Annotated in this window: 227 protein-coding genes, 16 tRNA genes, 3 rRNA genes, 3 riboswitches and 3 other annotated features (2 of these 252 only partly in view); of the genes, 46 read left to right on the top strand and 200 right to left on the bottom strand. The window is 27.5% G+C overall.

Features of this window, described 5'->3' with window-relative positions:
- Positions 1-617: the start of a YjjI family glycine radical enzyme gene (locus ACD762_RS04715; protein ID WP_423364696.1), read on the bottom strand. The gene continues 895 nt to the left of window position 1, outside the view; the window shows 617 of its 1,512 coding nt (coding positions 1-617); its start codon is at positions 615-617; its stop codon lies beyond the left edge, outside the window.
- Between the two features lie 250 nt (positions 618-867).
- On the opposite strand from ACD762_RS04715, the gene rpsU reads away from it, so the two are divergent.
- The 7 genes from rpsU to ACD762_RS04680 all read left to right on the top strand — a co-directional run bounded on the left by rpsU (position 868) and on the right by ACD762_RS04680 (position 5,659).
- A complete protein-coding gene (rpsU, locus tag ACD762_RS04710; protein WP_423364695.1) occupies positions 868-1,041 on the top strand; it encodes a 30S ribosomal protein S21 in 174 nt (57 codons plus the stop codon).
- Between the two features lie 53 nt (positions 1,042-1,094).
- A complete protein-coding gene (locus ACD762_RS04705; RefSeq protein ID WP_423364694.1) occupies positions 1,095-1,490 on the top strand; it encodes a hypothetical protein in 396 nt (131 codons plus the stop codon).
- Between the two features lies 1 nt (position 1,491).
- Positions 1,492-2,379 carry a cation diffusion facilitator family transporter gene (locus tag ACD762_RS04700; protein WP_423364693.1) on the top strand — a complete coding sequence of 296 codons (888 nt, stop codon included), beginning with the start codon at positions 1,492-1,494 and terminating at the stop codon, positions 2,377-2,379.
- A gap of 170 nt (positions 2,380-2,549) precedes the next feature.
- Positions 2,550-3,512 carry a helix-turn-helix transcriptional regulator gene (locus ACD762_RS04695; RefSeq protein ID WP_423364692.1) on the top strand — a complete coding sequence of 321 codons (963 nt, stop codon included), beginning with the start codon at positions 2,550-2,552 and terminating at the stop codon, positions 3,510-3,512.
- Between the two features lie 51 nt (positions 3,513-3,563).
- Complete coding sequence (locus ACD762_RS04690) at positions 3,564-4,658, top strand: S1C family serine protease (protein WP_423364691.1); 1,095 nt, start codon at positions 3,564-3,566, stop codon at positions 4,656-4,658.
- A gap of 138 nt (positions 4,659-4,796) precedes the next feature.
- Positions 4,797-4,988, top strand: coding sequence for a hypothetical protein (locus tag ACD762_RS04685; protein ID WP_423364690.1), 192 nt, complete (start codon positions 4,797-4,799; stop codon positions 4,986-4,988).
- Between the two features lie 77 nt (positions 4,989-5,065).
- Positions 5,066-5,659 carry a hypothetical protein gene (locus ACD762_RS04680; protein WP_423364689.1) on the top strand — a complete coding sequence of 198 codons (594 nt, stop codon included), beginning with the start codon at positions 5,066-5,068 and terminating at the stop codon, positions 5,657-5,659.
- 199 nt (positions 5,660-5,858) lie between these two features.
- Here the strand turns inward: ACD762_RS04680 and ACD762_RS04675 are convergent, their stop codons facing one another.
- The 10 genes from ACD762_RS04675 to ACD762_RS04630 form a co-directional block, all read right to left on the bottom strand.
- Complete coding sequence (locus ACD762_RS04675; protein WP_423364688.1) at positions 5,859-6,773, bottom strand: tyrosine recombinase; 915 nt, start codon at positions 6,771-6,773, stop codon at positions 5,859-5,861.
- Positions 6,760-8,415: a DNA repair protein RecN gene (locus ACD762_RS04670; protein ID WP_423364687.1), complete on the bottom strand. Its 1,656-nt coding sequence runs from the start codon at positions 8,413-8,415 to the stop codon at positions 6,760-6,762. Before ACD762_RS04670 ends, ACD762_RS04675 begins: the two co-directional genes overlap by 14 nt.
- Positions 8,408-10,282: a 1-deoxy-D-xylulose-5-phosphate synthase gene (dxs, locus tag ACD762_RS04665; RefSeq protein ID WP_423364686.1), complete on the bottom strand. Its 1,875-nt coding sequence runs from the start codon at positions 10,280-10,282 to the stop codon at positions 8,408-8,410. Before dxs ends, ACD762_RS04670 begins: the two co-directional genes overlap by 8 nt.
- A gap of 12 nt (positions 10,283-10,294) precedes the next feature.
- On the bottom strand, positions 10,295-11,167 hold the full coding sequence (locus ACD762_RS04660) for a polyprenyl synthetase family protein (RefSeq protein ID WP_423364685.1): 873 nt from the start codon (positions 11,165-11,167) through the stop codon (positions 10,295-10,297).
- Positions 11,160-11,384: an exodeoxyribonuclease VII small subunit gene (gene xseB, locus ACD762_RS04655; RefSeq protein WP_423364684.1), complete on the bottom strand. Its 225-nt coding sequence runs from the start codon at positions 11,382-11,384 to the stop codon at positions 11,160-11,162. Before xseB ends, ACD762_RS04660 begins: the two co-directional genes overlap by 8 nt.
- A complete protein-coding gene (gene xseA, locus ACD762_RS04650) occupies positions 11,374-12,726 on the bottom strand; it encodes an exodeoxyribonuclease VII large subunit (protein WP_423364683.1) in 1,353 nt (450 codons plus the stop codon). Before xseA ends, xseB begins: the two co-directional genes overlap by 11 nt.
- A gap of 1 nt (position 12,727) precedes the next feature.
- Positions 12,728-13,198, bottom strand: a complete 471-nt coding sequence (nusB, locus tag ACD762_RS04645; RefSeq protein ID WP_423364682.1) for a transcription antitermination factor NusB — start codon at positions 13,196-13,198, stop codon at positions 12,728-12,730.
- 200 nt (positions 13,199-13,398) lie between these two features.
- Complete coding sequence (locus ACD762_RS04640; RefSeq protein WP_423364681.1) at positions 13,399-13,719, bottom strand: Asp23/Gls24 family envelope stress response protein; 321 nt, start codon at positions 13,717-13,719, stop codon at positions 13,399-13,401.
- Between the two features lie 4 nt (positions 13,720-13,723).
- A complete protein-coding gene (gene efp / locus ACD762_RS04635; protein ID WP_423364680.1) occupies positions 13,724-14,281 on the bottom strand; it encodes an elongation factor P in 558 nt (185 codons plus the stop codon).
- A gap of 6 nt (positions 14,282-14,287) precedes the next feature.
- Positions 14,288-15,349: a M24 family metallopeptidase gene (locus tag ACD762_RS04630; protein ID WP_423364679.1), complete on the bottom strand. Its 1,062-nt coding sequence runs from the start codon at positions 15,347-15,349 to the stop codon at positions 14,288-14,290.
- Positions 15,350-15,803: 454 nt separating this feature from the next.
- Here ACD762_RS04630 and ACD762_RS04625 point away from each other — a divergent pair, with 454 nt between their 5' ends.
- Positions 15,804-16,118 (top strand): hypothetical protein, encoded by a 315-nt coding sequence (locus tag ACD762_RS04625; protein WP_423364678.1) that lies wholly within the window; start codon positions 15,804-15,806, stop codon positions 16,116-16,118.
- A gap of 5 nt (positions 16,119-16,123) precedes the next feature.
- Here ACD762_RS04625 and ACD762_RS04620 read toward each other — a convergent pair whose 3' ends face one another.
- Positions 16,124-17,032 (bottom strand): toprim domain-containing protein, encoded by a 909-nt coding sequence (locus ACD762_RS04620; protein WP_423364677.1) that lies wholly within the window; start codon positions 17,030-17,032, stop codon positions 16,124-16,126.
- 121 nt (positions 17,033-17,153) lie between these two features.
- Here ACD762_RS04620 and ACD762_RS04615 point away from each other — a divergent pair, with 121 nt between their 5' ends.
- The 4 genes from ACD762_RS04615 to ACD762_RS04600 all read left to right on the top strand — a co-directional run bounded on the left by ACD762_RS04615 (position 17,154) and on the right by ACD762_RS04600 (position 19,142).
- On the top strand, positions 17,154-17,540 hold the full coding sequence (locus ACD762_RS04615) for a hypothetical protein (RefSeq protein ID WP_423364676.1): 387 nt from the start codon (positions 17,154-17,156) through the stop codon (positions 17,538-17,540).
- Position 17,541: 1 nt separating this feature from the next.
- Positions 17,542-17,781: a hypothetical protein gene (locus ACD762_RS04610; RefSeq protein WP_423364675.1), complete on the top strand. Its 240-nt coding sequence runs from the start codon at positions 17,542-17,544 to the stop codon at positions 17,779-17,781.
- A gap of 55 nt (positions 17,782-17,836) precedes the next feature.
- Positions 17,837-18,100 carry a hypothetical protein gene (locus tag ACD762_RS04605; protein ID WP_423364674.1) on the top strand — a complete coding sequence of 88 codons (264 nt, stop codon included), beginning with the start codon at positions 17,837-17,839 and terminating at the stop codon, positions 18,098-18,100.
- Between the two features lie 73 nt (positions 18,101-18,173).
- A complete protein-coding gene (locus tag ACD762_RS04600) occupies positions 18,174-19,142 on the top strand; it encodes a hypothetical protein (RefSeq protein WP_423364673.1) in 969 nt (322 codons plus the stop codon).
- 18 nt (positions 19,143-19,160) lie between these two features.
- Here the strand turns inward: ACD762_RS04600 and ACD762_RS04595 are convergent, their stop codons facing one another.
- The 6 genes from ACD762_RS04595 to comGC form a co-directional block, all read right to left on the bottom strand.
- The gene (locus ACD762_RS04595) at positions 19,161-19,973 is read right to left on the bottom strand and encodes a PhzF family phenazine biosynthesis protein (RefSeq protein WP_423364672.1); all 813 of its coding nucleotides are present in this window, start codon (positions 19,971-19,973) and stop codon (positions 19,161-19,163) included.
- 74 nt (positions 19,974-20,047) lie between these two features.
- Entirely contained in the window at positions 20,048-20,434 is a 387-nt protein-coding gene (locus ACD762_RS04590) for a hypothetical protein (RefSeq protein ID WP_423364671.1), read from the bottom strand.
- Positions 20,406-20,792 carry a hypothetical protein gene (locus ACD762_RS04585; protein ID WP_423364670.1) on the bottom strand — a complete coding sequence of 129 codons (387 nt, stop codon included), beginning with the start codon at positions 20,790-20,792 and terminating at the stop codon, positions 20,406-20,408. The genes ACD762_RS04590 and ACD762_RS04585 overlap by 29 nt, the downstream gene beginning before the upstream one ends.
- On the bottom strand, positions 20,762-20,971 hold the full coding sequence (locus tag ACD762_RS04580) for a hypothetical protein (RefSeq protein ID WP_423364669.1): 210 nt from the start codon (positions 20,969-20,971) through the stop codon (positions 20,762-20,764). The genes ACD762_RS04585 and ACD762_RS04580 overlap by 31 nt, the downstream gene beginning before the upstream one ends.
- On the bottom strand, positions 20,964-21,365 hold the full coding sequence (locus ACD762_RS04575; RefSeq protein WP_423364668.1) for a hypothetical protein: 402 nt from the start codon (positions 21,363-21,365) through the stop codon (positions 20,964-20,966). The genes ACD762_RS04580 and ACD762_RS04575 overlap by 8 nt, the downstream gene beginning before the upstream one ends.
- The gene (gene comGC, locus ACD762_RS04570) at positions 21,355-21,660 is read right to left on the bottom strand and encodes a competence type IV pilus major pilin ComGC (RefSeq protein WP_423364667.1); all 306 of its coding nucleotides are present in this window, start codon (positions 21,658-21,660) and stop codon (positions 21,355-21,357) included. The genes ACD762_RS04575 and comGC overlap by 11 nt, the downstream gene beginning before the upstream one ends.
- Positions 21,661-21,855: 195 nt before the next feature.
- On the opposite strand from comGC, the gene ACD762_RS04565 reads away from it, so the two are divergent.
- Both ACD762_RS04565 and ACD762_RS04560 read left to right on the top strand, forming a co-directional pair.
- Positions 21,856-22,059, top strand: coding sequence for a hypothetical protein (locus ACD762_RS04565; RefSeq protein ID WP_423364666.1), 204 nt, complete (start codon positions 21,856-21,858; stop codon positions 22,057-22,059).
- 57 nt (positions 22,060-22,116) lie between these two features.
- Positions 22,117-22,386: a hypothetical protein gene (locus ACD762_RS04560; RefSeq protein ID WP_423364665.1), complete on the top strand. Its 270-nt coding sequence runs from the start codon at positions 22,117-22,119 to the stop codon at positions 22,384-22,386.
- 61 nt (positions 22,387-22,447) lie between these two features.
- Here ACD762_RS04560 and ACD762_RS04555 read toward each other — a convergent pair whose 3' ends face one another.
- Both ACD762_RS04555 and ACD762_RS04550 read right to left on the bottom strand, forming a co-directional pair.
- A complete protein-coding gene (locus ACD762_RS04555; RefSeq protein WP_423364664.1) occupies positions 22,448-25,846 on the bottom strand; it encodes an FtsX-like permease family protein in 3,399 nt (1,132 codons plus the stop codon).
- Between the two features lie 9 nt (positions 25,847-25,855).
- Complete coding sequence (locus ACD762_RS04550; RefSeq protein WP_423364663.1) at positions 25,856-26,557, bottom strand: ABC transporter ATP-binding protein; 702 nt, start codon at positions 26,555-26,557, stop codon at positions 25,856-25,858.
- Between the two features lie 238 nt (positions 26,558-26,795).
- Between ACD762_RS04550 and ACD762_RS04545 the strand changes: the two genes are divergently transcribed.
- Complete coding sequence (locus tag ACD762_RS04545) at positions 26,796-27,371, top strand: TetR/AcrR family transcriptional regulator (protein ID WP_423364662.1); 576 nt, start codon at positions 26,796-26,798, stop codon at positions 27,369-27,371.
- Between the two features lie 26 nt (positions 27,372-27,397).
- Here the strand turns inward: ACD762_RS04545 and ACD762_RS04540 are convergent, their stop codons facing one another.
- From ACD762_RS04540 to rpmG, 4 genes are all read right to left on the bottom strand, one after another.
- A complete protein-coding gene (locus tag ACD762_RS04540; RefSeq protein ID WP_423364661.1) occupies positions 27,398-28,096 on the bottom strand; it encodes an MgtC/SapB family protein in 699 nt (232 codons plus the stop codon).
- A gap of 119 nt (positions 28,097-28,215) precedes the next feature.
- The gene (locus ACD762_RS04535) at positions 28,216-28,830 is read right to left on the bottom strand and encodes an MBL fold metallo-hydrolase (RefSeq protein ID WP_423364660.1); all 615 of its coding nucleotides are present in this window, start codon (positions 28,828-28,830) and stop codon (positions 28,216-28,218) included.
- Between the two features lie 7 nt (positions 28,831-28,837).
- On the bottom strand, positions 28,838-29,467 hold the full coding sequence (locus ACD762_RS04530) for an MBL fold metallo-hydrolase (protein ID WP_423364659.1): 630 nt from the start codon (positions 29,465-29,467) through the stop codon (positions 28,838-28,840).
- A 64-nt stretch (positions 29,468-29,531) separates the two neighbouring features.
- Positions 29,532-29,681: a 50S ribosomal protein L33 gene (gene rpmG, locus ACD762_RS04525; RefSeq protein ID WP_423364658.1), complete on the bottom strand. Its 150-nt coding sequence runs from the start codon at positions 29,679-29,681 to the stop codon at positions 29,532-29,534.
- Positions 29,682-29,868: 187 nt separating this feature from the next.
- On the opposite strand from rpmG, the gene ispG reads away from it, so the two are divergent.
- The 8 genes from ispG (at position 29,869) to ACD762_RS04485 (ending at position 36,186) form a co-directional block, all read left to right on the top strand.
- Positions 29,869-30,948 (top strand): flavodoxin-dependent (E)-4-hydroxy-3-methylbut-2-enyl-diphosphate synthase, encoded by a 1,080-nt coding sequence (ispG, locus tag ACD762_RS04520; protein WP_423364657.1) that lies wholly within the window; start codon positions 29,869-29,871, stop codon positions 30,946-30,948.
- Positions 30,949-31,065: 117 nt separating this feature from the next.
- Positions 31,066-32,079 carry a YdcF family protein gene (locus ACD762_RS04515; RefSeq protein WP_423364656.1) on the top strand — a complete coding sequence of 338 codons (1,014 nt, stop codon included), beginning with the start codon at positions 31,066-31,068 and terminating at the stop codon, positions 32,077-32,079.
- A gap of 17 nt (positions 32,080-32,096) precedes the next feature.
- A complete protein-coding gene (locus tag ACD762_RS04510; protein WP_423364655.1) occupies positions 32,097-32,708 on the top strand; it encodes a helix-turn-helix domain-containing protein in 612 nt (203 codons plus the stop codon).
- A gap of 65 nt (positions 32,709-32,773) precedes the next feature.
- The gene (locus tag ACD762_RS04505) at positions 32,774-33,214 is read left to right on the top strand and encodes a hypothetical protein (RefSeq protein WP_423364654.1); all 441 of its coding nucleotides are present in this window, start codon (positions 32,774-32,776) and stop codon (positions 33,212-33,214) included.
- Positions 33,215-33,366: 152 nt separating this feature from the next.
- Entirely contained in the window at positions 33,367-34,083 is a 717-nt protein-coding gene (locus ACD762_RS04500; protein ID WP_423364653.1) for a hypothetical protein, read from the top strand.
- Positions 34,084-34,258: 175 nt separating this feature from the next.
- The gene (locus tag ACD762_RS04495; protein ID WP_423364652.1) at positions 34,259-34,930 is read left to right on the top strand and encodes a hypothetical protein; all 672 of its coding nucleotides are present in this window, start codon (positions 34,259-34,261) and stop codon (positions 34,928-34,930) included.
- Positions 34,931-35,092: 162 nt separating this feature from the next.
- Complete coding sequence (locus ACD762_RS04490) at positions 35,093-35,917, top strand: hypothetical protein (RefSeq protein ID WP_423364651.1); 825 nt, start codon at positions 35,093-35,095, stop codon at positions 35,915-35,917.
- Positions 35,918-36,012: 95 nt separating this feature from the next.
- Positions 36,013-36,186, top strand: a complete 174-nt coding sequence (locus ACD762_RS04485; RefSeq protein WP_423364650.1) for a hypothetical protein — start codon at positions 36,013-36,015, stop codon at positions 36,184-36,186.
- A gap of 34 nt (positions 36,187-36,220) precedes the next feature.
- Here ACD762_RS04485 and ACD762_RS04480 read toward each other — a convergent pair whose 3' ends face one another.
- Positions 36,221-37,219: a hypothetical protein gene (locus tag ACD762_RS04480; RefSeq protein WP_423364649.1), complete on the bottom strand. Its 999-nt coding sequence runs from the start codon at positions 37,217-37,219 to the stop codon at positions 36,221-36,223.
- Positions 37,197-38,150, bottom strand: coding sequence for an ATPase, T2SS/T4P/T4SS family (locus ACD762_RS04475; protein ID WP_423364648.1), 954 nt, complete (start codon positions 38,148-38,150; stop codon positions 37,197-37,199). Before ACD762_RS04475 ends, ACD762_RS04480 begins: the two co-directional genes overlap by 23 nt.
- A gap of 358 nt (positions 38,151-38,508) precedes the next feature.
- On the opposite strand from ACD762_RS04475, the gene ACD762_RS04470 reads away from it, so the two are divergent.
- The 5 genes from ACD762_RS04470 (at position 38,509) to ACD762_RS04450 (ending at position 42,017) form a co-directional block, all read left to right on the top strand.
- The gene (locus tag ACD762_RS04470) at positions 38,509-39,078 is read left to right on the top strand and encodes a hypothetical protein (RefSeq protein ID WP_423364647.1); all 570 of its coding nucleotides are present in this window, start codon (positions 38,509-38,511) and stop codon (positions 39,076-39,078) included.
- A gap of 77 nt (positions 39,079-39,155) precedes the next feature.
- Positions 39,156-39,545, top strand: a complete 390-nt coding sequence (locus ACD762_RS04465) for a hypothetical protein (RefSeq protein WP_423364646.1) — start codon at positions 39,156-39,158, stop codon at positions 39,543-39,545.
- A gap of 14 nt (positions 39,546-39,559) precedes the next feature.
- A complete protein-coding gene (locus tag ACD762_RS04460) occupies positions 39,560-39,784 on the top strand; it encodes a hypothetical protein (RefSeq protein ID WP_423364645.1) in 225 nt (74 codons plus the stop codon).
- A gap of 65 nt (positions 39,785-39,849) precedes the next feature.
- Positions 39,850-41,016 (top strand): M20 metallopeptidase family protein, encoded by a 1,167-nt coding sequence (locus ACD762_RS04455; protein ID WP_423364644.1) that lies wholly within the window; start codon positions 39,850-39,852, stop codon positions 41,014-41,016.
- Between the two features lie 65 nt (positions 41,017-41,081).
- A complete protein-coding gene (locus ACD762_RS04450) occupies positions 41,082-42,017 on the top strand; it encodes a YwqG family protein (RefSeq protein WP_423364643.1) in 936 nt (311 codons plus the stop codon).
- 60 nt (positions 42,018-42,077) lie between these two features.
- Here ACD762_RS04450 and sufB read toward each other — a convergent pair whose 3' ends face one another.
- Genes sufB through sufC form a run of 5 tightly spaced genes read right to left on the bottom strand, consistent with a single transcriptional unit; the run spans position 42,078 to position 46,832 of the window.
- Positions 42,078-43,478 (bottom strand): Fe-S cluster assembly protein SufB, encoded by a 1,401-nt coding sequence (gene sufB, locus ACD762_RS04445; RefSeq protein ID WP_423364642.1) that lies wholly within the window; start codon positions 43,476-43,478, stop codon positions 42,078-42,080.
- A complete protein-coding gene (gene sufU, locus ACD762_RS04440; RefSeq protein ID WP_423364641.1) occupies positions 43,468-43,926 on the bottom strand; it encodes a Fe-S cluster assembly sulfur transfer protein SufU in 459 nt (152 codons plus the stop codon). The genes sufB and sufU overlap by 11 nt, the downstream gene beginning before the upstream one ends.
- Positions 43,914-45,158 carry an aminotransferase class V-fold PLP-dependent enzyme gene (locus ACD762_RS04435; RefSeq protein WP_423364640.1) on the bottom strand — a complete coding sequence of 415 codons (1,245 nt, stop codon included), beginning with the start codon at positions 45,156-45,158 and terminating at the stop codon, positions 43,914-43,916. Before ACD762_RS04435 ends, sufU begins: the two co-directional genes overlap by 13 nt.
- Positions 45,158-46,027: a SufD family Fe-S cluster assembly protein gene (locus ACD762_RS04430; RefSeq protein ID WP_423364639.1), complete on the bottom strand. Its 870-nt coding sequence runs from the start codon at positions 46,025-46,027 to the stop codon at positions 45,158-45,160. Before ACD762_RS04430 ends, ACD762_RS04435 begins: the two co-directional genes overlap by 1 nt.
- A gap of 13 nt (positions 46,028-46,040) precedes the next feature.
- Positions 46,041-46,832, bottom strand: coding sequence for a Fe-S cluster assembly ATPase SufC (gene sufC, locus ACD762_RS04425; protein WP_423364638.1), 792 nt, complete (start codon positions 46,830-46,832; stop codon positions 46,041-46,043).
- A gap of 437 nt (positions 46,833-47,269) precedes the next feature.
- Between sufC and ACD762_RS04420 the strand changes: the two genes are divergently transcribed.
- From ACD762_RS04420 to ACD762_RS04410, 3 genes are all read left to right on the top strand, one after another.
- Positions 47,270-47,665, top strand: a complete 396-nt coding sequence (locus ACD762_RS04420) for an HIT family protein (RefSeq protein WP_423364637.1) — start codon at positions 47,270-47,272, stop codon at positions 47,663-47,665.
- A 129-nt stretch (positions 47,666-47,794) separates the two neighbouring features.
- Positions 47,795-49,384 carry an IS1182 family transposase gene (locus tag ACD762_RS04415; RefSeq protein WP_423363416.1) on the top strand — a complete coding sequence of 530 codons (1,590 nt, stop codon included), beginning with the start codon at positions 47,795-47,797 and terminating at the stop codon, positions 49,382-49,384.
- A gap of 251 nt (positions 49,385-49,635) precedes the next feature.
- Positions 49,636-50,916 carry an ISL3 family transposase gene (locus ACD762_RS04410; RefSeq protein WP_423363078.1) on the top strand — a complete coding sequence of 427 codons (1,281 nt, stop codon included), beginning with the start codon at positions 49,636-49,638 and terminating at the stop codon, positions 50,914-50,916.
- A gap of 211 nt (positions 50,917-51,127) precedes the next feature.
- Here ACD762_RS04410 and ACD762_RS04405 read toward each other — a convergent pair whose 3' ends face one another.
- From ACD762_RS04405 to ACD762_RS04390, 4 genes are all read right to left on the bottom strand, one after another.
- Positions 51,128-51,637: a hypothetical protein gene (locus tag ACD762_RS04405; protein WP_423364636.1), complete on the bottom strand. Its 510-nt coding sequence runs from the start codon at positions 51,635-51,637 to the stop codon at positions 51,128-51,130.
- Between the two features lie 111 nt (positions 51,638-51,748).
- Positions 51,749-52,189 (bottom strand): hypothetical protein, encoded by a 441-nt coding sequence (locus ACD762_RS04400; RefSeq protein WP_423364635.1) that lies wholly within the window; start codon positions 52,187-52,189, stop codon positions 51,749-51,751.
- A complete protein-coding gene (gene leuS, locus ACD762_RS04395; RefSeq protein ID WP_423364634.1) occupies positions 52,189-54,609 on the bottom strand; it encodes a leucine--tRNA ligase in 2,421 nt (806 codons plus the stop codon). The genes ACD762_RS04400 and leuS overlap by 1 nt, the downstream gene beginning before the upstream one ends.
- A gap of 48 nt (positions 54,610-54,657) precedes the next feature.
- Positions 54,658-54,864, bottom strand: a binding site (T-box leader).
- 43 nt (positions 54,865-54,907) lie between these two features.
- On the bottom strand, positions 54,908-55,792 hold the full coding sequence (locus tag ACD762_RS04390) for a LysR family transcriptional regulator (RefSeq protein WP_423364633.1): 885 nt from the start codon (positions 55,790-55,792) through the stop codon (positions 54,908-54,910).
- 537 nt (positions 55,793-56,329) lie between these two features.
- Here ACD762_RS04390 and ACD762_RS04385 point away from each other — a divergent pair.
- Together ACD762_RS04385 and ACD762_RS04380 are read left to right on the top strand one after the other, a co-directional pair.
- Positions 56,330-56,545 (top strand): helix-turn-helix domain-containing protein, encoded by a 216-nt coding sequence (locus ACD762_RS04385; RefSeq protein WP_423364632.1) that lies wholly within the window; start codon positions 56,330-56,332, stop codon positions 56,543-56,545.
- A 260-nt stretch (positions 56,546-56,805) separates the two neighbouring features.
- Entirely contained in the window at positions 56,806-57,555 is a 750-nt protein-coding gene (locus ACD762_RS04380) for a hypothetical protein (RefSeq protein ID WP_423364631.1), read from the top strand.
- A 31-nt stretch (positions 57,556-57,586) separates the two neighbouring features.
- Here ACD762_RS04380 and ACD762_RS04375 read toward each other — a convergent pair whose 3' ends face one another.
- Positions 57,587-58,075 carry an energy-coupled thiamine transporter ThiT gene (locus tag ACD762_RS04375; protein WP_423364630.1) on the bottom strand — a complete coding sequence of 163 codons (489 nt, stop codon included), beginning with the start codon at positions 58,073-58,075 and terminating at the stop codon, positions 57,587-57,589.
- Positions 58,076-58,139: 64 nt separating this feature from the next.
- Positions 58,140-58,243: riboswitch (TPP riboswitch) on the bottom strand.
- A 71-nt stretch (positions 58,244-58,314) separates the two neighbouring features.
- Here ACD762_RS04375 and ACD762_RS04370 point away from each other — a divergent pair.
- Positions 58,315-58,869, top strand: a complete 555-nt coding sequence (locus ACD762_RS04370) for a hypothetical protein (RefSeq protein ID WP_423364629.1) — start codon at positions 58,315-58,317, stop codon at positions 58,867-58,869.
- Between the two features lie 54 nt (positions 58,870-58,923).
- Here ACD762_RS04370 and ACD762_RS04365 read toward each other — a convergent pair whose 3' ends face one another.
- From ACD762_RS04365 to ACD762_RS04155, 43 genes are all read right to left on the bottom strand, one after another.
- A complete protein-coding gene (locus tag ACD762_RS04365) occupies positions 58,924-59,874 on the bottom strand; it encodes a hypothetical protein (protein ID WP_423364628.1) in 951 nt (316 codons plus the stop codon).
- A 30-nt stretch (positions 59,875-59,904) separates the two neighbouring features.
- Positions 59,905-60,423 (bottom strand): Gx transporter family protein, encoded by a 519-nt coding sequence (locus ACD762_RS04360; RefSeq protein WP_423364627.1) that lies wholly within the window; start codon positions 60,421-60,423, stop codon positions 59,905-59,907.
- The gene (locus tag ACD762_RS04355; protein WP_423364626.1) at positions 60,396-60,809 is read right to left on the bottom strand and encodes a NusG domain II-containing protein; all 414 of its coding nucleotides are present in this window, start codon (positions 60,807-60,809) and stop codon (positions 60,396-60,398) included. The genes ACD762_RS04360 and ACD762_RS04355 overlap by 28 nt, the downstream gene beginning before the upstream one ends.
- Positions 60,790-61,815 (bottom strand): FAD:protein FMN transferase, encoded by a 1,026-nt coding sequence (locus tag ACD762_RS04350; RefSeq protein WP_423364625.1) that lies wholly within the window; start codon positions 61,813-61,815, stop codon positions 60,790-60,792. Before ACD762_RS04350 ends, ACD762_RS04355 begins: the two co-directional genes overlap by 20 nt.
- A gap of 188 nt (positions 61,816-62,003) precedes the next feature.
- Positions 62,004-63,005, bottom strand: a complete 1,002-nt coding sequence (ruvB, locus tag ACD762_RS04345; RefSeq protein WP_423364624.1) for a Holliday junction branch migration DNA helicase RuvB — start codon at positions 63,003-63,005, stop codon at positions 62,004-62,006.
- A gap of 9 nt (positions 63,006-63,014) precedes the next feature.
- Positions 63,015-63,575, bottom strand: coding sequence for a Holliday junction branch migration protein RuvA (ruvA, locus tag ACD762_RS04340; RefSeq protein ID WP_423364623.1), 561 nt, complete (start codon positions 63,573-63,575; stop codon positions 63,015-63,017).
- Entirely contained in the window at positions 63,575-64,321 is a 747-nt protein-coding gene (gene nadE / locus ACD762_RS04335) for an NAD(+) synthase (protein ID WP_423364622.1), read from the bottom strand. The genes ruvA and nadE overlap by 1 nt, the downstream gene beginning before the upstream one ends.
- Before the next feature lie 16 nt (positions 64,322-64,337).
- Positions 64,338-65,600 carry a GTPase ObgE gene (gene obgE, locus ACD762_RS04330; protein ID WP_423364621.1) on the bottom strand — a complete coding sequence of 421 codons (1,263 nt, stop codon included), beginning with the start codon at positions 65,598-65,600 and terminating at the stop codon, positions 64,338-64,340.
- Positions 65,601-65,652: 52 nt separating this feature from the next.
- A complete protein-coding gene (gene rpmA, locus ACD762_RS04325) occupies positions 65,653-65,940 on the bottom strand; it encodes a 50S ribosomal protein L27 (protein WP_423364620.1) in 288 nt (95 codons plus the stop codon).
- A 13-nt stretch (positions 65,941-65,953) separates the two neighbouring features.
- On the bottom strand, positions 65,954-66,259 hold the full coding sequence (locus tag ACD762_RS04320) for a ribosomal-processing cysteine protease Prp (protein WP_423364619.1): 306 nt from the start codon (positions 66,257-66,259) through the stop codon (positions 65,954-65,956).
- A 2-nt stretch (positions 66,260-66,261) separates the two neighbouring features.
- Positions 66,262-66,570 (bottom strand): 50S ribosomal protein L21, encoded by a 309-nt coding sequence (gene rplU / locus ACD762_RS04315; RefSeq protein WP_423364618.1) that lies wholly within the window; start codon positions 66,568-66,570, stop codon positions 66,262-66,264.
- A gap of 15 nt (positions 66,571-66,585) precedes the next feature.
- Positions 66,586-66,656, bottom strand: a sequence feature (ribosomal protein L21 leader region).
- Between the two features lie 79 nt (positions 66,657-66,735).
- The gene (uvrC, locus tag ACD762_RS04310) at positions 66,736-68,508 is read right to left on the bottom strand and encodes an excinuclease ABC subunit UvrC (RefSeq protein WP_423364617.1); all 1,773 of its coding nucleotides are present in this window, start codon (positions 68,506-68,508) and stop codon (positions 66,736-66,738) included.
- Between the two features lie 116 nt (positions 68,509-68,624).
- Positions 68,625-69,317 carry a YczE/YyaS/YitT family protein gene (locus ACD762_RS04305; RefSeq protein WP_423364616.1) on the bottom strand — a complete coding sequence of 231 codons (693 nt, stop codon included), beginning with the start codon at positions 69,315-69,317 and terminating at the stop codon, positions 68,625-68,627.
- A gap of 3 nt (positions 69,318-69,320) precedes the next feature.
- Positions 69,321-69,665, bottom strand: coding sequence for a hypothetical protein (locus ACD762_RS04300; RefSeq protein ID WP_423364615.1), 345 nt, complete (start codon positions 69,663-69,665; stop codon positions 69,321-69,323).
- A 270-nt stretch (positions 69,666-69,935) separates the two neighbouring features.
- Positions 69,936-70,424 (bottom strand): hypothetical protein, encoded by a 489-nt coding sequence (locus ACD762_RS04295; RefSeq protein WP_423364614.1) that lies wholly within the window; start codon positions 70,422-70,424, stop codon positions 69,936-69,938.
- A gap of 96 nt (positions 70,425-70,520) precedes the next feature.
- Positions 70,521-71,033, bottom strand: coding sequence for a tRNA (cytidine(34)-2'-O)-methyltransferase (locus ACD762_RS04290; RefSeq protein WP_423364613.1), 513 nt, complete (start codon positions 71,031-71,033; stop codon positions 70,521-70,523).
- A complete protein-coding gene (locus tag ACD762_RS04285) occupies positions 71,033-71,620 on the bottom strand; it encodes an XTP/dITP diphosphatase (RefSeq protein WP_423364612.1) in 588 nt (195 codons plus the stop codon). The genes ACD762_RS04290 and ACD762_RS04285 overlap by 1 nt, the downstream gene beginning before the upstream one ends.
- A gap of 12 nt (positions 71,621-71,632) precedes the next feature.
- The gene (gene citC / locus ACD762_RS04280; RefSeq protein ID WP_423364611.1) at positions 71,633-72,601 is read right to left on the bottom strand and encodes a [citrate (pro-3S)-lyase] ligase; all 969 of its coding nucleotides are present in this window, start codon (positions 72,599-72,601) and stop codon (positions 71,633-71,635) included.
- An 88-nt stretch (positions 72,602-72,689) separates the two neighbouring features.
- Complete coding sequence (locus ACD762_RS04275) at positions 72,690-72,905, bottom strand: YneF family protein (RefSeq protein WP_423364610.1); 216 nt, start codon at positions 72,903-72,905, stop codon at positions 72,690-72,692.
- 46 nt (positions 72,906-72,951) lie between these two features.
- Positions 72,952-74,922 (bottom strand): transketolase, encoded by a 1,971-nt coding sequence (gene tkt, locus ACD762_RS04270; RefSeq protein WP_423364609.1) that lies wholly within the window; start codon positions 74,920-74,922, stop codon positions 72,952-72,954.
- A 4-nt stretch (positions 74,923-74,926) separates the two neighbouring features.
- The gene (locus tag ACD762_RS04265) at positions 74,927-75,361 is read right to left on the bottom strand and encodes a peptidylprolyl isomerase (protein WP_423364608.1); all 435 of its coding nucleotides are present in this window, start codon (positions 75,359-75,361) and stop codon (positions 74,927-74,929) included.
- Complete coding sequence (locus tag ACD762_RS04260) at positions 75,361-75,594, bottom strand: DUF896 domain-containing protein (RefSeq protein ID WP_423364607.1); 234 nt, start codon at positions 75,592-75,594, stop codon at positions 75,361-75,363. The genes ACD762_RS04265 and ACD762_RS04260 overlap by 1 nt, the downstream gene beginning before the upstream one ends.
- Positions 75,595-75,602: 8 nt before the next feature.
- Positions 75,603-77,345, bottom strand: a complete 1,743-nt coding sequence (gene aspS / locus ACD762_RS04255) for an aspartate--tRNA ligase (protein ID WP_423364606.1) — start codon at positions 77,343-77,345, stop codon at positions 75,603-75,605.
- Positions 77,345-78,619: a histidine--tRNA ligase gene (gene hisS / locus ACD762_RS04250; protein ID WP_423364605.1), complete on the bottom strand. Its 1,275-nt coding sequence runs from the start codon at positions 78,617-78,619 to the stop codon at positions 77,345-77,347. Before hisS ends, aspS begins: the two co-directional genes overlap by 1 nt.
- A gap of 302 nt (positions 78,620-78,921) precedes the next feature.
- Positions 78,922-81,117: a RelA/SpoT family protein gene (locus tag ACD762_RS04245; protein ID WP_423364604.1), complete on the bottom strand. Its 2,196-nt coding sequence runs from the start codon at positions 81,115-81,117 to the stop codon at positions 78,922-78,924.
- Position 81,118: 1 nt separating this feature from the next.
- Positions 81,119-81,631: an adenine phosphoribosyltransferase gene (locus tag ACD762_RS04240; protein WP_423364603.1), complete on the bottom strand. Its 513-nt coding sequence runs from the start codon at positions 81,629-81,631 to the stop codon at positions 81,119-81,121.
- 74 nt (positions 81,632-81,705) lie between these two features.
- Positions 81,706-83,304: a single-stranded-DNA-specific exonuclease RecJ gene (locus ACD762_RS04235; protein WP_423364602.1), complete on the bottom strand. Its 1,599-nt coding sequence runs from the start codon at positions 83,302-83,304 to the stop codon at positions 81,706-81,708.
- Positions 83,294-84,169 carry a deoxyribonuclease IV gene (locus tag ACD762_RS04230; RefSeq protein WP_423364601.1) on the bottom strand — a complete coding sequence of 292 codons (876 nt, stop codon included), beginning with the start codon at positions 84,167-84,169 and terminating at the stop codon, positions 83,294-83,296. Before ACD762_RS04230 ends, ACD762_RS04235 begins: the two co-directional genes overlap by 11 nt.
- Positions 84,163-84,777: a dephospho-CoA kinase gene (coaE, locus tag ACD762_RS04225; protein ID WP_423364600.1), complete on the bottom strand. Its 615-nt coding sequence runs from the start codon at positions 84,775-84,777 to the stop codon at positions 84,163-84,165. Before coaE ends, ACD762_RS04230 begins: the two co-directional genes overlap by 7 nt.
- Entirely contained in the window at positions 84,753-85,568 is an 816-nt protein-coding gene (gene mutM, locus ACD762_RS04220; protein ID WP_423364599.1) for a DNA-formamidopyrimidine glycosylase, read from the bottom strand. The genes coaE and mutM overlap by 25 nt, the downstream gene beginning before the upstream one ends.
- A gap of 371 nt (positions 85,569-85,939) precedes the next feature.
- Positions 85,940-86,827 (bottom strand): nitrilase-related carbon-nitrogen hydrolase, encoded by an 888-nt coding sequence (locus ACD762_RS04215; protein ID WP_423364598.1) that lies wholly within the window; start codon positions 86,825-86,827, stop codon positions 85,940-85,942.
- 9 nt (positions 86,828-86,836) lie between these two features.
- Entirely contained in the window at positions 86,837-87,865 is a 1,029-nt protein-coding gene (locus tag ACD762_RS04210) for a threonine aldolase family protein (RefSeq protein ID WP_423364597.1), read from the bottom strand.
- A 147-nt stretch (positions 87,866-88,012) separates the two neighbouring features.
- Positions 88,013-89,218 (bottom strand): AI-2E family transporter, encoded by a 1,206-nt coding sequence (locus ACD762_RS04205; protein WP_423364596.1) that lies wholly within the window; start codon positions 89,216-89,218, stop codon positions 88,013-88,015.
- Between the two features lie 118 nt (positions 89,219-89,336).
- Positions 89,337-89,960, bottom strand: a complete 624-nt coding sequence (locus ACD762_RS04200; protein WP_423364595.1) for an ECF transporter S component — start codon at positions 89,958-89,960, stop codon at positions 89,337-89,339.
- A 70-nt stretch (positions 89,961-90,030) separates the two neighbouring features.
- A riboswitch (FMN riboswitch) is annotated at positions 90,031-90,151 on the bottom strand.
- A 96-nt stretch (positions 90,152-90,247) separates the two neighbouring features.
- Positions 90,248-90,901, bottom strand: a complete 654-nt coding sequence (locus tag ACD762_RS04195) for a diphthine--ammonia ligase (RefSeq protein WP_423364594.1) — start codon at positions 90,899-90,901, stop codon at positions 90,248-90,250.
- A gap of 95 nt (positions 90,902-90,996) precedes the next feature.
- Positions 90,997-91,425 carry a Dps family protein gene (locus ACD762_RS04190; RefSeq protein ID WP_423364593.1) on the bottom strand — a complete coding sequence of 143 codons (429 nt, stop codon included), beginning with the start codon at positions 91,423-91,425 and terminating at the stop codon, positions 90,997-90,999.
- 200 nt (positions 91,426-91,625) lie between these two features.
- Positions 91,626-92,762 (bottom strand): hypothetical protein, encoded by a 1,137-nt coding sequence (locus tag ACD762_RS04185; RefSeq protein WP_423364592.1) that lies wholly within the window; start codon positions 92,760-92,762, stop codon positions 91,626-91,628.
- The gene (locus tag ACD762_RS04180) at positions 92,746-94,221 is read right to left on the bottom strand and encodes an SWIM zinc finger family protein (protein WP_423364591.1); all 1,476 of its coding nucleotides are present in this window, start codon (positions 94,219-94,221) and stop codon (positions 92,746-92,748) included. Before ACD762_RS04180 ends, ACD762_RS04185 begins: the two co-directional genes overlap by 17 nt.
- Before the next feature lie 173 nt (positions 94,222-94,394).
- Complete coding sequence (locus ACD762_RS04175) at positions 94,395-95,111, bottom strand: EcsC family protein (RefSeq protein ID WP_423364590.1); 717 nt, start codon at positions 95,109-95,111, stop codon at positions 94,395-94,397.
- 79 nt (positions 95,112-95,190) lie between these two features.
- Complete coding sequence (gene rlmD, locus ACD762_RS04170; RefSeq protein WP_423364589.1) at positions 95,191-96,516, bottom strand: 23S rRNA (uracil(1939)-C(5))-methyltransferase RlmD; 1,326 nt, start codon at positions 96,514-96,516, stop codon at positions 95,191-95,193.
- 162 nt (positions 96,517-96,678) lie between these two features.
- A complete protein-coding gene (locus tag ACD762_RS04165; RefSeq protein ID WP_423364588.1) occupies positions 96,679-97,458 on the bottom strand; it encodes a hypothetical protein in 780 nt (259 codons plus the stop codon).
- Between the two features lie 127 nt (positions 97,459-97,585).
- Positions 97,586-98,917 carry a 23S rRNA (uracil(1939)-C(5))-methyltransferase RlmD gene (gene rlmD / locus ACD762_RS04160; RefSeq protein WP_423364587.1) on the bottom strand — a complete coding sequence of 444 codons (1,332 nt, stop codon included), beginning with the start codon at positions 98,915-98,917 and terminating at the stop codon, positions 97,586-97,588.
- A gap of 33 nt (positions 98,918-98,950) precedes the next feature.
- Positions 98,951-99,826: a hypothetical protein gene (locus ACD762_RS04155; protein ID WP_423364586.1), complete on the bottom strand. Its 876-nt coding sequence runs from the start codon at positions 99,824-99,826 to the stop codon at positions 98,951-98,953.
- A 269-nt stretch (positions 99,827-100,095) separates the two neighbouring features.
- Here ACD762_RS04155 and ACD762_RS04150 point away from each other — a divergent pair, with 269 nt between their 5' ends.
- The gene (locus tag ACD762_RS04150) at positions 100,096-100,683 is read left to right on the top strand and encodes a hypothetical protein (protein ID WP_423364585.1); all 588 of its coding nucleotides are present in this window, start codon (positions 100,096-100,098) and stop codon (positions 100,681-100,683) included.
- A gap of 54 nt (positions 100,684-100,737) precedes the next feature.
- Here the strand turns inward: ACD762_RS04150 and ACD762_RS04145 are convergent, their stop codons facing one another.
- The 22 genes from ACD762_RS04145 to ACD762_RS04040 all read right to left on the bottom strand — a co-directional run bounded on the left by ACD762_RS04145 (position 100,738) and on the right by ACD762_RS04040 (position 112,072).
- Positions 100,738-102,252, bottom strand: coding sequence for an AbgT family transporter (locus tag ACD762_RS04145; protein ID WP_423364584.1), 1,515 nt, complete (start codon positions 102,250-102,252; stop codon positions 100,738-100,740).
- Positions 102,253-103,752: 1,500 nt separating this feature from the next.
- Positions 103,753-103,836, bottom strand: a tRNA-Tyr gene (locus ACD762_RS04140).
- Positions 103,837-103,845: 9 nt separating this feature from the next.
- Positions 103,846-103,921, bottom strand: a tRNA-Thr gene (locus ACD762_RS04135).
- 3 nt (positions 103,922-103,924) lie between these two features.
- Positions 103,925-104,013 (bottom strand) — tRNA-Leu (locus ACD762_RS04130).
- Positions 104,014-104,042: 29 nt separating this feature from the next.
- A tRNA-Lys gene (locus ACD762_RS04125) sits at positions 104,043-104,118 on the bottom strand.
- A gap of 23 nt (positions 104,119-104,141) precedes the next feature.
- Positions 104,142-104,217 (bottom strand) — tRNA-Val (locus ACD762_RS04120).
- A 15-nt stretch (positions 104,218-104,232) separates the two neighbouring features.
- Positions 104,233-104,308: transfer RNA gene (locus ACD762_RS04115), tRNA-Lys, on the bottom strand.
- A gap of 5 nt (positions 104,309-104,313) precedes the next feature.
- Positions 104,314-104,388, bottom strand: a tRNA-Gln gene (locus ACD762_RS04110).
- Between the two features lie 5 nt (positions 104,389-104,393).
- Positions 104,394-104,469, bottom strand: a tRNA-Val gene (locus ACD762_RS04105).
- Between the two features lie 3 nt (positions 104,470-104,472).
- Positions 104,473-104,561, bottom strand: a tRNA-Leu gene (locus tag ACD762_RS04100).
- Positions 104,562-104,595: 34 nt separating this feature from the next.
- A tRNA-Lys gene (locus tag ACD762_RS04095) sits at positions 104,596-104,671 on the bottom strand.
- Between the two features lie 5 nt (positions 104,672-104,676).
- A tRNA-Gln gene (locus ACD762_RS04090) sits at positions 104,677-104,751 on the bottom strand.
- 5 nt (positions 104,752-104,756) lie between these two features.
- A tRNA-Tyr gene (locus ACD762_RS04085) sits at positions 104,757-104,840 on the bottom strand.
- Positions 104,841-104,847: 7 nt separating this feature from the next.
- Positions 104,848-104,923 (bottom strand) — tRNA-Thr (locus ACD762_RS04080).
- A 1-nt stretch (position 104,924) separates the two neighbouring features.
- A tRNA-Val gene (locus ACD762_RS04075) sits at positions 104,925-105,000 on the bottom strand.
- A gap of 250 nt (positions 105,001-105,250) precedes the next feature.
- Entirely contained in the window at positions 105,251-105,577 is a 327-nt protein-coding gene (gene ylxM, locus ACD762_RS04070) for a YlxM family DNA-binding protein (protein ID WP_423364583.1), read from the bottom strand.
- The gene (gene ftsY / locus ACD762_RS04065; protein WP_423364582.1) at positions 105,570-106,559 is read right to left on the bottom strand and encodes a signal recognition particle-docking protein FtsY; all 990 of its coding nucleotides are present in this window, start codon (positions 106,557-106,559) and stop codon (positions 105,570-105,572) included. Before ftsY ends, ylxM begins: the two co-directional genes overlap by 8 nt.
- A gap of 4 nt (positions 106,560-106,563) precedes the next feature.
- Entirely contained in the window at positions 106,564-109,473 is a 2,910-nt protein-coding gene (locus ACD762_RS04060) for a chromosome segregation protein SMC (protein ID WP_423364581.1), read from the bottom strand.
- A complete protein-coding gene (gene coaD / locus ACD762_RS04055; protein WP_423364580.1) occupies positions 109,464-109,970 on the bottom strand; it encodes a pantetheine-phosphate adenylyltransferase in 507 nt (168 codons plus the stop codon). Before coaD ends, ACD762_RS04060 begins: the two co-directional genes overlap by 10 nt.
- A 2-nt stretch (positions 109,971-109,972) precedes the next feature.
- The gene (gene rsmD / locus ACD762_RS04050) at positions 109,973-110,521 is read right to left on the bottom strand and encodes a 16S rRNA (guanine(966)-N(2))-methyltransferase RsmD (protein WP_423364579.1); all 549 of its coding nucleotides are present in this window, start codon (positions 110,519-110,521) and stop codon (positions 109,973-109,975) included.
- Positions 110,508-110,864: a YlbF family regulator gene (locus ACD762_RS04045; protein ID WP_423364578.1), complete on the bottom strand. Its 357-nt coding sequence runs from the start codon at positions 110,862-110,864 to the stop codon at positions 110,508-110,510. The genes rsmD and ACD762_RS04045 overlap by 14 nt, the downstream gene beginning before the upstream one ends.
- Positions 110,864-112,072 (bottom strand): FtsW/RodA/SpoVE family cell cycle protein, encoded by a 1,209-nt coding sequence (locus ACD762_RS04040; protein WP_423364577.1) that lies wholly within the window; start codon positions 112,070-112,072, stop codon positions 110,864-110,866. The genes ACD762_RS04045 and ACD762_RS04040 overlap by 1 nt, the downstream gene beginning before the upstream one ends.
- Before the next feature lie 160 nt (positions 112,073-112,232).
- On the opposite strand from ACD762_RS04040, the gene def reads away from it, so the two are divergent.
- Positions 112,233-112,811 (top strand): peptide deformylase, encoded by a 579-nt coding sequence (gene def / locus ACD762_RS04035; RefSeq protein ID WP_423364576.1) that lies wholly within the window; start codon positions 112,233-112,235, stop codon positions 112,809-112,811.
- Positions 112,812-112,876: 65 nt separating this feature from the next.
- Here the strand turns inward: def and pheT are convergent, their stop codons facing one another.
- Positions 112,877-115,249 carry a phenylalanine--tRNA ligase subunit beta gene (gene pheT / locus ACD762_RS04030; protein ID WP_423364575.1) on the bottom strand — a complete coding sequence of 791 codons (2,373 nt, stop codon included), beginning with the start codon at positions 115,247-115,249 and terminating at the stop codon, positions 112,877-112,879.
- Positions 115,250-115,261: 12 nt separating this feature from the next.
- Positions 115,262-116,290 carry a phenylalanine--tRNA ligase subunit alpha gene (gene pheS, locus ACD762_RS04025; RefSeq protein WP_423364574.1) on the bottom strand — a complete coding sequence of 343 codons (1,029 nt, stop codon included), beginning with the start codon at positions 116,288-116,290 and terminating at the stop codon, positions 115,262-115,264.
- A gap of 191 nt (positions 116,291-116,481) precedes the next feature.
- On the opposite strand from pheS, the gene ACD762_RS04020 reads away from it, so the two are divergent.
- Positions 116,482-116,928, top strand: a complete 447-nt coding sequence (locus ACD762_RS04020; protein WP_423364573.1) for a peroxiredoxin — start codon at positions 116,482-116,484, stop codon at positions 116,926-116,928.
- Positions 116,929-117,014: 86 nt separating this feature from the next.
- Here the strand turns inward: ACD762_RS04020 and ACD762_RS04015 are convergent, their stop codons facing one another.
- From ACD762_RS04015 to ACD762_RS03725, 59 genes are all read right to left on the bottom strand, one after another.
- A complete protein-coding gene (locus ACD762_RS04015; RefSeq protein WP_423364572.1) occupies positions 117,015-117,773 on the bottom strand; it encodes a hypothetical protein in 759 nt (252 codons plus the stop codon).
- A 12-nt stretch (positions 117,774-117,785) separates the two neighbouring features.
- The gene (gene hydF / locus ACD762_RS04010) at positions 117,786-118,940 is read right to left on the bottom strand and encodes a [FeFe] hydrogenase H-cluster maturation GTPase HydF (protein ID WP_423364571.1); all 1,155 of its coding nucleotides are present in this window, start codon (positions 118,938-118,940) and stop codon (positions 117,786-117,788) included.
- The gene (hydG, locus tag ACD762_RS04005) at positions 118,940-120,301 is read right to left on the bottom strand and encodes a [FeFe] hydrogenase H-cluster radical SAM maturase HydG (protein WP_423364570.1); all 1,362 of its coding nucleotides are present in this window, start codon (positions 120,299-120,301) and stop codon (positions 118,940-118,942) included. The genes hydF and hydG overlap by 1 nt, the downstream gene beginning before the upstream one ends.
- A 1-nt stretch (position 120,302) precedes the next feature.
- The gene (gene hydE / locus ACD762_RS04000) at positions 120,303-121,403 is read right to left on the bottom strand and encodes a [FeFe] hydrogenase H-cluster radical SAM maturase HydE (RefSeq protein ID WP_423364569.1); all 1,101 of its coding nucleotides are present in this window, start codon (positions 121,401-121,403) and stop codon (positions 120,303-120,305) included.
- 146 nt (positions 121,404-121,549) lie between these two features.
- Complete coding sequence (locus tag ACD762_RS03995; protein WP_423364568.1) at positions 121,550-122,269, bottom strand: Nif3-like dinuclear metal center hexameric protein; 720 nt, start codon at positions 122,267-122,269, stop codon at positions 121,550-121,552.
- Positions 122,270-122,273: 4 nt separating this feature from the next.
- Positions 122,274-123,425, bottom strand: coding sequence for an RNA polymerase sigma factor RpoD (rpoD, locus tag ACD762_RS03990; RefSeq protein ID WP_423364567.1), 1,152 nt, complete (start codon positions 123,423-123,425; stop codon positions 122,274-122,276).
- 96 nt (positions 123,426-123,521) lie between these two features.
- Complete coding sequence (locus tag ACD762_RS03985) at positions 123,522-124,205, bottom strand: tRNA (adenine(22)-N(1))-methyltransferase (RefSeq protein WP_423364566.1); 684 nt, start codon at positions 124,203-124,205, stop codon at positions 123,522-123,524.
- Positions 124,205-125,350, bottom strand: coding sequence for an RNA polymerase sigma factor RpoD (gene rpoD / locus ACD762_RS03980; RefSeq protein ID WP_423364565.1), 1,146 nt, complete (start codon positions 125,348-125,350; stop codon positions 124,205-124,207). The genes ACD762_RS03985 and rpoD (ACD762_RS03980) overlap by 1 nt, the downstream gene beginning before the upstream one ends.
- Positions 125,351-125,367: 17 nt before the next feature.
- Positions 125,368-127,143, bottom strand: a complete 1,776-nt coding sequence (gene dnaG, locus ACD762_RS03975; RefSeq protein ID WP_423364564.1) for a DNA primase — start codon at positions 127,141-127,143, stop codon at positions 125,368-125,370.
- A 10-nt stretch (positions 127,144-127,153) separates the two neighbouring features.
- The gene (locus ACD762_RS03970) at positions 127,154-128,512 is read right to left on the bottom strand and encodes a glycine--tRNA ligase (protein WP_423364711.1); all 1,359 of its coding nucleotides are present in this window, start codon (positions 128,510-128,512) and stop codon (positions 127,154-127,156) included.
- Positions 128,513-128,522: 10 nt separating this feature from the next.
- The gene (gene recO, locus ACD762_RS03965) at positions 128,523-129,245 is read right to left on the bottom strand and encodes a DNA repair protein RecO (RefSeq protein ID WP_423364563.1); all 723 of its coding nucleotides are present in this window, start codon (positions 129,243-129,245) and stop codon (positions 128,523-128,525) included.
- Positions 129,232-130,131 (bottom strand): GTPase Era, encoded by a 900-nt coding sequence (era, locus tag ACD762_RS03960; protein WP_423364562.1) that lies wholly within the window; start codon positions 130,129-130,131, stop codon positions 129,232-129,234. Before era ends, recO begins: the two co-directional genes overlap by 14 nt.
- Positions 130,124-130,573 carry a cytidine deaminase gene (cdd, locus tag ACD762_RS03955; RefSeq protein WP_423364561.1) on the bottom strand — a complete coding sequence of 150 codons (450 nt, stop codon included), beginning with the start codon at positions 130,571-130,573 and terminating at the stop codon, positions 130,124-130,126. The genes era and cdd overlap by 8 nt, the downstream gene beginning before the upstream one ends.
- A gap of 13 nt (positions 130,574-130,586) precedes the next feature.
- Positions 130,587-131,000, bottom strand: coding sequence for a diacylglycerol kinase family protein (locus tag ACD762_RS03950; RefSeq protein ID WP_423364560.1), 414 nt, complete (start codon positions 130,998-131,000; stop codon positions 130,587-130,589).
- Positions 130,984-131,427 (bottom strand): rRNA maturation RNase YbeY, encoded by a 444-nt coding sequence (ybeY, locus tag ACD762_RS03945; RefSeq protein WP_423364559.1) that lies wholly within the window; start codon positions 131,425-131,427, stop codon positions 130,984-130,986. The genes ACD762_RS03950 and ybeY overlap by 17 nt, the downstream gene beginning before the upstream one ends.
- On the bottom strand, positions 131,421-132,365 hold the full coding sequence (locus ACD762_RS03940) for a hypothetical protein (RefSeq protein WP_423364558.1): 945 nt from the start codon (positions 132,363-132,365) through the stop codon (positions 131,421-131,423). The genes ybeY and ACD762_RS03940 overlap by 7 nt, the downstream gene beginning before the upstream one ends.
- A 6-nt stretch (positions 132,366-132,371) precedes the next feature.
- Positions 132,372-134,081 carry a proline--tRNA ligase gene (locus ACD762_RS03935; RefSeq protein WP_423364557.1) on the bottom strand — a complete coding sequence of 570 codons (1,710 nt, stop codon included), beginning with the start codon at positions 134,079-134,081 and terminating at the stop codon, positions 132,372-132,374.
- Positions 134,082-134,152: 71 nt separating this feature from the next.
- Positions 134,153-135,169: a tRNA (adenosine(37)-N6)-threonylcarbamoyltransferase complex transferase subunit TsaD gene (gene tsaD / locus ACD762_RS03930; RefSeq protein ID WP_423364710.1), complete on the bottom strand. Its 1,017-nt coding sequence runs from the start codon at positions 135,167-135,169 to the stop codon at positions 134,153-134,155.
- A 12-nt stretch (positions 135,170-135,181) separates the two neighbouring features.
- The gene (rimI, locus tag ACD762_RS03925; protein WP_423364556.1) at positions 135,182-135,607 is read right to left on the bottom strand and encodes a ribosomal protein S18-alanine N-acetyltransferase; all 426 of its coding nucleotides are present in this window, start codon (positions 135,605-135,607) and stop codon (positions 135,182-135,184) included.
- Positions 135,607-136,149 (bottom strand): tRNA (adenosine(37)-N6)-threonylcarbamoyltransferase complex dimerization subunit type 1 TsaB, encoded by a 543-nt coding sequence (gene tsaB, locus ACD762_RS03920; RefSeq protein ID WP_423364555.1) that lies wholly within the window; start codon positions 136,147-136,149, stop codon positions 135,607-135,609. The genes rimI and tsaB overlap by 1 nt, the downstream gene beginning before the upstream one ends.
- 1 nt (position 136,150) lies before the next feature.
- A complete protein-coding gene (gene tsaE, locus ACD762_RS03915; RefSeq protein WP_423364554.1) occupies positions 136,151-136,609 on the bottom strand; it encodes a tRNA (adenosine(37)-N6)-threonylcarbamoyltransferase complex ATPase subunit type 1 TsaE in 459 nt (152 codons plus the stop codon).
- Between the two features lie 57 nt (positions 136,610-136,666).
- Positions 136,667-136,775 (bottom strand): 5S ribosomal RNA (gene rrf, locus ACD762_RS03910).
- 38 nt (positions 136,776-136,813) lie between these two features.
- Positions 136,814-139,687, bottom strand: a 23S ribosomal RNA gene (locus ACD762_RS03905).
- A gap of 259 nt (positions 139,688-139,946) precedes the next feature.
- Positions 139,947-141,504, bottom strand: a 16S ribosomal RNA gene (locus ACD762_RS03900).
- Together the 16S, 23S and 5S rRNA genes form the textbook arrangement of a ribosomal RNA operon.
- 290 nt (positions 141,505-141,794) lie before the next feature.
- Positions 141,795-142,874: a glycosyltransferase family 4 protein gene (locus tag ACD762_RS03895; protein WP_423364553.1), complete on the bottom strand. Its 1,080-nt coding sequence runs from the start codon at positions 142,872-142,874 to the stop codon at positions 141,795-141,797.
- Between the two features lie 25 nt (positions 142,875-142,899).
- Positions 142,900-143,784, bottom strand: a complete 885-nt coding sequence (gene galU / locus ACD762_RS03890; protein ID WP_423364552.1) for a UTP--glucose-1-phosphate uridylyltransferase GalU — start codon at positions 143,782-143,784, stop codon at positions 142,900-142,902.
- Positions 143,785-143,960: 176 nt separating this feature from the next.
- Entirely contained in the window at positions 143,961-145,277 is a 1,317-nt protein-coding gene (locus tag ACD762_RS03885; protein WP_423364551.1) for a uracil-xanthine permease family protein, read from the bottom strand.
- A gap of 74 nt (positions 145,278-145,351) precedes the next feature.
- Positions 145,352-146,542, bottom strand: coding sequence for an acetate/propionate family kinase (locus tag ACD762_RS03880; RefSeq protein WP_423364550.1), 1,191 nt, complete (start codon positions 146,540-146,542; stop codon positions 145,352-145,354).
- A gap of 150 nt (positions 146,543-146,692) precedes the next feature.
- On the bottom strand, positions 146,693-147,274 hold the full coding sequence (locus tag ACD762_RS03875) for a YdcF family protein (RefSeq protein ID WP_423364549.1): 582 nt from the start codon (positions 147,272-147,274) through the stop codon (positions 146,693-146,695).
- Entirely contained in the window at positions 147,274-147,897 is a 624-nt protein-coding gene (locus tag ACD762_RS03870) for a DUF3800 domain-containing protein (protein WP_423364548.1), read from the bottom strand. Before ACD762_RS03870 ends, ACD762_RS03875 begins: the two co-directional genes overlap by 1 nt.
- 65 nt (positions 147,898-147,962) lie before the next feature.
- Positions 147,963-148,039: transfer RNA gene (locus ACD762_RS03865), tRNA-Arg, on the bottom strand.
- Between the two features lie 25 nt (positions 148,040-148,064).
- Positions 148,065-148,141: transfer RNA gene (locus tag ACD762_RS03860), tRNA-Arg, on the bottom strand.
- A 217-nt stretch (positions 148,142-148,358) separates the two neighbouring features.
- Positions 148,359-149,144: a TIGR00282 family metallophosphoesterase gene (locus ACD762_RS03855; protein ID WP_423364547.1), complete on the bottom strand. Its 786-nt coding sequence runs from the start codon at positions 149,142-149,144 to the stop codon at positions 148,359-148,361.
- Between the two features lie 60 nt (positions 149,145-149,204).
- Positions 149,205-150,743, bottom strand: a complete 1,539-nt coding sequence (gene rny / locus ACD762_RS03850; protein ID WP_423364546.1) for a ribonuclease Y — start codon at positions 150,741-150,743, stop codon at positions 149,205-149,207.
- Positions 150,744-150,887: 144 nt separating this feature from the next.
- Positions 150,888-151,820, bottom strand: a complete 933-nt coding sequence (locus ACD762_RS03845) for a DHH family phosphoesterase (protein WP_423364545.1) — start codon at positions 151,818-151,820, stop codon at positions 150,888-150,890.
- Between the two features lie 62 nt (positions 151,821-151,882).
- The gene (locus ACD762_RS03840) at positions 151,883-152,986 is read right to left on the bottom strand and encodes a hypothetical protein (protein WP_423364544.1); all 1,104 of its coding nucleotides are present in this window, start codon (positions 152,984-152,986) and stop codon (positions 151,883-151,885) included.
- 93 nt (positions 152,987-153,079) lie between these two features.
- The gene (locus tag ACD762_RS03835) at positions 153,080-155,131 is read right to left on the bottom strand and encodes a M23 family metallopeptidase (RefSeq protein ID WP_423364543.1); all 2,052 of its coding nucleotides are present in this window, start codon (positions 155,129-155,131) and stop codon (positions 153,080-153,082) included.
- 157 nt (positions 155,132-155,288) lie between these two features.
- A complete protein-coding gene (citF, locus tag ACD762_RS03830; protein WP_423364542.1) occupies positions 155,289-156,764 on the bottom strand; it encodes a citrate lyase subunit alpha in 1,476 nt (491 codons plus the stop codon).
- Positions 156,757-157,605 carry an HpcH/HpaI aldolase/citrate lyase family protein gene (locus ACD762_RS03825; RefSeq protein ID WP_423364541.1) on the bottom strand — a complete coding sequence of 283 codons (849 nt, stop codon included), beginning with the start codon at positions 157,603-157,605 and terminating at the stop codon, positions 156,757-156,759. Before ACD762_RS03825 ends, citF begins: the two co-directional genes overlap by 8 nt.
- The gene (citD, locus tag ACD762_RS03820) at positions 157,605-157,868 is read right to left on the bottom strand and encodes a citrate lyase acyl carrier protein (RefSeq protein WP_423364540.1); all 264 of its coding nucleotides are present in this window, start codon (positions 157,866-157,868) and stop codon (positions 157,605-157,607) included. The genes ACD762_RS03825 and citD overlap by 1 nt, the downstream gene beginning before the upstream one ends.
- A 3-nt stretch (positions 157,869-157,871) precedes the next feature.
- Positions 157,872-158,432 (bottom strand): Fe-S-containing hydro-lyase, encoded by a 561-nt coding sequence (locus ACD762_RS03815; protein ID WP_423364539.1) that lies wholly within the window; start codon positions 158,430-158,432, stop codon positions 157,872-157,874.
- 1 nt (position 158,433) lies between these two features.
- Complete coding sequence (locus ACD762_RS03810; protein ID WP_423364538.1) at positions 158,434-159,276, bottom strand: fumarate hydratase; 843 nt, start codon at positions 159,274-159,276, stop codon at positions 158,434-158,436.
- Between the two features lie 102 nt (positions 159,277-159,378).
- Positions 159,379-159,672 carry a DUF4176 domain-containing protein gene (locus tag ACD762_RS03805; RefSeq protein WP_423364537.1) on the bottom strand — a complete coding sequence of 98 codons (294 nt, stop codon included), beginning with the start codon at positions 159,670-159,672 and terminating at the stop codon, positions 159,379-159,381.
- Between the two features lie 29 nt (positions 159,673-159,701).
- Positions 159,702-159,992, bottom strand: a complete 291-nt coding sequence (locus ACD762_RS03800) for a hypothetical protein (protein WP_423364536.1) — start codon at positions 159,990-159,992, stop codon at positions 159,702-159,704.
- Positions 159,993-160,075: 83 nt separating this feature from the next.
- A complete protein-coding gene (locus ACD762_RS03795) occupies positions 160,076-161,314 on the bottom strand; it encodes a methylaspartate ammonia-lyase (RefSeq protein WP_423364535.1) in 1,239 nt (412 codons plus the stop codon).
- Positions 161,315-161,316: 2 nt separating this feature from the next.
- Complete coding sequence (locus ACD762_RS03790; protein WP_423364534.1) at positions 161,317-162,789, bottom strand: methylaspartate mutase subunit E; 1,473 nt, start codon at positions 162,787-162,789, stop codon at positions 161,317-161,319.
- Positions 162,790-162,804: 15 nt separating this feature from the next.
- The gene (gene glmL / locus ACD762_RS03785) at positions 162,805-164,202 is read right to left on the bottom strand and encodes a methylaspartate mutase accessory protein GlmL (RefSeq protein ID WP_423364533.1); all 1,398 of its coding nucleotides are present in this window, start codon (positions 164,200-164,202) and stop codon (positions 162,805-162,807) included.
- A 2-nt stretch (positions 164,203-164,204) separates the two neighbouring features.
- On the bottom strand, positions 164,205-164,621 hold the full coding sequence (gene glmS / locus ACD762_RS03780) for a methylaspartate mutase subunit S (protein ID WP_423364532.1): 417 nt from the start codon (positions 164,619-164,621) through the stop codon (positions 164,205-164,207).
- A 538-nt stretch (positions 164,622-165,159) separates the two neighbouring features.
- On the bottom strand, positions 165,160-166,362 hold the full coding sequence (gltS, locus tag ACD762_RS03775) for a sodium/glutamate symporter (protein ID WP_423364531.1): 1,203 nt from the start codon (positions 166,360-166,362) through the stop codon (positions 165,160-165,162).
- A 375-nt stretch (positions 166,363-166,737) separates the two neighbouring features.
- Positions 166,738-167,940: a sodium/glutamate symporter gene (gltS, locus tag ACD762_RS03770; protein ID WP_423364530.1), complete on the bottom strand. Its 1,203-nt coding sequence runs from the start codon at positions 167,938-167,940 to the stop codon at positions 166,738-166,740.
- Positions 167,941-168,490: 550 nt separating this feature from the next.
- Entirely contained in the window at positions 168,491-169,300 is an 810-nt protein-coding gene (gene murI, locus ACD762_RS03765) for a glutamate racemase (RefSeq protein ID WP_423364529.1), read from the bottom strand.
- 100 nt (positions 169,301-169,400) lie between these two features.
- Complete coding sequence (locus tag ACD762_RS03760; RefSeq protein ID WP_423364528.1) at positions 169,401-170,129, bottom strand: tRNA threonylcarbamoyladenosine dehydratase; 729 nt, start codon at positions 170,127-170,129, stop codon at positions 169,401-169,403.
- Positions 170,122-171,051: a tRNA (adenosine(37)-N6)-dimethylallyltransferase MiaA gene (gene miaA, locus ACD762_RS03755; RefSeq protein ID WP_423364527.1), complete on the bottom strand. Its 930-nt coding sequence runs from the start codon at positions 171,049-171,051 to the stop codon at positions 170,122-170,124. Before miaA ends, ACD762_RS03760 begins: the two co-directional genes overlap by 8 nt.
- Positions 171,041-172,039 (bottom strand): hypothetical protein, encoded by a 999-nt coding sequence (locus ACD762_RS03750; RefSeq protein ID WP_423364526.1) that lies wholly within the window; start codon positions 172,037-172,039, stop codon positions 171,041-171,043. The genes miaA and ACD762_RS03750 overlap by 11 nt, the downstream gene beginning before the upstream one ends.
- Complete coding sequence (gene purB, locus ACD762_RS03745; RefSeq protein ID WP_423364525.1) at positions 172,011-173,318, bottom strand: adenylosuccinate lyase; 1,308 nt, start codon at positions 173,316-173,318, stop codon at positions 172,011-172,013. The genes ACD762_RS03750 and purB overlap by 29 nt, the downstream gene beginning before the upstream one ends.
- 114 nt (positions 173,319-173,432) lie before the next feature.
- Positions 173,433-174,752, bottom strand: coding sequence for an NCS2 family permease (locus ACD762_RS03740; protein ID WP_423364524.1), 1,320 nt, complete (start codon positions 174,750-174,752; stop codon positions 173,433-173,435).
- Between the two features lie 72 nt (positions 174,753-174,824).
- Positions 174,825-174,922: riboswitch (purine riboswitch) on the bottom strand.
- 35 nt (positions 174,923-174,957) lie between these two features.
- On the bottom strand, positions 174,958-177,117 hold the full coding sequence (locus ACD762_RS03735) for a peptidase U32 family protein (protein ID WP_423364523.1): 2,160 nt from the start codon (positions 177,115-177,117) through the stop codon (positions 174,958-174,960).
- 91 nt (positions 177,118-177,208) lie between these two features.
- Positions 177,209-178,372: a peptidoglycan DD-metalloendopeptidase family protein gene (locus ACD762_RS03730; protein WP_423364522.1), complete on the bottom strand. Its 1,164-nt coding sequence runs from the start codon at positions 178,370-178,372 to the stop codon at positions 177,209-177,211.
- A 228-nt stretch (positions 178,373-178,600) separates the two neighbouring features.
- The gene (locus ACD762_RS03725; protein ID WP_423364521.1) at positions 178,601-179,320 is read right to left on the bottom strand and encodes a lysostaphin resistance A-like protein; all 720 of its coding nucleotides are present in this window, start codon (positions 179,318-179,320) and stop codon (positions 178,601-178,603) included.
- 135 nt (positions 179,321-179,455) lie between these two features.
- Here ACD762_RS03725 and ACD762_RS03720 point away from each other — a divergent pair, with 135 nt between their 5' ends.
- Positions 179,456-180,154 (top strand): TIGR00266 family protein, encoded by a 699-nt coding sequence (locus tag ACD762_RS03720; protein ID WP_423364520.1) that lies wholly within the window; start codon positions 179,456-179,458, stop codon positions 180,152-180,154.
- A 54-nt stretch (positions 180,155-180,208) separates the two neighbouring features.
- Here the strand turns inward: ACD762_RS03720 and ileS are convergent, their stop codons facing one another.
- On the bottom strand, positions 180,209-182,929 hold the full coding sequence (ileS, locus tag ACD762_RS03715) for an isoleucine--tRNA ligase (RefSeq protein ID WP_423364519.1): 2,721 nt from the start codon (positions 182,927-182,929) through the stop codon (positions 180,209-180,211).
- Positions 182,930-182,969: 40 nt separating this feature from the next.
- Positions 182,970-183,181, bottom strand: a binding site (T-box leader).
- Between the two features lie 123 nt (positions 183,182-183,304).
- On the opposite strand from ileS, the gene ACD762_RS03710 reads away from it, so the two are divergent.
- Positions 183,305-183,721 carry a hypothetical protein gene (locus ACD762_RS03710; RefSeq protein ID WP_423364518.1) on the top strand — a complete coding sequence of 139 codons (417 nt, stop codon included), beginning with the start codon at positions 183,305-183,307 and terminating at the stop codon, positions 183,719-183,721.
- A gap of 17 nt (positions 183,722-183,738) precedes the next feature.
- Here the strand turns inward: ACD762_RS03710 and ACD762_RS03705 are convergent, their stop codons facing one another.
- The 18 genes from ACD762_RS03705 to ACD762_RS03620 all read right to left on the bottom strand — a co-directional run bounded on the left by ACD762_RS03705 (position 183,739) and on the right by ACD762_RS03620 (position 201,374).
- Positions 183,739-184,497, bottom strand: coding sequence for a YlmH/Sll1252 family protein (locus ACD762_RS03705; RefSeq protein ID WP_423364517.1), 759 nt, complete (start codon positions 184,495-184,497; stop codon positions 183,739-183,741).
- Between the two features lie 59 nt (positions 184,498-184,556).
- Entirely contained in the window at positions 184,557-185,006 is a 450-nt protein-coding gene (locus tag ACD762_RS03700; RefSeq protein WP_423364516.1) for a cell division protein SepF, read from the bottom strand.
- 24 nt (positions 185,007-185,030) lie between these two features.
- Positions 185,031-186,167, bottom strand: a complete 1,137-nt coding sequence (ftsZ, locus tag ACD762_RS03695) for a cell division protein FtsZ (protein ID WP_423364515.1) — start codon at positions 186,165-186,167, stop codon at positions 185,031-185,033.
- A 17-nt stretch (positions 186,168-186,184) separates the two neighbouring features.
- Positions 186,185-187,438 carry a cell division FtsA domain-containing protein gene (locus ACD762_RS03690; RefSeq protein ID WP_423364514.1) on the bottom strand — a complete coding sequence of 418 codons (1,254 nt, stop codon included), beginning with the start codon at positions 187,436-187,438 and terminating at the stop codon, positions 186,185-186,187.
- 108 nt (positions 187,439-187,546) lie between these two features.
- Entirely contained in the window at positions 187,547-188,320 is a 774-nt protein-coding gene (locus ACD762_RS03685) for an FtsQ-type POTRA domain-containing protein (protein ID WP_423364513.1), read from the bottom strand.
- Positions 188,307-189,224 (bottom strand): UDP-N-acetylmuramate dehydrogenase, encoded by a 918-nt coding sequence (gene murB / locus ACD762_RS03680; RefSeq protein WP_423364512.1) that lies wholly within the window; start codon positions 189,222-189,224, stop codon positions 188,307-188,309. The genes ACD762_RS03685 and murB overlap by 14 nt, the downstream gene beginning before the upstream one ends.
- Positions 189,197-190,303, bottom strand: coding sequence for an undecaprenyldiphospho-muramoylpentapeptide beta-N-acetylglucosaminyltransferase (murG, locus tag ACD762_RS03675; protein ID WP_423364511.1), 1,107 nt, complete (start codon positions 190,301-190,303; stop codon positions 189,197-189,199). Before murG ends, murB begins: the two co-directional genes overlap by 28 nt.
- Before the next feature lies 1 nt (position 190,304).
- The gene (gene murD / locus ACD762_RS03670; protein ID WP_423364510.1) at positions 190,305-191,612 is read right to left on the bottom strand and encodes a UDP-N-acetylmuramoyl-L-alanine--D-glutamate ligase; all 1,308 of its coding nucleotides are present in this window, start codon (positions 191,610-191,612) and stop codon (positions 190,305-190,307) included.
- A complete protein-coding gene (gene mraY, locus ACD762_RS03665; protein ID WP_423364509.1) occupies positions 191,605-192,585 on the bottom strand; it encodes a phospho-N-acetylmuramoyl-pentapeptide-transferase in 981 nt (326 codons plus the stop codon). Before mraY ends, murD begins: the two co-directional genes overlap by 8 nt.
- Positions 192,586-192,595: 10 nt before the next feature.
- Positions 192,596-194,788: a penicillin-binding protein gene (locus tag ACD762_RS03660; protein ID WP_423364508.1), complete on the bottom strand. Its 2,193-nt coding sequence runs from the start codon at positions 194,786-194,788 to the stop codon at positions 192,596-192,598.
- Positions 194,778-195,071, bottom strand: a complete 294-nt coding sequence (locus ACD762_RS03655; protein ID WP_423364507.1) for a hypothetical protein — start codon at positions 195,069-195,071, stop codon at positions 194,778-194,780. The genes ACD762_RS03660 and ACD762_RS03655 overlap by 11 nt, the downstream gene beginning before the upstream one ends.
- Positions 195,072-195,090: 19 nt before the next feature.
- Complete coding sequence (gene rsmH / locus ACD762_RS03650; RefSeq protein ID WP_423364506.1) at positions 195,091-196,020, bottom strand: 16S rRNA (cytosine(1402)-N(4))-methyltransferase RsmH; 930 nt, start codon at positions 196,018-196,020, stop codon at positions 195,091-195,093.
- A gap of 12 nt (positions 196,021-196,032) precedes the next feature.
- On the bottom strand, positions 196,033-196,464 hold the full coding sequence (mraZ, locus tag ACD762_RS03645; RefSeq protein ID WP_423364505.1) for a division/cell wall cluster transcriptional repressor MraZ: 432 nt from the start codon (positions 196,462-196,464) through the stop codon (positions 196,033-196,035).
- Between the two features lie 179 nt (positions 196,465-196,643).
- Positions 196,644-196,832 carry a 50S ribosomal protein L32 gene (gene rpmF / locus ACD762_RS03640; RefSeq protein ID WP_423364504.1) on the bottom strand — a complete coding sequence of 63 codons (189 nt, stop codon included), beginning with the start codon at positions 196,830-196,832 and terminating at the stop codon, positions 196,644-196,646.
- 2 nt (positions 196,833-196,834) lie between these two features.
- Positions 196,835-197,335, bottom strand: a complete 501-nt coding sequence (locus ACD762_RS03635) for a YceD family protein (protein WP_423364503.1) — start codon at positions 197,333-197,335, stop codon at positions 196,835-196,837.
- A gap of 230 nt (positions 197,336-197,565) precedes the next feature.
- The gene (locus ACD762_RS03630) at positions 197,566-199,086 is read right to left on the bottom strand and encodes a YfcC family protein (protein WP_423364502.1); all 1,521 of its coding nucleotides are present in this window, start codon (positions 199,084-199,086) and stop codon (positions 197,566-197,568) included.
- A complete protein-coding gene (locus tag ACD762_RS03625; RefSeq protein WP_423364501.1) occupies positions 199,073-200,428 on the bottom strand; it encodes a Sapep family Mn(2+)-dependent dipeptidase in 1,356 nt (451 codons plus the stop codon). Before ACD762_RS03625 ends, ACD762_RS03630 begins: the two co-directional genes overlap by 14 nt.
- A 187-nt stretch (positions 200,429-200,615) precedes the next feature.
- Positions 200,616-201,374, bottom strand: a complete 759-nt coding sequence (locus tag ACD762_RS03620; RefSeq protein WP_423364500.1) for an exodeoxyribonuclease III — start codon at positions 201,372-201,374, stop codon at positions 200,616-200,618.
- A gap of 122 nt (positions 201,375-201,496) precedes the next feature.
- Here ACD762_RS03620 and ACD762_RS03615 point away from each other — a divergent pair, with 122 nt between their 5' ends.
- Positions 201,497-202,456 carry a cation diffusion facilitator family transporter gene (locus ACD762_RS03615; protein WP_423364499.1) on the top strand — a complete coding sequence of 320 codons (960 nt, stop codon included), beginning with the start codon at positions 201,497-201,499 and terminating at the stop codon, positions 202,454-202,456.
- Positions 202,457-202,503: 47 nt separating this feature from the next.
- Here ACD762_RS03615 and ACD762_RS03610 read toward each other — a convergent pair whose 3' ends face one another.
- The 9 genes from ACD762_RS03610 to hrcA all read right to left on the bottom strand — a co-directional run bounded on the left by ACD762_RS03610 (position 202,504) and on the right by hrcA (position 213,319).
- Positions 202,504-203,220, bottom strand: a complete 717-nt coding sequence (locus tag ACD762_RS03610; RefSeq protein WP_423364498.1) for a GTP pyrophosphokinase — start codon at positions 203,218-203,220, stop codon at positions 202,504-202,506.
- 37 nt (positions 203,221-203,257) lie between these two features.
- Entirely contained in the window at positions 203,258-205,060 is a 1,803-nt protein-coding gene (locus ACD762_RS03605) for an ABC transporter ATP-binding protein (protein WP_423364497.1), read from the bottom strand.
- A complete protein-coding gene (locus ACD762_RS03600; RefSeq protein WP_423364496.1) occupies positions 205,050-206,792 on the bottom strand; it encodes an ABC transporter ATP-binding protein in 1,743 nt (580 codons plus the stop codon). Before ACD762_RS03600 ends, ACD762_RS03605 begins: the two co-directional genes overlap by 11 nt.
- Before the next feature lies 1 nt (position 206,793).
- Positions 206,794-207,315: a TetR/AcrR family transcriptional regulator gene (locus ACD762_RS03595; RefSeq protein WP_423364495.1), complete on the bottom strand. Its 522-nt coding sequence runs from the start codon at positions 207,313-207,315 to the stop codon at positions 206,794-206,796.
- 279 nt (positions 207,316-207,594) lie between these two features.
- Complete coding sequence (gene radC / locus ACD762_RS03590) at positions 207,595-208,275, bottom strand: RadC family protein (protein ID WP_423364494.1); 681 nt, start codon at positions 208,273-208,275, stop codon at positions 207,595-207,597.
- Positions 208,215-208,616: a hypothetical protein gene (locus tag ACD762_RS03585; RefSeq protein WP_423364493.1), complete on the bottom strand. Its 402-nt coding sequence runs from the start codon at positions 208,614-208,616 to the stop codon at positions 208,215-208,217. Before ACD762_RS03585 ends, radC begins: the two co-directional genes overlap by 61 nt.
- Before the next feature lie 94 nt (positions 208,617-208,710).
- Positions 208,711-209,844 (bottom strand): molecular chaperone DnaJ, encoded by a 1,134-nt coding sequence (gene dnaJ / locus ACD762_RS03580; RefSeq protein ID WP_423364492.1) that lies wholly within the window; start codon positions 209,842-209,844, stop codon positions 208,711-208,713.
- A gap of 21 nt (positions 209,845-209,865) precedes the next feature.
- Positions 209,866-211,677, bottom strand: coding sequence for a molecular chaperone DnaK (gene dnaK, locus ACD762_RS03575; protein ID WP_423364491.1), 1,812 nt, complete (start codon positions 211,675-211,677; stop codon positions 209,866-209,868).
- 28 nt (positions 211,678-211,705) lie between these two features.
- Positions 211,706-213,319: a heat-inducible transcriptional repressor HrcA gene (gene hrcA / locus ACD762_RS03570; protein WP_423364490.1), complete on the bottom strand. Its 1,614-nt coding sequence runs from the start codon at positions 213,317-213,319 to the stop codon at positions 211,706-211,708.
- Between the two features lie 201 nt (positions 213,320-213,520).
- Here hrcA and ACD762_RS03565 point away from each other — a divergent pair, with 201 nt between their 5' ends.
- Together ACD762_RS03565 and ACD762_RS03560 are read left to right on the top strand one after the other, a co-directional pair.
- On the top strand, positions 213,521-214,339 hold the full coding sequence (locus ACD762_RS03565) for a diacylglycerol/lipid kinase family protein (protein ID WP_423364489.1): 819 nt from the start codon (positions 213,521-213,523) through the stop codon (positions 214,337-214,339).
- An 88-nt stretch (positions 214,340-214,427) separates the two neighbouring features.
- A complete protein-coding gene (locus tag ACD762_RS03560) occupies positions 214,428-215,480 on the top strand; it encodes an FKBP-type peptidyl-prolyl cis-trans isomerase (protein ID WP_423364488.1) in 1,053 nt (350 codons plus the stop codon).
- 212 nt (positions 215,481-215,692) lie between these two features.
- Here ACD762_RS03560 and ACD762_RS03555 read toward each other — a convergent pair whose 3' ends face one another.
- The 4 genes from ACD762_RS03555 to trxA form a co-directional block, all read right to left on the bottom strand.
- The gene (locus ACD762_RS03555) at positions 215,693-216,904 is read right to left on the bottom strand and encodes a tyrosine phenol-lyase (protein WP_423364487.1); all 1,212 of its coding nucleotides are present in this window, start codon (positions 216,902-216,904) and stop codon (positions 215,693-215,695) included.
- A complete protein-coding gene (locus ACD762_RS03550; protein ID WP_423364486.1) occupies positions 216,871-217,077 on the bottom strand; it encodes a hypothetical protein in 207 nt (68 codons plus the stop codon). Before ACD762_RS03550 ends, ACD762_RS03555 begins: the two co-directional genes overlap by 34 nt.
- 368 nt (positions 217,078-217,445) lie before the next feature.
- Entirely contained in the window at positions 217,446-217,826 is a 381-nt protein-coding gene (locus ACD762_RS03545) for an MscL family protein (RefSeq protein WP_423364485.1), read from the bottom strand.
- Between the two features lie 3 nt (positions 217,827-217,829).
- Positions 217,830-218,144 (bottom strand): thioredoxin, encoded by a 315-nt coding sequence (trxA, locus tag ACD762_RS03540; RefSeq protein ID WP_423364484.1) that lies wholly within the window; start codon positions 218,142-218,144, stop codon positions 217,830-217,832.
- A 559-nt stretch (positions 218,145-218,703) separates the two neighbouring features.
- On the opposite strand from trxA, the gene ACD762_RS03535 reads away from it, so the two are divergent.
- Positions 218,704-220,956, top strand: a complete 2,253-nt coding sequence (locus ACD762_RS03535) for an anaerobic ribonucleoside triphosphate reductase (RefSeq protein ID WP_423364483.1) — start codon at positions 218,704-218,706, stop codon at positions 220,954-220,956.
- On the top strand, positions 220,937-221,398 hold the full coding sequence (nrdG, locus tag ACD762_RS03530) for an anaerobic ribonucleoside-triphosphate reductase activating protein (RefSeq protein ID WP_423364482.1): 462 nt from the start codon (positions 220,937-220,939) through the stop codon (positions 221,396-221,398). The genes ACD762_RS03535 and nrdG overlap by 20 nt, the downstream gene beginning before the upstream one ends.
- Before the next feature lie 42 nt (positions 221,399-221,440).
- Here the strand turns inward: nrdG and ACD762_RS03525 are convergent, their stop codons facing one another.
- Both ACD762_RS03525 and ACD762_RS03520 read right to left on the bottom strand, forming a co-directional pair.
- Positions 221,441-223,771, bottom strand: coding sequence for an endonuclease MutS2 (locus ACD762_RS03525; protein ID WP_423364481.1), 2,331 nt, complete (start codon positions 223,769-223,771; stop codon positions 221,441-221,443).
- Entirely contained in the window at positions 223,764-224,234 is a 471-nt protein-coding gene (locus ACD762_RS03520; protein WP_423364480.1) for a CvpA family protein, read from the bottom strand. The genes ACD762_RS03525 and ACD762_RS03520 overlap by 8 nt, the downstream gene beginning before the upstream one ends.
- Before the next feature lie 194 nt (positions 224,235-224,428).
- Here ACD762_RS03520 and rnhC point away from each other — a divergent pair, with 194 nt between their 5' ends.
- Both rnhC and ACD762_RS03510 read left to right on the top strand, forming a co-directional pair.
- On the top strand, positions 224,429-225,346 hold the full coding sequence (rnhC, locus tag ACD762_RS03515; RefSeq protein ID WP_423364479.1) for a ribonuclease HIII: 918 nt from the start codon (positions 224,429-224,431) through the stop codon (positions 225,344-225,346).
- Between the two features lie 3 nt (positions 225,347-225,349).
- On the top strand, positions 225,350-225,853 hold the full coding sequence (locus tag ACD762_RS03510; protein WP_423364478.1) for a ferritin: 504 nt from the start codon (positions 225,350-225,352) through the stop codon (positions 225,851-225,853).
- Positions 225,854-225,894: 41 nt separating this feature from the next.
- On the opposite strand, the gene ACD762_RS03505 is transcribed toward ACD762_RS03510, so the two are convergent.
- The 4 genes in view from ACD762_RS03505 to ACD762_RS03490 are tightly spaced (at most 57 nt apart) and all read right to left on the bottom strand, a layout consistent with a single transcriptional unit that may run on beyond the window.
- Positions 225,895-226,707: a PHP domain-containing protein gene (locus tag ACD762_RS03505; protein ID WP_423364477.1), complete on the bottom strand. Its 813-nt coding sequence runs from the start codon at positions 226,705-226,707 to the stop codon at positions 225,895-225,897.
- Complete coding sequence (locus ACD762_RS03500; RefSeq protein ID WP_423364476.1) at positions 226,697-227,698, bottom strand: epoxyqueuosine reductase; 1,002 nt, start codon at positions 227,696-227,698, stop codon at positions 226,697-226,699. The genes ACD762_RS03505 and ACD762_RS03500 overlap by 11 nt, the downstream gene beginning before the upstream one ends.
- The gene (gene pepF / locus ACD762_RS03495; RefSeq protein ID WP_423364475.1) at positions 227,698-229,470 is read right to left on the bottom strand and encodes an oligoendopeptidase F; all 1,773 of its coding nucleotides are present in this window, start codon (positions 229,468-229,470) and stop codon (positions 227,698-227,700) included. Before pepF ends, ACD762_RS03500 begins: the two co-directional genes overlap by 1 nt.
- Positions 229,471-229,527: 57 nt before the next feature.
- Positions 229,528-230,686 carry the 3' portion of a glucosaminidase domain-containing protein gene (locus ACD762_RS03490; protein ID WP_423364474.1) on the bottom strand. 1,097 nt of this gene lie beyond the right edge of the window, so the window shows 1,159 of its 2,256 coding nt (coding positions 1,098-2,256); its start codon lies beyond the right edge, outside the window — the gene reads right to left on this strand; the stop codon is at positions 229,528-229,530.

Raw genomic sequence — 230,686 nt, 5'->3', positions numbered from 1 at the left:
AAACCAGCTTTAATTGCTAAAGTATATGTTTCTTCATCACTAATACCTTTGTTATATAAAAATGACATATTTGGTGTTGGATTATCCAACTCTAAAACTGCATTTAAAATTAGTGTTGTTGCTTTATTACATACTGGACCTAAATCCGCATGACAAAATGAATCAGTAACAGTTTTATCAATATGATTTAAAAATCTTTTAATTTTCTTTTGATCTGCTGCATCATCACCAGTTAAGAAGGGGTTAATTAAACGATCTAAATAACCAATAAACACAGGGAATGATGTAACACTTGGTACATGTGAATACAATATTAATAGATAATCTAAAACTTCATCTAAATCAGTTGGAGCATCTAATTCTAAAAATTTAACTCCATTTTTAAGCAATACTTCATAATCAGGTACTATATATCTTGGTCTATATGGTAGATTACCTTCATTTAAATCACAAATATAATCATTTTCAATGTAACCATATTCTTCGTTTGTTAAACCTAACACATCTCTTGCATCGAAATAGCGCTCTGCAACATTAGCTATTGTATATAGTTTTTGCTGATATGTTAAACTATCTGATGTAAATACATCTAATAAATCCTTTTTATTTGAATTCATATTTTCACTTCCTTATGTTATAATTATATCATACAAATTAAGATATAAAACTTAAAATATATGTAAAAATAATGACATTTATTATAATTCTATTAAGTTTTGTCGATAATTTTTAATTTTGAACATCAATACATTTAAATATTGTAGTTTAACGCATTTTATGATATTTTTATTAAGTAATCTCTTGATTTATCTTAATAAATAACATATAATATCAATGTAAGTTTACGTAGAAGGGAGGCTAGTTTACATGGCAAAAGTAGAAGTAAGAGGAAATGAATCATTAGATGATGCTCTTCGTCGTTTTAAAAGACAAGTTTCTAAAACTGGTACTCTTCAAGAAGCTCGTAAAAGAGAATACTACGTTAAACCCGGAGTAAGAAAAAAATTAAAATCTGAAGAAGCTCGTAAGAAGAAGTTCTAGAATAATTCATGAAAAGCACGGTCGTGCTTTTTTTTATTAAAAAAGGAGAATTTATGAAAAAATTAAAAGGCTTAAATTATGATTTAACAGAAGTATTGTTATTTAGTGATGTTAATTATTTTATAGATGAAACAACTGATGTTGAAATGATTTCTAAAAATCCTTCATCAAAACAAAGAAATATATTAATAGATGATTATGTTAGTGGAAAGAAAAGACTTATTTATCCATGTTATGATAATATAGTTATTACTCAAAAATATATAGATTTAGTTTTTCCTAAAATAAAGTACTTTTTTTCAAAAGATAATTTTAATCTAAGTATTATTGTAAATAAAGATTATGAAATTGAAAAAAATAGTTACTTAATTGAGTTAATGAAAGATGATTCATTTACTGTAGAATTTTTTGAAAATGATTTATTGTTAATCATTAATCTTTGGAGGTAATATGCAAAGTTCTAATTATAAAAAAATCAAAAAAGTTTTAATTGTCATAATGTTATTAAACTTTCTAGTTTCTGGATTAAAGATTATTATTGGTTATACAACAAACTCAAATGCAATAGCAACAGATGGGTTACATTCATTAACTGATGGTTTAAATAATATTGTTGGTGTAGTTGCTCTTAGTTTTGCTTATAAACCTGCAGATAAAGAGCATCCATACGGTCATAAGAAAATTGAGAATATCATATCACTATTTATTGGTTTTGTACTGTTATTAATGAGTTATAACATTATCAAGGAGAATATTGTTAACTTTGATAGAGTTGAAGCTATTAATTTAAGTACTATTAGTATTTTAGTCATGATTACAACTTTAATAATTAATTTATTTGTAACATCATATGAAAGAAAAATGGGAAATGAATTAAATAGTAGTTTCTTGATTAGTGATGCTGCACATACTATGTCGGATGTATATGTTTCAATATCTGTTATAATATCTATTATTGGAATTAAATATTTTAATTTACCACCATACTTTGATAAGATAATGGCAATGGTTGTTGCAATATTTATTTTAAAAGCAGGAATAGAAATAATAAGTGAAGCTACTAAAGTTTTAGTAGATCAAAAAGTTATTAATGAAGAACAAGTAAAAAAGATTGTTTATTCATTTAAAGAAGTAAAAGATACTCATATGATTAAAAGTCGTGGAATAGAAGATGATATGCATTTAGATTTACATATTGAAGTAGATCCAAACATGAGTGTTTCTAGAGCACATGCTTTAAGTCATGATATTGAAAATAGTATTCAAAAAACAATAAATCCAAATACCAATGTAATAATTCATGTAGAACCACATGATGAAAGTGCAATAGATAATTAATACCAAAACGCTATCATAAAACAGATTAGCGTTTTTTTAATAACTAAATAATAACTCATTAACAAAAGTCAATAAAAATACTGTTTTACAAGAAAATAATTAGCAATTTTGTAATCCTTAACACTATCTATGTTATAATTAAGATATCAAGTAATAGGGGGATTTTATAAATGTCAAACAGAACAGCTAAAACAATTAAAATGCTTGAAGTATTAAAAGATGGAAGAAAGTATAAAAAAGATGAATTAGCATCTATAATTGATACAAATCCAAGAAATATTATCGAATATCGAAGAGATTTGTACGATGCTGGATATAATATTGAGTATCAAAATGGTAAAAATGGTGGATACTATTTAGATGATAATGCTGTATTACCAACGTTAAATTTATCTAGTAATGAAAAAACAGCTTTATTAAGATCATACGATTTTTTAAAAAACAGTGGCTTTTTCCATTTAAAAGATTTCAATGATGCACTTATTAAAATAAAAGCTAATTTTGATAACTCAGATGTATTACATGAATCTTATATTCATAATGCTAAACCAAAAGATATTGATTTAATAGATCAATATTATAAATTATTATCTCTTGCAATTTCTGAAAGAAAAAAAGTTGAAATGGTATATAATTCTATTCAAAGTAAAACTAAGAAAAAAATTATTGTTCATCCATATGAATTGATTAGATATCAAAATTTCTGGTATCTTATTGCAAGAGATGAAAGTAGTAATAAAAAATTTAAAATATACAAATTATCAGCACGTATGTCTCATGTAAAAAAATTAGATGATCAACCATTTTACTATGATGAAGATTTCAATCCTGCTGATTATATTGGAAAGACTTCAATTATTAAATTAGAAAGTTTTGATATTGTTATTGAAGCTTACGGTCCAACTGCAGTTTCACTAAGTGAAAAAATGATAGGGCTAAATCCTGTCTATGAATGGTCATCTCATGATACACTTATACTGAAAACAACTATAGAAGGTCGTTACAACGCCATTGGCTTAATTTTATCTTTAGGTGCAAATGCAAAGTTATTAAAGCCTGAAGGGCTTGTAAACGAAATTTCAGACATTGTTTCAAAGATGCATGAGTTCTACACTGGCATATCACACGAATAACACAAGGTATGTATATAATTATTCATGTAAATTGAGATAGGAGAGTGAAAGATGAACAACAAACAAACTAAACCACTTTATATTATCGTTATTGTTTTAGTTATATTATTTTTTATTAATACTATCATGATAGTTCAAATGTATAATGGTTCTACAGGATCATCGACTTCAACAACATCAAAATCAGAATCAATTACAATTTCTGATGATACAACTGAATTAGTAAAAAAGGTTGAAGATAGTGTTGTTACTGTAGCTTTGTATCAAAAAAACCGTTTAATTGGAAATGGTAGTGGATCAATTATTAGCTCAAGTAATGGTGATACTAGAATTCTTACTAATCATCATGTTGTTGATAATGGAGATGGTGTAGAAATAAAAGTCTTGTTTTCTAATGGGAAAGAAGAAACTGCTACTGTAGTTGGTAGTGATTCTATTTCTGATTTAGCATTATTAAAAGTTAAAACTGACTTCAAAGTACAAACACTTCCAATTGGAGATTCTGGAGCATTACAAGCTGGTGAGACTGTAATTGCAATTGGATCACCTTTAGATATTACATTTAAAGGAACAGTAACTAAAGGTATTATTTCTGGATTAGATCGTCAAATTGAAACTGATTCTAACAATGATGGTGATCCAGATTATGTTATGCAAGTAATTCAAACTGATACTACTATAAATCCTGGTAACAGTGGTGGACCATTAATAAATATGGCAGGGCAATTAGTAGGAGTTAATACATCTAAAATTTCAATGGAAGGCTATGAAGGAATGGGATTTGCAATTCCTGCAAATGAAGCTACATCAATCATTGAACAATTAGAGAAAAATGGTAAAGTAGATCGTCCAACTTTAGGAATATCTTATTATTCAATTGCTAACATACCTGAATATGCATATTCTGAATATGGAATTACAGACAAAATGCCAGATGGAGCTATAATAGTTGCAGAGGTTACTAAAAACTCAGCAGCTGCTAAAGCTGGATTGAAAGAAAATGATATTATTGTAAAAGTAAATGACAAAGAGATTACTTCAACTTCAATATTTACATCTGCATTATATGCAACTAAAACAAAAGAGAAATTGAATTTAGTGGTTTCAAGAAATGGAAAAGAAGTAAATATAACAGTAACTTTATAAAAAATAAAAATACTTTTAGCAAAAAGCTAGAAGTATTTTTTTAGTTAACACTATTTATGTAATATTAATTTTTATTCTTCTCATATGACAGTATAATTGATTGGTGTAATGTTATTATATATTCAAGGAGCTGATAATATGTTTTTAGAAAAATATGATAAACAAATAGAAATAATGTTTTCAATATGTGTTGGGTTATTTATTGTAATGGAAGGATCATCATTTGTATATAATTATATATTAGATAAAAGTTTTACATCAGAGATAGCATTTGCTATAATATATGTAATTATTACTACGAAAGTATATAAATTTCAAAAGGATATTTAGCATTATTTACACGTTATTCTTTTATATATAACTTCGTATAATATATATTATGTTAACTAAATTGAAGGGGTACTTATATGAATAAAAAAACTAAAGGAATTGTAATTGTAATAATAGCACTATTTATAGCTGCATTTGGAATTTATAAAAGTGATATTTTATTATCTGATGATCAAAAAGCTGAAAAATTAAAAGAATCTCAATTAGCAGGTATTGAAAAAACTAAGTTTAAAACTTTAAATGTTAAAACTATGGATGAATTAGATGCTAAAATTAAAAGTGGTGATAAAGTTATTGCTTATTTTGCCTGGTCTGTAAACTGTGGAGATGCACGTTTATTTGAACTTAATTCGTTTGATAACTATTTAGACAATGAATCTATAAATGATATGATATATGTTATTGACTTAGATAAAGAGTTACCAGATGGCTTAGTAAACCATGATTTAAGAAAGCCTGTTGCTAAAAGATTTTTAATAGATACTTGGACTAAAGATGAAACTGTTAATCCTATGGAATTAAAATCACCGCAATTAGTTTATTATAAAGATGGTAAAATTGCTGATTTAGTTTCATGGACTGTTATTAATTCAGATAGTGTTACTGGTATGCAGGAATCATATACTAAAGCATTTTTTGATTTTGTAAAAAAAGATGCTGGTATTAAATAATTATAACTATAAAAAAAAGGGCAATCGCCCTTTTTTATTTTTGTTTATCTATTAATTAAATTAGATTATTAATAAAATATTTATAGTTGAATTTATTGTTTTTAACTATGTAATATTTTATTGTTATTGATACTATATTTGATTAAAACAATAAATAAAGTATAACTTAGATTCCCCTTTTATAATTAATATAATAATTTTATTTCATTTCTAAGGGATGATACTTTTTATAATCATTATGTTTTTGTTCATTATCTACATGTGTATATATTTGAGTAGTAACTATATTACTATGACCTAATAAAGTTTGAACACTTCTAAGATCTATGCCATTTCCAAGTAAATGTGTTGCAAAAGAGTGTCTTAAGGTATGTGGAGATATACTTTTATGAATATTAGCTTTAAGTGCATGCTTTTTAACTATCTTAAAAAAGCCTTCTCTACTTATAGCCTTACCCTTTTGATTTACAAATACAAATAAGCTTTCATTCATTTTTAAAATATCATTTCTTGTTGTATTTATATACTCATTTAGAATATTAAGCATTTCACTATTTAAAGGTATTATTCTTTCTTTGCTACCTTTTCCATGAATTTTAAGATAGCCATCACTTAAATATAGTTGTTCAATTTTTAAATTTACTAGTTCACTAACTCTAGTTCCAGTATAGTACATTAATAGTACCATAACAAAATTTCTTTTACTTAGCAGAGTATCTGCATCAAAAGAAGCAATAAATCTAGTTGTTTCTTCTTTTGTTAAAAAGGTAGGTAATTTTTTCTCTTGTTTTGGCATTAAAAGACTTGCAGCTGGATTGGTTGCTGAATAATTTTTAATGTATAAAAACTTAAACAATGATTTTAAGTTACTAACTTTTCTAGCAATGGTCGATTTAGAATAATTCTTTTCATATAAAGTTGCTATAAATTCATTTAAAATGTTTGTATCAATCTCTATTATGAATTCTAAGTTTTTACTTTCAATAAATAGAGTGAATAATTTTAAATCTCTATTATAGCCTAAAAGGGTATTTTCACTAGCTTTTTTCTCAACTTTTAAGTATTGTAGATATAGTTTAATGCATTGATTTATTTTTAAATTATTTGTTTGCATGATCTAATAGTTCTTTGGCATTTTCAAGTGCTGCATCTGAAACTTTAGTTCCTGAAAGCATTGATGCAAGTTGTTCAACAGTCTCATTATTATCTAAATATTTGTAATTGCTAGATGTGAATTGCTTTACACTGCTTTTTGAGATAAAAAGGTGATGATTTGCATAAGCAGCTACCTGAGGTAAATGTGTTATTACTATTGCATTATTTTTCTTTGCTATCTCTTTCATCTTTCTGCCCATAGCATCAGCAACTTCACCAGAGACCCCAGTATCTATCTCATCAAAGATATATACTTTATCATAATTAGATGCCTCTATTACCTTTAAAGCAAGCATTAATCTAGAAATTTCTCCACCAGATGCTACTTGATTCATTGGCTTTAAGCTACTACCTTTATTAGCCGAAAACATAAAATTAACTGTAGACTTTCCATTATTTGTAAAGTTTTGAATTGGCATTAAGTCTATTTTAAATTTTGCATCTTTTAAATATAAATCTTTTAATTCATTTGCTATTGCATCTTCAATTTCTTTTATATATACTTTTCTTATTTCATCTATTTTTAAAGCATACTGTTCTAATATTTTCTTTATTTTTTCAATTTGTACAGTATTTTTCTCAATTATACTATCACTGTTATTTATTAAATCAATCTTTGTTTCTAGTTCTTCTTGTTTATGTAAGGCATCTTCTAATGAATAGCCATATTTTTTGATCATTTTATTATAGTTATATAAAGTTTCTTTAATTATTTCATATTCACTTTCATCATAATTTAAATTTTGGTACTCACTTTTGAAATTACTTTCTAGTTCTTGCATATTATAATATATTGAATCTAGTTCTTCAGAATATGCTTGAATAGTTTCTGAATATTCGCTCATATTTTTAATTGCATTAGAAGCATCATATAAATTATCAACTATTTTGTGTTTATTTAAAATTTCAAGTACTTCAGTAAATCCATCACTTACTTTTTCAAAGTTTTTATAGTATTCTTCATTTTCAGTTAACTCTTGTAATCTTTCTTCAGTAAGAATATTGTCTTGAATATCTTTAAGTTGTTCTGTAAAAAAGGGCAAAAGATCTGGATCTAAAAAGTTTGTTTCTAGAGCTTTTTGTTTTTTTATCAAATTATTATATTCATTAAAATTTTCACGATATTCATCTACAATCTTTTTTTCAGATTGATTAAACATGCTATCAATAAAAGCTTGTTGATTAGCTTGATTATTAAATTCATAAGTTGCTTGTTGTGAGTGAATTTCTATAAGTAGCTTTCCTAAATTTTTAATTATCTCATTAGTTACTAGTCTATTGTTTAATTTTATTTGTGACTTACCATCTTTTTTTATTTTTTTAGTAATGATAAGATAGTCATCTTCTATTTCAATATCTTGTTGCTTTAAGAAATCATCAATATGTTGGTTTATATCAAAAACGCCTTCTATTAATGAATAATCAGCTTGATCACTTACCATAGTTTTATTTGCACGCATTCCAATAAGTTGTGATATCGCATCAACAACAATAGACTTACCTGCACCGGTTTGTCCAGTTATAACAGTTAAGCCTTTTTCAAAATCTATATTCATTCTACTTATAATTGCAAAGTTATTTATCGTTAATTGATTAAGCATTGCTACAATCCTCCATATTACCAATAAAGTTTTTAATTACACTTGAATAGTCTAAGTTTTCACCTTTCATTAATTGTGGGATACTACCTGCTTCAACATACTTATCACTTATAGATAGTATTTCAATGTCTTTAACATCTAGGCTAATTTCATTGGCAAACTCTAATAAGCTAGAAGCAAATCCGCCACCTTTTATATCAGGTTCAAAAACCAATACTTTCTTTTTTTCTAAAATTATTTTAACAAAAAGTTCTTTATCAATTGGTTTTATATATTTAGCATGAACTAGTCCACACTTATAATTTTCTTTTTCAATAATTTTTAAGAATTCACTACTATGATTTCCATATGTTATTATACAATTTTCATCACTTTCAACTAATGTTTCCCAACAACCTATTCTAGTGTTTACTATTCGATTTTTATTTATAACAGTATTACCACGAGGGTATCGAATAACAAATGGATGGTTAGTATTAAAAGCTTCTTTAACTAAAGCAGTCGCTTCTACATTATCTCGAGGTGCAGTTACTATGAAATTTGGTAAATTACGATATAGTGAAATATCAAAAATTCCATGGTGTGTTTCTCCATCTTCACCAACTAAACCTGCACGATCAATACCTATTAAACAAGGTAGATCCATTCTAGCTAAATCGTGATTAAATTGATCATAACTTCTTTGAGAAAAAGTAGAATATATTGATAAAAATGGATGTTTACCAGATAGTCCTAAACCTGCAGCCATCATTGTAGCATGTTGTTCTGCAATTCCTACATCAAAGGCTCTATCTGGATAATTTTTAAAAATACTCTCTAATTTTGAACCACCAATCATAGCTGGGGTTATTGTAACTATATCTTTGTTAGTCTCCATACATTGTTCTACAGCATTAGCAATTACTTTTGACCAAGGAATTAGTTTTTCCTGATTGTTATTATGACTAATGGTTTCACCAGTTTTAGGATCAAATTGACTTACTCCATGCCATTTTCCACTTTCATCATTTTCTGCAGGTTTATATCCTTTTCCTTTTTTAGTCATAACATGCACTACAATAGGACCAGTACTATTTTTAGCTTTATTTAATCCTCTAAGTAAATCATGAAAGTCATGACCATCTAATGGTCCAATATAATCTAAACCCATGTCCATAAACATATTGCTTATTACTTTGCTCTTAATTTTTGCTTTTATTAAACTTGAAGTCTTATATGTTATTTTTCCTACAGTAGAACGATGCATTATTTCTTTATAGTTGTGTTTAGCTTTTAAATAAGGCATTGAAATTCTAACTTTATCTAAAAAAGTATTAATACCTCCAACATTTTTTGAAATAGACATATCATTATCATTGAATATAACAACAACTTTTTTTTGTATATGACCTAAATGGTTTAAAGCTTCTATTGCCATACCCCCCATTAAGGCACCATCACCAATTACGGGAACTACATTGTAATCATCATTGTCTAAATCACGTGCAATTGCCATTCCAACAGCAGCTGAAATAGTTGTTGAGCTATGCCCTGCTTCTAGATAATCATATGGACTCTCATTTCTTTTTTGAAACCCTGATAATCCTTTATATTGTCTTAATGTTGGAAATAAGGCTGCTCTTCCAGTTAATATTTTATGTATATAACTTTGATGTCCAACATCAAAAAATATTCTATCATCTGGATTATTAAAAACTTTATGTAATGCTATACTTAATTCAACAACTCCTAAATTACTTGATAAATGGCCACCAGTTTGTGAAATGCTTTCTATAAGAAAAATTCTCATTTCTTTAGCTAAATTTTTAAGTTCTTTATCATTTAGATTTTCTAAAAATTTAGGATTTTCTATTTCTACTATGTCCATTTTCACTCACTCCTATTTTTTTCGATTTGCAATACTTATTATATATAGATGAAATGGTGTTCCATATATACCTAAATCATCAATAATATTTTCAATTTCATCAAAATATCTTTGTATTAATAAATTTGAATGGTCAATTCCAATCTTACTTGTTAATGTCTGTTTATTATTTATTTCATCAGACTTATTACTTTTACCAATTTGCTTGCTTGTTTGTGTATATTCTAATACATCATCTTGTATTTGAAAAGCTTGTCCAAGTAAAGTACCTAACTTTATAAATGGTGATATATCTTCATCGCAAATCACTGCAGCCATTGCAAGAGGAGCTTCCATCATTAAACAAGTTTTATAGTAATATGTTTTTTCTATTTCTTGAAAACTTATATTGTTTTTATTATCATTTTCAAGATCTAATATTTGACCATATATCATACCATTTGAGCCTGCAGCTAAACTTAAAATTCTCATTAAAGTATTCTTTTTATCTGGATTTATATTAGCAATTGATAAAAGATAAAAGGCATCTGTTAGTAAAGCATCACCACATAATATTGCAGTAGCTTCATCAAATTGTTTATGCACAGTTGGTTTGCCTCTTCTTAAATCATCATTATCCATTGCAGGTAAATCATCATGAACTAAAGAATATGTATGAATCATTTCAATTGCACTTAATACTTGAGAATAATTATGAAAATCTTTGTTATATGTTTCTAATAGTAGTGCAAAAAGCATTGGTCTAATTCTTTTACCACCTGCATTTACAGCATACAAACATGCCTTATTTACTTTAGAGTTTTTATTAAGGTATTGGTTCATGTCTTGTTTTATTAGTTCATTAATTACTTCAACATGTTGAGAGAATTCTAAATCTTTACTCATTTTCTAATTCTCCTTTCAGTTTATTGATTTGACTTTCTTCTAGAATTTTAATAGTTTGTTTTTCAACATCATTTAACTTTGTATAACATTTTGAGGTTAAGTCAATGCCTTCTTGATATAGTTTTATTGATTCATCTAAATCAATGTTATTATCTTCTAATTTTTTTATTATCTCTTCTATTCTTTTTAAAGATTGTTCAAAATTATTACTTTCCATGTTCATTCACCTCTATTACTTTAGCTTTTATTGTTTGTTTATTATTTTTAATTTCTATTAAATCATCATTATTCAATAATTGGTAATTACTTATTAGTTTATTATCCTTATAAACAATACTATAACCCTTATCTAGTATGTGCTTTGGATTTAATAAATTTAGTTTTATACTGTTTTCATTTAGTTGAGTTCTTTTATCTGTTAAATATTTTGTTTGTATACTTATTAACTTATCATTATATGAATTTAATATACTTATATTTTTTTCTATTTTTATATTGATATTATTTTTTTCTAATGCAAGATTTATTTTATCTAACTTCATTTTGTATTTTATTATATTATTGTTAGTGGTAGTATTTAGTTTTTCAAAATATTGGTCTAACATCATTACTTTGTTCAGATAGATATTTTCTGGATTTTTAAATACTGTAGAATTAATAATATTATTTATTTTATTTTTATTAACCATTATTATATTGTTCATTCTATTAGTGATACTATTATAATCTCTTTTTAAGATTTTATTTAGCTCATTTTTGTCTATTGATACTTTAATTGCTGCAGCAGTTGGGGTAGCTGCACGAAAGTCGCTGACAAAATCAGCGATAGTAAAATCAGTTTCATGACCAATTCCAGTTACTATTGGTACATTAGACTCATATATTTTTTTTGCTAAGGCTACATCATTAAATGCATTTAAGTCTTCAATACTTCCTCCACCACGAGCAAGTATTATTACATCAAATGGTATTTTAAATGGATAATCATTAATTAATTGTATAAGTGATATTATATTATTTGCAGCATTGCTTCCTTGTACTAAACTAGGAAATACTACTATTTTACTTAGTTTGTATCTATTGTTTAAAGTTGTTAAAACATCCTTTAATGCAGCTGAGTTATTACCTGAAATAACTGCTATCATATTAGGTAAAAAGGGAATTTCTTTTTTATGAGTATTATCAAAATAGCCTTGTTGTTCTAATAATTTTTTATTTTTTTCAAACTCAATGAATAATTGTCCATAACCATCCTGTTCGATATTGGTTGCAACTATTTGAAATATTGAATTATTTAAATATACCTTTATAGAGCCTGATATAATTACTTTATCTCCGTTATTGGGTTTGAAATTAACTTTTTTTAAGTATGAAGAAAACATTATTCCACTTATTTTTGAAACTTCATCTTTTAAGTCAAAATACATATGACCACTTGGATAAATTTTAACATTGCTCAACTCACCATTTAATGCTACTTTTTTTAAGAGTGAATCATTTTCATTTTTATTTTTTAGATATTGAACAACTTCTGATACACTAACTTTATCAAAATGCATACTAATTCAATTTATCTAAAACACCGTTGATGAATTTGTATGAATCATCTTCTGCATAAGCTTTGGCTAAGTTGACTGCTTCATTTATTACTATTCCCTTTGGAGCAAGTTTTCCTTTTATTTGAATATAAGAAATTAATAAGATTGCTTGTTCTATTTTTCCAAGACGATCAAATTTCCACTTACTATCAAGATAGTTATCTAAATCTTTTTTTATTAAATCTGCTTGTTTCATTCCTGCAACAATAGAAAGAAATAATTCATCATCAAACAAACTTATTTCATTTGTTTTTTTAAATTTTTCTACTATTATAACTTCTATATCTTCTGAATTTTCTTTATTGAATAAATCTAATGAAAATTCTAGTTTATTTGCACTTGTGTATTCTTCTTCTATCAAATATTGATAAATATATATTAATGAAGCCTCTCTAGCTTCTTTTCTACTTAGGTTTGAATTATTATTAATCATTTATTATGACCTCCATATCTTATTTATTATAACATATATCTTTATTATAGACTTTTAAATCCTGTGTTTTTGTTAATTTTTTTACTACATTTAAAGATATTTTTTTAAATATAAGACTAGATACTAAAAATCAATAAGTATTTCTACTTACTGATTTTTTATTTATTTAGTTTAACATTTAAATTGAAGAAGTTATTGTATTATTTAATAACTTTTACAATATTAATATTTATTTCTTTTACTGCATATCCAGTCATGTTTTCTATAACTGTTTTTATTTCTGTTTGTAATTTTGCAGCAGTGTTACTGATATTATTACTATAATTAGCATTTAAATCTAAAGTAACTTTAATTGCTTTTTCATTATTATCAACATCTATTTTCAAAGCTTTTTTATCTTGTTTTTGTTTTAGATAATTTTTATCAATAAATAGCATTTTATTATCTATAATTATTTGACCAATCATTTTTGAAAAGACTGTATCAGATATTGTAATATTATTTTTTTTATCGTTATTCATTTTATTATGCTCTTGAAATATACTTTCCATCAGTTGTATTAACAATTACTTTTTCACCAGCATCAATGAATAATGGTACTTTAATGTTAAAACCTGTTTCTAAAGTTGCATTTTTAGTTGCTGAAGAAGCAGTATCTCCTTTAATTCCTGGTTCAGCTTCTATTATTTCTAATACAACTGAATTTGGTAAAGAAACTCCTAAAATTTCACCTTCATATCTTGTTATTTCTACAATATCGTTTTCTTTTAAGAAATTCATTTCCCATTCAATACTTTCTTTTGGAACAGATATTTGATCAAATGTATTATTATCCATGAATACTAAAGCTTCTCCTTCATCATATAAATATTGCATTTTGTCTTTATCAATATGTGCTTTTTCCACTTTGATCCCTGCATTAAATGTATGGTCAATTGTAGCACCAGTTCTTAAGTTTTTAAGTTTAGTTCTAACAAATGCACTCCCTTTACCTGGTTTTACATGTTGAAAATCTAATACTTGGAATATACTACCATCTAATTTAATAGTTACTCCTGTTTTAAAATCATTTACATTAATCATAATATATTAATTCCTCTCTATTGTTATTAGTTCTTTTGTAGATTTGTTTAATATCTCATATCCATTTTCAGTTATTAAGACATCATCTTCAATTCTTACTCCACCTAGTCCATCAATATAAATTCCTGGCTCTATTGTAATAATCATTCCTGGTTTTAAAATATCTTTACTTGATGGATTTACATTTGGTGTTTCATGTATTTTCATTCCTATAGAATGACCTAGTCCATGTGAAAAGTTTTTTCCATACCCTTTGCTAGTAATGTAGTCTCTAGCTACTTTATCTATCTCGCATGCCATTACACCTGGTTTAATAGCTTCTATTGCCTTTAATTGTGCATCAAGAACTATTTGATATACTTCTACTAATTTTGCATCTGGATACTTTGACATACAAATAGTACGAGTCATATCAGAAACATATCCATTATAGTATACACCAAAATCAAGAGTTACAAAATCATTTTTCTGAATTAACTTATCTGATGCAACTCCATGAGGCATGCTAGACCTTTTACCACTAGCTATTATAGTATCAAATGAAAAAGCTGATGCTCCTTTATTTATCACAAACAATAATAGTTTTTGATTTAATTCTTTTTCACTTATTCCAACTTTTATTTCTTCTAAAAAATATGAAAATGCTTCATCTGTAATTTGACATGCTTTTTTGATATTTTCAATCTCAATAGGTTTTTTAATCTCTCTGATCTTATCTATGTTTAATCCTAATAGTTTATAGTCATTAAGTTTATTTTCCAATATTTTATATTTTGCTACAGATGTATACATTTGTTCAAAGCCTATACTATTTAAATTATTATTTGAAAGTATATCTATTAATAAAGAATAATAGTTACCTTGATTATATTCAATTACATTTGCATTAGTTGCTTGTTTTTTAGCCTGCAAAGTATATCTACTATCAACCATCAGCCACATATTACTTGCTGAAATAATTAGTGTTGCTTCTGTTCCAGAAAAATCTGAAATATATTTAATGTTTTCTTGACTGCTAACAAGAATAGCATCTATTTTAAATAAACTAAGATAGTCTTGTATTTTCATTAAATGCACCCTCCTTTTATTCATATATAATATTATAACATTCATACCTTTAAAAATCTTTATTTATCTTTAATTACTTTAGATATGGATTTTAGTTATAAAATTAGGATATTTATTGTAAAGCTTTTCTTTAATTAGATATTTTAAGCAAAAATTTAATATCTGATATGTTGGTATATGTTTTTAGTATTAAAAGAATGCCTTTTATTTTACATTCATTATATAGTATGACAAAATGTATTTAACATTAGAGATTATCTAATGTTTAGCCTGAATTTAAGGCTAGTTTTTTCCCTTTTAGAAGGTGTCTCCCCCAAATAAACACTTTTTAGAAATGTCTGATTGATTATTATGAAAAAGTCCTGTAATAGGACTTTTTCTACTTTTAAAATATCTTATTGCATAAGTTTAATAATTAGGTTATATTATATTAAATAAATAAAGGAGGTCTTTTATGAAGAAAATAACACGTAAACAATTTATGTTAGAAAATGAATTTGATGTTGATGAATTTGAATTGAATATTGAAAAAACAGTAAAATCATCTCTTAATAGTGATGATAATTTATATAACATATTTTTAAATATTGTTGAAATAGGACAAGATCAAAGTAATGAAGTGTTTTTTAAGGCTATTTCAAATATTGTACTTGAAAACATTGATTTTTCTAATGTGGATGTGAATAATAATGCAGAAGTAGAAGTTATTGCACATAACAACATGAATTATGATGATATTGATACTTTAAATTGGATTGATGTTGATTAAAAAAACTAGCATTTGCTAGTTTTTATTATTTCTAATGCTTTTTCACTGTTCATTATACTTTTAACTAAGCCTTGTAAATCTTTAATAAATATTTCATTTATGTCTTTATAAGGGTCTATATTAATGAATGAGAAATTTATTTTATGTTTTAGACAAATATTTTTTATGATTTTAGTAGCGTTTAGACCACTAGGATCATTATCAAGAGCAATTACTAATTCATATTGGTGAACACTGCTTATTTTTACAATGAATTGCTCTAAGTAATTTATTGTTGAAAGACCATTTAAACAGATATAATTCTTATCTAAACTTGCAAATGACAAAGCATCAAAGATACCTTCAGTAATGTAAATGATATTGTTTGCATTTATATTTAAATTATATGTCAATGAAGCTAAGTGATTCTTTTTGTAGTAGTATTTATTATCGGATGTATTTTTTATAAGTAATGATTTATTAGGATAATATGTAGGTATTAATATTTCTTTACTTATTTTATTGTAACCAATATTGTTTTCTTTAGCTATTTGAAATGCGATGCCTCTTTTTTTAAGATATTTACACTTTTCTACATTTAAAACATATTTTTTATGTTGTATTAAATCATAATTAATCTTTTTAGATACTACTTTGACTTTTTTAACTTCATTTTTGGCTTCATATATTATAAATAGATCAATAATTCTAAGTGCACTATAATAATCACATTTGTTTGTGATCATAACATAGCTTATAAAATCATAATATTGCCTACAACCAAAGCAATAGACAATATTTGAATTACTATAAAAAAACATTGATGGGTTTCGATCTTTGTGTTTTGAATTAATACATATAAAATGTTTTTTTATATTTATTCCTGATTTTATTAAATAACTTTTAAAATAAGCTTTTCTAAAAGTATTATCCATCTTTATCACCTCATTTATAATATGCATTTTCAAAAAATTATCCTAATTATAAATGAAATCTTTTATTGTATGGAAAATAATGATAAAATAAAATGACAATACAACCAAAGGAGCACAACTTATGGAAAAAAAGAATCAAGACCAATCTTCATTACAAGATATTGTTAACAGTAATCCTGAAATGAAAAATCCTAAAAAAATAATTAAAAAGAAAGATACTAGTAACAGTGAACCTTCTTTAGTTGAAGTACTAGAACCAAAATCATCATCGTTAAACAATAAAATAAAAGCCTATACTCATGATAAAGAAGGTTTTTATACACTATTATCAATTCTATTTCTTGTAGGAGCATTATTTATTCACAGTTTAATTTTTGGAATACTATTAACAATAACAGGTATTTTATTAAAGCCTTACAACAAAAGAAAAACTTTTATTTTTATGGTACTTGGTATATTTTCAGTTATGCTTTTCATTTTACCTTATGTTAGTAATTTAAATAAATAAGATGTTAGTTGATTATCAAAATACTCTACATGAATTTGAATTAGAAGTTAATGATCTAGAATTAGACTTAAGTGATTATGTCTATGTCATTAGAGGTGATAAGATTATGGTTGATCAAGAAATTTATTATCCTATTATTGATTATTACTTTAATAAAGACCAATTATTTTTTAATGATTATGAAGAGATGAGTATCAAAAAAATGAAAAATGAATTAATTAAATATTTAAAAAAATTATAATATTACATACATTGATAATGTAACAATAAGGTATACAATCTAATTGGTGATAGAAATGTATGATAAAGAAAAATATGATCGTATGGAAGTTATGGCATATCAAAAAAATAATTGTAATGATTTAAAGATTGATTTATATAATATATGGCTTTTTTATAAAAGTTTCGATTTAAAAGCCTTATATATACAGTGGATGTTACTTTCTTTTATCGAAAACTTTGAAAAGCCACGTGTAAGGCAAGCTCCAAGCCCAGCTGATTTACAATTATATGATGAAAATACTGAATATTGTATTTGTGCAAGAATAGGCATGCTTTAAGAAGTTTGCCTTTTCTTATGTTATAATATACTTATCCCTTTTAGAAATAGAAGACTATATTGGAGGCATATACATGAATGAGAAAAATAATAATTGTATTGAAAGATATGATGAATATATAATTGAAACAATATCTATTACTGATGGTTTAGTACATGATGAAATATACAAATACCGTTTTAAAAATAATTATGGTGTAATGTTAGCAAAACATTTAATGGAAGAAAATGTAAGTTATAGTTTATATTTTGTATACTATAACAACTATGATAATTCTATTGAAAGCTATACTACTTTCGAATATGATGGTAAAGAAGTAGAAGATGTTAATGTTGAAAATGTAAAAGAGGTATGTGACATATTTGATATAATTCTTCAAAAAAAGATATATGTGCTACTTAATAGTGAAATAACTGAAGCAATCGATTTGATGAATAAATTAAATCAAGATCAAATAGAATATGTAGTTTCAAATTTACATTCTAACTTTAAAGAGATCAATAAATTGCAAACTAGCCAAATTATTGATGAAGAAATAAAGTATATTTCTAATGACGCTAAACATCTTAAAAACATTGATGAGAAAACTAATACAAGCAATACAAATATAGATAAAAAAATTACTGAATTATACGATAAAAATATTGGAGACTTTAATGAATTTGAAGATAATGTTTCTAAAAATTTAAATACGCAAATGTATGATATCAATGAAGTATGTGATTGGATGTCTTATGATGAATTACAAGCTGCAAAAGCTGTAAGAGATGCTAAAAAAGAGTTTTTAAAAACATATGATTCAAATAAATTAGATAAAAAAGTTGTAAGTGAAACAGACAATGAAAATTCTACTAGTAAACTAGATGTTTCAAACACTACTTTTTCAAATACAAATTCTAATAATGAACAACAACTTGTTGCAAAAGTTGCTGATGATTACTCTAAAAAAAGTCAATCTAGTAATTCAGTTAAAAAGCCTTCACAAAAGAAATTAAAAAACAAATACAAAAAAAGAAGATGAAAAATAACCTCTACTAGCTAAAAGCCAGTAGAGGTTATTTTATAACTTTAAACTATTTTTTATACTACACTCACCACTTATCCATATATTATCGTTATGATAAGTAGCTTTTATTGTACTAGGTTGATCAAGTAGATCACCTTGTAAAAATGATACTTCATCATCTATTGTAATGGTATTAGTAAATAGTAAATAAGCATACATTCCTGCATTTGATGTTCCAGTAGCACTTTCTTCATTTATGCCAACTGCGGGTGCAAAATTTCTGACATAATATTTACCTTTTGAAATTGCAAGTACATGTATACCTGTAACATTTAACTTATTAGAATACTGTTTGATTTTTTCAAAGTTAATATCTAAGTTTTGTAATGTTTTTAAACTATCTACTCTTACCATAACATCTGCAATTCCTGTTTCCACTATTTTAGGATTATTGATAATATTATGTTCTTCTATTTTAAAAATGTTTTGGATTTCTTTTTTATCTAAATTAGTTAAATAATTGATAGTAGGCATTTTCATATAGATTTTTTGATTAATCATTTCTATAAAAATGTTGTCATTATTAGTAATGAATTCAATTTTGTTGCAGTCTTGGTTGTTTTTAAACAATAGGTATGCTGCAGCTAAAGAAGCATGTCCACAAAAATCAATTTGTTCTGTTGGTGTAAAATATTGTACTTTGTATATATTATTCTCAAGCATCGTTAAAAATATAGTCTCACTATAAGCTGCTTTAAAAGCAATTTCTTGCATTTCATCATTATTTAATTTGTGTTCTAAAACGACACCTGCAAGATTTCCACCTACACCATTTCTTGTAAATGCACTAACTTCATATAGTATCATAGTAAATCCTCCTTATATAATCTTGTTTAACTTAATCTTAGCATTTTTTTTAGATATTTGAAACTAATTATTAGTTATGATTGCAATTCTGTGCTTGTTTTATAAAATTGAAGTAAACTATCACAATCATAATCATATAAAGCATAATAGTTTATAATTTCTTTTTTTATATATACTTTTATATTTATTTCATAACCATCTGATATCTTATTTACATCACTGGTTATGTTTAAGTCTTTTCTTTTTAAAATAATAGCTGTATGATCACTATATATCATTTGCACTAGCAAATTTTCTAATGCAAAGGTGTTATAATTTTTCATTCCATTATTTAAATAATATTTATTTTCTAAGAATATTAACCTTACATGCATTGTTTGAAAAAGAATTATATTTACTAAGGCAATTACAATTATACTAGCACTACCTTTTTTACTTCTTATAAAATATTGTAGCTTCATATGATTCTCCATTATTTATGATTTTTAAATTAATATAATCATTGTAACAAATAAATTCTAAATGTTCAGTGTTTTGTAAATATGGTAAATAACCAGGACTTTCATATATAGTATTATTTTTTATTATTATCTTTCCTGTATCATCTAATTCTATAAGCTCTTGAGAACATTTTTTTACTTCTTTGTATTTTATTAATGAATTCTGAAGGATATCAATATTTTGATATATATAAATATTTTGATTTCTTGTAATATATTTTGTTTGGTTTATTATTAAGTTCAGTAAAATTAAACATAGTATTGAGATTGTAATATACATCATCATCTCTATTGCCATAAAACCTTTTTTATTAAACATTCTTTATCACAACCATTCTTGAAACTATTATTTTTGATAAATGTTTCTTCTAAATATTCTTTATCACTAATGACTTCTGGCATATATTGATTAGAAATAACACTCATTAAAGTAATTATTAATGATACTGCAAAAATAGTTATTATACTTTCTAAAAGAACAAATGCTTTATTATTCAATTTTAAAATACCCTCTTCCTAAGTAAAATATTAATTTCTTTTGTATTCCACTATTTTCAAATAATATAGTATAACCTTGATTAATATTTCCATTTCTATTAAAATATAAATTTTTAGAATTGATAAACTTTATGTTATTAAATACTATTTCTTCATCTATATCGCTTATTATTTTTATTGATTTATTATGAAAAATAATTTCTATTGTAGTTTTAGTATTTATAGCTTGTTGCCTTGCACTCACCAACCTTGTATGTAATATATTAACTTCTTCATTTTCTGTTATTGCCTTTTCAATGTTAAGTATTTGAAATGTACTCAAGCTTGTTATTATTGCAAGCAAGGCAACTACAATTAACACTTCATAACTTAAAAAGCCTTTCTTATTCAACAATTACTGCAACATTATTTTGAATATCTATTTTCTTATTATTATCACAAGTAGTTTGCTCATTAGAAAGATAGTTGCCATTTATTAATTGTCTAATTCCTGTAGGATACTTTTTATGCTCTACATGATACATGTAAATTTGTGCATTTACTGTTTCTTTTAAAGCTTCACATCCTTTTTCACTAATTAGCTGTTGTCTACTTGTTAGATTAGGTACAACTAAGCTAAGTAATAAGGCAATCACTGCGATCACTATTAACATTTCTAGCATTGTGAAACCTTTTTTGTCGATTATCATATTTATCACCTCATATAATTATTGTACTAATATTTGAATATTCCCTTTTTCAAATGTAAATTAAACGTTAAATAATTATTTGATAATAATTAAGATATTGACTTTTATATATTGACAGTGTTATATTTAGTGTGTAATTATAGATGAAATGTTTTAAACATTACTTAAAAAGATAGATGGGAAAAGGATGTAAAAATGTTTAAATTTAATTCTTGGTTTATAGAAATATTATTTATTGTTTGCTTTTATGTTTTAACTTTCTCGATTTTATTTGGTATTGTAAAAGTTTATGATACGCCATTTAAATATAATGAAATTTTGCTAATTCTTGAAGCTGTAATTGCAATTGTATGCCCTGTTTTAATACATATGCAATTCGATAAATATCGTAAACATTAAACGTTTTAAATAACGTTTTTTTTCTTGTATTATTTCTTAATAATGTCTATAATAGATATGAACATATATATAGAAGGTGAAATGATGAAAGAAAATAACAATGTAGCTTTATTATTAGCTAATTTACTTGAGGACATTAGAATTAATGATATTCCTGGAAAAGAAATAATTAGATTTGTTAAAAGTGATGATGATGGTGGAATTGATACAATACTTAAATATTACTTACCTGATGAAGAAGTAAATCAAGAAGATGTTGGAAAAATTGAACATGTACGTTTAATTGATTTAGTGAATGAGCTAACTAGAATAACAAATAGTAATTAAGAGTTGTTTATTATAATAAAAATAGCTTACTTAGAAAATAATATCTAAGTAAGCTATTTTTTTATTCATTTGATTTTAAAGCATCTATCATGTCAATTTTGATAAGTTTTCTATGTACTATTACCATTACTATACTAGAAAATATGAATGTTACTATTGCAGCTAATGCATAACTTGAAATTGAAACATCTGGAATCATCATAACTCCGGCATTTGAAATTGCTGTAGTTATCAAAAATTGATATAAAATATTTCCTAGTCCCATTCCAAATATTATTCCAAGTATTGTAAGAATGATATTTTCTCTTAAAATATACATAGTAACTTCATTATCAAAAAATCCTAATACTTTAATTGTTGATAGTTCTCTTATTCTCTCTGCAACATTTATCGTATTTAAATTATATAATACGACAAATGCTAAGGCACCAGATGCAATGATAATAACTATTACTATTGTATCTAAACTACCTGTTGTACTTCTACTTGTTTCAGAAATTTTATTCATTGTTGAAACGTTTAATATATGGTCATTTTTCATTAGTGAATCAGAAAATTTACTTTGATTTGTTGTAGATGTTAGTTTTATAAGTCTAGAATTAGGTACTAGTTTTTTATTCATTATTGTTTTATAGTAATTTGCATTAATATAAATATAATTACCGATATAGTTTTCAGTAATGCCACCTATTTCTATACTGTATTTATTACCATCAGTATCACTGAAGTTTAAGTGATCACCTGTTTTTAATTTATAAATATCAGCTATTTTTTCTGTAACAATAGCTTTATTATCATTTAAATTTAATTGTTTTTTAGCTACTCTTTCTTGTAATCTAATATATTGTGAAAGATCATTATTTTGTGAAGCCAACAATGTAACATTCAACTTATTATCATCTTTATCATAGAGTTTTACATTTTCTTGAAAAGTAGAAATCATATTTTCAAAACCAGGTTCTTTTTTTATTTTATCATTTAGTACAGTTTGTTCTTTCTCACTTAAATCACTATTAGTAACAACTATGGCTTGGTATTTCCAAACATCATCAAACTGTCTTACTAGAGTATATTTATTAGAGTTTTGTAATGCAAATGCAACAATCAATAAAGCTGTACAACCACCAATTCCAAGTATTGTCATTATCATTCTTTGTTTATATCTAAATAAATTTCTAAAGGTAACTTTATAATTAAAATTTAACCTACTCCAGATAGCTGGTATTTTTTCTAAAAATATCTTCTTACCTAATTTTGGTGCTTTAGGTCTCATTAAATTAGCTGGTGTTTCTCTTAATTCATAGCCTAAAACAAACATTGCAGCACCTACTGTACTTATGATAGATATTATTATTGCTTGCATTGTGAATGAAGGATATACTATTAATTCAAGTGATGGTATTTTAAATAACATTGAATATGAGTTAGATATGATTTTGGGAAGTAAACTGCTTCCAATAGCAACTCCTAAAAGAGCTCCAGCTAAGCTTGCTATTATTGAATACACTATGAATTTTTTTGCGACCATCAAATTACTATAACCTAGTGCCTTTAATGTGCCTATCTCACTTCTTTTTTCTTCTACCATTCTTGTCATAGTACTTAAGCATATTAACACTGCTACTAGAAAAAAGAATACCGGAAAGACTATTGCTATTGTATCTAAACTTGCTACTGAATCTCCTATTGTTGAGTATCCAGGATTATCTGTTCTATCACTAAAATAATATTTTGCTTTCTCAATTTCATTGACTTTATTTTTTTCTACTTCTATTTTATTTTTATTTTCATCTAACTTATCTTGATTATTAGCTATTTCTTGCTCTGAACTAGCAATAGTAGTTTCATTTTGGTCAATTGTTTGTTTTGATTGTTGTAATTGTTTTTCACCAGCGATTTTTAAATCATTTAATTCTTTTTGGCCTGCTTTAACTTGTGAATAGCCACTATCTATTGTTTTTTGAGCCTTTAATAACTTATTTTTGTTTTTTATTAATAAACTATTATTTTGGTTATATTCTTTTAATCCAGTGTTATATTTATTGATTGCTTTAATCAATTTATCTAAATCATCTTGATTATTTTTTGTAATACTTATTACTTGCTCAAGAGAACTTGATAATTGATCTAACAAAGTTTTATTGGTTGGTTGTAATAATAAACCTTCTATTATTGGACTAAGTGATATTAAATTCATTTCAGGAGTATCTATAATAGTCTTCCATTTTAACAACACATCATTACTAATTGGATTAGTAGTACTAATTGTTTCTGTATAGCTATTAACCTCAATTAGTAATTGATTATACTGATTGTTTAATTGTGTTATTAATTTATAATTCTCTTCATATGTTTTTATTTCTTTTGGATTAATATTTTTATTTTTAAATTCTTTAAGAGCACTATCTAATTGTTTTTTAGCTTGTTTTAATTTTTCTAAACTGCTGTCTAGTTCTTTTTTGTTTTTATCTAAAATTGATTGATTAGAATCAAGAGTATTTTTAGAGTTGTTAAGTTCAATTTGGGCATTATCAACTTTTTTATAAAAATCTGTTACTCCTTGCTCATATTCTAATTTACCTTCATTTAATTGTGCTTTAGCTTTATTAATTTCGTCTAATGCATTATCTATTTTAATTTGAGCATCTTCAATCTTTTTTTCTGGTTTTTCAAATTCTTTTAGTGCTTCTTTTTTTATCTCATTGGTTCTTTCTTTTGCTCTATTACTAAATATTTCTAATAAATAATCATTATTTGAATTCATTATTTTCTTATATTCTGGCGAGTATTCTTTTATCCCATTAATGTTATTAAATTTTACATATATTTCAGTGTATACATCCATTTTAAAGTTACTTTTATTCATATAGGCAAAATAGTCTATACTACCATTACCAACTGTTGTAGTACCTCTAGATAAATTATCCATGAATAATGGACTATCAACTTTTCCTACAATTTTAAGCTTGGTATTTTTAATTTTTGATACTACATCTTTTTCTGATTCAATAATATATTCTGAACCTATTTTAAGATTTTCATTTTTTATAAAGGCCTCAGAGTCTAATGCAATTTCATTTGCTTTTTCGGGAAGTCTTCCTTCAACTACTTCTATTTTATTTATCTTAGAATTATTATTATATTCTAAGATTCTTACAACACTATTTTGATTTGTTAAGTTAATATCTAAACTATGCGTTGCAACATATTCACTTATTAAATCATCATTTTTTAATATTTTTAGATCATTATCATTTAATCCATAATCTGAAACTATTTTTGCATCCATTAAATTATATTTTGTATAATAGTTTATAACTGCATTTTTTATATCTGGACCTGTAGATTTTATACCGACATAAATAGCTACTCCTAATAAAATAATTGTCATTATTGAAAGAAAACGTCCTAATGAATTTTTAATTTCTCTAAATATTGATTTGTTATATGCATTTTTCATTTAAAGTACCTACCATTCTACATCATCTACATCTAATGGATTATGGTTTAGTTCAATTTTTCTTACTTTTGCATCATTTATATGTATTACTCGATCAGCAATTGCAGCGATAGCACTATTATGTGTAATTAATATTACGGTAGTATTAGTATCTCTACAAGTTTTTTGAAGAGTTTTTAATATTGATTTACCTGTTTTATAGTCTAATGCTCCTGTAGGTTCATCACAAAGTAGTATTTTAGGATTTTTAGCTATAGCTCTTGCTATAGAAACTCTTTGTTGTTCCCCTCCTGATAATTGAGATGGAAAATTATCTTTTCTATGACTTAATCCAACAAGTTCAAGTGTTTCATCAACATCTAAAGCATCTTTACAAATTTGAGTAGCTAGTTCAATATTTTCTCTAGTTGTAAGATTTTGAACCAAATTATAAAATTGAAATACAAAGCCAACATCATATCTTCGATATTCAGTTAACTGTTTCCTATTAAATTTTGAAATATCTACTTTATCTACTATTATCTCGCCTTCATCGCAAGTATCCATACCTCCTAAAATATTTAAAACTGTTGACTTTCCAGCTCCACTTGGACCTAAAATAACAACAAATTCACCTTTTTCTATATCAAAAGATATACCATTATTGGCAATAACTTCACTATCTCCTATTTTATATCTTTTATATTCATCAATTACCTGTATATAAGACATCTAATCAACCTCTCTTTATAAAAATATCATTATGTAATCAACACAGTGTCTATTAAAACATCTATTATTTTAGTATAGTTATAATAATAAAATATAGCAAGTGATATTTCTTATTACTCGTGTTTAAATAGACATTTTTTAATTTTATGTTTATTTATCTACAAAAAATACATAATTTATTAAATACGGTATAATTAATTATATATAACATTTAATTATTGAAGGGATATACTATAAAATGAAAAATAAAGAAAACATAAAAATAACGCAAACAAAAAAAGCAATAAAAATTGCTTTATTTGCCTTGTTAAAAGAATATGATATACATGATATAAGTGTTAAAAGTATCTGTGAAAAAGCTAATATTAACAGAGGTACTTTCTATCATCATTACAAAAATCCTTTAGACCTATTATCATCTTTAGAACAAGAATTATTAGATAAAATAGAAAAGTTATTAGTATCTACACCAATATATCATTATCAAGATTTATTGTTAATTAATGTTTTAGAGATAATAAAAGAAAATAAAGAATTATGTATGGTTATTTTCTTTAATCAACAAGAGATGAAAATAGTTGAAAAGTTAATGAAACTTATTAATAAAACTTCTATGCTTAGCATTATAACATCAAATAGTAATATGAATGAATTAGAGTTTAATTACTTTATGCAATATACTATTGGAGGAAGCTTTGCAATTATTCAAACTTGGATAAAAAGAGATTTTTCTGAATCTATTTTCTTTATTAAAGAAATGATTATTAATACATCTAATAAAAATATTGATGTATTAGGTTTAAATAAAAAATAATTATTAGAATATTTTTATTATTATGTTTATGTTTTTACAACTATTTTAATTACATCTGGTATTAATGATAAATCTAACATAATAGTTGATTGCATGATGTTTTTAGGAATTGATAAGGTGTAATCAACTATATATATATCATCTTTTATATTTTCATCATCTATTTGATCTACTGTTAGTATTTTTAGATTATTTTTATAGTTATAATTTTTAATTTTATCTAATGTATTAGCTTTGTCCTTAAATGTGATACTTAATTCTAATTCATAATTTCCAACAAATAATCTGTTAATAATTTCTAATGCTATTATAATTGCTATTGTTCCTGCAAGTGATAACAGCCAAAAACCCATTCCTATTGCAATACCAACAACAGCTACTAGCCACAAGGTTGCTGCGGTTGTTAAACCTTCTACTTTACCTTTATTTATAATTATAGTACCAGCACCTAAAAAACCTATACCTGTAACTACATTTGCAATAATGTCGCTTGTTCTTATTGATATTGTATTTTTTAGTTCCTGATTATTAATTACAAATATTCCTACTTCTTCAACAATTTCTCTTTGAATTAACGCAATTAAGGCTGCACCTACGCAAACTAAAATATGTGTTTTTATACCAGCGGGTTTATTTTTAGACTCTCTTTCATAACCAATTATGCCACCAACAATAATAGCTGCCATAACGCTTAATAAGATGTCTATTTCATTTAAATGCATCATTATTCCCCCCTCTTATAGTTTATTTTATCATATAATTATTGATTTTTATATTATTAAGCTAAAGGTTGTTTATATCTTAATATAAAAAAAGGCCTTTCTATAAGAAAAGCACTTTATAATTATAAGTATGGGTTGTTTTTTAGTTCTTCTTTAATTGTTGTAGTAGCACCATGACCTGGATATACCTTCAAATTTGGATTTAATGTATATATTACTTCTAATGATTTTTTCATTGCTATACCATCGCCACCTGGCAAATCATATCTACCTATTCCATTATTAAATAAGAAATCACCACTAAACAATGCATTTTGATCTTTAACTAATAACATACTTTGTCCTGGAGTATGTCCAGGTACATGTATTACTTGAAAAGTGTATTGATTAAACACTAATTTATCAGTTACTGTATTAACTTTAATATCTTTAACTACCATTGGCATTCCAAAGATTGAAGAGCAGTTTGCCTTAGAGTCATATAATAAATGTTCATCTTTTTCGTGTATGTAGACAGTGGCATTATATTCTTTTGCTAGTTGCTCAAGACTAAATATATGATCAACGTGTCCATGTGTTAGAAAGATACTTATTTTTGTTATGTTAGATGTATTTAAGAATGTCTTAATTGTATGAAAATCAGCACCTGGATCTATTACAAGAGCAGTATCATTTTCATACAATACATATGTATTTACCATGAATGAATTATTATCTACTATAGTTTCTATTTTCATTTTATACCTACCATTTCTCTATTGGATTATTTATATAAAAATTATTAGTTAGTTCATTTTCAACTGTTGTTTCTGGACCATGACCTGGATATATAACATACTCTTTATTTAGTGTTTGTATTTTATCTAAAGAGTTTTTCATATCTAAACTACTTCCAGTAAAAAATTGGGTATATCCAATATCATTGTTAAATATAAAATCACCACTAAAATATGCTTGTAATTCAGGTATTTCCAACATAAGATGGCCTACTGTGTGTCCTGGTACTTCTAAAACTTTATATTCATTATTATTAAATATAATCTTGTCTTTTATAAAAATTAAATTTTTATTTATTTGTTTTAATTGTTTTGAGTCAGCATATTTTGGCATTTCAGTTTCAAAAATAACCATTTCTTTTTCACTTAAATATATTATTGAATTATATTTTTCAACAATTGGCGCAATTATTCTAATATGATCATGATGAGTATGAGTTAAAAAAATACTAACTTCTTTTATATCATTGTTGTCTAGATAACTATTAAGATCTTCATAATCACAACCTGGATCGATAATTAAGGCTTTATTATTTTCTGTAATTATATAGGTATTCTCTTGTAAAGAGTCTTTTCTGAATAAAGTTTTTAATTTCATATTTTTTCCTTTCAAATCTAAAGATATTAAAAAAGATTATTAACTAAAATAATCTTTTGTTATACTATTTCTTTTCTTTATGTACTGTTTGCTTGTTGTCTCTTGGACAGAATTTTTTGTATTCTACACGGTCAGGGTGTAATTTTTTGTTTTTCTTAGCAATGTAGTTTTCTTCTCCACATTCTGTGCATTTTAAAATAATGTTTTCTCTCATTGTTGCACCTCCTATGCCTATAACGTAAATATTTTATCATAAATAAAATACTATATCTAGTATTTCTTATAATAATCTCCTCTAAAATTATAGCATTTTTTACATACTACAGTCAATATAAGCTACAATATTAAAAATTTATTTTAAACAATACTTATAATTAATGTTATAGTATAATTATAAAGAGGTGAATTTAATGTTTACAAGAGAAAATACAAGACCTGTAATGGTTAAAGATATTCAAATTGGTGGTAATAATAAAATTGTTATTCAATCAATGACTAATACTAAAACTAAAGATGTAGTTGCCACAATTAAACAAATAAATTGTTTAAAAGAGGCAGGTTGCGAAATAGTACGTTTAGCAGTTTTAGATGAGGAAGATGCTTATGCAATAAAAAAAATTAAATCTAGAACTGATATGCCATTAGTAGCCGACATTCATTTTAACTACAAGTTAGCTTTAATTTGTATTGAAAATGGTATTGATAAAATTAGAATTAATCCTGGTAATATTGGTAGCCATGAAAAAATAAAGCTAGTAGTAGAAGCTTGTAAAGCAAATAATATTCCTATTAGAATTGGTGTTAATGCTGGTTCATTAGAAAAAGAAATTTTAGATATTTATCAATATCCTTGTGCTGAAGCTATGGTTGCTAGTGCTCAAAAGCATGTGAAAATACTTGAAGATTTAGATTTCTATGATATTGTAATATCGTTAAAAGCAAGCAATGCATTATTATCAATTGAAGCTTATGAGTTAGCTGCTAAATCTTTTAACTACCCTCTTCATTTAGGTATTACAGAAGCAGGTACTAAATTTGCAGGTACAATCAAAAGTGTTGCAGGTTTAGCTCCACTTATCTATCAAGGTATTGGTAGTACAATAAGAGTCAGTTTAAGTAGCAATCCAGTTGATGAAATACCAGTGGCCAAAGAGTTACTAAAATCATTTAATCTTGCAAACAATTTACCAACTTTAGTATCTTGTCCTACATGTGGAAGATTACAATATAAAATGTTTGAAATTGTTGATGAAATAGAACAATATCTTTTAAATAAAAAAAGTAATATTCATGTAGCTGTTATGGGTTGTGGTGTAAATGGACCAGGAGAAGCAAAAGGTGCTGACATTGGTATTGCAGGTGGTAAAGATAGTTGTGTATTATTTAAAAAAGGTGAAATAATTAAAAGTATTCAACAAGAAGATATAATTGAAACTTTAAAAAATGAAATTGATGAATTTATTAAACAAGAAAATAGCTAGAATTTAGGAAAGATTAATTACTAATCTTTCCTTTTTTATGTTATTGCTTTATTTCTTGATTTTTAGATTTATTTACAAAAATACTATATAATAATAGTATGACATGGAGGTTGATTTATGAATTACACATTTCTAGCAATTATTTTTTTAACAATAGTATTTGATTATTTTTATTTTAAAAAATGTCGAAGAAGTATGCTATCTGGTGTTATGTTAATACTAAGTATAATAATAATACTAACTTCAATTATATATATAGGATTTAGTAATGAGCTTTATTCAGTTTATTTACCAGCATTAATATTTTTAGGTATTTTTATAATATCTTTTCCCTTTTTAATACTTTCCTATTTAATCACCCTATTCTATTCATTTATTGAGCTAATAAAAAAAGAAGGTCGAAGCTTTTCACACTCACTATCGTTAGTAGTCGCCTTTATGCTTTTAGCAAATATTATTATAATACCTCAATTAAATACAGTATTAAAAAACAAATTCTTTCTTATTTTATCTAATCTAATAACCGCATATATTTCATATTTTTTCTTTATGCTATTTATATTCTTTGTTTCATCATTAATTAACATATATTATCCTAGGAAAAAAGAATATAAGTATATCATTGTTTTAGGTAGTGGTTTAATCAAAGATAAAATTACTCCTTTATTAAAGTCTAGAATTGAATTAGGTATATCTGAATATAAGAGAATCATTAATAATGGATATTCAACAAAAATTATTGTTTCTGGTGGTAAAGGATTTGATGAACAAATACCTGAAGCTGAAGCTATGGCTAAGTATATTATTGGCCAACATATCCCAGAAAATGATATTATTATAGAAAATAAATCAAAAAATACTTATGAAAATTTATTATTCTCAAGTAAACTTATGAGTAGTTCTAAAGATTCTAACCTTATAGTTACTAATAAATTCCATCTATTTAGAGCTTTAATACTAAGTAGAAAGTTACATCTTAACAGTGATGGAGCTGGTTCTAAAACTAAACTATATTTCTCAATTAATGCTTTAATTAGAGAGTTTATAGGTGTTATGTATCTAAATAAATATTTTCATTTGATTTTTGTTTTTTTAATAACTATTATGGTTATTATTCAAAATATATTATAATCAGGGAGGAATAAAAGATGTGGGTCATTGATGATTTAAGAAAAAGATTACGTGAAAATAGATTATCGCATAACTCAAACGAAAAGCAAGTTTCTGATGGTAGTAATATAAAGTTAGACCGTTATCTTGATATTGCAGATGGATTAGTTATGCCAACTTATGATGAGTTAACTAGAATAGCTAAATACTTTAATGTTAGTGTAGAATACTTAATGTTTGAAGATGAAAATAGCATAGAGCTAGAAGTAATTGCAAATGCTGGTGATTCATTTTTATTGAATAAAAATATATTAGCTAAAAAAAGAATAGACAAAAATCTTTTGGATGGTCAAAAGCCAGAAAACTTTTTCTTATTTAAGATAAACGATGAATTAATGGAACCTGGATTTAAACTTAATGATTATGCATTACTAGAAAAATGTCGTAACATCCCAGGAGAATCTACAGGACTAATAATTGATACAAATAATAAAGTAGCAATTAGAAATTTAATAGAGACTGATGAAATGATTATCTCATTCGCTACAAGTAGTGAATACTCAAATATGACTTACTTTTATAATAAAGATGAGCTTAAACATTATGGTAAAGCTTTTAAGATGATTACCTTAAAAAATATCGATCATTAATTAATGTAGTAACTTATTAACTAAGATTTAGAAAAGAGCATTAAATATGGAAAAGAGGATTAAATATGGAAAAGCAAGAACTACTAATAAATTTAAATGATTTAGAATTCAAAAAAATCATAGCCATAGCTAAAATAAAAAATCTAAATATTGAAGAGACAGTTATATCTTTAATCAATGACTTTGATTTGAATGAAATCTTAAATTCAGAATTGAACATTTATATGAATAAGCTATACATTTCTACAGGAATTTTATATCCTACTATGTATACAATTAAAAATGTACAAGATTTAATAAAATATATTGTAACAATCCCTACTATTAAAAATGATGAAAAACTAAACTATTTAAAAAATATAGAAGAAGTCAAATCAGAAAAAGAAGCCAAGAAATTATTAGATCAATTAATAATAGATTATACTCCAACAACTACAGTACACATTAGTGCCTCACAGCATCGAAAATTAGAGTTAGAACAAGATGATCTAAATAAATATCTATAATTTTCTTATTAATATAAATTTAACCTTATAATAAGTCTACACTTAAAAAATAAATTCAAAAATAACATTGTATTAATTTTGTAAACATTGTATTATATACTTAGGGCATATTATATTTACATATAATATATTTTGTTTTAAGGAGAAACGCTATGATACATTGGAAAAAAACCTATGACTATATTAATCTAATTATTGTTTTAATTTTAACTATTCTCTTAGTAATATGTATTATTGGGATTAGCAAAAATAAAGATAATACTAGCTCAATTATTATTTCTAATACAAAAATCACTAAAGAAGATATCGAATTTGATAAAATGCAAAATGATGATAAAACTATAGAAATTAAAAATGAAGATAATGTTGATGATGCACAAAAAGAATCTAATACTTCTGAAGAAATAAAAGAAAGCAATACTACTATTGCAAAAGAAAAAGATAAAGTAAAAAATTCTGAAGAAGATATAAAATCTAATAATGAGCAGACAAAAGATAATACTGTTACAAACAAGCAGACTAAAGATAATACTAAAGAGACTTTAACTAATGACTCAATTAATAATGTTGAAAATGCAATTAACGATAATAATTACAGTGCAGTAGTTAATTTAAGTGAAAATGAAAATAAAATTATAGTTGCTTTAGACTTTAATAATATCACAGATGAAATTGCTTTAAAGAATGATATTAGCACCTTAACCAAAGCAGATATATTTAATCTAACTAAGAAAAATATTTTGGAATTAAGTAGTGATGTCAGTAACAATAATGTTGATGAATGTGGCATTATTTTTAATGTAGTAGCAGACTCTGAAACTGTGTTTAGTGTTTGCAATGGAAATATTATCTATGATGCAATTGAATAATGTTAAAAACTGTTTGATATTAATCAATCAGTTTTTTATATAGGCCATTATTAGCTTATTATTAGTGAAATTGATAAAAAAAGCTATAATTTATGATAAAAATATACTAAATTATTAAAATTATTGCTAAAGTTTGTTATAATATAATTTATCTTAAAGGAATGGAGTGATGTAAATGAATTTGATTATATTAACAGTAATTTTATATGCAATACTATTAATTGCATTTACATTAATTCCTACTTCTTGGCTAACAATATCTATTTTTGCTATTTTAAGTATTTTACTTTACACTATTTTATCCAACTATGCTGAGAAAAAAAGAAATGATGAAGCTATCTATTTAAAAAACAATCAACAATTACTTGATCAAAATAAATTTGATGAATCAATGTTTGCTACCTATCAAATAAAAAGTACTAATAACTTCCAAGTAGATATTAATAATGTTGTGAAACATAATAGACCAGTTGATAAAAAGCCATTCAACGGATTATCATCTGAAGACATGAAAAAAAATTTATATTATCAAAGAATTAGACTTTATGAATTTAATCAGTCTTTATATATCACTGACTTAATGCTTAAGTACAATGGATCAGGCGTTTTTCAAACTTCTCAGTTATCCATTTATGGATTGTCTAAATTTGGCTATTTAAAAATGGGCTATTTAAATAAAGAAGATAGTGAAGAAATAATGAAAAACTATAATAAAATAATCTTTTTTGGAGTAAAGTTTAAGTATGGTAAATATAAATATATCAAACCTAATGAATTAAATCAATTAACAGCCTACTCTGATTACCACCCATATGAACTATCTTTACAAGTTGTTTATAAAGATTAATAGTATAAGACATACTAGTAGAAATTACTTTTATGTCTTTTTTTTACACATATTTAGTTCAAATATAGAATAATATATATATGCATTGTAATATTGTTAAGAAATTGTTATAATTTAATGTATATAATTTAAAAATGAGTAAAAATGAGGTTAGGTGGCAAAATGAAAAATAAATTAATAGTTCTTCTATTAATTTCATTGATGCTTTGTGGATGTGGAAATAAGCTAGTCGATTCACAAATAAATTGGGATAGTGTCATGTCAACGCAAAAGCAAGTATGCTTTGATTATTTGAAATCATTAGATAATATGGGAATTACTGATGAAGAATATAATAGAGTATGTCAAGAATTTATAGAAGCAAAAGATATTGTTTACAACAACAATAAAGAAAATATTCAATATATTGAAAATATTACTAATGAGTTATTAGATGAAGTATCTTTAATGAGTGAAAATAACCCTAAAATTAGTGATATACTAAATGAATTATCATTAACAATAATTAAACAAGCTAATGTAGTGAGCCCAAATTATCAATATTCATCTGATTTAAAATCAATTAATAATGCGTTTGTAGATGCCTTAATGAAAGAATTAGTAGATACAGAGGATATTGTAATTAAATTAGCTAACATTGATAGGTATGCACCTAGTTTTTATATAGTTAATTTTTATGTAAACGACACTGGCAAAGGTACCTTTGTAATCGATGATGATAACAATGTATTGTCACTTGAAATGAGTGCTTTCTCTGAAATAAATAGATCAGTGCGAGTAGATTTAGTATATGCAAGCGCCCTTTCAATTATTGCATTAAATGGCTTTGATAATGACAATATAGATATTGAAAAATATTTTGATGAAATAATTGATAAAATGGAAAATAACAATGGTAAAGAAATAGTAACACTTGATAATTTAGAAATTGAAATCACTTCAAATTCACTAAATATTTCATATAAAGATAATACAATTTCTATTTAAAACACAAGTATAAAAAGTAAATCATTTTACTTAGTCAATAACATTTTATATAATATATTTAGTTACAAAGATTATATAAACAGGAGGTATTTATTATGGCAGCACAAGAAATTTTAGATAATATTTTTGATGAAATGGATATTAAAACTCAATCATTAGAAGATACTATGAAGAAATATTTTAATGAAGTTGGTACACCAACAACTGAAGATAAGTTAGTTTTAATGCAAATTTACATCGATAAATTAAGAGATGAATTAATTAAATAATAACACTAAAGTAGCGATTAATAATCGCTACTTTTTAAATTTCAAAATTCAATGCTGGTATCATTATTAAGATATATAATAAGATTACTATGACAGAGCATAATAAAATAATTAATGGTACAAATATACTAATAGATCTTTTTAAATTTTGTTGATACTTTTCTGTTTTAAATTGAATAAACTGTTTAGATAATGAATTTAACTTATCTGAATCATTGCTCATGTACATTATATTTTTATAGTCATTAGTTATAAAAATACAATCTTTTATAATAACATTTAATTCTAGACCTTTTTCTAAATCTAATAAGATGTTATTAATGATTATTTTTGACAATACATTACTGTTGTATTCTTTACATTGATATAATACATTTTCACTTAAATCATCATGCACTAGCATTTCATTTAGCATTGTGGCAATATTATATGTAAATAATGATGCTTGAATTTTTAAAGTAAACATATTACTTTTTATAATTTTTAATAATAAGTTTGGATTTTTGTATTTTAAAAAAATATAATTAATAACTACAACAATACAAGTTATAATTATTGCTAGTGATATTATTGGTATTGTTTCAATTACATTTATTAAAAAGCTGTATTCTTCAAATGCTTTTGGATTTATTATGCTTATTTTTGGAAGAATACCTTGAATAATAAATTGTATTGTTATTAAAGTAGATATGATTAATATTAATGGATAAATTAAACTTGAAACTATTTCTTTTTTTATCTTTTTCATATATTCTTCATAGTCTAAAGCAATTACTATTGCATTATCTAATGTATGATACTTAGAAAGAAATATTATTTTACTAATTAGTTTTTCATCTATCTTGAAGGCTAATAAAACAACTTTAAAGTTACTTTCTATTTCTAATTCTAGTTTTATTTTATTTAATAACTTATCATCAATAATTTCTAAAGACTTTAATATTATTAAACACTCTATGATGTTTGGATCATTTTCATATAAACTTGCTAACAGCCTTAATTTTTGATTTTTACTTACCTTTATATAAATCACCCCTTTTGATATAATGAGAAATTTGATCTTGTATACTTGCGATATTTACAATTTCATTATTTAAAATCTTTTCTATTTCATTTGCTTCTATTTTTTCTAAGACAATGGTTGGATTATTATTTTTGGTATAAAAAATTTGTTGATATAATATTAAATTAAGAACTGCATATATTTCATCTGCTGGTATTTCTAAAGACTTAATTTTACTAATTACATGCTTGCTATTTATTGCATGCATTGTTGAAATTACTAAATGTCCTGATAAAGCTGCATGTACTACATTTTTAAGTTCATCCTGATTTCTTATTTCACCATATACTATTACATCAGGATCATGTCTAAGTATTTGCATTAAAGCAATTGAGCTACTTATCTTCTTTTTTGACAAATCAATTTGTGTTATACCATCAATATTTCTTTCTATTGGATTTTCAACAGTAACTACTCTTTTAGATTTTTTTAACTCTTCAATTAAGCTATATAAAGTAGTTGTTTTACCACTACCAGTTTTCCCACATATTAATATCAAACCACTATCCATGTAGATAATCTTTTTAATATTATCTGAATTATTTTTAAGAAAGCATAGCTTATTTATTAGTATTTTTTTATGATTGTTAATTACTCTAATTACAATACTTCTTTGCATGTTATTAGAGATTAAACTAATGCGTAGATTAATAATTCTATTTTCATATTCATAGTGAATCATACCAGTATTCAAATTATAATTATTTAAAACATCTAAATTAGCTTTATAAACTATATAATTAATTATATTTCCTTTTGTATTTTCAAGACTTGTACCCTTCTTGATACTGCCATACTGTCTAAATAATATATCAGTATTATTTGAATTTTCTTCAAAATGTATATCACTGCTATTTGTTTTAATTGCTGTTGTAATAATTAAATTAAAAATCTTATTCATGTCTTTATCACCTACCTATATTAGGCTAGAACTAACATTATTCCTAATAACTTTAAAATAATTAAAGTTTTTAAAAAAAATAAAACATCTCTCAATTATATGTTTATATTTCAATCTTATTATTGATTAACGCTTCTTTTTTCTATAGTCTAATAATCAATTTTTACTTTTCAGTTATAATTATTCTATAATTTATTCTTTTGTATTCTAAATATCATGTATAACAATTAATAATATACTTACTGCAAGTAAGAATACCCTAGTTTAAACCATTTTAAAGAAAAAATGTTCAAAAAAAGAACAAATTTTGTTTTAATTCAAAAAAGAAAAGGTTATAATTATACTAGAGGTGATATTTATGGAATACATAGTTGCTTTTATAGTTAGTTTGATTACTAGTATCATACTTTTTAAAATTATCTATAAAATAAATACAAGAAATAACAAGAATCAAATAGGAATTATTCTAACATATCTTTATTTAATAATTTTAGTTCCTGTTTTACTATATTATTCTTCAGCAGCTATTATATATGTTTTAATATCAAACTTGCATGCAATGATACCAGGTTACTTTATAACTACTCTTTTTTTAGCTGCATTAGTTATGTTAGTAATTGTTACATTTGCCTACAAGTATATTAGAGAACATCATCTAATGTTTGTTGGAAATATTAAGAATTTAAAATATATTGATTATCGATTTTTATTTATATTGATGATTGTTGTGATTGTTTCTAATGTTTTAATTAATACATTATCAATGTTAATTACTTACAATAGACAACCTCTTGATTATACTGTTTATTATATTTTATATGTAATATTTTATACCTATTATGGAATATATTTAAGCTATAGCTTAGCTAAATATATTCAACGACACAAATATAATAATAATAAGTACATTCATAACTTAAAAAAATAAATGTATCGCATAAATAAACTATACAGACTTTTTTTTTGATATAATAATATTAATATATATGGAAATGAGGTATAAATATGAATGCTAAAAGTTCAATGGTTAATTTACTAGGTAAATTAAATAGAGTTGATAAATCATACCAAGATTATTTAATTGTCATTAATACTGCAAGTGGTATTTATAAAGCTGAGTTTGCTTATTTTTTTGATGATGTTATTGCAGATATTAGATACAACAACAATAAGGAATTTGATGTTGATGTATCTTTAGTTGAAAAAGTATTTAAGCATGCAGACTCTGTAGAAGTAAACGATATCTTTGAAAATAATTATAATCAAGATGTTGTTATTCTTCAAAATGTAGAACATACAAGTGGTTTAGATTATGTTGCATTTCATAGACAATTGTTAATGTTCATTGATCAAATAATTACAATTACTTTAGAGAAAAAAACAATTATTGCTTAAATTAAGGAGAATATATGACAAAAATAGTTATTATTTTAAATGCTGGAGCTGATCATAATATGATTACTCTAGATGGAAACAGTATTATTAATGGAATTTCAATAAAAGACTTCACAGCAAATGATTTAAGTGTTATTTTAAATAATAAATTTATTACTATTATTAAAGATGATGATTATTCAGTTCTTAAAAATCATATTGTAAATACAAGTAGTATTGTTAGAATTTCTTATTACTAAAGGATTATTATATATAATCTTTTTTTATTATAATTTAAAATTCATTATTACAAAAGGAGTAGATTATGGATTATAAACATTTATCTAAACAAGTAGAAGAATATGTAAAAGATTTAAGAAGAAAAATTCACCAGTATCCAGAACTTGGTTCTCATGAATTTAAAACACAAGAATTGATTATTAAATGCCTAGAAGATTTAAATATTGAATATACTAAAATTAATAATACTAGTGTCATTGCTAATATATATGGATTAGTTGATAATTCTAAAATATTTGCTTTAAGAGCTGATATGGATGCACTACCGATGCAAGAAGAGTCAAATTATGAGTATAAGTCATTAGTAGATAATGTTGCTCATACTTGTGGACATGATGTTCATACATCAATGTTGTTAGGTGCTGCGAAAATATTAAGTGAAAATACTGATCAATTTGATGGATGTATTAGACTTATCTTTCAAGAATCCGAAGAAGTTGGTGCTGAAACTGCAAAATATGCTAAACAAGCAATGGAAAATGTTGATGCTATTTTTGCATTACATGTGACATCTTCACTTGAGGTTGGAGAAGTTGATTGTTCTTCAGGTCCTAGGTTTGCTGGTGCAGATGTAATTCATATAAAATGGATTGGAGAAAGTGGACATAGTTCTGAGCCTTTTAAAGCAAGAGATTCATTATTTGCTGCTGCAACATTTGTAACACAAGCTGACTCAATTATTTCAAAGTTTATTAATCCAAATGAAAGTGCTGTTTTATCATGTGGACATTTCAACAGTGGTGATGTTCCTAATATCATTCCTAAATATGCTCAAACAGATTTTACATTTAGATATTTTAATTATGATGTTCAAAAAGTAGTATTTCAAAAAATAAATGAATATGCTCAATCAGTTGCAAGTATGTATAATGTAGAAGCAAATGTTGATATACGAGTTGAATTATCACCTGTTATTAATGATGCTGAAATTGCTAACTTTGCTACTAAGACATTTTCAGATATTTATGATATTTCTAAAGTCAAAAGCTTACCTGCTTTAAATGGGGCAGAAGATTTTTCTGAGTATCTTTTATATACTAAAGGAGCTATTGGTTGGCTGGGTGTAAGAAATGAAGATATCGATGCTATATATCCTGTTCATCATGAAAAATTTAAAATTGATGAAGAATCTATGGTAATTGGACTTAGCTGGCTTTGTGCTGTTGCAGTAGAATTCTTAAATAAAAAATAAAGCAAGTAAACTTATTATAAACAATTTATTTGATATAATATACGTAATATTAAGGGGGCATTGACATGGATGAAGATTATTTAGAAATCTTAAATATTATAAAAAACCAATTTGATAAAAATATTTCAGAGAAAATATGTAGTACTAAACTTGAAACAATTGTTTTAGAATCAAGTCACTCTTTTAACTTAAAGGTAAAAGATAGTAAAATTGGTGGTCATGGTTATTTGCCTAGAGATTATGATTATCCATCGACGGATGATGGAACGCCACTTCACTTTTTAATGCAGATAAACTTAGCGGACTTGCCTAAAAATTCACTGTTACCTAATACTGGAATTTTAGGATTTTACTGTGGATTTGAACCTAACTTTGAAAAAGAAGGAACTAATATTCAATGCTATACTGAGCTATTAGATGAAAATGATCCAAATAGTGCCTATACTTTATGTGTTGATAATCCAGATTATTATTTAGGCTTTTCTGTAAATAATCCACTATCTAGAAAAGGCTACAAAGTTATTTATATTGAAGATATATCTCAACCTCATTATAATATTGAAGATATAAAAAATTTATTTGAAGATGATTATATTGAAGAAAGTCCTATTAAAGGTGAAGTTGGTTTGAAATTTTCTATTGAAAATAGATTTTTGGTTTCTCAAGGAATTGATTTTGAAAAAGAATTCAAGGTAAAGTTTAGTGAATTAAATGATGTTGAAAAAGATAATTTTGACAGCATACTAGATTATTATTTAGATTCTGCTAGTACTATTGGTGGCTATCCAATAAATATAAAAAAAGATTTGAGATATAATTTACCTGAAAAGTATCATAATTACAAACTACTTCTATCACTAGATTCTAACTTTAATGAACCAGACATTAGTAAATTTTCAATGATGTGGGGCGATATGGGAATTGGGAAATTTTATATTGATCAAAGTGATTTAGATAATTTAGATTTTAGTAAAACTTGGTTTTATTGGGAGTCTAACTAATATATTTAATGTTTAAAGAACAAAAAAGTGTAACAAATGTTACACTTTTTTTATATTTATTTAACCAATAGAACCTTCCATTTCAAGCTTAATTAACTGATTAAGCTCTACAGCATATTCCATTGGTAATTCTTTAGTAAATGGCTCTATGAAGCCCATAACAATCATTTCAGTAGCTTGTGCTTCTGTTAGACCCCTACTTTGTAAATAAAATAGTTGGTCTTCACTTACTTTAGAAACAGTTGCTTCATGTTCAATACTAGACATATTATTTTTAACAATGTTAACTGGAACAGTATCACTTGTAGAAATACCATCTAATATTAAAGTATCACATTCAACTTTACTCTTTGCATTTAAAGCATTTTTACCATGCATTACTAGTCCACGATAGTTTACTTTACCACCGCCACGAGCAATAGATTTAGATATTATATTGCTTGATGTATTAGGAGCTAAGTGTATCATTTTTGAGCCAGCATCTAGATACATATCCTTTGATGCAACAGCAATTGATACAGTAATTCCTTTTGCATATTCTCCAGCTAAAACACATGCTGGATATTTCATAGTTATGCTTGAACCAATGTTTCCATCAATCCATTCCATAGTACCATGAGCATGAACATAAGCTCTTTTAGTTACTAAATTTAAGATATTATTTGACCAGTTTTGAACTGTCGAATAACGACATTTTCCACCATCTAAAATAATTATTTCAACTACAGCTGCATGTAATGAATCGTTTGAATGAACTGGTGCAGTACATCCTTCTACATAGTGTACATCGGCACCTTCATCAACAATTATTAATGTTCTTTCAAATTGACCCATTTGCTCTGAGTTTATTCTAAAATAAGATTGAAGAGGTTTATCTAATTTGACACCTTTTGGTACATAGATAAATGAACCTCCTGACCAAACAGCTCCATTTAATGCTGAAAATTTATTATCACTATATGGTACAACTGTATCAAAATATTTTTTAAATAATTCAGGGTGTTCTCTTAAAGCACTATCTGTATCTAAGAATATTACTCCTTTTTCTTCTACTTCCTCTAACATGTTGTGATAAACTACTTCGGATTCATACTGTGTCGATATACCACCTAAATGTTCTTTTTCAGCGTCTAACAAACCTAGTTTGTCGAAAGTATTTTTTATAGTTGCATCTACATTATCCCAATCTTCTTCTTGTTTTTCTTGAGGTTTAATGTAATATGTATAATCATCATAATTTAATCTGCTTAGATCTGCACCCCATGTTGGTGTTTTAGCATTGATAAAATAGTTGTATGCTTTTAATCTAAACTCTAACATCCATTCAGGTTCATTTTTTTTAGCAGATATCTTTCTGACAATATCTTCAGTAAGTCCTTTACCAGTATCATACACACTTACATTTTCATCATAGAAACCATATGCATAATCTTCGCTTACTGGAAAATTTTTATTTGCCATTATTTTTTTCTCCTCTATATAAGTTAATTATTTCTTCTAAAGCATCATAACCTATTGTAGCGCATTTTATTCTATTAGCTTGTTTACCAACATTTTTGAAAGCTATTGCTTCTTCTACTAAATCAGCATCATATGGTTTTTCAAAAACCATATTTTTATAATTTTTTATTATTTCTAATGCTTCATCTATTGTTTTGTTGATAACTTGTTCTGTTAAGATTGAAGTTGAAGCAGTTGATATTGTACAAGCTTCTCCATCAAATCTAACATCAGCAATGATATCTTTATCAAATTTTACTTGCATTGTAATATCATCTATACAAGAATCACTGTTTTTTCTTAAACTATAATAGTTATCATCATCTTTAACTAATGATTTATTACGAGGGTTATCATAGTGATCCATGATAATTTGTCTAAGGATCATTGGATCATTTAAAGTAGCCAATCTAATGCATCCCCTTTCGTAATTTCAATTAATGCATCAACAAAACGATCCATATCTTCAATTGAGTTATAATAGTATAAACTTGCTCTTACACTTCCTTTTACATGTAGAACTTCTGTTAATAATTTAGCACAGTGTTCACCAGTTCTTACTGCAATACCACGTGTAGCTAAAGCACTACCAATGTCTTGAGATGCTGGACCTTCATATCCTTTTACATTAAATGATATTGGACCAGTTGCTACATTAGGATTGTATATTACAATATTATCTACTTCTTCTTGCATTCTTTTTATTGCATGTGCTCTTATTTTAGCAACATGATCATGTGTGTTTTCAACACCTAAATCTAATAAAAATTGTATTGCAGCACCCATTCCTAGTGTCGCTTCAATTGCTGGAGTTCCCGCTTCAAATTTATAAGGAGCTTCTTTTAATTGATAATTAAAATCGCAATGAATTTCATTGTTCATTCCTCCACCTAATATATATGCAGGTAAAGCATTTAATAAATCATATTTACCATATAAAACACCAATTCCTGTTGGTCCACCTAACTTATGTCCAGAAAAGACCATAAAGTCTATATCTAAATCTTGAACATCAACTTTCATATGAGGAACAGATTGAGCACCATCTACTACTACAATTGAACCATTCTCATGAGCTAATTTAGTTATTTCTTTCATGTCAATTGGTTGACCAATAACATTAGATACATGCGCTAAGGCAACTATTTTAACTTTGTCATGTAAGGCTTTTTTAAATCCTTCTACTTGTAGGTAATGATTTTCATCTAATGGTACATATTCAATTTCAATACCAATTTCTTCTTTTAGTCTAAACCAAGGTAGAACATTTGCAGCATGTTCAAATTCACTCATTAAAACAACATCACCTTTTTTAAGTTGGTGTTTAAGTCCTTCTGCTACAATATTTAATCCATGAGTAGCTCCATAAGTAAAAGCAATTTCTTTACTTTCTTTAGAGTTAATTAAAGTTTTTACAATTTCTCGAACATTTTCATATTCGCTATCTGTTTTGTGTGATAATGCATAATCACCACGATGAATATTGGTAGAATAGTTACTGTAATACTCAACTACTTTATCAATTACTCTTTGCGGTTTAAGAGCAGTAGCTCCACTATCTAAATAAACTAAATCATGTCCATCCATTTTAATTCCATTAAGCATTGGGAATTGGGCACGTACTTCTTTAATATCAAACATTATAAACCCACCTTTTCTTCTATTAATTTCTCAAGTTGTTTTTTTAAACTATCATCACTAATCTTAGTTAATATTGGTTTTAAATAACCATAAGTAATTAACTTAGACGCATGTTCACTATCAAGTCCACGAGATTGTAAATAAAATAATTGTTCTTCATCCATTTGACCAACTGCAGCAGCATGTGATGCTTCAACATCAGCTTCATCAATTATTAAAAAGGGATTAGCTTGTGCTTCAACATTTGGATCAAATGTAATAATTTTACTTGCTTGGTGGGCTATAGATTGCTTAGCACCATTTTTTATATATCCAGTACCATTAAAAATTAATTTTGCTTCATTTTTAACAACACCAAAATTATTTAGTTCTCCATAAGTTTCTCTAGCATTATTATTTATTGTAACATTATAAACTTTTTCTTGATTAAGTCTAGAAATTGCTGCAATGTTGTGTAATGCTTTTGAATTAACACCATTCAAATTGATTTCTATATCAAATTTTGATGATGTATCTGAAAACTGACCATTTGAAATTTCTAATACAGCATAATCACTAAGCACTGCTTTAAAAGCATAGTCAACGCTTGCATTAGAATCAATAGTAGTTAAAAACTCATTTACATTACTGTAAGTATTCAAAAGATATTCAATATTAATCTTTTCATCTTTTCCTTCAGTAAAGTTTAATACTTTAGTAATGTTTACTTTAGTATCTTTTGCAAATACTAATGTAATAATTTTACTAGGATTAGTAATTTCCATTTCTAATTGTCCAGATTTTTCTACATTAACAATAATTTTTTCTGAATCTTTAAATTCTAAGTTAGTAGATACTTTATCTTGATTAACCTTTAAAAAGTATTTCATATATTTCTACCTCCTACAAGTTTAAAAAATCAAATTCATCATTTTTATCTGAACTAACTTCAATACCTAAATCTTCTTTAATCCAATTATAACCATCTGTATCTATTCTTTTTACAAGATCAGCATTTCCTGTTTTAACTATAACTCCATCCACTAAGATGTGAACATGAGTAGGTTTAACAAGATCAAATAATCTTTCATAATGTGAAACAATCATGCATCCAAAAGAATCAGACACCATCGAGTTAATTGCGCCACTTACAACATGTAAAGCATCAACATCTAAACCTGAATCTATTTCATCTAATAAAGCAAATTTAGGTTTTATCATTTTCATTTGTAATATTTCATTTCTTTTTTTCTCTCCACCAGAGAAACCTTCATTTAAAAATCTATGAGCTAAATCTTGTTTCATATTTAAACTATCGATATTTGTTTCCATTTCCTTAATGAATTTGAATAAAGAAATTGGTTTTTCATTTCTTGCATTTACAGCAGCTCTTAAAAAATCAGAGTTAGTTACTCCAGGTATTTCAGTAGGATATTGCATTCCTAAAAAAAGACCTGCTCTTGATCTTTCATCAACGCTCATATTTGTGATTTCTACACCATCTAATTTAATAGATCCTTTATCTACATGATATTTAGGATGCCCCATTATTGTTGACAATAATGTTGATTTACCATTTCCATTTGGTCCCATAATAGCATGTACTTCATTTGTTTTTATAGTAAGGTTTATACCTTTTAATATTTTTTTATTTTCTACACTTACATGTAAGTCGTTTATTTCTAAAGTTGACACTTATATTTCAATCCTTTCTATTTCGCAAAACTCTATAAATTATTTTAACACATTTTACCTAATTCATAAAGGAAATTAATTTAAATAAATCAATAGCCTTAATATGTTCATTAATATATAAACATAGCCTTTAATTATAAGCTTTTTTAAATTAATTCATTACTTATATTGAAAAAAATTTATTAAAGATAATTTTTGAAAGTCATCGATATTTCAATCAATAAATATGTTATTTGTGTTTGAAATAATTACTTTATGAACGATATATTGTATTAATATAATTATTATACAATTATTAATGAACATAAACAACACATTTCTAATAGTTTTCACTAAATATAGATATATTTTATTTTTTATAATTTTTTATAGATTATTTTACAATTATTAGTCTTTTATTGGTATAATATAAGTAATAAATAAGAGGAGATAGAAACATGGAAAACTGTATTTTTTGTAAAATTATAAATAAAGAAATTCCTTCATACACATTATATGAAGATGAAGATTTTATTGCTTTTCTTGATATTACTCAAGTTACAAAAGGTCATACGCTTGTAGTTACAAAACATCATTATAAAAATATTCTTGATGCTGATGAAAACACTAGTGCTCAGGCTTACAAAATTGTGAATCGTTTAGCAAAAAAATTATGCAAAAAGCTAAATGCTTCTGGAGTAAATATTATTCAAAATAATAATGAGGTTGCAGGTCAAACTGTTGATCATTTTCATATTCATATCATTCCAAGATATTCTGAAAATGATAGTATAATTATTAAATTTGAAGAATCTAATATTGATGCAAGTAGTGTTTATGATTTATTAAAGTAGTATATTACTTTAATATCTACTTAACAAAAAGGGGCTGTAATGCATTAGCATATATAGTCCCATACAATAAAAGGAAGAATGTTTACTCAATGTAGAGAAAACATTCTTCCTTTTTAGTATAATTGATATATGAATACCGAATTACTCAATAACAATTATGCTTTTAATTATAAACCAGTTCAGCTTATTTTACCACTAGAAGTAGAAGTAATTTCACCAGCTGATGATGTAGTACATTCATTTGTAGAACTAATGAAAGGATTTAATTTATCAAAATACATAACTCGATCATACCATAGAGGTAATCAAGGGTATGATCCTACAATGATGTTACTAGTTATTTTATTTGCATATACTAACCAAATTTATTCTTTAAGAAAAATAGAACAAGCATGTAAAACAGACATACGATTTATGAGTCTTTGTAATATGAAGACTCCATCTCACAATGCTTTCGCAACATTTATAAATGAAAATTTAGTTGATAAAAATATAGAAAATATATTTTATGATATAAATAAATATATTATCTCTTGTGATGATTCAATTGATACTTCAAAACTTTATATAGATGGTACTAAATTTGAAGCCAATGCTAAAAAGACTAGTTTTGTATGGCGTAAAGCTGTTGAAAAATTTCAACAAAAACTATTTACTAATGTTTCAACTTTCATAGTAGAATATAATAAATGTTATGATCAATATTTTCCAGTTAAAAATAAATATAAATCAACATACTTAAAAACAATAGTAGAAGATATTGAAATAAATATAAAAAAACAAAAAATTGAGTTTGTTTATGGAAAAGGATCTAGAAAACACGATTTACAAAGAAAACATGAAAAAATAAATGATTATTATTCAAGATTAGCTAAATATGAAGAACATTTTAAAATATTTGAAAATAGAAACAGTTACTCTAAAACTGATCATGATGCCACTTTCATGCACATGAAATATGATTATTATAACAATACTGGAGTTTTTAAACCAGGGTATAATATCCAAGTAGGAGTTTCAAGTGAATATATAATGGTTGCAGATATATTTCAGTGTGCCAATGATTTGAGAACATTCATTCCATTAATGGATTTGTATAAATCTAAATATAAAAGTTATCCACAGTATCCAGTAGGTGATGCTGGATATGGTAGTTTTGAAAACTATAAATATTGTAAAGAACACAATATGGAATTAACTTTAAAATACCCATTATTCAATAAAGTTAATTTTGATAAAACTTTTGTTAAGAAGAAAAAATATCAAGCTATTAACTTTAAAACATCAGAAAATGGATTCAAAATTTGTCCTGAAAATCAAGAGTTTAATGTTTTAATAAGTGAAAATATAATAGATGTAAATGGCTACGGAAAAAAACAATATAAATATGAATGCACTAAATGTAATGACTGTCCAGTCAAATCAGAATGCACTAAAGCTGCAGGAAATAGAATGATAACAGTTACACCTGAGCTTGAAGAAATGTACAAAAAAGTAAATGAAAACCTTACAGGAGATTTTGGTAGTAACTTAAGAAAACAAAGAAGTATCCAAGCAGAAGGAACATTTGGAATAATTAAACAAGATTATCAATACACTAGAATACATAGAAAAAAGATAGAGAATGTCAAAACTGAGCTTTTACTAATATGTATAGGATATAACATAAAAAAATATCATAATAAAAAAAGCAGAATTAAGCTTAATTGATATATTTAAACTGAATATCGTGATAGGCTTTTTAATAATGCCTTTTTTTATGAAATATACTAATAACTGAACAAATTCTGTATTAAAACTAAAAAAGCTATAATGCATGATTATTAAATGGTTCTATAATTTATAGGGTGGAATAACAAATTCAAGTATTACTTGAAATGTTATCCACCCTTAAATTGTTAATATAAAGAAAAAGACATTTATCTTTGTTATAATTTAAGCGACAAAACTAAATTAAGGAGATAAATGTCATGATTAATAATAACATAATTAATAAAAACAATAAAGAATTAAAAGAAATTATTGGAATTAATGACTCCAATATTAACATATATAAATTTCAAGATGAAAAAATTAAAGATAATATTTCTAAAGTTTTTTATGGAATTCTATTTTTTAATGATAATGTTTGTCCTAAATGTAATAAAGTTCATAATAAATTTTATGTACATAATAAAAAAGTATCTCTTATTAAATTACCTATGGTTTCTGGTTTTGATGCTTATTTAAAGCTTACTAAAACTCGTTACAAATGTATGGAATGTAATAAAACTTTTATTCCTGCTAATACCCTAACTAATCCTGGATGTTTTATTTCTAATAAAGTTAAATATCTTATTGCTCTTAAATTAACTGATATGCTTACTTGTACTTATATTGCTAAAGATCATAATGTATCTACACATTCTGTTTTTAGAGTATTAGATACTTATGCAGAGGCTGCTAAATCTACTACTATTAAATCCTATTTACCAAAAGTACTTCATTTTGATGAGTTTAAATCTACTAAAGATGCTGATGGCAATATGTCCTTTGTTATTATGGATGGTGAAAAAAGAAAGCTACTAGATATCGTAGAAAACAGACAAAAAGCTTACTTAGAGAACTATTTTAGCTACTATACAAAAGAAGCTATTGATAATGTTGAATATATTGTAATTGATATGTATACACCTTATATTGAAATCATTAAAAATGTCTTTACTAATGCTAAAATAATATTAGATAGATTTCATATTTATCAGAATTTAACTAGAGCCTTTAATAAAACTAGAGTTGCAATTATGAATGCAGATGAAAAAAACAGAAATAAGTTCAAAAATTTTTGGAAACCTATATTACAGTTAAAAGAGAATCTTTCAGAAGTGATGTTTAAGCATGCAACCTTTAATTATAAGTTTACAAACAATAAAGCAATTCTAAATTATTTAATCGAGAATAATGAGGACTTTAAAAATAATTATGAAATATATCAAGATTTACTATTTTCTTTAAAATACAATAATATGGAAATGTTTAAGAAAACAATTGATCAGCCTAATAAATTAGCTTCAGATAAAATTAAAACTTGTATATCTACCTTTATTAAGTATTATGAATATATTAAAGATAGTTTCGATGTTGAGTATAATAATGGAATAATAGAAGGTACAATATCTAAATTCAAGAAGTTAAAAACAATATCTTGCGGGTTTAGAAGATTTGAAAGATTAAAAACTAGAATAATGATACAAGAATTATTAATTGTATAGAAAAATCATAAAAAAAGGATACAACATTTCTGTTATATCCTGTACTAACTCATATATCAAATTGTAAAATTCCACCCTATTTGACAAAGAGCCGTTATATCCTGTTCTAACTCATATATCAAATTGTAAAATTCCACCCTATTTGACAAAGAGCCTATTAAATCAATGCATTACAGCCCCTTTTCTATGAATATTTTTTTATCTTTTTGTTTTAATAACTGTCTTTGCTTAAAATTAATTCATCTTCAGTATAGTCTAATGTATATGTATAGTCATCTTTGCTAAACTCTCCATCAAAACTATCAAGAAATTCATCTTCACTAATTTCATTATTTATTGCTTTTTCTATTTCTTCCATTTTTTTATCAAAAAGATCTAACAAATCGAGATTAAATCCTAGGATTTGTTCATTTTTAGACATCTTTTTAAAATTCTCTATACAAACTAATTCAAGCTCATCATCATTTGTTGAAGTTAAAGATATATTTGAAACAAAATTTGATTCATCATATTCTATGTGGTATTTACATTTATTTTCATTTGTAAATAGTTCAACTGTTTTTTGTTCTTCATCAACTGCTTGTTTTGATGCTGTAATTTGTGCTGTATCTAATATTGATTTTGTTATCTCTTCTGAAGTTTTTTCTTCAACAGGTTTATTATTTGAACTACAGGCTGTTATGAGCATAATAATAAATAATAATTTAAGATATTTTTTCATAAATATTCTCCAATCTATATTATTTGTTTTAATAATATTTAAAAATCAGGCTAATTTTTAAATATTTTAAAAGCCTAAAATAGTCTTTAGTGAAAACTAAAGACTATTTATTTAAATTGCTACTTTAACTAATTTAGTATATGTTTCTGTATACATTTTATATTGTAATAATACTTCAAAATATTGTATATCTTTTTTTGTGAACATATATAATTTAATTGCTTTTTTTTGATTATAAAAAGCAGATAAATCAACTGATTCTATAACATTAATATTAGGCATTATAACATCAAATTTTTTATCATTGGGTATTGCTAGCACACTAATATCTGTAATTTCACTATTTAGATTTTCAACAGTAATTTCATAAAATGGTTTATCAGTTTTATTATTTCTATTTATTTCTATTTTAAAATTATTATCTTTTGTGGTTTTTAGCATTTTTGACATTTCTATCATATTATCATATTTAGTTAATTTTTCATCACTACTACAACTAATCAAAATCAGTGATAAAAATGCTACTATTAAAAATTTATATTTTTTACTCATTATTTTACTACAATATTTAATATTTTATTTGGTATGAATATTTCTTTAACGATTGTTTTATCTTTTAAATGACTCATTACATTTTCATTCTGAGATACTATTTTTTTCATATCTTGTTGGGTTGTATCTTTTGCTACTTCAATTTTTGCTCTTACTTTACCATTTACTTGAACAACTACTACTACATTATCTAATGTAAGTTTAGACTCATCATAGCTTGGCCATGTTGCATAGTCCATATTACCTTCAAATCCAAGTTTTTCCCATAATTCGTTACAAATATGTGGTGTGATGCAACCTAACATTTGAATTAGACCTTTTACATATTCATCGTATAAGCTTTCTTGTTTATATGCTTCATTCACAAAAATCATCATTTGTGATATTGCAGTATTAAATCCAAGAGTTTCGTAATCTTCACTTACTTTTTTTACGGTTTGATTATAAATAAAATCTAAACTTTTATTGTTTTCACTTGTTATAAAGCCTTCTTTTGTAAGTAATCTATAAACTCTATCAATAAATCTTCTAGCACCATCTAAACCAGTTGTAGACCATTTTTTCATTTGTTCTAGTGGTCCCATGAACATCTCATATAGTCTTAATGAATCTGCTCCATGGCTTTCAACTATTTCATTTGGATTAATAACATTACCAAGTGATTTAGACATTTTAACACCATTTTCTCCAAGAATCATTCCTTGATTAAATAATTTTTGATATGGCTCTTTAGTATTAACTACATTTACATCATAAAGTACTTTATGCCAAAATCTTGAATATAGTAAGTGCAACACTGCATGTTCTGCTCCACCAACATATAAATCAACTGGAAGCCATTTATTAATTAAATCTCTAGTTTCTTGTTTTGTTAAATCTAAATAATCATCACCGTCTTTAATTATATAGGCTATGTAATACCAGCAGCTTCCTGCCCATTGAGGCATTGTATTAGTATCTCTACGTCCTTTTACTCCATCTTCACGGACAACTTCTAACCAATCTGTTGCGTTAGCTAAAGGTGATTCTCCTGTACCACTAGGTTTAAATTCTTCCATTTCTGGTAATATTATTGGTAAATCTTCAATATCAGCTATTGATACTGTTCCATCTTCCCAATGTATTACTGGGAATGGTTCACCCCAATATCTTTGTCTGGCAAAAATCCAATCTCTTAATTTGTAATTAATTTGTCTTTTACCACATTTATGCTCTTCTAGCCATAGAAGCATTTTGTTAATAGCATCTTTTTTATATAATCCATCAAGAAATTCTGAATTAATATGTACTGCATCATCAGTAAAAGCCTCCTTTGAAATATCGCCATTTATTACAGGTGTGATTGTTAAATCAAATTTCTTTGCAAATTCATAATCTCTTTCATCATGAGCAGGAACTGCCATTATTGCTCCTGTTCCATAACTAGCTAAAACATAATCTGATATCCATATCGGCATTTTTTTACCACTTACTGGATTTATTGCATATGCACCAGTAAATTCACCTGTTTTATCTTTAGAAAGTTCTGTTCTTTCTAAATCTGTTTTAGATTTTGCTAATATTTGATAATTTTTAATCTTTTCTTTGTATTCTTCGGTTTGAATTGAAGGTATTAAAGGATGTTCTGGTGCTAATACAATATATGTTGCTCCAAATAAGGTATCTGCTCTAGTAGTAAAGGCTTCAATAATTTCATTAGAATTTTCTACTTTAAATTCTACAATAGCACCTTCACTTTTACCAATCCAATTTCTTTGCATTTCTTTGACACTTTCAGGCCAATCTAAGTCATCAAGATCTTCTAATAATCTTTCTGCATAATCAGTAATTTTTAAAACCCATTGTGACATTGGTTTTTTTATTACTGGAAAGTGTCCTCTTTCAGAGTACATCTTACCATCTTCTACTTCTATTTCTTCATTTGCAAGAACTGTACCTAAACCTTCACACCAATTCACTTCAATATTTTGTATTTCTGCTAATCCTTTATTGTATAATTGAATAAATATCCACTGAGTCCATCTATAAAACTTTGGATCAGTTGTATCAACTTCACGATCCCAATCGTATGAAAACCCTAAAGATTGTATTTGATTTTTAAATGTTTGAATGTTTTTTTGAGTAAATTCGCGTGGATGATTTCCTGTTTCAATAGCATATTGTTCTGCAGGTAAACCAAATGCATCCCATCCCATTGGATGTAAGACATTAAAACCTTTCATTCTCTTATATCTTGAAAAGATATCTGTTGCAGTATATCCTTCAGGATGTCCTACATGTAATCCTGCTCCACTTGGATATGGAAACATATCTAAAATAAAGACTTTTTCTTTTGGTGAATCATTGTATGTTTTATATGTTTTATTACTTAACCAATAATTTTGCCATTTTTTTTCAATTTCTATGTGATTATAACTCATATTATACCTCCTATATTTATAAAAAAAATCCCTATGTCAAATATATGACATAAGGACGAATTTCTCGCGGTACCACCTTAATTCGTGCATTAATGCACGCTCTTTAAGCTTTTAACGCAAGCAGACGTTTCAAGTTACTCTAGTTCACTTGAAAGACTCTGTAACTAGTTCATCATAAAAATTATACTGATTTACACCACACATCAGCTCTCTTTTATAATTTATATGACTAATACTTTACTTCTTTGTCTTTAAATTTATTATAGTTGATTCTTTGTAAACTTACAAGCAATATAGATTACTTGTAGAAATTAATGAAGAAATCTTCGACTCTTCTAGTATCTGGAGATTTAATTACATGTTGATTATATGCAATAACAATTTCCCAAGGTATTTCTGGTTTTATGTCAACTGCAACTGTATTACTTGAACCATTTAATTCAAAGAATGGTTTTGGTAATAAAGCAACCCCATTAACATATGATGCCATATATAACAATAAATCCCATTGTCCTGATCTAAAGTAATAATCTACTTCTATTTCATTACTTTTAAATACTTTTTGGATTTGATGATAGATAATATAACTATCACTTAATGCCATAATTTTTTCATTTGAAATTTCTTCTAAAGTTACTGATTTTTTGTCAGCAAAAACATGATCCTTTGGTACATGACAAGCAATTATATCACGATATATAATATTAGTTATAATATCTTTATGATTGATTGGCTCTGTTGTTATTGCAAGATCAATTTCATTTTTTTGAAGCATATCATACAATTTGTATGCATTGTCTTCTATAATCTCAAGTCTTATATCTGAATTTTCAGTTATAAAAGCTGGGATTGATTCAATACATAAAAATGAAAGTATTAAAGGTGGAATTCCTATTTTTACTCTACCTTTGAAAACATCATTTTCTTGTTTTAGTTCATAGTTAAGCTGTTCCATTTTATTCACGATAATTTTTGCATCGTGGTAGAACTTGTCTCCTATTTTTGTTAAACGTTTAAAACGTCCAAATTCTTTATGAAATAATTTTATTTCATATTCCTTTTCGATTTCAATAATCATCTGTGACAACGTTGGTTGAGTAATGTTCAACTTTTTCGAAGTTTTAGATAGATTAAAATCATTTTCTACAACTGCTATAAAATAATTTAATTGTTTTAAGTCCATTTCTTATCACCATAAAAATAATAACATAATCTTATATCAATTAAAAGTTTTTTTTATGGATAATTCCAAAAAATATAAATATTAACATTGACTTTATTTTTAATTTGTCAATTTTTTAAATTATTTTGACTATTGAACAAATGTGCTTAATAAAGGTAAAATAGACTTTCTATTTTATAATAAATTTCATTAAATAATAACAAAGGCTAAAAAAACATATATAATTTTTATATATTTTAATTTGAATACTTTATAATTACTGTATGGTTAAATAAACATTTAATAATTACATATTTGCAATATACAAGTCTAATATTTCAACAATAAGTAGATAATGACAGTTTTTTGTCAATATAACAGTATAAACCTGTAATTATTTATAACAAACTAGACATTTATTATTTATATTTAATATTTTATTAATAAAAGTAATACAGTTTTATTGTTTATTTAAAACTTTTTTTGACAAAAAGCTTTTATTTTATAATTATATTTGTTAAAATGTAGTTAGATATGAATTAAAGGGGGAAAATTTACATGTACAAGTATGAAGTTTTACATTATACAAGAAAAAATAAGAAAGTTACACTTCACGAATTAGCAAACCATTGCTGTATTTCTAAAAGCTATTTATCTTTAATTGAAAAAGGTAATAGAAAACTTTCTTATGATTTAGCAGTTAAAATTGCAAGTTATTTAGAATGTACACCAGATGAGTTGTTTTTAAACGATCACGTAAATTCAATCGCTTAAAATAATCAAATATTGGGAGTTTGATTAAATTAACAACAAACAACTAATCAACTATATGATTTTTGATAAATCATATAAAATGACTAAAAGTAGACTATGAAGAGTATAAAGACTGTGTAAATATACAGTCTTTTTTATTTTATTTAAACTTATATGCATGATATATACTTATAATTATGTCTAATTTTTGTTATAATGTATAAAGGCGTTGTTGAGTAAAAATGCAGATGATGCATTTAAAACATAAGGAAGGTGAATAAATGATTATAGAACAAACTGCAGCTAATGCTAAAGAAAAAAGTTATAATAAAAAAAATACAAATAATTTAAAGGCTAATAATAAAGATGCTAATTGTATTTTAAAAAATAAAAAAACAAACTCACACAAAACTAAATTTTCAAATAATAAGAACAGTTCATCAAATAATTTAAATAATGCAAATTCAAACAATCTTCACAAGAGATTAAAATATAAAGATATCCCTATAAATAAAAGGAAGTATCGTATTAGTATTGTAGAAAGTATGAGTGAATTGAAGGTTAAACAATACGGTTTTGAAAAATCATATTTTTTATTTGAAAAATCAATCAATCATATGGAAAAAGAAGGAGATAAAGCAGAAAGAGCTGCTTTAAATTATCTTAAAGATTTAAAGGTATTAGGTAATAATTATTCTTGTAATAGAGTTATAACACTTAATTCTATTAGGATTGAAGCTGATATTATTGATTATGATAATAAAATAATTTATGAAACAAAAAGTCGTAAAACTGGTATCCAAGCTAAAATGGCTATCAAAAAGAAATGGGCAATTTTTGAATTTGATAAAAAAAATTCAATTTATGCTGATTTTATATTTAAAGGTATTGTTGTTTCAAATTATACTGATGGAATGAAGATTAAAGGAATTGCAAGTTTTGAAAATGATAATATAGATAAAATAGTTACTAAAAGAAAATTTGAGTCTCATTTTCAAAGAATTGAAAATTTTAGAAATATCAGAAAATAAAAAAAATCCTATAAAAAGGATTTTTCTTTGTTTAATTATTAATTGTTTTATATGCTTTTGAAATTTGAACATTTGCTAAAGCAAATATTATTACATTAACAATTACAGTTGGAATAAAGTATGTTGCATTGTATGTAAGTGATGCAACAAATGGTGTTTGCCAGAAGATCATTCCAGATAATGTATATGATGCTAATGCAATTATTGATCCAATTGCAATATTAACATATATATTTTGTTTAAACATTCCACATGTTACTATTGCAACTACTGGAATTATGTAATCAAACAGTCCGGAGAATAAGTTTGTCATTTGACCACCTAATAACATTTGTAATATTGAAACAACTAATCCTACAAAAAAGCAATTTCTCAATTTTTCATTGGCTACTGCAATATACAATGGGAATAGATATAATGTTATACTTCCTCCCTGAGGCATTTGAAACACCTTAAATAATGATAATACTGTTGCGATTGCTGCAATTAGAGCAATACGTGTCAACTCTCTTGTACTCATAATATTCTTTTCTCCTTTTTGATTGCGAGGCAAAGAAAAAACACCATCTATCAGTAATTGGTGCTTGTCGTTTTTAGCGGCTCCCTACGATAGTATTAACTAACAGGTTCAAAGGGTCGGAATTAATTCCTCTCAACTTATGTAATATAAGTACCCCTGCAATCTATTTATTTTTTACATTTATATAATACACCATATAGCAACTATTGTCAATTTGCTATAAGTAAAGGAGCATTAGTATGAACAATACAAATCTTTTAAATATCGATTTTAATGATATAGACTCATTTCAACTATCAAATGATGATTATAATTATCTTCAAAATATTAATAATAATTTATACAGTTTTTTATACAATGAATTATTAGTTAACAAAAATCTTGATAATAGTATTAAAAAAATTATTTTGTATTCTTTACATTTAAAATTAAATAATGATGCTAAGATTATTTTAAGCAAGCCTTTGATATCTACATTGGAAACTGATCCTTTTACACCTACAAAAAGAATAAAAAAAGTCCCTTTTCAATATATTTCAGCTTATAATTTTGAAAGTATTGAACATGATTGGTATCACTTAACATCTAAGAGTTATTTGTCTATAGATAAATTTAAAAATCCTATAAGATGTACTGTACAGTTCAATATATATACTAATAATAGATATGATGATACTGTCTTATACTTTTATGTCAATATTAGTGAGTCTGATTATCTTATTAAAAGAATTGAGCTAGCTACATTTAGTGGATATAGCCAACAAAACATTACTGTTCTATATACTACAACATAAATAAAAAGTGGTATATCTAATATAAAAAAATGACATTTAAGATGTCATTTTTTTTTACTTATATTGAACTATTAGTGAAGCGTTATTGTTTTCACCTTTAATAGTTAATGTTTTATTAGCTACTTGATTATCAATAACTGATATTTCATCATTTACAAAATCTTTAAGAATTACATTGTTATTAATAATAAGTATTATTTCACCATTAATATTAGTAATAGTAACTAAAGCACCTAATCTACTAAATGTCGTTTGTGTTAAATCTAAAGTAGTTTTTCCAAATTTGTTATCTATTTTTACATCGGTAAGTTCTGTTGCCTTAGCACAATAGTTTACACTTGCATCTCTATTGAAAATATTGATTAATTCATTATTTTCATAATAATTTTCATTTTCTAGTATTGTTGTTGTATTATTTAAAGAAGAATCACTAGCTGTTTCTTCTTTAAAAGTATCTTCAGTCATTTCTTTATTTATATCTTTATTTATATCTTTATTTTCAAGTGAATCAGATGTACCATTACTTTCTGTTGTGTGATTATCATTAAAAAATGATGGTTTATCATTCTTAGTGCTACTTTCTTTTTTTGCTGGTTCATCAAAAAAACTACCTTTTGAATCATCATGTGGTGTTGTTTTAAATATTTTTCCAATAACTGACTCAGAAAATTGATCATCACGTTCACTCATTGACATTGTATTTTTTAATCCAAAGATTTTATTAAGTCCTATTCCTAATAAAAATGCAGCTACTATTAAATAGATATCACTGTAAAATCTAATTCCTAGTTGATCTTGATTAATAATAACTAAAAATGATAATCCTACTAATGTTATTATCATATCTGTTGATCTAATTCCTCTATAAATAACATATATGATTAATGCATTTATTACAACATAGTACAAAGAAAAGCTGTAAAAATTTTGGATTGATGCTAAAAACATTAATAGTCCTATTACGATAAATAAAACTCCTGTTTTATCATTATTGTTAAATTTCATTGATTATTCCTCCTTTTGTTTTATTATATATTATTCATTTATTGGTTTTAAAGTATGTCTCATTAAATAGATTATTTTTACCGCTATAAAAGCTACTAAAAAACCTGTAACTACTCCAGTTAGTAGCAAATATGGTAAATAATAGAAAAATACTGTTGATGAGTACAAAAGTGAGACTGTTGTTATTTGGGCAAAGTTAAATGTAATTGCTTGGGTCATAGATATTCCATAAATAGAAAAAACTTTACTTTTATATATTGGTAATATTATTAACATGCTAAATAAACCAGACGCCATTGATATAACAAAAGGCATACCAAATAGTTGACCTGTAATTAGATTTGCAACTACTATTCTTAGCACATTAGTAGCAAACATTTCTTTATACCCATAAAAATATAAAATAAATATCATACTTATATTTGCTAAACCTAGTTTAATCCCTGGAATAAAAATAATGTTTATTGTGATGTTTTCTACAATATTTAAAATAATTGCTATTGCTAAAAATAATCCTAATGTTACAATTTTTTGTGTATTTGATTTCATGATATAATACCATCTACTTCATGGTCTTGAGTATCCCCTTCTATTTTTATATATAGCTCATTTGGAAGACATACTATTGGTGTTATTTCTGAATCGCTCCAACCTTGTATTGAGCATATATGGTTTCTTGAAGTTTCTTCAACAACTCTAACTTTCCCATTTTCACTTTCAATTGTTATTAGTCCATTAACTGCTTCAACATCAAATGTTTTTTTTGATGGATCACTTAAATCAAAAGTATGTACTACATTATTTTTATAATATACCTTTGCAATTTTATTTGTATTACTTGTTTGTTTTGTATTTACATATAATATTGAAATAGCACTTAGTATTATAAATATTATTGTAATGAATAAATCTGCCTTATTTAATTTCAACTGCATCTTTAATACCATCACTTACAGTTACTTTTTCATCTTTATCTATAATTATATATTCAAAATTATATTTTTTAGATAGCTTTTCAATCTCAGTTGTTGGTAGAAGAAATGCATCTGTACTAAAATAATCCGCTAATAAACCATTATCTGAAACTACAGTTACTGAGCGATGTAAATTTCCTGGTTTTAAAGTGTCTGGGTCAATTAAATGGTGCATTCTTTTACCATCAACCATATAATATCTTTGGTAATCACCACTAGTTACAACATTTTTATTTGCTATTGATAATGTAACATTATACTCAGAAGGACTATCTGGATTTGCAATTCCTATTACATAATTGCTTTTGTCAGGTTTGCTATTGATAGCAACTACATTTCCTCCTGCATTAATTAAACCACTTTTTAAACCATCATCTTGTAGTTTTTTTGCAACTAAGGCTGTAACATAACCTTTTGCAGTACTTCCTACATCTATTTTATTACACTTTTCTTTAAGAAAAACTGTTTTTTTAACATTATCTAATTGTATATTATCAACACTAACACATTTATTAGCACTCTTTAACTGCTTTGAAGTTGGATTATTTATATTCTTTTTACCAGCTTCATACTCATTATATTTTTGGGTATATAATTGGGTAACTGGATAAAGTGCTATATTATTTTTAGTATTACCTTGTTCATATAATTCTTTGGCTTGTTTTATTAAATCAAAAATATCTTGATCAACTACAACAGGTGCTTTTCCTGCTTGATCATTAATAGTTTTTATATTATTTAATCCATTGTAATTATTATATGCATCAAATTTTTTGTGGTAACTTTCATACAATGCTTTTGCTTCTTCTAAATATACATTAGCATCAGCTTCTTTACTTGAATACACTGTTACATTTATATATGTATCAAATGCTAAAAAAGACTCAGAGAATTTTGATTCCTGAGCTGAACATCCACTGATAAATAATATAACAAGTGCACTAATTATATATTTTATTTTTTTCATAAAAATCTCTCCTCATAAAAAAATGTTAAAGGGCAAAGATAAATCCCGAATATGTTCAGGTGGGTATGCTGCAAACAATTTCCTGAATCATGATTGACTCAACTTCGACTGTCTGACACACATTCCCAATTATCTCATTTGAGGAATTTTTTATGCCCTTTAACAATTATTATTATATCATAATTTATTTAAATGTCACGCGTTTTGATTAACTTTTGATAATGTAAATAACCCTCATCTGTAATCATTCTTCCTCTTTGCGTTCGTTTTATTAATTGCTTTTGTAACAAGTATGGTTCATGTGCATCTTCTATTGTAGAAGACTCTTCACCAACAGTTGCAGCTAATGACTCTAAGCCAACTGGTCCACCATCAAAAGCTTCAACCATGCAACTTAGTATTTTGGTATCAATATAATCAAGACCTAGTTCATCTATTCCTAATGCCTTTAAAGATTCTTGTACAATTTTTTCATCAATAATTGAATCATTTTTTACTTGTGCAAAATCTCTAACTCTTTTAAGAATTCTATTGGCAATTCTTGGTGTTTTTCTTGCTCTTATTGCCAAATCTGATATTGCTGTATTTTTTATTTCAATGTCTAAAATTCTACAAGTTCTAATTATTATGTTAGATAACTCTTCATCAGAGTAGTAATTTAATCTCTCTACTACTCCAAATCGATCTCTTAATGGACTAGATAAATCTCCAAGTCTTGTTGTAGCTCCTACCAATGTAAAAGGTGCTAGTTCTACTCTTATTGATCTAGATGTTTCTTCTTTACCTACTATTATATCTATATAGAAATCTTCCATTGCAGAGTAAAGTATTTCTTCTATTATTTTAGATAATCTATGTATTTCATCTATAAATAAGACATCGCCTGGTTGAAGCCCAGTTAACATAGCAGCTAAATCACCTGTTTTTTCAAGTGCTGGACCGCTAGTATATTTTATATCTCCTTGCATTTCATTTGAAATAATTGTTGCAAGAGTTGTTTTACCTAAACCAGGTGGCCCATAAAGTAGCACATGATCTAAAACTTCTTCTCTTTTTTTGGCTGCTTCTATATATATCTTTAGATTTTCTTTAATCTGTTCTTGGCCAATATAGTCTTTTAAAAATTGCGGTCTTAATAAAACATCTGATATTTCATCATTGTTTTCTACATTATTAAATATATCATTCATTTATTACACCTACTTTAATAATAATTGCAATCCTTTTTTAATGTACTCTTCGGTTGATAATATTTCTTTATTTAATATTTTAGCTATTTTATTTACTTCTACTTCTTTATAGCCTAAAGCAATTAAAGCTTCTATTGCATCTTCTAAATCATTTGTTTCATTAGAAAATAAATTAACTTGAGAAATTTTACCTTTAAGATCAAGAATAATTTGATTTGCACTCTTTGGACCAATTCCAGGCATTTTTTTTAGAAATGTAATGTTTTCACTTGCAATTGCATCCATTAGTTGATTATAGTCTACTGCTGAAAGTATACCTATTGCAACCTTAGGACCAACGCCTTTTACCTGAATTAGTTTTAAAAAAACATCTTTTTCAGTTGTTGTTTTAAACCCAAATAGAGTTATTTGGTCTTCTCTTACATGAGTATAAATATGAAGTTCAATTTCTTGATTCAACTTAAATTCAAATGGGTATGGCGTAATTACAGAGTAGCCTACATTATTAACATTAAGAACAACATAATCTTTTACGCTTGTGATTATTATGCCTTTTAAATAACCAATCATTACATATCACTTGCCTTTAATTTGGGAAATCTAATTCCAGATCTTTTGTGGCTTGATACTTTGTGTAGATATTCTATTCTATTTTTAGCTACTTCACTTACTGGTTTTCCATCCATATAGGCTTCTAACTCTTGATAAGTAACTTTTAATTCATCTTCATCATCTACACCATCTATTAATCCTGCTGATGGTTTTTTTGTTTGGACACTTTTAGGTAATCCTAACTCTTTTGCAATCTCATACACCTCTGATTTTTTTAATTGAATTAAAGGTGCTAAATCAACGCCACCATCTCCATACTTTGTGAAGTATCCTGTAAACCATTCACAGGCATTATCTGTCCCTATTACCATATAACCATAGTTTTGTGCAATTGCATAAATACTAGTCATACGTAATCTTGCTTTAGTATTTGCAAGGGCCATATCATAATCATTAGTTTCAATAATGACATTAGATATTGTATCTCTAATTACCTTATATGTATCATTTAAATCAACAATTTGATATTCTAGATTAATGTTTTCTGTGACTTCTAAAGCATCCTTCACATCACTTTTTGAAGATTCAATTGGTATTATTAAACCCATTGAATCATTTGGAAACGCTTTTTTTATCAAAGCTGCTACAACAGCTGAATCTATACCACCAGAAACGCCAACTATTGCTCCTTTTAATTTTGCAGCAGTTACTTCTGACTTAATCCACTCTACTAAATAATCAATATATTCATGTATGTTTTCCATCATTGTTACTCCTTTATTAGTCAATAAATTCGAACATGAATTCTTCTATTTTTACTAAATCACCATGTTTAATTCCAGCTTTTCTTAAAGCATCATCAATTCCTAAATGGCGCATTTTTCTAGCAAATCTAGCGATTCCATCTTCTGTATTAAAGTTAGTCATTTTAAATAGTCTTTCTATTTTTGGACCGCTTAATACAAATACATCCCCATCTTTAGTTATATCAAATGAATCTTCATCTTCAAATCGATACACTTTAACTGTATCAAATGTATCATAAACAATATTAGTTTCTCTTACTAATTCACTAATTCTATAAAGTACACTTGATAATCCTGATTTTGTAATAGCTGAGACTTTAAATATTTCATACTGATCACGATATTTATCATAAAATTTATTATAATTTTCTTCAAATCCAGCCATGTCAGCTTTGTTAGCAACAACTATCATTGGTCTTTTCATCAATGATGGATTGTATTCTTCTAACTCTCTATTAATTTTTTCAAAATCTTCTATAGGGTCTCTACCTTCCACTGCTGCCATATCAATTATGTGTACAATAACTCTACATCTTTCAATATGACGTAAAAATTGATGTCCTAAACCTTTACCTTGACTTGCACCTTCTATTAATCCAGGTAAATCTGCCATTACAAATGATGAACCATCATCTGCTTGAACAACACCTAAATTAGGTACAATAGTTGTAAAATGATAATCGGCAATTTCTGGTTTTGCTGCAGTTACTACAGAAAGTAATGTAGACTTACCTACACTTGGCATTCCTACTAAGCCAGCATCTGCAAGTAATTTTAATTCTACTATAACTTCAATTGCTTCTCCTGGTTCACCATTTTCTGCAATATCAGGTGCGGGATTAGCATTTGAAGAAAATCTAACATTTCCACGGCCACCACGACCACCTTTTGCTATTATTGCTTCTTGACCATCTTTGGTAATATCAGCTATCAATTCATTATTAAAATCTTTTATAATAGTTCCCACTGGAACTTTAATATATCTTGGTTTTGATCCTTTTCCATGTTTTCTTTTAGACATACCATTTTCGCCTTTTTCAGCTTTTATAATTCTATTATATCTTAAGTCTAAAAGTGTTGATAAGTTTCTATCACCAACAAAAACAATATCTGCACCTGAACCACCATCACCACCTGCTGGTCCACCCATTGGTACATATTTTTCTCTTCTGAATGCTACTATCCCATTTCCACCATCTCCGGCAAAAAGTTCAAGCTTAACTTTATCTATGAACATATCTACTCTCCTTAAAAAAATAAAAGCATCCACGTGGATGCTTTAGTTGGTATTATTCAGCTGGATAGCAAGATACCTTTTTCTTATCTCTACCCATTCTTTCGAATTTAACAATTCCATCAACCGTAGTGAAAAGAGTATCATCTCCACCTTTCATTACGTTTGTTCCAGGATAAATTTTAGTTCCACGTTGACGGTATAAAATTGAACCTGCAGTAGCGAATTGTCCATCAGCTTTTTTTGATCCTAGTCTTTTAGAATGAGAGTCACGACCATTTTTCGTTGACCCAACTCCTTTTTTAGATGCAAAGAACTGAATGTCTAATGTAAATTTTAACATTTAAGTACACCTCCTAATTATTTTGAATGTCTATATAGTCAGGATAAGATTCCTGAATCGTTTCTAATTGAATTATAATTGTTTGAGCTATTATTTGTAGCTTTTCATTTTGAGTCAAATCCACGTTGACAAAGGCATCCTTAATTTCAACTCTTGTCTGATCTAAACCTGACATGACTAATGCATTAAGTCCTCCAAAAATTACTGCAGATATTCCTGCACAAACAACATCTTCTCCATAATCAGCTGCATTAGCGTGATTACTTATTTGTATTCTATTAACAAAGTCATTACTTCTAACTACTTTTACGCTAGTCATAATTAAGCGTTGATTGAGCTAATTGTAATTTTTGTATATGGTTGACGATGACCTTGTTTAGTTTTTGAGCTTTTCTTTGGTTTATATTTGAAAACAATGATTTTTTTAGCTTTACCTTGTTTTTCAACTTTACCAGTTACTGTTGCACCTTTTACATATGGAGCACCAACTTTAGTGCTATCTCCACCTACTAAAAGAACTTTGTCAAAAGTAACACTTTCACCTTCAGCAATATCAAGTTTTTCAACGAAAATTGTATCGTTTTCCATTACTTTTATTTGCTTTCCACCTGTTTCGATAATTGCGTACATTAAATACACCTCCTATTATTTTCTTAGACTCGCCTTTTATGGTGGGAAATCCGCTTAATACCATATTAGAGCGGTTGTAGATTCGAGGCCTACAACATAGTAATATTATCATATTTCAGAGTTTATGTCAAACATTCATAACACTATTAAAAACTATTTAATTGTCTATATTTGTTTATCATTTTGAAGCTTTTCATATAATAGCTCTGCTTGTTCTTTTGGGACAATATTTAATAGCTCTTCTAAATTAGCATCTTTTAATTTTTTATAACTTTTAAAGTGTTTTAGTAAATTTTTCTTTCTAACTGGACCTAATCCTTGAATGTCATCAAGCACAGTGCTAAACATTGATTTAGATCTAAGTTTTCGATGAAAACCTATTGCATATCGATGAACTTCATCTTGTATTCTTGTTAATAAGAAAAATAATTCAGATGTCTTATCAAGATAATATTCTTTTAAATTATCATCTAAAATATGTGATGTTCTATGCTTATCATCTTTAACAAGACCTATTACTTTAATCTTCAAATCTAACTCATCTATTATGTTTCTAGCAATATTAACTTGACCAATACCACCATCCACAATAATTAAGTCAGGTTTTTTTAAATCATCCATTAATACTCTATAATATCTTCTATAAATAACTTCTCTCATAAATGCATAATCATCAACTATTTGAGTCTCCTTGATTTTAAACTGTCGGTATTCACTTTTTATAGGTTGACCATCTTCATAAACGACCATTGATCCAATTGAATTTTCACCTTGTAATGTAGAATTATCAAAAGCTTCAATTCTATGTACTACCGTTTCTAATTTTAATATCTGTGTTAACTCTTTTAAAGCAAACTCTACTTTAGTATTATCATTAATAACCATCTCATATTTTTGTTCTAATAATTTCTTAGCATTTTCATCAGCTAATAATAACATCTTCTTGTGATCTCCCTTTTGAGGGATAATTAGCTTTTCATCAAGTAATTCATTTAAATTATCTGAATAATATTGCTGAGAGATATAAATATCTGAAGGCTTAATATTTAATTCATAATATTGAAGTATATATGAGTCAACTGTGTTTTTCACTTCATCAATCAATGGAAAAATATCACCCTGTCTTTCTATTAATATTCCATTACGCATTATCATTATTTGTATGGAAATATAATCTTGATTGAAAGATATTCCTATATAATCTCTATCTTTCATATCAGATTTAAAAACACTTTGTTTATTAGTTGTGATATTGATAGAATCTATTAGTTTTTTATATTCTAAAGCCATTTCAAAATTCATTTTATCACTTTCAATTATCATTTTTTCTTCTAAATTTTGGATTATTTCTTTAGTATTACCATTTAAAAAAGATTTTATCTTTTTAATTATTGGATCATATTCTTCTTTTGTCACTTCTTTAATACATGGAGCTAAACACTGATGCATATGATAATATAAGCATTCTTTTTTGGGTAATACATTACATTTTCTTAATGGATAGATTTTATTTATTAATTGCAATGTGTCCCAGGCAGCTCCACTATTAGGAAATGGTCCAAAATAAGTAGCATTTTTATATTTAGTATTTCTAACTACTTTAAGTTTTGGATGTTTTTCTTTTGTAAGTTGAATATATGGATAAAACTTATCATCCATAAACATTATATTGTATTTTGGTCGATGCTTTTTTATTAAATTAATCTCTAGTATTAAAGATTCTTTTTCAGTAGATGTAAGTATTACTTCAATATCATTAATTTCAGATACAAGTAATTGAGTTTTTCCATTATGTACTTTATTAAAGTATGATGTTACTCTTTTCTTTAAATCTTTAGCTTTTCCAACATATATAATGTTTCCTTGTTTATTTTTCATTAAATAACAACCCGGTTTATGTGGTAAGGTTGTTAAAAATGTTTTTATATGATTTGTCATTATTTATCACCTTTTATAATGTAACATAAAACTGATTTAAATAAGTGTATAATTATGTACTAACATTTATGCGTTAGCAAATAAAAAAAACGATTTAAAATCGTTTAATGATTAATTTAGAATTTTTTCAAAGTTATTTTTTTGAGTTTTAAATTTGTAATGTTCACACTATTTTTCCAAACTAATGGATATGATATTTTTTCATTCCAAAAGACTATTAAAGGTCCAACAAAAAAAGCATTAATTATTGTTGCAACTCCAACATAGCCTAAATTAAAACCACCAAAAACTATTGATAAAATTACAAATACTGAATCTTGAATAATCCTAGAATATTTATATGGTATTTTAAATTTATCTACTATTATTGGTGTAATTGCATCATATGGTGAATTGCCTAGCAATGGTGCCATATACAAAGAAATACCTAAAGTATATAAAATAATACCAACTACTAAATATAGAAAAGATAAAAATAAACTTGGCTCAAAATTAAAGTATTGAAAGTAAGTTGTGCTAAAAAAACTTATTAAGTAACCTACTATTACTAAACTGATTAATGTGCCATAACCTATTAAATCTTTTCTATAAACATACATTAAGACTAATATTAAACTATTCAACAACAATTGAAAGTCACCAATATTCATATTTAATACATTTACACCTAAACTCATATTTAAAGATGTAAATGGATCTAGTCCCGCATTTCCAACTAGTAATACACTTGCTCCTAATGCTAACAATACACTACCTATTAACGAATAGAACATTCTTAATAAAATATTTGATTCCCATTTAAAATTCATTGATTAACTAACCAACCTCTCGCTAGCTCCTATATCTTTGAATTCCTTGTTTTTTGTTTCTACAATTTTATCTACTAAAAAACTTGTCGTGCTTACATAGTCAATTAAATTAACTATTTCATTTTCTTTAAATGTATAAGCTTTTTGTTTTTTTAAGGAGATAATATATTTTTCAAATTGTATGAAAGAAGTTACAATTCCTGATATAAGTTCTTGTATATTTGAAAAGTCATCTACATTGCTTTGAATTAAATCAATAAAACTCTCTGCACTTAAACTATATAAATTATCTATTAATTTTATATCTAATTCTGTTAATTCAATATTCTCTTTTACTGATAGATACATATTATCCCTCCTTTAGTTAATTAATATAATTTTAACACATTTTTAAATAAATGCATTTAATATTATAATTTCATTAGCTAAAACATGAAATAATACTTTTATATATATTTATTATGTATATAGACTAGAATATAATTATACAAGATGTTTAATTACATAGCAATGAATATTTATTTATTCGTTATACTAAAAAACCTCTAAGTAGCTTATGTCTTATTTAGACTTTCTACTTTAGAGGTATTCTTTCATTTAAAGTTATATACTTTATAATTATTTAACTTCTACGGTAACTGGTTTATATTTGTTATTGTCTGAATTTAAGTATGGCTTATTCTTAGTTGCAATACATTCATCATAACTATCGGCTACTGTTTCTGAAACTATGTAGTTAAATGAATGTAGAATAATTGATTCTAAATCACTTAAGGCATAAGTTCCTAGTTTTTCAATTGTATCAAATACAACTTCTTTCACTATATCAATTGCTAGTAATTGGATAAGTGAAAAGTCAATGTTTAGTTCTATTTTCCACTTTCTTTTAGCATTATCAAAATATGTTTGTTGGATTATATCAAATTGTTCTAATCTGTTAATTCTACTAATTATATCATCATAAGTTAAATTAAAGTTTTGTGCTTTATATAATTCTGAAAAATCATCATCAAAGTTTTCTTTATCTTTATCAAATAAAATTACTCCATCTAGTGATGATACTAGATAATCAATTAATAATAATTCAAATTTTACATTATATCTCATTTTAAAACCCCCTTTAGATCTTCTTATGATAATTATAATTGATATATATTTAAAATGCATTTCATATGAATTTAAATATTATTCAGGTTCTTACTTTTATTGCTCTTCTAAGAAATTTTCACCTTTTTGAACTTCTACAAAACTTAATCCTTCATAATTTTGTTGTCTTAAAGCTTCATATACTAGTATCGCAACACAGTTTGAAAGATTTAAACTTCTTGCTGCAGAGCTCATTGGTATTCTAAGATTGTTTTCCATGTTTTCTTTTAGAATATCATATGGAATACCACTGCTTTCTTTTCCAAATATAAGATAAATATTTTCTTTAGTATCACTCATATTAAATGAAGAATGTGGTTTTTTACCATATCTTGTTAAATAATAATATGTTCCTTGGTTCTTACTTTTAAACTCTTCAAAATTTTTGTATAATTGAAAATCAAGTCCTTCTAAATGGTTTGCTGTACTTCTTCTAACATCTTTTTTATATAAATCAAATCCTAAAGGTTCTATTAAATGTAATTTAGTATTTGTTGATACACATGTTCTTATAATGTTACCTGTATTTTGTGGAATTTCTGGTTCATATAATACTACGTTGATTGGCATTAGATATTCTCCTTTATAATTAATTCAATTTTTTCTAAAGCTTTAGCACGATGAGATATTTTATTTTTTTCTTCTGGTAATAATTGAGCTGAGGTTTTCTTTAATGAAGGAATATAAAATATTGGATCATAACCAAAACCATAATCACCTATTTTGTTATCAATAATTTCTCCATCTAGATATCCTTCTACTGTATATTTAAGTTTATCGTTTATTACAAATGCTATAGCTGCTACAAATCTAGCTTTTCTATTAGTGACATTTTTTAAATTGTCTAATAACTTATTCATGTTGTCTTCATCATTTTTTTGTTCTCCAGCATAACGTGCTGAGTATATTCCTGGTTCATTATTTAGTGCTTCTACTTGTAATCCTGAATCATCAGCAATGACTGGCATTAATGTTATATCATAGATTGCTTGAGCTTTGATCATTGCATTTTCTATAAATGTTGATCCATTTTCTTCAATGTCTATATCAATATTTACATCTTTCAATGATAGTACTTTTATATCATATTTCAATAATATTTCTTTTATTTCTTTAATTTTCTTCTGATTATTACTTGCTACTATTATTTCTTTCATATTATTCAACTCCTAGAGATAATTTGAAACAAGAAAATCATATGTTGTAATTGGTACAATTTTCTTTATCTCATTAAATTTCTTTTCTTTTAATAAATTTCTAACACTGCTTGCTGATATTACTTGACCATTCTCTTCTATTCTTGGTATTATTATAAGTTTTTCTTTTAATATTTTTTTCATTGTTTCATTGTAATAAGCTGTTAAGTTATCAGTTGGTTCAGTTCCAACAAAGCGATATTTAATATTAAGCTTATTCATTATTTTTTCAAACAATTGAATGTCTATATTAGTATAATATTCTGCTTTTGAATCAAATGACTTTAAAAAATAAGTTGGAAATGTTGCTGATGAAATAATATATGGTCCACTAGCAAGTACATCTACATTTTTTAAGTTAGAAATACCTTTTTTTACAAGTTCTATTCTATCTTTAAATTTAAAGTAAGATTTATCTTCTTCAACTATGAAGACTATTAAATTATCTACTTGTTTTGAAGCTTGTTCTATTAAGTATTTATGTCCAAGTGTAAATGGATTACAATTCATTACAATAGCACCATTATTATCTTTACTTGAAATATTTAACTTTTCATAATAGTTATTAAAGTTTATGTTACCCATTTCAAATAATCCAATTTCTTCATATGATGTTAAAAGTTTAAATCCTATGTTTTCAAAATGCATTTTATATATCATTTTAGTGAATATGAAAAAATGATATATATTTTCTTCATAACATTTTTCTATTAGTCCACTAATTAGGGTTGATACTACATCTTGCGATTGTAGTTTTTCTGATACTGCAATCATTTTAAAGACATTTTCTTTTTTGCAAGCACAGGCAACTATTTGATTGTTTTCTTTAATTACAAGACAGTAATCAATATTATCATCAAAAGATAGGTTAGCTTCTTTTAGAAAAAGGATTAATTTATCTTTATTATATTTAATTTTATAGTTAAAATTTGTAACGTACATTATATTACCTCCTTGATTTATGTAGTAATAAAATAATTAAACTACCTTAATATAGATATAAAGCCCTATTATAAATAGGGCTTTGGCTTTATTTCTTATATTGATTCATTGAGTTAATTGTTTGTCTAATTTGAGCTTCTGATGGTTTTCTTCCCATTTGCATGTACATTGCTCTAATCATTTTTTCATTAATTGGTGGGTTTTCAGCCAATTCTTTTTTAAATCTTTTTTGTGCGTAAAAGAATCCTGCAGCACCACCTACAATAAGTGATATTACTATTGTTAATATGTCCATTAAGTCCATTAGTATTCCTCCATTCTCTAACCTTTGTATTATATCAAAGATTTATTTATTTAACAATACGTTTTACTATTGATACAACATTTTCTGTGTTGAAACCATATTCATTCATTACAGTTGCACCAGGTGCACTTGCTCCATATGTATCAATTGCAAGTATTTGACTATCTTTTAATGCGTATTTATGCCATCCAAATGATGTAGCAGTTTCTAATACAAGTCTTGATTTAACTCTACTTGGTATAATATCATTTTGATATTTTTTTGATTGTGTTTCAAAAATATTTCTTGAAGGCATTGATACTACTCTAGTGTCTATTCCTTCTTGTTTTAAGATTTTTGCAGAGGCAATTGCTAAATTTACTTCTGAACCTGTTGCTATTAATAAGCAGTCAATATTATTATTTTCATGTTCTACTATATATGCACCTTTGCTAACTTCTTCATAGTTTGTATTTTCTTCAACTTTTAAATTTTGTCTTGATAAAACAATACATGTTGGTGTTTTTTTGCTTTCTATAGCAATTTTCCAAGCTGCTACTGTTTCTGTTGCATCTGCTGGTCTAATTACATTTACATTAGGCATTGATCTTAACATTGCTAATTGTTCAATAGGTTCATGTGTTGGTCCATCTTCACCTACAGCAATTGAATCATGCGTAAAAACAAATATTGTTGGAATTTGCATTAATGCTGCCATTTTAATAGCAGGCTTTAAATAATCTGAGAACACAAAGAATGTTGAACCAAATATTTTAACTCCTCCATGTAAAGTTACACCATTATTAATTGCTGCCATTCCAAACTCTCTAACTCCATAATTAATGTTTCTTGAGTTAACACTATTTCTACTTAAAAGTGTTGAGTCTTTAATTGTTGTCATCGTTGAACCTGATAAGTCGGCACTTCCACCTAAAAATGTTGGATTCTTTTCAGCAATAAAGTTAATTACATCATGACTTGAGTTTCTTGTAGCTTGCATTTCATTAGCTTTTTTAAAATTAAACTCTGAAAAATCTATTTTAATTTTATCTTCTTGTACAAGTTCTAATTCTGCTGCAAGTTCTGGATATTCACTAGCATATTCTTTAACTAATTTTTTCCAATCTTTATAAGCTTTTTCGCCTTCTTTAATTTTATTACTTGTATATGTGTCATAAATATCTTGGTCTACATTAAATTCTTTTAAAGAAATATTTTCATATGATTTCTTTGCATTATCTCCATCTTCTTTTCCTAATGGTGAACCATGTGTTTTTGATGTACCTTGTTTTTCTGAACCATAACCTATTACTGTTTTAACTTCTACTAATGTTGGTCTATTTATATCTAATTTAGCCATTTGGATTGCTCTATTAATTTCTTCTGGATTATTACCATTTTCTACTATTAGATATTGCCAATTCATTGATTCATATCTTTTTCTAACACAATCAGAACATGATTGAGTTAAAGGACCATCTAATGTTATGTCATTTGAATCATAAAATACTATTAGTTTTCCCATACCCCAATGACCAGCTAAAGAACTTGCTTCAAATGCAACCCCTTCTTGTAAATCACCATCACTACTTATTGCAAATGTATAGTGATCGATTATTTTATAACCTTCTTTATTGTATCTTTCTGCTAACAATCTTTCTGCTAAAGCCATTCCTAGAGCCATTGGTATTCCTTGTCCAAGTGGTCCTGATGTTGCATCAACTCCTGCAGTATGACCATATTCAGGATGTCCTGGAGTTCTAGAATTCCATTGACGAAATTGTTTCATATCTTCAATACTCATATCAAAACCATTTAAGTGTAATAATGAATATAATAATGCTGATGCATGTCCTGATGCTAAAACAAAACGATCTCTATTAAACCAATCAGGTTTTTTAGGGTTAACTTTCATTTCTTTATATATTTCATAACCTGTTGGTGCAGCTCCTAAAGGCATTCCTGGATGTCCAGATTTGGCTGTATTTGTCATGTCAATTGATAATGCTCTAATTGTATTAATAATTTTATTGTCCATTATATTAGTCCCTTTCAATTGTTACTTTTTTCATTTTGTCTTTTGATTTCATATTTCTAATGTAATTTAAATCTGATGTTACTTGTCCAAAAACAGTGTGTACTCCATCTAAATGTGGTTGTGCTTCATGTACTAAGAAGAATTGAGAACCACCTGTATCTTTCCCTGCATGTGCCATTGAAACTGCACCTGCAACGTGTTTTCTAGGATTGTTTTCAGTTTCACATTTTATAGTATATCCTGGTCCACCCATTCCTGTTCCTGTTGGATCTCCTCCTTGAGATACAAAACCTTTTATTACTCTATGGAATATAACTCCATCATAAAATCCTTCTTCTGCAAGTTTTACAAAGTTTGCAACCGTATTAGGTGCATCTTCTTCGTATAACTCTATTTCGATAATATTGTTGTCTTCCATTTCAATAATTGCTTTTAACATTATGATTTTTTCCTTTCAGATTTAGCTTTTTTCAATTTTTCTGGGGTAATATCTTTCCCGTGTTTATTTACAACTTTTACATTCAACAGTTGATTTGTAACACTTTTTTTATATGCATTAATATATTCTTTTCTAAGTTGTTCACGTTCTTTTAATTCTTCACTACTTAACTCACATTCTTTTGCTTTAGCTGCTAGTTCGTTAATTCTTTTTATTTTATGATCTTCTATCATCTTTTCACCTATTTCTTTATTACTATACCTAGCTCTTCTTTTTGTAAATCTGATATTTGATTTGGAGCTTCTGACATTGGATCAACTGCACTAGCATTTTTTGGAAATGCAATTACATCTCTAATTGAATCTCCACCACTAAGTATCATTGCTAGTCTATCTAAACCTAATGCAATTCCACCATGTGGTGGTGTACCATATTGAAGTGCATCTACAAAGAATCCAAATTTGCTTTGAATTTCTTCTGCTGTAAATCCAAGTGCCTTAAACATTCTTTTTTGCATTTCTTGATCATATATTCTTAGTGAACCTCCACCTATTTCATAACCATTCAAGACAATATCATAAGCTTGAGCTTTAGCATTTTCTTGATTAGTATCAAAATCATTATAATTTTCAACTGCTGGTCTTGTAAATGGATGGTGTGCTGCATAGTAACGATTATCTTCTTCACTATACTCATAAAGTGGCCAATCTATTACCCAACAAAAAGCATATAGTGATGTATCTATATAATTTAATTCATTTGCTAAATGCGTTCTTAATGCTCCTAAAGAGTTGCATACAACATCCCATTTATCTGCAACAAATAAAACTAAATCATTTTCTTCTAAATCTAATCTATTAATTAGTTTTTCTTTGTATTCATCATTAAAGAATTTAGCTATTGGTCCAGCAAATTTGTCTATTTCTACTTTTAACCAAGCTAAACCTTTTGCATGGTTCTTTTTAGCTAACGCTTCTAATTTATCAATATCTTTTCTTGAATATTTATCTGCATTGTCTTTAATAACTAATGCTTTAACATTACCATTTGATTTGATTGCATTACTAAATACTCCAAAATCAATTCCATCTAATGTTTCATTTAAGTCTTGTAATTCAAAACCATATCTTAAATCAGGTTTATCACTTCCATATTTATTCATAGCATCATTATATGATATTCTATCAAAAGGTATTTTTATATCAACACCTTGTACTTCTTTCATAATTTTTGAAAATAAACCTTCTATCATTGTTTGAATTTCTTCCATTGATAAAAATGAAGTTTCAATATCTACTTGTGTAAATTCGGGTTGTCTATCCGCTCTTAAATCTTCATCTCTAAAGCATTTAGCAATTTGATAATATTTTTCAAAACCTGCAACCATTAGTAATTGTTTGAATAATTGTGGTGATTGAGGTAGTGCATAAAAACTATCATGGTGTACTCTACTTGGCACTACATAATCTCTTGCACCTTCTGGAGTTGAAGCTGTCAATATTGGTGTTTCAACATCTATAAAATCTAAATCATCTAAGTAATTTCGAATTACTTTGCTTAGTTTTGCGCGCATAATAAATTTTTGTTGCATTATTGGACGTCTTAAATCTAAGTAACGATATTTCATCCTAGTGTCTTCTAATGCATCAGTTTCATCAGCTATTATAATTGGAGTTGTTTTTGCGGTATTTATAATGTTAACACTATTAGCAATAACTTCAATTTCTCCTGTTGCTAAGTTAGGGTTAGCATCTCTTCTTTTTGAAACATTTCCTTTTACTTCTATTATATATTCATTTCTAATTGCTGTTGTAACATCACTTAATTTTTCATCAAAGATTATTTGTGTTATACCATAGCGATCTCTTAAATCAATGAATACTAATGATCCTAAGTTTCTTTTTTTTGCTACCCAACCAATTAATGTTACTTCTTGTTCTAAATCTTCTAGACGTAATTGTCCGTTATTATGCGTTCTTTTCATTATTTATTAATCCTTTCAAGTATGGTACTTAACCAATTTTCATCTAATTGAGTTTGTTGATTAGACTTGATATCTTTATAGATTATAGATTGATTATTCATTTCATTTTCACCTATTATAATCACATTATCAATATTGTTTCTTTCTACATATCTAAACATAGCTTTCATTGATTTAATTTCATATGCCATGTCTGCTTTTACACCTTTTTGTCTTAGTGTTTCTAATATTTTAAAACTATAATTCATAGCTTCTGGTATTAGTGGCATTACATAAACATCTAGTGCTTCTTGTTTAAATAAATTTGGATTTTCTGTATCAATAGCAATAAGTATTCTTTCAAGACCCATACCAAATCCTACACCACTTGTTGCAGGTCCACCTAAACTTTCTACTAATCCATCATATCTTCCACCACCAAATAATGTTGCTTGTGCACCACTTGATTCGTTTGTAGAAACTACTTCAAATATTGTATCAGTATAGTAATCAAGGCCTCTAACTAATCTTTCATCTATTTCATATTGAATTTTTAATGAATCTAATATTGTAAGGACATCATTAAAATATTTTGTTGATGCTTCATTTAGGTAATCTGAAAATTTTGGAACCTTTTTCATAAATTCTTTTTTAGAACAAACTTTACAGTCTAATATTCTTAAAGGATTTTTTTCTAATCTATCCTTGCAATCACTACATAGCTCTTCCTTATATTGTGAAAAATATTCAATAAGTGCAGTTCTATATGCAAGTCTACTTTCAGTATCTCCTAAAGAGTTTATTAAAACCTTTAAGTTTTTTAGTCCAAATTTATTTAAGACATCTAAACCTAAAGTAATACATTCCACATCAATTTGAGGACTTTTTTCTCCTAATGTTTCAACTCCAAATTGGTGAAATTGTCTTTGTCTTCCTTTTTGCGGTCTTTCATATCTAAACATTGGCCCACAATAGTATGCTTTAACTGGTTGATTATCATAACCAAACATTTTGTTTTCAATATATGCTCTTATTACTCCAGTTGTTCCTTCTGGTCTTAATGTTAAACTTCTTCCTTTTTTATCAGAGAATGTATACATTTCTTTTGAAACTACATCTGTTGTTTCTCCAACTCCTCTTTGAAATAAAGATGTGCTTTCAAATATTGGCGTACGCATTTCTAAAAAATTGTATTTTGAAGCTTCATCTTTTATAATTTTTTCAATTATTTGCCATTTTTTTGTGTCTTCAAATAATAAATCTTCTGTTCCACGTGGCTTTATTATTATTTCCATTCATCTCACCCTTTCATTAAAAATCAAGTCTTTTTTTATTGATTTTATGTCATTTAACTACCTTTTATTATAAGAAAAATACCACTACTTGTCAATTTAATGATACCTATCTAGATGTATTTTATATGCTTTTTATTCATTTTTTTGTTCTGTTATTGTTCTTAGAGCAATTTTAGAGTTTTTTTTTAGCTATTCTTGCTTTTTCTTATTCTGTTAATGATATTCTAGCTCAAATAAAAAAAGCGAAATTAATCGCTTTGTCATAAATCTAATTTTAAAGTATCACTATAAAATTTATTATTTTATTTTGTTACTCTAATAACTGCAGAAACACTATCTATTTTTTTGAAATTCTCCATTACTCTTTTTAATTGTTCTCCATTTGAAACTCTAATAGTTAGGTTTATATCTACATCTATATCCCCTAATTTATTATCAATTGATTGTACTTGAATATTGTTTTGGGATAGTGTTGTAACTATGTCACTTAAAAGATAACTACGATCAAGTGCTTTTATAACAACATCAACAAAATAATATTTTCCTTTCAATGCTAGAGGATCCCAATAAACTGGCAATAAAGCATTTTGATTTAAGTGTTTTACATTTGGACAATCAATTCTGTGAACTTTTATAGCACTACCACTTGATACATATCCAATAATTTCATCTCCTGGTATTGGACTACAACAGTTAGCAAGTTCTACAGCAATTTGATCTATGCCATCTACTATTACACCTTTATCTACAGATTGTATATTGGTAACTTTCTTTTTTAAAAGTTTGGGAATTGAAAATATAGGTTTAATGTTATATATTGAGTCGATAACTTCATCTACGTCTGCTTTACCATGACCTAACTTAAACAATACTTCTTCAAAGCCTGATACTTTGTAAAACTTAAGTGCTCTTTCAATACCTTCTTTTTGTTCTAGCTTATGCTCATCTAATTTACGAACTTTTGCTGCTTTATTTAGCATCGAGCGGCCTTTATCAATATATTCTTTTCTTTCTGCTTCATCTTTTGCTTTTAAGTATTGTTTTATTTTTTGACGAGCATTCCCTGTTTTTACTATATCTAGCCAACCTTCGGATGGACCTGGCGCATTTTTTTGTGTTTGTATTTCGATGACATCACCTGTTTTTAGCTTTGTGTTAAATGGAACAAAGTTTCCATTTACAAGTGCTCCAGTCATGTTTTCAGCTACTTTAGAGTGAATTCTATAGGCAAAATCAATTACTGATGATTCATTAGGTAATGATATTACTTTTCCTTTTGGCGTTAATGCATATACATTAGCTTCAAAAATATCTCTTTGTAAATTATGCATATATTCTTGAGCTTGTACATCATCAGCATCATCACTTAAGGATACAAAATCTCTAAACCAATGTAATTGTTCTTCTAATGCTTGTTGAGAAATTTTTTCACTACCTTCTTTGTAACGCCAATGGGCAGCAAATCCTCTTTCAGCAATTTCATCCATTTCTTTTGTTCTTATTTGTAGCTCAAAAATAACTCCTCCTACACCAATTATTGTTGTGTGGAGTGATTGATACATATTGGGCTTTTTCATTGCTATGTAATCTTTAAATCTACCTGGTATTGGTCGATACATGTTATGAATTAATCCTAAAACTCCATAACATGTCATAACATCTTTACAGATTATTCTTATTGCCTGTAAGTCATAAATCTCATCAAATTTTTTATGCTTATAAACCATTTTTTTGTAAATAGAATATAAGTGTTTTGATCTTCCTGATATATCTACTATGATATTATTAGAAACTAGTAAAGAGTCAACGGCTTTTATCATATCTTCGACTAATTCGTCTCTTTCTCTTTTTTTCATATTCACTAGCTCTACTAATTCAAAGTATTTTTTTTGATCTAAGTAATATAAACATTTATCTTCTAAAGTAGCTTTTATTTCTCCTAAACCTAGTCTATGGGCTATAGGTGCATAAACATCTAAAGTTTCTTGAGCAATTCTTTTTTGTTTATGAGATGGCATATATTGTAGAGTTAGCATATTATGTAATCTATCTGCAAGTTTAACTAATATTACTCTAATATCTTTAGACATTGCAATAAAAATTTTACGATGATTTTCAGCTTGGTATTCAGCTTCGTTAAATGTTGGTAGATTACCAAGTTTAGTGACTGCTTCAACAATTGTTGCTACTTCAGCATTAAACATTTGTTCTAATTCTTTTACAGTTACATCTTGATCTTCAACAACATCATGTAATAAACCAGATATTATAACATTAGGTGCTACTTGTAGTTTAGCAAGTATAATAGCGACATTTATTACATGATTAACGTAAGGTTCACCACTTTTTCTAATTTGTGTTGCATGCTTTAAAACCGCAAAATCATAAGCTTTGCGGATTAAATCTATATATTCTGTACTATGAATGTAAGGTGTAGTATATTTTAATAAAGTATCAAAAGGAATAACGACATCACTTTTGATAGACTGATTATCCATATTAATATTCCATTAGTGAGATGACATTATATCCATCTAGTAATTTACGCCCTTCTAATTCTACTAATTCTATTAAGAAGGCACATCCTACTACCTCTCCACCCATTCTTTCTATTAAATCAATTGTTGCTTTTACAGTTCCACCAGTGGCCAAAAGATCGTCAACAATAACTATTTTTTGTCCTTTGTGTATTGAATCTGCATGCATGCATAATGTATTACTTCCATATTCTAAATCATATTCTGAACATACTGTTTCTCTAGGTAATTTACCAGGTTTTCTAACAGGTATAAATCCTTTTTTTAGATTTGTTGCAACAGGACACCCAAATATAAATCCTCTTGCTTCTGGTCCAACTATAATGTCAGCATCAATGCTTTTAACATATTCAGTAAACTGATCTGTAGCATACTTAAAGGCATCACCATCTGCCATCAATGGAGTTATATCTCTAAATACAATTCCTTCTTTAGGAAAGTCATCTACTCTTGCTATATATTTTTTTAAGTCCATAAAAACCCTCTACTTTCTTTTTAACTAGTTTATTATATTATAATTGTAATGCCTTTACAATATATGTAGTTAACTTATGTTAGATATTCATATGATTCGACAATCATACTAACACTTTCATTATTTCTAAAATTATTTATACCTACTTTTACAATTAAATTTATATTATCATTTATTTTCAAATCAATGTTTTGCGAAAAGAAAAACATTACATCTGCTGAATAATCTTTAAATAGTAAAGATACTTTATGATGTACTCCTTTTGATAGTTTTGTAACCTTAGTTACTATAGCATCCTTTAAGATAAATAGTGGCATATCAAACCCATTTCCAAATGGTTCTAAATATCTTAAGTTCTTAATATTTTCAACATTTAGTAGTTTTAAATCTACATTGATAACATCATATATTTTTTCTTTCACATCTAATGTTGAAAGATTATCAACAAACATATTTTGAATATTCTCTACCTCATTTTCTTCAAAACTCATTCCCATTGCTTGTGAATGTCCACCATATTTTTTAAATAACTTTTCATTTTTTTTAACTATATCATAGACATTTATACCTTCAATGCTTCTTAGACTAGCCTTATGTTCGCTATTATTAGTTGTACTAACTAAGCATACACAATTAAATTCATTAGAAAAGCGTGAAGCGATTAATCCAATTAGACCCTCATGCATTTCTTTATCTTCAATAAATAAGAAGTTATTATTAATTTTTGAATCTTTATGCTTATTATAAAATTCATTACTGATTTCTTTTCTTTTTTTATTTACATTTTCTATTTCATTTGCAAAGTTTTTTTGAACTTCTTTCTTATTTGATTTAAAATAATGTACTAATAAATTTGGATCATACAACTCAGGTAATCTTCCTAAAGCATTTATTTTAGGAGCAATATTTGAACCTATTGCAGAACTATCAACAAAATTATTACTCAATAATTTTATTGGCAAATAATTGTACTTATTAATACTTGCTAAACCCATTCTTACAAATTTTCGATTACCTTTAATTAAAGGCATTACATCTGATATAGTTGTTATAGAAGCTAAGGCTTGTAAATAATCATCTTCTCTATTTAATAAAGCACTTGCAAGAAAATAAGCTACCATTCCACCACTAATTTCATAATCTAAATTAGATAATGAAGGATGTATATATGTAACATTATTAATGTATGATGAATCTAATGTATGATGATCGGTTATTATAATTGCAATATTGTTTTCTATACAATGTTCTATTGCACTTGTAGCATTTATACCATTGTCTACAGTAATTATTAGATCTACATCTTCTTTTATGAAGCTATCAACTATTTTAGGATTAATTCCATAACCATCTTTAATTCTATTAGGAATATAAAATTTATAGTTTTCATAGTCTAATAAATCAAATGTTTTAGCTAAGATTGTAGTTGCTAGTATACCATCACAATCATAATCTCCCATAATCATTATCTTATTTTTATTATTCATATGAACTCTTATTATTTCAACAGCATCATCCATCATTTCAAACTCTGGTTTTTTATACTTATAATTTAAATAGTCTTTTATCAACGTCTTATTTTTTGATGCTAAAACTATGGATGCAAGTTTTGGAAGGCAAGTATTTTGTTCAATAATATCACTCATTGAAGTATCTAATATTCTATATTTCATTTTCTAAGTATCCTGCATCATATTTTTTAGATCTAAGCATTTCTATTTCTTTTTTATAGTATGGTTTACCTTCATGCCAAGGAGTCTCTAAGATTTTTATTACATCATTTAACTTTGGATGATTTACTATTTTGCAAAGAGTTTCAAAGCCTATTTCTCCATATCCTAAATTAGCATGTCTATCTTTTTTTGCACCTTTTATATTTTTTGAATCGTTAACATGAATAACTTTTAATTTATCAAGACCAATTATTTCATCAAATTCTTTTAATATTCTATCAAAATCATTTAAATCATATCCAGCATCATGTAAGTGACAAGTATCTAAGCATACCTTTAATAAATGATTATTATCGACATTATCTATCAAATATTTTATTTGCTCAAAACTTATTCCTAATTCACTGCCCTTACCTGCCATTGTTTCTAGACATATTTCTACTTTTTGATCATGTTTTAATGATTCATTTAAACCTTTTACTATTTGGTCTAAACCAACTTGTTCACCAGCTTTTACATGACTACCAGGATGAAGTACTAAATATTTAGCACCAATTTGTTCTACCCTATCAATTTCTTGGATAAGAAAACTTACAGCTAACTCAAATGTCTCTGGTTTTATTGTATTAGCTAGGTTAATTATATATGGTGAATGAACAACAATATCGTTAATGTCTATATTATTTTTTTCCATAAGTATTTTAGCTTCTTCAATATGAAGATCACTTATTGGTTTTCTTCTAGTATTTTGTGGTGCACCTGTATAAAACATAAAGGTATTAGCATTATATGATACAGCATCTTTTACAGCTTGTTCTAAATAATCTGGTGCACTCATTCCTACATGACTTCCTATTTTTAACATATTTTATATTCCTCTTTTATATTTTTCATTACTGAGTCTAATTGTCTATATAAATTTTCTAAATTTGTACTATTATCAATTATAAAATCAGCTTTCTTTACTTTAATTTCTTGCGGTTGTAATGCATATATTCTTTTTTTAGCATAATTTAAATCATAGTTATTTCTTAGTAATAGTCTTTTTAGTTGTATTTCTTCATCAATATAAATAAAAATAACCTTATCACATATTTTATTGAAATTTGATTCAAATAGTAATGGAACATCAAATATTATTAATTTGTTTTTAGATTCTCTTACTAATTCCATTGATTTATCAAATATCATATTATGAGCTACTTCTTCTAACTGTTTTAATTTTTCTTTATCATCAAATACAATCTGTGATATTTTATTTTTGTCTATTTTATTATCTACAATAATATTTTCAGTAAATATTTTAACTATTTCTTTTTTAAAAACCGCATTATAATCATATAGTTGTTGGGTAATTAGATCAGTATCAATTATTTGATATCCTTTTATTTTAAGATATGAAGAAGCGCTACTTTTACCGCTTGCTATATTACCTGTAAGTCCTATAATTATTTTTTTTGACAGTTTGGACATAAATAGCTACCTCTTCCATTGACTTTTATCTTAATAATTTTACTACCGCAATTAATACACGGTTCATCTTTTTTTGTATGAACATTTAATTCATTTTGAAACTTTCCAGTAACACCTAAACTTGATGTATATGATCTAATCGTAGTTCCACCAAGTGAAATAGCTTTATTTAAAGTAATAATAGAATTGTTTATAATATCTTGTGATTGCTTTAATGTAATTGATTTTGCTGGCGTTTCTGGATGTATTTTAGATAAAAACAATACTTCATCTACATATATATTGCCTAAACCTGCTAAAATATTTTGATCTAGTAAAACGGTCTTTATTGCTTTATTACTTTTTGATAAAGAATTAAATAGCTCTTCTTTTGACATATTAAAGGGCTCTTTAGCAAGTTTTAATAAATATGGATGTGTCATTAATAATTCTTTTTTTACTAATGATATTTTTCCAAATTTTCTAACATCATTATATATTAAATACATATCATTATCTAAGTAAAATATGACATGTGAATGTTTATCAATCTTAGGTTGTTTTGAATAATAATATTTGCCTTCCATTCTTAAATGGGACAACATAAAATAATCATCAAGTTCAAATATTATAATTTTACCTTGACGATGAATATCTTTAATCTTTTGATTTTTAACTTTTTCTTTAAAATCAATAACTTCAATTTTATCAATAATGTTTTCCCATAATACTTCTACCTTAATTATTGTTCTATCTAGTATTAATTTCTTCAAAGTTTGCACTACAGTTTCTACTTCCGGAAGCTCTGGCATGCTTTATCACCTCAATATATATTATAACATGTTCAAACACAAATCTATTTGTTTACTTGTGTATTTTTGTATATAAGTTTTTTATGTTGGTTATTTTATAATTTATGTTTTATATTTTAATCAATTGTCTTTATTATATTTATTAGTTATACTTTTAATAAATTCAATACTATCATTAATTTAAGTAATTTTTACTTAATTTTGTTTACTTTTTATAAATTAGTACTTTTTTCTTTATTTGTATAGATTATTAATTGTAATAAAATAATTCAAATGTTATATTAATTGTGGGAGTAAAAGAACTCTCGAACCCCATAAGGACAATAGTTCTAAAAGAAGAAAATGCCATCTACTATGTAGATGGCATTTTACTATATAACTTTATTTATCATGTCTTTTGGATTTATATCTAATCTAGCTTCAATAACTTCTTCAAGACTTATATTTGCAATAAGAAGCGCTTCTTTATCATAAATTGGACCAATAATGTAGTTTCCTTTTGGATCAATTATGGCACTTCCACCTCGTAATATTTTTTTATTTGATATTGATGATAAAGTTAATTTATCTTCTTTATCTTCAATATATGAATATTGACAAGCACTAAGAACAAAAGATTTACTTTCTTTAGCTATGAATTGAATTGCTTCTTGCCACTCTAAAGAATCATTACTGTTTGGTGCACAATAGATTTCTATATTATTTAAATACATATAACTTCTTGCTAATGGATTATAATTTTCAAAATTATTTAATATACCCACATTACATTGATCTAGCTTTGCAGTGTATTGTTGTTGCTCTTTACTTTCTTGCCACAATATTGACTCTAAACCAACTAAATTATTGTTTTTACTATTTAAAATTATTTCACCTTTTTTATCAATTAAAAGATTAGTATTATATAACTGATTATTCTCATAATCATATTCACTAATTCCTATTGAAATGTTTATATTATTTTCTTTGCATTTGTTTAATAATTTACTCATATTAGCATCGCCTAAAGAAATACTATTTTTGTAAAATTTTAGCTTGTTATCTTGCCCATAATTAGTTGAAAGTCCAAATTCTGAACCTATATTTATTGCATATGGATAACAAGGTATAAAAGATTGTGGAAAAACTAATAGTTCAACATTATTTTTTGAAGCTTTACTTATTAGTTTTATGGCTTTATCTACCGTTTTATTGACATCAAATAAATATGGAGTAGCTTGAACAATTCCAACTCTTAACTCCTTTTTTTCTTTTGCCATTATTAACACCTACCTTTTATATTGTTCTATTAATTTAATAAATTCCTCCACTTTACCTTCTTTAGTTGCCCAAGAAGTTGTATATCTTACTAGTGACTTATTTTCATTATATGGTCCCCAGATAACGCTTGAGAACTCTCTTTCAAACTCTTCTAAAACTTCATTTTCAATAATTACAAACAATTGATTTGCATTTGTTTCAATAAATATTTCAAATCCATTCTCTACAAATGATTTTTCAAGTTTTCTAGCTAATGTATTAGCATGTAAGGCTAACTTGAAATATAAATCATTTGTAAACAATTCAATAAACTGAATCGCAAGAAATTTATTTTTAACATAAATAGTACCTTTTTGTTTACAAATATATTTAAATTCTGGCTTTAATTTATCATTAACTATTACTAATGCTTCTCCAAATAGAGCACCATTTTTGGTTGCTCCTATATAAAACATATCAAAAATATTACAAAGATCTTCTAGTGTTACATCATTATTTTCTGCTACTAAAGCATTAGCTAATCTTGCACCATCCATGTATAATATCATGTTATACTTGTCTGCTAAAGATCTTAATTCTAATAGTTCAGCTTTAGTGTAAGTAGTTCCTAACTCTGTAGCATTAGAAATATATAGACATTTTGGTTTAACCATATGGAAATCTTCATGCTTTAAAATCTCTTTTTCTGCTTTAATTGGATCTAATTTTCCATTTGTATTTTCTATTGCTATTACTTTATGACCAGTTGCTTCTATTGCACCAGCTTCATGAGTTGCTATATGCCCTTCATCAGTACATATAATTGCTTCATGAGGTCTTAGAAAAGATGATAAAGCAGTTAAATTAGTAATTGTTCCCCCTACAAAAAAATGAATGTCTACATTATTATTTTGTAATTTATCTTTTAAAATTTCTGTAGCTTTCTCTGTATATGAATCAAAACCATAACCTGAAGTTTGATCTAAATTAGCTTGAACCATTGCTTTAAGTATATTTGGATGAGCTCCCTCACTATAATCACTTTCAAAACTGTACATATATAAATCCCCCTTTTATTTTCAATAATTAAAATAATATTATCATGAACACAAATTATTTACAAGTTATTAACTATTACTTTTATTTAAAAAAAGAGGATATTTAAATAGAACTATGTCTATTTTAATACCCTCTTTAATATTACATTATTTAGTACTTTCTTCTACTTCTACAGGATAAACTTTGTCGACTTTCAGTTTTAGATTTTTATTAACTAATTTTTTTCTTATTAATTTTTTATAAACGTCTTCTTTCAATAAAGTGTATAAAACTGAAAATACTGGAACTCCAATTAACATTCCAACCATACCAGCTAAATTCCCTCCTAATGCTACAGCAGCTAAAACCCAAATACCTGGTAAACCCACTGAATTACCTACTATTCTAGGGTATATAACATTACCATCAATTTGTTGGTATATTACAATAAAAGCAATAAAGATTAATGCTTGTAAAGGATTGACTAACATTATTAATAAAGCTCCTAATAATGTAGCAACAAATGCTCCAAAGACTGGTATTAAAGCACCAAAAGCAACTAATGCAGATATCATTGGTGCATATGGGATTTTCATTATCATCATTCCAGTAAAACATACAAATCCTAGGATAACACATTCTATTAACTGTCCTGTTATAAAATTTGAAAAAGTTTGTGATGCTATTTTAAATACATGTTTAATTTTTTCAACAATCATTGGATTTAAATAAGCATACATTAATTTTTTTACTTGAACACCTAAAACTTCTTTTTGACCTAAAACATATACTGAAAAAACGATTCCTAAAAACAATGTTACAAATGTTCCTACTAGTGAGTTTGCTGCTGACATTGTGTTATTGATAAAGCTTTGACCATAGTTTGAGACAAATTTTGTAACTTCAGAAGTAAGCTGGCTCATATCAATATTAATGTTCCATTCAGGAAGAAAATCAAAATTATTGTCTGTTCTTATTCCTGTGTATAAATCTTCAACTGAATTTATATAACCAGGAAAATTTTCAATAACCATTTTTATTGAATTTAAAACTTCTGGAACAATTAAGAATAACAACATAAATATAAGTCCAATAATTAGTAATATAGATATTGTTAAACAAATTCCTCTTTTTAGTTTTGCTGCTAAACCATCTGGCTTTTTAAATATTTTTGAATATAACTTCTCTACTTGATTTAGTAATACATTAACAACAAATGCAATTGCCAAACCTAAAATAAATGGAATACAAACTGATATTATAAATTGTATTGCATCAACTACCGAACTAAAGTACATTGTTATCCAAAGTAATGCTACTGTAAAAAATATTAAACCTGATATTATTTTTATATTTTTTTTATTTAAGTCCATAAATACACCTCTTTTTTATTTCAATGAATAAATTATACCATAAGTTAGAATATATATTGTCTATATTTAACTATTTTATACTCATTATACTTCAAAATAAAAAACCACCTTAGTGGTTTTAACATTTTTTAGCTTTGTATGCATAGTTTTCAATTGTTGCTCTAATTTTTTTATATATTAAAAAAGTAACAACTGCACAAATTCCACCTTTGATTATATTGAATGGAATAATTCCTACTAAAAATAAAGTAAATGGACTATTAACAGCAGGGTTAACTACAGTTACCATTCCAACAATATCATCCATTCCCATACCAAATAGATTTGCATATAATGGTAGAATTAAGAAGTAATTTGAAAGTGCTGCCATTAATGTACTTAATATTGTACCTGCAAGCATACCAAGTATAGCTCCTTTTTTATTAAGCATTTTCTTATATATTATTCCTGCTGGAACTACATATGCAATAGATACAATTATATTTGAAAGTTCTCCTACAAACATTGTAGATGTACCTTGCAGCAATAACTTGATCAATATTTTTATTATTACTATAAATGCTCCTGCTACTGGTCCCATAATAAATGTTCCAATTAGTTCTAACACACTTGAAAAATCAAATTCCATAAATGGTGGCATTAATGGAAGAGGAAATTTTAAATACATTAATAGTGCTGCAACTGCTCCAAATATCCCTATAAGGGTAATTTCTCTAATATTAAAGTTTAATATTTTTTTCATTCTTTGTCCTTCTTTCTTGAATATAAAAAAACCTGAGAAAAAAATCTCAGGGTATTAGCTACAGAAAAATGATAATCTTTTCTCATCCGGACTTTAACCGTCGGTATAGGAATTTCACCTATTCAGCCGCATTATGCGGGTCATGGACTATAACCATCGGTAGGGAATCTCACCCAACCCCAAAGACTAAGCTTTATTTTGTTTGAACAGATATCTATCTCTGTATTTATATTATATCACTGAAAATATACTATGTAAACACGAAGTGTGTTTAATTTATAATAATTTTAAATTAAATTAATATTAAGATTATAGCTATACTCAGTTTCTTGGATATCTTTAATATCCAAATTAATTTTTTGCTTAAAAATTGGTCCATCATAAACTAATGTATGATATTCCCCATTTTCTCCACATTCATCAATGCCAACTTCAGTAAAATAATTTAATACTGAATAATCAAGTGTTTTTCCTAATGTCTCTTTAGGTAGCTTGTTTTTGTCAACTTTTTTTATAACTGCTTTGTATCCTTTATCAATAAATTCTTTTACTAAAGAAAGTCTATTTTCTTGCCATAGTGGAAAAATAGCTTCTAATCCAACATTATTACATCTTTCACTACACCAAATACGATGTTCCTCTATGTCAATATCTCCAAATACAATACAATCTATACTATATTGTTGTTTTAGAGCTTTAAGAGCATTTTCAAAGTCTTCTGTATATTCATTACCTTCTCTAAGTTTTACAGGAATAAATATTGTATCGATGCTTTTTGCAACATTTTCTAATATATTTAAGTTTATATCATGAAACCATGAACCTATATCTTTATTTGTCGTTGTAAAAATACCTACTAACTCATTTTTATCTTTTAACATTCTATCTAAAGCTAGCATAGAATCTTTTCCTCCAGAATATGAAACTAGAAATTTTTTCATAAACAACCTCCTTACTTACTAATATTATACTATATGTTGCACTTAAATAAAATTTTAAATTAAATAAAAAAAGGAACTAAATTAGTTCCTAATAATTATTTTAATCTAGCTTTAATCATCCAGTGTGCTTTTTTATATTCACCTATCCAATTAGTCATTATAAAGACTAATCCTTTGTGACCCTCTTTATCAGCTTTGTTTGCAATTTCTTGAAAAGACTTAATAAGATATGTATAGATATCATTTAAAGATGCTACAACCTCTTCATCAGTAAAATCCTTTACAGCTAGTGGTTTACATTTTGTTTCTTTTGCATACTGATCTAATGATGCAGATGGATACATATCATTTGATTTTAAATACTCTGCAACATCATCAAATTTTGAAAAAACATCATTATATAACCCCTCAGTTAACTCATGATATTCCTCAAACCCCATTCCTGAAACATTCCAGTGTAAGTTGTGTAAATTAACATTAATAGCCATTAAGTCTGCTAGTAATTGATTCAATAATTTTTCCATTATTAAATTCCTCCTCATTTTTTATAATTATATTATATATCTATATTAACTATAAAACAACAAATAATATAAAAACATTAACAGTAAACTAACTTATTACTTATTTGTAGATAACAATTTAAACTTGGTGTTTACTTTCGTGACCTTTATTATCTTTTTCAATGAAATTGGTTTCAAAATGAGACTATATATTGTGATTACTAAAAAGTATTATCTACATGATATGTAATATTAAAATTTTGTATTATATCTTTTGTTACAAAAGTTTTAAATTCATCTAGATTTTCTTGTAATACTATAAAATTATTTTTTGATAAAATATTTAGTAGTTTAATAGTCTTTTTCTTATTTTTAAAATCTATTTTCTTTATTTTATTATTATTTTCTATTTTATATAGATTAAATTTGGATAATATATAATTATGATTAAGGTTCAAATGATAGTTATGGAACAATCTATTTCGATATATATGTATATCTATTTTTTCGTTTACTTCTTCACAAATAATATCATTATTACTTAACTTATAAAATTCAAAGAATATATCTATTGTTTCTTTATTTAATAATATACTTTTTTTATTAATTATTATTTTTTCGATTTTTGATTTATTCGACATATTTGAAAACACTTTTATTAATTTATATTGTAACTTGCTATTATCTGAAAAGATATTTATTGAATGTACTAATTCTAATTCATTACCATATTTAAAATTTACATTATATTCAACATTTTCAAGAAAAGTTTCAATATCTTTTATGTAATAAAGTCTATCATTACCAATCATATATCTTATGGTCCATTTATTATTACTATTCAATTCTAATATTGGATGCAAATCTATTTTATTTGTTAAAGTCATTGCATTTTGCTCTGCACTAATCTCTTTTTTATAATAATTTACAAGATCTCTTGAACGTTTAGAAATTGATTTAAAATATAATAATTCAATTTCTATAATTTTTGATTCTTTTTGTTCATTTCTAATTAGATTAAGTTTGGTTAATTCATTATTTGCATCTTTATTTATAGTTTTCTCATTAGAATATATATTCTTCAAATATGCCATTACATGTTCACATATTTGATTTTTATATCTAATATCACAATCACATGTAGCTTCAATTGTATTATCAATACTTGATAGTTTTATTTCTGTACTTATTTTTTTGCTGAAATGATCTATGGTCCCATATATTTTAGTATAGTTATCTATTTTTTTAAAATCTTGTTTTATTATAAAATCATTATTAATGTAGTAATCGGCAAATGTATTCAATAAAGTATTTTCATATTGTATAATAGTTGATTCAAGTTTATTTAATTTTATCATAGTTTTCACTTAGCTTAAAAGCTAACTCTTTCATATTTTTAATTTTAGTACTATCTTTAAATAGTAGTATTTGTATTTCTTTAATTATTTGATTGTTTCTTATTTCCTTCTTGTAGAACAAGACTGATTTTTTTATTAAATAGAAATCATCTATAGTTATGCAACTATTAATTTTATCTTTAATAATTATTAAAAAGGCAAGATTAAATTTAGTTTCATTATACTTAATCAATTCTTTAGCATGATCTACTAATTTATTAATATTGTTTGTTTTTACAATAATATTTAATATGAATTCGTATTCTTCATAATAAAGAAAGAAATCTATTAATTGAATAGAATTGAAGTCTTTGATAATTTTATCTATCCATAAATTTATATATTTATTTAATTCATTATTATTAAAGAATAAAGTTTTGAAGTCATTGTAATAATTATTTGTTACTGAAATATTTTTTATTATGCTTAAATGAATAATACTATATAATATTTGATAATATTTATTTTTCTCATAATATTTATTCATTAATAATTCTAAACAGTTAATAAATTTATTATAATCTATTGGAACTTTATTATCTTTAAATAATATTTTTCCTGCTAGCTCTATCTCATTGTTATTAAGATAGTAGTTAAATTTTAAATATTTTAATGCTTCAGTATGTTCAAATTCATTTAACACTAACATCAACTTTTTATTATCAAAAGACTGTTTTTGATAATAGTCTATATACAATGATAATAAGACATATTGATGTATGTATTTAACTTTTTTACGTTTCCCTTCCATTTTATTTTTTATACTTAATATACTATAATCATTTTTCTTTAAATACACTTCATATATTTTGAATAGAAGTTCTAAATTTTGAAAATCATTGGTTAATTTAAATATCTGACTTATTACATTTTCGCTGATTAAAGAATCATTATTAAAAATAAAATCTATAATTATTTCTAACGACATTGATAAGTTGATGTTTTGTTTGTTTAGATCTATTCTTTTTAGCAATCTGATAATATTCTCAATCAAATCTTTTATATTTTGATCAGTACTTATTTCATTAATTTCTTTTAATAGTAACTTGCTTAAATTCTCATCAAATTTATAATTTACTGAATCTATACAAGAATTAAAAGATAATTCACTTATTATTTTTGCCCACTCTTGTTTATGAATACTTGATACATCACTTAAGTATCCAAGATTTATTGCCTCAAACAATAATGCAACTATGTGCTCGCAATTATTTTTCTTTTTAGCTACTGGACAATTACATTTCATATTCTTTATATTGAAATTATGTATATTTATTTCTACTTTATACTTTTCTGTAGCTTGTACAGCTGCAGTTAGTGTGTTTTTAATGTACTTAATATTATACATTTCGTTATTATTATATAACTTTTCTCCTTTTATCCATGTTCTGTACTCAAAAATTTCTTTTAAATGTTCCATCTTAGCTCCTTTGTTTTTATTTTATAGTTAAATTATATAACACTGTCAATTAGTGTAGTCCATAAGTTGAAAAATTTTTTATGTGAAATTTTTTTCATGTAAAAACAAAAAAACAATGTTACTTTTTTATAACATTGTTCTTAAAATGGTAGCATTTTGTATAAAAGTGTGATTTAAATCATTTTATTATCGTTCATTATTCTTAATCTATAGCAATTCATTAGATTTTTCTTTAAAGTATTCATTAATTTATAGTTTGCAGTAGCTCCAACTACACTACCTATTACTGGTACCAATTGTAACATCTTGGCAATATCTAAATAATTTCGATATTCTAACTGAAATTTTTCCCAATCAAAATTTTTAATATCCGTTTTGTTCCAATTGTTTATTATCTTAAATATTTCTTGTTTATTATCTTTTGATGAATATGATAATTGAAAAATATATAGTATAAACAGTCTTTCTTCAATTAGATTAGGATCAAAGCCATACAATTTGCAGGCATCAAACATAAATTTGATCTTTATACTTAATAATGCGGGTAAGTCTGCAACACCTAAAATAATTCCACCTAAGCCAAAGCTAAAACCTTCACTCATGGCAGCTTTTTGATATTTAGAAAATTGTGTCAAAACTAGATATTCACTCTCAGCTAAACTAAGACCTTCTGTGTTTTCTTTAACTGTAAGAAAACCTGAACCATTCATTATTAACTTTGTCATACCCTCTATTGTACTTGTGATTGTACTTTGAACCTTATCTGGTAATAAATTTTGTGTTTTATTTTGCACTTTATTAGTTGTTTTTTTTATCATTGATTCTTTTTTTAAAATATCCTTTTTCCAGCTATCTAATTGTTTTTCTAATGTTTGTTCATATAAATTCATACTATTTCTCCTAACTAGTAAATATTATAATAACCTATATTTATAAGCAAAAAAGATGAAATATCATCTTTTTAGTGCTTTATTTTTTTCTAATTAACAGCATTGCTGTTTCTACATGCATTGTATGTGGAAACATATCTATTAAAGTTGTACTTCTAACATCATAGTAATCTAGTAATATGCTTAAGTCTTTTCCTAATGTAGAAGGATTACATGAAACATAAATTAATTTTTTAGATTTTGATTTTACAATTGATTCAATAGTAAATTCGCTTAATCCTACTCTAGGTGGGTCAACTATAATTGCATCAATATTTTTATTTTTTGCATATCTTTTAATAACATCATCTACATCACCTGCAACAAATTCAGCATTTTCAATTCTGTGTTTTCTAGCATTTTCTTTTGCATCTTTAGTAGCTGCTTTAGAAAGCTCAATTCCAACTATCTTTTCTGTGCATTCGGCTACGTAATTTGTAATTGACCCTACTCCTGAATACAAGTCAAGAACTAGTTTATTATTCTTACCTAAGTAACTTTTTATTTTATCATACATTTTAATTGCTTGTTCTGTATTTAACTGCATAAATGACTCTGGTGATAATTTAAATTCAAAATCATTGTATTTAGCATTAATACTCTTTTTACCACGTAAGTTTTTAATTGGTTCTACAATTATTTCATTTCTATTTTTGGTATTTGTTGTTATATTTATAGATATAATATTTTTAATTTGCTCAATTTTATCTAAGGCTTCATCAACTATTTTAGTATTTTTTCCTACAACAAATGTTATCATTACTTCTTTATTAAAAGATCTTACTATTAAATATCTTAATCCTATTTTTGTTTTCTTATCGTAAGCTCTATAACGATATTCATCTAAGATTGATAATACACTATCAATTGTTTTATTTATTTGTGGCTCTTGAATAATACAGTCATTTAAATAAATATAATGATTAGTATCTCTTTTGTGTAATCCTATTGCTAGCTTATCTTTTAAATTAAAAAATGGTAGTTTTATAGTATTTCTATAACCAATATTATTTTCTGATTTTATTACTTCATCTATTCTTAATCTCTTTTTAGAATACTTGTATATACTATCTAATAACAATGTTTTTTTTGCTTCTATTTGCTTTTCATAATTTAGTGGCATTATTGAACAAACCTGACACTTATTATACATTTTACATGGAGGGTTTATTCTATCTTTAGATTTTCTGATAATTTTGCTTACTTCTGCAGTATAAAAGCTTCCTTTATTTTCCATATTATGAACAAGTACTAGTTCACCAGGTAGAGAATTTGGAATAAATACAACATTTTTATTATAGTATCCTATTCCTTCTCCATTAATTCCTATTTTCTTAATCTCAATCTCAACATTACTGTCTTTCATTTTCATCCTACTTTCCTGATGATCATACATCATTTATATCTTATTAGTATACCATAAATTGTAAACATTTATTTAAACAAATTATGTTATTTTAAATATTATTTTGAATTAAAAAAAGTATTTTTGATAAGAACTTATTCTCTTATCAAAAATACTAAATAATTATTTATTTATATCATCTATTACTTTTTCTACATTTTCTTTTGTTTTATCAAATGATTCTTTGACCTTCTCTTTAGACTGATCCATTTTATTTTCAATGTCTTCTTTAGTTGTCTTTGCGATATTTGAGATGTTTTCGTGTTTTTCAGATACTATATTAGAAATGTCTTCATTTGCATTATCAATAACTTTTGATGCATCTTGATCAGCATTTTCATAGATATTTTCTAATTTTACATCTCTTTCATATGCTATGTCATCAATATTATCATTTGAACTCTTTCTAATATTTTTAATATCATCTTTAGCTTCTTTTACAGATTGTGATACACTTTTATTGGTCTTTGATACTTCATCTTTAATATAAGAACGAGAAGAATTTATTTCATTATCAACCTTTTCTTTTGTTTCTTTATATATACTGAAAGTCTCTGCTTTTTCTCTTAATTCATCAGTGAATTCAAAATCATCTAAAACTAAAAGCATGTGACCTTTCTTTAAATCTTCACCATAAACATAGAAATCGGTTGTATTCTCAATAAATTCATGTCCTTCATATGGAGCATCTCCTATAAAGAAGTTTTTTAATTTATCTAAGAAAGTTTCATCTTCATGATAATCAGTATCAACTTTAATCCCTTCTTTTGTTAATTCTTGGGCATTTACATCATTGGTAATTAGTGTAATGCTACCTTTTGGAAATCCCTCTTTAATTAGTTTTTCTAATGCTATTCTTGTCTGTGCTAACTCTGTATAATTCCCTACTACGATTTTCGCCATAATATTTCCTCCTATAGATTATTTCATATACATATCTTTGTATGAATATAAAATAACATTATATATATAGAATGTAAATTATAAAGCTTTTATCTCTTTGCTGTGTATACACCTAGTAAACAACTGCTTATTTTGTTAACAATACAATATTTTCTATATGAAAAGTTTGTGAAAATAAATCTACTGCACATACTTTATCTACTTTAAATCCATTTTGTATTAAGTAAGCAACATCTCTTGCTTGTGTATTTACATCACAAGCAATATAAACTATTTTATTCACCTGCATTTTTAAAACAATATCTAAAAACTCTTTAGTTGCTCCTTTTCTTGGTGGGTCTAATATTATTTTATTAAATAAATTATGATTTTCTAACATGTAATCATTAACATCTGAACATACAAATTCGACATTAGTAATATTATTTATTAGCTTATTATTATTAGCATCTTTAATAGCTGATGGTACTATATCTACTCCAACTACCTTTTTTACAGTCTTTGAAATATACGTAGATATTGTACCTACTCCACAATAGGCATCTAAAACAATATCTTCATTGTTAAGATTGGCCATTTGTATTGCTTTTAGATAGAGATTATTCATTTGATTGGCATTAACTTGGTAAAAAGAATTTAAAGAAATTTTAAAATCTAAATTATTTACTGTATCTATTATATATCCAGTTCCATAAACAATTTGATTTTTTTCACCTAATATCACATTAGTATTTTTATCATTAAAGTTTATAACAATAGATTTTATATTGTTATTATCTACAAGTAGTTGTTTTATTACTATATCTAGTTTATTAGTGTATTTTGTATCATTTACTACAAATCCAAGTAACAATTGATTATTCGCTTTAGATGATTTAATAATTATTTGTCTTAAATAACCAGATTGTTTCTCTTGATTATAAACTGAGACATTATGTATGTTTAAAACATCAACAACACTTTTTAAAAGTACATTTATAATTTTTTCTTGTATAATACACTCTTTTATGGGAATTATTTCATTAGAGTACTCTTTATATAATCCCACTTCTATTTTATCTTTAACTCTAAGTAAAGGAAGAGATAACTTATTTCGATAACCAAAAGGATTATCGTTCTTAATATAAGATATGTCTTTTATTTTGATATCAAACTTATTAAATGCCTCTTTTACTTTTTCTATTTTAAATTCTTTTTGTGACATTTCACTCATATGTAGTAAATTGCAACCACCACATTTATCGCTATATTTACATTTTGATGAAACTCTATCTTTACTTTCTCTAAGAATATCTATAATTTCTCCATATCCATTTTTTTTTGATATTTTATTTATTTTAACTTTAACTTTTTCTGAAACAATTGCATTTGGTATTGTAATTGGAATATTATTATCAATAATAATTCCTTTTCCTTTTTCATCATACTTAATTACTTCAGCATCTATTATTTTTTTCATATATCAGTCCATAAAAAAAAGGCAATGCCTTTTTTATTTTGCTTTCTCTAAAGATTTTAGTACTTCTTTGTATGAGTCTTTATCTCTATATTTTAATAAGTTATATGTTGCAGGTTTGCTCATTCTTGAATTTTTGTATGTTTCAATAATATATTTAGAGTTTGAATCGTAATCAGTTGGAACTACGTCAGCTGCATATATAAATAAATCATTATTTAATTCTTTACTTCCAGAAAAATAGTCTTTAATAGGTGTAATTCCATCCACAATTTTATAGGCTTTTTCATTAGCTGCAGTTGCTTTTTTTACAGAAGTACTATCTTTTAAATCTAAAACTACAACAAGTCTATATGCATTAAGAGAGACACTGATATTGTCTGCAGGTATATCTGCAGTTAGTTTCTCCTTTATTTTTGATACTTGATCATTACTAATAACTTTAGTAACTTCTTCTCTATTTCCTAAAATTACTTGTCCTTTATTCATAAAGGCTCTTGCAAATAGAAAACCAAATACAAGTATACCGACAGCATAAATAACTAGCATAATTTGGCCAATTTTAGACAGTTTAAAAAAGAAAAAATCCTTTTTATTACCATTGTTGAACTTACCAAAAATACCACTATTCTTTTTATTAGACACTATTCCTTTGTCATTATTTTTTGCTTTTTCTTTTTTAGTGCTTTTAGATTCACCACTAGCAATAGAATTGTATTTTGTTAGTTTTGTAGTAGATTCAAGATTATTTACAGTATCTTTGTTAGCTCTTGGTCTAGAACTATCATCATTATTACCTAATTTACTACTTAATGTCTTTCTTACATCAGACATATTAACTTTTTTTATTTTTATATCTTTTCGATTATCTTTTTTTCTTGATCTTATATCTTTATTTTTTTTAGAATCCATTAATACACTCTCCCATTCTTATGTATTATAGCATATTTAGCATATACTATTAAAGTACAAATGATGTAGATTCATCCTTCATATTTCCTTAATCATTATACCATATACCCAATTTTTATAACAGTATTTTTTGTATTCATCTTAAAAACAACATATTAAAATATATTATATTTATAGGCAATACGTTAATTACATATAGTTGCATATAGTTTGTTAAAAAAAGTAGAATTTGTTAGTATTTAAATATATTACAAAAGGAGGGGACCATCATGGACATTAATAATTTAAAGGATAAGATGGAAGATACATTTAACAACTTAAAAGAAGATGTATCAACAAAAACAGAAGAATTAAAGGATGCAGCTAGCGATAAAGTTTCTGATTTAAAAGAAAGTACTGAAACGCTAAAAGACAAAGCAGATTTTCAAGCAGCTGAATTAAAAGAAGATATTTCAAATAAGAATGCTGATATTAAAGAAAACGCAGAGTTACTAAAGGATAAAGCAGAAGTTAAATCTGCAGTTAATACTGAAAACTTTAATAAAGATGTTGAGGATTTGAAAAATAAAGTAGAAGATAAAAATTCTGAAATCAAAGATAATGCAAATGAATTAAAAGACAAAGTACAAGATAATGCAAATGATTTTAAAGAAAAAGCAGAAGATTTTAAAGATTCAACTGCAGAAAAATTTGATGAATTCAAGGATCAAGCTTCAGATAAAGTTGCAGACTTCACTGAAGATGCAAAAGGATTCTTTGGTGATTTAGGGGATAAGATTAAAGATATCGCTGAAGATGCAAAAGATAAATTTGAAGATATCAAAGATAATATTGATGATAAGTTAGACGGTAAATAATAGTATATATAATAAAAAAAGAGCAAATGCAATTGCTCTTTTTTTGTGTGAATCTTATAAACCGAAAGGTATTCCTAATAAAACATAAATTAATAAGAATGTTCCCCAACCTAAGAATACTGCTACTGAATATGGGCTCATTAATGAAATTAAGTCACCAAGTTCAAATTTAGGTGCATATCTTTTAGCACATATTAATATAACTCCCATGTAAGACATTAATGGAGTAATAATGTTTGTTGCTGAATCAGCTACTCTATATGCAGCTTGTACTATTTCAGGTCCAATACTACCATTTGATGCTTGATCAAGCATTGTTATAAATATTGGTGCAAGTAACGTCCACTTAGCTGATGCCGATCCAATAAATAAGTTAACAATAGCACAAATGAACATGAATAGAATTAGTAATACAAATGTATTAGATATATTTAAGTTAATTAATGTGATTGCTCCATTATTTGCAATAAACTTATCTAATCCTGAGTGAGAGAATATTGCAAGGAAGTTACCTGCAAAAATTGCAAATACCATAATATATGCCATATCCTTCATTGCTCTAACTGTAACACCAACATAATCTTTACCAGTTTTAATGATGTTCATCTTACGACCAAATGCAATTGATGGGAATAAGAAGATACAAATCATAATAACGATAATATTATCTAAAATTGGATTATAATTTTTAACAGTTCCAGCTTCATCAATTATTTCACTATAGCTAGTTAAGAAACCTGTAAAATATAAAATTCCAATAATAATACATACAACAAGTAAAGCAATACCAGCAGCTTTTAAACCACCTTTTTCTTCAGTTGTTAATTCACCTATTTCAATAGAATCTTCCTCTGGAATTACTATTTCATGGTGACTAGCTCTTTTTTCAACAAACTTTATTGTTACAAATGTAAGTAATATAGTTAAGAAGAAAGTTGAAACTATCATAAATAAGTAGTTCATTGTAACAGTGTTTAAAGTAAATGTTTGTCCTGATGATTCAATTACACCTTTAGTAATTTCACCAAGCAATCCATCTCCAGGTGTTGGAACTAATGCAGCTCCAAATCCAGCTGATACCGATGCGAATGCCGCAGCAACACCAACTAATGGATTTCTACCTAAACCTGCATATAAAGCTCCAGCTAGTGGTACAAGTACGATATATCCAGCATCTGATGCTACAGATGAGTTAATACCAACAAATACAATTACTGGTAAAATAAACTTTTCTGGAGTTGAATGACCAACTTTTTTGATCAAAGTTCCAAGTAGTCCAACTTTTTCTGCAAAACCAAATCCGATAACACCTACAATTACAATTCCAAGTGGTGGATATGCTCTAAAGTTATTGATGATGTTATACAGTATCCATCTAAACCCATCAATTGACATAAGGTTTGTAACCTCATAAGTTGTACCTACTTGTGCTCCTTGATGCTCACCCGCTGCAAAGAAACTTAATATAATGATAATTGCTGTAAGCATTAACAGTAATAAGTTTGACTCTGGTAATTTGGCACCAATTCTTTCAATTAAGCCTAATTTTTGTTGTTTGTTTGCTTCCATTAAAAAAAATACCTCCCCTATGTTGAGATGCTAGGATAATGCATATAATATAAATTTAATTGTTAAAATAAATAACAATAATTATTTTTCCTAGCTCTACTTATTGGTATAGTACCATATACTAAAATTAAACACAATTATTTTTTTACCAGAATATCACAAATCATTATCAGTTTTTCACAAATTATTACTATATCTTCATTTACTTTATATTTTTTTTATAATGTTGGTCTATTTTTAATTTGTAAAGAGTTAAGATCAGTTTTAAAATTGAAAAAAAAATCTTTAATTAAATTTTAAATATGATATTTAGATTTAAACAAAAAAACTATATCTTTTTTTAATTTTATTTTCATTAAAAAAAGCTAAAACACATCAAATATCTTAATAATCTTATGTTTTTTACAAGTATTTTACATATATTGTGCATTAATGGATTAAAATAGATAATATCAAATTTTTAGAATTATTATTAATAAATTAAGATTATGATTAATATTAGTTATAAGTTTTGGTTCACTAAAATAATTAACAACAATAATATTATTCTATATGTAAATTATTAGCTTTAAAAATAAAACAAGATAATAAAAACCGTGATATTATTATAAACTTTTTTTCACAATATGTTATCATTAATTTTAAAATGTGAAATCTTTAACTTACTTAATCTAGTTTTCTTATAGTAAACTTATACAATTAAAAATTTTATACAAAAGTCGGTTTTATCTATATTAAATATGTTTGACATCCTTAAATTGCCTATTTTAAAATCATTTTCCTTTAAAAGTAAATATATATATTTAAAAATTTAATCTATTTATACTTAAAAATTTGCATTTATTATTTAACATAACAATCTATTATTTATTTTTAAATTTAAATAATAAAATATTTTTTCACTACTACATTATTGATACGATGGATATTTTTCTAATAAGATAGATTACAATCAAATGATCATATATTTATTAGAAGTTTTGTAATAACTAGATCTGATGCAATATCTTACTATTAGCTAGAATTCTTTTGAAGATTAGATTCAAATAAAAGTTTATACAATAACACCCAAAAGTGTGTAAGTGCTTTCTCTAACTATGCTTACGCGTATGCTTTTTTATTATAATCATTTTTAGTTGATTATGATAATAGAAATAGCATTAAAAAGTATAGAATCAACAGAAGATTCTATGTTATTTAAAAACTATTTAAATTAAAGAAAGGTATTATTAAGTAATAATACTACCTAAAATAAGTTATACATGAACATATTCAATTACATTATGAAACAAACATGATGTTATGCTGTAGACATAATTTAAAGTGTTTTAGTTAGTTAAAATAGCATTAAAGAAGCCAAATACTGTAAATAAAAATAGCATAAACATATAAGCATTAAAAAGGGGGTAACAATCGTTACCCCCTACTGATAGTTTTAATACCTCTTGTGTGCTTATGTCAAATAAAAAAAACTATCTAAAAGATAGTTTGTTGTCATTATGGTGGAGGGGGGCGGATTCGAACCGCCGAACCCAAGGGAACTGAGTTACAGTCAGTCGCGTTTAGCCACTTCGCTACCCCTCCAAAAAAAAATGGTGCCGACTAGAGGACTTGAACCCCCAACCTACTGATTACAAGTCAGTTGCTCTACCAGTTGAGCTAAGTCGGCAAATGGTGCCCTGGGCCGGAATCGAACCGGCACGGATATCACTACCCGCAGGATTTTAAGTCCTGTGCGTCTACCAGTTCCGCCACCAGGGCTGGTGTAAATTAAAACTGGATTTTTCTATTGGTGTCCTGTACAGGCTTCGAACCTGCGACCCTCTGATTAAGAGTCAGATGCTCTACCAACTGAGCTAACAGGACACATATTGGTAAAATTGTACTTATGGTGGACGATGACGGGCTCGAACCGCCGACCCTCTGCTTGTAAGGCAGATGCTCTCCCAACTGAGCTAATCGTCCGTTATTTAAAATAAATGGTGTCCTGTACAGGATTCGAACCTGTGACCCTCTGATTAAAAGTCAGATGCTCTACCAACTGAGCTAACAGGACACTAATGGCTGGGGATACTGGATTCGAACCAGTGCATGAGGGAGTCAAAGTCCCTTGCCTTACCGCTTGGCTAATCCCCAATAAATGGTGGACGATGACGGGCTCGAACCGCCGACCCTCTGCTTGTAAGGCAGATGCTCTCCCAACTGAGCTAATCGTCCAAATGGTGCCCTGGGCCGGAATCGAACCGGCACGGATATCACTACCCGCAGGATTTTAAGTCCTGTGCGTCTACCAGTTCCGCCACCAGGGCATGGTGTAAAATTTAAAACTGGATTTTTTATAAATGGTGTCCTGTACAGGATTCGAACCTGTGACCCTCTGATTAAAAGTCAGATGCTCTACCAACTGAGCTAACAGGACACTAATGGCTGGGGATACTGGATTCGAACCAGTGCATGAGGGAGTCAAAGTCCCTTGCCTTACCGCTTGGCTAATCCCCAATAAATGGTGGAGGGGGGCGGATTCGAACCGCCGAACCCTAAGGAACTGAGTTACAGTCAGTCGCGTTTAGCCACTTCGCTACCCCTCCGTGTTAATGGTGCCGACTAGAGGACTTGAACCCCCAACCTACTGATTACAAGTCAGTTGCTCTACCAGTTGAGCTAAGTCGGCATGGTGGACGATAACGGGCTCGAACCGCTGACCCTCTGCTTGTAAGGCAGATGCTCTCCCAACTGAGCTAATCGTCCAACTCTTTTTTGTTTTCTCTTGCTTAACACTCTTATATTATACATATACTAAACATACATAGCAAGTCTTTTTTACATTTTTTTTTGATAAACTTGTTTTTTGTAATTATTAGTTAAAAAACGCTTTACTTTTGGGCTTTTTCTCTTGACTTTATAGTAAAACATTAGCAAAAAACGACTAAATAATTTTTATAATATGTAAAAAAATAATATATATTAAATTATTAATATGTTTATAATATTTCCTTATTTATTTATCATTGATTATTTTTATCATGCTATGTTTATCTGTTTTAGAAATCTCATATTTATTTGCTAAGTATTCAAATTCTGTTATAAGTTTATTTTGGTTTAATTGGATTTTTAATACGTTTTCATATTTTTCTAAATGTTCTTGAGTTGTTTGTAAATTTCTATGTATTGCATTTCGAGAAACATTAAAATTTTCTGAAATTTCTTGTAAACTAAGATCTTCAAAATAGTATTGTTCAAAGTATTCTTGTTGTTTGCTAGTTAATAGCTCTTTATAAATATCATAAAGAGCTATTAGTCTAGTTATATTTTCTATATTATTCATTAAATAATCCTTTTGTAAGTGAATATATATATTTTTCTAAATCAAATTCTTCTATATCTTCTATTTGTTCTCCAACAGTTATAAATTTTACAGGTATATCTATCAATTCTTTTATTGCTAGAACTATTCCACCTTTTGCACTTCCATCCATTTTTGATAATACAATTCCTGTTACATTAGCAACTTCTTTAAAGATAGCAGCTTGTGAGACCCCGTTTTGACCAGTTGTAGCATCTATTACCAATAAAGTCTCTTGAGGGCCTTCTGGTACCTCTTTTTGTATTACTCTCTTTATTTTATCTAATTCATTCATTAAATTCACTTTGTTTTGCAATCTTCCTGCAGTATCACATATTAGTACATCAACATCATTTTCTTTTGCTTTTTTAACTGCATCAAAGACAACTGAACTTGGATCTGAATTCTCTTCTTTTTTTGCAATCATTACATCTAATCTTTTAGCCCATTCATCTAATTGATTTATTGCCCCAGCTCTAAATGTATCTCCAGCAGCTACCATTACTTTTTTTCCATCGTTTTGAAGCATTTTAACTAGTTTAGCAATTGTTGTTGTTTTACCTACTCCATTAACTCCAACCATCAAAATTACATTAAGTCCTGGATTATTAACATTTAATGTAGTGCTCATATATCCTTGATTTGCATATATTACAAACATTTTATCGACAATTAATTCATTAATCATTTTTGGGTCTTTTATATTTTGTAATCTAACTTCTTTTCTTATTTCATCAACAATTGTCATGACCATGTTTACACCAACATCTGACATTATTAAAGCATCTTCTAATTCTTCAAAATAATTTTCATCGATTTCACGATATCTTGCTGCTAGGCTGTTTATTTGATCAGTAAAAGACTTACTTGATTTATCTAAACCCGCTGCATATTTTTCATTTGATTGTGCGGATTTACCTAGTACTGCTTCACTAATCTTTTTAAAAAAACTTTTTTTAGCCATATTATTACTCCTTGTCTATCATATCTTTAGCTTCTTCTAATTTTACACCAATCATCTTTGTTACACCTTTTTCTTGCATTGTAACGCCATATAAAACATCACATTGTTCCATGGTTCCTGGACGATGGGTAATAACAATAAATTGTGTTTTGTATGCAAATTCTTTCAAAAATTTGGCAAATCTTTCAACATTTGCTTGATCTAAAGCAGCTTCTACTTCATCTAATATACATAGTGGAACTGGTCTTACTTTAAGAATAGCAAATAGCACAGACAAAGCAATCATCGCTTTTTCTCCTCCAGAAAACAAATTAAGGTTTTGCACAGTTTTACCTGGTGGTTGTGCTTGTATTTCAATTCCTGTTTCTAAAATATTTGAAGGATCTGTATATGCTAATGTAGCATTTCCCCCACCAAATAATTTTTTGAAAGTATCTGGTAGCACATCATTAATTTCTTCAATAGTCTCTTTAAATTTCTTTACCATAATTTTATCTGTTTCATTGATCATTTGCAGTATTTCAGAACGTGAACTTTCTAAATCATTTTTTTGAGTTGACATAAAATCAAATCTTTCTTTAATTTTTTCATATTCATCTACTGCTAATAAATTTACATTACCTAAACTTTTTATGATTGATTTCCATCTACTAACTTCTTCTTTTGCAAGTTTAATATCAATATCATTTTGTGATATTTCTCTAGCGTGGTCTATAGTTAATTTATATTCAATTGCTAATCTATCTAAGTTTGATTTTATATAAATTTCTATTTTAGTAAGTTTAATGTTTAAGTCACTATATTTTTGTCTATAATTATTAATTTCAATTCTTGATGCTTTTAAACTAATTTCTATTGTTTCAATTAATTTAGATAATCTTAGACTTTCTTCACGATTGGTCTGAATATTATTAATAATTTCTTGTTTATTATTTTTAGCTAATAATAATTTATTTGTTATATCTTCTGTATCATTGTTTTGTTGATATTCTTTTTTGGTTAATAACTCATATTCGGCTTTATTAATCTTAAATTGATATTTATTATTGTTTTCATTTTCTTCTGATTTAGCAATTGAAATATTAAATTGATTAATTTTATTTCTTGTGTTTGCCTGATTTTGTTGATTAACAAATATTTCATCTTCAACTTGTAATAACTCATTTTCTAGCAAAGATTTATTGATAGTTACTTTTTCTAAATCTTGTTTTAAAGTTAAAATATTATTTGATTCATTCCTACTATTTCCTCCTGTTACTATTCCTCCAGGATTAATAACTTCTCCATCAAGTGTAACTATTTTATACTTTGATTTTAATAGCTTTGACAATTCTATTGCGTGGTCTATATTGTCTACAATTAAAATATTACTAAGAAAATAACTAAACATTTTATTGTATTCATTGTCAAATTTTATTAAATGAATTGCTTGATCAATAAAACCATTTTGTGATTTTGCAACAAAAATATCATCATCATTAACATATCTATTTTTTATCAAATCTAAAGGAATAAAAGTAGCCCTACCAGCTTTATTTCTTTTCAAAAAATTAACCGCATCTTTAACATCTTGACTATTAACCATGACGATGTTTTGTAGCTGTGATGAAATCGCTTTAGATATTGCATTTGCATATTTTTCATCTACAGTAAACAAATCTTTAACTAATCCTATATACCCTGAAAAATGATCTTTTTGAGTAATTATTGCTTTTACTCCTGCATATAAATTAGAATTGTTATCTATAGAATTTTTTAACACATGAAACTTATTGTTAGTACTATTTATTTGATTTGTTAGCTTATTCTTGTTTGTTATCAAAATATTATAATTTTCTTGAATTTCATTAAAAGTTTGCATTAATAGTTCTTTTTGATTTGAAAAATTTATATAGTTATTTCTTTGCACTTCAATTTCAGTTTGTAAACTATCTATTTTCTCTTTTAGTTTTTGAATATAAAAATCATCCGTATTTTGAGTATTTAAAGCATAAACCTCTTTTTTTTCATTTTCTAGAGTATCAATTTCTTCTATTTGTAATAACAACTCTTGTTGTAGTTTTGCCACATTATTGTTTGATTTCTTGTATTCTACATCTAGTTTTTCCTTGTTTGTTTCAGATTCGTTTAATTGTTTTTCAATTAAAACTATTTGTGAATTAGAATCTAAGATATCACTTTTAATTTCTTTTAATAGTATTTCATTTGCATTTATTTCATGTACTATTACTGAGATTTCAATATCTTCTAATTTATCTTTTGCATTTAGATATTTTTTTGCCTTAATAGCTTGTTTTTTTAATGGTTCTATTTGTGATTCTAATTCTGAAATTATATCTGATAATCTTTGTAGATTTTGAGTTGTTCGATCTAACTTTTTTAAAGACTCTATTTTTCTTTTTTTGTATTTAGATACAGAAGCTGCTTCTTCAAAAATACTTCTTCTATCCTCTGGTTTTGCTGATGCAAAGTCAGCTATTGCTCCTTGAGATATTATTGAAAGTGAATCTTTTCCTAAGCCTGTATCCATAATTAATTCTACTATATCTTTTAACCTACTTGGACTTTTATTAATTAAATATTCACTTTCTCCAGATCTATAAAGTCTTCTTGTTATTTCAACCTGCTCAAATTCAATATCTAAGGTCCTATCTTTATTATCAAATATTAATGATACTTGTGCAAAATTCTGCTTTTTGTAATCATCACTACCTGCAAAAATTACATCACTCATTCCAGATGCTCGAAGATTTTTAGTCGATTGTTCTCCTAAAACCCATTTAATTGCATCTGTAATATTACTTTTACCACAACCATTTGGACCAACTATCCCATTTATTCCAGGTTCAAAGTTTATGTTGACTTTATTTGCAAAAGATTTAAATCCTATTGCCTCAACTTTATTTAAGTGCAAATTCCATCATTCCCCTTTTCAGCTTCATATTTTTTGTGAATAGCAGCTTTAACGCAAGGTGAAACTAATCCATCAATATTAGCATTGTATGAGGCCATTTCTTTTACCCCACTAGATGAAATAAATGAATTATGTAATTTTGTCATTAAAAAGATAGTATCTATTTCTTTTTCAATATGTTGATTAAATGCAAAAATGTTCAATTCATATTCAAAATCATCAGTAGCTCTAAGACCTCTAACAATAAATTTAGCATTCTTTTCTTTGGCATATGTTATTGCTAAAGCATGACTACTATCTGCTTTAACATTATCTAAATCAGAAATAACATTTTCAATTAACTCTACTCTTTCATCTACTGTAAAAAGTGTCTTTTTTGCCGGATTTCCAAGTACTACTACATATAGTATATCAAACATTTCAGAAGCTCTTTTTATAATATCTTCATGTCCTTTAGTAACAGGATCAAATGATCCTGGATAAATTGCAATTTTCATTGTTATTTTCTCCTAAACATTCTTATTTTAGTATTTCCATACTTTTTTTCTTTATATAATTCTAATTTACTTGTTTCACTTATAACATTTTCATCTAAATTACTTTCACACACAATTATTGTAAACTCATTTATTAAGTCTAGTTTTTCAATATCTATTAATAGTTTATTAATTAAGTGTTGTTTATATGGTGGGTCTAAAAAAATTAAATCAAACTTTTGATTACTTTCTTTAAAATTTATAAGTGCTTTATTATAATCAATATTGTGTACTTTATATTCACAATCTTTTAATTTGTTTAAATTGTTATTTATTACCTTAATTGCATCTATATTACTATCTACAAAATCAACTCTTTTAGCATTATTTGATAAAGACTCTATACCAAGTGCACCTGATCCAGCAAATAAGTCTAAGACTTTAGCATCATATACATTGTTTGAAAGCATGGAAAAAATGGCTTCTTTTACTCTTGATTGAGTAGGTCTTGTATTTTCTCCACTTAATGTTTCTAGTTTTAAGCCTTTAAAGTTACCTCTATTTACATCCAATTTCTTCACCTTCTTTAAACGTAATGATATCTTTGAAAATTATTTTAGATGTATCTTTAATCAATAGTTCTAGATCATCTTCTTTTTTTATAAATTCTATATATTCATCTATTTCAAATAAACTATTAATTATTATATCTAATTTATTTTTAATTTCATCTTTTGTTTTTTTATAATCAACTTTATTATATATTTCAACTAAATCATTATATTCTTGAAGAAGTGTTATTAAGCTTGTATTATTTAATGCTTTTACAACACTATTATCATATTGGATATAAATATCTGTAGCAATTAATTTATCTTTTAGTTCTAGTAATTCTAGATATATTGTTGTATCCATTACTTTAAATACCTTTTTATTGTTGCTTGAGCAATACCGATAGAAATAAATGCCATTAATATAGAAGAACCACCACTTGAAACAAATAGTAATGTTACACCAGTCATTGGTATTAAACCAACCATTCCACCAATGTTAACAAAAAATTGTGCCATAAAAAAGGCAGCAACACCTACAAGTAATAATCTTGAATCAGTACTAATTTTTGGCTTTTCAGCATAACTTAATAGCTTTACAATAATACCAATATATAATATAAATAATACTAAAACACCAACTAAACCTAATTCTTCAGCAATAACTGCTATTATGGCATCGTTGTATGCTTCAGGCAGTAGAAATTTTGTGGTAGAATTATTTAAACCCATACCAAACAAACCACCAGAAGCCAGGGCAACTAGTGCATTAGTTACTTGGAATCCACTTATATATACATCTTTAAGTGGATTAAACAATACTGCAATTCTTGTTAGTTGTGCTTTTTTGAAAAAGTCATCTGGAAGTGAATATATTAAGTCACTTAATTGTTTTCCAAATATATAAAACAATATAATAAAAATTGCCATAGCAATTGCAAATGTTTTTTTGAACTTTTTAATTCTAGGATCAGGAATTGCATAAAACATTACTAGATATATCATTATTATTATCAGTGCATTCCCTAAGTCATTTTGTAAAATAAAGATAAATAAAACACTAATTAATAATTTAAGCAATGGCTCTTTATAGGCATTAAAAACTGTTTCACTTTGATATTTTTTACTTGAGAAATAAACTGCATTATCAAGTATTACAAACATTTTTAAAAATTCTGTTGGCTGAATGGTCATAAATCCTAAATTTATCCATGATTTAGATCCATTTACTGATGGGAAAAATAAAGTCATAATCATCAAAGCAGAAATTCCCATTAGAAATACTTTTCGATACTTTTTAAAGATTTCTATATCAAACTTTTGATTTAGTTTTTGCATTATGAAAAAGCCAACAATTATAAAGACCGTAATTTTAGCCATTTCTTTTATAAATACACCTGCACCATAGGTAACAAACACGTTGGTATGTGCACTTGCAACCATTATATATCCACCTATAACAAGTAATAATACGCATATTAAAATTACTAAGTCACCCTTAGCTTTTATATTAAAAAATGATTTTGCATCAAAAGGAATCTTCCTCTTAATTGATTTAGCATTTTCTTTCATTATTTCACCCTCTTTTACATCTATATATTATACAAAATTTTTGACAATTTTAATATAGTTTCATTAAAAATTAATAAAAGTTATTGATATAATGACAATAATTTGTGTAAAGTAAAGATTTCAAGATTGTTTTATGATAAAATTAGTATGAGGTGTAATAATGGAAAATATACTAAAACGTAAATATATTACTAATGAAGATATTATAATGGAACCTTCTAAAGTACTAAATCAAAAATCTGAAAATGTCGCAATACCTTTATCAAAAGAAGATAAACACCTACTTAAATTGATGTATAATCATGTATCTAATTCTCAAGATGAAGAATATGCAGAAAAATACGATATAAGAAGTGCAGTTGGAATTGCAGCTGTTCAGTTAGGTGTTTTAAAAAAATTAATTGCAATCAAAACATTTGATGACGATGGTAAGCTTCATAAATTGATGCTTGCAAATCCTGAGATTATTAAAAGATCTAAGGAAACTGCTTATTTGAAATTTGGTGAAGGATGCCTATCTGTTGAAGATGGAAAGTATACTGGTATTGTTCCAAGATCAAACGAAATTGTTGTTAAAGCTTTTAATTTATTTACAAATAAATATATTGAGTTAAAAGCAAATGGCTATTTCTCAATAGTATTGCAACATGAAATTGATCACTTAGATGGTATTATGTATAACAATCATATCAATAAGTTAGATCCAAAATTTTCTAAAGAAGATTGGATCTGCATTTAAATAGCTTGAAAAAAGCTATTTTTTTTATATATTTAAAAAGGGATGAGTATTTCATCCCTTTTTTGTTATTTTCGTAATGTGATGTTTAATTTCTTTTGAAGGTTTTCAATTACATTATTCATTGTCTGATTTATTTGTAATTCATCTAATGTTTTTTTATCATCTTCTATTTTTAATGAAACGGCCATTGAGTAACTATTCTCAGGTAAATCTTCACCTTTATAAATATCAAATATTGTTACATTCTTAATTAATTTGTTACCTTGCTTAATTACTTTTGTTATTTCATTAGCTTTTATTTTATTATCAATTACTAGTGATAAATCTCTTGTTACACTTGGTAATAAACTTACTTTTTCATATTTATTTGTTTTTCCAACATTTTCACTTAATGTTGTTAAATTAAGACTTGCAACATAAGCATCTTTCAATTTGTATTCAATTTGAATTTTAGGATGAATAGCTCCAAAGACTCCAATAATTTTATTATTTAACATTATATAAGCACTTCTTGTTGGATGCATATAAGGATGGTCTTTTTCAACTTCTTTAATTAAATATCTTCCATAAGTAAATCCAAGTCTTTCCATTACATCAAATACTAATCCTTTTATTACATAAAAGTCTGATTTAATATTCAGCCTTTGCCAAGGTGTTGCTTCAAAAGTTCCTAACAATCCTATTGATAACATTTTTTGTTCTTTATCATCTAAAAAGACATTACTAACTTCAAATAAGTTTAGATTGTTTTCTTGATATGATTTGTTAAATGCTAAAGTTTCAACCATGCTTGTAAGAAGTTGATCTCTAAAGTACTTTCTATCTTCACTTAAAGGGTTTGATAATTCAATATATTTCTTTTTATCACTAAATACATCTAATTTAGCTTTGCTACTTAGTTGATATGAAATTATTTCATTTAAACCTAATCCTACTAAGATTTCTTTTACATCATAACTAATAGATTGTATTTTACTTATTGGTTTATAATCTATTTGTTGCAAAGGTAATGTCTCTACTATATTATCATAACCATAAACTCTAATAATTTCTTCAATTATATCTAAATCAATTGTTACATCTTTTCTGTATGAAGGTGCAATAGTATAAATAGTATCAGCTTCTCTTCTTACATCAAAAGATAAATCTTCTAATATTTCAATGCTTTCTTCTAGAGATATCTCAATACCTAGTACACTCTTTATTCTTTTTAGTGTAACTTTTATTTCTGTTGGATTGTATTCTTGAAAGTTAACTTTTGTTGCTCCTGCACAAGATAAATCTAATTCATTTTTCATAAATGCTACAGGAAATTCTAGTGTATATGGATTTATTAATTTAGAAAATCTAATTGATGCTTCAGAAAAAAGATCAAGTCTTCTAGAAGTGTTTCTAATACTTACATGATCAAAGTCTGCACTTTCTACTACAATATTTTTTGAACTTTCATCAATTGCTGAACTTAAAGATCCAATTACTCCAGCTATTGCAACTATTTCATCACCATTTATTATTAGTAAATCATCTTTTTCAATTTTATATTGATGATTATCTAAACCAATGAAATCTTCTTTTTCAATTCCTTTTGTAATTTTGAAATTTTTTGAGTTTAATTTGTCTGCATCAAAAACATGAACTGGGTTTCCTGATGTTACCATTGCTATATTACCTTGATCAACTAAATTGAATCTAGGTTTAAATCCAAGTGCCATTAATTCTATTTTAGTTTCTTGTGAACTATCTCTTGTTTCAACATTGTTAAATGCAAATAGTCCATATGATTTACATGCTTCATCTGCAATTTCTATTTTATATCCTGAGTCTTTATCACATTTAGCATTCATATAAACTGGTTTAACTTTTTGTTTTGTTAATCCCGCAACTTCAATTGCTAGTGCATAAATACTGTATATATCACTTCTATTTGGAGTTAATGAAATATCTAAAATATAATCATCATATCCTAATGCTTTTAATGCTTCATCTCCAACATTATATTTATCGTCTAATACTTCAATACCTTCTATTTGCTCTTGTGTTTGAAATTTTTCTGCTATTCCTAACTCTGATAATGAACAAATCATACCATTGCTTTCTACTCCTGCAAGTACAACTTTTTGAATGACTGGCACTTTTGCATAATCTAACTTACATCCTGGCATTGCAACAATTACTTTTTGATTTGCTTTAACATTTGAGGCTCCACAAACTATTTGTAACTGTTCATTTTTTACATCAACTATATTAATTGATAGTTTATCACTTTCTGGATGTTTTTTTGATTCTATTACATAACCTATTTTTAAATCGCTTCCTTGAGCTAATGGTCTAATACCTTCTACTTCAAGTCCAGCATTTGTAAGTAAATCTCCTAATTCATAAGGAGATACTTCACTTAAATCTACATATTTTTTTAAATTATTATAACTTACTAACATTGTATTCTCTCCTTATTTTACTTTATTAAATGATCTTAATACTTTTATATTATTATTGTATAAGTGTCTTATATCATCAACACCATATTTAAGCATAGCAATTCTTTCAATTCCCATACCAAATGCAAAGCCTTGCCATTGTGTAGAATCATATCCTGATGCTTCTAAAACATTTGAGTGTACAAAACCGGCTCCTAGAATTTCTATCCAACCAGTTTCTTTACAAACATTACATCCTTTACCTTTACAGAATGGGCATGTAACATCTACTTCTACACTTGGCTCTGTGAATGGAAAATAACTTGGTCTAAATCTTACATTTGTATTTTTCCCAAACATTTTTTGGGCAAATAATGACAACGTTCCTTTTAAATCTGCTAATGAAATGTTTTTATCAATTACTAAACCTTCAACTTGCATAAATTGATGTGAATGTGTAGCATCATCTTCATCACGTCTATAAACTTTTCCAGGACAAATCATTCTTATTGGTGCATTAGTTTCCATTGCTTCCATTGTTCTAACTTGCATTGGCGATGTGTGTGTACGTAACAATGTATTTGCATTAAAGTAAAAAGTATCTTGCATATCTCTAGCTGGATGATCTTTAGGAATATTAAGCATTTCAAAATTGTATTTATCTTCTTCAATTTCGTAACCTTCTACCACATTATATCCTAGTGAAATAAAGAAATCTTCAATATCTTTGCTCATTAAAGTTAAAGGATGATAAGTTCCCATATTAAAACTTGTTTCAGGTAAAAATATGTCTATTGAATCTTTTTCTATTCCTTCTATCATTTTTATTTCATATAAATGATTTTCTTTTATTTCTAATTCTTTGGTAGCAAATTCTTTTAGTTCGTGTACTTGCTTACCTATAGTCTTCTTTTCCTCATCACTAAGGTTTTTCATATTTTTTGTTAAAGCGGTAATTTTACCTTTTTTTCCTAGTATTGCTACTTTAACATTTTTTAAATCTACTAAAGAGGTAATACTTTCTATTTGTTCGATTACTTCTTTTTTTAAATCATCAATCATCTATTTCACCCTTTCTATTCATCTATAAATTATACCATTTTAACTTGCTATTTAAAAGAATACAGTTTAATATCTTAGTTAAATAGACTTATTTTGTTCTAAAAGTCTTTTATTAGAAGGTAATTGTTTAAAAAGCACTATATTTGCAAAATATTAGATATTAATTTATGATATTGAAAAGGAGTGATATTATGGATTATAAATTAATTGAATTACCAGGTACTGATGGACAAATGCATAAACTTGCAGATATTGATAAGTTAACTGTGTTGTATTTTTATCCTAAGGATAATACCCCAGGTTGCACTAATCAAGCTATTCAATATACAGCTTATAAAAATGAGTTTGAAAAATTAGGTGCTCAAATTATTGGAGTAAGTAGAGATTCTATTAAATCTCATGAAAAATTTATTGCAAAACATGATTTGAATTTATTATTATTAAGTGATGAAAACAGTGAACTAAGTGATGCTTTTCATGTAATTAAGGAGAAAACAATGTTTGGTAAAACTGCACTAGGTGTTGTTCGTTCAACTTTTATAATAGGAAAAGGTGGAGAAATATTACAAGAGCATCGAAACGTTAACGCTGAGGCAGATGCAAAAAATATGCTAAATGCAATTAAAGAATTAAAATAATAGTTGATAAATTTAAAAGCTGCAAAACATTTTAATACATGTTTTGCAGCTTTTTTTATTTAAATAAAAGGAATACTTATTTAGTATTAATTATTATCATTAACATCTAAACCATAATTATATTTTAATGTTAATTCATTCTTAGAATCTAAATCATTATTCATAAGATAACCAGAAGCTGTTATTACATTAAAAGCTTTTGTTGTCTTTGTAGTACATTTATTGTTTCTACACATTACACTGATTGAATCATCTACTTTTATTGTTGAGTTAAGTTTTGTATCTTCAGTACTAGTTACTGAAATTACATTTTTTAAATTAGCAGGATATGAATTTTCATCCTTTTTTATTGTTACTATTTTTATGTTTGCTTCTAGTGCTTTATTAATAGCTTTATCAAGCTTTTCACTTTGCTTAAGTTCATACCCTAAATTAATAACACTAACTTTGTTTTCAACTGCATAATTTATTGCTTTTATAATATTAGCATTTTTGATGCTATCACTGCTTTCAAAAGCTTTTATTAATAAAACATCATTAGCTAAATTCAAACTATATATATCATTATATAACGCTGAAAAAAGATATGTTCCATTATTATCTGTATCGCTTATATCAGTAGAACCATCTAATATATTATGTTGTTTAATTTTAATGTTATGGTCATAATTAACTTGATCTAGATTTGCACCAGAATCAATTATTGCTATTTTAGTAGTAGTTATTTCATTATTCGTATCACCTTTGTTCAATAAAAATGGTGAGTTTATTGTATCTTTATAGACAAAGAAAGCTGCTCCAGCTATAAACAAGGCTAATAAAAAAACTACGAGGTTTTTTCTCATTTGATCATTCCTTTACTTAAAAACTTGTATTGCTTCACTTAGTATACCATTAAAATAAGCTATAAACAAACCATAATTAGACATTGGTATTTTAGCATCTATGCTCATATTTATTCTTTTCATCATTATTGTTTCACTTAACATACAGCTACCACAGTGTAATATAAAATCATAGTCTTTTAAATTTTCAGGAAAATCATGGGACATTTTAAAATCAAATGTAAAATCATTTAACATTACTTTTAACATCTTAGGAATTTTAACACGACCTATATCTTCATGGCTAGAATTATGTGAACAACTTTCCATCATTAATATGTGTGGTTTTTCTAGCTTTTTTAATGCTTCTAAGCTTTTAACTAGATAATTTAGATCACCTTTTTGATTTGCTTGTAGTATCGAATATGAAGTTAATGGAAATCTTTTGTTGTTAATTTTACTTACTATTTTAAAGGCTTGTGAATCAGTTACAATTAAGCCGATTTTGGTATTATTGTTTAGATATTGTTCTAATTCTGTTTCTTTAAGTACTATAGAAATAATATTTTTATCAAGACATTCTCTAATTAGCTGCATTTGCGGAAGAATCAATCTTCCCTTTGGAGCTTCACTATCAACTGGAATAACGTGAACTATTAAATTGTTTTCAAGTGTAATCCCATCTAGTAATCCTTTTTCTGATTCAATAATTTTACTTTTTAAAACAATTAATAAATTATCATATGTTTTTTCAATATTCTTATTAATGAAGATAGCTTTAGGATATTTAATTTCTAGATTCTTTTTATTATCTTCACTTATTAAGTCAATTTTGTTAAATACCATTATTTTATCTTCTGTAAGTTTATTGTAGTAATTTAAATCAATTTCTTTTGTTGCATCAAAAACATAAACAATAATATTAGCTCTTTTAATTGCTTTTTCGGTTTTTTTATTTCTTTCTTCTGCTAAATTTGTATTATCATTTAATCCAGCAGTGTCAATAATATTAACTGGACCAGCATCTAATAACTCAAATCTTTTTACTACTTCATCTGTTGTTGTACCTGCAATTTCACTTACTATTGATACTTCTTGTTTAGTAATTTTATTGATAATTGAGCTTTTCCCTGCATTTACTTGCCCAATGAATACAATTGTCGGTATTAAAGAAGGTATTTTATCCATTAGATATATAAGTCTCTTTCACCATTTTTGATTCTCTCAAAATACTCTTCTACCTTAATCTTAACTGCAGGATCTTTAATTTTGTCTATTTGTTTAATCAAGAATGGGTATGTCATATCATATAATTCTTGATCTTTTGTTTCGATTGCATATTCTAAAGATGTTAATATTGCATTTGGATGACACATTTGTGATATTTTATGTGATGCAACTTGATCATGGAACTCTTTACCTGTTCTTCCCATTCTGTAGCAAGCAGTACAATAACTTGGTAGATCATCATGTTTTATTAAGTCTTTTATAGTTTCTAGTAAACTTCTTTCATCTTCTACTGTAAACTGTGATTGTGATTGATCTTCAGAATATCCTCCTACAGTTGTTTTTGAGTTTGCAGAAATTTGTGAAATTCCTTGATTTAATAATCTTTTTCTCATTTGTTCACTTTCTCTTGTAGATAATATCATCCCTACATATGGAGCTGCAACTCTAATTATTGAAACAATTTTTACAAAGTCTTCATCACTAATTATATTTGGATAGTTTTCTAAGCTCATTCCATTTGCAGGTTTTAACCTAGGAACTGAAATTGTATGAAATTCTACTCCAAAATTTTTAAATAGTTCTTCATTATGTAACATCATAGCTACTACTTCAAATCTAAAATCATTAAGTCCAAATAAAACTCCACCACCTACATCATCTAATCCTGCTTCTATTGCTCTATGGTGTGCATACAATTGTCTGTTGTAATCACCTTTCAAAGATGAAGGATGTTGTTTTTCATATGTGTCTGGATTATATGTTTCTTGAAATAAAATGTATGTTCCTATTTCAGCATCATGTAATTTTTTGTAGTCTTCAACACTTGTTGCAGCAATATTTACATTAACTCTTCTAATATCACCAGATTCATATATTGTTTTGATTGAGTCTACTACATAATCTATATCAATATTATTAGGGTCTTCTCCTAATTCTAAAGCTAGTCTTTTATGACCTATTGCTTGTAAAGATTTTACTTCACTAGCAATTTCTTCTTTATTTAATTTTAGTCTTTTTATCTCATTGTTTCTTTGATACCCACAATACTGGCAATTATTAACACAATAATTAGATATATATAGTGGAGCAAATAATACAACTCTATCTCCATATATTGTTTTTTTAAGCATATTTGCTGTTTCATGTAGTCTTTTAAGTTGCTTCTCTTCATTTATATTTAAAAGTATAGCTACATCTTTATGTGATAATCCTCTTCCTAATGCCGCTTTATCTAAAACACTTTCAATTTGTGATTGAGTTGCCATTTCACTTTTTTTGATTAAATCATTTATATATTGCACATCTATAAAATTTTCCATATTATTCTCCTTTGTTTGCTTTATAATTACCAATACTAAAATCTATTTCCATTCCTGCCTTTATAATATCCTGTTCTATGATTTGAAGAAATTCATCAGATTCATCACCTTTATATGACTTATTTTCATATAAAGTATAATCTTGTCTTTTGTCCATATCTGATAAATTAATCATAATAACATTGCATCCACTTTTTAAAGCTTGCAATCTACCAAGTGGGTTTACACTTGAAGTTGCTGTGGTTGAAGGTATTAAACCATTAGGAACTAGTAGTCTAACTAATGAATATATTATTAATACATGTTCTAATTTTCCATTAGGCATATCATAGAATGGTGTTTCATGATGATTTAAGTAGGGTCCAATTCCAACCATTTGTGGCTGAAAGTCTTGTAAAAATATAATATCATTTACAATGTCTTCCATACTTTGAAAGGGACTGCCAACCATGAATCCTGCACCAGTTTGATAGCCTATTTCTTTTAGATTTTTTAACGCTTGCATTCTTGTTTCCAAACTCATTTCTTTTGGATGTAATAAAGCATAGTGATCTTGATTAGCTGTTTCATGCCTTAATAAAAATCTATCTGCTCCTGAGTCATAAAGGTTTAAGTAACTACTTTTACTTCTTTCTCCAACTGATAATGTTATAGCTATATCTGGATATTTTTCTTTTGTATCATGAATTATTCTAGATAATTTTTCATCAGTATAATAATCATCTTCTCCACCTTGCATTACAATTGTGTGATATCCTCTACTATATCCATGATCAATAATTTTTTTTATTGTTTGTTCATCATATCGATATCTATTTACATTTTTATTACTTTTTCTTATCCCACAATATAGACAATCTTTTTTACAATAATTAGATATTTCAATTAAACCTCTAATATAAAGTTTATCTCCATATATTTCTTTTCTTTTTTCAACTGCCTTTTGTTGTAAATATGGTAAAGTCTGATAATTAATAGTATTCAATAATTCTTCTATCTGGTCTTTTGATAATTTAGCATTTAAAAACGCTAAGTCTACCAGTTTTTTTATTTTATTTTGTTCTATTTCACTTATTGATATATCAAATTTTTCAAATATCATATTTTTGCCCCTTTTTCATTTGTTCATATTTGATTATACCACATCTATTATTTCTTTATTTGTTAAATATTTGACAAATATAATTATTCAATAAAAAAAATCACTTTTATTAAGTGATTATTTTTATCTACTATATTAAGATCATATTATATTGATTCAATTTTGTAATTATCTAAGTATACTTGAATATTCAAATTGTTAGTTTTACTTTTCAAATATTGTTCTATATCTTTAATAAATAAACTTTCACTTTGATGTGAAATATCAACTAAAGTTATATTATAGTTTTTAGCATACAAGATTTCATGATGTTTAAATTCACTTGATATAAAGACATCTGCTTTGTTTTTATGAATTTCTTCAATCATAGAACCTCCTGCACCTAAAAGCACAGCGCCTTTTTCTATATTATCATTTTTGTTATATATTCTTGCAAAAGGATATTCATTTCTAATTTTTTCATAAAAATCACTTTCTATATTAAAATATCTTTCCATTGATTTTGAGTCAATATAGTTAAAATTTAGATTTTTTATGAAATTAATATTCATTCCATAATTAGATGAGTCATAGTTTGTATGCATAGAATATATATTAATGTTATTCTCTGCTAAATCTAAATATATATTTCTTATATACTCAAACGAATCAAAGTAGCTTTGAAATATTAAAGGATGATGTGAGATAATTAAATCAATATTATTACTTATAGCAAACGATGATACTTTAGCAGTAATATCTAAAGTTATTAATACATTAATTGTATTTTCTTTTCCGCGATATAATATGCCACTATTATCCCACTTTTCTTGTAAGTTTAATGGGAATTTATCTTCTAATATTGTTAGTATTTCTTTAGTATCCATATTATTATCTAATCATAAAATCTTTTAATCTTTTAGAACGTGAAGGATGTTTTAGTTTTCTTAAAGCTTTAGCTTCAATTTGTCTAATTCTTTCTCTTGTTACATTAAACTCTTTTCCAACTTCTTCTAAAGTTCTAGTTTTACCATCATCTAATCCAAATCTTAATCTTAATACTTTTTCTTCTCTATCTGTTAATTCTAATAGTACTTCATTAAGTTCATCTTTTAATAGCTCATTTGCTGCAAAATCAAATGGTGACATTGCATCACTATCTTCGATAAAATCACCTAAACTTGAGTCATCTTCTTCACCAATTGGTGTTTCAAAGCTTACTGGATCTAGTGATATTCTTTGAATTTCTCGTACTTTATCTTCTGTCATTCCTGGTATTTCTCTTGCTATTTCTTCAGGTCTTGGATCTCTACCAAGTTCTTGCACTAAATTTCTTTGTACTTTAGTCAATTTATTAATAGTTTCAACCATATGAACTGGAATTCTTATAGTTCTAGCTTGATCGGCAATTGCTCTTGTTATAGCTTGTCTGATCCACCAAGTTGCATATGTTGAAAATTTGAACCCTTTAGTATAGTCATATTTTTCTGAAGCTTTTATTAAACCTATATTACCTTCTTGTACTAAATCTAAGATACTCATTCCTCTACCAACATATCTTTTAGCTATTGATACAACTAGTCTTAAATTTGCACTTACTAATTCTTGATTAGCGTTGTTGTCGCCAACTTCAATTCTTTTTGCTAATTCAATTTCCTCTGCTGTTGATAGTAAATTTACGCTACCTATTTCTTTAAAGTACATTTTTACTGGATCATTTACCTTTACATTTGTTGAAAGTGAAAGGTTAGAATCATAGTAGTCATTATCATAAATAGCATTTAAGTTGTACTCATCATCTTCTTCTGTCTCTTCTAATATTTCTAAGTCAGCTGTAATTTCTACTTCTTCATCAATATCATCTTCTAATTCTGCTGCCATAACACTTTCTTCGTTTAAATATGTAAAAATGTTATCTACATCATCATCAGAAAAGTCAAAATCTTTAAGATAATCCATTACTTCATCTTGTGTTAATAGTGTTTTACTTCCTCTTTTAAATAATTCTGTTTTTATTTCTTCTAGGCTCATTATTTTTGCCATACATACAACTCCTTTAATATATTGATTCTTCTAAATTTTAATAGTCTTGGAGTTGAAACCAGTGGTTATTTTACACTTGACTATTATGGTATTTTATTATTTTGATAATAAAAATTGTTTTATTAATTGCATTCTATTTATAAATTGTTCTTTTCTTGGATTATCATCAGGCATGTCTTTTACTATATTAGCATATTTATCATATGTATCTCTTAACAATTCTTGCGTAAGTGGTTCATTTTTTTCTAAGTTTATCTTGCCAAAAAGTAAATCTAATTCAGAATAAATATCATTATTATTTTCTTTTGATGGTTTTGCTTTAATTACTTGATAGATTATTTTATTTTCTTTAACTGTTTTTTCATCTACTATACTAAATTCATTATTTATTAAAAATGTACGTAATTTATAGCTATTAATATTTGGCTGTAAATATAGCGTTTTATCTTTAATTTTAGCAATATCTTTTTGTAAAATATCAACTATTAATGATCCACCCATTCCTGCAATTACGATGTCGCTAACTTCATTTTCATCGATTTTTTCTAAGCCGTTACTTAATAAAACTTGTATTTTATCGTCTAAATAATTGTTAGTTACATTTGTTTTTACATTGTTTAAAGGTCCTATATTTACATCACATGCATATGCTTTTTTTGCTTTATTATTTGTAATTAGATAGATTGCTAACCATCCATGATCACAACCTATATCTGCTACAATTGAATTATGATTATCAATCATTGAAGCTATTGCTTCTAATCTATAGCCTAGTTTCATTATTTTATCATAAAGTCTTTTAATCTTTTTGATTTATTAGGATGTTTTAGTTTTCTTAAAGCTTTTGCTTCAATTTGTCTAATTCTTTCTCTTGTAACATCAAATTCTTTACCTACTTCTTCTAATGTTCTTGTTCTACCATCCTCTAGTCCAAATCTAAGTTTAAGGACTTTTTCCTCTCTATCTGTTAATTCTAAAAGTACTTCTTTTAACTCTTCCTTTAACATTTCATTCGCAGCAAAGTCAAATGGTGAAAGTGCATCTTGATCTTCAACAAAATCACCAAGACTTGAATCATCTTCTTCACCAATTGGTGTTTCAAAGCTAACTGGGTCCATTGCAATTTGTTGTATCTCAAGTACTTTTTCAGGTGTCATACCTTCTATTCTTGCTGCTATTTCTTCTGGTAGTGGATCTCTTCCAAGTTCTTGTACTAAATTACGTTGAACCTTTGTAATTTTATTTATTGTTTCTACCATATGAACTGGTATTCTAATTGTTCTTGCTTGATCGGCAATTGCTCTTGTTATTGCTTGTCTAATCCACCAAGTTGCATAAGTTGAAAACTTAAAACCTTTTGTATAATCATATTTATCAACTGCTTTTAACAATCCGATATTTCCTTCTTGTATTAGATCTAAAAATAACATTCCTCGACCTACATATTTTTTAGCAATTGAAACAACTAATCTTAAATTTGCACTTGTTAATTCTTTAATTGCTTGTTCATCACCTTGTTCAATTCTTTTTGCTAACTCTACTTCTTGTGCCATTGATAATAATTTTACATTACCAATTTCTTTTAGGTACATTTTTACTGGATCATTGATCTTAACATTACTTGATAAATCAAGTCCTGGATCATAGTAGTCAGTATCATAAACTGCATTTAAATCGTAGTTATCTTCTTCTTTTTCATCATCATCTAAGTCTATATCTTCAACTATTTCAGCATCAATATCATCATCTATCTCTGATTCCATTACACCTTCTTCATTTAAAAAAGTGAATATATCATCAATATCATCATCTGTAAAATCATAATCTTTTATATAGTTCATTACATGCTCTTGACTTAATAAACTACCTTTTGCTTCTTTTAAAAGCTCGCTTTTTATATCTTCTAAACTTACTATTTTTACCATAAAAATTACCCCTCTTTTTATTTAAAAATTTCTCTTTTTCTTGATCTTATTTCTCTATTTAGTTCTTGTTTTTCTTTTGCAATAAGTGATTTTTCTATTGGATCAACTGTTATTTTCAATTTATTGTCTAATACTTTAAATTGGTTCATTAATGTTTCTAACTTTAATATTTTAATTGAATCTTCAAAGATTTTTTCTTCACTATATTCTTCATATTCAGTTGTATTTACAATTTGCATTAGTACTGCTATTGTCTCTTTATCTGCGTTCATTGATGCTAAGACAGTAAAGTCAAATATCTTTTCTGAAAGATAAAAAGCCGAAATAGCATTATATAATTTTCGATAATGTTTATTTGTAAACGTTTTGATAGAGTCATTAAATTCATTATAATACTTTATGTCATTCATCATGTAATATAATATTATTTTTGAGGCTTTATCAATTGCATTTTCAGATTCAATTTCTATTATTTTCTTTGGTCTTTCATATGATTCAGTACTTGTGTTTATATCTAATGAAAAGGAGTTCAATAATGAAACTGAAATATTGCTTATTTTAGATATGACATTAAAATAATGCTGTTTATCATATTGATCAGAAATTTTATTCATTTCACTTACTAGTGATATAACTGTTTTCTTTTTATCTTCATAATTGTTCATATTTGTATTGTTAAACTTATACTTAATTAGAAAATCAATACTTGAAATAGGATTGCTTATCTTTTTTACAAAAGCTTCACTTCCATGTGAAAAGAAATATTCATCTGGATCTAGCTTCTCAAAATCAATACACTTTACATTAAATCTATTTTGCTCAATTAACTTTAATGTTTTGTATGTTGCATTTTGACCTGCAACATCACCATCATATGCCAATACAATATTTTTAGTTCCTAAATTATACAACAAATCTAAATGCTTTTGTGTGAATGCTGTTCCCATGACACAAACACAATTTTTAATATTTGCTCTATAAAATGCTATTACATCATTAGGTCCTTCTGTAATATATACTGTTTTGCTACTTTTTATTTCTTCTTTTGCATTATTTATATTGTATAGTATTTTGGACTTATCATACAAAATAGAGTCTCTTGAATTAAGATATTTTGGTGTTTGATCTTTTAATAGTGCTCTTGCACTAAAGCCAACTACATTGTTGTTACTATCTATAATTGGAAATACTACTCTGTTATTATAATTGTCAAAATATTCATTGTTAATTACTCTTACAAGATCAAGTTTTACTGCATCATTCATGTCATAATTTTTTGCTTTTAAGAGATTTGTTAATACATTTTCACTTGAATTAAAACCAATTTTAAAATAATCAATGATATCTTTAGTAATTGTTCTATCTTTTAAATATACATCTAAAAATGGACTGTCTGCATCATCCATTAAATAATCAAAAAGAATTTTTGCTTCTTTATTTAGTTCTCTTAACTTGTTGTATTCATCACTAGTTTGAATGGTACTATTTTTACTAGAACTTATATTTAATTCAATATTAGCAAAATCTGCTAGAATTTGTAGTGCCTCTATAAAACTTATTTTTTTATACTCTTTCAAAAAAGTAAGTGCATTCCCACCTGCGCCACAAGAAAAACATTTATATAATTGCTTTTCTTGTGATATTGACATTGATGGATTGGTATCATTATGAAATGGACATACCGCCAAAAAGTTCTTACCTTTTTGAATAAGTTCTATTTCATTGGATATTACATCTACAATATCTACTTTATCTAAAATTTCTTTTATTTTATCTTCAGATATTCTAGCCATTTATAAACACCTAAAAATTAAATTTATCACTAAAGTAGTTATCTAAATTATCAATTGGTACTCTTACTTGCTCCATTGTATCTCTGTCTCTAATAGTTACAGAGTTATCTTGTTCAGTATCAAAATCTATTGTTACACAATATGGTGTTCCTATTGAGTCTTGTCTTTTGTATCTTTTACCTATATTACCTGCAGCTTCAAATTCTACCATATATTTAGTTGCTAATTTTTCATAAACTTCCATTGCTTTTTCTTTTTGCTGTTTTTGAAGTGGCATAATACATATTTTGATTGGCGCTAAATCAGGATGAATTTTAAAGATTGTTCCTCTTTCTTCATCTTCTTCTAAACCATTGCAAATAAATGCTAAAAGCATTCTATTTAGTCCCAAACTTGGTTCAATTACATATGGAATATACTTTTCATTTGTTGTTGGATCATGATATTCCATGTTTTCTTTTGAACCAGTCATGTGAGATTTTAAATCAAAGTTTGTTCTATTAGCTACTCCCCATAATTCACTTTGACCAAATGGAAACATAAATTCTATATCAGTTGTAGCATCTGAATAGTGTGATAACTCATCTACTTCATGTTCTCTAAACACAAATAGTTCTGGTTTAATTCCGTATGTAAGTAACCATTTTTCACAATAATCTATCCAGTATTTATGCCATTCCATTGCAGTATCTGGTTTACAAAAGAATTCTAATTCCATTTGTTCAAATTCTCTAGTTCTAAATATAAAGTTTCCTGGTGTTATTTCATTTCTAAATGATTTACCAACTTGAGCAATACCTAAAGGCAATTTTTTTCTTGTACTTCTTAAAACATTTTTAAAGTTCACAAATATACCCTGTGCTGTTTCAGGACGTAAATATATTTCGCTACCTTCTTTAGCTATTACACCTTGTTGAGTTTTAAACATTAAATCAAATTCTTTTATTTCACTCCAATTTACTGCTCCACATTCTGGACAAGGTATTTGTTTTTCGTTAATATAATTCAACATTTCATCATGACTCCATCCAGCAGGATTTACTGAGCTGTCAAATTCTTCTATTATTTTATCAGCACGATGTCTTGTATTACATTCTTTACAATCCATTAATGGATCAGAAAAACCACCAACATGACCACTTGAAACCCATACTTGTGGATTCATTAAAATTGCAGCATCTATTCCAACATTGTATGGTGATTGTTGTACAAATTTTTTCCACCATGCTTTTTCAATATTATTCTTTAATTCTACACCTAGTGGACCATAATCCCATGCGTTTGCAAGTCCACCATATATTTGAGATCCAGGATACATAAATCCAGTTTCTTTACAATAATTCACTATTTCTTCCATTGTTTTCATTAAACATCTCTCCTTAATATATATATTTTCTAGATACTAAATTAACTCCAGTATTCTCTGATAAATAATTTGTTAAAATATTCATTATTATTTTATTGCTACTTTTACTACTGCTACTTTTTAACTCTTGATTATTAATTTCATAAAGAGTTGTTAAAACCACTTTATCTTTTAAAATATATGCATTACTTTGGCAATTTTTACAGACAAATCCAAAATTTTCTATATCAAATCCAACGATTGAATTATCATTATTACATATTACACATTTATCTATGATTGGATAAGCGCCTAAAATTACTAAGGTATTATATAAAAATAAATTTATCAAGTAATATATGTTGTTATTTTGTTTAATACTTTCTAAATATTTTTTTATAAAATCATAGTATTTAACATAATCAAAATTATCAATTTCTTTAATTTTATTAAATAACTCTGCTAGTAATAAGCAAGCATTTATTTGATTATAGCTTAAACTTGTATAATCAAAAACACTAATGTTTGTACCACTTTTATACAATGACAATGAATCTATGTTTAACTTTGAAACATCGAAAGTTATTTCGTTAAATTGTTTTATAATATAAAAGCTTTTAGATGTAACTTTTGCTCCACCTTTTACATATAATTGCATAAATCCATATTCTTTACTTAATACACTAACAATTAAATCATTGTCTTTATATTCTAAAACATCAAAAATAATGCCATTTATATCTTTAGTAATCTTCACTATTATAGCCAAGTTCAGCTAATTGAAATTGTTTATTTCGCCAGTCTTTTTCAACTTTAACAAATGTTTCTAAGTATATTTTTGAACCTAGAATTGTTTCAAGTTCTTCTCGTGCAAGCCTTCCAATTTCTTTTAATTTTTGACCATTTTTTCCAATTATAATTCCTTTTTGAGAGTCTCTTTCAACTATTATAGCTGCATTTATTAATATTGCTCCATTTTTCTTTTTCTTTACATTCTCAATTACTACAGCGATTGAGTGTGGAACTTCTTGACCTGTTAGTTGCAATATTTTCTCTCTAATAATTTCTTTAAAAATAAATCTTTCTGGATGGTCACTTACCATGTCATCGGGATAATATTTTATTCCTTCAGGTAAATTAGCTTTTATTAATTCTAGTAAAGAAGTCAAATTTGCCTTTGTTCTAGCTGAAATTGGTATTACCTCATCGAAAATATCTTCATATTCTTTAGGAAGTTTTTGTAAGTATTGGTATAGTTCCTCTTTTGATATTAAATCTATCTTATTAAGTACTAAAAAGACTTTTGAGTTGCTTCCTTTTAAGTTTTCTATTATCATTTTATCACCAGTTGACATTGGTTGATCAACATTAGTTAAAAACATAATTACTTCAACATCTCTAGTAGCACTATAAGCACTTTTATTCATAAATGTTGATAGGTTTGATTTAGGTTTGTGAATACCAGGTGTGTCAATAAACACTATTTGAGAGTCTTCATCTGTTAATATACCTTGGATTTTATTTCTAGTAGTTTGTGGCTTGCTTGACATTATTGCAACCTTTTGATTTAAAAAGCTATTTAAAAGTGTTGATTTCCCTACATTTGGGCGCCCAACTATAGCTACAAATCCTGACTTAAACATTAGCTACTTCCTCATTATTTTTTTCATTATCGTCATCTTTAGCTTCTAATACAAATTTATATGGTAATAGTGTTGCGATATCAGTTTCAAAACAGTCTCCTTTTGTATTGAAAATAAAGATAGGTGTGTTTGGTTCTAGTAATTCAGATAAGACTTGTCTACATGCACCACATGGTGTACCTGGTTCTTCTGATTCAGTTACTAATGCAAATGCATAAATGTCTTCTTTTCTTACACCATTAGCATAAGCACTATTAATACAAGTTCTTTCTGCACATATTGTTGAGCCATATGCAGCATTTTCTATATTTGCTCCAATAAAGGCTTTGTTATCTTTTGTTACTAAAGATGCACCAACTGCATAATTAGAATATGGTACATATGCATTAGCATATCCCTTCATACTTAAATTAAACATTGTTTCTCTTAATTTTTCTTTCATGGTAATTCTCCTTTTATATTAATGTTATTATTTTTGGATAAAAAATAAAGATGCCTATACAAACTGCTCCAATACTTGCTAGAAGAACGCAACCTGCTGCAATATCTTTTACTTTACCTGCACTTTTATTATATTCTGGTGAAATTATATCAATAATATTTTCTACTGCAGTATTCATTATTTCTAAGCTCAAAACAATTATTGATACTATTATAATTGAAATCCATTCAACTTGATTTAAATCTAAGGCTATACCCATTACTAGTACAAGTGCAAAAATCAGTGTTTGATATCTGAAACTTGATTCTTCAGCAAACACCGTATAAATGCCTTTAAAGGCCACAGAAAACTTATTATGATTTTTGTAGTATATCTGTTCTTTTTTCTTTATTCGAAATTTTGCAATTTTTTTAAAGTTTGTAATCATCAAGTATCACCTCTTGCATAGCAAACATTTCTTTTTCATCTAATTCATTCAAATGGTCATATCCAAGACAATGTAATAAGCCGTGTACAAAAAGAAAATTTAATTCTCTTGTTTGCGAATGTCCATATTCTTTTGCCTGTTCAAGCGCTTTATCAACGCTAATAAAGATATCTCCTAAATCTACTTCAAGATGAAATTCTTCTAAAAGCATTCCACTTTCAAAAGAAATAACATCTGTAGCATAATCCTTATTTCGATATTCTTTATTTATTCTTTGTATTTCTTCATTATTAACCAATGTGACACTTATTTCACATTTTTTATTGATATTAAGTATTTTCAATGCAATTTCAAATATTTTAGAATAATCTGTTTTTAAATAATCAAATGATTTATTATAATCATTGTAGAAATTTAACTCTATCATAACGAGTGTATATGGCTATCTTCTGGTTGTAAAAATCCTACAATATATGATACCATTCCTTCAACAATTTTTTCATTTAAATCATAATAAGAGTATAAACTATTATCGATTTCTTCCATGTTTAAAGAGTATACATAATATTCAATTGCAGCAGCATACAACTTAGTTTCTTCCGAATCTATTAATTGAGGATATATTAAATAAGCTGTCATATCTAAAACATCTAAAGCCATCTGTAAAAAACTTGGATTTTTTTCTAATCTATCTTCTATATTATTTTTTGTGATCAAATAATTATGATTATCTAAAACAAGTTGGTTAGCCATTGGTAAAAATGCATATTCTAATCCATTTTTATTTATTATCACTTCATCGCTAATTTGCTGTTTAATCAGTAATTCTAATATAAACGATTTTAAAATTGAATTTTTATTTTGATTTTCTAAGAACAATGATAATTCTTCAAATATATTTCTAATATTTAATTTATCTAAATTTAATATTAATTGCAATTGTGTATCAAAATCATCACCATCTAGTAGAACTTCTTTTACATCATGTTCATGTATATGAATATTTTCTAACCCTTTATCAGATAAAAATAATCTCTTTCTTGCAATAACATCATCATACAAATTATCTAAAACAACATCATATGGTGATTCAATATATGGCATTGAAAGTTCTTCATTTAAAACTGAAAGTGCCTTATCAAACTCTTCTAGTTCTAAAAGCGATAAAATATAAAAGCCTAATATTTCATAATATTCTTTTTCAATTTTATCTGAAATACTTTCAAAAAATGATTTAAGTTCATCATATTTTTTCATTTCATACAAACATTGTGTTTTTTGCAAGTAATTGCCATCCATTATAAGTAACTTTTTTAAGGCTTCTTCATATTTTTCTTGAGTTATTAATTTACTTATTTCATCCATATTAGCCTACTTTACTAGATAGTTCAAAACACTATCTGCACTTATTTCAATTTTTTCTTCAGTTAGTCTATCGTTGAATTCAACAATTCCTTCAACCGCTTTTTTTCCAACAATTATTCTTTTTTGAATACCAATTAAATCAGCATCTGCAAATTTAGAACCAACTCTTTCTTTTCTATTATCATAAAGTACTTTAATTCCTTCTTGAGTTAATTTATTGTATAGCTCTTGTGCAATATTTAATTGTTCTTCTTTCTTTTGATCTACTATTATTAAGTGGACATCAAAAGGTTGTATTTCTTTTGGCCAGATTAAGCTATTGTTTTCATCATTAGAATGAGATTCTATTATTGCCATTAAAACGCGGCTTATTCCTAATCCATAACATCCCATTTGCATTGGTACTTGTTTTTGTTCTGGATTTAAATAAGTACAATTCATAGCTTTTGAATATACATCACCTAATTTGAAAATATGTCCAACTTCAATACCCTTTGCAAATTTTAAATTATCATTACAGTTAACACATTTATCAGTTTCTTTAACTTCTTTGATATCTGCAACAAAATCAGCATTATAATCTCTTCCAAGGTTAATGTTAATGTAATGTGTATCAACTATATTACCACCTGCAGTATGGTTTGTCATATTTTCTATTGACTCATCTGCAACAATAATAAATCTGTCTTTTGTTTTTAAATTTACTGGTCCAATAAATCCTTTTAATAGACCTTGTTCGATTAATTCTTCATCAGTTAATTTTCGCAATTCGCCTTTTACTAAATTATTTAATTTAACTTCATTAATTTCATAATTTCCTGGAGAAACCACTAAATAAAATTTATTAGTAATGTCATCTTTATAAGTAATATATTTTGCAACTCTATTTAAATTCATATCTAAAAATCTAGCTATATCTTCTACTTTTGACACATTTGGAGTATCTATTAATTTAAGTGTTAATACTTCTTCATTATTTGGTTGTGCAATATCATATTTAGCTATTGCTTTTTCTAAATTAGCTTGATATCCACAAGTTTCACAATAAATCAAAGTGTCTTCTCCAATTTCACTTATTGCCATAAATTCAGTTGAATCACTGCCGCCAATTGCTCCGTTATCAGCACTAACTTTTATAACATCTAAACCACATCTTTTGAAAATGTTATCGTATGCTTTTTCCATTTCTTTGTAATGAACATCTAAATCTTGATCATCGACATGAAATGAATAAGCATCTTTCATAATAAATTCACGTCCACGCATCAATCCAAATCTTGGTCGAGCTTCATCTCTAAATTTAGTTTGAATTTGATATACAGATAATGGTAGTTGTCTCCATGACTTAACACTATCTCTAATTGTAGAAACAACTAATTCTTCAGCAGTAGGTGCTAAACAAAATTCTCTATCATGTCTATCACTCATTCTCATTAATTCTACACCATATTTAGTCCATCTTTGTGACTCTTGCCAAAGTTCTTTGGGCTGTAAAATTGGCATTGTTAATTCTACAGAAGATATTTTTTCTAATTCTTCTCTTGTAATTTTTTCTATATTTTGCATTACCATATTCGCTAATGGAAGATAGGTAAATATACCTGCAGCTACTTGTTTAATCATTCCTGCTTTTTGCATTAACAAAAACGATTTAGCAGTGCTCTCATCATTAATTTCGTTTCTTTGAGTTGGTATAAACAATCTACTTTGTTTCATTAAACCACCTAAACCTTTCTCTATCAATTTATTATACCATATATTTAGTTGTATATGTGTCAAAAAAGGCCTTATTCGGCCAATTTTCGATTAGGATTTACACTGAAGCTATAATTATTAGTGTACGCTTCCTTTTTATAATGTGATGCTACACTTGCAATCATTGCAGCATTATCTGTTGTTGCCCAAAGCGGAGGTAAAACCAACTCAACTAAAGGTAATTTTTCTTTAAATTCTTCCGTTATTTTTTCTCTTAAATAAGAATTTGCAGACACTCCACCAGCTAATACAACTTGTACAGCATTAAATTCTTTTGCAGCCATTAAAGTTTTAGAAATTAATGGTGCTATAGCACTTGTTTGAAATGAGCAAGCAATATCATCGTTATTGTACGATTCTTTTTTCATCTTTAAAGTATTAACTTTATTTATAACTGCTGATTTTAAACCACTATATGAAAAGTCGTATGTTTTGTCATTTTTAGGAATCGGAAAGTTGTAAATATCTGTTCCACTTTTAGCTAGTTTATCTATTATAGGTCCTCCAGGATATCCAAGTCCTAATACCCTTGCTATTTTATCGTAACTTTCCCCAATAGCATCATCATGAGTTTGACCTAAAACTTTGAATTCTAGGTGATTATTCATTAATACTAATTCTGTGTGCCCACCAGAAACTACTAAAGCTATAAGAGGAAATTTTAAATCAGTTATCAACTCATTAGCATAAATGTGACCTGCGATATGATGAATTGGTAATATTGGTATATTATTAAGATAGGCTATTGATTTTGCAAACATTACACCTACATGTAGTGCACCAATTAAACCCGGTCCATTAACAATAGCAATACCATCAACATCTTCAATTGATATATTAGCTTTACTCATTGTTTCTTTAAATACACTATCGATATTTTGTAAGTGCAACCTAGATGCAAGTTCTGGAACTACTCCTCCATTAAGACTATGTTGATCTATTTGGCTTGAAACTATATTTGCTAAAAGTTTTTTATTACCCTTAAGTATTGACATCGCTGTTTCATCACAACTTGTTTCTATTGCTAATATAATTCTTTCATTTTCTATCATTTTATATTCCTACTTACTATAAATAAAAGCATGTTTGCCTTTTCCATAATAATCTTTCCTTTCATTAATTTTAATAAAACTATTTTTTTCATAAAATTTTATAGCTTGTTCATTATCAAAAGCAACTTCTAAATATATAAAGTCATTACCATTTACTTTTTTTTCGTTCTCTATAATTTGAAGCAATTTTTGGCCTATTCCTTGTGATTGATACTCTTTAGAAACCACAATCATAATTATTTCTAGTGTTTCAAATATATTATGTAAAATATAGTATGCAATAATTTGATCTTGATATTCTATTACTTTAAAAGAGCTTATATCAAAATCTAGTTCATTAGCATAATTATCATAGGACCACTTATAAGAAAAAAGAGAATCATGCAATAATAATATATTATTAATATCGGCCTTAGTAGCGTTTCTTATATTCATTAAAATGCTTCCTTTACATATAATGAAGAAATATCTAAAGAATAAATTTCATTTTCAATTAAATGTAAGACATTATCAGGAATTTTACTAATACTATTTTCATATGTATTTATATTTTTATTCTCTAAAATGACATCTGATTTTTCTAATAGTTGTGGCTTGTTGAATTTATTATTTAATACCTTAACATAATAATACTTACCACCTCTAGCATCAATTATAGATTCTGAATCTACAAAGTTGTCAACTAAAGTATGTAGTGTATTAATAGTATAAATGTTCACTTTTTTACTAACTAATAAAGCTTTTGCAAAAGATAACCCAACACGAATTCCTGTAAAACTACCTGGACCATTTGCAAAGAAAAAATCTTGAATTGAATCAATGTTTGTATTATTTGATTTTAAGAACAAATCTAGTTCATCAATAAATTTCTCTGATTGGTTTCTATTTGTATTTATTATTTTACTATTAATTATTCTATCATTATTAATTAATACAAAAATAATAAATTGATTAGTTGTATCAATGTATAATTTCATTTTAATTTAACTCCTTTATTATATCTAGTATTTTATCGCTTGCATGTATAATAATCTTTCTTTTATTATCACCGATAATTTCTATGTTTAATTTTAATAAACAGATATCTTGAAATTCTTCTGGTAAAAAAGTAGACCACTCTATAATTGATATCTCATTAGGATCAAACCAGTAATCTTCAAAGCCATTATCATAGACATTTTCTTTAATTCGATATAAATCAAAATGGTTTAATGCAGAAGAATTAAACTCATATCTTTTAAAAATATTGAAAGTAGGAGATGTAACTATTTCATTAATACCTAAATTTTTAGCTAATAATTTTGTGAAAGTGGTTTTCCCAGCACCTAGGTCTCCATCCAAAAAGATTACTCCCTTACTTTTCGAGACAACACTAGCTATTTTTTTTGCAAAAAGTGCTGTTTCATCCAAACTACTAAGTATTAGTTCAAGCTTCATAATTAACTCCTCCTATTTTTAAATATAATAAAAAGCCCTATTAAGGGCTCTTGCTTTGCCTGGCGATGTCCTATTCTCGCACTTTCGTACTACATTCGGCGCTAAGATGCTTAACTTCTGTGTTCGGTATGGGTACAGGTGTGTCCATCTTGCCATCAACACCAGACTTTGTAAAGTCTTTGCTGAATAATATTAGTCTTTTTCAAGGTTAAGTCCTCGACCTATTAGTAACACTCAGCTTAATACATCGCTGTACTTACACATGTGTCCTATCTACCTTGTAGTCTTCAAGGGGTCTTACTTATTGGGATATCTCATCTTGAAGTAGGCTTCCCGCTTAGATGCCTTCAGCGGTTATCCTTTCCCTACTTAGCTTTCCAGCCATGCCACTGGCGTGACAACTGGTGCACCAGAGGTAGGTCCATCCCGGTCCTCTCGTACTAAGGACAGCCCTTCTCAAATATCCTACGCCCACGACAGATAGGGACCGAACTGTCTCACGACGTTCTGAACCCAGCTCGCGTACCGCTTTAATGGGCGAACAGCCCAACCCTTGGGACCGAATTCAGCCCCAGGATGCGATGAGCCGACATCGAGGTGCCAAACCTTGCCGTCGATGTGAACTCTTGGGCAAGATCAGCCTGTTATCCCCAGGGTAGCTTTTATCCGTTGAGCGACGGCCATTCCATTCTGCACCGCCGGATCACTATGCCCGACTTTCGTCCCTGCTCGAGTTGTTGCTCTCGCAGTCAAGCACCCTTTTGCCATTGCACTCTTTGCATGATTTCCATCCATGCTGAGGGTACCTTTGGGCGCCTCCGTTACCTTTTAGGAGGCGACCGCCCCAGTCAAACTGCCCACCAGACACTGTCCTATACCCCGTTTAGGGGTTCTAGTTAGAGATTCAATATATCAAGGGTGGTATCCCAACATCGCATCAATACACACTTGCGCATGTATCTCTTTTGCTCCCACCTATCCTGTACATAATATACTAAATCCCAATATCAAGCTACAGTAAAGCTCCATGGGGTCTTTCCGTCTTGTCGCGGGTAACCTGCATCTTCACAGGTACTAAGATTTCACCAAGTCTATTGTTGAGACAGTGCCCAAATCGTTACGCCTTTCGTGCGGGTCGGAACTTACCCGACAAGGAATTTCGCTACCTTAGGACCGTTATAGTTACGGCCGCCGTTTACTGGGGCTTCGGTTCTGTGCTTTGCATTGCTGCTAACACTTCCCCTTAACCTTCCAGCACCGGGCAGGCGTCACCCCCTATACTTCGTCTTACGACTTTGCAGAGAGCTGTGTTTTTGGTAAACAGTCGCTTGGGCCTATTCACTGCGGCTTATATTTCTATAAGCACTCCTTCTCCCTAAGTTACGGAGTCATTTTGCCGAGTTCCTTAACAATAGTTCTCTTGCTCACCTCGGAATTCTCTTCCTGACCACGTGTGTTCGTTCTCGGTACGGGCATTGTTACAATTAGCCATAGAAGCTTTTCTTGAAAGCTGGCATCGGGTGTTCTTGATTGCTCAATCTTGTCTAGTCTTTAGATTATGTACTACGGATTTGCCTATAGTACTCCTTCTACTAGCCTACTAACATCCATCTCGCTAGCTCACCCTAGCCTTCTTTGTCACTCCTTCTGTTGTAACAACGGTGCAGGAATCTCTACCTGCTGTCCATCGACTACGCTTTTCAGCCTCGCCTTAGGTCCCGACTTACCCTGGGCGGACGAGCCTTCCCCAGGAATCCTTAGTCAATCGGTGTAAGGGATTCTCACCCTTATTCGCTACTCACACCGGCATTCTCACTTCTAATCAATCCACTCACTCCTCACGGTATGGCTTCTTCTCAATTAGAACGCTCTCCTACCACATTTCTGTCCTCAGCTTCGGTGTTATGCTTAGCCCCGGTAAATTTTCGGCGCAAAGTCACTCGACTAGTGAGCTGTTACGCACTCTTTGAAGGATGGCTGCTTCTAAGCCAACCTCCTAGCTGTCTGTGCAACTTTACATCCTTTTCCACTTAGCATATACTTTGGGACCTTAGCTGGAGATCTGGGCTGTTTCCCTTTCGACTACGGACCTTATCACCCATAGTCTGACTCCTGATCATATCTTTCTGGCATTCGGAGTTTGATTATACTCAGTACCCCATGCTGGGGCCATCATACATTCAGTGCTCTACCTCCAGAAGACTCTTATCAAGGCTAGCCCTAAAGCTATTTCGGAGAGAACCAGCTATCTCCAGGTTCGATTGGAATTTCACCCCTAACCACAGCTCATCCTCGCACTTTTCAACGTGCGTAGGTTCGGTCCTCCATTTAGTGTTACCTAAACTTCAACCTGGCCATGGCTAGATCACCTGGTTTCGGGTCTATGACTACATACTTTGCGCCCTATTAAGACTCGCTTTCGCTTCGGCTCCATATCTTCTATTTAACCTCGCATGCAATCATAACTCGCCGGTTCATTCTACAAAAGGCACGCTATCACCCTTTAACGGGCTCTAACTTTTTGTAAGCATATGGTTTCAGGTTCTCTTTCACTGCCCCTTCCGGGGTTCTTTTCACCTTTCCCTCACGGTACTGGTTCACTATCGATCACTTGGTAGTATTTAGCCTTGCCAGATGGTCCTGGCGGATTCCAACAGGATTTCTCGTGTCCCGTTGTACTCAGGATTCCACTTTGTGTTGAAGTAATTTCGCCTACGAGGCTTTCACTCTCTTTGACTTACCTTCCCAGGTAATTCGGCTATCACTCGCTCACTCTATTGTGGTCCTACAACCCCGCATCGCTGCGGTTTGGGCTTCTCCCCGTTCGCTCGCCGCTACTAGGGGAATCACTTTTGTTTTCTTTTCCTCTAGGTACTAAGATGTTTCAGTTCCCTAGGTCTGCCTTGTCATGCACTATGTATTTATGCATGCATTTAGTTATCTCTAACTATGGGTTCTCCCATTCGGATACCCCTGACTACGAGTGTTATCCTCTTATCAGGGCTTTTCGCAGATTACCGCGTCCTTCTTCGGCTCCAAGTGTCTAGGCATTCACCATACGCTCTTTCTTCCTTAACCTTACTTTTTTTTCAAGTTTATTCTTGCGTTTTTTTGAAAGTTTCGCTCTTTCTTTTGCTTGTTTTTTGTAAAATCTTTAGTATTACCCACTCCAATAAACAGAAATTCCTTCCATTTATTTTTGTTTGTCTTACTTATCTATCTTGTTTGTTTTCTAATATTATTCAGTTGTCAAAGATCTTTACTACTTAAGAAGTCTTTTCGACCTCTCAAAACTAAACAGTACTGCCTTTTTCAATCCAGCCTTCTTTCTCCTTAGAAAGGAGGTGATCCATCCCCACCTTCCGGTAGGGATACCTTGTTACGACTTCACCCCAATCATCAATCCCACCTTAGGCGACTCCTTCATTGCTGTTAGGTCATCGACTTTGGGTGTTATCAACTCTCGTGGTGTGACGGGCGGTGTGTACAAGGCCCGGGAACGTATTCACCGCGGCATTCTGATCCGCGATTACTAGCGATTCCAGCTTCATGTAGTCGAGTTGCAGACTACAATCCGAACTGAGATCAGCTTTTTGAGATTTGCTTGCCCTTGCGAGTTTGCTTCTCTTTGTACTGACCATTGTAGCACGTGTGTAGCCCAGATCGTAAGGGGCATGATGATTTGACGTCATCCCCACCTTCCTCTAGCTTGTCACTAGCTGTCTTGTTAGAGTCCCCACCTTATATGCTGGCAACTAACAATAGGGGTTGCGCTCGTTGCGGGACTTAACCCAACATCTCACGACACGAGCTGACGACAACCATGCACCACCTGTCTTAGTGTTAACCTCCACTATGCTTCCATAGCTTCGCACTAGATGTCAAGATCTGGTAAGGTTCTTCGCGTTGCTTCGAATTAAACCACATGCTCCACCGCTTGTGCGGGCCCCCGTCAATTCCTTTGAGTTTCACTCTTGCGAGCATACTCCCCAGGCGGAGTACTTAATGCGTTTGCTTCAGCACTGGGTTGCCCCAACACTTAGTACTCATCGTTTACGGCGTGGACTACTAGGGTATCTAATCCTATTTGCTCCCCACGCTTTCGTGCCTCAGTGTCAGTTACAGACCAGAAAGCCGCCTTCGCCACTGGTGTTCCTCCATATATCTACGCATTCCACCGCTACACATGGAATTCCGCTTTCCTCTTCTGTACTCTAGTTATGCAGTTATCATGGCATTATGGAGTTGAGCCCCATTCTTTAACCACAATCTTTCATAACCACCTGCGCACCCTTTACGCCCAATAATTCCGGATAACGCTCGCCACCTACGTATTACCGCGGCTGCTGGCACGTAGTTAGCCGTGGCTTTCTGATAAGGTAATGTCAAGTGCAAAGCATTTCCTCTTTGCAGTTTTCCTCCCTTATAACAGAGATTTACAACCCGAAGGCCTTCTTCTCTCACGCGGCATTGCTCCATCAGGGTTGCCCCCATTGTGGAAAATTCCCTACTGCTGCCTCCCGTAGGAGTCTGGGCCGTGTCTCAGTCCCAGTGTGGCCGTTCACCCTCTCAGGTCGGCTATGCATCGTCGCCTTGGTGAGCTTTTATCTCACCAACTAGCTAATGCACCGCAGGTCCATCCTTTAGTGAAGCTTGAAAGCTTCTTTTAATCTTCCACCATGCGATGGTTGATATTATCTGGTATTAGCAGTCGTTTCCAACTGTTGTCCCAATCTAAAGGGTAGGTTACCTACGTGTTACTCACCCGTTCGCCACTAAGAAAATGATCCAAGTTTAAAATGCAAGCACTTTATTCTTGGTTTTCTTCGTTCGACTTGCATGTATTAGGCATGCCGCCAGCGTTCATCCTGAGCCAGGATCAAACTCTTCATATTAATTTATTGACAGGATAATTGTGTTATCCATTTGTTTTGATTTCCTGACTGAATTGAATTGACAGTTCTGTTTAGTTTTCAAAGATCGTTGCATTTTCAAACTCTTGTTTTCTAATGCCCTTATATGATAAAACTTTTTGCAATTAAAGTCAACAGTTTTTGTAATAAATATTCAAATTATTTTAAGTATTATTTTACAATTGTATTAATATGTTAACATTTTCTATATCAAGTAATTATATTTATATTTTTATATAATTAATTATAATATTTTTCTATAAAAAATAGGCTTAGAGCCTATTTCGTTTTTTATCGCTTATTTTATATGTAATTTGTTTTGATATTTTTTTTGCTATATATTTTTTCTCTGGCAATGTTAAAACATATTCATATATTTTTTTCATTTGCATACCGACTAAATGAATATCTTTTGTCTTTGCAACTTCATATCCATTTATTCTTATTTCATTTTTTTCATTATTAACAAAATAAGTTATCTTGTCTTTAAAATCTTGAATTGTTTTAGCTTTTAATACATCTTTTCCATCCTCTAGCCAATCTTGATACACAGGAATATCTCTAATTATAACGTTTTGTTTACTTGCTAGCGCTTCTAAAACAACAATTCCTTCCGTTTCTTCATATGACATAAATATAAAAGCTGTAGCTGCAGAAAAAGCTCCTTGTATTACATTACCTGCAATGTATCCAGGAAATAGGCAATTAGTTGGTTTATTATCCATTGCTTCTACTATTTCTGCTGGTATGCTACTTTTAGCAATGTGTCCAAACCAGATAAATTTATACTGTGGTAGTTCTTTTGCAAGTTCAATAAAATCTATAATTCCTTTTCTTTTGAACCACAAACCTACTGAAATAAATACTTTTTCTTCAGGTTTTAAATTAAAATAATTGAAAAACTCTTTTTCTTTATTTATATCAGGTTCATATTTTGTTAAATCAATTCCATTTGAAATTGCCATAACGGGTACTTTTATACCGTAACCTTCAATAAGTTTTTTAGAGTATTCTGTTGGTGTCAAAATCAAATCGGCTTTAGAGTATAGTCTAATTAACCATTTTTTCAATCCTGGAGCAATATAATTTGACATTTTAAATGAATTCTCAAAATCTTCTTTTGTTGTATGTGCATGATAAATGACTTTTGCATTTTGTTTTCTTGCATATCTAATTGCTTCATCACTTTTTAAAAATATTGTATTAATATGTAATATATCGTAATTATCTTTGAAATTCGTTGTATATTCTATGTTATTTTGTTTACAAATTTCTACTTGGTGCGAAAATGCACGGCCAATCCCTGATTTCTTTATGTTATTGATACCTTCAAAGTAGATACAAACTTTCATATAATCACCTTTTCTATATACTTATTTATTTTGCTATTTGTTTAATATATTCTAAAACTTTATCTTTCAATTCATCTCTTCTTAAAGCATAATCAATAGTTGCTTTAACAAAACCAAATTTATCTCCAACATCATATCTAGTCCCCTCAAAATCATAGGCATATACTTTTTGAGTTTCCATTAACGTTGCTACTGCATCAGTTAATTGAATTTCATTTCCTTTACCTGGCTTTTGATTTTCTAAAATATCAAATATTTCACTTGTTAATATATATCTACCTAAAACAGCCATTTGACTAGGTGCTTGATCTTTATTAGGCTTTTCAACCATTCCATTCATTTGATGTAATCTATTATTATCTTTTATATCACCTGAAATTGAAACAATCCCATATTTTTCCACTTCTGCTTTATCAACAGTCTGCACTCCCATAATACTTGAGTTTGTTTCATCATAAGCATCTATTAGCTGTTTCAATGCTGGTTTATCTTCACTATAAACAACATCATCTCCTAGTAATACAGCAAATGGCTCACCTGCTATAAAGTCTTTAGCTGTATAAATTGCATGACCTAAACCTTTTTGTTCTTTTTGTCTTACATAGTAAATTTCAGCCATGTCAGCAATATCTCTAATAATTTTTATAAGATCTGTTTTACCTGATTGTCTAAGTTTTTCTTCTAATTCTAAATTATAGTCAAAATGATTTTCAATTGCTTGTTTATCATCATTTATAACAATTAATATTTGTTCTATTCCTGATTTTGTTGCTTCTTCTACTATTAATTGAATAGTTGGTATATCAACTATTGGTAACATTTCTTTTGCTTGTGCTTTTGTAGCAGGTAAAAATCTTGTCCCTAAACCTGCAGCTGGTATTACAGCTTTTCTAACTTTTTTATTTATCATTACTATTCCCCTTTAATAATTTTGATTTATAATAACTCATAAATCTTATTATATTATATTTTAAAGAATATTTCATGAAATATTCAATTATTTATCTTACATTTTCGTAAGATATACAAAATTTCTGTTATATTAAACAGAAAAAAACCAAATATTTTCATACTTGGTTTTTGTTTTTATACATCTATATTCATGTCTTCTTCGTTAATGAGTTTATCAAACTCTCTTCCTTCTAAATCCTTATTATGAGGCAAAACAAGATTCAATATCATCCCTACTAATGCTGCTAATGCCATTCCAGAAATTGTAAGAGTTGATGTTATGTTAAACGCTGCTCCACCAATTCCTAATATTAGCATTGAAGCTGCTATTACTAAATTTCTAGAATCATTGAAATTTGTTTTGTTTTCTATAAGTATTTTTACACCATTACTAGCAATTATTCCAAAAAGCATAATTGAAATTCCACCCATAACAGGAGCAGGAATACTATAAATAAATGCTGCAACTGGTTGTAAAAAGCTTAAACACATTGCAAAGATTGCTGCCAACCCTATTACATAAACTGAACCTACTTTTGTAATTGCAATTACTCCAGTATTTTCTCCATATGTAGTATTTGCTGGTCCACCTATCAATCCTGCAACTAAAGAAGCTAAACCATCTCCTAATAGTGTTTGTTTCAGACCTGGATCTTTTATAAAGTCTTTTCCACATATACTTGATAATACAGTATGATCACCAATGTGCTCTGCTATTGTTACTAATGCTAGTGGTAAAAACATAGGAATTACACTCCAATCAAATTGGTAATCTATAAATGCAAATTGAAATGGTGGTGCTGCAAAAAGACTGATATTATTAAATGAACTTAAGTCAACTGCTCCTAAAGCTAAAGCAAATAAATAACCTGAAATAATACCTATTAAAATTGGAATTATTTTAAAGAAACCTTTACCTATAATTGACACTAATGCTGTTACCAACAATGTAAAGGCTGCTATTAAAGCACTTTGAGCATTAAATGCATCAGCACTTAATCCTGCATTAGTTACAGCACTTGAAGCTAACCCTAAACCAATAACCATAATCATTGGTCCAACAACTATAGGTGGCATTAATTTCTTAAGCCAATTGATACCTGTAAAACGTAAAATTACTGATACAATTGCATAAGTAATACCAACTACCATTAACCCTGATGCTACTGCACCATATCCACCATTTTGTAAGCTAAGTGATATTGCACTAATATAGGCAAAAGAGCTACCTAAATATACAGGCACTTTTCCTTTTGTACAAGTTATATATATTAGTGTTCCTATCCCTGAACAAAATATCGCTACAGCTGGATCTAAACCAGTTAATGCAGGTACTAATACTGTTGCACCAAACATTGCAAACACGTGTTGAAATGATAGTAGTATCCATAAAAAGATATTTTTAGGTTTTTCGTTTATTTTAATTTTAAGTAGTTCTTTATTATTATTCATGTATTTAAAAATCCTCTCTTTTATTAAAATTCATTATTTTTCTCAAAAAAAAAGACTAAAAAGTCTTTTTTTTATTAAAGGTTAAGTAATCTTTGAGTATCTTGTGCAATTACTAATTCTTCATTAGTAGGAATTAAGAATACTTTTGCAGCTGAATCATCAGAAGATATAAGTGTTTCTTTTCCTCTTACATTATTTCTTTCAGCATCTAATTTAATACCAGTTGCTTCTGAAATAGCTTCTATTACTTTTTCTCTAAACATTATACCATTTTCACCAAGTCCAGCAGTAAATACAATTGCATCTACTCCTCCAAGTTGCATTACATATGAACCAATAACTTCCATAATTCTATGAATATATAATTCAACAGTTAAAACAGCTCTTGGCTCGTTTGCATTATAACCATCTTCGATGTCTCTTGCATCACTAGAAATTCCAGATATACCTAACATACCAGATTTCTTATTTAAAATATCAGTGATTTCTAAAGCAGTTTTACCTGTATGTCCCATTAAGAAAGTGATAATTGCAGGATCAATATCTCCAGATCTTGTTCCCATCATAACACCTGCAAGTGGAGTTAATCCCATTGAAGTATTAATTGATTTACCATCTTTAACTGCTGCTAAAGAAGCACCATTACCTAAGTGGCAAGTTATAATTTTTGATTTTTCTGGATTACCTAATAATTCAATTGCTCTTTTAGATACATATAAATGACTTGTTCCGTGGAATCCGTATCTTCTTACACCATAATCAGTGTAATATTCGTAAGGAATTGCATACATGTAACTTTCTTTAGTCATTGTTTGGTGGAATGCTGTATCAAATACTGCAACATGTCCTACACCTGGTAATGCAGCTTTGAATGCTCTGTATCCAACTAAGTTTGCTGGATTATGTAATGGAGCAAGGTCAGATAGTCTTTCAATTGTTGATTCTACTTCATCAGTGATAATTGTAGATACTGCAAACTCTTCACCACCATGAACCATTCTATGTCCTACTGCTTCAATTTCAGATAAAGAACTAACAACATTATATTTTGTTAGAGCTTCTAATACTAATTCAACTGCTTTAGTATGATTTTCAATATCTAAAATATTTTTGTGTTTTTCACCAGCTACTTCAATAGTAAAAATTGAATCATTAATACCAATTCTTTCAATAATTCCTGAACAAAGTTCAGTTGCTTCTGGCATTTCAAGTAATTGATACTTTAATGATGAAGAACCAGCGTTTACTGCCATAATTTTTGACATTTTACTTCCTCCTAATATGTATAATTATTTCCTTAATCATTTTAACAAATTTAGGCTTATAAGTAAACAATAAATTAAGCACCCTATCTTTCTTTTTATAATTATTAAAGACTTAATAATAAATACTTATATGTCTATAAATGTTATAAACTAGCTATCAAAGATGAATGATTTTATATATGCAAATATCTCTCGTACAATACCACCTTTACTAGCACTACTAGCTGCTTGTCCTATAATATGATCAGTCGCTAAATTTCTTCTAGATAACATCAAGCTTCTTGCAACATGATAATCTGATGTTACAAACCCAATATTTTTATTAGTGTAATTTGAATCTAATTTTTCTAAAATATCTTTTGTATACTTAAAATTTTCATTTGTATTAGTTGATTTATCTTCTTCTATAACATTATTTGTTGGAATGTTTCTAGCTACTAAGTATTTTTTCATAATGCTAGCTTCTGTATAGTCTTCATCTTTTCCCTGACCACCTGAAACTATAATTATTGGTTCATCAGTTTTATAATAAACTTTAATAGCTTTGTCTAGTCTTGATTTTAAATCTAAGCTTGGTTTATCACCATTAATCTTAGCTCCTAAAACTATTAAGTAATCTAAATCATTGTTTATTTCATCATTTGAATGTATTTTTATTTGAACTGTTATAAAACTAAAAACACCTATAATGAATACTAAAATACCTAAAAATATTTTTTTGTTTTTTTTCATTATTTTTCACCTAGTAATTCTATTATATTTAATTTTTCTATATTTTTAACATGTAAATATCCTTTATTAGTTTTATTATATTTACCAAACACCACATTTGAAATATAGTCTACTAGTTGTATTGTTCTATTCAACGATGAATCTTTGTATATTACATCAATGAGTTTAACTTTATTGTAAAATGTTACATTCAAATGAGTCTCTAAATCATAATAAGCTAATGGAGATACTGATCTTTGATCATTATATATAATTATGTGATTTAATTGTTTAAAGTTTTTCAATATTATATTTAGCAATTCAATAATCATTAAGTTGTTCATTCCTATTTCACTCATTGTATATCGATTAATTTCTTTTAGCTTTTTTTTATCTAATACTAGACTATATATTTCTATTTCATTTTCGATCATTTCATTTATAAACAAACTCTTTTCAAAGTCACTTAATCTAGATGCTTTTAATTCAGAGTTTTCTTGTTTCTTCTTTATTTTAAGGGCTATATTTTTATGTAAATTTTCTAGACTTTTTTTACTATTACTAATTATAGCACTTACTACATAATATCTTGTTTGAAAGTCATTATAACTTCCTGATTCATCTATATAAATATTATAATCCATATTATTCCCCTTATTAGAATTTTATAAATCTATAAAAAAAAACGCTATAAGCGTCTATTTTTAAATGGCGTCCACGAAGGGATTCGAACCCCTGACCGATGGCTTAGAAGGCCATTGCTCTATCCGGCTGAGCTACGTGGACATTACTATTAATATTTCAATAAAAATGGCGTCCACGAAGGGATTCGAACCCCTGACCGATGGCTTAGAAGGCCATTGCTCTATCCGGCTGAGCTACGTGGACATCAATATTGAATACTCTAATAGTATACTGATTTTATCGCTTAAAAGCAAGCTTTTTTCCAAAAAAAATGATTAATTTAGTTAAAGTATGAGCTAGATATCTATAAAATTATAATCATTATAAGAAAGCTTGAATATATTATATATATTTAATTAAAAAAAGTCAATTATATTATAACTAATATAATTAACTTTTCGATTGATTTAAACATAACTGCTTAAATTTTATAGTTATTAAGTGGTGAAAGTGATATTCTTTCTATACTTATAGGTGTATTATTTTCAAATTTAATTACAACTGCATTTAATATACCTGGACCTTGACCAGCTTCAAATCTTGCTGGAAGTCCTGTTTTCATTCTGTAAACTACATTTTTTTTATCCATTCCAATACATTGATTAAATGGTCCACACATTCCAACATCTGTAATATATGCTGTTTTATTATCTAGCAATCTTTCATCTGCAGTTTGTACATGAGTATGGGTTCCTAAAACTGCACTTATTTTACCATCAAATTCATAACCTAAACAAATCTTTTCTGCTGTAGCATCTGCATGAATATCAAGTATATGAATGTCTGCTTTACTTTCTTCTACTATTTTTTCCATTACCTCTACTGGGTGATTTATTATTCCACCATAAAAAACTCTACCTAAAAGATTGGTAACCTGTATTTTAACACCGTTTTTTTCAAAAACTTTTGTGCCAACTCCTGGAGTATAAACTGGTAGGTTTGCTGGTCTTATTAGCTTATTAGCATTATCTATCCAATCTAATATATCTGATCTATCAAATGTATGATTTCCCATTGTAATTGCATCAATTCCTTGATTTAAAAGCTCATCGTAGTGTTTTTTACTTAGTCCTTTACCATGTGTAGTATTTTCTCCATTTGCTATTGTAAAGTCTATATTATGCTTATTTTTAATAATTGGTAGGTATTCATCAATTAAGTCTCTACCTACTTCTCCAAAAATATCACCAATAAACAATATGTTCATTATTATACCTTCTTTCAAAATTAATAAGGATGGAGCTAAAGCTCCATCCTTATTATATCATTATTTAGCTACTTCGCTAGCTTTTGTTTCACGAAGTACAGTTACTTTTATTTGTCCAGGATATGTCATATCACTTTCTATTTTATCTTTTATTTCTCTTGCGAGTGTATAACATGCTAAATCATCTATTATTTCTGGTTTAACTATTACTCTTACTTCTCGACCAGCTTGAATAGCAAATACTGATTCTACTCCTTTGAATGCTGATGCTATTTTCTCTAAATTTTCTAATCTTTGTATGTAATTTTCAAGTGATTCCATTCTAGCACCTGGTCTAGATGCGCTTAAAGCATCAGCTGCAGCTACTAATATTGATATTACTCCTGTTGGAGCAACATTTCCATGGTGTGATTCTATTGAATTTATTACAACTTCCGATTCACCATATTTTCTTGCATATTTTGCTCCAAGTTCTACATGGCTACCTTCTTGTTCAAAATCAACTGCTTTTCCAATATCATGTAATAACCCTGCTCTTCTTGCAAGCATTTGGTTTTCGCCTAGTTCAGCTGCTAACATACCAGCTAAAAAAGCAACTTCCATTGAGTGTTTTAAAGCACTTTGTCCATAACTTGTACGATATTTTAATTTTCCTATAAGATTAACTAATTCTTTTGGAACTTTTGTAATGCCAAGTTCAAATATCGCTTCTTCTCCAGCTTGTTTAATTGTTTTGTTTACATTATCTCTGGCTTTTTTTACTAACTCTTCTATTCTTGATGGTTGTATTCTTCCATCTTGAATAAGTGATTCTAGTGATTGTCTTGCTATTTCTCTTCTAATTGGATCAAAACATGAAACAGTAATTGTTTCTGGTGTATCATCAATTATCAAGTCTACACCTGTAGCAGACTCAATTGCTCTAATATTTCTACCTTCTCTACCTATTATTCTACCCTTCATTTCTTCACTTGGAAGTGCTACTGTTGCAATTGTTCTTTCATTTGCTTGTTCAGCACTATATCTTTGAATTGACATTGCTACTAATTCTTTAGCTACTGCTTCTGATTTTTCTTTTGCTTCTTCTTCAGCTTCTTTTACTAGGGCACTCATTTCATTTTCTATCTGTGATTTTACTAATGAAATCAATTCATCTTTTGCTTGTTGTTTAGAAAAACCTGATATATTTTGCAACAATTCAATTTGTTCTTTTTTTCTGTTTTCTATATTTTGTTCTTCTTTATCAAGTTTTGACAACTTTTTATCTAAATCTGCTTCTTTAGATAATAATAATTCTTGTCTTCCTTGAATTAGTACTTCTTTTTTATCTACTGCTTGTTCTTTTTTATTTATTTTTGATTCTTGTGTTGATAATTCTGTTTTTATCGCCTTTATCTCTTGTTCAGCTTCCATCTTATATTCATGAGCTACTGTTTTAGCTTCTAATATGGCACTTTTTTCTATATTTATAGCTTTTTTATTAGCTTCATCAACTATTTCTGAAGCTTGAGTATTTGCTTTAATTATTTGAAAACGCTGTAATAAATATATACAGCTTACCCCAAGAATAAAGGCAATTACTGCAATGATTATTTCCATTACAATAACCTCCTTTTTTTTGTTTCTACCCCTAAATTATACAGTAAAGTATGATTTCAAACAAGAGTAATCACTCTAGAATAGGATAGTATAAGGTATTATTTTATATTTTTAATTATTATTTAGTTTATATAAACAATTAGATTACATACTTTTTGAAATTTCATCTAATATTAAGTTAAATCTTTCAAGAGTTGATACTTTTATGCCTGAAGCATACATGTGACCACCACCGCCAAATTGGTTTGCAATTAAATTTACTGGAACATCTTTTGATCTCAATGACACATGATAAAATTTTGTTGCTGGATTGTATGTTGCTGATATCCACACTCTTATTCCTTTAATTCCTGCTAATGTATTCACATATTCTTTGGCTTGGTTAAAATTTACCCCACATGCATTATAATCTTTTTCTTCTAAAATATAGTAAGCTATTTTGTTATCAATTATTTTAAAGTTATCTAATATATATCCATTAAGTTTAACCTGTTCAATACTTCTTTCATATAATTTATCATAAACAGTTGATAATTGTGCACCTTGTTTTAGCAACCAGGCTGCCATTTCAAATGTTGCTTCACTTGTATTATTATATAGAAATCTTCCTGTATCTCCAACAATACCAGTATATAAATAGTTTGCTGCCTCTTTGTTTAGGGCTAAATTTAATTCATAAGCTAATGTAGCTACAATGCAGCTAGCAGCAGCAGCATTTTCATCAACTAAATTTATACTACCATACTTTTCTATGTTAGGGTGATGATCTATTTTAATAATATTTTTAGCATTCAAAAATCTTTGATCATCTATTCTTGCACTGTTTGCAGTGTCTACAACAATTGCTAATGATTCACTAATGATATCATCTGTTACAATGTCTGATTTTGGAAATAATACATTTGATAATCCTTCAGATTCTTTTCCAAGTGCAAACACTTTTTTATTAGGATAGTTGTTTTTTATTATTTCAATTAAGCCAAACTGAGCTCCTAAAGCATCAGGATCTGCAAATTCGTGTCTAAATACAGTTATATACTCACTATCTTCTATTTCTTTTAATATTTCTTTGTTCATATTTTTTACCAGTACAATCTATGTACTATACCTTTCTTTCATAAGAAAGAGATAAGCATTGCTTATCCCTTGTTGAATTTTATGTATTCTGATTTACCGTCTTTATTTAATACTTCAAAAACAATAGAATTACCTGAAAACTTAAAATTAAGTGCTTTTATTTTACCAAAATCTTCAAATGTATTGTTGTCTAAATTAAATACATAATAGTTTTCATCTTTTTTTACAATTATATCTGATCCATTAAAACCTAAAGTTGTATTGTATTTTTCTAACACAATAACTTTTGCTAAATCTTTTGAGACAACAATTGTATTGTTATTTGTAGTAAAACTAGCATATGAATTACTTTTTTTAGTTGTTATTTCGCTTCCTACATTACCTATATATTTAGTAATTTCATATGTTATTGCAGGTTTTGCACTTATAAAACTATCTTTATCTTCGATATTGTATCCCTCTATAGATACTTTGTTATCGTCTTTTATTATTAAAAATAATGAGTTATCAATTACATTTAGCGCTAGTATTTGTCTAGAAGATTTAGAATTATTTTGTTGAAAGATAACCTTATCATCTTTATCAAAGGCAACGACATTTTTATTATTTTGAATCATTAAGACACCATTTGAAAAGGCTGTAGGATTTGTATATCTATTGTCTAAAGTATCAATTGATGTTACTTCATCATCTTTTACTTTTACCATACCACTTATTTCAAAATTATTATTAGATTCAAAACTTGTATAAATACTATCATTTGCATATGCTTCAACTATGTTTTCAGTAAATTTTACATCACTTATTTTTCCAATCAATTCACAGCCATTACTTTTTTCTTTGTAGTATTCAAAGGAATTAGAATTTTCAATTGCAACGACATTAAAACCAGTTTCTTGTGAGACAATGGTTGCTGTTCCGTTTTTATCACATGCTTTTATAGCACTTGCTTCAACATATTCATATTTCTTTAATACACTAGATATTTGTGCACTATCTTTTGCAAATGAGTCTTTTATTAGAGTATCGGATTTAGTAAATCCTTTAGTTGTAATCAATTGAATACTAGCTGCATCTTTAATAAATTTGCCACCTTTATTCATGTTTAGTAATGTTAAAATAATGGTTAACATTAATAATATTAGTAGTATTAATTTTTTTCTCAATAAAATCACCTATCCATTCTATTTAGATTATAACAAATATCATATCTTTTTTATATATTATTTGTATGATTATTTTGTAAAGTTGTCCTTTTATTATCTTCCACTCCATGATTGATAATATCTTAAGTTAAATATTATATCCGGATTAACTGTTACTATATCTGAATAATTGCTTAAAGCATTATAATTTACATTAAATAAAATGTTTTTATTATGCCTATTAAACCTTGTTTGTATGTCACTAATACTTTTTGCATATGTGTGCTCTTGTATTTGTAAATGTATATGATAACCAGTTGAAAAGCCACTTGAGCCTACTCTTCCAATTATTTGATTGTTTTTTACTTTATTTCCAACTGCTATACTTCTAAAAATATTAGCATTTGTTGAAGTCCCAGTTGTTGCTAACTTGCTGTTATGTCCATACAAAATTGTATAGAATTTACCTTGATGTTGTACGGCAATTAGCACTGAGTTTCCAAAACCACCAGCTCCACAACCACTACTATTAGTAGTGTTACAGCTGTTATTACGACTCAATACTACTCCTTCATTATCAAATGTCCATCTTATATATTGTGCAAATCCTTGAGATGAATGTCTGTATGATGCAATATCAATACCTGGATGCCAACCACCGCCAAAACTAGATGGATAGAACCAATTAGAAGATGTAATCACTCCATTTGTAATTGGAAATCTAGATGAATGTGACATGCTAGATGCACTAACATTATTCGAGTTTGTCGTTCTTGATGAAGTTATATTCCCTGAATTATTAAAAGTATATACTACTTTGTTATCAAGTTTACCAGATTTATAAAAACTTCTTTCATAGGAAGTTTTTGTTGTTGTATTATTTCTATATACTGTTTTATCTTGCAAAATTAATGTACCATTATTGTATTCATCATGTAAGTAAGTATAGTTTGAAGTATTATACTCATACCCTTTTTTTAAATAAATTCTGTTTGAAGTATAATAATAATTTATATTACTTGTTAGTCTAGCCGAATTATTATATCTTTTTTCATTATGTTGATACCTTGTACTCGATGTATTAAAATAGTCAGTTTTTGAATTAGTTAATGTATTAGATGCATTATATGCATTAGTTATTCTTGATGATATTCTAGTAGAATTATTAAAATAGTTATTTCTAACATCATTTGTAATTCTTCCATTTGTTACATTATAGGTTGTAGTTCTTAATCCTGTATTTCTATTAGATGCATTATAATACCATATTTTTCTGCTTGTTCTTTTAAAACTACCATTAAAGTAGTGTCTTTGTAGTGAAGTCCTACGTCCGTTTCTTGCATTATTATAATAAGTAATAGATCTTTGAGTCATTCTTGCATTATTATTAAATGTTTTTGTATCTACGGATTTTCTATTTCCACCATTTGAATGATATAAAGTTGTATCTGATTTTACTGTTTTATTATTTCTAATAAAATTTGTTACCATTCTAGTATGTCTACCTGCATTAAAGGTCTTAGATGTAACTTCTCTTGTTGTTCCATACTTTATGTTACGGTAGTAGTATTCTTGCTTATTATTTCTGAATTTTCGAATTCTATTTAAAGTTCTTGTGCCATTTCTATTATAATCATTTCTTGTTACTTGTTTTCTTCTTCCATTACTATGAGCTGTTGTTATAATAGTTTTTCTTATTCTATTATTTGAACGATATCTTTCTGTTTCATTAGAACCACTAAACCTTCCATTTGAACCAGCATTCAAATAATTGTGAACAGTAGTTCTTGTATATGTACTAAATGTAACTCTATTAGTTACTCTTCTTCTCTTCCCATTTGAGTAATAAGTTTTAGTAATATCATTTCTGTTACCAGTATATCTTCTATCCCGATGATTTTTTAATCTACCATTACTATGATAAGTTTTAGTTATCAATCTAGTCAATTTTCTTGTTTTTCTATTGGTAGTTCTTGAAACATAATTAGTGATATTCTTTCTACTGTTTTCCTTATATGTATAAGTTTCTACTCTTGTAGTATTTGAAGCAGTAGTAGTGCATGTCCTGATTTTTTTATTATTAGTACATTTTCTACTTGCTTCTATGTTGTTTTGACTTATTGTGATTACAAATATTAAGACAAATGCATATAAATACTTCTTCATTTTTCCACCCCTTTTGTGTCATTTCATTATAGCATTTGAAAAAAATTTAGTAAATATAATGACTATTTTATACAGTTTATATAACATTATCTATTTAAAATAAAACAATTTTTTGATAAAAAAAAAGCGATAAATCGCTTTTTATAAATGAAAATTGTTATTTTTTATATAAATAATCTAAAATTGAACCGTCTCTGTATTCAACTATTCCTACAACTTCATCAGATAATGAAGTTTCTTTTGGAATTCCAGTTAAATGTAGAGCTTTTTTGTATAATTCATCAATTGTATAAACTTTGATGTTTGTTTTTTCTTGAATACTTTGTATCAATTCTTTATGCTTAGGATTAATTGCTACACCATGATCAGTTACAAGTACATCAATTGTTTCTCCTGGAGTAGTAATTGTAGTAACTCTTTCTTTAATAACACTAATTCTTGAAGACACTAATTTAGAAACAATAATTGATAATTTTGCTCCTGCAGCTGTATCAGCGTGTCCACCTGAACCACCCATTAAAACACCATTTGATGTAGTAGCAACGTTTACATTGTAATCTAAATCTATTTCTGTTGCTCCTAAAATTACGATATCTAAATCTTTTACGATATTATTTTTATCATATGGATTTGCATATTTTGAAGCTCCCATTTTGTGGTGAGTTTTGTTTTTAGATATTGATTGCACTGCACCTAAATCAAAACATTGTACATCGTATAGTTCTTCAAATAAATCTGATTCTAACATATCTACTAAATAACTAGTGATTCCTCCACTAGCAAATGATCCTTTAATTCCTTGATCACTCATAGTTTTCTTCAATTCTTGTGCAACTGCTAGTGAAATACCACCAGCTCCTGTTTGAAAACTCATTCCATCTTTTAATAAACCTGAGTGTTTTATTACTTCGTTTGCATTACGTGCAATTAATAAACCAATTGGGTCTTTTGTAACTTGTGTTGTACCTGAAACAATCCCTGATGGATCACCAATTTTATCAACTTTAACTACATAGTCAACACAACTACCATCTATTTCAACATCTTTTACTGATTCAACTGTGTAATCTGTTACTGCAACAACTTTTTTAGCAACTAATGCATCTGCATAAGCATATCCTAGAACTCCACAACTTGAAGGTCCTTCACTACCATTAATGTTAGATTTATTATCAACACAAGGTGCTGCTATAAATGCTACATCTATTTCGATTTCTTTATTTAGTAATAATCTTGCTCTTGCACCATGTGAATGCATATGAGCAGGTTCTTGCAACTTACCTTCTGATATAGCATCTGCTACATCTCCTGAAATATATGCTGAATAAATTTTAGTTACATTTTTATTTTCTATTAATTTAACTAGTTTTTTGTGAACTGGGAAAATACTACTTGCTACTATTGTTACATTTTTAATGTTTTGAGCTTCAATAATATCAAATAACATATTTGCTACATGATCACCATTTCTTAAATGGTGATGAAAACTTACTGTCATTCCATCAAAAAATTCTACTTTAGAAGTTACTTCTTCAAGAGTAATTAGTTTTGATTTAAGATCTAATGCATTATTTTTTTTGAAATTGTAATCTACAAATTTATAGTCGTGAACTCCATCAAATTTCTTACTCATATTTAACTCCTGCCTTTCTTGCATTTTCTAATGTTAATTTAGCTCTGTTAATAATTGGAGCATCTACCATTTTTCCATTTAAAGAAAAGACACCTAATCCTTCTTTTTCTGCTTCTTTAGCAGCTTCAATTACTTCTTGTGCATTTACTATATCTTCTATAGTAGGTGAGAATACATCGTTTACATATGTAACTTGTCTTGGGTTAATACATGCTTTACCACTAAAACCAAAGTTTTTAGCTTTTTTAGTATCTGTAATTAACATATCAAAATCTTCTACATCTGTAAATGGAGTATCTAATGAGAATTTATTTAAAGCATGGCAAGTTATTGCTATTTGTTGTCTTGCTACAAATATTTCATCAGATTGTTTAGTTCTTTCAATTTGCATATCAAGAGAATAGTCTTCTGCTCCAAATAACATACCTTCTACTAAATCAGATGCAGTTAAAATGTTACTTAAATCATACATTGAATGAGCACTTTCAATTAATGTAATAATTTTAATTTTTGTATCTTTTATTTTTTTAGCAAGTTCTACTACTGATGCAACATCAGCTTTTGCAAGTAAAATAAAATCTACATCATATTTAATAACCATGTCAATATCATCATAAAAATATGGTGAATCCATTGGATTAATTCTAACAACTCTAGTTACTTCATTTTTAGGAAAGAATTTAAATCCTTCTTCTAATAATATTCTAGCTGCATCTTTTTGATTTATTGATACTGCATCTTCAAGGTCGAAAATGATAGCATCAGCTTGTAATAAGTCTGCACTTTGTACCATTCCTGGGTTGTTTGCTGGAATAAACAGTGCACTTCTAATATATGCCATTATTGTTCACTCCCTCTTTTAACAGCAGTTTCTACTCTTGCTTTTATTGTATAGTTTAAAGCACCTTTATCATTTAGTTTGATAATTAAATCGTTGGCGTTTAATTGATCTAATGTAGCATTAACTACATCTGTTATTTCTTGTCCAAATTGTTCCATTACAATACTTTCTATTTCTACTTCACGTTTTCCTTTACTAGGAAACACTTCTACAAGAACATCATTTGATTCAAGAGTACCTGCCATTGCAGTTTTCTTAATCATAAATTATTCACCTTTACTTTCTAAATACTCAGCTTGACCTGAAATATATAAATCATTTCCATGAATATCATTTACTACAATTATAGGTAAATCTTCTACTACTAATCTTCTAACAGCTTCAGCACCTAAATCATCATAAGCAATAATTTCACTTTCAACAACTCTTTTACCCATTAATGCAGCAGCTCCACCAACAGCAGCGAAATATGTTGCATTTCCTTTAATAGCTTCTTTAACTTCTGGACTTCTTTTACCTTTACCAATCATTCCTTTAAGACCTTGATCTATCATTGTTGGTGTGTATGGATCCATACGGTATGCAGTTGTTGGTCCAGCACTACCAAATGTTTGACCTGGTTTAGTTGGAGTTGGTCCAACATAATATATTACTTGATTAGCTGGTTCAAAAGGAAGTTTTTCTCCTCTTTCTAAAGCTTCAACAAATCTTTTGTGTGCTGCATCTCTTGCAGTATAAATTACTCCACTTAATAATACTTGATCTCCACTGTGTAAAGCTTCTAATGCTTCATTTGTTAATGGAGTAGTTAATCTTTTTGTTTCCATATTAAATTTCCACCTTTACATGTCTTGCTGCATGACAATTTATATTTACTGCACATGGTAATCCAGCAATATGTGTTGCATACATTTCAATATTTACTTTTAAAGCAGTTGTTTTTCCACCAAAACCTTGTGGGCCAATACCTAAATTATTGATTTCTTCTAGTAATTCTCTTTCTAGAGCTTCAACTTTAGGGTTAGGATTGAATGAATCTACTGATCTAATTGCAGCTCTTTTAGCCATAATTGCACATTTATCAAATGTACCACCTAAACCAATACCAACGATAATTGGAGGACATGGATTTGGTCCAGCATCTCTTACTACTTGTTTAATAAATTCTTTTACACCTTCAATACCAGCTGCTGGTGGAAACATTTTTAATTGTGACATGTTTTCACTACCAAAGCCTTTTGCTGCAAATTCTAATTCAAATACATCACCAGGTACTACTGTAAAGTGTACGACTGCAGGTGTATTGTTTTTTGTATTTATTCTATCAATTGGATTATTTACTACTGATTTTCTTAAATAACCTTCATCATATCCAAGTGCAACACCTTCATTTATTGCATCTTCAATTGCTCCGCCAGTTACATGAACTTCTTGTCCTATTTTAACAAAACAAACTACCATTCCTGTATCTTGACACATTGGTCTATTTTCTGCACGTGCAATTTTTGCATTGTCAACGATAACATTTAACATTTGTTTTGCTAATGTTCCATCTTCTTTGCTATTCATTTCTTCTAATTTACGTTGTACATCCATTGGAAGATCTACTGCCATTTTCATGCAAGCTTCTTTAGTTTTAGCAACTATTTGCTCGTATTTAACCTCTTTCATGTTTATAACTCCTTTAAGTATTAATGTTAAAAAATAGCTATCAAAGATAGCTATTTTTAAAATATTAAGTTAATAGCTTTTTCACTTTGTATTTGGAATGAATTAATTTCCTTCCTGATATCTTACTGAAAAAACATTATTATTGATATAGTCTTCTTTTAAACCAAGTTCAAACCCTTCGTTTTCTGCATCACTGTAACCAGTAAAGATAACTTCTTCTATATCTTGATCGTTGAAATACAAATACATAGCTTGAGTGAAAATACCTGTTGGGTATGGAATTGCTCTATAATCAATGTAATAATTTTTTCCTAATGGTTTAACCATTCTTTGTTCGATCATTACTAATGAATTATCATACCTTACAATACTTCCCATTGGTAAGTAGTCAATCATGAGGCAACCTGCCTTCACAACTAAATCTACTAAGTCTCCGCTAGTGATTTAAATGATTGGTCGTTAAATCTTACTTCAACAAACAAACCATCTTTTTCCAACATGATTGGACCAGTGATAAATTCAAGATTTTCACTCTTTAAAAAATCAAATATTTGATTCATCAAATCAATGTCAGAAGCATAATCTTCAATAAAATCTCTTAAGTACATTAAATAGTTTTCATTGTCGATGTTTGCTTCTTTCATTGTTTCAATATCAAATGAATTAACTTGTTTAAAAAGCAGCCCTATCAAATAATCTTTTTGAATATCATTCATAATTGTTCTCCTAACATGTTATAAATAGTCTAAGTTCACCAACTAAATTATAACAAATTTAGGCGTTCTATACAATTTATTTATTATTTATTACGGTTAGCTAAGATTTCAACACGATTCATTTCATTGTTTACGATCATGTATCCTTCGTCTACACCCATACCTGGTTTAGCAAGTACTTGTAGTGCTTCAGTAGCCATTGCAACATTAGTTGTAGTTTCAGCTGAAACGTTAGTTTCGTTACAAGTTCCACCAACATATGAACCGAATCCTTTTTCGTTACAGAAAATTACTGCTTCAGCAACGTTGTGTACACTTCCTAAGTCTGGAGTTTTAATTTGCATAATATCTCCAGCATTAGCAGCACAGAATGCTTTTACATCGTCAAATGTATTACACCATTCATCAGCAACTAATTTTACAGTTGAACCATTATCTTTTAAAGCTTTAGTTAAAGCAGCTAATGAAACGATTTGAGATGCTCTATCTCCAGTGTCCATTGGTCCTTCTACATATAATGCATAAGGAGCAGCTGTTTTTTCAAGGCTCATAATGTATTCGCACATTTTTTCAGTATCTAAGTTAAATGCTTCTCCAATAGTACCATAAACATCAAGGTGAATTGTTGGATTGTATCCTTCTTTACCTAAAGTTTTGATTCTATCTCTTAACCATGCAACATAGTCTTTTAAGATTGATCCATCTTTACCAAGTTTAGTTTCAACATTGTTAATTAATGCATGAGGTAATACTTCTACTGATTTGATAATCATTTTATCAGCAGCTAAGTATCTATCATCACCTGATTGTGAGAAGATTGGTCTTCTAGCAATTTTAGTGTTTAATTTGTATTCTTTTTTAATTACTTCTGCCATAGTAGTTTTGCTAGCTAAAGCAGTTGCATTTAATAATGCTTGAGAAATACCATATCTGATTGCTGTGTGTAATCTTTTACCATCAACATGCATAGTATCTAATTCTCTTGCGTTTTCTACAAATGTAGCAACGTCTAATCCTAAAATCCAAGCTTTAAGATTTTTTTCAATAAATGGAATAAAATCATCAGCTAAGAATAGAGGATCACGTCCACCAGCTCCAGAATATTGTACAGCTGCACAATCACCTTTTGCTACTGAACCATCTTCAAGTACTAATTGTACTGAAATTGCTTCACCTGGTTGTCTAATTGAAGTGAATCCTGGAGTTACAGGATCTCCAATGTAAGCTAAACCATCATTTTTTGCTCCCATTTTGATAGCTTTTTGGTCATCAAAATAGAACCCTGTACTACTTTTACTTAATAATACGTCAACAATTTTCATTTTTATTTTACCTCTTTCCAATTTTCTGGTCTACCGATAAGGCGACCTTGACCTACTGCATAAATATCATCAACTGTCATATCGAACCCAACTGGGCGTCCTTCTACTTCAGCTCTAACTGCTAATTTTGCAGTGTTAATAGCTTTGATTTCGTCAGTAAATGGTAAGTTACCAAAATCTAAGTAACGTACACAACCTTCGTTATCACGTGCAGGAAGAATTTTACCAGCATTGTATACAGATGGAGCGAATGGTACATCTAAGATTCCTTTTTTGAATCCTTCGATAACACCTACAGCTAAGTCTCCTTCTCCAGCTTCGTATACAGCGTCCAATATACATTTAACTTCGTCTCTAATTAATTGTTTTTCTGTTTCTAATTTATCTGATTCTACCATTCTTTGACCATCTAACATTGAGATTGCCATTTTAGTAGTTTTAATTCCGTTAGCGTTTGCTTCTTTAGTTGGGATACCAATAGCTTCATGAGTAGTTTTAACAATAACTTTAGTAGCTCCAGCTAATGTTGCAGTTTCAGCAGCAGTTGCAATTACAGCATATGCTTTAGCTTCGTCTGCAGGGAATCCACCCATCCATTGGTGGAATACAGTTGTTACAAAGCAATCATTGTATCCTTTTTCTTTTAATGTTTCTTCTGTAATTTCTTCAAGAGTTCTTACAGCAGCAACGTCTTGGATAAGGTTACCACATTGACCATAACCAACAGTAAGGTTTTTAACACCCTGTTCTGCAGCTAATAATGCTTCAATAACACCAACAGCATGTGACATACTTGGTGGTACTAATGTTCCTGTTAAAGGACCGAATGGTTCACGATTGATTTTAACTCCATTTTCTTCATAAATTGCAGCTAATCTATCGCAATATTGCCAGTCGATTAAAGTTTTTTCTAGAGGTACATTTTTTGAATAAGGTACATTGTATGAAATACATCCACCTTCATTTGATGTCCATCCAGATGCATGAATAATTTCAGCAAGTAATCTAGCATCAGGAGTACCGTGACGTGCTTGAAGTGGTTTGTTTACAGCTTCAAGAACTTCTCTACATCCTTTGATACCGTGGTTAACTGCTGGGAATCCATTAAGCATTGATCTTCCAGCTTTAATACTTTCTTCAATACCAATTTCGTTTTGTTCATATCTATTTTGTCTAGTATATGAATCAATAGTTGATGGTAATAAATCAGCTCCACCTACGTTTTGTAAGTAAGTTAATAATTCAATGTGTTGTTCAACTAATGCAACTCCAGCACGAGGTTGTGCAAGTGTAACACCATCTTTTTTAGCTTTTTCTAAAGCGATTGCAAAGTTTTTTTCTGCTGGAATATTTTTAGCATATTCAATACCAACTTGAATATCTTCAATATCTTTTCCAGTTTCCCAAGTTGCAAGGACTTCTTTTCTAATACTGTAGAACTGATCATCAGTCCAACGTTTATTTTGTACTTTCATTTTTAGACTCTCCTATTATTTTAAGTTGATCATATATTTTTTCATTATTCTAATGGCTGTATCAGGCATCTCTGTTGCAAGAAGCCCCATAGCAGATAATATATAAGATTCGTCAAGTAAGAATTTTGGTTTTAATGGCTTAAGTGCATCTGGATTTTCTTGATCGAAACACCCAGCTTCTAAGATAGCTTTTGGTTCGTTAGAATGAATCAGTACACCACCAGTTCCAATTAAATATTTAACAGCTGTTAAATCCTTACCGTATTGTGCAAACATCGCACCATATGGTGAATATGATTGTTCAACATATCCTGCATGTCTTTCCATAGCAATATCAGTACATACTTTAGCAATATTTGCATCAAAATCTTTTTCATTTTTAGTTTGTGGAACAAAACGTATGTTAGTATGTCTTTCATAAATATCTGCTTCAATTTGTTCTTTTGTTAAAGAATTTCTATCGTATTTAGCAAATCGACGATAACCAGCTGCAGCATATGCCGCTTGAACTGAATATCTCATTCCTAAATCTCCTTCAACACTTCTTTTAGCAAATGGCTCTTCAAGACCCTTCATTGTAATTCCACCCTTAGTTGGATATCCGACACATAGTGAGTGAATATCAGTAGTTGCACCACCAATATCAATTACTACTAAATCATCTAAACCATCTTCTAAATCTGTACCTTTTGATAACAGCGAAGCTGCTTGTAAAACTGCTGCTGGAGTTGGCATTAAGACATCTCCTATGTACTCGACTGCTTTATCTAAACCTTTAGCATGAACAATATTGCCCATGAAGATTTCTCTTATGATATCACGCACAGGTTCAACATTTAAACTGTTGATCTTTGGCATGACATTTTCTGTTCTTGTGAAATTGAAATTAGCTTTTTCAAAAACATTAGCTACAGATTTTTGAGCACTTTTATTACATGCTATAACAATCGGAGCTTTTATATCATATCTTGCTAATGTTTTAGCATTTTCAATGATTACTTTTTGATTTCCACCATCTGTTCCACCAGAGAACAAAATGATTTCTGGTTCCAATTCCAATATTTCTTCAACATCTTCATCTGTAAGTTCATATGAATACATTGCTAGTATTTTTGCACCTGCACCTAATGCGGCACGTTTAGCAGCTTCACTTGTTAATTCAGGTACTAACCCTATTGCTACCATCTTTAATCCACCTGCCGCACTAGAGCAACCAAGTTTAGAAACAAACTCTATATTTAATTCTTCAACCTGATCAGCTATTTTTGCATATGCATTGTTATAACCGTTCATTATGTCATCTTCTATAGTCGTTATGTCTTTAGATGTTAATAAGACCTCTTCATTTTCGACGTCTACAATAGTGATTTTAGTGTAAGTACTTCCAAAATCAACAAGCAAATAGCATTTCATGACTATAAACCTAAATCTTGTTCGATATCTTTTATAGTATATTCAATTCTAGTCCCTGGTGGGTAAACTCTATTGAATCCCATATCAAGGAATCTTTGTTCAACTTCATCCCAGTCTTGTTTCCCAACAACGATGTTTCCACCAATGTATAATGGAATTTCACCGATACCAGCTTCTACTGTTTTTTCTCTTAAACCTTTAGCATCGATTTCTCCATGTCCATATAATGAAGAAACTAAGATTGCATCTGCATCAGTTTCTACTGCTGCATTAATAAAATCCTCTTGTGTTGATAATACTCCAACATTAACAACTTCAAAACCTGCATTTGTTAAAGCGTAGTCGATAATCTTGTTACCGACAGCGTGACAATCCGAACCGATTACACCGATTACAATTGTCTTATTGTTTTTACTCATGATAACACTCCCTTGTTTGTTTTATACTTAAAGTATATTGCACCTTGAAAATAGTTTCAACAATTAAATTAAGTATTATTTACCTTTTATTTACAGAAGACTTTGAATTGTTAGAATACAAGTCAAAAACCACTAAAATATTAACGATTTTTAAAATATTCACCCATAAATTTGTAATTTGTACATAGTGCACAAAAATAATTGACATGTTACTAAATGTACAATTTTTAGCCATATTTAGCTAAAAAAAAGGTTGTTTTTAAACTACTATAAGGTTAATCTAGTATAACTTGTGCTTTTCTATAAAATTATTCTATAGAGTTTTAAAAATTATCTTGACAATTTAAAATGTTGATTTTTCTACATATATATTAAAATAAATATTAACAATCGGTATATAAAAGTAAAAGTATAACCGTTTACATTTGTTATATTTTTCACTTATATAACTTTGATTTTCATATAGTAAATATATGTATTATCTTACCACAAAAAAAAAGCTAGTTACAAAAACTAGCTTTTTTTTAATTATTAAATTTTATTTGAAAATGTTTAGGAAGAATGTAATTCCTGCTGCATTTACAAAGTCAATGAACAATCCACCAACAATTGGTAAGATGAAGAATGCTTTTGTACTTGGTCCATATTTTGTTACTACGGCAGTCATATTTGCAACCCCATTTGGTGTTGCTCCTAATCCAAATCCACAGTGACCTGCTGCAAGTACTGCTGCATCATAATCTTTACCCATAACATTAAATGTTACAAATGTTGCATAGAATACCATTATGATTACTTGGCAAATAAGAATTACAAACATTGGTAATGCTCCATCAGCTAATTGCCATAATTTTAAGTTCATTAGTGCTTGTGCTAAGAATATAGCAAGGAATAATGATCCTAAGGCTTGTATTTCTGGTATTTTCATTTCAAATTTAGATCCATCTTTAAAGACGTTTCTCATTACTGCTGCTGCTAGCATTGATCCAATATATGAAGGTACAACTACACCTAATGCAGAAATTCCCATAGATATATAATAACCAATACCTACTGCTAATGCTACTTGAAAGAAAGCAAGTGATAAACTATTTTCATTTAATAAAACAGCTCCACCAGTATCTGATTCAATGTCACCTGCTGCATCTTCATGTACAGGTTCAGTTGGTTTTAAATCATGTTTAACAATTAATCTTCTTGCTACTGGTCCACCAATTAGTGATCCAGAAATTAAACCAAATGTTGCTGCTGCTATAGAGTAAGTTAATCCACCACTTACACCATATTGTTCTAGCACTGGTCCAAAGGCACCAGATGTACCATGTCCACCAGTCATTGGAATTGATCCTGCAACCATACCAAATAGTGGTCCCATTCCCATTGCTGAAGATATACCTACGGCAACACCATTTTGGATAATAGTTAAGATAAATGCACAAAGTAAGAATAATGCAACACCGATTCCACCAGCTTTTAATACTTTAATACTTGCGGTAAACCCGACTGTTGTAAAGAAACAGATCATAAAATAATCTTGTAAAGTTGTATCTAACTTTAACTCAAATAAATTTGCTGAGTATCCGATTAATGTAACAATCGCAAATACTAGCCCTCCTACTACTGGATAAGGAATTAAAAACTTATTTAAAAAACCTATCTTTGCTACTAAAAACTTTCCAATAAAAATAACTACAACTGATAACCCAACGGTTTCAGCTAGTGTTAAACTAATTGGTTCCATAATTTTTTGCTCCTTTCAACACTATGATTGTGTTTATTATTTGTTAGCTCTATATTACCACAACAATTTATTATTAAAGATAAGATTAATTACAATTTTTTTTATAATTTTACTTTTATTTAAAAACTAAGTAGAAGTTACTGTTAATTTTCACTAAAATTATATTAACTGTATTAAATATGACAATATCCCCATCAATTTTCATATTAAGATATCTATTAATACAAATTGTGTAATACATATAAATAATATAACGTATCTTTTAAAGATGTTCAATTTATGTGCTTTATATAATTAACACAAAAAATACGTATAAATGAGCTACAAAAAAAGAGATCTAATCAAAGATCTCTTTTTTATAACTTATAAAATTAATTATCCTAGTAAATTTAAGAAGAATGTAATATTCGCTGCATTTACAAAGTCGATGAATAATCCACCAACTATTGGTAAGATAAAGAATGCTTTAGTACTTGGTCCATATTTTGCAGTTACTGCATTCATATTGGCAACACCATTAGGAGTTGCACCTAAACCAAATCCACAGTGACCAGCTGCTAATACTGCAGCATCATAATCTCTACCCATAACATTAAATGTTACAAATGAAGCATATAGAGCCATTAATACTACTTGTGCAACAAGAATTACAATTAATGGAATTGCAAGTTCTGCAAGTTCCCATAATTTTAAGTTCATTAAAGCTTGTGCTAAGAATATTGCAAGGAATAATGATCCTAATGCTTGTATTTCAGGAAACTTCATTTCAAAGTGTGAACCATCTTTGAATAGATTACGCATTACTGCTGCTACTAACATTGAACCAATATAAATAGGAACTGTAACACCTGTTGATGCAATTGCTGCTGAAACATAGTAACCAATTCCAACTGCTAATGCAACTTGGAAGAATGCTAATGATAGATTATTTTCGTTTAATAATACTGGTTCATCACCATCAACTTCAATGTTACCATCTGCATCTTCATGTACTTCTTCAGTAGGTTTTAAATCGTATTTTAAAATCAATCTTCTTGCTACTGGTCCACCAATTAGTGATCCTGAAACAAGTCCAAATGTTGCTGCTGCTATAGCAAGAGTGTTACCACCAGTTAAGCCCATTTCTTCTAGAAGTGGTCCAAAGGCACCTGCTGTACCATGTCCACCAGTCATTGGAATTGAACCAGTTGCCATACCAAATAATGGAGATTGACCTAAAACTGTTGCAAGTCCAACACCTACTACGTTTTGTACGATAGTAAGAATAAAGGCTAATAGTAAGAATAAGATAACTCCAATCCCACCAGCTTTAAGTACTTTGAAGCTTGCTGAGAATCCAACAGTGGTAAAGAAACAAACCATAAAATACTGTTGTAAAGTAGTATCAAGTGTTAATTCAAACATCCCTGTTTGCTTACCGATTAAAGTGACAATTGCAAATACAATTCCCCCAACTACTGGATAAGGTATAAGAAACTTGTTTAAGAATCCAACCTTAGCGACTAAAAATTTACCGATGAAAATTACTACAACCGATAAACCAACCGTTTCTGCTAATGTTAACTGAATAGGTTCCATTTTAAAAATCCTCCCTCGTTATTGAAAACAATAACTACATAAAATTGTTTTTCTTTTGACTAGTATTAAATCATTTTATAATTTTTCGATATAGTCATAAAAGAACTGTTTATACATCCATAAACTACATTCATAATATCACAGGGTATACACATTATCAATTGATTTTAGATAATTATTGCATAACTTAAATAATTTCTTATATATATACATACAATTAGCGGTAAAAGTTAATAAAACTTTAATATATTTCACGTTATATTCATTTAATATATTTCAATGATTTCTATTAATAAGATTATCAATGTTTAATATATTTCATAAAACATTAATAAATAATATAGTTATTTCAAATAAATATAACATATATCTATTGATAATGATGTTTTTGTAATAAATCTATTATAGATTTCACTTTTAGCTTTATAAATTATTCGTATTAACACTCATATAATCTTAATTTTTGCTTTATAAATTATTATTAAGTTTTATAATATATAATAAAAAAGTCTCATTACAAGACTTTTAGTGAATATATAAATTTTTACTATTAATAAGTATCAATATCTATTTGAGTTACTGTTTTATCTTCATTCAAGATTCCTTTTATTAATGATATCAATGTTTCATTGTGATCTGAACTAGAGAATAATTCAATACTAGCTTTATTATTATCAGATGCAAGTAGATTATGTTCTTTCAAATATGAAGCTACATAATTGACTGTACTATCTGCAGGATCAATAATCTTGACAGAATTATTTAAAACTTTATTAATAGTATCTTTTAAGAATGGGAAATGAGTACAACCTAAGATAATTGTATCAACACCCTCTTTTACCATTTCTTCAGTATACTCTTTAACATGTTTCTCAACAGTGTCACCTGCAAAGTTATTTGACTCTACATCTAAAACAAATTCTGGACATCCTTGTCCAATAATAATATTTTCTTGATCATATCCTTTTAATTTGTTTTGATAATAATTACTATTAACTGTTGCATCAGTTGCTAGTAAACCAATTTTTTTATTGATTGTTTGTTCATTTGCATCTTGTGCACCATAATCTGGAACTCCTATAATTGGTATATCAAAATCTAATTTTAATCTATCAATACTTGCAATTGTAGCTGTATTACAAGCAATTATTATTGCCTTTACTTTGTGTTGTGATATTAAGAAGTTACAAATTTGCTTGCTGTAATTATAAATTGTATCTAATGTTTTAGGTCCATAAGGACATCTTGCAGTATCTGCAAAATATACTATACTTTCATTTGGTAAAACTTTAACTACTTTTTTCAATACGCTTAATCCACCTACTCCAGAATCAAAAATTCCAATAGGGCTATTATTCATGATAATCTTCCTTTCATATTTCCTACTTTTATAATACATACATTTATTTATAATACAATTATATTGCACTATGGTAAAAAAGTCCATAAAAAAAAGATGACTATTTGTCATCTAATAGTGTTTTTGCGCAATAACTTGCACACATTAACCCAAATATACTTGGAATATAAGGTACTGAACCTAAAAGTGGTAAGTCCTTTCTATTTTTAACATCAGCTTGGTTTTTATCTATTTCAGCTTTAAAACCTCTTTCTGTTGAATAGACTACTGGCACTTTACCTATTACCTTTTCTCTTCTTAATGTTGTTCTTAAAACTTTTGCTATTTTGTCTTCTTTAGTTTTATCTAATGTTGAAATTGTAATTAAAGTTGGATCTAATTTATTGGCAGCACCCATACTTGTAATAAACTTAATTCTTTTTTCTAAACATGTTTTAATAATATGTTTTTTTGCTGTAATAGTATCACAAGCATCAATTACAAAATCAGGTTTTAATTCAAATAAACGGTGTGATGTTTCTTCATTATAAAACATCATTAATTTTATTACATTTGCATTGGGATTAATATCTTTGATTCTTTGTTCCATTACATCAGTTTTATTCTTTCCTATTGTTGAATGTAAAGCAATAATTTGTCTGTTTAAGTTTGTAATATCAACTATATCTTTATCTATAATTATTATATTTCCGACACCTAGTCTAGCAATTGCTTCAACAGCAAAGCCACCTACTCCACCAATTCCTACAATTGCTACACTCTTACTAGCTAATTCATCTATTTTATCATTAAAGATAATTTTTGTTCTATCAAATTGTGTTTTATTCATCAAAATGCTCTCCTACTAACTTTTTTGCCTCTTTTATTGTATTGTTAAAATCTTCAACATCTACATTTATCCATTTCACTTTCATTTGATTATTAAACCAAGTTGTTTGTTTCTTTGCATATCTTCTAGAATTTTGTTTTACTTTCTCGATTGCTGTTTCTATATCTAACTCTTGATTTATATATGGAATAAACTCTTTAAAGCCAATTGCTTGAAATAGTTGAAAATCACTATTAATATCATATCTTTTAGTTAGATCTTCTACTTCTTTTAATAATCCTAAATTTAACATTTTATCTACTCTTAAATTTATTATATTATATAATTCTGTTCTTTCCATTGTTAATCCAATTACTAATGCATCATAAACCATTTCATGGTTTTGTTTATTTATAAATTCACTTTTTTTTACATCATTATTTTCATATATATCTATAGCACGTAATACTCTTTTTCTGTTATTTGGATGAAGTGGTAAAGATGCTTCTAAATCTATTTCTTTTAAATATTCAAATAGCTCATTATTGTCTAATTCTTGATATTTAAGTTCTACATCTTGAGATTTTTCTTTAATGTTATCAAGCTTATAATCATATAACAATGCCTTTATATACAAGCCACTACCACCTACTACAATTGGTATTTTACCTTTTTTATTTATATCATTTATCAAGATATCTGCTTGTTTTTTAAATTCTGCAATATCAAATCTTTTTTCTAATTCAAAGCAATCTAGTAAATGATGTTTAATACCTTCTTGTTCTTCTAAACTTGCTTTAGCACTTAATATATTACCTTCTTTAAATACTTGAATAGAATCTCCATTTATTATTTCTGTATTTAGATATTTAGCTAATTCAATTGATAGTTTAGTCTTACCTATACCTGTAGCACCTACAATACATATAACTTTATTTAACATTCTTATCACCATCCTTTGTCTTTAAATATTCTACTAATTCAATATATTTTCTATAATTGTTCTTTGCATTAATACTGTAATCATTAATATTGTTTTTATCATTTAAGATTATTAATAATGTTTGTACTAACTCTACTTCTCTTTTTTTAAGGAATAATTTATTTATAAGTTGTTCTAATTCATTTGATGAGTGTTCACTATTATTTAATATAATAAGAAAAAATACTATATAATAATCATTTGATGTAATATTATGTGTTTTAATATTTTGATATCTTTTAATATAAATAGCATTATTTTTAATCTTAAAAAAACTTTGTAAAATATCAAGAAAGATACTTAAATTAAAAAAATCTGATATTATTATTGTTCTTAAATATTTATTTATAATGTTACTTGGTTGAAATAGTAACTGATTTGCCATTTTTTTAGATAAATTATATGTTTTATCATCTACTGTAAAATCATACTTAAATTTATATTTTAAAAATCTTAAAGTTCTAATAGAATCTTCAGTATATTTTTGATAATTTACTGCCTTAAGAATTTTATTATTTAAATCTGATAAACCGTTACAGTAGTCATAAATTTTTTTGGCTTTTAAATCATACATTAAGGCATTTATAGTAAAGTCTCTTCTTTGTATAGCTAATTCTCTACTAAGATTAATATCTACATTAATCTTATAATCAGAATAACCTTTTTCAATTTTTGTTTCTATTCTAGGTAATGAAAACTCTAAATTTAAATATTTAAGTGTTTGGAATTTAAAATTAATATATGAATCTTTATTTACTGCTAGAATCAATGGATAAAGTTTGATATTATATACTTCAAAATCAAAATCAGAAATAGAAAAACCTAGTGCAATGTCTCTAATGGCACCGCCTATTAAATAGACTTCACCATTAGCTTTTGTAATGCTATTGACAATTGACCAGGTTTTTTTATTAATGCTTTTATCTATTTCTTGAGTTAGTGTATACACGTTTAAAAATTGTGTCTACTTCCTTAAGATGATGAGTAATATCAAAACAATTTGCTAATTCTTTAGGATTCATTATGTTTGTTACTGCAGTAGTAATAGATAATAGAGTATGGAAATCCTGTCCATCTTTATAAGATTTTAAAGCTACTGGTTGTACTATATCATATGCTTCTTCACGAGATAGTCCTTTTGCAACTAGTGCATTTAATACTTGACCTGAGAATACAGCTCCATGTGTCTTATAAATATTATCTAACATTTGTTGTTCATTAATTTCTAAGTTATTTAGTATGTTTGTAAATCTTTTTAACATATAATGCAACAAAGTAGTCCCATCAGGGATTATTATTCTTTCAGCACTGCTATGAGAGATATCTCTTTCATGCCATAAATTAATATTTTCATAAGCTGTTACCATGTAACCTCTTATAACTCTAGCACAACCTGCCATATTTTCACTACCAATAGGATTTCTTTTGTGTGGCATTGCTGAACTACCTTTTTGCCCTTTGGCAAATCCTTCTTTTACTTCATTTACTTCAGTTCTTTGTAAATGACGAATTTCTGTTCCAATTTTTTCAATTTGAGAAGCTATCATTGCTAGAGTTGCCATATATTGTGCATGACGATCTCTTTGAAGTATTTGTGTTGAGATGTTTGCCGAATTAATATTTAAATTTAGGCATACATAATCTTGAACAAATGGAGGTGTGTTTCCAAAAGTTCCAACTGCTCCTGAAATTTTACCACATTCAATAATTCTTCTAGCTTCTTTAAATCTTTTTATATTTCTTTGTAATTCATCATACCATAATGCAACTTTCAAACCAAAAGTTGTAATTTCAGCATGAATACCATGAGTTCTTCCAATACATGGAGAATATTTATGTTTTTCTGACATTGTTTTAAGCGAGTTTGCAAAAGTATATAATTCAGCTTCTATTAATTCATTTGCAAGACTTATTTGATAACCTAAAGCTGTATCAACTACATCTGTGCTTGTTAGTCCATAATGTATCCATTTCTTTTCATATCCAAGTGATTCAGAAACAGTTCTTGTAAAGGCAATTACATCATGTCTTGTTGATTGTTCAATTTCATAAATTCTATTGACATCAAACTTTGCTTTTTCTTTGATTAATTCTAAATCTGTATCTGGTACTGTACCTAGTTTATTCCAAGCTTCTGAAGCTAAAATTTCAACTTTCAACCATGAATCGAATTTTGAATTATCATTCCATATTGCTTCCATTTCTTTTGTACTATAACGTTTAATCATAAGTCCACTTCCTTCTATTAAGTTATATATTAATATATTAACATATATATGTTTAAAAAATAAGTATAATTAGAAAAAGGAATACAAAAGTATCCCTTTTTATTTGTAAAATAATTACATTGCTTTACTTACAAAGAATAATATAAAGAGTACAGCTAAACCATACATAATTGGTGAAACTTCTTTTTGTTTACCTGATGCTACTTTTAGGATTACATAAACTGTAAACCCTACTGCTATACCTTCAGCAATTGAATATGCTAGTATCATAAAAACCATTGTTAAAAAACTTGCACATGCATCTGAGAAATCATCATAATTTACATGTTTATTACTAGACATCATCATAGCACCAACACTTATTAATGCAGGAGCTGTTACCGCTGATGTTATTACTGATAGTAATGGTGAAAAGAATAGTGCAAGTAAAAAGCAAAATGATGTTGTTAATGCTGTTAGACCTGTTCTTCCACCTGCTTCTACACCTACAACACTCTCTGCATAACTTGTTACTGAACTAGTTCCAATAACTGCACCAATTGTTGTTGCTGTTGCATCTGACATTAATGCTTTATCACTATCAATTAATTTACCTTCATCATCTAATAATCCTGCTCTAGTAGCAACACCCATTAATGTTCCTGCTGTATCAAAGAAGTCTAAGAATAATGCTGAAAATACTAAGAACCAAAAACTACTAGTTTTCATTAGATCAAAAACATTAAAATCAAATAGTTTGAAAGCAATTGGTTCTAAACTTGGTATTGATCCAACTATTTTAGTTGGTACATCAACTACTCCAAAAGCCATACCAGCAACTGCAGTTAGTAAAAGTCCGATAAAAATACCACCTTTTACTTTTCTAGCAACTAAAACAAGAGTTAATACGATACCAAATGCAGCTAATATTACATTTGGATCATTTAGTGGTCCTAATGTTACTAATGTTGATTCACTAGCTACAATTATTCCAGATCCTTGTAGTCCTACAAAGGTAATGAATAGACCAACTCCAGCACTAACAGCATATTTTAGTGAAGATGGTATCGCATTAATAATTTTTTCTCTAACTTTTGTAGCTGCTAATAGTACAAAAATAAGCCCAGATGTAAAAATTACTAATAATCCTTGTCCAAAACTATATCCCATTTCTCCACATATTGTAAATGCAAAGAAAGCATTCATACCCATTCCTGGAGCTTGCGCTACTGGGTAATTTGCATAAAGTGCCATAATAGTTGTACCAATAATTGCAGCGATTGCCGTTGCTACAAACACTGAATCTGCTGGCATTCCAGCAGCTGACAATATGTCAGGATTTACAAAAAGAATGTAGGCCATTGACAGGAATGTTGTAATACCTGCTAAAACTTCTGTTTTAGGATTAGTCTTTCTTTCTTTTAACTTAAAAAATGAATTAATTGCATCAATCATAAAAGGGTAATACCTCCAAATTTTATATATTACCATCAAAAAAAGGCGTCATATAGCTAAATATGGACACCTTAAAATAAAAGAGTCCATTATAGTCTTACGTTTGTGGTGTAAGGTAGAAACTGCTAGCCATATCCTAACTTTATATAATGGTTTACTCAAATATTATAGCACATTATAAACAATCGGCAAACACAAAATTGGTTTATATGTAGAATTTCATTGCTTTTTCTACCTGACTTGCATTTTCAATTGTGAAATATACTATTTTATAGTCTGCATTTATATTATCTTCTAATTTGTTAATTGGAAATTGTGAAAATATTTCAATATTATCTAAATATTTTCTTACATATAGATTTTCATTTTTATATGATTTCATTCTAATAATATACTTATTTAATAATTCTTTATTAATTTTCTCTAAATTATAGTTAATTATCATGTATGGTTTATGCATGTAAGCAATAACACTTGTATTAATATTTTCTAAAGAAAAAGAATTTTCATCTTTTACTTCTAGTGATAATAATGCATTAACAACATTATCATTATTTAAGAAATTAAGTGTTTCTGTATTTGTGATGTTGAAAGAATAATTAAGTTCTACTTGTTTTTCATTTTTTAAACGATTATACATTCCTAATTCACTTACCATAACACGATCATAATTTTTAATGATTTTAAAATACTTATTAACTTCTTTATCATTAACAACTCTAGGTAGTACTGGTATGATTTTTTCAAACATATTTGTGAATTTATGTAATTCTAGTATATTATCAACATAAACTTCTTTGATTTGATATTGTTGTAAAACCTTAGCTTGCTCTAAAGTACTACAAATAAATTTATATCCTTTAAAGTTTTTATAGTTACTTGATACTAGTTCATTATCAACTGGTATTTCTTTTTCACATTTAAGCATTAAATTCAACTCTGCTTCTATAACATCTCTTCTAAATTTATTTATTAAACTTTTAGGTATAAAAACATTATCTGATATTGTACATTCAACATATTTAAACTCAAAAGGTGTTGCTAATGTTTTAGAAAACTGCTTCAATATTTCATCTTTTGTTGTCGGTTTATTTAAAGACTTTTCAACGATGAAATCTGAAGTGTGAACCATGTTTTCAGTAGTTGCAATAATTTTACTACCCTCTTCTATATACAAGGAAATGTCTATTTCTTTCTTATATAAATATTTTTGAGTGAATACTTCTGCTTCTTCGGCTAACACTCTTGATTTTACAAGCATTACTTTTCCATTTTTTATTGAATTATCTTTATTTTTCACATAAGCTTTTCCAGATTCAATAGATTCAACTTTTTCATAGTTTTCATCATATAAAAAGTCTATATTCATTCCTGTCTCTTGGTTATTTTTATTTACGATACGAATACTATCTAATCTACTAATTGGCTTTGTAACTAATAATTCAATATATTCTTTATTAGTGCTTATTACTTTTCCTATTTCTAATCCTTCATTATTAACTCTAAAATTATTTGAAACATTTTTATCATTCATCAAATGACCAGTTGTATATTTTCTATTAAAAGCAACCTTACTATTATCTAAATACATTTGATCTAAGTTTCCATTCATTATTTCTTTATAATATGAAACGGTATTGTATAAGTATTCTTTTGTTTTTAATCTTCCTTCTATTTTTATACTGTCAATTATATTATTTAATTTTAATATATTTTCTTGTAAAGCTAAATCTTTCAAACTTAATTTATAGTCTTGTTGTTCTTCATTATTTAAACTATGTAGTTGACGACAATTTTGTTTACAAGCTCCTTTATTTCCAGAACCTCCATTATCAAAATAAGAATAATAACATTGTCCAGAATAACTTGTACATAATGCACCATGAACAAATGCTTCTATTTCAATATTAGAATTGTTTTTAATGTATTTTACATTATCAAGACTCATTTCTCTTGGCACTACTACTCTTTTTACATTATTACTCATTAAAAAGCGTACACCATCTAAATTATGAACATGCATTTGTGTAGATGCATGAATTTCAATTGTTGGATATCTTTTTTTTATTATTGAAAGTAAACCTAAGTCTTGTACTATAATTCCATCAATACATAATGATGCTAGTTCATCTAAATACTTAATAGCTGCAATTAATTGAACATTGTCTATTAATGTATTGAATGTTACATATACCTTTCGATTATATATGTGTGCATACTCAACTATTTCTTCTAGATCAGCTATACTTATTGCAGCACTTGCTCTGGCAGAAAAACCAGGTCCTGAGCAATAAATTGCATCTGCTTGTGCATTTATTGCAATAAATGCACTTTCTTTATCTTTTACTGGTGCTAATAGCTCCATTAAATCACTCCTTTGTTGTATATAAATTTTATCATAGATAGTTCTATAAAACTATCTTTAGTTTACAAAATAAAAACATGGTTTCCCATGTTTAATATTTTTGATTTAATTTAAGATTATAAAAATCATTTGGTGCTATTCTTTTAACTTTATCTGCTTTACCTTTTTTAGTATATCCTAAACCAAACCAATAGTCTTCATTTTCTTTAAACTCATTTACAACCTTTTTTAAACTACTTGTATTATGTCTAAATATCTCCATATGTAAATGTGGACCAGTAGAATTTCCAGTATTACCAGTATAACCTATTACATCACCTTGTTTGAAAGTTGTAACATTAGACTTAAATTTATTTAAATGAGCAAATAACATTGTATATACATAGTTACCTTTTTTTACAGCAATTACTATATGATTTCCATAGCCATTAGCACCTTTGCTTTCACTAAGTATAACTCCATCAGCAGGAGCTATTAATTTAGTATTAGTATTAACTGCAAAATCAACACCAGGATGCCAACCTCCACCAAAACTTGCTGGATAGTACCAGGCAACTGCACTAATAGTTGCATGTTTAACAGGTCTAAGCCAATTGCTATTTTTATCTTCAACACTACTCAAATCTACTTTATCAAGTGCTTTGTTATAATCACCAGTACCTCCACTATTAGTACTGCTATACAAATTTATTGTTGATCTTTCAACTTCTGTAGCAACCATACTATGTGTTTTAATCGTTTTATTTAAACTGCTTATTTGTGTTTTTATTTCTTTATTACTACTATTCAAGTCTTTTATTGATTCACTTAAATTAGTTACTTCTAAGCTATTCTTGTTAGTTTCACTACTATTAAAGATATTAGAAAAGAAATTATTTGTATTATTTTCTATTTCTTTTTTTAGATTACTTATTTTACTTTGATTACTTTTTTGTTCATTTTTATTTTCTTTAACAGTATCATTTAACTTAGAAATTACCTTTTTTATGTTTATATTAAATTTATTTAAATTTTTAGCAGAAACTTCATTTTTATTTGCAGAATCTACACTTGTAATATTAATACCTAATTTATTTTCTTGATACTGAACAAATTCATCACAAGTTGTTGTATTTAATGCATATGAAGATTTAGTACTACATAATTCACTATAGTTATTATAATCATTTGAATAATCTACTTTGGCATTTAAATTATTTAAATTCATAATACTTAGTGCTATAAAGCTTGTAAATGCTATTATTTTTTTGTTCATCTTAACACCTCGAATAGATTATATCAAACATCTTTAATAATATATGTTTATAATATATAAGAAATATTTATGAAATGTGTAAGAATGTAATTATAATATATTATTAATTACTAATTAACAATAATAATTGTATATAAATACATATGTGTATTTTATAGGTTTTGACTAGAAGCATTATTATAAAAAAAGAATAACCTAAGTTATTCTTAAAATTAATTTATTCGATTTCTAGTAAAATATTGATGGTATAACATTATTTAAAATATGCATAATATATGTTGCTATTATATTATGATTTGATACTTTATAAACAAAAGATAATGTTAATGAAGGTATTAAATATGTTAAAAAGTTTACAACAGCTTCAACACTGAAATTAGTAATAAATGAGTTTTCATGAATTAAAGCAAATATCAATGCCATAATAATGTATGGCAGCCAACTTTTAGAAACTTTATCTTTAATTAAAAGTCCTGCTATAGACATTCTAAATATTAGTTCTTCTAAAAATGGAACTATTAAGCCAATAACTAATATAATAGTTAGTGTTGATGCTCCACTCATCATGTTATTTACCACTTGTTGGTTTTCTGCTTCAGACACATCTATTTGCATTAGTTGTACTAAAATTGAAAAAACTACTATTGCAAAAGTCATGATTATGTAACCTATAAGGCCATATTTAAAAGTTTCTTTAATATTTTCAAATGATTTATGTATTTTTTTTCTTAAGTATTTATAGTTTAAAAGAATAATTATCATAAGTGTTGGTATCATCATAATAGCCATTCCTTGAATTGAACCTAAAGTATCTACTAGTTTAGATTGCATTTGATCAGCACTAAGACTAGCAAATTTTGCTTTTATATAAAAGGCAAAAATTATTTGGACTATTATTGGAAATATATTATATATAGTAATGTTGATTATACTTTTAAATCTTGACATAGTTGCACCTACTTTTTAAATTTACTGTTTATATTCTATCATATGTCTTAATAAATGTGTATTAATAAAGTATGATTATTATTCAAAAATAATATGTGGTATTATTATGTTACTAAATAGAAAGAAGGAAATTTTATGAATGTAGATATTAGTCAAAATACGGCATTTCCAATTGCTGAAGTTACTTTGAATGCAGATGAAAAAATTAAGATTGAATCTGGATCTATGGTATATATGAGAGGTAATGTTAAGTTAGAGGGTAATATGAATTCTAATGGTTCAAAAGGTGTTGGTGGTGTCTTAAAAGCATTAGGTAGATCAATGACTAGTGGTGAAAGCTTTTTTATTACAAGTGCTACAGGTAAGGAAAATAATTCAAAAATAGCATTAGCACCTGCTGCTCCTGGAGTTATTAAAAAATTAGAAGTGGGTCAAATTCATTGGCGATTAAATACCGGTGTATTCTTAGCTTGTGAAGAATCAGTATCTTATAATATGGTAAGACAAAGTATAGGTAGAGCAATTTTATCTGGTACTGGTGGATTGTTTGTTATGGAAACTACTGGAGCTGGTGAATTACTAATAAATACTTATGGAGATTTAATTGAGATAAACTTAGATGGTAGTGAACGTTTTGTAATTGACAACTATCATGTCGTTGCTTGGAGTGATACTTTGACATATGATATTGAAATAGCAAGTGGTGTCTTTGGTTTTACTACTGGAGAAGGTGTTGTTAATGTCTTTAATGGTAAAGGTACTGTTTTAATCCAGTCAAGAAATATTCAACAACTAGCTTCTGTTATTGATCCATTTGTAACAAAAGCTCAATAATATATAAGTAAACATATAAAAAAACGAATTCAATTAAGAATTCGTTTTTTATTATTAATGATTGATTACTTCATCGCAACGATCACATAAATCATTGACTACTCTATCTTGTGATACTACATTCCAGCATCTTGGACATGTGTATCCATCAAATTTATTTACTTTAATATAAGCAGTTTCTAGCTCTTCTGAATCTTCTAATCTTTCAAATTTAACATCTGAAACAATATATAATTGATGAAGTTGTGGAATATCTTTAATAAATTCAAAACCATCTTTTGGCCAAACACTTACACTAGCCTCTAATGATTTTCCAACTACTTTTGATTCTCTTGCTTCTTCAATTGCTTTTAAGATATCTTCTCTATGTTTCATAAACATATCATATTTTTCTTCTACTTCTTTTAAGCCTTTAAATTCAAATGCTTTTGGCATATATTCTAAATGCACTGATTCTAATTTATTCTCTTTGTTTATATAAGAATATGTTTCTTCAGCAGTGTGTGGCAATATTGGAGCCAAAATCATTACTAGTGAATTTATTGTATGGAATAGCACTGTTTGAACTTGTCTTCTTCTTAAAGAATCTTCTTTTAAAATATATAATATATCTTTTGTAAAGTCCATATAAAAAGCACTTAGTTCTTTTACTATGAAATTATTTACTGAAGTATATATATTATTAAAATCATATGTATTATATGATTCAATTCCTTTAGTAATGATATTATTAAGTTTTGCTATCATATATTTATCAACATCTTCAAGTGCATCTAATTCTACAAGATTTGCTTCAGTAAAGTCATTTAAGTTACCTAAAATAAATTTAAAAGTATTTCTTATTTTTCGATACGCATCAGATACTTGTTTCATAATGGCATCAGATATTCTAACATCTGCTTGATAATCTGTACTAGAAACCCATAATCTTAATACATCAGCACCATAGACATTAATTAATTTTAAAGGATCAATTGTATTACCTAATGATTTTGACATTTTGTTACCTTTACCATCTAAAGTAAATCCATGACTTAATACTTGTTTGTATGGAGCTTTACCAGTAGCACATGTTCCTACGATCAATGATGAGTTAAACCATCCACGATATTGATCTGAACCTTCCATATATAAATCTGCTGGATATCCTAATCCTCTATCAACAAGTACTGCCTGTGATGATGATCCTGAATCAAACCATACATCCATTGTGTCAGTTTCTTTTGTATATAAATCAATATTTTCATGAGTATCTTTGTATGATTGTGGTAATAGATCTGCTGGATTTGAATCAAACCAGAAATTTGAACCATGTTCTCTAAATTTTTCTTCTATATAAGCAAAGACTTCTTCATTCATAATTGGCTCTTTATTTTCATCAAATAGTATTGGAATTGGTACACCCCAAGATCTTTGTCTTGAAATTGTCCAGTCACCACGATCACGAATCATGTTATATAATCTTGTTTCTCCCCATGCAGGTACCCATTCTACTGTATTAATTTGTTCTAACAACTCTTCTCTTTTTTTAGCTATTGAAGCAAACCATTGTTTGGTTGCTCTAAAGATTACAGGAGTTTTTGAACGCCAATCATATGGGAAACTATGTGTGAATTTTGAAGCTTTAAGTAATGTATGCTTTTCTGTCATTGCTTCAATAATAACATTATTAGCTTTTTCATACCAAAGACCTTGAACTAATTCTCCAGCTTCTTCTGTCATTTTTCCAAAATCATCTACAACTACTTTTAATCCTAATTCGTATTTATTTCCAGCAATATAGTCTTCCATACCATGTCCTGGAGCAGTAGTTACACAACCAGTACCACCTTCAGTATTAACATGATCACCCATGATAACTATACAATCATAATCATATAGTGGATGTGATACAACAATTCTATCTGCTTCTAATCCATTAAACTCTTGGATTAATTCATATTCATATTCTAAATCTTCAAATACTGCTTTTGCTCTTTCTTTAGCAACTACAAGCTTTCCTTCTGGAGTATTGTAAACTCCATACTCAATTCTTTCATTTAAAGCAACTGCTAGCACTCCTGGAACAGTCCAAGGTGTAGTAGTCCAACAAAGAAATTTAACATCTTCTGTTAGTAATTCTTTTCCATCAACCATTTTAAATGTTACATAAATTGAGTTTGAAACCTTATCATGATATTCAATTTCAGTTTCAGCAAGAGCTGTCTCACTTACTGGAGACCAATACACTGGCTTTAATCCTCTATATATTAAACCATCCATTGCCATCTTTGAAAACACTCTAATCTGAGCTGCTTCATATTCTTTTTGTAAAGTTATATATGGATGTTTATAATCTCCAAATGAACCTAATCTTTGAAACTGCATACTTTGATTTTCAATTTGTTTATAAGCATATTCTTCACACAATGCTCTAAATTGAGCAATGCTCATTTCTTTTCTATTAATACCTGATTTGGTAACAGCTGTTTCTATTGGAAGCCCATGAGTATCCCAACCTGGTACATATGGAGAATAATATCCTTGTAATTGTTTTGATCTTACAATTATATCCTTAATTGTTTTATTCATAGCATGTCCTACATGTATATTACCATTAGCATATGGTGGTCCATCATGTAACACAAATGATTCATTTCCTTCTCTACTTTTTAATACTTTTTCATAAAGTTCAATCTCACGCCAGTGATCTTGCATTTTAGGTTCTTTGGTATTTAATTTACCTTTCATTTCAAATGCTGTCTTAGGCATTAAAAGTGTATCTTTGTAATTCATATTTTTTCCTCCTATAATAAAAAAATTCCTTGATATATAATCAAGGAACGAAATTTTCCGCGGTACCATCCTTAGTTCACTGTATAAATCTACAGTACTCTCACTTAAACTTTAACGCAGCTTATACGCTTTTTCTACTACTTTCAAAAAAGTGACTCCCAAATGATCTATTTTATAACTTTATATCATCTTACACCAAATGATGACTCTCTTAAATAAATATTACAAAAACGTTTTGTTCATAGTCGTATATATTTCAATTATACATATTAATGTTAGTTAAGGCAAGAAAAATCAATCTTTTTACTTTTTTATTAGATTATATTTAGGAAAGTTTAATAATAATGCAAATTATGTAATATAAAGGAGGTATCTATGAAATATACAATCAAAGAGTATAAAGTTGAATATATTGAATATGGTGAAAGAGAAGAAATTGATTTAAATATTAAGGATGGCTTTATTGTTAAGCATGCACTTGGTTATTCTAGAAAAGGTGATCAAGAATGTGATTATTCAGCATTTGGTTTAATTATTAATCTTACAAGTAAAACTCATTGTTTAGATTTCTGCATTTGTGCTTATATTGATTTTGAAAATGAACCTTTATCATTACAAAATGAAGATGAGCTTAGTATAGAACTACTTAAAGATTTATACCCAAAGGCAATTAAATTAGTAAATAGAATTAGTTGTCTCTATGGTATTCCCGATTACAATTTGTCTATTCCAGACTTTAGAAAACTTTGGAAAAAATTAGTATTATTTAAAAATACTAACCAATACAGTTAAATAAAAAGGAAATATAATTAGATATATTTATAATAGTCTAAATTAATATTTCCTTTTTTTGTTAGTTTATTACAATCAAATTTCACTATAAATCTTCCATATTTACGTATTGAAATAACATCTTCATTTTTACAAACTCTAGAATAATTATCAGTTGATATTTGATTTACTTTAATATTATTCTCTAGTATATAATTCTTAGCTTGTTCTCTAGATAAATTTGTAATAGCTTTAATAATTACATCTAATCTAGTTGACTTTATTGTTGTATGATATTTTTTAAGATTATCTTCTTCATAAACTATATCATTACTTTTTACTAAGTTAACTTTAGTATTATTAATTTTTTCAATATTTTGTACTACATAATTATATAAATTAGAAACAATTTCAAAATATATATTATTATTATAAACAATAATGCTACCTATAAATTCTTTTTTTATATTATGTGAATACAAAGTTCCTAGTACATCATTATGGTTTATTTGTTTAAATTTATTGTTGTATTCGATTTTAACTAAAGTAGTATATTCAGTTAGGTCTAAATCATTTTTAGAATTAGTAATTGTTAGATAAGATCTTTTACTATTACTAATTTTTGAGTATTTTATGATATCGATATTTTTGATATTTTTAAGTTCATTATTTAATTCTTTCAATAAGATAACATCTATAAAGAAAAGTGTTTTAAAGTTCTGGTTTAAACTAACTTGAAATATAGCTTCATTAATTCTTTCAATTAGCTTATTAATGTCTTTTTCATTTTTATGCATAATAACCTCTTTAAACTAAAAATGCGACATAAATCGCATTTTAAATTATATATTTTTAATTATTCTTCAGTGTCAGTAATTTCACCATGTACTGCAAAATTATTAGGAGTGCATAAGAATACATTAGGTCCAATTTTTTGAACTTCTCCTTCAATTGCGTAAACAACACCACTCAAAAAGTCAATAATTCTCTTTGCTTGATCTTTGCTTACACGGTGTAAATTAATTATACAACCACGTTTACTTTTTAAATGATCTGCAATTCCTTGTGACTCTGAGTAACTTCTTGGTTCAAAAACAACCATTTGTGCACCTTTTCCTGTTGTGTCTTCAAATGAAGATGTACTTGTTACACCAAAGTTTGTATCAGCACTAGTTTCAAATGAACTAGCAATTGGTTCTTCATATGTAGAGCTTTGAGTGCTAAACTCTTCTTGAGTATTGTTGTCAAAGTTTTCTTCATCAACATCAGCACCAATAACCCAGTTTTTTATATCTTTAATAGCCATGTTTTATTCTCCCCTCAAATTATATTATCTATTGTTTCTTAAAAATGCAGGTATTTCTAAATCTTGACTTGAATCTGCTTCAGGTTCAATATTTAAACTGTTATTAGTTTCTTCATTGACTGCAGTAGCAGGTTCAGTTGCAGCAACTGCTTTTGCTTCAACAGCAGGTTGTTGATTTTCTTCTTCTGTAAACAAGCTATTTTCTTGTATTTCAGGAATATCAAAACCTGTAGCTATTACAGTTACAACCATTTCATCATCTAAGTTGTCATTTACTGCAACACCAAAGATAACATTTATTTCTTCATTTCCAGCATACTCTTCAATTACTCTAACAGATTCATTAGCATCCATTAAAGTCATTGATGGTCCACCAGTTACGTTAATAATTGCATGTTTAGCACCAGCAATACTAGCTTCAAGTAAAGGAGAAGCGATTGCTTGTTTAGCAGCAACTTCTGCTTTGTTTTCACCTTGTCCAAGTCCAATACCAATTAAAGCTGAACCTTTGTTTTCCATTACTGATTTAACATCAGCAAAGTCAAGGTTTACTATTGCAGGAACTGCAATTAAGTCAGTAATTGTTTGAACACCTTGAATTAAAATTTTATCAGCTTCTGTAAAAGCATCTCCTACAGGAATAGAACCAACAAATTCTAATAATTTATCATTAGATACAATAATTAATGAGTCAACATTTTGTTTTAATTCATCAATTCCAGCAATTGCATGTTTTGTACGTAATCTACCTTCAAAAGTGAAAGGACGTGAAACAATACCTACTGTTAATGCACCTTGTTCTTTTGATATTTTAGCAATTACAGGTGCAGCACCTGTACCAGTACCTCCACCCATACCTGCAGCAACGAATACCATATCTGCACCTTTAAGTGCATCTTTGATTGCCATTTCACTTTCAAGTGCGGCTTGCTTTCCTATTTCTGGATTAGCACCAGCTCCTAGACCTTTAGTTAGGTTAGAACCTAATTCGATACGCTTAGCTACTCTTGAATTTGCAAGTACTTGTAAATCGGTATTTGCGATTATTAATTCAACACCTTGTATTCCCTCTTCTTCCATTCTGTTTAAGGCATTACAACCCGCGCCACCTACGCCGACCACCTTAATGTTTGCATATTGATCAAACTCTATATTATTCATAAGAAACCTCCAATTTTTTAGTTATTAAATATATATGAAACTAAGCGTTTTATAAAATCCTGCTCCACATTACTATTATTGTTGTTATTATACAACAAATTGTTTTTCTCAACAAGATTAATTGAGTTTATATAGTCCTTTTTATTAACAAAAAGCTTAATTTCTCCCCTTACTCGTGAGAAATTTGCTTCATATATAATTGCTCCTAAGCATTTTATGAAACTTGAGCTCCTTGCACCAAGAACTTTAGAACTAATAATATTATATGGAAAATTTAATTCATATCTCAAAACGTGTTCTAATCCATTAATTTTATTAGCTCCACCAGTGAAGTAAAATAAATCTTCTTCACTTAGTTGTAAGTCGATTATTTCAGTTTTTACTAGGTCTATTATTTCCTTTTGTCTAGACAAAGCTACTTCTGAAAGAAACTTTTGAGTAATTTCTACATCTTCATTACTGTATTCATCATAGTAACGATAAATTACTAAATCTTGTATTCTATCAATATTTAAATCTACATACTTTTTCTTGAAAGCTTCCGCTTTGTTGTTGTCTATCTTTGCTACTAATGCAATGTCGTTAGTTATGTTCTTACCACCAAGTTCAATGGATTTGTAAGATTTCATTGTATTATTTTTAAAATACGCTATGTTAGTACTAGTTGAATTCATATCTACAATGATCGCACCTGATTTTAATGCACTAGGCATCACACTTTCAGAAGCAATTGCAAGAATATCTAAGCATACATCAACAACATTAAAACCACATTCCTCAATTATTTTAATTAACGGATATGCAATAACTGTAGGTATAGTATATACACTACCCTCTAGTTCTATATATCTTGTTTCAAGACCTACTGGATTTGAAACATACCCATATCCATAAGCAGAATATCTATCGATTACAACATTCACAACAAAGTTCTTTTCATTATCATTTTTACGAATCATTTGTTCAATTCCTGTTGCAATTTCATCTTTTTGTATTACTTGATCTTCTCTGATAGCTTCAACTCTTACCTTATCGCTAAACTTCTTACAGTGATTTGAAGGTATGACTAGAATAGTATTTTTGATTTCATAACCTAGTAATGAAGTAATTTCATCTTTTAGTTCAAAAATAACTTTTTTCAAGTCATGCTGATCATCATTATCAAAATTAATATCAATTTTTTTCTCACTGCTAGCTAGGATATAGGGTTTCATGTTGTAATATTCTGCAACCACTGCCTTAATAGAATACTCTGATAATTCAATAGCCATATATATCTCATTGTGTTGCAAAGTAATCAACCCCCAATCTTTTTTAATTATACTATAAATTTACCATATAATAAAGAATAATTAACATTATATGTTTCAAATAATGTTTTAATTGTCGCATTTTCGAACAATTGCTTTATTTTCTGAGTCTAAATATTGTATTACACTACATTTATAACTAGTATTGATTGAAAAACTGTGATATCGTGACCCTACTTTGACAATATTGTCTAAGCTAGTTTCAATATATATTTCTTTTTTTCCAGTCATTATAAATGTAAAAAATTCTTTATCATAATTTGTAGGTGTATATTGTATTTGAGATATCTCATTCAAAACAGAGTCAGCTAGTTGAGAAGTTGTATTTATTAACTTTTTCTTTATATCATCATCTATTTTTTTGTTTTCTGATAATTCTGGTACTACACCTTTGTATCTTGCAGTAACACTATCTTCAAATGTTAGTTTGTTACCACTTTGATCATAGAATACGGTTTTATTATTTTCTGTATCATAAAACAATAGTCTATTTTCACTAACCTTAATTTCAACGCTACCTAATAATGTTTTAGTAACTTCAACATCCTTAAATAAGTTAGAACTTTCTAGTGCTCTACTAATTAAAACTGCTGGTCTTGTAAAAGTAAATTGATTTATTTCTAAATTTGCGATTTCTTTTATTTGTGCATTATCATATCTCTCGTTGCCACTAATGATTATTGAATTTATACGAGAAATAGGTGAAATTAAATATATTATTACTAAAACTGCAGCTATTGCACTTAATAACATATTTCTAGCTTTACGTTCTTTTCTTCGCTTTTTTTCTAATTCGATTTTTTCATTTAAACAATCAATATCGTATAGGCTATTTTTCTCCATTGAAATTTACCAATTCGACTTCTATCTTTAGTTTAACATTAAACTTCTCATTAACTTGTGTTTGTACCAACTTGATTAATTCATAAATGTCTTTAGCACTTGCTCTATCTGTATTTATTATAAAATTAGGATGTTTTATTGAAACCTGAGCATCATTAATTTTATAACCTCTTAACATTGCATCATCTATTAACTTCCATGAACTTAATTCTTTTGAAGGATTTTTAAAAACAGAACCTGCACTGTATGCATCATAAGGCTGCGTATCCATTCTTCTTTTTTTACGATCATTAATTAATTGTTTAATATTTTCAGGATCTTCCTCTTCTAAGTACATCTTTACTGCAAGTACTATCCAATCTCTTTTTGTCTGTAAGATAGAATGTCTATAAGAAAATTCTAACTCTTCGACATTTACCCATTCTACATTGCCATTTCTATATAATAGTACTTCGGATATTACATCAGACATACTTTTTTTATAAGCACCGGCATTCATAAAAGCTGATCCACCAATACATCCAGGTATTCCACTTGCAAATTCAAGTCCTGTTAAACCTGCATTTGCGGTGTGTACTGCTAGTGCAATCATACTTACACCACATTCTGCATATACTTCGTTTCCACTTATCTCATAGCTGTTTAATAGCCTTGTAGAGATGATTATACCTTGAAAGGGTTTATCGTTAATTAAAACATTTGATCCTGCTCCTAAAACAAAGTAATTAATTTTATTTTTTATAGCATAATCAATAGTATTTACTATGTCTTGGTAATTTTTTGATTCTACATAGATATTTGCAGGTCCTCCGACACGATATGTTGTATGTTTGTATAAAGGTTCATCTATTATGATATTAGAAACTCCTAGATTGATTAAATCTTTGTGTATCTTTTTTTTCATTTTTGATCCTCCTTTTTCTTTAACATTAATTTATAGATATTTTCAGCTGAATTTTCAAGATTAAAATCAGAAGTATTTTTGATTATTGATTCATATAATTTATTATCATTTAATAAAAGATCTATACTATTGCTTAAATCTGTTTCTAAATTATCTGTTTCTTCAATCATTAAGGCAGCTTTTTTATCAATTATTGCTTTAGCATTATGATATTGATGATTGTTTGTTACATACTTACTAGGTATTAATATTGCAGGTTTATGTGCTGATAGTATTTCTGTTAATGCTGAAGCTCCTGCTCTTGAAACAATAATATCACAAGCCTTGATTACGCTTACTAAACCATCTATATATGGTAAGACTTTAATGTTACTATTATATTTATTATTTTCATGATTTTTATAGTAGTCTTTACCACTAACATATATAATTTGAAAATTACTATTTTTTATATTTTTAAGATATTTTTGCATTGCATTATCAATAGTCATACTTCCTTGAGAACCCATTACAATTAATATTGTTTTAAGATTATTTTGTAATCCTAATGATGCAAGTTCTGTTTTAGGTGTCATAGTTACTTGATATGAAGTTGGATTACCTAATTCAATTACATTATTTGTATGAGTTTGGTTTTGTATATCTGGATATGCTGTAATAAAACAATCTACTTTTTTAGCAAGTGTTTTATTACTTTTACCAACTACAGAGTTTTGTTCATGAAGCATTGTTGGAATATTTAAATCAATAGCAGCTTTAATTGCAGAATAAGAAGTGTATCCACCAAAACCTATAACTATGTCTGGTTTAAATTCTTTTATGATCTGCTTACACTGATTGACCTTTAAAAACACTTGAGAATATCCTTTTATTTTTTTAAAGATACTACCACTTGGTGTTATAATATCTAATCCAATAAAATTGTAACCATGTTCAGCTACTTTAGTTGCTTCAATTCGATATTTAGAACCGATGAAAAGCACTTCATTGTCTTTGTTTTGTTGTTTAATATAATCTGCTAATGCTAATGCTGGATATAAATGTCCACCAGTTCCACCGGCACTAAATATAACTCTCATTTTATTCACCCTTTACTAATTTATTATAATATTCTCCTCGTTTTTCATAGTTTTGAAATTGATCAAAACTTGAAGTAGCTGGCGAAAAGATAATTACCTTATCTTTGTATTTTCCTTTTATATATTTTATTGCATCATCTAAAGTATCTACTACTTTAGTTTCTTTTTTGATGTCATTAAATGAATTCTTTATTTGACCAAAGCTAATAACTTCAACTATATTGTTTTTTACATTTATTAGCTCTATTAACTTACTAAAGTCTAAGTTTTTTTCTTTACCACCTAAAATTAAAACTATTTCTTCTTTATTAAATGCATTCAAAGCAGTTATTGTTGAGTCTGGTGTTGTAGCTTTAGAATCGTTATAATAAATATTTCCATTTTCATAGACTTTTTCTAAGCGATATTCTACTCCCCTAAATTCAGAACATATTTTTTGAATGATATTATTGTCAACATTCATAATTTTTGCATATGCAATTGCAAACATTGTATTATAAACATTATGTATCCCTTGAATTGATAAATCATTTATATTTAGTATTGGTTCGCTTTTGTATTTAATAATATCATTTTCTAAAAAAACATCTGCTTGTTTATTATTTGTTGATAAAGTAATGATATTAGCATTGATATTTTTAGAATAATCTACTACTAATTGATCATCTAAGTTTAAGATGTAAAAGTCATCTTTGTTTTGATTTTTAAAGATACTAGTTTTTGAATAATAATAATCTTCAACTGTATCCATATAATCTAAATGATCTGGTGATAAATTCATAATTGTTGATATTTTTGGCTTAAATGTTTCTATTCCCATTAATTGAAAACTTGATAATTCCATTATAATATAGTTATTTGATTTGTGTTCTAACACAACATCACATAAAGGAAATCCTATGTTTCCTGCTAGATAAGTGTTGTCATAAGCTTCTTTCATAATATTATATATTAATGTTGTCGTTGTTGTTTTTCCATTTGTACCAGTTATTGCTAAATTAATGTTATTTGAATAAATATAACCTAACTCGATTTCACTTATTATTTTTATTCCTTTTTTTTGTGCTGCAGCAATGAATTCAACTCGATAAGGTATCCCCGGATTTTTTACGATAAAATCCCATTTTTCTTCTAATAATGATAATGGATGCATTCCATCTATTACTCTAATATCTTTAAATTGATCAAGAATAGTTTGATCTAGTTTTTCATTTACTGTTAATGTAATATTATAATTTTCTTTTCTTAACAAATTTATTGCAGCTAATCCACTTTTAGAAAGACCAACTACTAATGCTTTTTTAGACAAAATACAACACCATCCCTAGCAGTCCAAATAATAGACCAAATATGTACATCATAAATACTGTTCCTTGTTCTTTTAAAGTTCCCATTTCAAAGTGATGATGAATAGGAGCCATTCTAAATATTCTTTTACCTGTCTTTTTAAAATATAAAATTTGAATAACAACTGATGCCATTTCTACAACAAAGACCATCCCAATTATTAATGATAGAATTTCAACTTTTAGCAAAAGTGCTACAACAGCATAAAATCCTCCTAAAGCAAGTGAGCCTGTATCTCCCATAAATATCTTAGCTGGCTTTTTATTAAAGATATAAAAACCAAGTAACCCTCCAATTAAAGCACATATATAAAGCAATACAACACTTTGTTGTTGATCATAAGCTATTATAGCCATAAATCCTAAGGCTATTGCAACTGTTATTGAACTAAGCCCATCTAAACCATCGGTAAAATTGATAGCATTGCTGTATCCAACAAACATTATTAAAGCAAATAAAATATAAATGTAATGTAGGTTTATTGAAATTCCATAAAACAATGTAATATTAGTATAGTTAGGATCAAAAAATCTACCCGGATATACTACAACAAGTACTATAGTTACTAAGCATTGTAGTGCTAATTTTGCCTTAGGACTTAGTCCTTCATTTTGTTTTTTTATTACAATCAACATATCATCAGCAAGACCTATTGCAAAGTATCCTAAAAAAACTATTGTTATTGCTAAACCATTTGGACTTGCAAGAAATCCTGGTCTAAGTATTAACATTGTAATCATTGTTGATAAAACAAAGGCTATTCCTCCCATAGTTGGAGTTCCTTGTTTTTTTAAATGTGATTGTGGTCCATCTTCTCTTATGCTTTGTCCAAATTTAAATTTGTGCAAAACTGGAATAAAAACCGGCATTATGATGACTGTTAGTATCCATGATGTTAAGAGAGTTACTACACCCATAGTCATTATTTCATTCATTAAAAAACCTCTATTCTAGCTTAATTTTTAATACATCTTTATCTTTTAAGGTAGTACCTTCTACAATGCTTTGTGATTTAACATAACCACTACCTGAAAACTGAACTTTAATATCTAAAAGTGCTGCTACTTTTAAAACATCGCTTTTAGCATATCCACTTAAATCAATCATCTGATATTTTTTAGAATCTGATAAAACAAAAATTCTTTGATTATTAGATACACTTGTGTATGGGGATGGAAATTGATTTATTACATTATCACCATCACCTAATACTACATAAGATAATTTTTCTTGTTTTAATTTCTTCTTAGTATAAGAAATACTATTATTAACAAAAGATTCAACCTCATATACTTTTGCTTCTTTTGTATTACTTTTAGAATTCTTATCTGGATTAGCATCTAAATAAGCTAATACATTACTTGTTACATTTTTAGTAAATTTAGCTCTTGCTGCATAACTTGGTGATTCATCTTTTTTAGTAACTAAATACATTATAATATCTGGATCAGAAGTTGGAGCTGCTAATAAAAATGAGGTATAGTAACAAGTTGAACAAGTTGCATATTTTCCATTAACAACATATTCTGCCGTTCCGGTTTTACCAGACACTGAATAGTTATCAATTTTGTAATGTGCATAACCCGTTCCTCTTTCATCTTCAACTACTTTAGACATTAATTCTAACATTGACTTTGCAGTTGATTCTTTTATTGGTGTTCCTACAATAGTTGGTTTAAATTCTTCAATGATTTTTTTAGTGTCTGGATCACTTATTTTTTCTGTAATATAAGGTTTCATCATATTACCCTTATTAGTTATTGCAGTAAAGGCCTGAATCAATTGTACTGGAGTAATCGAACTTGCTTGACCAAATCCTGTAGTATATTTTTCTTGTTTTTTACTCATTACTTTTGTACCCGTGTTCTCACCCGCAATATCTATGCCTGTCTTCTTAAAAAAATTAAATTTAGTTAAATATTGTTCATAGGTACTTGTTTTTAAATACTTTTCAAATAGGTGAATTATCCCAGTGTTTGATGATCTCATAAACCCTTCATCAAAACTTATACTTCCCCAGTTATTATTATCATAGTTTTTAATTGTTTGAACTACTACACCATTATCTGTAATATTAGTAGTTCCAGAATTATATTTATCATTTCCTTTATATACACCTGCATCCATAGCGGCAGCATAAGTAAATGTCTTCATTGTAGATCCTGGTTCAAAAACTAAAGATACAAATGGATTTGTATAGTCTTTGATATCAAGTTTGTTTGGATTAAAGGTTGGTCTATTGGTTAAGGCTAGTATTTCACCAGTCTTAGCGTTGGCAACTACAGCTAAGGCTAATTCTGCTTTATTGCTTCGAAACATTTCTTCCATATTTGATTCGACAATTCTTTGAATGTTATTGTCAATTGTTAAATATACATCTTTTCCATCAACAGGTGCTACATTACTTATTTCTTTTCGAGTAAGTCCTTGCCCATCAACTAAATATTCTCTTTTACCATCAGTTCCTTTTAAAACATCATCGTATGTTGCTTCAATTCCAAGTTGACCGACCATTCTTTTTTGTTTTTCATCATATGTTGCATATCCAATAGTACTTGATGCAAATGTTCCATTTGGATAATATCTTGAAACTACTTCACTAAATTCAATACCAGTTAGATTTAAACTATCAATGGCATCTTTTTGTGTTTGAGATAAACCTTTTCCTTTAGAGCCTAGTTCTGTTTGATAATATTTAACCGGATCCTTACTTAACATAGTGTAGAGATCTTTTTCTTTCATCTTTAATATTGGTGCTAATTTTTTAGCATAACTTGCAGGATCTGTAACATATGCTGGCTTTTTATTTATTTCATCATATCTTTTCCTATTTAAAATAGCTAAAATATTATAAGTAGTGGTATCTTTAGCAATAACATCGCCTTTAGCATCATAGATTGTTCCTCTTTTAGCTGATACTACTTCTGATTTAAAATCTCTTTCTTGTGCATAATGGTTAATGTCTTGTCCACTAACAATATGATGACCTGTTAGTGAAATCCAAGTAATATTTACTAATAAAACACCAAAAATAGTCAAAAAGACAACGAGAATTGATCTAATTGAAGAAACTCCGTTATCTTGAACATTTATTTTTTTAGTTTTTTTAGTCTTTTTATTACTCTTATTATCTGACATTTTTTATCGTTCCTTCACGATTTTCCAAACCATTTTCTTTTGCTACTGAGTTCATTCTTTCAAATGAACTTAAATCATCTATTTTCAGTTTTAAAGTTTGATTGTTTTGTTTTATATTTTGATTTTCCTTTGTTAATGTATTTAACTGGTGATCAAGACTTATATTATAGTTTTTTACTATAATACAACTACATAAGTATACCATAAATAATATAACAAAACAAAGTTCCATTTTTAACTTTCTACTGTTCTTTTTTAGACTTTTCTTAACTACTTTATTCATAATAATTAGCCCCCTATAACTATCATTTTATTTTTTCTATTACTCTTAACCTACTAGAATGAGAACGATTATTTTCATGTAATTCTTCATTACTAGGTACTATAGATTTAGTATTTATTAATCTGAAATCGATATCATCTTCAACAAATACTGGAATATTTTTTGGAATTTTAGATGTCGTTAGTTGTTTGAAAATTCTTTTGCAAATCTTATCTTCACCAGAATGGAAAGTAATAACTGCAATTCTGCCATTAACATTGAGAATATCAACAGCATCAAGTAAAGCTTGTTCAAACACATCTAATTCTTTATTAACTGCAATTCTTAATGCTTGAAATGTCTTTTTAGCTGGATGTCCTTTCTTTTTTAAAACTGCCTGTGGTAAAGACTCTTTTATTGCATCAACTAACTCAAATGTTGTTTCTATTGGTTTTATTAATCTTTTCTTCTCTATTGTTCTAGCTATTTGTTTAGCAAACTTTTCATCCCCATAAGCTCTTAAAATATAGACAATATCATTAAATGAAAAATCATTAATAATTTCATAAGCACTTAGTGATGCATCTTGATCCATTCTCATATCAAGCCTAGCATCATATCTATATGAAAAACCTCTTTCTGGTGTATCAAACTGAACTGAACTAACTCCTAAATCAAATAATATACCATCAACCTTTGTTATATTAATTTTAGCTAATTCTTCTTTTAAGTTTGCAAAATTACTATTTATTATATATACATTTTCTTTTTCCTTAAATACCTCTTTAGCATTTTCTATAGCAACAATATCTTGATCAAAACAGATTAACTTTCCTTTACTTGAAAGCTTTTCATATATTTGAGAAGAATGTCCTGCTCCACCTAAGGTCATATCTACATATATACCTTCTGGATTTATATTTAACATGTTAATAGATTCTTTCATCATAACTGAATAATGATCAAACATGCTTATTCCCCCTTATATTTCAAAATCAATTAATTCTGATGCTAAATCATCAAAACTTTCTTCTAATGATTCATTATATTCTAACCATCTTGTTTCATCCCATATTTCCATATGATTACCAGCACCTATAATTATGCAACTTTTACTCAATTTTGCTAATTCGCATAAGTGATTAGGGATGTTTATTCTTCCATTTTTATCAAACTCTATTTCTGCTGCATTTGATAAAACCATTCTAGCATAAGCTCTTGCTTGTACTTTAGTTGTAGGCAAAGCTGCAAGTTTATTAGCAACTTGCTCCCAAGCATCTATTGTATAGACACTTAAGCAACCATCTAATCCTCTAGTTAGTACAACATTTCCCTCAATTTGTGCACGTAGTTTCGCAGGAAAAGTCAGTCGTTTTTTAACATCCATATTATTATTATATTGTCCTATGAACATTTAACCACCACCTTCTACCACATTTAACCACTTTATTACACTTATTATATCATAATGAATATTTAGCCTCAACTATTTACACTATCTAATTATTAATAATTTATCTATTTGGCATTAATTATTAAACAAAAATAAAAAAGGGCATAAAAAAAACGCCCTAAGGGCGTTTATACAAACAATTATGCTTGTCCTTTTTCCATTTTTACTTCAGTTTTTCCTTTATAACTACCGCAGTGTTTACAAACTCTGTGAGAAAGTGTCATTTCTCCACAATTACCACATTTAGTTACTCCAGGCATTGAAAGCTTGAAATGAGTTCTTCTTGTTCTTTTTACTTTTTTAGATGTTCTTCTAAATGGTACAGCCATGATTAATCCTCCTTATCATCCTTAAATAAACCTTCTAACTTTGCTAGTCGTGGATCTATTTCTGTTTCTTTTTCTTGATCATATTCATCTTCGCTTAGCAATCGCCAAGACTTACCACTTTTGTTTATACAATCATTCTTGACAAACTTAGTAGGTGCTTCCACAATTAGCCTTTGCCAGGCTAATTCCAATAAGTCGATATAATCGGCTTCATAGTCAATTGCATCAACAAACTCTTCATCAAGCAATTCATTAATTTGAAAATTAAATGGAAAATCTCCTGTTTCATCACTCAATGAACAAGGAAGATATAATACTCCTTTGAACATTAGATCAACTGATACTAATTCATCATCCATTTTAATTAAGCCGTTCACTTTAACATCGCTAACTCCTCTAATATTAGATATTTTAGCAAACATTTTTTGATCAAACTTAAGCGTTTCTCTAACTTTGAATTCTTGATTAGGCTGTTTTTTTAGCCAACTTATTTTCCATTTCACAATTACACCTACTTTTTGCAACAATATTATTATATAGAAATCGCATTGTAAAGTCAATATCTTTTATATACTCATCACTATAAGTAAAAAGTTATTTTTTGCTTTACTACTAATGTATTATAAGCTTATTCTTAAATACTTTTAATAGATATCTATCTAATATATTATACTATTTATTTTACAAGATATCACTACTTTTTTTAAATATGACTAAATATAATTATTATCTTTTAAACTAATCCAATGTATGGAGCAATCGAAATTATTAATCCACCTACTATTGTTAATAAAATATAGATTTTAAGTACAAATTTTAAATAGTAATTATATGGGACATTTACTAATTCTAGGGTACCCATAACTGTTGCAGATGGGAATATACAAGATGTAAAGTTTAGTCCAATTGTAAAGGCTGACATTAATATTATTTGTCCACCAATTTCACCACTACTAGTAGCTGCAAAGATTGCTGCTGCAACAGCTCCAAGAATTGGCATTGAAATAGATGCTACTCCACTTGTTGATTGTAGGAATACTCCAATTGCCATGAATGCAAAAATTGCAACAATAGCAAATACCCATAACGGTACATTAGCCATCGCTTCTGAAATCCAATAAACTAATGTTACTGACATTCCTGATGTTTTTGAACCCATTAAAATTGAAATACCTCTAGCAATACCAAGTACTACTACAACACCAAGTAAATCTTTTGATCCATCTAAGAATAGTTTAAAGAATTTAGCTTCTGGAATTTTGTTTATAATTTTTAAGAAGAATGCACCGATAAAGAATAAGAATGAGAATTCATTAAAGTACCATTCACCAAATGGTGTAAAGTTTTTTGAACCAATTACTGGAATTTGGTTTAATGCTGTTATTGGTGCATTAACTATATCTGAAAGTCCAAACTCACTCCAAGGAATATATCCTATAATCATGAATACAACTATTAATATAAATACTAATGCTGATAAAAATCTTTGTCTATTAAATTCTGGTAATTCACTTTGATTATCATCTGTTAAAGAATTTACATCATCAAGTTCTGCAATTATTGACTTTTCAGGGAATTTTTTTACTGAATTAGCATACTTTATTAAATAGAAAGTAGCAATTGTGTTTAAAACCACAAATATTATTATTCTTAAAATTATCCCAGAACCTAATGATAATTCTGGATTACCAAGAGCTGCAACTGCAGCACCTACTGAAAATGGATTTACTACAGAAGCCATATTACCAACTGTTGCTCCAACAAATAATACCCCAATACCAGTCATTACATCATATCCTGCAATAACAAATAGAGGTATGATTACAACTGCAAAGGCAGGAATTTCTTCCCATAATCCAAAGACAGTACCTAATAATGCAAAAATAGTTGTCATTACTGCAATTAATACTGCTCCAGTAAATTTGTTTAATAATTTACCAATACCTGCTTCTAGTCCACCTGTATAGTTTAATACATTTAAGAAACCACCAGCGATTAATAAGGCAATTGCAACATCACTTGCGTTTTGAAAACCTTGGATTGGTGCTTGTACAAAATCCCAAACACCTGCAGGCTGTGTACCAGCTCCACCTAAATTAACAATATTATCTGATTCATCAAATACAGCTTTTACAACAACTTTTCCTGTTTCTGCATCAAAAACTGATACAGGTATAAAATAAGTTAGAATTGCTGTAATTAATAAAGCAATAAACACTATTGTAAAAGCACTTGGCATTTTAAATTTTTTCATTTTTTCTCTCCTTTAACACTAATAATCTAAATGCTTGCATATAAATCTTCATAGCTATTTTAAACTCATCAATATTTACTCGTTCATTAGCTTGATGTTCTGTTTTTAAACCACTTGGTAAAACTGCTCCAAAAGCAACACAATTATCCATTGCTCTTGCATAAGTTGCCCCACCACTTGTCATTGGTTGTGATTGTGTATCATTTGTAACATCAACATATGCTTGCATTAATGATTTCACTAGTTCAGACTCTTTACTAACATATATTGATTTCAAGTAATCAAACTCTTCGTAGTGTAAGTCAAATTCTTTTGCAACTTCTTTTAATCTTTTTACAATTAATTCCTTATCATAAGTAACAGGTATTCTCATATCAATATCAATTTCTTGAGTATCAGCAGTAAAATTCACCATTCCTATATTGAACATTAATTTTCCAGAATGTTCATCTTCAATTTTACCAAAAAGATCTTCTCCATTTGGATTTTGCCCATATTTCATTACAAAGTCTAACAAATTAGCATTTACTTGCTTTTTGCTTAAAGCTTTCATTAATCTAACACAAGCATTAATTCCAGTATCAGATGCCTGTGCATGAACTGATTTCCCTTCAACTATTAAATTATCTTTATCAATACGATACTCATATTTTAATTCATCTAGAATTTTAACTAATTCATTATCTAGTTTAATTTCTGCTTTTGCAGGAACTGCATTAAAAGCATCTCCACCTTTAAATTCAAAATCAATATGTTGTTTTGAAGTTAATTTCACTTGTAATAAACCCTTTTCAGCATATATTAAAGGAAATTTAGAATCTGGAGTAAATCCCATATCAGGCATTTCTTCTTTTTCTTGGTATTTTGTAATACCTCTCCATAAATTTTCTTCATCTGTTCCAAAAATAAATCTTATTCTTTTATTTAATTCATATCCATTATCTAGCAATGCTTTTAAAGCATACATACTAAGTAAGGTTGGACCCTTATCATCTTGGATACCTCTAGCTATTATTTGATTATCTTTTATTGTTAGTTCAAAAGGATTACTTGACCAATTTTCAATATCATTTGCTGGTACTACATCTAAATGACCTAATACTCCAAATAAGCTTTTTCCTTCACCTAATTCTGCATATCCATAATAACCTTCAGGATCTACATAAGTTTTGAAACCTAGTTTATTTGATATTTCAATCATTTTATTCAAAGAATTGGCTATTCCAACTCCAAAAGGAGCATTTATATCCGCTTTGTCTAATACACTTTTGATAGATATTAAGTCTTTTGCATCATCAATAAATCTATCAAAATAACTATTTACTAATACATCTAAATTCATTTGTAACATTTCCTTTCTTTCTCTTTTAATTATATTATACTTTTAAACATAAAAAAAACAATACTTTCATACACAACAAGTAAACATTTCACTAATTTACATTATGATTACATTTATTATGTAATATAAACATTGGTATTTGGACATAAATAAAAAGGATATTGGCATCCTTTTTATTTTATTTAGTTTATAAGTTTATTTCTAATTGTATGGGACAGTGATCTGAACCTAATATATCATCATATATTACTGCATCAACAATTTCAGTTTTTAATTTTTCATTAACTAAAAAGTAATCTATTCTCCAACCAATATTACGTTCTCTTGCTTGTCTAAAGTAAGTCCAAAATGTATAGACATCTTTTCTAGTTGGGTATTTATATCTAAATGTATCTACAAATCCACTATCTAATAAAACACTCATTTTTTCTCTTTCTTCATCACTAAAGCCGGCATTTTTATGGTTTGTATCTGGTTGTGCAATATCTATTTCATTGTGGGCAACATTTAAGTCTCCACAAATTATTACATTTTTCTTTTCTTTCAAATTTAAAAGATATTTTCTAAATTCATCTTCCCACACCATTCTGTATTCTAGTCTAGCTAATTTTTGCTTAGAATTAGGTGTATATACTGTTACTAAATAATAATTATCATATTCAAGTGTTATTACTCTTCCCTCAGCATCATGTTCTTCAATACCTAGACCATTGAATACACTAATTGGCTTATTGTTAGTCAATATAAGTGTTCCTGAATATCCAGCTTTATCAGCACTATTCCAAAATGCATATTTATAATTAAACTGACTAGTATCTACTTGATCTGGTTTACACTTTGTTTCTTGTAAGCAAATAAAATCAGCATCAAACTTTTCAAGCTGTTCATTAAAACCTTTTTTAATAACTGCTCTTAAGCCATTTACATTCCAACTTATTAATTTCATAATTTTTCACCTCAATCATAATATACCATATTTTTTGTCGACAATTTAAATATATAAACAATTAATTTTTTATTAATTAAGATATCTTGTATAATTAACTTATTAATATAGGAGGATATATAATGAAAGAAAAGAATGCACCTTCTGGAATGTTTGCCGTTATCATTGCTTTAGCAGCTAATGTTTTAGTTGCGATATCAAAGTTTATCGGCTTTTTACTAAGTGGTTCTACAGCTATGATGAATGAAAGTATACACAGTTTTATCGACTGTTCAAATCAAATACTTTTACTTGTTGGAAATAAAAAAGCGACTACTGGACAAAGTGAATTACATCAATTTGGAGAAGCTAGAGCTAAATATTTTTATTCTACAATTGTTGCTATGATGTTATTTTTTGGAGGTGGTGCTCTTGGTGTATATGAAGCAATTGAAAAGCTATTACACCCATCACATGAAATTAGTAATATCTATTTAATTATTGGAATATTAATTTTTGGTTTAATAGTTGAAGGATCATCTTTAAGAGTAGCCTTTAAAGAAATAAAAGAATTAAATATTGATAAATTACCATTATTCAAATTTCTTAAAGAAAGTAGACATAGTGAAATATTAGTTATATTTGCTGAGGACACTTGTGCAGTAGTTGGACTATTATTAGCCTTGTTAGGTACTACATTAACATTAGTAACAAATAATGCGATGTTTGATGCATTAAGTGGACTTTTAATTGGATTATTACTAATGGGCGTTTCAATTGTTCTAGCTAGAGAGTTTTATAGTTTAATGATTGGTGAAAGTGTTACAAAAACTGATCTTAAAACTATTATGCTTTCTTTTAATAGAAAAGATGTTGATCGTGTAATTGATATAAAAACAGTACATTTAGGACCTACAGAAATTCTTGTTGCAGCTAAGATAGATTTAGTTGATAAATATAATTATTTAGCTCATGATATTATAAATGATATTGAAAAAGAAATAAGATCAACAATGCCTGATAAAAAGATTTACATCTATATTGAAACTGATCAATATGATCCAGATTATGATAAGAAAAAATTAAATGAGAGTAACAAATAAAAAAAACTGCACAGATTGATATATTATACAATCTTGCAGTTTTTTAATTATTCTTTTAAGCTATCATATTGATCTATTGTTTTTCGTAATTCCATCATGTTTTTATCAGTAACACTTATAACCTCAGCAGCATTTTTAAGTTGTTGCAACACATCAAGTTCTATTTGAGATTCATTCTTATATCTTAAACTATGCTCAAGTGATGCCCAAAAATCCATTGCTATTGTTCTTATTTGTATTTCAACATTAACTAATTTTTTTTGATTTGAAAAAAACACTGGAACTGTTACAACTAAATGTAAACTTCGATATCCATTTTCTTTTGGGTTTTTTATATAATCTTTACACTTAACTAAAGTGATATCATCTTGTCTAAGTAAAACATCTACAACTGAGTAAATATCATCTATATAGCCTACAATTACTCTAATACCAGCTATATCTAATAAATTATCTTCTATGTTTTCTATTGAAAATTCAATATTATGTTTTTGTAATTTATTTCTTATACTCTTTGGTGTTTTCATTCTACTTTTTATTGTTTGAATTGGATTATGTTCAGATGTAAGTGACATTTCTAAATTTAGAATTTCTAATTTTGTAACTATTTCCTTAATTGCACACTCATACTCTAACATCATAAGTCTTAGTCTTGCAAGTAAACCTTTATGTTCATCTATATTAGCGCTTGTAAGTAGCCATTCACTTATTTTATCTATATCACTATCATTAAGTACTGGTTTTATTATATTTGTATGTTTCATAAATACATCCCCTTAAAAATTTTATTTATAACAACCCTTAATCTAAAGCATCTACAAATTGATTTTTATATAATTCAGCATAGAATCCATTAGCTTTTAACAATTCTTCATTTGTTCCTTGTTCTATTACTTCACCATCTCTTAAAACGACAATTTTATCTGCATCAAGTATGGTTTTAAGTCTGTGAGCAATTACAAAGCTTGTTCTACCTTTTAATACTTTATCCATTGCACGTTGAATTTTTTGTTCAGTTACAGTATCAACATTACTAGTAGCCTCATCCAAGATAATAAGATCTGGATTTACAATTAAAGTTCTTGCAATAGATATAAGTTGTTTTTGACCAACACTGAATATTGAATTACTATCATCAACAACTGTGTTATAGCCATCTGGTAAACTAACAATATAATCATGTATCTCTGCAGCTTTAGCAGCATCTTGTACTTCATCTATAGTAGCTTCAGGCTTTCCATAACCTATGTTATCTTTAATAGTACCTGAGAAAAGAACTGTATCTTGTAAAACATTACCAATCTTTCTTCTCAAGCTTCCTAATTCAAGATCTTTAATTTCATAATTATCAATAAATATTTCTCCACTTGTAGTATCATAGAATCTATTTAAAAGGTTTATGATAGTTGTTTTACCTGAACCAGTTGGACCTACTAATGCAACTTTATGTCCATTTTCAACTACAAGATTAACATTTTTTAGTACTGGTTTATTTTCTAAATAACCAAAATCAACATCTTTAAAAATGATATTTTCAGATATTTTTTTAATTTTTATAGCATCTTTAATATTAACTACTTCTTCTGGAACATCTAATATTTCTTGAGCTCTACCAGCTCCTGTAACAGCTAATCTAGACGTATTATATTGAGAAACTATTTGAGTTAATGGTTGGAAAAATCTTTGTGTATATTGAATAAAGGCAACTAGTAATCCAACAGTAACGGTACCATCAATTACAGATTGTGCACCAAAATAAATTATTGAACCAATAGCTATCATTGAAAATCCTTGAACCATAGGAAACAATACATTTGAAAATGCTTGTCCTTTTTTAGATACGTCTCGATAATCTTCATTAAAAGGTACAAATCCTTCATATGTATCTTTTTCAGTACCAGTTGTTATTATTAATTTTTGTCCTGAAATTTTTTCATCTATATATCCATTCAAAGCTCCAAGTTTAGCTTGTTGAACTCCTACATATTTTTTAGCTTGTCTAGTTAATAACAATACAAATACTCCTGCTATTAAAGCTAAACCTACAACAATAGTTCCAAGAGATGCTTCCTCTTTGAACATTGTATAACTAATACTTACTAAAAGTGCAATTGATGAAATTATTTGTACTAATGATTGAGTTAGTAACATATTAATATTATCAACATCATTTGTAAATCTACTTAAGATATCTCCTTCATTAGATTGATCAAAGAATCTAATTGATAATTTTTGTAGTTTATTAAATAAAGCATTTCTAATACGTGAAGAGGTTCCACTTGCAACTCTACTCATAATCATTTGATATGTAAACATACTTAAAGAAACTAATAAGTATGCACCACCAAGTTTAAATACTGTATTAACAAAGCTAGTATGTGTTTCTAATGTATCTCCATTTGGAGTCATATAAGCTTGAATATAAGCAGCTAAATCATTTATGGCATCTCCCATAATTAAAGGTGCTTTAACTTGTAACCAAGTTGAGAATATAATAAAAGCAACTACAAATACTAAAGATACTCTATATTTTTTAATATATCTCCATAAAAAGGAAATACCTACAGATAGTGACTGATTGTCTTTTGTTTTATTAGTTTTCATCTTCAGCACCTCGTTTCTGTCCTTCTTGTGAATTAAATATTTCTTGATAATATTTATTATTTTTCAATAAATTAGCTGGTGTATCAAAACCTACTAATCTTCCATCATTTAAAACTATTACTTTGTCTGCTTCAATAATAGAACTTATTTTTTGAGCAATAATTATGACAGTTTCATCTTCATAGTATTTAGAGTATAAAGCATCTTTAACAGCTTTTTCACTTTTAGAATCTAAAGCAGATGTTGAATCATCTAACACCAAAATTGGTGGATGACCTATTAAACCTCTAGCAATTGATAATCTTTGTTTTTGTCCACCAGAGAAATTTGAACCTCTTGCATTTACATCTGAGTGATACTCTTGTGTTAATCTTTCAATAAATTCTGCAGCTTGTGCATCTCTTGCAGCTTTCATCATTTCTTTTTCGTTTGCATTACTACCATTTATTAAGTTTTCTTGAATCGTTCCTGAAAAAAGAATTGGCTTTTGAAGCACAATAGAAACATCTTCTCTTAATGTTTGTTTTGGAATTAGCTTTATGTTTTTATCATCTAATAAAACTTCTCCATTATTAACATCAAACAATCTTAATATTAAATGAACAAGTGTTGATTTACCTGCTCCAGTCGGTCCTACTAATCCTACTTTTTCACCTGGATTAATTGTAAATGAAACATCTGTTAAAGAAGGATAAACAGCATCAGGATAAGTAAAAGTTACATCTTTAAACTCTATTTTACCTTTTAAATTAATATCATTACCTTCAACATATTGAATTGATGGTTTTGTTTCAATTATTTCATTAAATCTTTTTAATGAAACAAATGCTCTTGAAAATTGCATCGTAACCATTCCACCAATTATCAAAGCCATCATTACTTGTGATAAATAATTGATGTATGATACCATTGATCCAAGTGCACTAACATCTGTTTGAGCAATGTTTGCAGTTAAATAAATTACTAACACTGTTAACAAGTTTGCAATTAACATGAATGCTGGCATTACTACTGCCATTGTATTACCAACGCCTAAGTTTAAATCTCTTAAGGCTTGATTTTCAACATCAAATTTCTTTTCTTCCTTTTTTTCACTTACAAAAGCTTTTACTACTCTTGCACCAATAAAATTTTCTTTTATAATAGAATTAATTTTATCTAATTGAATTTGAAATTTTCCAAACATTGGACCCATTCTTTTTAAAACTAGCATCATAACACCAACAATTATGACAATTAATAAAATAATTACCCACCATAGTTGCGGCATTGTTGTAACTGCTAAATAAAAGGCTCCAACTAGCATTATTGGCATTCTCATCAGTGTTGAAAACAAAAGCATAACCACTGTTTGAATTTGATTAATATCATTTGTTAATCTAACCACTAAATTTGCAGTTTTAAACTTTTCAATGTCTTCATATGAAAAGTTTTGTACTTGTAAAAAGCCATCACTTCTCATATCTGCACCAACATTTTGAGCAAGTCTTGCAGTTGATATAGCATTCAGCATCCCGCATACTAAACCTAAAACTGCTACACCTATCATTATTAATCCATATTTATGCATTATTTCTATATCTGGACCACCTGAAGCTGATATACCATCATTAATAACATATTGAATTAACTTTGGAATAACTAAGGCTGTAATGGCTGATATAGTTATTAATATAAAAGATGCTAAGGTATTATATTTATACCTTTTCAAATATTGTATAAGTTGATTCATTTTATTCCTCCTTTATCGCGGCTAATAGTTTTCTTATTACTATTTTTAATTGCTTGTCACTAATCTTGCGATTAGCATACATAAGTTGTAATATAGTTCCTTCAATGATAAATCTATTTTCCTCTGTTTTTTTAAAATAAGATTTTTCTTCTAACATTTTATTAAATGTTTCTTGTTGAACTTTTTGATATTTTTTTGCCATAACTTTAGTTTCATCTGTTAAAAAAGCTGCTTCTCGATATCTAAAGACAAATCTAAACCATATCTTGTTTTCTAATAGATTTTTTATATGAATTAAAAAATATTCTTCAAAATCTTTAGCATCCATATTTTCTGATTCAATTAATAAATCTACCCCATGTATATAAATAGCATTTAATATTTCTTCTTTGCTTTTAAAATAATGATAAATAGATGCTGGTTTAATTTTTAAAACTTCTGCTAATTTTCTCATTGAAAAGTTTTCTAATCCATTTTCTTTTATTACATTTAAACTTTCAAGCAATATTTTATCTCTACTCATACTCGACTCCTTGCCTGATTACACTAACACTTGTTAGACTATTATAGTATACACTTAAACTAACGAACGTTCAATAACTTTTTGATTGAGAACACATTTTATTCTAGAGATATATTCTAATTATAAGTCTATTTATCTTTTTTATTATACTTCATAATTTGACATATAGACTATGATAAGCAATTATTTTTAAATGTCTATAATCAGTATTAAAAAATACAACAAATATGCATCAATATGGTTAAAATAATTTTAGTTTTAATGAGGAATGATATTGTTTTATATTTCAATTTCACTTTTAAAACTGTAGTATTCTTTTTTCCCAATGATTATATGATCTAATAATGGTATACCTATTAAATTTCCTAACTCTATTAATTTATTTGTAACTTCTATATCTTCTAGACTAGGAATAACATCACCTGATGGATGGTTGTGAAGACATATAAAACTCGCTGCTTTATTTTCTACTAAAAAGCCTAGAATCTCTCTTGGATGTATTAAAGATTTATTGATAGTTCCAACAAATAATATTTGTTCACTTATCAATGCATTTTTAGTATTTAATGCTATTACAATAAATTTTTCTTGCATTTCTTCGATAAATCTTGCTTGATATAAATTAAATATTTGCTTAGGATTATTTAAATATGTATAGTCTTTTATCTTTCCTGCTATTACTCTTTTTTGTAATTCTACTATAACCATAATTTCAGTAGCTTTAGAATTACCTACTCCTTTAAATTTTTTTAATTGTTCTATATTATAACTTCCTATATTTTGAATTCCACCAATATGTTGTAAGATTTCATTTGCTAAAATAATAGCATTGTTTCCTTTATATCCTGTTCTTAAAATTAGTGACAACAATTCAGCATCTGTAAGAGAATTTATGCCTTCTAAAATAACTTTTTCTCTTGGTTGTAACACTTTAGGAAGCATTTTCATATTAATTGACATGTGAGCACATATCCTATCGTAAAAAATGGAAACATATATATTTGTTTCTTTTTTAATAAAACTAATAACATCAATGCAACAAAAGTTGAAATTAAAAGCCAGTTAATGAATTGATTTAATTCAAGTATTGAATACATTATTAAACCAATTTTTAAATCAGCTCCTCCAATATAATTTGATATATATGGAAAAGCAATTAGTAATAACATGAAAAATATAAAAACTTCAATTTTCAAGTTTATTAATGGAATCAAAGCTAACATTAGAATATTTGAAACTTCTAATTTATAATAATCATTTATTGACATTATTATTAATACTGTTAGTAAATAGTAATTCATTTTTATCACCTCAATTAGTGATATGCCTGTATTTCTAAAAAGCCCTTTTTTATTACAAAAAAAAAGAAGGAAATTTTACAATTTCCTTCTTTAACTAATTTTTGAATTTTTTGATGAATTTATCGAATAGTGATCCACCTTTATTTGATTCTAAATCTTTCAACTGTCTAATTAAATCTTTTTCTTCTTTAGATAGTTTAGTTGGTGTTACAACATCTACTGTTACATATTGATGTCCATAACTGTTTCCTCTAATATCTTTGACACCTTTATTTTTCAACCTAAATTTTGTCTTAGGTTGTGTTCCTTCAGGTATAGTAAATTCTACATCACCATGCACTGTTGGTACATCTACTTTGGTACCTAGAGCTGCATCAGCAAATGAAATTGGAATTGTTAAATAGATATCTTTTCCATCTCTAGTAAACATATCATGTTTTCTAATGTTGATCTCTACGTATAAATCACCATAAGGTCCACCATTTTGTCCTCTTTCACCCTTACCTGCAACTCTTAGTTGTTGACCACTATTAATTCCAGCTGGAACTTTAATTTCAACTTTAATCTTCTTAGTAAGACTTCCAGAACCATGACAAACATGACATTTATTCTTAATTTCTTTTCCAGTTCCATGACATGTTGGACATACTTTTTGATTCAGCATTGTTCCAAAGGCAGTTCTTACTTGTTCTTGAACTACTCCACTACCATGACATGTATGACATGTTGTAATATCTTCTGGAGTTTCTGCACCACTACCATGACAATGAGGACATTCTTCATCAAAACTAATTTCAATTTCTTTATTTGTTCCATGTACGGCTTCAAGAAAATCAATTGTTAAAACTACAAATTTATTTTCACCTTGTGATGGTCTACTTGCAGAGGATTGACTTGATCTTGAACCAAAACCTCCACCAAAGAATGATCCAAAAATATCTGATAGATCATCAAATCCAAATCCTTGTCCTGAAAAGCCACCAAAACCACCTTGGTTACCGTTTTGATCAAAAGCAGAATGACCGTATTGATCATATGTTTCACGTTTTTGTTCATCACCTAAGACTTCGTAGGCTTCTTGTATTTCTTTAAACTTTTCTTCTGCATCTGGACTATCATTTGCGTCCGGATGATATTTTTTTGCCATCTTACGATAAGCTTTTTTTATTTCTGAAGCATCAGCATTTTTGCTGATACCTAATACTTCATAGTAATCTCTTTTGGCCATGAGTCCACCCGCTATCTTAAATTATTTTTTTTCTTCAAAGTCAGCATCTACTACATCATCTTGAATTTTTTCTTCTTCAGGTTGAGCTGAAGCTTCAGATTGATCAGGTTGTGAATACATTTGACCAGCCATTTCATGCATCATTTTTTCTAAGTTATCCATTTTTGTTTTTAAACCTTCAATATCATTTTCATCTAATGATTTTTGTAGATCTGCTTTTAATTCATTAACTTGTTCTTTTTGAGCATTATCAACTTTATCACCAGCATCTTCAATTGTTTTATCAATTTGATAAATCATTTGTTCTGCTTTATTTTTTGTTTCTATTTCTTCTTTTCTTTTTTCATCTTCTGCTTTGTGCATTTCAGCATCTTGAACCATTTTTTCAATATCAGCTTCACTTAAACCATGATCAGATGTAATTGTAATTGATTGTTCTTTATTAGTTCCTAAATCTTTAGCTTTAACAGAAACAATACCATTAACATCAATTGAGAATGTTACTTCAATTTGAGGAACTCCTCTTGGTGCAGCTGGAATGTCTGCTAGTTGGAATCTACCTAATGTCTTATTATCAGTAGCCATTGGTCTTTCACCTTGTAATACGTGAATATCTACTGCTGGTTGATTATCAACTGCTGTTGAGAATACTTGTGATTTAGATGTTGGAATTGTTGTATTTCTATCAATCAGTTTAGTCATTACAGCTCCCATTGTTTCAATACCTAATGAAAGTGGTGTAACATCTAGTAATAAAACATCTTTTACATCCCCTGCAATAACTCCACCTTGAATTGCAGCACCCATTGCTACTACTTCATCAGGGTTTACTGATTTATTTGGTTCTTTTTGTAATAATTTTTTAACTTCATCTTGAACTGCTGGTATTCTTGTTGAACCACCAACTAAAAGTACTTGATCAATTTCACTTGCATTTAAATTAGCATCTTTTAAAGCTTGTTTTACTGGTTGAACTGTTCTTGCAACTAAATCACTAGTTAATTCATTAAATTTAGCTCTAGTCAATGTTATTTCCAAGTGTTGTGGTCCTGCTTCTGTTGCAGTAATAAATGGTAATGAAATTTGTGTTTGAGCTAAACCTGATAATTCTTTTTTAGCTTTTTCAGCTGCTTCTTTAAGTCTTTGCATTGCTGATCTATCGTTTCTTAAGTCAACACCAACATCTTTTTTAAACTCATCTGCTAAATAGTTTACTACTTTATTATCAAAGTCATCTCCACCTAACATGTTATCTCCTGATGTTGATAATACTTCAAATGTACCATCAGCAAGTTCTAGTACAGAAACATCAAATGTTCCTCCACCTAAGTCAAATACTAATACTTTTTCTTCTTTTTCTGTTTTATCTATACCAAATGCTAAAGCTGCAGCAGTTGGTTCATTGATAATTCTTTCTACTTCTAATCCTGCAATACGACCAGCATCTTTTGTTGCTTGTCTTTGTGCATCATTAAAGTATGCTGGAACTGTAATTACTGCTTTAGTAACTTTTTCACCTAAATACTCTTCTGCATATCCTTTTAATGTTTGTAAAATGAATGCTGAAACTTCTTGAGGTGTATATTCTTTACCTTCAGCTTCTGCTTTGAAATTTGTTCCCATATGTCTTTTTATTGATGAAATAGTATCTTTGTTTGTTGCAGCTTGACGTTTTGCTGCTTCCCCAACTATTCTTTCACCATTTTTAAAAGCAACAACTGATGGTGTTGTTCTATTTCCTTCTGGATTAGGAATTACTTTTGCTTCCCCATTTTCCATTACTGCAATACATGAATTTGTTGTACCTAAGTCAATACCAATTACTTTACTCATATTAAAATCTCCTTTATTTTTTAATTTATTATTCACTAACTTTTACTAATGTATGTCTTAATACTTTATTTTTAAAAGTATATCCTTTTTGTAATTCTTCAATTACTAAACCTGATTCAACACCATCAACTGCAACACTCATCACTGCTTGGTGGTATTCAGAATCAAATGGTTTATCAATAGCATCAATTTGTTTAATTCCTTCTTCTTCTAAGGCAGAATATAATTGTTGATAAATCATATCAAATCCTTTTAAGAAATTGTTTAAAGTTTCATCTTCTGAATCTACCTTTAAAGCTCTTTCAAAGTTATCAAGTGCAGGTAGTATTTTTTCAACAATACCTGTTACTTTTTTTACAACTTGATTATCTGCATCTATCTTTGCTCTTCTTTCATAGTTTTGAGCATCTGCATAAGCTCTAGCAACATTATTTTCTAATTCTTGAACTTTAGTTATTAGACCTGCCATTTCTATTTGTAACTTTGCTTCTTCAGTTAATGTTTCTGTTGAAGCATCAGCATTTTCTTCATTTGTATTTTCTTCATTTAAAATAACTTCTTCACTTGCATCATTTTCACAAGTATTTTCTTTTTCCATATTTTCTTTATTCATTACTTGTCACCTCTTTTTTTCATTTAATAATTGTGTTATTTTATTAGATACATAATCTAATAAATTAATAACTTTATCATAATCCATACGTGTTGGTCCTATTATTGCAATAACACCTTTTTCTGTTTCTGTAAGTTGATAATTTGTCGTTACAACTGTAACATCATCTACTTCAAAAACATCATTTTCTTTACCTATCATTACTGAAGGTTGAGCTCTTGAACTGACTAAATAATCAAAAAAGAAATCATCTTCCATAATATTTATTAGCGATTTAATTTTATTTATATCATCAAAATCTGGTTGATTAATTATATTATTCTTACCACTAACAAATATATATTCTTGTGAAAATTTCATTAGTGCCGATTTTAAAGCATCCATTAAATATTCATAGCTTATCATGTGTTTACCTAATAAGTCTTTAATGTCTGCATTTACTCTTGTAATTACTTCACTCATTTTTTGACCTGCTAATAATTTATTCATTAGTTCTACGCATCTTTGTAGATCCTCTACATCTAATTCAGAATCGATATTAAATATTTTACTTTGGACTCTACCTGATTTAGTAACTATCACAATAACAATACTTTCATTTGATATTGGAACAACCTGAATTTTTTCAAGTAATTCTTCATGGACATCACTTCCAAGAGCAATTGATGTGTAACTAGTCATATCGGCAATAAGTTTAGTAGATTGTTTTACTACTTCTTCAATTTCTAACTTTCGATTGTTAAATACTGCTTCAAGCTTAGCTTTTGTTGTCTCATCAATATCATGTTCATCTAAAAGATAGTCTACATAATATCGATATCCAAGATTAGATGGAACTCTTCCGCTTGAGGTATGTGTTTTCTTTAAAAGACCCATATCTTCAAGTGTTGCCATTTCATTTCTAATAGTTGCAGTCGAATAAGGTAGTTCATGTGTTATTTTAAGCTTTTGCGAACCAACTGGTGTAGCTTGATCAATAAAATCACTTATTATAACTTTTAAAATATCAATTTGTCGAGATGTTAGCACTATATCATCACCCCTTTAGCACTCACTATTTCTGAATGCTAAAGTTATTATATATTGACATAATAGCAATGTCAACAATAGAGTGCTAGTATACACAAAATGTCAATATCCAGTTAAAAATAGATTAATTTAAGTACAAAACAAGATATAAATACAATATAATTTCACTAGATATGATAATATATCTATGGTGATAAATACATGATATATTATATATACAACCCGCTTGCAAAATCAGTAAATGCAGGTACTTTAATAAAGAAAAAAAATTACAGTCAAAAATATGCTTTAAATAATGAGACTGAAATGAATAAACTATTAGATATAGTGAAAAAAGAAGATATTTTATATTTACTAGGAGGAGATGGAACACTTCAACACTTTATAGATATGTATCCTTCTTTACTAAATAATGAGATTAAGTATTATCCTTTGGGTAGTGCTAATGACTTTGCCCAAACATTAAAGGATAAATACCCATATGTATATAAGGTTACAACAAGTGATCAACAAAGCCATTCTTTTATAAATGGTATGGGACTTGGTTTTGATGCATTGGTTTGTAAAAAAGTGAATAACTTAAAAAGTAAATCAAGATTATCTTATTTAGTAGAATCTTTTAAAGGTGTAATGGAATATAAGCCTTTTGATATTACTGTAAAATATGATGGTAAAGTCAAGACTTTTAATAAAGTTTGGTTATGTTCACTACAAAATGGACCATACTTTGGTGGTGGTTTTAAAATAACTAAAGATGCTGATATTACTGATAGTAAAATAGATTTTGCTGTTGCTAATAATATTAATCGTTTTACTGTTATTTTGATTTTACTCTTTGTAAGACTTGGACAAGTGCACCGTCTAAAAAAATATTTTCATTCAGAAAAAATATCTGAATTTGAAATTATAGACAATAAAAAGTTGCTTGCTCAATTTGATGGAAATACTTTTGACATAAATACACCTTGTCACATATCTAGTTGTAAAAAAGTAAAAATCACTAAAACATCACAACTATAAATATAAAACCACTATAAATATACATGTTATAGTTTTAGTAAACACTATAATTTGATATAATGATAATATTATAAAAAAGGAGAATTTTATGGATAATAAAGAGATAGATAATATTAATGATAATGAAACAAACATTAAAAGTGAAGAAGTTATTGATAACGATAATATAGAAATTATTGAAGATGCTGAAGTAGTAGTTGAAGATTCAACAAAAGATTTAAAAAATGATAACAATGATGAAAGTATTGATGCTGAAATTATTGATGCTGAGATTGTTGAAGATGATGATAAAGTGATAGATGCTTCAGAAATATCTAATGATGAAGATCAATTAGAAGATGATGTTATTGATACAACAATTATTGATGAAAAAGATGTAAATGAAGATAATGAATCTGTAGTTCAAGATGTTTACATTGAAAAAAATAATGAAGAAATTAAAGTTGAAGATGTTGAAAAAACGATTAATGATAATAATTTAATTATTGATGAAAATGTTAACAATGAAAATGAAAATGAATTAGTTGATGAAAGAAAAGATGAAGTTGTTCTAAAAGAAAAGAAAAAACTTACTAAGGGTAAAATACTTCAATATGTATTAATGAGTCTTGGAGGAATATTCATTGTGTTAATAGCAGCAGCTTTTGCATTAAATCAATATGATAAGCATCAAATGGGCGTTGAGGCTGATAAGTTAGTACATAATCTACGTGTTCAATCAGCAACAGAACAAAAAAATGGTAATATTGAAAAAGGAGATGTTGTCTTAATTGATTATGATGGTAAAATTGACAATGTTGCCTTTGATGGTGGAAGTGCTGAAGGTGCTAGATTAGAAATTGGTTCTAATTCATTTATTGATAACTTTGAAGATCAATTAGTTAATCATAAAAAAGGTGAAACTGTAGAAGTAAAAGTTAATTTCCCTGCAGATTATGCTTCAACTGAATTACAAGGAAAAGAAGCAGTATTTACAGTTAAAATTAAAGATGTTTACAAACTTCCTGAGCTAAATGATAAATTTGTTGCAAGCTTAGGTATTGAAGGTGTAAGCACTCCAACACAATTAAGAGATTATGCAAAAAGTTACATTGAGTATTATCAACAAATGATGTCTCAAGGTTCTACTACAACAGAATAAGCTATTTAACTATCTATAGTGGTTTTAATACTTGATTATATAATCAAATATTAAAACCACTTTTTATATTCTTATCGGATATATAATGATGTATATCTTTTTAAAACTATTTTGAATTACATTAACACTAAAAAGAAGAAGGTTTTCTCTTAACTAAGAAAACTTTCTTCTTTTTTATTAGATTATAGATAATTGTATGTTAGTACTCTTTATTATTTATTTATTGGTTCAAATCTTGCATTGAAAAATCTAAGCATTGGTGGTTCATAAACAAACTCTAATCCTTGAATTGAATCACGTTTTTTAAACAGTTCTATGACACCTTGTGCAACTACTTCCATGTGTGCATAAGTATATACACGACGAGGTATAGTCAGTCTTACTAATTCTAGTTTTGGACGATGGTGATCATTAGTATCTTTATTTCTTCCTGCAGATACTATTCCTCTTTCCATAGATCTAACCCCTGCTTCAACATACAATGCGGCTGCTAGTGTTTGTGCTGGAAGTTGATCTTGACTTAGGTGTGGCAAAAATCTTTTTGCATCTAAGAATACCGCATGCCCTCCAATTGGTTCTACAATAGGTACTCCGGCTTCTTTTAATCTATCACCTAAATACTGAACTTGCTTGATGCGATGATGAATATAATTAAAGTCAACAGACTCTTTAATCCCTTGAGCCATCGCTTCCATATCTCTACCTGCTAAGCCTCCATATGAAGGCATACCTTCAAATACAACTACCATTTCTCTAGCCTTAGTATAAAGACTATCATCATTCATACATAAGAATCCACCGATATTAACTAGACAGTCCTTTTTACCACTCATAGTACAACCATCTGCATATGACATCATTTCTAATAGTATTTCTGCAATAGTTTTATCAGCATATCCTGCTTCTCTTTCTTTGATGAAATAAGCATTTTCCACACATCTAGTTGCATCATAAAATACTTTGATTGCATTTTTATCAGCAATTTCTTTTACTGCTTTCATATTCTCCATTGATACTGGTTGTCCACCAGCTAGATTTACTGTAACAGCTAGACAAATATAAGGTATATTTTCTGCTCCAACTTCATCAATTAAATTTTGTAACTTCTCTAAAGAGATATTCCCTTTAAAAGGTAAATTTATTGTAGAATCATGCGCTTCATCAATAATTATATCCCTAAAGTTAGCACCATTAGCTTCTTGATGGTATCTAGTTGTTGTAAAATACATGTTTCCAGGAACATACTGTCCTTCTTTAATCATAAGCTTAGATAAGATATTCTCTGCTCCACGGCCTTGGTGTGTTGGTACAACATGCTTAAATCCGTAGAACTCTTTTACTGTTGCTTCTAAAGAATGCCAGTTTGCCGAACCTGCATAGGCTTCATCACCTAACATCATTCCTGCCCATTGTTTATCAGACATAGCAGTGTCCCACTATCAGTTAATAAATCGATATAACAATCTTTTGAATTTAATAAGAATGTATTATACCCTGCTTCAACAATTGCTTTTTCTCTTTCAGACCTTTCTAACATATTTGGTGTTTCAACTACTTTTACGCGGTATGGTTCCGCTGGATACTTTGTGAAATCCATTTTTACTTCCCCCTATTTATAAATTTTATAGCTTCATTATATCATTTAATGAACAGGTTGCAAGTATTATTTTTTTCACATAAACAGCTAAATTATTTTTAAACCGGTTTTAATAATATTTATTTATTGATATTACAATTTATACGCTACCTATAATATTAAAGAATGTCTTACTATACAAAGTGTATAGTTATATTTATGCAATATTTTTAGATAAAATATGCACAAATTCTAATTAATAGTTAAAATACAATACCACAATGAAAAGTTGACACTATAAAAATATTTTAGAGTATTTTTTTTAATATATTAAGCTAAAGTATTGTATTTGTTAAAAAAAGTACATCTAAATTAGATGTACTTGCTTACTATTTATTCTTTTCTTCTAATAATTGTTTGATATCTTGTAAAACACTTAATTCATTCTCGCTTGAAGCAAGATCTTCTTTTTCTTTTACTAAATATTTGTTATATGCTTTTACAATTGCAAACAATACTAAACCAATAATAATGAATGAGATTAATGCTGAAACAAACACTCCATATGGAAACTTCATTCCTGCAATCTCAAAGAAACTATCTTCACCTTGCACAAAACCTAGTAATTTATTAATAATTGGCATTATAAATGAATTACTAAAAGATGTAACTAAAGCATTAAAAGATGAAGCTAATAATAATCCAGTTGCAATTTGGATTAAATTCCCTTGTTTAAGAAATTCTGAAAACTCTTTTGCAAGTTTTTTCATTTATTATTTAGCTGAATCTACTAACTCTAAAATTTGATCTTTAGTCATAAATCCCATTTTAGTATTTACTGCTTCTCCATCTTTAAAAACTATTAAAGTTGGAATTGATTGAACATTGTATTTAATTGCAACATCAGAAACTTCATCTACATTTAATTTCGCAACTTTAAATCCAGTTGCTTCATTAGAAACTTCTTCAATATATGGTGCAATCATTTTACATGGTCCACACCAATCTGCATAAAAGTCTACTAGAGTAATACCTTCTGCGATTTCATTATTAAAATTTTCACTTGTTAATTTTGTTAAATTAGCCATTTGAACTTCCTCCTATTTTGATATGTTTTAATTATTACATGTTTTAATCTAATAAACAATCTAATTGCTTGCTTTGATATAAAAAAACATTGTTTAAAATCTATTAACTAATAATTAAGTGTTTTTTCAACTTTATTTTATCTTATTTTTTTAAAATATTCAAATTTATTTAAAATATTTACAATGTAAAATTAAGCGTTAGCTATGATGTTAATCACCTTTTTTTATTCAGTGTGTCATTAATAATTATTGTCAAAGGTTGGATAATATGTTTTAATATTAATATTAAAACATATATTAAAAGTTATTAAAAAAAGGAATATGGTGTAAATCCATAACAGCCTCTTAGCTACTGTAAATTAAGTCAGATACTTTGTTTAATAATTTATGAATAGTTTTTCTAAGAGAAGACTGTTTTACAAATGCACTAGTGTATTTGTAAAGCAACGATAAGTTGCTATTTTTTATGCTTAAAAGCATACTTTTAATATAAAAACATGCGAAATATAAGCAAACTGTGAGGGGATTATATTTCTTAAATAGAAAGTAAGGTGGATATATGAAGGCAATAACTAAAAGAGATGGTCGAATCGCTGCATTTGATCCAAATAAAATTATTAATGCTATAGAAAAAGCTAAAATTGAAGCATCAGAAAATTTTAATTCATTAGACATATATAATAGAGTATATAAAGATTTGCAATTATTAGATGTTTGGGATGTTGAAATTATTCAGGATCTAATTGAAAAAGAATTGATATCATCTAATCTAGCAAATACTGCTAAGAAATTTATTTTATATAGAAATAAAAGAAGTGAAATTAGGGATAAAAACTCTAAATTAATGCAAATCTTATCTGAATTAACTTTTGCTGATGCAAGTGATAGTGATTTAAAAAGAGAAAATGCTAATATTGATGGAAATACGCCTATGGCAACTATGTTACGATATGGTAGTGAAGCATCTAAAACATTTTATAAGCAAAGTGTTATTAAACCAGAACATACTTTAATGCATGATCAAGGATATATACATATTCATGATATGGATTTCTATTCTTTAACTACAACATGTACTCAAATTGATTTACTTAAACTTTTTAAGGGTGGATTTTCTACTGGACATGGTCATTTACGTGAACCTAACGACATTTCAAGTTATGCCTCTTTAGCTGCAATTGCAATACAATCAAACCAAAATGATCAACATGGTGGGCAAAGCATTCCTACTTTTGATTATGCTATGGCACCTGGAGTTAAGAAAACTTTCAAAAAAATATATAAAAATAATTACCTTAAATACTTATCACTAATGAGTCCAGACAAAATTTCTTGTTTTGAGGATTTTTATGAAAATAACACTGTTGAAGTTTCACTGTCTAATTTTGATAATTATATGCAAGCTGAGCTTGAAGTTATGGACTCTATTGAAGCAAATAAATTTGCATATGATAATGCATGGAAAGAAACAAATCGAAAAACATACCAATCTATGGAAGCTTTTTTGCATAATCTAAACACTATGCACTCTCGAGCAGGTGCACAAGTACCATTTAGTTCTATTAATTATGGAACTGATGTATCACAAGAAGGTAGAATGGTTATGAAGAATTTATTGAACGCTACTATGGCAGGTCTAGGAAATGGAGAAACTTTTATTTTTCCTATTCAAATATTCAAAGTAAAAGAAGGTATTAACTACAATGAAAGTGATCCTAATTATGATTTGTTTGAACTAGCTGTAAAATGCTCTGCAAAAAGATTATTTCCTAATTTTTCTTTTATTGATGCTACTTTTAATAAACCTTATTATAATCCAAATGATCCTAATTCTGAAATTGCCTATATGGGATGCCGTACTAGAGTAATATCTAATAACTTTGATAAGAATAATGAAACTGTTGCTGGTAGAGGTAACTTATCTTTTACTTCTATTAACTTAGTAAGATTAGCTTTAGAATCAAATAGTAATGATGAATTTTTTGAAAAATTAAACTACTATTGTGATGAAGTATGTAATCAACTACTAGATCGTTTTGATGTAATTAAGAATAAAACTAAAAAGAATTTCCCATTCTTAATGGGTCAAGGAGTTTGGCATGGAAGTGAAAATTTAAATGCTGAAGAAACAATTGAAGAAGTTTTAAAACATGGAACATTGTCTATTGGGTTTATAGGACTTGCTGAGGCATTAATTGCCTTGACTGGTCAACACCATGGTGAAAGTGAACAAATACAAGAACTTGGGTTAAAAATAGTTTCTACAATGAGAGAAATTGCAGATAAAAAAGCTGCAGAAACTGGTCTTAACTACTCTTTAATTGCAACTCCTGCAGAAGGATTAAGTGGTAGGTTTACTAAAATTGATAGAAATAAATATGGTTCTATTGATCGTATTACTGATAAAAAGTATTATACAAACAGTTTTCATATTCCAGTAAGCTTTGAAATTAAAGCTTATGATAAGTTGCGACTAGAAGCACCTTATCATGATTTATGTAATGCTGGTCATATAAGTTATGTAGAGGTCGATGGTAATCCTAGCAATAACCTTGAAGCATTTATGGATTTAGTTAAGGCAATGAAGGAATTAAACATTGGCTATGGTTCTATTAATCATCCTGTAGATAGAGACCCAGTATGTGGATATGTAGGTATTATTAATGATACTTGTCCTAAATGTCACCGTGAAGAAGATAGTGTTAAATTTGAAAGAATTAGACGTATTACAGGTTATCTTGTAGGTACACTAGATCAATTCAATGAAGCTAAATTTGAAGAAGAAGCTAACCGTGTCAAACATAAAATTTAATCTTGCTGGTATAATAGATGATAGTATCGTTGATGGTCCAGGTTTAAGAACTGTTTTCTTTTTTCAAGGATGCAATCATAATTGTCAAGATTGTCATAATCCACAATCACATTCTTTCAATACTGGAACTGACTATACTATAACTCAAATAAAAGAACACTTAGGTAAAAATCCACTAGCAAAAAGAATTACAGTTAGTGGTGGTGAACCATTTGATCAATATAGTGCATTATTAGAATTTGTAAAATATTTTAAAGAATACCATATTTGGATTTATACTGGATATACTAAACAACAAATTATTGATAAAAAATATGATGAAGTTTTTGAGTATATCGATGCTTTAGTTGATGGTCGTTTTGATAAAAACTTAAAAACTTTAGAAATACCATTTATTGGTAGTTCTAATCAAAAAATATATTATTTTAAATCTAACAAGTAGTTTTCTACTTGTTTTTTTTATAAAAAAAAGTAAGGACTAACCTTACTTAAAATTCACAATAGTGGCACCTTGTCCACCTTCATTATATTCTGCAAAATGATAATTTTTAACATTTTTATTTTTCTTTAAGGCTTCATGAACTCCTGTTCTTAAAGCACCCGTTCCAAAACCATGCACTACCCTTACAGATTTTACATTTGCTAATAAAGCATCATCTAAGTACTTGTTTAAAATTCTTAAAGCTTCTTCTACTCTTAATCCTATTAAGTTAACTTCAGTACTTACTTTTTTACTAACATATCTTCTCTGTTTAATTTTACGTTCTGCTGCCTTTTGTTGATTTTTAGAAACAAATCTAATTTCAGCTTTTTTAGCTTTAGTCTTAATATTACCAATACTTATTTCATAATTATTTCTTGGTAAAACATTTATTATAGTTCCTTGTCTATTTAAAGAAACTAACTCAACTAAATCTCCAACTTCATAAACAATATTATTATCAACTTCTTTAACTTCATTTTTTTCATACAAATTATCAAATTGTCTAGTTATTTCATTTACTTTATGGTTAACAAAACTATCTTGTTTTTTTAGCTCTTTAATAATTCTATCTGATTTATTTGCAGCATTTGCAACAATATCATTTGCTTTTAATTTAGCTTGTTCAATAATCTTTTCAACATCTTTATCTAATTTTTTTCGCTCATTTTCAATTCTAATAACTTTATTTTCATAGTTATCAATTTTAGAATTTAATTCTTCTTTTAAAATTCTTGTTTCTTGTTGAGTTTGTTCTAACTTCAATAATAACTCATCTGAAGTATTTAAGTCTTCTGAATATAACTTCCTTGCATTTTCAATTATTTTAGCATTTAAACCTAAGTTTAAAGCTATTTCAAAAGCATTAGAGCTTGCAAAAGTATCAAATGATAACTTGTACATAGGTTTGTTTGTTTTTTCATCAAACATTACACTTGCACTTCTAACATGATCACTAGTTATCGCCCAATTTTTCAATTTTGAATAATGAGTTGTAATAATAACTGAAGCATCTTTTTGATAGAGATATTCTAATACTGCTAAAGCTAAGTTTTCACCTTCTCTAGGGTCTGTTCCAGATCCTAGCTCATCAAATAACACTAAACTATTTCTTGTGACATTCTCTGTAATTTTAATAACATTATTTAACCTTGCTGAGAAAGTAGATAATGAACTTTCTATTGATTGTTCATCACCAATATCAACAAATATATCAGTGTATATTGGTAGACTAGAATTTTCTTTTGCACTTATTCCAATACCAGATTGGGCCATTAATGAAAAAAGGCCAATCATTTTTAAAGTTACTGTTTTACCACCAGTATTTGATCCACTAATTAGGACAATTCGATATTTTGTATCATTATTTGCAATGAAAAAATCATTTGCAACTACTTTGTTTTTATCAATTAATGGATGTCTTCCTTCATATACTTCTAATTTAGCACTATTCTTGTTGATCTTAGGAATTATTCCATCTATTTCTAATGTATATGTAGCTTTAGCTAGAACAATATCTAACTCTATAATTATATCAAAATCAAAAAATAAAGCTTCACTATGTTCTGCAACTTTTTGCGATAATTCTCTTAATATAATTTCAACCTCGATATTTTTTTGATATTCTAAATTTTGTAAAATATTATTATATTCAACAACTTGATTTGGTTCTACAAACGCTGTTTGTTTTGAACTTGACTCATCATGAATGATACCTTTAATAATGTTTTTACTTGCTTGCTTAACCATTACTACAGCACGATTATTTCGATATGTAACTATGTTATCCATTAGATGTATTGAATTATCATGAATAAACTTTGTTAAGTAATTACTTATCTTATGATTAATACTATCAATCTCTTTATTGATTCTTACTAAATTTTCTGAAGCATCTTCATATAATAAACCTGATGGTGCTACTTTTCTTTCAATTATCATTGCTAAATCTTTTATATTTATTAATTCTTTAATCTTTTCAACAAAGTATTTATACTTATCTTTATCATCAAATTGCTTGATAAAATTATTCAAATTAGTAATTACTTGATTTAAAGATGCAATTTCTATTAGTTGATCTGGTGTTAGAACTTGTTCTTTAACAGCCTTTTCAACACTAATATTAATATCATATAATCCATCTAATGAGAATGGACCATATGAAGTTATAATTTGCATTATTTCATCACATTTATGCAAATTATTGACTACTATATCATAATCAGTAATTACATTATTTTTTAGTATTTTTTCTTTTGCATAATTACTATGCGCTTTATTACTTACTTTTTTTAATACATCATTAAATTCTAATTTATCATAAAATTTATCCACCAAACCACATCCTTATTATATTATAACTGTTAAATTGATCTGAGTATAAGTAGCTATCTTTAGCCCATTGAAAGTCAATAAAGTTAGAACTACCTACTACTATAATTGAAATAATACATACAATTGTATAAGCTATTGCTCCATAAATAATTAGGCCAAATAACTTATCAATAACTGATAGTTTAGTAATATCTAAAAAGCTTCTTATTATTAAATTTATAAGTGATAGTAATATTATACCTATTACTGCAATTACTAAATACTTATAAAAAATATTATCAACAATATTATTTACCATATCATTATTTTTAAATAATGATACTATACTATTAAAAACTTGTTCTGAAAACAAAAAGTAAACTACGATGAATACTAGATTAATTAAACTTGTTACTATTCCTTTTTTATATCCATATAACAATAGTAGTAAAAACACTACTAATGTAATAATATCTGCAACCATTTACATACCCCCTAAAATAAAATTACTCTATTATTATACCATAATTATTATAACTATCACCTTTAGTAATAAACTAAGCACATTTATAAATAATCATTTATCATTTAAACAATCTGTTGTAAAAGCTTTGTATTATTGTTTAAATGTTATATATCTGAATTCTATTGTGTTATAATTGTCTTAGGGGTGATGTCATGAATAAAGTTATTCAAGCAGATGATATGTTATTAGAACAGATTAGACAGTATTATGCAAGTGATATAGATGAAAACAATAATGTTCCACATTCTAAATTTGTTATTTCAACTCAAGATATTAAGGTTATTGCTTACAATTCAAACAAAGTAATGTTTCAAGGTAAGGATGCTGCAATTCAAGCTGATATGTGGATTAACCAACAAAATCATGATACAAAGAAACAAAATTTATTTGATAAACCACTTCCACAAACAGCTAGTGAAGAATATATTGGAAGTGATGAAGTTGGTACTGGAGATTATTTTGGTCCTGTAGTCGTTTGTTCAGCATACATAAATAGAGAAATTACAAGAACAATAGCTCATTTAAATCTTGGAGATTCTAAAAACTATACCGATGAAAAAATTATCGCTTTAGCCAAAGAGATTAAGAATATTGTACCTCATTATATTTATATATTAGATAATACTAAATACAATGAAACACAACCAACTAATAATCTTAATATGATTAAAGCTAAAATGCATAATTACAGTATTAGACAATGTATGAAATTAGTTGGGAAGAAAGTTGATGTTGTTTTAGATCAATTTTGTCAGCCTAAAACATACTATTCTTATTTAGTTAATTCTAAAAATGTCACATGTGATATTATATTTGAAACTAAAGCTGAAAGTAAATATTTAGGTGTCGCTGTAGCTTCTATTTTAGCTAGAAATGCCTTTTTAGAACAAATGGATATATTATCAAAAGATTATAATATTACAATTCCCAAGGGTGCATCCTCTAAAGTTGATTTAGTGGGAGCACAACTTGTAAAGGATTATGGGTTTGAAATCCTTAGTAAAGTTGCAAAAGTTCATTTTGCTAATACTAAAAAAATAAAAGAAATAATTAAACAACAGGAGATGTAGAAAATGAAAAAAGAAATGTATGATTTATTAAACAATCAAGTGAATTTTGAAATTTATTCTGCTCATATTTATTTAGATATGGCTGGATATGTAAAAAGTGAAGGATTTAATGGTTTTGGAAACTGGTATGATATCCAATACCAAGAAGAATTAACACATGCTAAAAAATTTATGAATTATATTTTAGATTCAGGGTTTAGACCAACTATTACTAATTGGGAAGAAAGCCCTTCAACAAATTATGATAATTTATTAGAAACAGCTCAAACTTCATTAGCTCATGAACAAGTAGTTACTGAAAGAATCAATTACATGATGGAAAAAGCTGTCGAATTTAAAGATTTTGCAACTGTTAATTTCTTGAACTGGTTTATTAATGAACAAGTTGAAGAAGAAGCAAACTTTAATGATATGATTAGTAAAATTGAATTAGTAAAAGATGCTGGTCTATATATGTTAGATAAAGAATATGGTACTCGTGTTTTTGTTGATACGACTGCTGAATAATTATTCTAGAAAAAGCCACTCATTTATATGAGCGGCTTTTTTTATTTGATTATATTGTTTATTCTTTTTTCATATTTTTCAAAATCGATTTCATTTACTACATTCAATTTCAAAGTCATAGCATTTAATTTAGCTTTTTGATAAGCAACATCAGTTATTTGCTCAGGTGAATGAGCATCAGGATTAACTACAACTTTAGCTTTTGATTTAGCTACTAAATACCAGAAATCATTTCTTGGATAGCTAACACTAGTTGCATCAATTCCATCTCTAATACCATTTCTAATTCCTCCAGCATTATATTCTAAATAAACATCATTTTCTATTGCTGCTTGAATTAGTCTTTTACTTTGAACTAAAGCATTTTCATCAAATGATAGTCCATTATTTAAGAATAAGTCAGGATGAGCTAAAAATAAAAAATACCCTGTTTTCATTGCTTGTATACAATGATCTACATAGTTTTTGATTTCTTTAGTTGAAACTAACCCACCATAGTAACTAGCTGGTTTATGTATATTGTAATAATGTTGTCCTAAGACTAAATAATCAACTTGATCATTGATAAATAAACTTTTTAAGTAATCATCATAGTCACTTTGATATTCTACTTCATATCCTCTATAAAAATTAATTTTATCTTTATATTCATTTTTTAGTTGTTTTAAATTCTCTAGATAAGGAATTCGTTCTTCATATTCCATTCTATACTTTGTTTCTTTTGTAGGATATGCAATATGATCACTTATTCCAAATACTTGAAAGCCTTGTTTATATCCTTCTTCTAACATTTCTTTTTCGCTTCCTATGGCATGCTTACATCTATAAGTATGGTTGTGCAAGCTATAATTCATTTTCATCGCTTCTTTCTAATATATAATTATATGCATCTATTAATAGAGAAGAACCTTTCTTTTTTATTAATTCATCTCTTTCAATAATTAAACTTTTTTTATCACGTTTGATATTATTTAAGCTTAGTATTGCATTCTTTTTGATAATATTTTTGTTTAACCAACCTAAACTTTTACTTTTAAATAATTTATTATAATCATTATTAGTAAGAGCTATAAAATCTTTGACATCATAGTATTGTTCATCTTCAAAATATTCTCTATTATCATAATTTGTATTATAAGGACAAACATCATTACAAATATCACAACCATAAACATTATTTTTTATTAGTTTTGAACTAATTAATGTTTTGCTTTGTGTTAGATAAGAAAGGCAAGTTTGATAATTTAAAATATAATTATTTAGGCTTTTAGTAGGACAAGTAGATTCACATTTATGACATTCAAAACAACCATCTTGAATTAATAAGGGCTGCTTAAATGTAAGTTTGTGGTTTAAAAGGATTGTTCCATAAAATACCATTGAGCCATACTTGTTATTAATAATCATACTATTTTTACCATAAAAGCCATTTCCAGCTAAATGAGCAAAATAGCGATCATCTAAATTGCTAGTATCAATACTGTAATAAACTTCTAAACCATCAATATTTGATTTTAAATAACTTATTAACTGTTCTATTTTTTTTGAAAGTACTAAATGATAATCTTCACCAAATGATGATTTTGAGTATGTAATACTATTTTTTACTATTGGTTTACGCTTTGTATTATAACATATACCTACAGAAATAATTGTTTTGCATTTGTTTAAATATTGCTCTGTATCAATATATTTATTAATATCCTCTTCTTTTCTTGGATATAAAGTCATCTTTTCTTTCTTTTCTAATACTCTTTTTAAATATTCATCTTCTTTTATTACATGTGAAAAGCCTATAATATCAAAACCGATATCATAAGCTTTCTTTTCTATACTATTAATCATTAGTTTTCTAACTCGAATTTTAATATAGTATCTGCATATTTTTTCATTGCACTATCAAATACTTTACTAGTTGATAAATCAATATCTATTTCTTTAAGAGCATCTATAGGATAAACAGAATCACCAAGAGATAAGAACTTAATATATTTATCGATAATACCTTTTTCATTATTCAAAATTCTATCGACAATATTTAATGAAATACTAAAAGAAGTCGCATATTGATAGACATAGTAATCATAGTAAAAATGTGGAATTCTTGACCATTCATATTTAATGTTTTCATCTAATATTATATCTTTTCCAAAGTATAATTTATTAATATCATAATATAGATTATTTAATACTTCATTTGAGATTTCTTCATTTTTTTCAACTAGTTTATGTGATTCTAATTCAAATCTAGCAAACATTGTTTGTCTAACTAAAGTAGTTCTAAATTGTTCAAGTAAATAGTTGTACAAATATTTTCTAATTTTACTATCATCTTCTTTTTCTAATAAATGATTAATAAGTATCAATTCATTAACTGTACTTGCTACTTCTGCAATAAATATTTTGTAGTTTGCATCTTGATATGGATTATTGTTATTTGCAAAATATGAATGCATAGAGTGGCCAAGTTCATGCGCTAAAGTGAATACATCATTTAATTCATTGTGGTAGTTTAAAAGCATATAAGGAACACTAGTATAAGAGCCACCAGAGTATGCACCACTTCTTTTACCTTCATTTTCATAAACATCAATCCAACGATTTTCTAAGGCTTCATTCAACACTTTAGTATAATTGTTTGGGAAAATGCTTAAAGCTTCTTTGACAATTTCTTTAGCATCATGATATTCTACTTTTTTATCAACTTCATCAACCATGCTTGTATATATATCATATAAATGTAACTCTTTTAATTTCATTTCTTTTTTTCTTAGGTTTAAATAATCATGGTTTGCTTTTATGTTATTTTCAACACTATTTAATAAATTATGATAGACATATTCAGGTATTTCATTTGGTTCTAAGGCTTGTTGTAATGTAGATGCATAATTTCTAGTTTTCATTGATATTAAATCTTGTTTCATCTCACTAATATAGTTAGTTGCTAATGTTTGATTATATTTTCCATAAGTATCAAATAAATTATTATAAGCATTTTTTCTTAAGACTCTATCACTAGAACGAATATAAGTTGAATAACTTCCTTCACTCATTTCGTGTTGATTATTGTTACTATCAAAGATGTTTTCAAACTTTAAATCCGAGTTGGTAAATGCTGAATATAATTGGTAGGCAGCATTAGAATTTAGTCCATAAGTTGATATTATTCTTTCTTCAGCTCCACTTAAATAACGTTTTTTATTATTAATTACTTTCACAATAGTTTGATGATATTCTTTTAGTTTTGAATCATTGATAATAGATTCTAAAATACTATTGTCTACATTAGCTATTTTTGGCATCAAAAAGGAAACCTCAATTGACATATTATTGTATTCACCTTTAACTTTATTAAGAATTGATACATATTTATCATTTGAGAAATCACTATCTTGTTGATGAGAAAAATATACATAAATATTTTCAATTTTTATCATTAATTTATAATATAAGTTAAGTGCATCAATTATTTCATTCTTTGTGAATGTAAGACTATTATATTTTTTTATTTCTTCTACTATTTTATTACACTCTTTAATATCTGCATCTAAATTAGATGGATCATACATCATTTTTAAATTCCAAGTATCTTCTATTTTTTGTTCATGTCTTTTCATATTACCGCTTCTTTCTAAATGTATAAAGTAGAATGTTAGTAACATTCTACTTTAGTACTATCTTATATTTGTTCTTGTTGAAGCTCCAAGTTTACCTTTTGTATTATAAGTTCTAACAGTTGTTCTTGTTGCTTTCCCTCTATTATTATATGTTGTTATAAATCTTCTTGCTCTATTTTTGCTTGTTGATCTCAATCTTCCATTAACATAATAGTACATTGTTTTTTTAGTAATAACTCCTCTTGAATTATAATTTCTAATATCTTTTCTTCTAATTCTTGAATTACTTACATTATAATAACGATGCTCTGCTTTTGAAAGGTTTCTATTTGAACGATATGTGTACAATGAATATCTTGTTCTTCTACCCCTAGTATCATAATCAAATCTTCTACTTGTTTTTCTTGCTGCAAATGAATAATATCTTATTTGTTGTGTACTTCCATTTGCTCTTCTTTTTAAATATGTAATTTTATTTGTTGTACGATTAAATTTATTTGTTGATCCATTTGGAGTATTTCTTCCAATGTATAATAGTTCTCTTTTACCATTTCTTACTGTCATAGTTAATCTATCAGCTCTGCCAATTGAGATATGTGAAACTCTAAAATTAAGGGTATTTATTTTATTAAAAGAAGTTGCTCGAGAATTAGTTCCTCGTTGTCCATAATTATTTCTTCCAGAAGCATATACATTACCTGATCTAGTCAAAATATAAATATTATTTGTACCGTTTTTAATTACTCTTGTGATTACTTCATTTTTTGGTATCCTTGTTGCTAAATCGACTCTATTAGCTTGTTGTACTGTAGAATAATTACCATTTCCAAGTTGTCCATGATTGTTCATACCCCAAGCATAATACTTTCCACTAGCTTGTTGAATATTTAATGTTGAAGATGCTGTATTAACTGCTGTGTTAGCAACATGAACATTTGCAATTGGAATGTATAGTGATCCACCATTAGTAGTTGAATCATTTTGTATTCTATAGAAATTACCAGTTGTTCCTAAAATCGTAACTGAGGCATTATATCTAGTATAATAATAAGCAACATTAGCTGAAGTGCTAGCATTACGATAAACATTTATACGCCCTGTTCCAGATATACCTACTGTTCCATTAGCTGGTTTAAGTATTCCAATACGGTATTGATTTTTATCAACATTTCCAGACACTTCATCTAGTCTTCGATAATTAAAGGCATTTTTATAG

This window comes from Mycoplasma sp. P36-A1 (assembly GCF_049478495.1).
GTDB lineage: Bacteria > Bacillota_I > Bacilli_A > JAJDGJ01 > JAJDGJ01 > P36-A1.
The sequence above is the reverse complement of the archived record's forward strand: the minus strand, read 5'-3'. Positions and strand labels throughout refer to the sequence as shown.